184 protein-coding genes, 3 pseudogenes, 2 CRISPR repeat arrays and 2 riboswitches (1 of these 191 running past the window's edge) are annotated in these 230,686 nt (G+C 72.1%); of the genes and pseudogenes, 90 read left to right on the forward strand and 97 right to left on the reverse strand.

Annotation, left to right across the window (positions count from 1 at the left end; all coding sequences use genetic code 11):
• Positions 1–10: 10 nt before the first annotated feature.
• A complete protein-coding gene (locus Drose_RS12625) occupies positions 11–1,165 on the reverse strand; it encodes an MGDG synthase family glycosyltransferase (protein ID WP_260728365.1) in 1,155 nt (384 codons plus the stop codon).
• A gap of 75 nt (positions 1,166–1,240) precedes the next feature.
• Here Drose_RS12625 and Drose_RS12630 point away from each other — a divergent pair, with 75 nt between their 5' ends.
• Positions 1,241–1,993: an SDR family NAD(P)-dependent oxidoreductase gene (locus Drose_RS12630; protein ID WP_260728366.1), complete on the forward strand. Its 753-nt coding sequence runs from the start codon at positions 1,241–1,243 to the stop codon at positions 1,991–1,993.
• A 2-nt stretch (positions 1,994–1,995) separates the two neighbouring features.
• Here Drose_RS12630 and hpnH read toward each other — a convergent pair whose 3' ends face one another.
• The 9 genes and pseudogenes from hpnH to Drose_RS12675 form a co-directional block, all read right to left on the reverse strand.
• Positions 1,996–3,000, reverse strand: coding sequence for an adenosyl-hopene transferase HpnH (gene hpnH / locus Drose_RS12635; RefSeq protein WP_260728367.1), 1,005 nt, complete (start codon positions 2,998–3,000; stop codon positions 1,996–1,998).
• Positions 2,997–3,950 carry a 4-hydroxy-3-methylbut-2-enyl diphosphate reductase gene (locus Drose_RS12640; protein ID WP_260729703.1) on the reverse strand — a complete coding sequence of 318 codons (954 nt, stop codon included), beginning with the start codon at positions 3,948–3,950 and terminating at the stop codon, positions 2,997–2,999. Before Drose_RS12640 ends, hpnH begins: the two co-directional genes overlap by 4 nt.
• 120 nt (positions 3,951–4,070) lie before the next feature.
• Positions 4,071–4,541 (reverse strand): annotated as a pseudogene (locus Drose_RS12645) (phosphorylase family protein); the annotation flags it as partial.
• The gene (gene shc / locus Drose_RS12650) at positions 4,538–6,448 is read right to left on the reverse strand and encodes a squalene--hopene cyclase (protein ID WP_260728368.1); all 1,911 of its coding nucleotides are present in this window, start codon (positions 6,446–6,448) and stop codon (positions 4,538–4,540) included. The pseudogene Drose_RS12645 and the gene shc, both read right to left, overlap by 4 nt.
• Positions 6,448–7,461 carry a polyprenyl synthetase family protein gene (locus Drose_RS12655; RefSeq protein ID WP_260728369.1) on the reverse strand — a complete coding sequence of 338 codons (1,014 nt, stop codon included), beginning with the start codon at positions 7,459–7,461 and terminating at the stop codon, positions 6,448–6,450. Before Drose_RS12655 ends, shc begins: the two co-directional genes overlap by 1 nt.
• Entirely contained in the window at positions 7,458–8,855 is a 1,398-nt protein-coding gene (hpnE, locus tag Drose_RS12660; RefSeq protein WP_260728370.1) for a hydroxysqualene dehydroxylase HpnE, read from the reverse strand. Before hpnE ends, Drose_RS12655 begins: the two co-directional genes overlap by 4 nt.
• Positions 8,852–9,721, reverse strand: coding sequence for a presqualene diphosphate synthase HpnD (gene hpnD, locus Drose_RS12665; RefSeq protein WP_260728371.1), 870 nt, complete (start codon positions 9,719–9,721; stop codon positions 8,852–8,854). The genes hpnE and hpnD overlap by 4 nt, the downstream gene beginning before the upstream one ends.
• Positions 9,718–10,596, reverse strand: a complete 879-nt coding sequence (gene hpnC / locus Drose_RS12670; protein ID WP_260728372.1) for a squalene synthase HpnC — start codon at positions 10,594–10,596, stop codon at positions 9,718–9,720. The genes hpnD and hpnC overlap by 4 nt, the downstream gene beginning before the upstream one ends.
• Before the next feature lie 154 nt (positions 10,597–10,750).
• Positions 10,751–11,467 (reverse strand): polysaccharide deacetylase family protein, encoded by a 717-nt coding sequence (locus Drose_RS12675; RefSeq protein WP_260728373.1) that lies wholly within the window; start codon positions 11,465–11,467, stop codon positions 10,751–10,753.
• 369 nt (positions 11,468–11,836) lie between these two features.
• Between Drose_RS12675 and Drose_RS12680 the strand changes: the two genes are divergently transcribed.
• Positions 11,837–12,265, forward strand: a complete 429-nt coding sequence (locus Drose_RS12680) for a DUF1622 domain-containing protein (RefSeq protein WP_260728374.1) — start codon at positions 11,837–11,839, stop codon at positions 12,263–12,265.
• The gene (locus Drose_RS12685) at positions 12,262–12,543 is read left to right on the forward strand and encodes a DUF1622 domain-containing protein (RefSeq protein WP_260728375.1); all 282 of its coding nucleotides are present in this window, start codon (positions 12,262–12,264) and stop codon (positions 12,541–12,543) included. The genes Drose_RS12680 and Drose_RS12685 overlap by 4 nt, the downstream gene beginning before the upstream one ends.
• Before the next feature lie 98 nt (positions 12,544–12,641).
• Here the strand turns inward: Drose_RS12685 and Drose_RS12690 are convergent, their stop codons facing one another.
• The 4 genes from Drose_RS12690 to Drose_RS12705 form a co-directional block, all read right to left on the reverse strand.
• Positions 12,642–13,922 carry a cytochrome P450 gene (locus tag Drose_RS12690; RefSeq protein WP_260728376.1) on the reverse strand — a complete coding sequence of 427 codons (1,281 nt, stop codon included), beginning with the start codon at positions 13,920–13,922 and terminating at the stop codon, positions 12,642–12,644.
• A gap of 50 nt (positions 13,923–13,972) precedes the next feature.
• Positions 13,973–15,664, reverse strand: coding sequence for an FAD-dependent oxidoreductase (locus Drose_RS12695; RefSeq protein ID WP_260728377.1), 1,692 nt, complete (start codon positions 15,662–15,664; stop codon positions 13,973–13,975).
• A gap of 201 nt (positions 15,665–15,865) precedes the next feature.
• Positions 15,866–16,093, reverse strand: coding sequence for a hypothetical protein (locus Drose_RS12700; RefSeq protein WP_260728378.1), 228 nt, complete (start codon positions 16,091–16,093; stop codon positions 15,866–15,868).
• A 143-nt stretch (positions 16,094–16,236) separates the two neighbouring features.
• On the reverse strand, positions 16,237–16,815 hold the full coding sequence (locus tag Drose_RS12705) for a hypothetical protein (RefSeq protein ID WP_260728379.1): 579 nt from the start codon (positions 16,813–16,815) through the stop codon (positions 16,237–16,239).
• A gap of 310 nt (positions 16,816–17,125) precedes the next feature.
• On the opposite strand from Drose_RS12705, the gene Drose_RS12710 reads away from it, so the two are divergent.
• Both Drose_RS12710 and Drose_RS12715 read left to right on the forward strand, forming a co-directional pair.
• Positions 17,126–17,752: a thiamine pyrophosphate-binding protein gene (locus Drose_RS12710; protein ID WP_260728380.1), complete on the forward strand. Its 627-nt coding sequence runs from the start codon at positions 17,126–17,128 to the stop codon at positions 17,750–17,752.
• A 20-nt stretch (positions 17,753–17,772) separates the two neighbouring features.
• On the forward strand, positions 17,773–20,844 hold the full coding sequence (locus Drose_RS12715; RefSeq protein WP_260728381.1) for an FAD-binding and (Fe-S)-binding domain-containing protein: 3,072 nt from the start codon (positions 17,773–17,775) through the stop codon (positions 20,842–20,844).
• Positions 20,845–20,859: 15 nt separating this feature from the next.
• On the opposite strand, the gene Drose_RS12720 is transcribed toward Drose_RS12715, so the two are convergent.
• Both Drose_RS12720 and Drose_RS12725 read right to left on the reverse strand, forming a co-directional pair.
• Positions 20,860–21,858: an SDR family oxidoreductase gene (locus Drose_RS12720; RefSeq protein WP_260728382.1), complete on the reverse strand. Its 999-nt coding sequence runs from the start codon at positions 21,856–21,858 to the stop codon at positions 20,860–20,862.
• 50 nt (positions 21,859–21,908) lie between these two features.
• Positions 21,909–23,675, reverse strand: coding sequence for a glycoside hydrolase family 15 protein (locus tag Drose_RS12725; RefSeq protein WP_313900046.1), 1,767 nt, complete (start codon positions 23,673–23,675; stop codon positions 21,909–21,911).
• Between the two features lie 803 nt (positions 23,676–24,478).
• On the opposite strand from Drose_RS12725, the gene Drose_RS12730 reads away from it, so the two are divergent.
• Positions 24,479–26,077, forward strand: a complete 1,599-nt coding sequence (locus Drose_RS12730) for a sensor histidine kinase (RefSeq protein ID WP_260728384.1) — start codon at positions 24,479–24,481, stop codon at positions 26,075–26,077.
• A gap of 472 nt (positions 26,078–26,549) precedes the next feature.
• A complete protein-coding gene (locus Drose_RS12735; RefSeq protein WP_260728385.1) occupies positions 26,550–27,530 on the forward strand; it encodes a C40 family peptidase in 981 nt (326 codons plus the stop codon).
• A gap of 296 nt (positions 27,531–27,826) precedes the next feature.
• Here Drose_RS12735 and helR read toward each other — a convergent pair whose 3' ends face one another.
• Positions 27,827–29,971: an RNA polymerase recycling motor ATPase HelR gene (gene helR, locus Drose_RS12740; RefSeq protein ID WP_260729704.1), complete on the reverse strand. Its 2,145-nt coding sequence runs from the start codon at positions 29,969–29,971 to the stop codon at positions 27,827–27,829.
• Positions 29,972–30,071: 100 nt separating this feature from the next.
• Positions 30,072–31,589 (reverse strand): MDR family MFS transporter, encoded by a 1,518-nt coding sequence (locus Drose_RS12745; RefSeq protein ID WP_260729705.1) that lies wholly within the window; start codon positions 31,587–31,589, stop codon positions 30,072–30,074.
• An 819-nt stretch (positions 31,590–32,408) separates the two neighbouring features.
• On the opposite strand from Drose_RS12745, the gene proS reads away from it, so the two are divergent.
• Both proS and Drose_RS12755 read left to right on the forward strand, forming a co-directional pair.
• Positions 32,409–33,818: a proline--tRNA ligase gene (gene proS, locus Drose_RS12750; RefSeq protein WP_260728386.1), complete on the forward strand. Its 1,410-nt coding sequence runs from the start codon at positions 32,409–32,411 to the stop codon at positions 33,816–33,818.
• 101 nt (positions 33,819–33,919) lie between these two features.
• The gene (locus Drose_RS12755) at positions 33,920–34,444 is read left to right on the forward strand and encodes a DUF4870 domain-containing protein (protein WP_260728387.1); all 525 of its coding nucleotides are present in this window, start codon (positions 33,920–33,922) and stop codon (positions 34,442–34,444) included.
• Between the two features lie 54 nt (positions 34,445–34,498).
• On the opposite strand, the gene Drose_RS12760 is transcribed toward Drose_RS12755, so the two are convergent.
• From Drose_RS12760 to Drose_RS12785, 6 genes are all read right to left on the reverse strand, one after another.
• Entirely contained in the window at positions 34,499–35,182 is a 684-nt protein-coding gene (locus Drose_RS12760; protein WP_260728388.1) for a response regulator, read from the reverse strand.
• Positions 35,179–36,435, reverse strand: coding sequence for a sensor histidine kinase (locus Drose_RS12765; protein ID WP_260728389.1), 1,257 nt, complete (start codon positions 36,433–36,435; stop codon positions 35,179–35,181). Before Drose_RS12765 ends, Drose_RS12760 begins: the two co-directional genes overlap by 4 nt.
• A 95-nt stretch (positions 36,436–36,530) precedes the next feature.
• The gene (locus Drose_RS12770; protein WP_260728390.1) at positions 36,531–38,489 is read right to left on the reverse strand and encodes a sensor histidine kinase; all 1,959 of its coding nucleotides are present in this window, start codon (positions 38,487–38,489) and stop codon (positions 36,531–36,533) included.
• Between the two features lie 104 nt (positions 38,490–38,593).
• A complete protein-coding gene (locus Drose_RS12775) occupies positions 38,594–38,968 on the reverse strand; it encodes a response regulator (protein ID WP_260728391.1) in 375 nt (124 codons plus the stop codon).
• 186 nt (positions 38,969–39,154) lie between these two features.
• Positions 39,155–41,020 carry a sensor histidine kinase gene (locus Drose_RS12780; protein ID WP_260728392.1) on the reverse strand — a complete coding sequence of 622 codons (1,866 nt, stop codon included), beginning with the start codon at positions 41,018–41,020 and terminating at the stop codon, positions 39,155–39,157.
• Between the two features lie 266 nt (positions 41,021–41,286).
• Positions 41,287–41,499, reverse strand: coding sequence for a class I SAM-dependent methyltransferase (locus Drose_RS12785; protein WP_260728393.1), 213 nt, complete (start codon positions 41,497–41,499; stop codon positions 41,287–41,289).
• Positions 41,500–41,787: 288 nt separating this feature from the next.
• Positions 41,788–41,908: riboswitch (cobalamin riboswitch) on the forward strand.
• Between the two features lie 86 nt (positions 41,909–41,994).
• On the opposite strand from Drose_RS12785, the gene Drose_RS12790 reads away from it, so the two are divergent.
• The 8 genes from Drose_RS12790 (at position 41,995) to Drose_RS12825 (ending at position 50,262) form a co-directional block, all read left to right on the forward strand.
• Positions 41,995–43,038, forward strand: coding sequence for a prenyltransferase/squalene oxidase repeat-containing protein (locus Drose_RS12790; RefSeq protein ID WP_260728394.1), 1,044 nt, complete (start codon positions 41,995–41,997; stop codon positions 43,036–43,038).
• 26 nt (positions 43,039–43,064) lie between these two features.
• A complete protein-coding gene (locus Drose_RS12795; RefSeq protein ID WP_260728395.1) occupies positions 43,065–43,541 on the forward strand; it encodes a hypothetical protein in 477 nt (158 codons plus the stop codon).
• Between the two features lie 32 nt (positions 43,542–43,573).
• Positions 43,574–43,722: riboswitch (cobalamin riboswitch) on the forward strand.
• 89 nt (positions 43,723–43,811) lie between these two features.
• Entirely contained in the window at positions 43,812–45,191 is a 1,380-nt protein-coding gene (locus tag Drose_RS12800; protein WP_260728396.1) for a prenyltransferase/squalene oxidase repeat-containing protein, read from the forward strand.
• Positions 45,188–46,042, forward strand: a complete 855-nt coding sequence (locus Drose_RS12805; protein ID WP_390891376.1) for a hypothetical protein — start codon at positions 45,188–45,190, stop codon at positions 46,040–46,042. The genes Drose_RS12800 and Drose_RS12805 overlap by 4 nt, the downstream gene beginning before the upstream one ends.
• Before the next feature lie 5 nt (positions 46,043–46,047).
• Entirely contained in the window at positions 46,048–47,148 is a 1,101-nt protein-coding gene (locus Drose_RS12810) for a CbiQ family ECF transporter T component (RefSeq protein WP_260728397.1), read from the forward strand.
• Positions 47,145–48,755, forward strand: coding sequence for an ABC transporter ATP-binding protein (locus Drose_RS12815; protein ID WP_260728398.1), 1,611 nt, complete (start codon positions 47,145–47,147; stop codon positions 48,753–48,755). The genes Drose_RS12810 and Drose_RS12815 overlap by 4 nt, the downstream gene beginning before the upstream one ends.
• A complete protein-coding gene (locus tag Drose_RS12820; protein WP_260728399.1) occupies positions 48,752–49,705 on the forward strand; it encodes an ECF transporter S component in 954 nt (317 codons plus the stop codon). The genes Drose_RS12815 and Drose_RS12820 overlap by 4 nt, the downstream gene beginning before the upstream one ends.
• Positions 49,690–50,262 (forward strand): copper resistance CopC family protein, encoded by a 573-nt coding sequence (locus tag Drose_RS12825; protein WP_260728400.1) that lies wholly within the window; start codon positions 49,690–49,692, stop codon positions 50,260–50,262. Before Drose_RS12820 ends, Drose_RS12825 begins: the two co-directional genes overlap by 16 nt.
• 175 nt (positions 50,263–50,437) lie before the next feature.
• On the opposite strand, the gene Drose_RS12830 is transcribed toward Drose_RS12825, so the two are convergent.
• The 5 genes from Drose_RS12830 to Drose_RS12850 are packed head-to-tail and all read right to left on the reverse strand — an operon-like array spanning position 50,438 to position 59,062.
• The gene (locus Drose_RS12830; RefSeq protein WP_260728401.1) at positions 50,438–54,448 is read right to left on the reverse strand and encodes a glycoside hydrolase family 38 N-terminal domain-containing protein; all 4,011 of its coding nucleotides are present in this window, start codon (positions 54,446–54,448) and stop codon (positions 50,438–50,440) included.
• Positions 54,445–55,851 (reverse strand): GH1 family beta-glucosidase, encoded by a 1,407-nt coding sequence (locus Drose_RS12835; protein WP_260728402.1) that lies wholly within the window; start codon positions 55,849–55,851, stop codon positions 54,445–54,447. The genes Drose_RS12830 and Drose_RS12835 overlap by 4 nt, the downstream gene beginning before the upstream one ends.
• Positions 55,852–55,877: 26 nt before the next feature.
• On the reverse strand, positions 55,878–56,780 hold the full coding sequence (locus tag Drose_RS12840; RefSeq protein WP_260728403.1) for a carbohydrate ABC transporter permease: 903 nt from the start codon (positions 56,778–56,780) through the stop codon (positions 55,878–55,880).
• Positions 56,777–57,754, reverse strand: coding sequence for a carbohydrate ABC transporter permease (locus Drose_RS12845; RefSeq protein WP_390891377.1), 978 nt, complete (start codon positions 57,752–57,754; stop codon positions 56,777–56,779). Before Drose_RS12845 ends, Drose_RS12840 begins: the two co-directional genes overlap by 4 nt.
• A gap of 39 nt (positions 57,755–57,793) precedes the next feature.
• Positions 57,794–59,062 (reverse strand): ABC transporter substrate-binding protein, encoded by a 1,269-nt coding sequence (locus Drose_RS12850; RefSeq protein ID WP_260728405.1) that lies wholly within the window; start codon positions 59,060–59,062, stop codon positions 57,794–57,796.
• Between the two features lie 557 nt (positions 59,063–59,619).
• Between Drose_RS12850 and Drose_RS12855 the strand changes: the two genes are divergently transcribed.
• The 3 genes from Drose_RS12855 to Drose_RS12865 are packed head-to-tail and all read left to right on the forward strand — an operon-like array spanning position 59,620 to position 61,843.
• Positions 59,620–60,543, forward strand: a complete 924-nt coding sequence (locus Drose_RS12855; RefSeq protein WP_260728406.1) for an NAD-dependent epimerase/dehydratase family protein — start codon at positions 59,620–59,622, stop codon at positions 60,541–60,543.
• Complete coding sequence (locus Drose_RS12860) at positions 60,540–61,016, forward strand: nuclear transport factor 2 family protein (protein WP_260728407.1); 477 nt, start codon at positions 60,540–60,542, stop codon at positions 61,014–61,016. The genes Drose_RS12855 and Drose_RS12860 overlap by 4 nt, the downstream gene beginning before the upstream one ends.
• A complete protein-coding gene (locus Drose_RS12865) occupies positions 61,013–61,843 on the forward strand; it encodes an SDR family NAD(P)-dependent oxidoreductase (protein ID WP_260728408.1) in 831 nt (276 codons plus the stop codon). The genes Drose_RS12860 and Drose_RS12865 overlap by 4 nt, the downstream gene beginning before the upstream one ends.
• A gap of 50 nt (positions 61,844–61,893) precedes the next feature.
• Here Drose_RS12865 and Drose_RS12870 read toward each other — a convergent pair whose 3' ends face one another.
• The 6 genes from Drose_RS12870 to Drose_RS12895 form a co-directional block, all read right to left on the reverse strand.
• The gene (locus Drose_RS12870) at positions 61,894–62,763 is read right to left on the reverse strand and encodes a TIGR03619 family F420-dependent LLM class oxidoreductase (RefSeq protein WP_260728409.1); all 870 of its coding nucleotides are present in this window, start codon (positions 62,761–62,763) and stop codon (positions 61,894–61,896) included.
• Positions 62,764–62,768: 5 nt separating this feature from the next.
• Entirely contained in the window at positions 62,769–63,287 is a 519-nt protein-coding gene (locus Drose_RS12875) for a nuclear transport factor 2 family protein (protein WP_260728410.1), read from the reverse strand.
• 52 nt (positions 63,288–63,339) lie between these two features.
• Entirely contained in the window at positions 63,340–64,236 is an 897-nt protein-coding gene (locus tag Drose_RS12880) for an LLM class F420-dependent oxidoreductase (RefSeq protein ID WP_260728411.1), read from the reverse strand.
• Positions 64,237–64,378: 142 nt separating this feature from the next.
• Positions 64,379–65,503, reverse strand: a complete 1,125-nt coding sequence (locus tag Drose_RS12885; RefSeq protein WP_260728412.1) for a TIGR03617 family F420-dependent LLM class oxidoreductase — start codon at positions 65,501–65,503, stop codon at positions 64,379–64,381.
• Positions 65,500–66,375, reverse strand: a complete 876-nt coding sequence (locus Drose_RS12890) for an SDR family NAD(P)-dependent oxidoreductase (protein ID WP_260728413.1) — start codon at positions 66,373–66,375, stop codon at positions 65,500–65,502. The genes Drose_RS12885 and Drose_RS12890 overlap by 4 nt, the downstream gene beginning before the upstream one ends.
• Positions 66,372–67,019, reverse strand: a complete 648-nt coding sequence (locus Drose_RS12895; RefSeq protein ID WP_260728414.1) for a PaaI family thioesterase — start codon at positions 67,017–67,019, stop codon at positions 66,372–66,374. The genes Drose_RS12890 and Drose_RS12895 overlap by 4 nt, the downstream gene beginning before the upstream one ends.
• Before the next feature lie 406 nt (positions 67,020–67,425).
• Here Drose_RS12895 and Drose_RS12900 point away from each other — a divergent pair, with 406 nt between their 5' ends.
• From Drose_RS12900 to Drose_RS12975, 16 genes are all read left to right on the forward strand, one after another.
• Positions 67,426–68,997: an ABC transporter substrate-binding protein gene (locus Drose_RS12900; protein ID WP_260728415.1), complete on the forward strand. Its 1,572-nt coding sequence runs from the start codon at positions 67,426–67,428 to the stop codon at positions 68,995–68,997.
• 84 nt (positions 68,998–69,081) lie between these two features.
• Positions 69,082–70,722, forward strand: coding sequence for an AMP-binding protein (locus Drose_RS12905; protein WP_260728416.1), 1,641 nt, complete (start codon positions 69,082–69,084; stop codon positions 70,720–70,722).
• Complete coding sequence (locus tag Drose_RS12910; protein ID WP_260728417.1) at positions 70,719–71,867, forward strand: CaiB/BaiF CoA transferase family protein; 1,149 nt, start codon at positions 70,719–70,721, stop codon at positions 71,865–71,867. The genes Drose_RS12905 and Drose_RS12910 overlap by 4 nt, the downstream gene beginning before the upstream one ends.
• A gap of 89 nt (positions 71,868–71,956) precedes the next feature.
• Complete coding sequence (locus Drose_RS12915) at positions 71,957–73,654, forward strand: AMP-binding protein (protein WP_260728418.1); 1,698 nt, start codon at positions 71,957–71,959, stop codon at positions 73,652–73,654.
• Positions 73,655–73,711: 57 nt separating this feature from the next.
• Entirely contained in the window at positions 73,712–74,896 is a 1,185-nt protein-coding gene (locus Drose_RS12920; protein WP_260728419.1) for an acyl-CoA dehydrogenase family protein, read from the forward strand.
• Entirely contained in the window at positions 74,893–75,918 is a 1,026-nt protein-coding gene (locus Drose_RS12925) for a bifunctional MaoC family dehydratase N-terminal/OB-fold nucleic acid binding domain-containing protein (RefSeq protein ID WP_260728420.1), read from the forward strand. Before Drose_RS12920 ends, Drose_RS12925 begins: the two co-directional genes overlap by 4 nt.
• Complete coding sequence (locus Drose_RS12930) at positions 75,918–77,033, forward strand: acyl-CoA dehydrogenase family protein (protein ID WP_260728421.1); 1,116 nt, start codon at positions 75,918–75,920, stop codon at positions 77,031–77,033. Before Drose_RS12925 ends, Drose_RS12930 begins: the two co-directional genes overlap by 1 nt.
• Before the next feature lie 85 nt (positions 77,034–77,118).
• A complete protein-coding gene (locus Drose_RS12935) occupies positions 77,119–77,544 on the forward strand; it encodes a MaoC/PaaZ C-terminal domain-containing protein (protein ID WP_260728422.1) in 426 nt (141 codons plus the stop codon).
• Between the two features lies 1 nt (position 77,545).
• Positions 77,546–78,727, forward strand: coding sequence for a lipid-transfer protein (locus Drose_RS12940; protein WP_260728423.1), 1,182 nt, complete (start codon positions 77,546–77,548; stop codon positions 78,725–78,727).
• Positions 78,728–78,841: 114 nt separating this feature from the next.
• On the forward strand, positions 78,842–80,419 hold the full coding sequence (locus Drose_RS12945; protein ID WP_260728424.1) for an ABC transporter substrate-binding protein: 1,578 nt from the start codon (positions 78,842–78,844) through the stop codon (positions 80,417–80,419).
• 157 nt (positions 80,420–80,576) lie between these two features.
• A complete protein-coding gene (locus tag Drose_RS12950) occupies positions 80,577–81,518 on the forward strand; it encodes an ABC transporter permease (RefSeq protein WP_260728425.1) in 942 nt (313 codons plus the stop codon).
• Entirely contained in the window at positions 81,515–82,492 is a 978-nt protein-coding gene (locus tag Drose_RS12955; protein ID WP_260728426.1) for an ABC transporter permease, read from the forward strand. Before Drose_RS12950 ends, Drose_RS12955 begins: the two co-directional genes overlap by 4 nt.
• A 27-nt stretch (positions 82,493–82,519) precedes the next feature.
• The gene (locus tag Drose_RS12960) at positions 82,520–83,587 is read left to right on the forward strand and encodes an ABC transporter ATP-binding protein (protein ID WP_260728427.1); all 1,068 of its coding nucleotides are present in this window, start codon (positions 82,520–82,522) and stop codon (positions 83,585–83,587) included.
• Entirely contained in the window at positions 83,587–84,420 is an 834-nt protein-coding gene (locus tag Drose_RS12965) for an ATP-binding cassette domain-containing protein (RefSeq protein ID WP_260728428.1), read from the forward strand. Before Drose_RS12960 ends, Drose_RS12965 begins: the two co-directional genes overlap by 1 nt.
• Positions 84,421–84,423: 3 nt before the next feature.
• A complete protein-coding gene (locus Drose_RS12970; protein ID WP_260728429.1) occupies positions 84,424–85,896 on the forward strand; it encodes an MmgE/PrpD family protein in 1,473 nt (490 codons plus the stop codon).
• Entirely contained in the window at positions 85,893–86,423 is a 531-nt protein-coding gene (locus Drose_RS12975; protein ID WP_260728430.1) for a nitroreductase/quinone reductase family protein, read from the forward strand. Before Drose_RS12970 ends, Drose_RS12975 begins: the two co-directional genes overlap by 4 nt.
• Positions 86,424–86,427: 4 nt before the next feature.
• Here Drose_RS12975 and Drose_RS12980 read toward each other — a convergent pair whose 3' ends face one another.
• Positions 86,428–87,381: a quinone oxidoreductase family protein gene (locus Drose_RS12980; protein ID WP_260728431.1), complete on the reverse strand. Its 954-nt coding sequence runs from the start codon at positions 87,379–87,381 to the stop codon at positions 86,428–86,430.
• A gap of 10 nt (positions 87,382–87,391) precedes the next feature.
• Positions 87,392–88,657, reverse strand: a complete 1,266-nt coding sequence (locus Drose_RS12985) for an FAS1-like dehydratase domain-containing protein (RefSeq protein ID WP_260728432.1) — start codon at positions 88,655–88,657, stop codon at positions 87,392–87,394.
• Between the two features lie 118 nt (positions 88,658–88,775).
• On the opposite strand from Drose_RS12985, the gene Drose_RS12990 reads away from it, so the two are divergent.
• Positions 88,776–89,579 carry a hypothetical protein gene (locus tag Drose_RS12990; protein WP_260728433.1) on the forward strand — a complete coding sequence of 268 codons (804 nt, stop codon included), beginning with the start codon at positions 88,776–88,778 and terminating at the stop codon, positions 89,577–89,579.
• A 74-nt stretch (positions 89,580–89,653) separates the two neighbouring features.
• The gene (locus Drose_RS12995; RefSeq protein WP_260728434.1) at positions 89,654–90,451 is read left to right on the forward strand and encodes an SDR family NAD(P)-dependent oxidoreductase; all 798 of its coding nucleotides are present in this window, start codon (positions 89,654–89,656) and stop codon (positions 90,449–90,451) included.
• Positions 90,452–90,482: 31 nt separating this feature from the next.
• Here Drose_RS12995 and Drose_RS13000 read toward each other — a convergent pair whose 3' ends face one another.
• Genes Drose_RS13000 through Drose_RS13010 form a run of 3 tightly spaced genes read right to left on the reverse strand, consistent with a single transcriptional unit; the run spans position 90,483 to position 92,485 of the window.
• Positions 90,483–91,073, reverse strand: coding sequence for a nuclear transport factor 2 family protein (locus Drose_RS13000; protein WP_260728435.1), 591 nt, complete (start codon positions 91,071–91,073; stop codon positions 90,483–90,485).
• Positions 91,066–91,206, reverse strand: coding sequence for a hypothetical protein (locus Drose_RS13005; protein ID WP_260728436.1), 141 nt, complete (start codon positions 91,204–91,206; stop codon positions 91,066–91,068). Before Drose_RS13005 ends, Drose_RS13000 begins: the two co-directional genes overlap by 8 nt.
• A 13-nt stretch (positions 91,207–91,219) precedes the next feature.
• Positions 91,220–92,485 (reverse strand): MFS transporter, encoded by a 1,266-nt coding sequence (locus Drose_RS13010; RefSeq protein WP_260728437.1) that lies wholly within the window; start codon positions 92,483–92,485, stop codon positions 91,220–91,222.
• Positions 92,486–92,578: 93 nt separating this feature from the next.
• On the opposite strand from Drose_RS13010, the gene Drose_RS13015 reads away from it, so the two are divergent.
• The 3 genes from Drose_RS13015 to Drose_RS13025 are packed head-to-tail and all read left to right on the forward strand — an operon-like array spanning position 92,579 to position 95,778.
• On the forward strand, positions 92,579–93,436 hold the full coding sequence (locus tag Drose_RS13015; RefSeq protein ID WP_260728438.1) for an SDR family oxidoreductase: 858 nt from the start codon (positions 92,579–92,581) through the stop codon (positions 93,434–93,436).
• A gap of 37 nt (positions 93,437–93,473) precedes the next feature.
• On the forward strand, positions 93,474–94,622 hold the full coding sequence (locus tag Drose_RS13020) for an acyl-CoA dehydrogenase family protein (RefSeq protein WP_260729707.1): 1,149 nt from the start codon (positions 93,474–93,476) through the stop codon (positions 94,620–94,622).
• 10 nt (positions 94,623–94,632) lie between these two features.
• Positions 94,633–95,778 carry an acyl-CoA dehydrogenase family protein gene (locus tag Drose_RS13025; RefSeq protein ID WP_260728439.1) on the forward strand — a complete coding sequence of 382 codons (1,146 nt, stop codon included), beginning with the start codon at positions 94,633–94,635 and terminating at the stop codon, positions 95,776–95,778.
• A 90-nt stretch (positions 95,779–95,868) separates the two neighbouring features.
• Here Drose_RS13025 and Drose_RS13030 read toward each other — a convergent pair whose 3' ends face one another.
• Positions 95,869–96,684: an SDR family oxidoreductase gene (locus Drose_RS13030; RefSeq protein ID WP_260728440.1), complete on the reverse strand. Its 816-nt coding sequence runs from the start codon at positions 96,682–96,684 to the stop codon at positions 95,869–95,871.
• Positions 96,685–96,831: 147 nt separating this feature from the next.
• Here Drose_RS13030 and Drose_RS13035 point away from each other — a divergent pair, with 147 nt between their 5' ends.
• The gene (locus tag Drose_RS13035; RefSeq protein ID WP_390891379.1) at positions 96,832–98,448 is read left to right on the forward strand and encodes a FadD3 family acyl-CoA ligase; all 1,617 of its coding nucleotides are present in this window, start codon (positions 96,832–96,834) and stop codon (positions 98,446–98,448) included.
• Positions 98,449–98,599: 151 nt separating this feature from the next.
• Complete coding sequence (locus tag Drose_RS13040; RefSeq protein ID WP_260728441.1) at positions 98,600–99,820, forward strand: acetyl-CoA C-acetyltransferase; 1,221 nt, start codon at positions 98,600–98,602, stop codon at positions 99,818–99,820.
• 54 nt (positions 99,821–99,874) lie between these two features.
• On the opposite strand, the gene Drose_RS13045 is transcribed toward Drose_RS13040, so the two are convergent.
• Positions 99,875–100,951 carry a phosphotransferase family protein gene (locus Drose_RS13045; protein WP_260728442.1) on the reverse strand — a complete coding sequence of 359 codons (1,077 nt, stop codon included), beginning with the start codon at positions 100,949–100,951 and terminating at the stop codon, positions 99,875–99,877.
• A 470-nt stretch (positions 100,952–101,421) separates the two neighbouring features.
• On the opposite strand from Drose_RS13045, the gene Drose_RS13050 reads away from it, so the two are divergent.
• Positions 101,422–102,237, forward strand: a complete 816-nt coding sequence (locus Drose_RS13050) for a sugar phosphate isomerase/epimerase family protein (RefSeq protein WP_260728443.1) — start codon at positions 101,422–101,424, stop codon at positions 102,235–102,237.
• 4 nt (positions 102,238–102,241) lie between these two features.
• On the opposite strand, the gene Drose_RS13055 is transcribed toward Drose_RS13050, so the two are convergent.
• Positions 102,242–103,003: an enoyl-CoA hydratase-related protein gene (locus tag Drose_RS13055; RefSeq protein WP_260728444.1), complete on the reverse strand. Its 762-nt coding sequence runs from the start codon at positions 103,001–103,003 to the stop codon at positions 102,242–102,244.
• A 174-nt stretch (positions 103,004–103,177) separates the two neighbouring features.
• On the opposite strand from Drose_RS13055, the gene Drose_RS13060 reads away from it, so the two are divergent.
• The 13 genes from Drose_RS13060 to Drose_RS13120 all read left to right on the forward strand — a co-directional run bounded on the left by Drose_RS13060 (position 103,178) and on the right by Drose_RS13120 (position 114,861).
• Complete coding sequence (locus Drose_RS13060) at positions 103,178–104,038, forward strand: CoA transferase subunit A (RefSeq protein ID WP_260728445.1); 861 nt, start codon at positions 103,178–103,180, stop codon at positions 104,036–104,038.
• A complete protein-coding gene (locus Drose_RS13065) occupies positions 104,035–104,850 on the forward strand; it encodes a CoA-transferase subunit beta (protein ID WP_260728446.1) in 816 nt (271 codons plus the stop codon). Before Drose_RS13060 ends, Drose_RS13065 begins: the two co-directional genes overlap by 4 nt.
• Entirely contained in the window at positions 104,847–105,962 is a 1,116-nt protein-coding gene (locus Drose_RS13070; RefSeq protein ID WP_390891380.1) for an NAD(P)H-dependent flavin oxidoreductase, read from the forward strand. The genes Drose_RS13065 and Drose_RS13070 overlap by 4 nt, the downstream gene beginning before the upstream one ends.
• A 2-nt stretch (positions 105,963–105,964) precedes the next feature.
• The gene (locus tag Drose_RS13075; RefSeq protein WP_260728447.1) at positions 105,965–106,840 is read left to right on the forward strand and encodes an SDR family NAD(P)-dependent oxidoreductase; all 876 of its coding nucleotides are present in this window, start codon (positions 105,965–105,967) and stop codon (positions 106,838–106,840) included.
• Positions 106,833–107,630: an SDR family oxidoreductase gene (locus Drose_RS13080; protein ID WP_260728448.1), complete on the forward strand. Its 798-nt coding sequence runs from the start codon at positions 106,833–106,835 to the stop codon at positions 107,628–107,630. The genes Drose_RS13075 and Drose_RS13080 overlap by 8 nt, the downstream gene beginning before the upstream one ends.
• A gap of 48 nt (positions 107,631–107,678) precedes the next feature.
• A complete protein-coding gene (locus Drose_RS13085) occupies positions 107,679–108,152 on the forward strand; it encodes a MaoC family dehydratase N-terminal domain-containing protein (RefSeq protein ID WP_260728449.1) in 474 nt (157 codons plus the stop codon).
• Positions 108,149–108,604, forward strand: coding sequence for a MaoC/PaaZ C-terminal domain-containing protein (locus Drose_RS13090; protein ID WP_260728450.1), 456 nt, complete (start codon positions 108,149–108,151; stop codon positions 108,602–108,604). Before Drose_RS13085 ends, Drose_RS13090 begins: the two co-directional genes overlap by 4 nt.
• A 64-nt stretch (positions 108,605–108,668) precedes the next feature.
• The gene (locus Drose_RS13095) at positions 108,669–109,457 is read left to right on the forward strand and encodes an enoyl-CoA hydratase family protein (protein ID WP_260728451.1); all 789 of its coding nucleotides are present in this window, start codon (positions 108,669–108,671) and stop codon (positions 109,455–109,457) included.
• Positions 109,458–109,508: 51 nt separating this feature from the next.
• Positions 109,509–110,444 (forward strand): NADPH:quinone oxidoreductase family protein, encoded by a 936-nt coding sequence (locus tag Drose_RS13100; RefSeq protein ID WP_260728452.1) that lies wholly within the window; start codon positions 109,509–109,511, stop codon positions 110,442–110,444.
• Positions 110,445–110,473: 29 nt separating this feature from the next.
• Complete coding sequence (locus tag Drose_RS13105; RefSeq protein WP_260729710.1) at positions 110,474–111,724, forward strand: acyl-CoA dehydrogenase family protein; 1,251 nt, start codon at positions 110,474–110,476, stop codon at positions 111,722–111,724.
• A gap of 1 nt (position 111,725) precedes the next feature.
• Positions 111,726–112,865: an acyl-CoA dehydrogenase family protein gene (locus Drose_RS13110; RefSeq protein ID WP_260728453.1), complete on the forward strand. Its 1,140-nt coding sequence runs from the start codon at positions 111,726–111,728 to the stop codon at positions 112,863–112,865.
• Between the two features lie 6 nt (positions 112,866–112,871).
• A complete protein-coding gene (locus Drose_RS13115; protein ID WP_260728454.1) occupies positions 112,872–113,888 on the forward strand; it encodes an acyl-CoA dehydrogenase family protein in 1,017 nt (338 codons plus the stop codon).
• 91 nt (positions 113,889–113,979) lie between these two features.
• Positions 113,980–114,861 (forward strand): enoyl-CoA hydratase, encoded by an 882-nt coding sequence (locus Drose_RS13120; protein WP_260728455.1) that lies wholly within the window; start codon positions 113,980–113,982, stop codon positions 114,859–114,861.
• A 90-nt stretch (positions 114,862–114,951) separates the two neighbouring features.
• Here the strand turns inward: Drose_RS13120 and Drose_RS13125 are convergent, their stop codons facing one another.
• The 4 genes from Drose_RS13125 to Drose_RS13145 all read right to left on the reverse strand — a co-directional run bounded on the left by Drose_RS13125 (position 114,952) and on the right by Drose_RS13145 (position 119,464).
• A complete protein-coding gene (locus Drose_RS13125) occupies positions 114,952–116,142 on the reverse strand; it encodes a transposase (RefSeq protein ID WP_260728456.1) in 1,191 nt (396 codons plus the stop codon).
• A gap of 404 nt (positions 116,143–116,546) precedes the next feature.
• Entirely contained in the window at positions 116,547–117,158 is a 612-nt protein-coding gene (locus Drose_RS38750) for a TetR/AcrR family transcriptional regulator (protein WP_313900020.1), read from the reverse strand.
• A 229-nt stretch (positions 117,159–117,387) separates the two neighbouring features.
• Positions 117,388–117,969, reverse strand: coding sequence for a TetR/AcrR family transcriptional regulator (locus Drose_RS13140; protein ID WP_260728457.1), 582 nt, complete (start codon positions 117,967–117,969; stop codon positions 117,388–117,390).
• 262 nt (positions 117,970–118,231) lie between these two features.
• Positions 118,232–119,464, reverse strand: coding sequence for an MFS transporter (locus Drose_RS13145; protein ID WP_260728458.1), 1,233 nt, complete (start codon positions 119,462–119,464; stop codon positions 118,232–118,234).
• 323 nt (positions 119,465–119,787) lie between these two features.
• Here Drose_RS13145 and Drose_RS13150 point away from each other — a divergent pair, with 323 nt between their 5' ends.
• Positions 119,788–120,060, forward strand: coding sequence for a hypothetical protein (locus tag Drose_RS13150; RefSeq protein WP_260728459.1), 273 nt, complete (start codon positions 119,788–119,790; stop codon positions 120,058–120,060).
• 229 nt (positions 120,061–120,289) lie between these two features.
• Here the strand turns inward: Drose_RS13150 and Drose_RS13155 are convergent, their stop codons facing one another.
• Positions 120,290–122,590, reverse strand: a complete 2,301-nt coding sequence (locus tag Drose_RS13155; protein ID WP_260728460.1) for a DUF7933 domain-containing protein — start codon at positions 122,588–122,590, stop codon at positions 120,290–120,292.
• A 274-nt stretch (positions 122,591–122,864) separates the two neighbouring features.
• On the opposite strand from Drose_RS13155, the gene Drose_RS13160 reads away from it, so the two are divergent.
• Positions 122,865–126,077, forward strand: a complete 3,213-nt coding sequence (locus Drose_RS13160; protein ID WP_260728461.1) for an ATP-binding protein — start codon at positions 122,865–122,867, stop codon at positions 126,075–126,077.
• On the opposite strand, the gene Drose_RS13165 is transcribed toward Drose_RS13160, so the two are convergent.
• The 6 genes and pseudogenes from Drose_RS13165 to Drose_RS13190 form a co-directional block, all read right to left on the reverse strand.
• Positions 126,055–126,840, reverse strand: coding sequence for an ABC transporter permease (locus tag Drose_RS13165; RefSeq protein ID WP_260728462.1), 786 nt, complete (start codon positions 126,838–126,840; stop codon positions 126,055–126,057). The genes Drose_RS13160 and Drose_RS13165 overlap by 23 nt on opposite strands.
• Positions 126,837–127,799 carry an ATP-binding cassette domain-containing protein gene (locus Drose_RS13170; RefSeq protein WP_260728463.1) on the reverse strand — a complete coding sequence of 321 codons (963 nt, stop codon included), beginning with the start codon at positions 127,797–127,799 and terminating at the stop codon, positions 126,837–126,839. Before Drose_RS13170 ends, Drose_RS13165 begins: the two co-directional genes overlap by 4 nt.
• A gap of 140 nt (positions 127,800–127,939) precedes the next feature.
• A pseudogene (locus Drose_RS13175) lies at positions 127,940–129,091 on the reverse strand (NAD(P)/FAD-dependent oxidoreductase); the annotation flags it as partial.
• A 92-nt stretch (positions 129,092–129,183) separates the two neighbouring features.
• On the reverse strand, positions 129,184–130,128 hold the full coding sequence (locus Drose_RS13180; RefSeq protein WP_260728464.1) for an RNA polymerase sigma-70 factor: 945 nt from the start codon (positions 130,126–130,128) through the stop codon (positions 129,184–129,186).
• A gap of 84 nt (positions 130,129–130,212) precedes the next feature.
• Entirely contained in the window at positions 130,213–130,809 is a 597-nt protein-coding gene (locus Drose_RS13185) for a cadmium resistance transporter (protein WP_260728465.1), read from the reverse strand.
• Positions 130,810–130,914: 105 nt separating this feature from the next.
• Positions 130,915–132,519: a PucR family transcriptional regulator gene (locus Drose_RS13190; RefSeq protein ID WP_260728466.1), complete on the reverse strand. Its 1,605-nt coding sequence runs from the start codon at positions 132,517–132,519 to the stop codon at positions 130,915–130,917.
• A gap of 113 nt (positions 132,520–132,632) precedes the next feature.
• Here Drose_RS13190 and pruA point away from each other — a divergent pair, with 113 nt between their 5' ends.
• The 4 genes from pruA to Drose_RS13210 all read left to right on the forward strand — a co-directional run bounded on the left by pruA (position 132,633) and on the right by Drose_RS13210 (position 140,801).
• Positions 132,633–134,258: an L-glutamate gamma-semialdehyde dehydrogenase gene (gene pruA, locus Drose_RS13195; protein WP_260728467.1), complete on the forward strand. Its 1,626-nt coding sequence runs from the start codon at positions 132,633–132,635 to the stop codon at positions 134,256–134,258.
• A 15-nt stretch (positions 134,259–134,273) separates the two neighbouring features.
• The gene (locus Drose_RS13200; protein WP_260728468.1) at positions 134,274–135,203 is read left to right on the forward strand and encodes a proline dehydrogenase family protein; all 930 of its coding nucleotides are present in this window, start codon (positions 134,274–134,276) and stop codon (positions 135,201–135,203) included.
• 528 nt (positions 135,204–135,731) lie between these two features.
• Positions 135,732–137,481: direct repeats of the CRISPR family, unit length 28 nt; unit sequence GGACCACCCCCGCGTGCGCGGGGAGCAC.
• Between the two features lie 92 nt (positions 137,482–137,573).
• Positions 137,574–138,272: a CRISPR direct-repeat array (repeat unit 28 nt; unit sequence GGACCACCCCCGCGTGCGCGGGGAGCAC).
• A gap of 842 nt (positions 138,273–139,114) precedes the next feature.
• A complete protein-coding gene (locus Drose_RS13205; protein ID WP_260728469.1) occupies positions 139,115–139,615 on the forward strand; it encodes a sigma-70 family RNA polymerase sigma factor in 501 nt (166 codons plus the stop codon).
• A complete protein-coding gene (locus Drose_RS13210) occupies positions 139,608–140,801 on the forward strand; it encodes a WD40/YVTN/BNR-like repeat-containing protein (protein WP_260728470.1) in 1,194 nt (397 codons plus the stop codon). Before Drose_RS13205 ends, Drose_RS13210 begins: the two co-directional genes overlap by 8 nt.
• 32 nt (positions 140,802–140,833) lie before the next feature.
• Here Drose_RS13210 and Drose_RS13215 read toward each other — a convergent pair whose 3' ends face one another.
• From Drose_RS13215 to Drose_RS13225, 3 genes are all read right to left on the reverse strand, one after another.
• On the reverse strand, positions 140,834–141,190 hold the full coding sequence (locus Drose_RS13215; RefSeq protein WP_260728471.1) for a VOC family protein: 357 nt from the start codon (positions 141,188–141,190) through the stop codon (positions 140,834–140,836).
• 79 nt (positions 141,191–141,269) lie between these two features.
• Positions 141,270–142,325, reverse strand: a complete 1,056-nt coding sequence (locus Drose_RS13220) for an SAM-dependent methyltransferase (RefSeq protein WP_260728472.1) — start codon at positions 142,323–142,325, stop codon at positions 141,270–141,272.
• Between the two features lie 194 nt (positions 142,326–142,519).
• The gene (locus Drose_RS13225; protein WP_260728473.1) at positions 142,520–143,017 is read right to left on the reverse strand and encodes an inorganic diphosphatase; all 498 of its coding nucleotides are present in this window, start codon (positions 143,015–143,017) and stop codon (positions 142,520–142,522) included.
• A 318-nt stretch (positions 143,018–143,335) separates the two neighbouring features.
• On the opposite strand from Drose_RS13225, the gene Drose_RS13230 reads away from it, so the two are divergent.
• From Drose_RS13230 to Drose_RS13250, 5 genes are all read left to right on the forward strand, one after another.
• A complete protein-coding gene (locus Drose_RS13230; RefSeq protein WP_260728474.1) occupies positions 143,336–143,710 on the forward strand; it encodes a hypothetical protein in 375 nt (124 codons plus the stop codon).
• A gap of 4 nt (positions 143,711–143,714) precedes the next feature.
• Complete coding sequence (locus Drose_RS13235; RefSeq protein WP_260728475.1) at positions 143,715–144,695, forward strand: hypothetical protein; 981 nt, start codon at positions 143,715–143,717, stop codon at positions 144,693–144,695.
• An 11-nt stretch (positions 144,696–144,706) separates the two neighbouring features.
• Positions 144,707–145,222 (forward strand): hypothetical protein, encoded by a 516-nt coding sequence (locus Drose_RS13240; protein ID WP_260728476.1) that lies wholly within the window; start codon positions 144,707–144,709, stop codon positions 145,220–145,222.
• Complete coding sequence (locus tag Drose_RS13245; RefSeq protein WP_260728477.1) at positions 145,219–146,070, forward strand: hypothetical protein; 852 nt, start codon at positions 145,219–145,221, stop codon at positions 146,068–146,070. Before Drose_RS13240 ends, Drose_RS13245 begins: the two co-directional genes overlap by 4 nt.
• 255 nt (positions 146,071–146,325) lie before the next feature.
• Entirely contained in the window at positions 146,326–146,529 is a 204-nt protein-coding gene (locus Drose_RS13250; protein ID WP_260728478.1) for a cold-shock protein, read from the forward strand.
• Between the two features lie 159 nt (positions 146,530–146,688).
• Here the strand turns inward: Drose_RS13250 and Drose_RS13255 are convergent, their stop codons facing one another.
• Positions 146,689–148,074 carry a DEAD/DEAH box helicase gene (locus Drose_RS13255; RefSeq protein WP_260728479.1) on the reverse strand — a complete coding sequence of 462 codons (1,386 nt, stop codon included), beginning with the start codon at positions 148,072–148,074 and terminating at the stop codon, positions 146,689–146,691.
• A 181-nt stretch (positions 148,075–148,255) separates the two neighbouring features.
• Complete coding sequence (locus Drose_RS13260; RefSeq protein WP_260728480.1) at positions 148,256–148,474, reverse strand: hypothetical protein; 219 nt, start codon at positions 148,472–148,474, stop codon at positions 148,256–148,258.
• 91 nt (positions 148,475–148,565) lie between these two features.
• On the opposite strand from Drose_RS13260, the gene Drose_RS13265 reads away from it, so the two are divergent.
• Positions 148,566–148,790: a hypothetical protein gene (locus tag Drose_RS13265; protein WP_260728481.1), complete on the forward strand. Its 225-nt coding sequence runs from the start codon at positions 148,566–148,568 to the stop codon at positions 148,788–148,790.
• Between the two features lie 63 nt (positions 148,791–148,853).
• On the opposite strand, the gene Drose_RS13270 is transcribed toward Drose_RS13265, so the two are convergent.
• From Drose_RS13270 to Drose_RS13290, 5 genes are all read right to left on the reverse strand, one after another.
• Positions 148,854–149,126: an adhesin gene (locus Drose_RS13270; RefSeq protein WP_260728482.1), complete on the reverse strand. Its 273-nt coding sequence runs from the start codon at positions 149,124–149,126 to the stop codon at positions 148,854–148,856.
• A 329-nt stretch (positions 149,127–149,455) separates the two neighbouring features.
• Entirely contained in the window at positions 149,456–152,053 is a 2,598-nt protein-coding gene (rph, locus tag Drose_RS13275) for a rifamycin-inactivating phosphotransferase (protein ID WP_260728483.1), read from the reverse strand.
• Between the two features lie 483 nt (positions 152,054–152,536).
• Positions 152,537–153,988 (reverse strand): rifampin monooxygenase, encoded by a 1,452-nt coding sequence (gene rox / locus Drose_RS13280; protein WP_260729712.1) that lies wholly within the window; start codon positions 153,986–153,988, stop codon positions 152,537–152,539.
• Positions 153,989–154,423: 435 nt separating this feature from the next.
• On the reverse strand, positions 154,424–155,056 hold the full coding sequence (locus Drose_RS13285; protein WP_260728484.1) for a response regulator: 633 nt from the start codon (positions 155,054–155,056) through the stop codon (positions 154,424–154,426).
• A complete protein-coding gene (locus Drose_RS13290; RefSeq protein ID WP_260728485.1) occupies positions 155,053–156,261 on the reverse strand; it encodes a sensor histidine kinase in 1,209 nt (402 codons plus the stop codon). The genes Drose_RS13285 and Drose_RS13290 overlap by 4 nt, the downstream gene beginning before the upstream one ends.
• 234 nt (positions 156,262–156,495) lie before the next feature.
• On the opposite strand from Drose_RS13290, the gene Drose_RS13295 reads away from it, so the two are divergent.
• Both Drose_RS13295 and Drose_RS13300 read left to right on the forward strand, forming a co-directional pair.
• The gene (locus tag Drose_RS13295; RefSeq protein WP_260728486.1) at positions 156,496–157,521 is read left to right on the forward strand and encodes an ABC transporter permease; all 1,026 of its coding nucleotides are present in this window, start codon (positions 156,496–156,498) and stop codon (positions 157,519–157,521) included.
• Positions 157,518–158,201, forward strand: a complete 684-nt coding sequence (locus Drose_RS13300; RefSeq protein WP_260728487.1) for an ABC transporter ATP-binding protein — start codon at positions 157,518–157,520, stop codon at positions 158,199–158,201. Before Drose_RS13295 ends, Drose_RS13300 begins: the two co-directional genes overlap by 4 nt.
• Before the next feature lie 246 nt (positions 158,202–158,447).
• Here the strand turns inward: Drose_RS13300 and Drose_RS13305 are convergent, their stop codons facing one another.
• Genes Drose_RS13305 through Drose_RS13320 form a run of 4 tightly spaced genes read right to left on the reverse strand, consistent with a single transcriptional unit; the run spans position 158,448 to position 161,716 of the window.
• Complete coding sequence (locus Drose_RS13305; RefSeq protein WP_260728488.1) at positions 158,448–158,771, reverse strand: DUF2470 domain-containing protein; 324 nt, start codon at positions 158,769–158,771, stop codon at positions 158,448–158,450.
• Position 158,772: 1 nt separating this feature from the next.
• Positions 158,773–159,231 (reverse strand): DUF3598 family protein, encoded by a 459-nt coding sequence (locus tag Drose_RS13310; protein WP_260728489.1) that lies wholly within the window; start codon positions 159,229–159,231, stop codon positions 158,773–158,775.
• 20 nt (positions 159,232–159,251) lie between these two features.
• Complete coding sequence (locus tag Drose_RS13315; protein ID WP_260728490.1) at positions 159,252–160,661, reverse strand: aldehyde dehydrogenase family protein; 1,410 nt, start codon at positions 160,659–160,661, stop codon at positions 159,252–159,254.
• The gene (locus Drose_RS13320; protein ID WP_260728491.1) at positions 160,658–161,716 is read right to left on the reverse strand and encodes a nitrilase-related carbon-nitrogen hydrolase; all 1,059 of its coding nucleotides are present in this window, start codon (positions 161,714–161,716) and stop codon (positions 160,658–160,660) included. The genes Drose_RS13315 and Drose_RS13320 overlap by 4 nt, the downstream gene beginning before the upstream one ends.
• 263 nt (positions 161,717–161,979) lie before the next feature.
• Between Drose_RS13320 and Drose_RS13325 the strand changes: the two genes are divergently transcribed.
• Together Drose_RS13325 and Drose_RS13330 are read left to right on the forward strand one after the other, a co-directional pair.
• Entirely contained in the window at positions 161,980–163,200 is a 1,221-nt protein-coding gene (locus Drose_RS13325) for a DUF4437 domain-containing protein (RefSeq protein WP_260729713.1), read from the forward strand.
• A 69-nt stretch (positions 163,201–163,269) separates the two neighbouring features.
• Positions 163,270–163,965: a TetR/AcrR family transcriptional regulator gene (locus tag Drose_RS13330; RefSeq protein ID WP_260728492.1), complete on the forward strand. Its 696-nt coding sequence runs from the start codon at positions 163,270–163,272 to the stop codon at positions 163,963–163,965.
• On the opposite strand, the gene Drose_RS13335 is transcribed toward Drose_RS13330, so the two are convergent.
• The 11 genes from Drose_RS13335 to Drose_RS13385 form a co-directional block, all read right to left on the reverse strand.
• Positions 163,910–164,269, reverse strand: coding sequence for a hypothetical protein (locus tag Drose_RS13335; protein ID WP_260728493.1), 360 nt, complete (start codon positions 164,267–164,269; stop codon positions 163,910–163,912). The genes Drose_RS13330 and Drose_RS13335 overlap by 56 nt on opposite strands.
• 9 nt (positions 164,270–164,278) lie before the next feature.
• On the reverse strand, positions 164,279–165,076 hold the full coding sequence (locus Drose_RS13340) for a DUF1838 domain-containing protein (RefSeq protein ID WP_260728494.1): 798 nt from the start codon (positions 165,074–165,076) through the stop codon (positions 164,279–164,281).
• Positions 165,003–166,085 carry an ABC transporter ATP-binding protein gene (locus Drose_RS13345; RefSeq protein WP_260728495.1) on the reverse strand — a complete coding sequence of 361 codons (1,083 nt, stop codon included), beginning with the start codon at positions 166,083–166,085 and terminating at the stop codon, positions 165,003–165,005. The genes Drose_RS13340 and Drose_RS13345 overlap by 74 nt, the downstream gene beginning before the upstream one ends.
• Positions 166,082–167,032 carry an ABC transporter ATP-binding protein gene (locus Drose_RS13350; protein ID WP_260728496.1) on the reverse strand — a complete coding sequence of 317 codons (951 nt, stop codon included), beginning with the start codon at positions 167,030–167,032 and terminating at the stop codon, positions 166,082–166,084. The genes Drose_RS13345 and Drose_RS13350 overlap by 4 nt, the downstream gene beginning before the upstream one ends.
• Positions 167,029–168,633: an ABC transporter substrate-binding protein gene (locus tag Drose_RS13355; RefSeq protein WP_260728497.1), complete on the reverse strand. Its 1,605-nt coding sequence runs from the start codon at positions 168,631–168,633 to the stop codon at positions 167,029–167,031. The genes Drose_RS13350 and Drose_RS13355 overlap by 4 nt, the downstream gene beginning before the upstream one ends.
• A gap of 4 nt (positions 168,634–168,637) precedes the next feature.
• Positions 168,638–169,447, reverse strand: coding sequence for an ABC transporter permease (locus Drose_RS13360; protein WP_260728498.1), 810 nt, complete (start codon positions 169,445–169,447; stop codon positions 168,638–168,640).
• A 98-nt stretch (positions 169,448–169,545) separates the two neighbouring features.
• On the reverse strand, positions 169,546–170,535 hold the full coding sequence (locus Drose_RS13365; RefSeq protein WP_260728499.1) for an ABC transporter permease: 990 nt from the start codon (positions 170,533–170,535) through the stop codon (positions 169,546–169,548).
• A 61-nt stretch (positions 170,536–170,596) separates the two neighbouring features.
• Entirely contained in the window at positions 170,597–171,739 is a 1,143-nt protein-coding gene (locus Drose_RS13370) for a VIT1/CCC1 transporter family protein (protein ID WP_260728500.1), read from the reverse strand.
• 45 nt (positions 171,740–171,784) lie between these two features.
• Entirely contained in the window at positions 171,785–171,979 is a 195-nt protein-coding gene (locus Drose_RS13375) for a ferredoxin (protein WP_260728501.1), read from the reverse strand.
• A gap of 46 nt (positions 171,980–172,025) precedes the next feature.
• Positions 172,026–173,402 (reverse strand): NADH-ubiquinone oxidoreductase-F iron-sulfur binding region domain-containing protein, encoded by a 1,377-nt coding sequence (locus Drose_RS13380; RefSeq protein WP_260728502.1) that lies wholly within the window; start codon positions 173,400–173,402, stop codon positions 172,026–172,028.
• 15 nt (positions 173,403–173,417) lie between these two features.
• Positions 173,418–174,101: a biliverdin-producing heme oxygenase gene (locus tag Drose_RS13385; RefSeq protein ID WP_260728503.1), complete on the reverse strand. Its 684-nt coding sequence runs from the start codon at positions 174,099–174,101 to the stop codon at positions 173,418–173,420.
• Positions 174,102–174,233: 132 nt separating this feature from the next.
• Between Drose_RS13385 and Drose_RS13390 the strand changes: the two genes are divergently transcribed.
• Both Drose_RS13390 and Drose_RS13395 read left to right on the forward strand, forming a co-directional pair.
• On the forward strand, positions 174,234–174,959 hold the full coding sequence (locus Drose_RS13390; RefSeq protein ID WP_260728504.1) for a neocarzinostatin apoprotein domain-containing protein: 726 nt from the start codon (positions 174,234–174,236) through the stop codon (positions 174,957–174,959).
• Positions 174,943–175,698 carry a class F sortase gene (locus Drose_RS13395; protein ID WP_260728505.1) on the forward strand — a complete coding sequence of 252 codons (756 nt, stop codon included), beginning with the start codon at positions 174,943–174,945 and terminating at the stop codon, positions 175,696–175,698. The genes Drose_RS13390 and Drose_RS13395 overlap by 17 nt, the downstream gene beginning before the upstream one ends.
• A 170-nt stretch (positions 175,699–175,868) precedes the next feature.
• On the opposite strand, the gene Drose_RS13400 is transcribed toward Drose_RS13395, so the two are convergent.
• Positions 175,869–176,441: a TetR/AcrR family transcriptional regulator gene (locus Drose_RS13400; protein ID WP_260728506.1), complete on the reverse strand. Its 573-nt coding sequence runs from the start codon at positions 176,439–176,441 to the stop codon at positions 175,869–175,871.
• Positions 176,442–176,566: 125 nt separating this feature from the next.
• Here Drose_RS13400 and Drose_RS13405 point away from each other — a divergent pair, with 125 nt between their 5' ends.
• The 3 genes and pseudogenes from Drose_RS13405 to Drose_RS13415 all read left to right on the forward strand — a co-directional run bounded on the left by Drose_RS13405 (position 176,567) and on the right by Drose_RS13415 (position 182,549).
• Positions 176,567–178,753, forward strand: coding sequence for an MMPL family transporter (locus Drose_RS13405; protein WP_260728507.1), 2,187 nt, complete (start codon positions 176,567–176,569; stop codon positions 178,751–178,753).
• Between the two features lie 447 nt (positions 178,754–179,200).
• On the forward strand, positions 179,201–179,794 hold the full coding sequence (locus tag Drose_RS13410; RefSeq protein WP_260728508.1) for a biotin transporter BioY: 594 nt from the start codon (positions 179,201–179,203) through the stop codon (positions 179,792–179,794).
• 434 nt (positions 179,795–180,228) lie between these two features.
• Positions 180,229–182,549: pseudogene (locus Drose_RS13415) on the forward strand (transketolase-like TK C-terminal-containing protein).
• A gap of 60 nt (positions 182,550–182,609) precedes the next feature.
• Here the strand turns inward: Drose_RS13415 and Drose_RS13420 are convergent.
• Positions 182,610–184,019, reverse strand: coding sequence for an IS4 family transposase (locus Drose_RS13420; RefSeq protein WP_260728509.1), 1,410 nt, complete (start codon positions 184,017–184,019; stop codon positions 182,610–182,612).
• Positions 184,020–184,267: 248 nt separating this feature from the next.
• On the opposite strand from Drose_RS13420, the gene Drose_RS13425 reads away from it, so the two are divergent.
• The gene (locus Drose_RS13425; protein WP_260728510.1) at positions 184,268–185,071 is read left to right on the forward strand and encodes an SDR family oxidoreductase; all 804 of its coding nucleotides are present in this window, start codon (positions 184,268–184,270) and stop codon (positions 185,069–185,071) included.
• Between the two features lie 211 nt (positions 185,072–185,282).
• Here the strand turns inward: Drose_RS13425 and Drose_RS13430 are convergent, their stop codons facing one another.
• Positions 185,283–186,101, reverse strand: a complete 819-nt coding sequence (locus tag Drose_RS13430) for an ABC transporter permease (RefSeq protein WP_260728511.1) — start codon at positions 186,099–186,101, stop codon at positions 185,283–185,285.
• Positions 186,101–187,039 (reverse strand): ATP-binding cassette domain-containing protein, encoded by a 939-nt coding sequence (locus tag Drose_RS13435; protein WP_260728512.1) that lies wholly within the window; start codon positions 187,037–187,039, stop codon positions 186,101–186,103. The genes Drose_RS13430 and Drose_RS13435 overlap by 1 nt, the downstream gene beginning before the upstream one ends.
• Before the next feature lie 76 nt (positions 187,040–187,115).
• On the opposite strand from Drose_RS13435, the gene Drose_RS13440 reads away from it, so the two are divergent.
• Positions 187,116–187,862, forward strand: a complete 747-nt coding sequence (locus tag Drose_RS13440) for a TetR/AcrR family transcriptional regulator (protein ID WP_260728513.1) — start codon at positions 187,116–187,118, stop codon at positions 187,860–187,862.
• Positions 187,863–187,916: 54 nt separating this feature from the next.
• Here Drose_RS13440 and Drose_RS13445 read toward each other — a convergent pair whose 3' ends face one another.
• The 9 genes from Drose_RS13445 to Drose_RS13485 all read right to left on the reverse strand — a co-directional run bounded on the left by Drose_RS13445 (position 187,917) and on the right by Drose_RS13485 (position 204,586).
• On the reverse strand, positions 187,917–189,140 hold the full coding sequence (locus Drose_RS13445; RefSeq protein ID WP_260728514.1) for a 3-deoxy-7-phosphoheptulonate synthase: 1,224 nt from the start codon (positions 189,138–189,140) through the stop codon (positions 187,917–187,919).
• Positions 189,127–190,518, reverse strand: coding sequence for an L-lysine 6-transaminase (lat, locus tag Drose_RS13450; protein WP_260728515.1), 1,392 nt, complete (start codon positions 190,516–190,518; stop codon positions 189,127–189,129). The genes Drose_RS13445 and lat overlap by 14 nt, the downstream gene beginning before the upstream one ends.
• A 2-nt stretch (positions 190,519–190,520) precedes the next feature.
• A complete protein-coding gene (locus tag Drose_RS13455; RefSeq protein WP_260728516.1) occupies positions 190,521–196,208 on the reverse strand; it encodes a non-ribosomal peptide synthetase in 5,688 nt (1,895 codons plus the stop codon).
• A 95-nt stretch (positions 196,209–196,303) separates the two neighbouring features.
• Positions 196,304–197,869 carry an MFS transporter gene (locus tag Drose_RS13460; protein ID WP_260728517.1) on the reverse strand — a complete coding sequence of 522 codons (1,566 nt, stop codon included), beginning with the start codon at positions 197,867–197,869 and terminating at the stop codon, positions 196,304–196,306.
• A 66-nt stretch (positions 197,870–197,935) separates the two neighbouring features.
• Positions 197,936–200,863: a non-ribosomal peptide synthetase gene (locus Drose_RS13465; protein WP_260728518.1), complete on the reverse strand. Its 2,928-nt coding sequence runs from the start codon at positions 200,861–200,863 to the stop codon at positions 197,936–197,938.
• A gap of 6 nt (positions 200,864–200,869) precedes the next feature.
• Positions 200,870–201,673 carry a thioesterase II family protein gene (locus Drose_RS13470; protein WP_260728519.1) on the reverse strand — a complete coding sequence of 268 codons (804 nt, stop codon included), beginning with the start codon at positions 201,671–201,673 and terminating at the stop codon, positions 200,870–200,872.
• Positions 201,670–202,263, reverse strand: coding sequence for an anthranilate synthase component II (locus Drose_RS13475; RefSeq protein ID WP_260728520.1), 594 nt, complete (start codon positions 202,261–202,263; stop codon positions 201,670–201,672). The genes Drose_RS13470 and Drose_RS13475 overlap by 4 nt, the downstream gene beginning before the upstream one ends.
• The gene (locus tag Drose_RS13480) at positions 202,260–203,849 is read right to left on the reverse strand and encodes an anthranilate synthase component I family protein (RefSeq protein WP_260728521.1); all 1,590 of its coding nucleotides are present in this window, start codon (positions 203,847–203,849) and stop codon (positions 202,260–202,262) included. The genes Drose_RS13475 and Drose_RS13480 overlap by 4 nt, the downstream gene beginning before the upstream one ends.
• Positions 203,846–204,586 carry a flavodoxin family protein gene (locus Drose_RS13485; RefSeq protein ID WP_390891381.1) on the reverse strand — a complete coding sequence of 247 codons (741 nt, stop codon included), beginning with the start codon at positions 204,584–204,586 and terminating at the stop codon, positions 203,846–203,848. Before Drose_RS13485 ends, Drose_RS13480 begins: the two co-directional genes overlap by 4 nt.
• A gap of 276 nt (positions 204,587–204,862) precedes the next feature.
• Here Drose_RS13485 and Drose_RS13490 point away from each other — a divergent pair, with 276 nt between their 5' ends.
• The 4 genes from Drose_RS13490 (at position 204,863) to Drose_RS13505 (ending at position 210,537) form a co-directional block, all read left to right on the forward strand.
• Positions 204,863–205,789, forward strand: a complete 927-nt coding sequence (locus Drose_RS13490) for an AfsR/SARP family transcriptional regulator (protein WP_260728523.1) — start codon at positions 204,863–204,865, stop codon at positions 205,787–205,789.
• 55 nt (positions 205,790–205,844) lie between these two features.
• Positions 205,845–206,060 carry an MbtH family protein gene (locus Drose_RS13495; RefSeq protein WP_260728524.1) on the forward strand — a complete coding sequence of 72 codons (216 nt, stop codon included), beginning with the start codon at positions 205,845–205,847 and terminating at the stop codon, positions 206,058–206,060.
• 147 nt (positions 206,061–206,207) lie between these two features.
• Positions 206,208–209,756 (forward strand): aminotransferase class I/II-fold pyridoxal phosphate-dependent enzyme, encoded by a 3,549-nt coding sequence (locus Drose_RS13500; protein WP_260728525.1) that lies wholly within the window; start codon positions 206,208–206,210, stop codon positions 209,754–209,756.
• A gap of 19 nt (positions 209,757–209,775) precedes the next feature.
• On the forward strand, positions 209,776–210,537 hold the full coding sequence (locus Drose_RS13505; protein ID WP_260728526.1) for an SDR family NAD(P)-dependent oxidoreductase: 762 nt from the start codon (positions 209,776–209,778) through the stop codon (positions 210,535–210,537).
• Positions 210,538–210,582: 45 nt separating this feature from the next.
• Here Drose_RS13505 and Drose_RS13510 read toward each other — a convergent pair whose 3' ends face one another.
• From Drose_RS13510 to Drose_RS13530, 5 genes are all read right to left on the reverse strand, one after another.
• Positions 210,583–212,463 carry a condensation domain-containing protein gene (locus tag Drose_RS13510; protein ID WP_260728527.1) on the reverse strand — a complete coding sequence of 627 codons (1,881 nt, stop codon included), beginning with the start codon at positions 212,461–212,463 and terminating at the stop codon, positions 210,583–210,585.
• The gene (locus Drose_RS13515) at positions 212,460–213,671 is read right to left on the reverse strand and encodes a cytochrome P450 (RefSeq protein WP_260728528.1); all 1,212 of its coding nucleotides are present in this window, start codon (positions 213,669–213,671) and stop codon (positions 212,460–212,462) included. The genes Drose_RS13510 and Drose_RS13515 overlap by 4 nt, the downstream gene beginning before the upstream one ends.
• Positions 213,668–215,449 carry a non-ribosomal peptide synthetase gene (locus Drose_RS13520; RefSeq protein ID WP_260728529.1) on the reverse strand — a complete coding sequence of 594 codons (1,782 nt, stop codon included), beginning with the start codon at positions 215,447–215,449 and terminating at the stop codon, positions 213,668–213,670. Before Drose_RS13520 ends, Drose_RS13515 begins: the two co-directional genes overlap by 4 nt.
• Positions 215,446–216,225, reverse strand: a complete 780-nt coding sequence (locus Drose_RS13525; RefSeq protein WP_260728530.1) for a thioesterase II family protein — start codon at positions 216,223–216,225, stop codon at positions 215,446–215,448. Before Drose_RS13525 ends, Drose_RS13520 begins: the two co-directional genes overlap by 4 nt.
• 97 nt (positions 216,226–216,322) lie before the next feature.
• On the reverse strand, positions 216,323–217,441 hold the full coding sequence (locus tag Drose_RS13530; RefSeq protein WP_260728531.1) for a winged helix DNA-binding domain-containing protein: 1,119 nt from the start codon (positions 217,439–217,441) through the stop codon (positions 216,323–216,325).
• A gap of 158 nt (positions 217,442–217,599) precedes the next feature.
• Between Drose_RS13530 and Drose_RS13535 the strand changes: the two genes are divergently transcribed.
• The 6 genes in view from Drose_RS13535 to Drose_RS13560 are tightly spaced (at most 45 nt apart) and all read left to right on the forward strand, a layout consistent with a single transcriptional unit that may run on beyond the window.
• On the forward strand, positions 217,600–221,679 hold the full coding sequence (locus Drose_RS13535; protein ID WP_260728532.1) for a non-ribosomal peptide synthetase: 4,080 nt from the start codon (positions 217,600–217,602) through the stop codon (positions 221,677–221,679).
• Positions 221,679–223,088, forward strand: coding sequence for a serine hydroxymethyltransferase (locus tag Drose_RS13540; protein WP_260728533.1), 1,410 nt, complete (start codon positions 221,679–221,681; stop codon positions 223,086–223,088). Before Drose_RS13535 ends, Drose_RS13540 begins: the two co-directional genes overlap by 1 nt.
• Positions 223,085–223,825 carry a class I SAM-dependent methyltransferase gene (locus tag Drose_RS13545; RefSeq protein ID WP_260728534.1) on the forward strand — a complete coding sequence of 247 codons (741 nt, stop codon included), beginning with the start codon at positions 223,085–223,087 and terminating at the stop codon, positions 223,823–223,825. The genes Drose_RS13540 and Drose_RS13545 overlap by 4 nt, the downstream gene beginning before the upstream one ends.
• A gap of 45 nt (positions 223,826–223,870) precedes the next feature.
• A complete protein-coding gene (locus Drose_RS13550) occupies positions 223,871–227,761 on the forward strand; it encodes a non-ribosomal peptide synthetase (protein WP_260728535.1) in 3,891 nt (1,296 codons plus the stop codon).
• A 13-nt stretch (positions 227,762–227,774) separates the two neighbouring features.
• On the forward strand, positions 227,775–229,178 hold the full coding sequence (locus Drose_RS13555) for a phenylacetate--CoA ligase family protein (protein WP_260728536.1): 1,404 nt from the start codon (positions 227,775–227,777) through the stop codon (positions 229,176–229,178).
• Positions 229,179–229,198: 20 nt separating this feature from the next.
• On the forward strand, positions 229,199–230,686 hold the 5' portion of the coding sequence (locus Drose_RS13560) for a PhpK family radical SAM P-methyltransferase (RefSeq protein ID WP_260728537.1). Its footprint extends 144 nt past the window's final position; only the first 1,488 of its 1,632 coding nucleotides appear in the window; the start codon lies at positions 229,199–229,201; the stop codon falls past the right edge of the window.

Consider the following 230,686-nt stretch of genomic DNA (forward strand, 5'->3'; position numbering starts at 1 on the left):
GGCGTCGACGTCACCGATGGCCGGCATCGTCACCGACGAGCGACGGCCGTTCGCCGGCGGCGATGTCGGCGATACCGGTCGCGGGATCCGCGGCGAACAGCGCCAGCCCGGCGTCGCGGGCTCGCCGGCCCCGCTCGCCGCCGACGACCTCGGCGAGCGCCCGTCCGAGCTCGCCCCGGCGGCGCACCAGGGTGGTCACCCCGGCCTCGGCCATGGAGGCCGCGCTCGCCTTGCCGTGGCCGGGCAGCGGCCGGTACGTGAGGACGGGCACCCCGCAGGCCATGGCCTCCAGGGCGGTGAGCCCGCCGCCGTTCTCGACGAGCACGTCGGCGGCGCGCAGCAGGTCCGGCATGTCGTCCACCCAGCCGAAGACGTGCCCGATTCCGGCCCGCAGCATCCGGCGCCGCAGCGCCGGGTTGTGCCCGCAGACCGTGACCGGGATCGCGACGCCGGTGGCCGCGATCTCAGCGGCCGCCGCGGCGACTTCGCCGACCCCCCACGCGCCGGCGACGAGCAGCGCGAGCCGGGCGTCCGGCGGCAGGCCGAACCGTTGCCGGGCCCGCCGCTTCGCCGACGCCGAGGCCGGGCGGCACCGGGCGGACACCAGCCGGCCGGCCACCCGCACGTCGGTCGCTCCGTGGGCGAGAGCCTGGACGCGACCGGTCTCGTGCGCCGTGTAGTGCACGTCGACGCCGGGGGAGAGCCAGATCGGATGCACGGCGAAGTCGGTCAGGTAGGTGACCACCGGCACGGCGAGGTGTCCGTCGCGGCGCAGCGGTCCGAGCAGTTGGCTGGCGATCGGGTAGGTCGACACGATCGCGTGGACGTCGGCGGGCAGCGCCCGGCGCATCCGTGGACGCACCGGGCGCAGCAGGGCGCGCGTGATCGGCCCGGCGCCCCGGAACCGGCAGGCGATCGCGAATAGGCCGTCGTAGAACCACGGCAGGCGCAGCAGCATGCCGCGGTACGTGCCGCGCAGCAACCGCCCGAGCCGCCACGGAAAGACGTCGGTGACGTCCATGCAGTCGACCCGGAAGCCCCGGTCGCGCAGCCGGGTCGCCAGCTCGCGGGTCGTGCCGTCGTGCCCGGCGCCGACGCTGGCCGAGATCACCATGACGCGGCGGCGCGGGTCGGCGCGGACCGGACCAGACTCGGTGATGGACACGCCAGGCGCTCTACCGCAAAAGCGCGTGGTTCTAACCCTCGGACGTCGCTGGAAGCTGGAAGAAAGGACAATCCGATGCGGATCGCGGGCCGGGTCGCACTCGTTACCGGCGCCTCTTCGGGGATCGGCAGGGCTGCGGCGCTGCGGCTGGCCGAGGCGGGCGCGCGGCTGGTCCTGCACGGCCGGGACCGGCGGCGGTTGTCGGCGTTGGCCGGACGCACCGGCGGGTTTCCGGTGCCGGGTGACCTCGCCGAACCGGCGGAGGCGAGCCGGCTGGCGGCGGAGGCGGACCGGCTCGCCGGCGGCGTGGACATCCTCGTGAACAACGCCGGCGTGGGCTGGGCCGGACCCTTCAGCGGGATGGCGCCGTCCGACATCGAGCGGCTGGTCGCGGTCAACCTGGTCGCGCCGATGCGGCTCACCCGGGCACTGCTGCCGGCGATGTGCGCCCGCCGGGACGGGTGCGTGATGTTCGTGACGTCGATCGCCGGACGGACGGGCGTGGCCGGCGAAGCGGTCTACGCGGCGACCAAGGCCGGCCTCGACAGCTTCGCCGAGAGCCTGCGGCTCGAGACGAACGGCTCCGGCGTCGGGATCGGCGTCTTCGTGCCCGGGGTCGTCCAGACCGAGTTCTTCCGGCGCCGGGGGCGGCCGTACGAACGCCGCAGCCCCCGGCCGCTGCCCGTGGACCGGGTCGCGGACCTGCTGGTCGAGACGATCGCGACCGGCAGCGCCGAGCGATACGCACCCGCCTGGCTGCGGCTGCCGGTCGTGGTCCGCGGTGTGGCCCCCGGACTGTACCGGCGGCTGGCCGCCCGGTTCGGCTGACGCTACCCGGCCCGCAATGCCCGCAGCGATTGCTTGAGCGACGACATCGTCGCCAGCACGGCCGTCGGTTCGTAGCCGCAGTGGGCCATGCAGTTGGCGCATCGTGCGTCGCGACCCCGGCCGTAACGCTGCCAGTCGGTGTCCTCCACCAGCTCCCGGTAGGTACCGACGTGTCCGTCGGCCATCAGGTAGCAGGGGCGCTGCCAGCCGAACAGCGAGTACGACGGCACAGCCCAGGCCGTGCACGGAAAGTCGATCTTGCCCTCCAGGAAGTCGAGGAACAGCGGGGAGTGGCTGAGGCGCCAGCGCCGCCGCCGGCCGTCGGCGAAGGCCTTGCGGAACAGCTCGCGGGTCTGCTCGACACCGAGGAAGTGCTCCTGGTCCGGGGCCTTCTCGTAGGCGTACGCCGGGGAGATCATCATCTCGTCGACCCGGAGCTCGTCGTTGAGATGGTCGAGCACGTCGATGACGGTCTGCGGGGTGTCGGTGTTGAAGAACGTCGTGTTGGTGGTGACCCGGAACCCGCGCCGCTGCGCCTCCCGCACGGCGGCCACCGCCTCGTCGAACACACCGTCCTTGCACACCGACGCGTCGTGACGTTCCCGCAGGCCGTCGATGTGGACGGTGAAGGCGAAGTACCGCGACGGCTCGAACTTGTCGAGCTTCTTCGGCAGCAGGACGGCGTTGGTGCACAGGAACACGTACTTCTTGCGCCGCACGAGCTCGGCGGCGATGGTGTCGATCTGCGGGTGCATGAGCGGCTCCCCGCCGGCGATGGAGACCATCGGCGCGCCGCACTCGTCGATCGCGGCGAGTGCCTGCTCGACGGGCATCCGGCGCTTGAGGACGTCGGCCGGGTGCTCGATCTTGCCGCAGCCGGCGCACTTGAGGTTGCAGGCGAACAGCGGCTCCAATTCGACCAGCAGGGGAAACTTCTCGCGACGACGCAGCTTCTGCTCGACCAGGTACCGGCCGATTCGCAGCCGCTGCCGCAGTGGAATGCTCATTGCCGTACCTCCTTTGGCAACATGAACCGGACGTCCTCGCTCACGGCGGTGTGCTCCCGGACCGTCCCCGCGCCGAGCCCCGACAGCGCGCCGACCACCTCGTCGACGAGGACGGGCGGTGCCGAGGCGCCGGCGGACACGCCGACGGTGCGGACGCCCGCGAGCCACCGCAGGTCGATGCCGGCCGCGCCGTCGACCAGGTACGCCGGTGTCCCGGCACGTTCGGCGACCTCGACCAGGCGGCGCGAGTTCGACGAGTTGGTGGAGCCGACGACGATCATCGCGTCGCAGGCGGCCGCGACCTCGGACACCGCGCGTTGCCGGTTGGTCGTGGCGTAGCAGATGTCGTCGGACGGCGGGGCGGCCAGCTCGGGAAACCGGTCCCGCAGCACCGCGACGACGTCGGCGACGTCGTCGACGGCGAGGGTCGTCTGGACCAGGTAGGACACCCGTCGCGGGTCGGCGACCCGCACCTGCTCGGCGTCCCGGACGTCCTGGACGAGGCGGATCCGGTCGGGCGCCTCGCCGAGGACGCCGTCGGTCTCCTCATGGCCGGCGTGCCCGATGAGCAGGATGGTGTCACCGTGTTCGGCGAACCGGCGGGCCTCGCTGTGCACCTTCGTGACGAGCGGGCAGGTGGCGTCGACCGTGGACAGGCGCCGAGCGGCGGCGGCCGACCGGACCGCGGGCGACACGCCGTGCGCGGAGAACACGGTCACCGCTCCTTCCGGAACGTCGTCGACGTCGTCGACGAAGACCGCGCCCCGTCCGGTAAGGTCGGCGACCACGTGCGTGTTGTGCACGATCTGCTTGCGGACGTACACCGGCGGTCCGTGCAACTCGAGGGCGCGTTCCACGACGAGGATGGCGCGTTCCACCCCGGCGCAGAACGAACGGGGTGCGGCGAGCAGGACACGGCGGACCGTGGTGGCGGCCGCCCACTCGTCCAGGCCGGCGGCCACGGCCGGCAGGGCCGCCAGCGCCGTGCGCAGTTGCCGCAGGGTGCTCGGATGGATCACCGCACCGGTGTCGGCGACGACCCGCACGCAGGCGGCGGGCCGGCCCGCGGGTCCGGCGAGCAGCCAGGCCGACTCCAGGTCCACGGCCAGCGCACCGGTGGCGGCAAGGCGGTCCCGCGTCGTTCCCCGCGCCAGCCGTTCGGTGCTGACCACCGGGCCGGTCCGGACCGTGAGCCCTTGACGGCGCAGCGCGCCCGCGACCATGACGGCCGCGGGGAGCACGGTCGTGGCGGGCCGGGGATCGGCGACCCACGGTGCGGCGCGGACCTCGGTGGCCACGACGACGTCACCGGGCCGCAGCGCCGCGTCCAGCCCGCCGCCGACCCCGGCCACGGCGAGCGCCTCGGCGTCCGTCACGGTGGCCGAGCGGGTGGCGCGTTCGGATCGGCGGCGCCCGACGCCGGTGTGCAGGACGGTGCCGGCCGGGCCGGGCAAGGCACGGCGCAGCTCCGCCGCCTCCGTGCACATCGGTGCGCAGAGCACCCAGCCACCGTCCGTCCGCTGCCGCGCCGGCGTACTCATGGGTCCTCCTGTGCGGTGTCCCGCAGGACGCGGCCGAGGGCACTGACCGGGAACACCAGCCGGTACAGGTGGTAGTTGATGTGGAAGTCGCCCGGGAAGCCGGTGCCGGTGTAGTACGGCTCGTCCCAGGTGCCGTCGGGGCGTTGGGTGCGGACCAGCCACGCCAGCGCCCGGCGCGCCGCCGGCGAACGATGCTGGCCGGCGGCGTGCAGCGCCAGCAGGGCCCAGGCGGTCTGCGACGCGGTCGACGCCCCGCGCCCGCGCATGGCCACGTCGTCGTAGGAGCGCATGTCCTCGCCCCAGCCGCCGTCGCCGTTCTGGTGGTGCACCAGCCAGTCCACGGCGCGCCGGATCGCCGGGTGCCGCGGTTGGATACCGGCGCCGGCCAGGGCGGGCACGACGCAGCCGACGCCGTACACGTGGTTGGCGCCCCACCTGCCGAACCAGGATCCGTCCGGCTCCTGCGCCCGCAGCAGCCACCGCACGCCGCGGCGGGTGGCGGCCGAGTTCGTCAGGCCCTGGGCGCACAGCGCCTCCACGATGTGGGCGGTGACGTCGGCGCTGGGCGGGTCGATGACCTCGCCGAAGTCGCAGAACGGCAGGTCGGCGACGAGCGCGCGGTCGTTGTCGGCGTCGAAGGCGCCCCAGCCGCCGTCGCGGGACTGCATGCCGATCAGCCAGCGGGTGGCCCGTCCCAGCACGGGATGGTGCCGCAGCGGGGTGCGCCGGAGCGCGAGGATCACCTCGGCGGTGTCGTCGGTGTCGGGGTAGCCGTCGTTGTCGAACTCGAACGCCCATCCGCTCGGCGGGACGTGCGCGCGGCGGACGGCCCAGTCGCCACGAGTGGTGATCTCCTGTCCGGCCAACCAGTTCCCGGCGCGGACGAGTGCGGGATCGTCGGCCGGGAGCCCGGCGTCGGCCAGCGCCGTGACCGCGAGCGCGGTGTCCCATACCGGTGACTGGCACGCCTCCAACCGGCGGACCGTACCCTCGGGCGTCCGCTCCCGGACGGTGAAGCGCTCCAGTCCCTCGAGCCCGGCCCGCAGCACCGGATGCGTGAGGGGATACCCGAGCAGGTGCAGGGCGATGAGTGAGTACACCCACGGGGGCTGGATGCCGCCCCAGGAACCGTCGGCCTCCTGCCGGGCCACGATCCACTCGGCGGCACGGCGCAGCGCATGGCGGCGCAACGAGCGGGCGGCGATGCGTTCGTAGCCGCGGACGGCCAGGTCGAGGCGGTGCAGCCAGCCGGCACGGCGCGACAGCGGCGGCGGCGGCGGTGGCCGTCGCCCCGTGCGCAGCTCGGACAGCGAGAAACCCAGCGACCGCACGGGTCGTGTGGCCCGCACGATCGCCAGCGGCACGATGGTCTGCCTGGCCCAGCACGCGAAGTCGTACACGTTGAACGGCATCCAGGCGGGCAGCAGCACGAGCTCGGGCGGGATGGCGGGCACCTGGTGCCACGGCCATTCGCCGAACAGGGCCAGCCAGATGCGGGTGAACACGCGGCTGCGTTCGACGCCGCCGTGGGCACGGACGAACGCGGCGGCCGCCCTCATGTGCGGCGCGTCGGCCACGTCGCCGGCCAGGCGCAGTGCCGCGTACGCCTCGATGGTGGTGGACAGGTCGCCCGGCCCGCCGTGATACGTCGTCCACGCGCCGTCGTCGAGCTGCCGGGAACGGATCCAGCGGGCCGTCTGCGCGGTCAGCTCGTCGTCGGAGATCCCGAGGAACCGGCGCAGCAGCAGGTCCTCGGCCTCCATCGTCACGTTGGTCTCCAGCTCGCCCTTCCACCAGCCGGCAGCGTCCTGGAGGCCGAGCAGCTTCGCCGTCGCCCGGTCCAGGCCGGTCCGGACCCGGTCGAAGAGCTCATCGCCGGTGGGCGCCTGCGCCAGCACCTGTGTCATCAGTGATCACGCCCCGTCACGAGGCGGGCGAGGTCCACCAGGTCGTTGTGGACGTCCGCGGGCAACACGAGCGCGGCGAGCTCGTCGAGTGCGCGGGCTAGCTGACGGTCGGCCTCGTCCTGAACCCAGTCCCGTGACCCGGACTCCTCCAGGAGCCGGCCGGCGGTCACGAGGTCGGCCTCGCGCAGTTCGCGGGTGGCTGCGTACAGCTTCCGGAACGTTTCGCCGGCGGCGGTACCGGAGGTGAGCGCGTGCACGATCGGCACCGACTTCTTGCGTGCCCGCAGATCGGACCCCACCGGCTTGCCGGTGCGCCCGGGCTCGCCCCAGATGCCGAGCTGGTCGTCCACGAGCTGGAAGCTCATCCCGAGGTGCGCGCCGAAGCGGGACAGGCCCTGGGTCAGCGCCGCGGGCGCGCCGCACAGCAGTGCCCCAAGCGTGCAGGCGCAGGACATCAGCGCCGCGGTCTTGTCGGCGGTCATGGCGAGACACTCGTCGAGGCCGACGTCGTCGCGACGTTCGAACTCCAGGTCGGCGGCCTGCCCGGCGATCAACCGGTGCACGTCCGCGTCCAGCCGCCGGGCCGCGTGGACACCGCCCGGCCGGCCGTCGCCGGTGAGCGCGTCATGAGCGAGGATCATCAGGGCGTCGCCGGCGAGGATCGCGGCGGCGGTACCGAAGACCGCCCAGGCGGTCGGGCGATGCCGGCGCATCGTGTCCTGGTCCATGACGTCGTCGTGCAGCAGCGAGAAGTTGTGGGCGAGCTCGACGGCGGCGGCAGCGGCGACGCCCCGCTCGGGTGGGTGACCCGCGGCGCGGGCCGACAGCAGGGCCAGGGCCGGGCGGATGCCCTTGCCGCCGGCGGTGGTGGGTGTGCCGTCGGCGTCGCAGTAGCCGAGCTGGTAGGCGGCGACGCGCTGGTTGCGGGGATCGAGGCGACCGATGAGGTCTCTGATCCGGGGCTCGACCAGGGCAGGCACCTGATCGAGGCAGGCGACGGGTGCGATGGTCAACGTGTGCCCTCCAGGTTTCGGTTCTGGGATACGAGGTGGGCGAGCACGACGTCGGCGGCGCGGTGACCGCTGCGGACAGCGCCCTCCATCGTGTCCGGCCATCCCGTGTCGGTCCACGCGCCGGCCAGGACGAGGCCGGGCAGGCGGGTCGCCGCGCCGGGACGCAGCGCGCGAGTGCCGGGAGCCTGCCGGAACGTGGCATGCGGTTCGCGGGTGACGAACGCTTCCAGCAGCCGCGCCGACCGCGCCGCGGGGAAGATCCCGGCGACGGCGGCGGCGTGGGTGGCGGCCAGCCGTCCGGCCGGAACCGTGATGGTGTCGTCCGCGGCGGAGATCGAGACCACCAGGTACTGCCCGTCGGACATCGACGCCGGCGTGCGGTCGAAGATCCACTGTACGGGGGACTCGACCGCCGCGGCGAACGGCAGGCGGGTGACGGACGACTCGTACCGGAGATGGACGTTCACGATCGGGGCGCTGCCCAGCCGGTGCCAGTCGTCCCGGTCGCGGGACGCCGCGGCCGGCACCAGCCGCGCGGCGGCGGCGTGCGGAACGGCCAGGACGACCGCGTCGGCGACGAGCTCGTCCCGGACCGCGCGACCGCCGGCGCCGCCGGTCGCGACCCGGAACCCGGCGGTGTCCGGCTGGATCCGCTCCACCCTGCTCCCGGTCGCCACCCGCACGCCGAGCCGGGTCAGCAGCCGGTGTGCGGGACGGCCGTGCAGGCTGGACAGCGGTACGAGCGGACGCCCGATGTCGCCGGCGTCGGCCCGCTCCAGCAGCCCGGTCCGGAACACCCGCGCGGCAAGGGCCAGCGACGCGTGCTCCGCTGGCGTGTTGAGCGCGGCGACCGTGATCAGGTCCCACAGCCGGCGCACCGCCCGGGATCCCTGGCCGTGGTCCTGGAGCCAGCCGCCGAAGCTGCGCCGGTCGCTGCCCGGGTCGTCCGGATCCACGGCGCGCAACGCGTTGACCGCGCCGATCGCGCGTATCCGCTCCCGGGCATTGAGCAGAGAGTACCTGGCCAAGGCCGGGAGCAGGTGGGCCGGGGCAGGCAGGCCAGGCGTGCGGGCCAGCACGTTCGGCGACCGCCCGGGCGTCAGGACCGGGACGGAGAACCGTGGCTGTAGCTGGGTCATGCCGGTGCTGCCGAGCCGGTCGAGGAGGGCCCGGTACCGCTCGTAGCAGCGCAGGAACACGTGCTGCCCGGTGTCCACGACGAGACTGCCGTGGTCGAACGAGTACGTCGCCCCGCCGAGTTCGCTGCGTCGCTCGAGCAGCGTCACCCGGATTCCGGCATCGGCGAGGCGGACGGCGGCGGTGATGCCCGCGAGCCCACCGCCGACGACACACACGTCGTGGCCGGCGTTCGCCGCCGGTGGACTCGGCGTCACGCCGTCCGCCTGACGAGTGCGCGGGCGGCGACCATGGCCTTCGCCCGGGGTGGCAGGGAGAGCCGCGTCCGCGTGACGGCCATCGGATCGTTCACGATGCGGGCCAGCAGCCGGTGGTAGATGCCGGCCATGGCGGCGGTGCAGGCGGCACTGCGCGCGTCCAGCATCGGCAGGAGTTGCAGGCCGGTCTCGTACCACCGCTCGGCACGCTCGGCCTCGAAGCGCACGAGGGCGATGAAGTGGCCGGGCGGGTCGGCGAAGCCGTCGCCGTCGAGCTCCAGGTTGCAGCCGAATCGGTCCAGGTCGTCCTTGGGCAGGTACACCCGGCCGTTGTGGCGATCCTCCCGCAGGTCGCGCAGGATGTTGGTGAGCTGCAGCGCGACGCCCAGCGCGTCGGCCAGCTCGGCGGCTCGTCCCGGTGTGCCGACGTCGAACACGCCCAGCGACAGGCGCCCGATGGAGCCGGCAACACAGCGGCAGTACCACAGGAGGTCGTCGATCGTGGCGTAGGTGGTGCCGCGGACGTCGGCGGCGCAGCCGTCGATCAGCTCGTCGAAGGCCTCCAACGGGATGGGCAGCCGCTGCGCGGCGTCGTGCAAGGCCAGCAGTACCGCGTCGTCCGTGGCCGAGTCCGGCAGGCGGCGCAGCGACTCGCGGACCCGGTCGAGCCGGGCCAGCTTCTCGTCCGACGGCAGGTCACCGTCGCCGATGTCGTCGATACGGCGGGCGGTGGCGTACACCGCGGACAGCGCGCGCCGCTTGTGTTCGGGCAGCAGGCGGATGCCGTAGGAGAAGTTGCGTGCCTCCCGCCGGGTGATCTCCTCACACCGCCGGTACGCCTCGTCGACGGTGGTGGCCGCGCTCACCCCATGCTCCTGACCATCACGCCCAGCCAGGACGTCGCGATGTCGCGCCTGCGGGGCCGGGGCGCTCCGGGCAGAGGGTCGTATCCGCTGCGTTCCAGCGCCCTCAGCGTCGCGTACCCACCGGCGAGGTACCCGCCGACAGCGACCCGGGCCCAGCCGCGCAGTGCCGTGAGCAGCGGTGCGCCGGCGTCCAGCCAGGACTTCGCGCGTCCGGCCTCGAAGCGGACGACCGCACGCAGCGTGCTGCTCGCCGTGGCCGCGGCCAGGTCGGTGTCGCGCACACCGAACCGGTCGAGGTCCGCCTCGGGCAGGTAGACCCGGCCGCGCCTGCGGTCCTCGGCGACGTCCTGGAGATGCTCGATGACCTGCAGCGCGGTGCAGATGCGGTTCGACAGCGCGACCCGGGCCGGGCCGGCCTGACCGAACACGTGCAGGACGAGTTCGCCGACGGGGTCGGCCGACAGCGAGCAGTACCGGACGAGTTCCTCGACGGTGGGGTAGCGGGTGACGATCTGATCGACGCGGTTCGCCTCGATCAGGCGCAGCAGCGGCCCGGCGGGAAGCCGGCACGCCACCACCGTGGGGGCCAGGGCGCACAGCACCGGATGCTGAATCCGCTGTCCGCCGTACAGCCGACGGACCTCCGCCGCGAACGCGTCGAGCGTCGCTGTGCGGTCGGCCGCGGTCACTCCCGCGCCCGGTTCGTCACCCAGGTCGTCGACGAACCGGGCGTAGTGGTACAGCGCATACAGGTGCCGGCGGGTGGTTTTGGGCAGGATACGAAGTGCCACCGGGAAGTTCTCGGCACCGGCACGCGCTTCCAGCGGTACGCGTCCACCGGACAGTGCCGTCGACTCCGTCGTCACGTTGCTCATGTCAGGAGTCAGCTCCGGTGCCGGAGGTGGCTTGTGACGCTGCGAAGAGGTCGATGCCGCGCATTGCGGCGCGCTACCCGCAATCCCGCGCTCGTAACCGGCCACCACACCTCGTCGGTGCCCGGGCGGCGTCCGCTCGGCACGGCACCGGCCGTTACGGAATGTGGTTGCTCATTCGGGCGAATCGAAGCCCTTGCCGCTCGCACTCACCGGCGACCGCCGTCAGCGCGCCGAGGGCCGACCGCCAGGCGCCGGGAGCCGCTGCGCAGTCGCTGTCGTGCAGCAGCAGGGTGGCGCCGCCACGGATGCCTCCGGACCGCAGGTGGGAAAGCACCGTGTCGGGAGTGGCGTCGGCCTCCCAGTCGCGGCCCCAGGCGCTCCAGAGCACCGGACGCAGGCCGAGCCGGGCGGCCGCGAGCAGGCTCCCCGCGGAGAGGACGCCGTACGGCGGGCGGAACCAGAGGGGCGGGACCCCACAGGTGTCGAGGATCAGGTCGGCCGTCCGTGCGACCTCGTCGTAGACGCGGCTCGGCGTCATCCGGAGGTGATCGCGGTGTGTCCAGCCGTGCACGCCGATCTCATGCCCGTCCTCCCGGATTCGGCGCAGCAGGCCGGGTGCCTTCGCCGCCATGTCACCGAGCACGAAGAAGGTCGCGGGAATGCGCAGCCGCGCCAGCGTTCTCAGGAAGGCCGGCGTGGACCTGGGATCCGGGCCGTCGTCGAGGGTGAGCGCGACGGTACCCGGGCGGCCGACGCCGCTGAGTGCCCGCAGGGGCCGGCGAACCGTTGGCAGCGCCGTCACCGAGGGGCCGGCGTGCAGCGCCACGAGGGCGGCGGCGGCCATGCCCGTCGCCAGGAGCCGTTTGCTCATTGGCGCACCCTTGTTTCACTCGAGCTGATGTTGGTTCGAGTGCACCGGTGACCGTCGGGCCATCGCCCCGCTCACCGTGGCCGGGGTGGCTACCCGGTGGAGGGGCGTCGAAACGGCGGATCGCACCGGGCGAGGTGCCGCACGCACCGTCACCTTGACCGGCGCTGTTTGTGGCGCAGGGTGTGGAGGGGGTGGTAGGGCACCGCCGTCACCGGCGTGCCTGCCACCCGGGCGGGAGGGTGGTCAGCGCGCCGGTGCCGGCCGGCGGCGGTAGCATGTACGTGCGCCAATACGCGAACGGCGACATCGCAGTGCGGGACGCCTGCCGCCCGTGCGTGGACGTGCTGCGGGGCGGGCATCGGGAGAGTCATGGACAAGGTGCTCGGTGAGGCGTGGTTGGCCTCGGCGGTCGATCTGCTCGTCCGGGTGGTGGAGGTCGCCGGTGCGATCATCATCTTCACCGGTGCACTGGTCGCATTCGTCAAGTTCGTGGTCGCTGCGGTCCGCACGCGCCGCACCGAGAGCTTCGTGCCGGTCCGGCTGGGGCTCGGCCGGTTCCTCGCGCTCGGATTGGAGTTCCAGCTCGCCTCGGACATTCTGCGCACCGCGATCGCTCCCACGCTGAGGGAGATCGGCGAGCTCGCCGCGATCGCCGCCATCCGTACCGCGCTGAACTACTTCCTCAGCCGCGAGATCAAAGAGGAGCGCGCCGAACTGGCCAGCCGCGACAACACCGCGCCGCCGGAGGAACCCGGGGCTCCCTCGGACACGGTCGCGCCGGGCGGTCCGCTGCGATGAACGTCCTGCTCGGATACGCCGCGCTCGGCTGTATCGCCGCCGGGTTGTTCACTGGTGGCGTCACCTTGGCCATCGGCCGGGACCTGCGCGCGGCGCTGTGCATGGCGCTCGACTTCTGGCTCGCCGCGGGTCTGCTGCGCCTGGGCGGCACGCCCGGCTGGCAGCCGCTCATGGTCGCCGCGACGATTGTGGCGGTACGGCAGCTCGTCGGCCGGTCACTGCGTCGACCCCCGGTCCGGCTGACCGACGTGCTGCCACACCGCAGTGACCGCACCTAGCACACCGGCCTCGGTGGCGCCCTCGAACACGTGCCCGAACACCGGACCCACCCAGTGCCACGACTGGGCGGCGAGCACCGCGCGGCCGGCCCGGCGCGCTATCCGTGTGCCGGTCGCGGAACCTGTTCGCGGGTCTCCGCCTCGGCCGCCGGGGCGACGGCGTCGAGGTCGACCAGCAGGTGGCGGGGGCCGCGCAGGGTCGGATTGGGCCGGTACGGCGGCGGGTCGGCCACCAGCCGGGGGTTCACCAGCCGGCGGGCCAGCGCGGGCAGGGCGACCTGCGTCTCGACCCGGGCGAGCGGGGCACCGAAGCAGTAGTGGATGCCACTGCCGTAGCCGAGGTGGACGTTGTCGATGCGATCGGGGTCGAAGCGGTCAGGGTCGGGGAAGCGGTCGGGGTCGCGGTTGCCGGCGGCGAGCATCAGGGTCAGGGGTGAGCCTTCGGGAATGCTGGTGCCGGCGATGTCGATGTCGGCGAGGGTGCTGCGGCCGGTCATCATCTGCACCGGCGGTTCGTAGCGCAGCAGCTCCTCGACCAGAGGGATGACCAGGTCGGGTTCGTGGCGCAGCCGGTCGAGCACGCCGGGGTGGCGCAGCAGGGTGAGCATGCCGTTGGCGATGAGGTTGACGGTGGTTTCGTGACCGGCGACCAGCAGCATGGCGCAGGTGCTGAGCAGGTCGGCTCGGGACATCGGCGCGTGTGGGCCGGCGTCGGTGAGCATTCCGGAGATCAGGTCGTCGCCGGGCCGGCGGGCGTGGGCCTCGGCCAGCTCGTCGAGGTACGCGCCGAGTTCGACGCTGATCCGATTTCGCCTGCGCTGGCGTTCGGCGAACGTGCCGATGGTCGGGTCGGCGGTCTCGACCAGCGCGTCGGCCCAGTGGTGGAAGCGCGGCTGGTCCTCGCGGGGGACGCCGAGCAGCCAGCAGATCGCGGTCACCGGCAGCGGATAGGCGAAGTCGTCGACGAGGTCTACCCGGTGCCTTCCGGCGAGGTCGTCGATCAGGCCGTCGGTGACCTCGGTCAGCCACGGGCGCATGCTCTCGATCCGGTCCGGGGCGCAGGGCGGCCCGAACGGCCGGGTGGCCAGGTCCCGCAGCCGGTCGTGCTCGGGCGGGTCGCGGAAGACGAAGGCGTGCGGCAGTCCGGGCACGCCTTCGTCCGGCGTGGGCGGGGCGCCGGCCAGTTCGGGATGGCTGTGGGGATCGGAGCTGACCCTGGGGTCGTGCAGCAGCGCGACGATCTCGTCGTAGGTGCTGACCACGTAGGTGCCGTCGGGCTGGCGCGCCACCGGGGTCCTGCGCAGCTCGGCGTACAGCGGATACGGGTCGTTCCGGCTGGCGGGATCGAGGACCTGCTCGTAGATGCTGGCCTGTGCCATGACGGTGCCTTTCAGGTGTTGCGGCGCCGGCAGTACGGCCGGCCGGCACGTCAGCGGTGGTGGAGCAGCTCGGCGCGGCGCTCGCTGGGGTCGTGGCCGGTCACCGAGACGGTGGCGTGGCGGTTGCGGATGCGGTGGTCGGGCAGCCGCGCCGCGACCGGCGTCTCGTCGGCCGGCTCGTCGACCCCGCGAAGATCAGGTGGGAACGGCGCACCCGCCTCGATCAGGCTCTCGTACGACTCCAGCCACTTGGCCTGGTCGAACCCGACCGCGGCGGTGAGGCGGCCCTGGTAGCCGTAGGCGGCCACGAACCGGCGCTGCGCGACCGAGCCCTGGGCGATGACGACCTGGTCGGCGAGGGTCGGCACGCCGACCGACTTGATGTTGGTGCCGAACTGCGCCGACCAGAACACCGGGACGGCCAGGTGCGGCCACCGCTCGGCCGGGACACTGATCATGTTGTGCGCGGCGATCTGGGCCTGGCTGACGGCGTTGCCCCAGTGTTCGAGGGCCAGGAACTGGTAGTCGTACAGCGGGTGCGGAAACCGCGCCACGTCGCCGGCGACGAAGACGTCGTCGGTGACCACGCCGTTGACGTCGAACGCCCGGCAGCCGGCGTCGCAGCCGACACCCCAGTCGCCGACGGCCAGGCCACTGCCGTGCAGCCATTCGGTGTTGCGGATCGCGCCCAGCGCCACCACGGCCACCCCGATATCGACGGTGCTGCCGTCGGACAGGTGCGCGCGGCGGAGCCGCCCGGCGGTGTCGCCCTCCAGACGCGTGACGGTGACCCCGCAGCGCAGGTCGACGTCGTGCGCACGCTGCAGGTCGGCGGCTACCGCGCCGATCACCCCGCCCAGCGCGCCGACCAGGGGCGCGGGTCCGCGCTCGACGAGCGTGACCGGCAGGTCCTGGTCCCGGCAGGCCGAGGCGACCTCGGAGCCGGTGAACCCGCCGCCGATGACCAGCACCCGGCGGGGCCGTTCGGCCAGCCGGTGTCGCAGGGCGGCGGCGTCGTCCCGGGTCCGCAGCACGAGCACGCCGTCGAGAGCCGCCTCGTCCGCGTCGAACCAGGGCCGGGCCCGGGCGCCGGTGGCGATCAGCAGCCGGTCGTATTCGACGACGCCCCCGTCACCGAGGTGTACCCGCTTGCCGGCCGGGTCCAGCCCGGTGGCGGGCACGCCCAGCAGCCACCGGGCGTCGAGTCCGTCGGAAAGGGGGAGCGTGGTGTGGTCCGGGGGCACCCATCCGTCGAGGACCTGCTTGGACAGCGGCGGCCGGTCGTACGGCCGGTGCGGCTCGTCCCCGATCATCGTCAGGGATCCCGCGAATCCTTCCCGGCGCAGGGTCGCCGCGGCGGCCAGGCCGGCCAGCGACGCGCCCACGACCACGATACGGCCGGCGCGCCGCATCGCCTCCATCGCCGTGTCGTGCCCGTCCGGCGAGGGTTGCCAGCCCGTCCGCGGCGACCCGGCCGTCTGCGACGGTGCGGCCGCCCGCACAGCCACCGCCGGCCCGGTCGTCGCGGACTCCACGGCGGCCTCCCTGTCGTCGACGTGGTCGACCAGGATGGCCTGCACCGGGCAGGCCGCCGCCGCCCGCAGCACCCGCTCCCGCTGCCCGTCGTCGGGCTCCGGGTCGTACATCAACGCCTCGGCGCCGCGCATCCGAAACACCTCGGGAGCGAGAAAGGCGCACTGCGCGTAGGCCTGGCAGCGCGTGAGGTTCACCACGACCCGCATCGCCGCACCTCCCGGCAAGAGACAGTTCCGATGTCCTTCCCGGCGGTCCCACCGGCAAACCCGGCAAGGCGCCGAAGCCGTACGCGGCAGGCGAATGCGAGCTATCAGGGCGTCGGCCGGCCGCCGGTCGAGGCCGGCCGAGATCTCCGGCGACCGCACCCGGATCGCCTTCCTCCCTTCTGCCGCGGCGTCGATCGCCCGTCAACCGATCCCGGCGCGCTGGGCGGTGAGCCTGCCGAGCAGTTCGTGGGCGCGCACGGCGCGGTTGGCGTCCTCCTGGCGGACCTGTTCGATGAACGCGCGGACGTCGTCGTGGCCCTCGGCGTCGGCGGCGTACTTCGCGCACACCTGGCCGCCCTTGAGAGCGTGGTACTGAATGCTGACGAGGTCGTAGACGATGTCGTCCGCAGGGGTGTGGGACTCGGCCATCACACAGCCTCCTTGTCGCGCTTGTCGTCGAGGGCTGTCGTGGCCGCATACCCGCGGCCGGCGCCCGGAAACGGATCGGCGCACCGCCCTCAGGGGAGCCGGAGCGTCCGGAGGCCGGCCCGGTATGGACGACTGAGCGACGCTCAGCGTGCGGGGAGCAGCCCTTCGGCGACGCCCCGCACACGACCGGCGATGCCACGGGCGATGGAGCGCGGCTTCTGCTGTTCGCCGGCGAGAGCGGAGACCGCGATGAGGGCGCCGGTGAGCGCCGGTACCGCCCATTGCGCGACGCGTTCGCGGCGCTGCACCACACGTACCGGCTCCGGCGTGTCCGGCAACGGCTCGGTCACGCCGGCGACCGGCACCGACTTCGCGCCCTCCAACTGTTTGCCGAGCTGGCGGCTGTACGCGGTGGCACCCAGTGCGGCGACGGTCAGTGCTGTCTTGACCGCGCTCGTCGTCCCGACGCCGCGTTGCCCCAGCACCCGGTTGCGTTCGCTGGCGAGGATGCCGGAGGCGCCGAGCAGGTGGGCGCCGATCGCCGCCGTGTTCACCGGCGCCCAGCGCCGCCAGCCGGTCGACGCGACCGTCAGCCGCTCCCGGGGATCGTCCGCCTTCGCGGCCGCGCCGTTGAGGCCGATGGCGCCCATCAGCGAACCGCCGAACCAGGCGGCGAGACCGGCGTCGTGCATCGAGCGCAGGACCGTTTCGCGTTCTTTCATGGCTCGCTCCTTCAGAATGCGGATGTGCCGGTTCAGGCGTGCCGTTGCTCCTTCCGCCGGGCTGGCTACCCCTTCTGACGCCGGTACAACCCGGCGACGGCCACGCGGAGGGAACAGCTCGCGCAACGGTTAGCCACCCGGGCCTGGGGTAGCGGCAGCCGGACGGCAGCGTGCGGCGGGAGGTGGCGTCCGATGCGGATCGAGCGCTTGATCGAGCGCGCGACCGGTCTCGCGGGCGCGGCGGCCGGTGCCGTGGTGGACCCGAGGGCCGGGCTGTCGAAGCTACTGGGACCGGATCGAGTTCGTCCTGGTGCAGCACGAGGAGGCGGCGGCGTTCATGGCGACCGGTTACGCGAAGGCGACCGGTCGCCTGGGCGTGTGCGCGGCGACGTCCGGGCCCGGCGCCATCCATCTGCTCAACGGCCTGTACGACGCCAAACTCGACCACGTGCCGGTGCTCGCCCTGACCGGCATGCAGGAGAGTTCGGTGCTGGGCACCCACTACCAGCAGGAGGTGCATCTGGACCGGTTGTACGCGGATCTCGCGGCCTACAACCTGATGGTGACCAATCCGCAGCAGATGCCCGGGGTCGTGGACCTGGCCGTGCGCAACGCGCTCGCGAAACGTACCGTGGCACACCTGACCTTCCCGAACGACATCCAGGTCGCCCCGGTCGAGCAGGACCCGTACCGGCACGTCGGTCCCGGCACGCCGCCGGCGAGCGCGCCCGACCTGGCGCAGTTGCCGCTGGCACCGGACGCGGAGCAGTTGCGGACGGCGGCGGAGGTGCTCAACGCCGCGCGGAAGCCGGCGATCCTGGTCGGCGCCGGCGCACTGCACGCCGGGGAAGAGGTCATCGCGGTCGCGGACCGGCTGGGGGCACCGATCGTCAAGACGCTGGTCGCCCGCGACAAGATCAACGAACTGCGTGCCTGACGGGCGCCGGAGGTGTCATCGTGACCGCTGTCAAACTGCCCGCACCTCGGCTCCGTCCGGCGTCCGGCGTCGACCTCGACCCGGCCGCACTGCGCCGGGCGCTCACGGGGCGGGTCGACGGGGAGGTGCGCTTCGACGCCGGTTCGCGTTCGGCCTACTCGACCGACGCGTCGAACTTCCGGCAGGTGCCGATCGGGGTCGTGGTGCCGCGGACCGTGGAGGCCGGCGCCGAGGCGGTGGCGGTGTGCCGCGAGTTCGGCGCTCCACTGCTGTCCCGCGGCGGCGGCACCAGCCTGGCGGGGGAGTGCACGAACACGGCGGTGGTGATCGACTGGTCGAAGTACTGCCACCGGCTGCTGTCCGTGGACGAGCGGGCCCGCACGTGCGTCGTCGAGCCGGGTATCGTCCTGGATCACCTCAACGATCAGCTCCGCGGTTACGAGCTGGAGTACGGGCCGGAGCCGGCCACGCACAACCACTGCACCCTCGGCGGCATGATCGGCAACAACTCGTGCGGGGCCACCGCGCAGCGGACCGGCAAGGTCGTCGACAACATCGCCCGGCTGGAGGTGCTGCTGTACGACGGCACCCGCATGTGGGTGGGGGAGACCTCCGACGGGGACTACGAGCGGATCGTCGCCGAAGGCGGCCGGCGGGCCGAGGTCTACCGGCAGTTGCGTGCCCTGCGCGACCGGTACCTCGGGCAACTGCGCACCGGCTACCCGGACATCCCCCGGCGGGTCTCCGGCTACAACCTCGACTCGCTGCTGCCCGAGCAGCGCTTCCATCTCGCCAAGGCGCTCGTCGGCTCGGAGGGCACGCTGGTCACCGTGCTGCGCGCGGAGTTGCGGCTGGTCCCGACGGTGCCGCAGCGCACCCTGGTCGTGCTCGGCTTCCCGGACGTCGCGGCCGCCGCCGACGCCGTGCCCGCGATCCTGCCGCACGAACCGATCGCCCTGGAGGGCATCGACCACCAGCTCATCAGTTTCCAGCAGCGCAAGCACCTCAACCCGCAGGCCCTGGCGCTGTTTCCCAGAGGATCGGGCTTCCTGCTCGTACAGTTCGGCGGGCGGACCCGTGACGAGGCCCGGGACCGGGCACGGCGGATGGTCCGGGCGATCGGCCGGGACATCGACGGCGACGACGTCACGGAGTTCGCCGACGAGGAGCACGAGCGGCAAGTGTGGCAGGTGCGCGAGTCCGGCCTCGGCGCGACCGCCCGCGTGCCCGGCCTGAGCGACTCCTGGCCCGGCTGGGAGGACTCGGCCGTCGCCCCGGCCCGGCTGGGGGACTACCTGCGGGACCTGTACCGCCTGTACGAGGAGTTCGGCTACACGGAGGCGAGCCTGTACGGCCACTTCGGGCAGGGCTGCCTGCACAGCCGCATCCCGTTCGACCTGCTGAGCACGGACGGGGTCCGGGCCTACCGGGCATTCCTGGAGCGCGCCGCCGAGCTGGTGGTGCGGTACGGCGGCTCGTTCTCCGGCGAGCACGGCGACGGCCAGCAGCGCGGCGAGCTGTTGCCCAAGATGTTCGGCCCGGACCTGGTCCGCGCGTTCGAGCAGTGCAAGGCGATCTTCGACCCCGGCAACCGGATGAACCCCGGCAAGGTCGTCGCCCCGTATCGGCTCGACGACAAGCTGCGGCTCGGCACCGACTTCCACCACCCGTCGCTGCGGACGCATTTCGCCTATCCCCACGACGACGGCAGCTTCAGCCGGGCCGTGCAACGCTGCGTCGGGGTCGGCAAGTGCCGCCGCGAGGGCGGTGGGGTGATGTGCCCGTCCTACATGGCCACTCGCGAGGAGGAGCACTCCACCCGCGGCCGGGCCCGCCTGCTGTTCGAGATGCTCGACGGCACCGCCCGTGGCGGCGCCATCGGCGACGGCTGGCGTTCCACCGCGGTCCGTGACGCACTCGACCTCTGCCTGGCCTGCAAGGGCTGCAAGACCGACTGCCCGGTCAACGTGGACATGGCCACGTACAAGGCCGAGTTCCTCGCCCACCACTACCAGGGCCGGTTGCGGCCGCGCCAGCACTACTCGATGGGCTGGCTGCCGCTCTGGGCCGCGCTCGCCGGCCGCGCGCCGCGGCTGGTCAACGCCGTCGCCCACGCCGGACCGCTCGGTACCCTGGCCAAGACCGCGGCCGGCGTGGACGTGCGCCGCGACATCCCGGCCTTCGCCGGGCGCACCTTCCAGCGGTGGTTCCGCCGCCATCGCCCGGCCGGAGCGGGCGCCCGCGGCGACGTCGTGCTGTGGCCGGACACGTTCACCAACCACTTCGACCCGGGGATCGCGCAGGCGGCCGTGGAGGTCCTCGAAGACGCCGGTTGGCGGGTCGTCGTGCCGCAGCGGCCGTTGTGCTGCGGACTGACCTGGATCTCCACCGGCCAGTTGGCCACCGCGAAGAGGATCCTGCTGCGCACCGTGGCCGCGCTGCGGCCGTACCTGCGCGCCGGCACGCCGATCGTCGGGCTCGAACCGAGCTGCGCCGCCGTGTTCCGCGGCGACGCCCACGAACTGTTCCCCGGCGACCAGGACGTACAGCGCCTGCACCGGCAGACGTTCACCCTGGCGGAACTGCTGCACGAGCACAGCCCGGGCTGGCGACCCCCGCGGGTCCCGCGCACGGCGCTGATCCAGACCCACTGCCACCAGCACGCGGTCCTCGGGTTCGCCGCGGACACGGCGATCCTGCGCGACGCCGGTGTCGAGCCCCACGTGCTCGACTCGGGCTGCTGCGGCCTCGCCGGCAACTTCGGCTTCGAGGAGGGGCACTACGACGTCTCCGAGGCGTGTGCCGAACGGGTCCTGCTCCCCGCGGTCCGCGCCGCCGACCCGTCCGACGTGGTCCTCGCCGACGGGTTTAGCTGCCGTACGCAGGTCGCGCAGAACGCCACCGGCGGCCGGCACGGCATGCATCTGGCCGAGCTGTTGCGGGCCGGGCTGCGCGGCGACGACGGGCGCCCCTACCCCGAGCGGGCCTGGGCGCCACGGCCTGCTCCGCCGTGGCCCGGACCGGGCGCGGCACTGCTGGCGCTCGCGGGTGTCGGTGCGCTCGCGGCCGGACTGCGGCGGCGGCCCCGGTGAGGCGGCGGGGCTCGATCAGCGCCGCCGGCTCCGCAGCGCCGCGATGAACCCGGCGGCGGCCGTGAGGGACACCGCCGCGAGCGCGCCCCGGTGCATGGACATCCACGACCATGGGTCACGGCGGTGCGCTTCGTCGCCGAACATGCCGTGCGCGCCACGGTCCGCTGCCGCGTCCCGCGGGGTGAAGACGTTCGAGCCGTAGCGGGGCCCGGGGTCGTCGGTGAGCTGTCCGCCGACCCCGTTCTTCGCCAGGTACCAGTCGAGGAACCAGGGGGCGAGCCGGTTGCCCAGCACGGTGTAGGCGGTGGAGATCCCGACCCACATGTTCCGTCGCGGGTGGTCGGCGAGGAACCGTATGGCGCGGGCCGCCAGCTCCGGCTGGAAGACCGGCGCCACGGGCCGCGGGTGCCGGTCGAACTCGCTGTCGTTCCAGTCGAACTGGACCGTGTTGACGGCCGGAAGCTGCACCATGCAGACCCGAACGGCGCTGCCGGTGTGCTTGAGTTCGGTGATGACGCTCTCGGTGAAGCCCTTCACCGCGTGCTTGGCGCCGCAGTAGGCGGCCTGCAACGGTATGCCGCGGAAGCTGAGCGCCGACCCGACCTGAACGATGGTGCCCCGGTCGCGGGGACGCATGCGGGACAGCGCCACCCGCGTGCCGTGCACCTGCCCCAGGTAGGTGACATCCGTCGTGCGGCGGTACACGTCCGGGTCGGTGTCCCAGAAGTACCGCAGTGAGCCGGCGAAGGCGACGTTGACCCACAGCTCGATCGGCCCGAGCTCGGACTCGACACGGTCGGCGGCCGCCTCCACCTGGGAGAGGTCCGCCACGTCGGTCGGGACCGCCAGCCCTCGGCCGCCGGCCGCCTCGACGTCGTGGACCGCGCCCCGCAACCCGGCCGGCCCTCGCGCGAGCACGGCGACGTCCCAACCGCGGCGCGCCAGCTCCCGTACCGTCGCACGACCCACGCCGGCGGTACCGCCGGTCACGACCGCCACGCGGCGACTGCTCATCCTCGATGGCTACCCTCGCCGCAACCGGGCAAACGCTACCGGCCCGGGCATCAGCCGGACAGGGCCGCGGCGCTCTCCAGGAGCAGGGCGTGGACGAACGCCTGGGGCAGGTTGCCGCGCAACTGCCGTTGCCGGACGTCGTACTCCTCCGCGTAGATGCCCGGCGGGCCGCTCGCGGCACGGTTGCGCTCGAACCAGTGGACGGCGGCGGTGCGCTCACCGGCTTGCAGTGACGCCAGGGCCATGCCGAACCCGCACAGCAGGAACGCCCCCTCGGTGTCGCCGAGCGGTCCCTCGGCGGCCCGGAACCGGTAGACGTATCCGTCGTCGGTGAGCCCGTCACACACCGCGGCACAGGTCGCGATCGTGCGTGGGTCGTCGGCCGGCAACGCGCCGCGGATCGCGGGGAACAGCAGCGCGGCGTCGACCCGCGGGTCGTCGGGCGCGCGTTGCCAGCGCCCGGACGGGTGTAGGGCCGTGGCGGCCGTCCCGGCCATGATCCGGTCGGCGAGACGCGCCCGGTCGCCAGCCGTCCGGCCGGGCACCGCAGCGGCCGCCCGCAGCCCGGCGACGCAGACGAGACGGGAGTGCGTCCAGCGCCGGGGCCGCAGTTCCCACATGCCGGCGTCGGGCTGGGTCCACCGGTCGGTGATCGCCTGCACGGCCACGTGCAACGCCTTCCGCCCGTCGCCGTCGAGCCGCCCGTCGCGGGCCGCGGCGGACAGCAGGACCAGGGCCTCGCCGAACGCGTCGAGCTGGAACTGCGTGTTGACCCAGTTGCCGGTGCGCACCGGTGCGCCCGGATAGCCGGGTAGGTCCGGCACGGTCTGCTCGCCGGGCACCGGACCGCCGGACGCGGCGAGGTACGCCGGACGCATGCCGGGCCCGTCGGCCATGAGCCGCTGCGTGACGAACGCGACGCAGGCGTCGAACAGCTCGTCGGCGTGTGCCGCGGCGGCCGCCATGCCGGTGAAACACTGGTCGCGGATCCAGGTGTAGCGATAGTCGTAGTTGCGTCCGGCCTCGGCGCGCTCCGGCAGCGACGTGGTGGCGGCGGCCACCGTTCCGCCGCCGGGAACGGTCAGGCCGTGCAGCACGGCGCAGGCGTGCCGCGCATCGCGGCGCGCCACGAAGCCGGCAAGCTCCGGGACGGCCGACCGCCACGCCTGTTCGGTGTCGTACCAGACACGGTCAGGGTCGGGTGGCGAGGTGTCGAACGGCCTGTCGGACAGTTCGAGCACCAGGTCGTGACGGTGGCCTTCGGGCACCCGCAGCAGGCCGCGCAGCGTGCCGTCCGGTCCGGGCGCGGCGACGGTGGCGCCGGACCAGCGGAGGTACAGTTCGCCGGCCCGGCCGGACCACCCGTCGGCGTCGCCGCGCAGGTCCCGCAGCGGCTGCCGGCCGAATCCGGCGCGCACGTCCAGCAGAAGGTCGACGGCCGCCTCCCCGCTGATCGCCCGCACCTGGCGCAGCAGGACCACCCGGTGCGCGTCACCCGGCACGGCGAGCGCTTCGCGGCTGTGCACGATGCCACCCGTGGTGACCCACCTGCTCGTCCAGATGAGCGAGCCCGGCTCGTAGTAGCCGCCCCAGACGAACCGGGTGCCGGCGGGAGCGACACGGTAACCTCCAGGGCCGCCGAGCAGGCCGGCGAAGACCGCGTCCGACTCCCACGTCGGCACGCACAGCCAGACGATGTCGCCGCGCGGACCGACCAGCGCGCCCCGGTGTCCGTCGGCGACGACCGCGTACTCGCGCAGCACCTGCGGCGGGAACCGTTGCCCGGCGCTCGGCGGACGGTTGTCAGGTATGCCCATCGAGGACAGGTAGCCCGGCCCGGCATCGTCGAAACCACCGCGCGTACCCCGGACGGCCACCCGGTGAGCCACGGGCCGCTCCGATCCGTTTGAGGTGACGTCAGGCGGGCACGCATGTGGTCATCACCGTCAGGAGGTCGTCATGCCGACACGTAAGGACATGCCGAGCACGCTCATCCGGAAAGCCAACGCGAGCAGCACCCGCAAGGCTCGCGGCAAGTAGGACGGCCGGCATCGTCGTCCTGCGCCGGCGTGGCCGGTGCGGGTCTACGCGATCTGGGGGACCGTCCACCTCGATCCGCATCGCGTCCATGAAACCACCGACCTGCGGCACGTGCGCCACCAGCGGATTCGGATCGCACAGGATCAGTGCCGAACCCCGTGCCCCGGCGGACCGGTGCGCCTGCCACAGCGTGCTGAGGACGGTCGACCTCCCCGGAGATGCGTACCACCGTCCCGTCCACGAGGTCGTGGACCTCGATCGACATCCCATGGTCGGTCCTCCCCGTTCGCCCGCGGCCGCCATCACTCCAGTGGTCACCCTTCCCGGAGAGCAGGGCCGTAATCACCGTCGCGGGGTGGGGGCCACGGACGCCGGTCCCGGTGCTGTCGCCCGGCCGGGAACCCGGCGCAGCGGGCCCGGCGAGCAGGCGCAGCGGGGAGGCCGGGTGAAATGCGGGGTGACAGCGGCCGGTGGACGGGTCGCTACGTGATGATCAGGTCGAGACGCGGCGGAAGGATACGCGGGTACGATACCGTTGCCCGCGCGTCGTTCTGATCACCTTCGGTCAGGATTGATCCATTTGTCACGCAGACCCTTGTCGGCTCCGCTCGCCGTCGCCGCCGTGTCGGTGACCGCCGTCGTCGGACTGGACAGCTCCGGGCTGCTGAGCCCCTGGTGGTCGCTGTTCGTCGACGACGCCGCGCAGTTCTGCGCCGCGCTCGCCGCGACCCTCGCCTGCTGGATCACCGCCGCCCGGCATTCCGGCGCGCAACGGCGGTGGCGGCTGTGGATGGGCGCCGGGACGTGCGGCTGGCTGTTCGGGCAGTTCGTCTGGTCCTGGTGCCAACTGTTCCGCGACGTCGGGCTGCCGTCCCCCTCGCTCGCGGACGTCGGATACCTGACCCTGCCGGTGTTCGCGCTCGTGGCGATCATCGCCTTGGCCGCCGACCGGCCCGGGCAGGGTGCGCCGCGGCGCCGGACGGAATGGCTGGTGATGGTCCTCGACGGGCTCATCGTCGTGGGCGCGTTGTTCGTGCTCACGTGGGCCACCACGCTCGGACCGGTGGTGCGGGCCGGTGCGGCCACCCCGCTCGCCTATCTGATCGCGATCGCCTACCCGGTCACCGATCTGCTGCTGGCCGTCATCATCATCCTGCTCGTCGCGGCCGTGTCGACGGACCGGTTGCAGCTCATCGTCCTCGGCGCCGGGCTGCTCTGCCTGACGGTCTCGGACAGTGTCTTCGCGTTTCGGGTGGCAGCCGGCGCGCAGAGCATGCCGCCGCTGGCCAACGCCGGGTTCATCGCCGGGCACGCGCTCGTCGCGGTCGCCGCGCTGACCCCGGCCCCGACCCGGGAGACGCCGCGCTGGGCGGTGCGCCCGCACGCCCGCTGGGGTCACCTGTTGCTGCCGTACGTGCCGGTCGCCGGCACGGGCGTGCTGTTGATCGTGCAACTCGTGCGGGGCATCCCGATGGACGACGTCGAGATCGTCGTCGTGACCGTCGTCATCTCGCTGCTGATCATCCGCCAGGCGATCACGCTCGTACAGAGCGCCGGCCTCGTCGCGTCGAGGGCCCGGCTCGTGCTCGCCACCGACCAGACCCGCCGGCAGCTCGAGCGTGACCTGCACGACGGCGTCCAGCAGCGACTCATCTCGCTGGGGCTGGACATCCGCCGGGCCGAGGCGAACGTGCCGCCGGAGCTGACGCAGCTTCGGCAGCAGCTTTCCGCCGTCGTGGCCGGGTTGAGCGGCACGGTCAACGACGTGCGGGAGCTCTCCCGCGGCGTGCACCCGGCGATCCTCACCGAGGGCGGTCTGCGACCCGCGCTGCGCACGCTGGCCCGCCGCTCCGCCGTCCCGGTGGACCTCGACGTGCGGGTGGACGGCCGGCAGCCGGAACCGGTCGAGGTCGCGGCCTACTACGTGGTGGCGGAGGCGCTGACGAACGCCACCAAGTACGCCCAGGCCACGCTCGTCCACGTCTGCGTTCAGGTCCGGGGCAGGAACCTGTACCTGACGGTGCGCGACGACGGCATCGGTGGCGCGGACCCGGAGCGCGGCACAGGTCTCATCGGACTGAGCGACCGCGTCGAAGCGCTGGGCGGCACGCTGACCGTCGAGAGCCCGGCCGGCCAGGGCACCCGCCTGGAGGCCGAGATCCCGCTCGACCAGCGGTGACCAGATCGCGACAGCGGGCCCGGCGGCACCGGATCCCGTCGATCGGCGGGCTTGGCCTGGCGGCGCGTCCAGGCGGAGCTGCCGTCGCGACAGGCCCCGCCGGAAGAGCCGCGAGCACCGGAGTGAGGACCGTAGGCCGGAGCAATCTGTGGGTTTCGTTAAGTGTCGCTTAGAACCCGCATCCGGCAGTACCGCCGCCGAGATGTTCCCGTTATGTTGGGCTCGCCTGCCGGATGTCGTCACCCAGCGGGGTGACCCGGACAGGCGCCGCTGAGTCGGCGGTCCCGCGTCCCGGTAACGGGTGGCGGGCGGCCGAGCCGGGGACCCACCTGGGCGAGTGATCGTCCCGGGGCGAATCCGTGGCGCGGCGCCGGCACCCGTGCCGGCGCGTGTGACCGCCACGGTAGGGCGCTTTCTTCTCGCCCGAGCCCGTCAGCTCACCCGGTAGGCGGTCCGGAAGAAGGAACCCACCGTGTTCAACGGACGAACGCTCCTGCGTTCCCTGCTGGTCGGGGCTACCGTGGCGGTGGTCGTGGCGCCCGCCTGCGCCGCGCACGCCGACCCGACGGCGGCCGAGATCCAGGCCCAGATCGACGACGGCAACCGCAAGGTCGAGCTCGTCGTCGAGCAGTACAACAAGGTCAACGGCGACCTCGCCGCGACGCAGACGGCGCTGGCCGACCTCGACGCGAAGCTGCGCCCGCTCCAGGCGAAGATGGAGGCCGCCCAGGTCAACGTCGAGCAGGTCGCGGTGTCCGCCTACAAGACCGGCAGCAACCTGCGGACGCTGTCCGTGGTGCTCGGTGCCGACTCGTCGGACCGCTTCGTCGACCAGCTCGGCACCCTCCGGCAGATCTCGCACAACCAGCGGGCCGAGCTCGACGGGTTCAAGACCGCGAAGCACGTCTACGACGCCGAAAGGCAGCGGCTCGACGGCCTGCTCGCGGCCCAGCAGGCGCAGAAGACCGAGCTGGAGACCCGCCGCAAGCAGATCGAGGCCGACATCGCCCGGCTGGACGCGTTGCAGGACAAGGTCAACGCCGCCACCGCGGCCGCCGCGCAGAAGCCGCCCGCCGCGAGCCCGCCCGCCACGAAGCCGCCCGCGGTGTCCGGCGCCGCCGGCAAGGCGGTGAGCTACGCATGGGCACAGTTGGGCAAGAAGTACGTCTGGGGTACCGCCGGCCCGAACACGTTCGACTGCTCGGGCTTGACGATGATGGCCTGGAAGGCGGCCGGGGTGACGCTGCCGCACAACGCCGCCCAGCAGTGGCAGAAGGTCCGCCACATCAACCGCAGCCAGCTCGTCCCCGGTGACCTGGTCTTCTACAACGGCCTCGGGCATGTCGGCATCTACATCGGCAACAACCAGATCATCCACGCTCCGAACAGCCGCACCGTGGTCAAGGTCGCCCCGATCGACGTCGATCCGCTGTACGGTTACGGCCGACCGTGACGAGCGAGGGGCGGCCCGGCGGCCGGGGTCACGGACGTGCGGCGAGGCGGTCGAGCCGTGCGGTCGTCCGGCAACCCCGGTGTCGCGTTACGGGACGGTGACGCACAGTCGTGCGGGTGGTCTCTGTCGATCGTGGTCGCTACTGGACCCGGGGCGCGCTCCGGCCCGGGCAAACAACTCCATGATCATGGGAAAGGTCTGGCTGCCCCGACAGCCGGACCTTTCCCATGATCATGAGATCGAGCGGCACGGCGGCGGATTGCGCCGGTCAGCGGACCGGTCGGCGAGCGTCGGCCTCAGGGGCTCGTGAGGATGACGAGTCGCTGGGTCGCCCGGGTCATCGCGACATACCGGTCGACCGCGCCTTCGATGCCGTTGCCGAACTTCTCGAGGTCGACGAGGACGACCAGGTCGAACTCGAGCCCCTTGGCCAGTTCCGGGGCCAGGGACCGGACGCGGGACGTCGCCCGGAACGTGGGATCGCCGATGACGCAGGCGATTCCGTCGGCGTGCGCGGTGAGCCAGGTGTCCAGGATCGACCCCAGCTCCGAAGCGGATCCGTGCAGGACCGGAACATCGCTTGTACGCACGGAGGTCGGCACGTTGGCGTCCGGCAGCACGGCCCGGATGACGGGCTCGGCTTCCGCCATGACCGTGTCCGGCGTCCGGTAATTGATGGTGAGGGAGGCCACGTCGATCCTGTCGAGCCCGATCCGCCCGAGCCGTTCCTGCCACGACTCGGTGAAGCCGTGCCGGGCCTGGGCGCGGTCGCCGACGATGGTGAAGCTGCGTGACGGGCAGCGCCGCAGCAGCATCTGCCACTCCGCGTCGGTCAGCTCCTGAGCCTCGTCCACGATGATGTGCGCGAACGGGCCGGCCAGCCGGTCGGGCTCGGCGCCGGGCAGCGCGGTCTCGTCGATCAGGGCGTCGTGGAAGTCCTCGCCACGGAGCATCGTCACCAGGCCTGTGCCGTATTCGTCGTCGGCGACCTCGATCAGGCTGTCCACGACCCTGGTCATGCGCTCGCGTTCGGCGGCGACAGCGGCGTCGTGCCGGCGCCGGCGCCGTGCCGCCTCCGGGTCGCCGAGCCGCTGCCGCGCCGCGTCCAGCATCGGCAGGTCGGACACCGTCCACGCCTGGGCGTCGTCGCGTCGCAGCCGCCGGACGTCGTCGGTGCTGAGCCAGGGAGCGCACCTGCGCAGGTATGCGGGCACCGACCACAGGTCTCCGACGAGGTCGGCCGCTTCGAGCAGCGGCCAGGCGCGGTTGAACGTCGTGAGCAACTCCCTGTTCCGCGACAGTGACCGGCGCAGCAGGTCATCCGGTTCGTCGCCGGCGTACTTGTCCATCAGGATCGTGAGCAGCTCCTCCCAGACCTGGTCACGTGCCTCGTTGTGCGGGGTGCCGGGCCCCGCTGCCTGGAACGCGTCGGCCCAGTCGTCGGCGCTCAGCGAGATGTCGGACTCCTGGGTCGTGACCGTCATCCCCTTGGCGGGCGGTTCCTCGTAGAACCTGACGGCCGCCTCGATCGCCGTCACCAGGCCGGCGGACGACTTCAGGCGGGACACCTCCGGGTCGGCCTCGACGGTCGCCGCGGCTCCCTCGGCGACGAGGTCCCGCAGGGTGCAGGTCTGCACGCCCTCCTCGCCGAGACTGGGCAGGACGTCGGCGATGTACGCCAGGTAGGGCTGGTGCGGACCGACGAACAGCACGCCGCCCCGGCGGTGATCGAGCCGTGGGTCGGAGTAGAGGAGGTAGGCGGCGCGGTGCAGCGCGACGACGGTCTTGCCCGTGCCCGGGCCGCCGTCGACGACGAGCGTGCCGCGGGATCCCGCGCGGATGATGGCGTCCTGGTCGGCCTGGATGGTGCCGAGGACGTCACGCATCCGGCCCGACCGGCTACCGCCGAGGCTGGCGATGAAGGCGGACTGGTCGTCGAGCGCGGCGTGCCCCTCGAACCCCTCCGCGGTGAACACCTCGTCCCAGTAGTCGCCGATCCGGCCACGGGTCCAGCGGTACCTGCGCCGGCTCGCCAGACCCATCGGGTTGGCGTGGGTAGCGCCGAAGAACGGTTCGGCGGCGGGGGAGCGCCAGTCGAGCAACAGCCGTCGACCCGTGCTGTCCGTGAGGCCGAGCCGTCCGATGTACACGGGCTCGGGGTCGTCCGCGCTGACGATGTGGCCGAGGCACAGGTCCAGGCCGAAGCGGCGCAGCGTGCGCAGGCGAGCGGTCAGCCGGTGGACCTCCAGGTCCCGGTCCATCGCCGCCTGGCCTATGCCGCCGTCCGCCTTGCGCGCGGTGTCGAGGCGGCCGGACAGGTCGGCGATCGTCTGTCCGAGGCTCTCCGCGATCGCCGCGAAGTGCTGCTCGTCCCGGGCGATCAGCTTCGGGTCGGCCTTGGCGCAGAGGTGGTCGGGAAGGTCAAACGCGCTGGTGGTCAGCGGGTTCACGGCATGAGCTCCGATCTGGATCGCTTGCGATGGAGAATGAGAGCGCGGCGGCCCCCGCGCATGGACAGCCTCGGTTGGCCGCCCGCGCGACTCAGTGCGGTGCCGCCGCCTCCCGCGCGCGGCGCTCGTCGCCGGTGAGGGTGGACAGCGGCTTCTCCTGGATGAAGACCACCGCGAGCACGGCGAGGAACGCGATCGGCGCGGCCACCAGGAACAGGTCCGCGGTCGCCGTGCCGTAGACGTCGCGGATCACGGCGAGGACCGGCGCGGGCAGCGTCTTGAGGTCGGGCACCTTCGCGCTGCCGTCCCCGGTCCCCGTCGCACCGAAGTGGTCGACGAAGAGCGAGGTCACCCTGTTGGTGAGCACCGCGCCCAGCGCACTGACCCCGATCGCGCCGCCCATGCTGCGGAAGAAGGTGAGTGCCGAGGTGGCCGCGCCCAGCTCGGCGGCGGGCACGTCGTTCTGCGCGGCGAGCACGAGGTTCTGCATGAGCATGCCGACCCCGATCCCGAGCACCGCCATGTACACCGCCAGCAGCACCGCGCCGGTCGTCGCGTCGATCGTGCTGAGCATCAGGAACCCGCCGGTCATCACGATCGAGCCCACCACCAGGTAGGCCTTCCAGCGCCCGAACCGCGTGATGAGTTGTCCGGCGACCGTCGAGGACACCAGCACACCGAAGATCATCGGCAGGCTCATCAGACCGGCCACCGTCGGGGACTTGCCGAGGGCTATCTGGAAGTACTGCGACAGGAACACCGTGCCGCCGAACATCGCCACGCCGACCAGCGTGCTGGCCACCACGGCCAGCGTGACCGTGCGGTTGCGGAAGATGGCGAGCGGGATGATCGGGTCCGCGGCCCGCGACTCGGTCCACACCGCGAGCGCGAGCAGGAGCGCGCCACCGCTGACGAACGCCGCGGTCTGCCACGAGCCCCAGGCGAAGTGGTGACCGGCCAGGCTGGACCAGATCAGCAGCGTGCAGACGCCGGCCATGATCAGCAGCGCCCCTGGCCAGTCGACCTTCACGGGCCGGCGGACGACCGGCAGGTGCAGCGTCTTCTGCAGCAGGGCGACCGCGGCCACCGTGAACGGGATGCCGATGAAGAAGCACCAGCGCCAGCCCAGCCACGAGGTGTCCACCAGCACGCCACCGATCAGCGGGCCGGCGATCGTGGCCACGCCGAACACCGCGCCGAAGACGCCGGAATAGCGGCCCAGCTCGCGCGGCGGGATCATCGCGGCCATCACGATCATCGCGAGCGCGCCCATGCCGCCGGCGCCCACGCCCTGCGCGATGCGGCTGACCAGCAGCACAGTGACGTTCGGCGCGGAGCCGGCGATCAGCGAGCCGACGGCGAACAGGCTCAGCGAGAGCTGGATGAGCAGCTTCTTGCTGTAGAGGTCGGCCATCTTGCCCCAGAGGGGCACGGTCGCGGTCATCGACAGCAGTTCGGTGGTGACCACCCAGGTGTAGACCGACTGGGTGCCGCCGAGGTCGGCGATGATGCGCGGCAGCGCGTTGGAGACGATCGTCGAGGCAAGGATCGTGACGAACACGCCGAGCATGAGGCCGGACAGCGCCTGGATCACCTCGGCGTGCGACATCCGCCCGGACTGCTCGGCCGCCGCTGTGGCCACGGGCGCGCCGGCTCCGGCCCGGTCGTCCGGAGCGATCGCCGCCGGCGTCCCGGCCACGCCCGGCTCGGGTTGAACGGTCATCAGATCTCCTTGGTGGTAGCGGTGGCCGCGACCTGGCCGCCGGCGAGCGGAACCCGCCCGTCGCGTCATTCGCGGCGCGGTGTGCGACGACCTGCGCTGATGCGTCGTCGCGGTCGGCGGACGTCGGGCGCCGTGTCGGACAGCGCCCGCGGCCAGGGCACCCGGGTCCCGCGGCATTCGGTCGCCGGCCATGTCCGGCGGGAACGGCGCGACAGCATGGCGAGCGGCCCGCGTCGGTCAGGATCGGGCAGTCCGGTCCCGGCGAGGTCGCGGACCGCCCGGCTCGCTCGCGACCGAGACCACGGATCGACCGTCGCCGGGTCGTCCACGACCGACGCGACCGTGCGACCCGATCGTCGACAGCGACACAGGCATGTCGCGGCCCCCCATTTCCGCAGGTTCCAGCCCTCGGCCGACGATTCTGCGGCACGACCCGGGTCTTGCCGCAAGCCCCCCGGTCTGGTATAGATTTATAGTGGAAAGGAGTGGACATCCTCCTGTCTGCTTACTGATCGCCCGCCATGGATAGACAGCCCGCGGCTCGTTCGCGGTGACCAGTCCGGCGTGATTGTCCGGAGCCGGAGCGTTCGCATCGGCCCGCGAGATTTCGATTGCGCCGACCCGCCGGCCGCCGGGACCGACCCCGTTGCGAGCGCCCGAATAACCGCCTGTGGCGACGGCGGAACGTTACTAGACTTGGCGGTCATGGCTCGCGTCCTCACTCCGCGTTCGGAGGACTTCCCCCGCTGGTATCAGGAACTGCTCGCCAAGGCGGAGCTGGCCGACAACGGGCCGGTGCGCGGCACCATGGTCATCCGACCGGCGGGGTATGCGATCTGGGAGCGCATGCAGTCCGAGATGGACGAGCGCATCAAGGCGGCCGGCGCGCAGAACGCGTACTTCCCGCTGCTCATCCCCGAGAGCTACCTGCGGCGCGAGGCGCAACACGTCGAGGGCTTCTCGCCGGAGCTCGCCGTGGTGACACACGGCGGCGGCAAACCACTCGCCGAGCCCGTGGTCGTGCGGCCGACGAGCGAGACCGTCATCGGCGAGTACCTGGCGAAGTGGGTCAGCAGCTACCGTGACCTCCCGCTGCTGCTCAACCAGTGGGCCAACGTCGTGCGGTGGGAGCTGCGGCCGCGACTGCTCCTGCGCACGACCGAGTTCCTCTGGCAGGAGGGGCACACCGCCCACGCCACGCAGGACGACGCCCGGCGGTATGCGCGCAGGATCCTCCACGACGTCTACGAGGACTTCATGCGCACCGTCCTCGCCATGCCGGTCGTCGCGGGGCGCAAGACCGCGCGGGAGCGGTTCGCCGGCGCCACGAACACGTACACGCTCGAAGGCATGATGGGCGACGGCAAGGCGCTGCAGATGGGCACCAGTCATGAGCTGGGCCAGAACTTCGCGAAGGCGTTCGACGTCGTCTTCTCCGGCCGGTCCGGCACGCGGGAACATGCCTGGACCACCTCCTGGGGCAGCTCGACCCGCATGCTCGGCGGTCTGATCATGTGTCACGGCGACGACGCCGGCCTCCGCGTCCCGCCGCGCGCCGCGGCGACGCAGGCACTCGTCACGGTGGTCAAGGAAGGCGAAGGTGTACCGCGGGCGGCGGCGCGGCTCCGCGACGAGCTCGAGGCCGTGGGCGTCCGAGTGGCGCTCGACGACCGGGTGGACACCCCGTTCGGGCGGCGGGCGGTCGACGCCGAGCTCAAGGGCTTCCCGGTGCGGATCGAGGTCGGTCCGCGTGACCTCGCCGCGGGCAACGTGGTGCTCGTGCGGCGGTTCGACGGCACCAAGACGTCCGTCAGGGTCGGCGCGATCGTCAAGACGGTGGTGGAGACGCTCGCGCTGGACCAGCAGGCGCTGTACGACGCGGCACTCGCCCGCCGGGACGCCGGCACGGTCGAGGTGAAGACGACCGACGACGCGATCGCCGCGGCGATCGCGGGCAAGTGGGCGCGGGTGCCGTGGTCCACCATGGGGGCCGAGGGCGAGACGAAGGCGAACGGGGAAGGGGTGACCATCCGCTGCCTGGTACGGCAGGACGGCACCGTCCCCGACGCCGAGGACGAACCGGGCCTCGTGGCAGTCGTCGCGCGAGCGTATTGACGCCCCGGACCGGATCCAGGCGGCGGAGAACGCGGGGTTGTCGGACAGCGGTCAGGTCGTGTCGCTGGCGTTGGTTGATCTGTGCACCTACGGTGGCCCCCATGACTGAACCACCTCGTCCCCCGGGGGAATACGGCTCGCCGTCGGACCCCTACTCCACGCCGCCCTCGTATCCGGGCGGGACTCCCGGCGCCGGATACCCGCCGCCGACCTCCGGCGCGGGCTACCAGCAGCAGGGCTACGGCGCCTACCAGCAGCCGGGCGCGTACGGCACCCCCGGCGGCGCGCCGGTCGGCTACGCCAACAGCGACGAGAAGACCTGGGCGCTCATCGCCCACTTCGGTGGCATCCTCGTCGGCTTCATCGCGCCGCTGGTCGCGCTGCTCGCCAAGGGCAACGAGTCGCCCACGGTGAAGGCGCACGCCAACGAGGCGCTGAACTTCCACATCACATGGGGCATCGCCATGATCATCTCGGTGGTCATCGCGGTGTGCACGTTCGGTATCGCGTCGCCGCTGCCGTTGCTCGTGTGGGTGTTCGTCCTGGCCTTCGCGATCATCGCCGGCATGAAGGCCAACAACGGCGAGCTGTACCGCTACCCGGCCACCTTCCGCTTCATCAAGTAACACCGAGGGCCGTCCGCGCGCGCCCCGCACCGACGTGCGGGCGCGCGCAACCTCTCACGCCGGGGGCCTGACCAACCCGGTCTGGTAGGCGATGACGACGAGCTGCGCGCGGTCACGTGCACCGAGCTTCACCATCGCGTGGCTGACGTGGGTGCGGGCGGTGGCCGGACTGAGGAACAGCTCGGCGCCGATCTCGTCGTTGCTGAGTCCCTGTCCCACCAGGGCCATGACTTCACGTTCGCGTCGCGTCAGCACCGCCAGCCGGTCCTCCGCGGCCCGGGTGACGATCCGTTGCGCGGTGAACTGAGCGATGAGGCGCCGGGTGATCCGCGGCGCGAGCAGCGCCTCACCCGCGGCGACCACCCGGATGGCGTGCAGCAGCTCGGCCGGCCCGGCGTCTTTGAGCAGGAAGCCGCTTGCGCCGGCTCGCAGCGCCTCGAAGACGTACGCATCGGTGTCGTACGTGGTCAGGATCAGGACCCGGATCTGTTCGAGGCCCCGCGTCCCGGCGATCTGTTCGGTGGCCTTGATCCCGTCCAGCACCGGCATGCGGATGTCCATGAGCACGACGTCGGGCCGGGCGGCCCGGGCCCGCTCCACGGCCTCGGCCCCGTCGGCGGCCTCCCCGACCACCGTGATGTCGTCCTCGACCTCGAGCAGGCCCTTGAACCCGGACCGCACCAGCACCTGATCGTCAGCCAGCAGGACCTTGATCGGAACGCCGCCGGCCGCGTTCATGAGCGCACCGCCGCGGCCGGAGCCAGCGGCAGCCGCGCCTTGACCTCGAACCCGCCGCACGGCCGCGGTCCGGCGGTCAGCTCTCCGCCCAGGAGCCCACAGCGCTCGCGCATGCCGATGATCCCGCGGCCCGGCTCGGCCGAGCCGCTGGTGACGCCCGAGTGTCCGGCCGGTGCGTCCGGACGCGCGGCGTCAGCACCCGAGCCGTCCCGGCCACCCTCGTCGGCCACTCGCACCTCCAGGACGTCGGTTCCGTAGTCGAGCGCGACCGTCACCCGGGTCGGGCCGGCGTGGCGGATCACGTTGGTGATCGACTCTTGCAGGATCCGGTAGGCCGTGGTGTCCACCGCGCTCGGCAACGGCGCCGCCGCCGAGCCCACCTCGAGCTTGATGTCGAGTCCGGCCTCGCGCGCCATCGTGGCGAGCTCGTTGATCTGTCCCAGCCCGGGGTGCGGCACCCGCCCGTTGTCCGAGTCGCGAAGCACCCCGAGGATCGCCCGCATCTCGTGCAACGCCTGAGCGCTCGTCTGCTCGATGGTCACCAGCGCGTCGCGTGCCCGTTCCGGCCGCTTGTCCAGCACGTACGCCGTGACACCGGCCTGCACGTTGATGATCGCGATGGCGTGAGCGACGGTGTCGTGGACTTCGCGCGCGATCCGCAGCCGCTCGGCGTCGACCCGCGAACGCGCTTCCTCCTCCCGGGTCCGTTCGGCCTGTCGAGCCCGCTCCTGAGCCTCGGCCGCGATGACCCGCCGGGACCGGGCCGACTCGCCCAGGGCGGCAGCCATGATCGACGCCGCGATCCGGAAGAACACCCATCCGATGGCGGCCGTCGGCTCGATGTCGGCCGCGGCGATGAGCCAGCCGGCGGTCAGCACGCTGATGCCCACGCCCGCGATCACCAGCGACCTGCGCCCGTCGCCGTAGGCGGTCAGCGTGTACAGGGCGACGAAGAGCGCGATCCATCCGGGCCCGTCCGAGAAGCCGGCGGTGTAGTACACCAGGCTGGCGAGCGCCGTCGCGATGAACACCTGTGCCGGCCACCGGCGGCGGGCGACCAGCACCAGGCCACTCGCGATCAGCAGCACGTATCCCAGGTGTCCGAGGTCGGTGAGCGGCCGCGACCCCACGTCCGGAGGTTTCGCGACGAGGCCCTGAACCTGCATCACGGCGACGACGAGTCCGAGCAGGACGTCTTGTGCCAGGACCGGCAGGCGGACCGGCAGGCGGAACGGCGTTGCTCGGCGTTTCATCCCGCGATGATAGTGCCCACGCTCGGGTGACCGGCTACGACGACGGGCGTGATCAGGTGCGAGCCGGTTACGCGAATCCGCGTAGGAGGTCCGGCTCACCGCTGTGCCGGCACATGTGGGGGATCAGCCGTCTGCGCGTCGGTCCGGGTCGGGATGGTGACGAGCAACGAGGTGCCGACGTTGGGCGGGCTCGTGATGGCCACGTGTCCGCCGAGGGCTTCGACGCGGTCCCGGAGGCCGGTGAGCCCGGATCCTCGGGCCGGGTCGGCACCGCCGACACCGTCGTCGTGGATGGCGAGCTGGAGCATGTCGGACTGGGTGGTGACGTTGACGTCCACCACCGACGCTTGCGAGTGTTTGGCCGCGTTCGTCAGCGACTCCGACACGACGTAATAGGCGGCGACTTCCACCGGTGTGGGTGGCCGGTGGTCGGTGTGGATGTGCAGTTGGACCGGGATCGCGGATCGGCGGGCGAGCGCCTTGAGCGCCGGCGCGAGGCCACCGGCACCGAGAATCGCCGGATGGATGCCACGTGCCAGTTCCCGCAGGTCCGTCACGACGGCGGTGAGGCTTGTCGCCGCGTGGGCCATGTGCGCCCGTAGCTGCTCGGGCGGCATGTCGACGTCCTCGGCGGCGCGCAGTTCGAGGCCGATGGCGATGAGATGTTGCTGTGCGCCGTCGTGCAGGTCACGTTCGATGCGCTGGCGTGCCTCGTCGGCGGCGGTGGCGATCCGGGCGCGGGAGGCGATGAGCTGGGCGCGGCTGTCGGCGTTGGCGATCGCGGTGGCGGCGAGGTCGGTGAAGTCCGTGATGCGTGCCTCCGCGTCCGGCGGCAGCGGCTCGGCCTGCGCGGAGGTGACGGCGAGGGTGCCCCACAGGCGGTCCTCGACGACGATCGGCACCGCGACCGCCGCCTGGATGCCCAATGCGCGCCTGCATGCGTTGCCGGGGTCGGCGTCGTCGGCGTACGAGTCGGTCCGGGCGGCGCGACCGGTACGCCACACCATGTCCGTGACGCTGCCGTTCCCGGCCTGTCCGTTCTCGTGTGCCGTTGTCCTCCAGCGGCTGCCGGGCAGCACCATCAGGCTGGGCTGGTTCGTCGAGACGACCGTGACCGTGCCGTCGGGTTCGTAGTGCAGCAGGGTCGTATGGCGGTCGTCCAGGAGCCGGCTGACCTCCGTGGTGACCGCGTGGAAGACCTCGGCCGGGCTGGCGGCGCGCGCCACGAGTGTCGCCACCCGCCGCAACGCGGCTTGCTGTGCCGCTCGTTGCTGAAGTTCCTCCCCGCGCGCGGCGAGCGCGTCGAGCATGGACCCGCGTTCGCGTGCGGCGTGCAGCAGTGACACGAGTGGCGGGATCACCCGCTGCCGCAGACGGTCCACCTGCCGGTCCGGCATTCCGGCGGGCACGCGGAGCGTCCCCAGCAGGGTGCCGTCGTGGCGGAGCGGGAGCGCGGTCTGCCGGCCGTCCGCATGGACGATCTCGCCGGTGGTGTACTCGCCGGGGACCGTCCGGTCCGGATCGGGTGCTGCGGCGCCGGGCGACCTGGGCGCCGGTTCGATCGTCGCCGTGGGCAGGTCCAGAGCCTGCGTGATCTTCCGGGATACCGCGGGCAGTGCCGCGACGACGTCGTCGGTGTCGAGCAGCAGGCGGGCCATGTCCGCGGTGAGGTCGGACTCCTGGGCCTGTGCGGCCCGCCTTCGGGACTGGTTCGCCAGCGCGCTGACCACCACCGCCACGGTGACGAAGACCAGGAGTGGCGTCACGTCCCGGACGTCGGAGTCGGCGAGGGTCCTGACGGGCCTGACGTAGAGGGACACGAACGCGACGACACTCACCAACGCCGTGGCCACTCCCAGCCACAGCCCCCAGACGATCGAGACCAGCACGACACCGAGCAGGTAGATGACGCTCGGCGTCGACTCCTTCGTGAACGCGTGGAGCGGGTAGGTGAGCAGGCTCTCCAGCACGATGAAGAGGAGAGCGACCGCGATTCCCAGCCATGCGGACGGAGGCGTCGGCCGCACCAGCAGCGACAACGGGCTTGCGCGCATAATGCCACTTTAGTCCGATTTCAGGCCGGAGGCTCCGCGGTGCTGCGCCGGCTCCCGGCCGGCCTGGGCCGACCTCGTGTCACGACGGACACGCAGGTCCGCTGTCACCCCGTGCCGTCCAAAGCGCCACGAATCGTCTGGGCCGACAGCTCCGCCTTGTCCACGAACGCCACGGCGGGACTCTCGTGGAGCAGGTCGACCATCTCGTCCCGGGAATGGCTGGAGATCAGGATGACCTGGACGGCCCAACTGTGGGCCCGGGCGATGGCCTCGATGCGTTCGGCCAGCGCGAAGCCGCTTTCCGCGCCCAAGTAGACGTCCACCAGGACGACGTCCGGCTGGAGTGCGTCGATGTCGGCGATCGCCTGCGCGCTGTCGTGCGCCACCCCGACGATGTTGATCCCTTGACTGGTCAGCGCCCGCTCGGCGGCCGCGAGAAACGCGGTCGAGTCGTCAACGATGAGACATCGGAGGACCATGACCCCAGCCTCCCGGCCGAACCAGCAAGGCTCCCGCGGACTCCACACCAACCTCCACCAACCGTAACGCGTGCGCAAGAAGGGACGCATGCTCTGCCGACGGCGATCGCGGCACACTCGGCCGGGCGGTCGGCCGGAGGCGCGCAGCGTGTCCGAGGTGGCGACCCGCCGAGGCCGGCTGCCGGGTCAGGTGCCGCCGATCGGGATCGTGACCAGGAGCGCGGTGCCGTTGCCGGCCGGGCTCACGATGTCCATGCGGCCGCCGAGGGTCTCGACACGGTCCTGGAGACCGATCAGCCCGGACCCTCGGCCGGTGCCGGCTCCGCCGACACCGTTGTCCTTGATCGAGAGGCGGAGGACCGCATCCTCCGCCTCGGCATCGACGTGCACCATGGTGGCCCGGGCGTGCTTGGCGGCGTTGGCGAGTGCTTCGGACACGACGTAGTACGCCGTCACCTCGACCGGCTCGGGCAACCGCCGGTCGATGTCCACGACGAGGTCGACCGGAACCGCGCTGCGGCGGCAGAGCGTTCGCAGCGCCGGCCCCAGTCCGCCCCTGGCCAGCATCGCCGGATGGATGCCCCGCGAGAGTTCCCGGAGATCCTCGAGGACGCAGGTCAGGCCGGTGGCGATCTGCGTCAGTTCCTCCCGCACCGCGTCGAGCCCGGGCGGTATCGCGGCCTCGACCATGCCCAGTTGGAGACGGAGCGAGACGAGCCGTTGCTGCGCGCCGTCGTGCAGGTCGCGTTCGAGCCGCCGACGGGCCTCGTCGGTGGCGGCGACGATACGGGCGCGGGAGGCGGTGAGCTGCGCATGGCTGTCGGCGTTGGCGACCGCGGTCGCGACCAGTTCGGTGAAGTCGGCGAGTCGCGCTTCCACCTCAGCCGGTATCGGTGCGGATCGCGTGGTCGAGATGACGGCAGCGCCCCAGAGACGGCCCGCGACGACGACCGGCACGCCGAACCCCGAATGGATGCCCAACTCGCGCAGCGTCGCGGCGATCGGACCCTCGGCGTTGTCGTAGGTCGTCCGGGCCGGGCGACCGGTGCTCTGGATCATCGCGGTGAGGCAGTGTCCCTCCAGCCGGATGCGCGTTCCAGCCGGCATCTCGACCATGCCGGGCTCGTTACGCCCTCCGACGAGGGTGCTCGTGCCGTCCGGCTCGTAGCGGACGAGGCCTGTGCTGTACGGGCCGAGGAGCTGGCACAGTTCCGCGGTCACCGCGCTGAACACCTCCGGCGGTGAGGCTCCGCGCGCGACCAGGACCGCCACCCGCCGCAGCGCGGCCTGTTCCTCCATCAGGAGGGTGGACGCCTCCATGAGCTCGGTGGCCTCTTCGCGGCTCGCCTTCAGCGAATTCGTGATCTCCTCACGTTCCCGCGCCGCGCACAGCAGCGACACCAGCGACGGCACCACCCGGTGCCGCAGACGCTCCAGGATCCGTTCGGGGGTGTCCGCGGGGACCAGCAGACTGCCTACCTGCGTCGCGCCGTCCCGCAAGGGGAACGCGACCCACTGCTCGTCCCCGGCCACCGCATCGAGCCCGATGGTCGCGGACCGCAGCTCGAACGCCTCCGCGAGCAGCCATGACACCGAATCGAGCGTCGAACGCACGTCGTCGGAGCGCAACATCCGGTGCGCCATCTCGGCGGCGAGGTCTGCCTCCCGGCGCCGCTCGGAGGCCTCGGCGGCGCGGGACCGGGCCAGGTCCGCGACGAAGCTGGTGAACAGCCCGGCTCCGATGAAGACCGCGGCGATCTGCAGGTCCCGGCGTGGGTCGAAGCCGAACGCCTGGAAGGGGACGGCGTGGAAGTAGTTGAAGGCGACGATGCTGGCCACCGACGTGACGACACCCAGCCAGACGCCCCACACGCTCGCGACCACCAGGACGCCGCACAGGTAGATGACACTTCTGGTACCCGCCGCGGAGTCTCCACTGAGCGGGTACAGCACGACGGTCTCCACCGCGACGAGCGCCGCTGCGACGATCAGCCCGAGCACGAGTGGCGGCCGCTTGTGTGACAGCAACAACGCTGTGAGGCGAGCCGGCATGGCGACCGCCCTCCACGCCTTGCGCCGGCACCGGCTCCCGCGGGCTCCTCACGCGGGAAGCGAACCGGCGCCGACCGTATGGCGTCCTGACGCAACTTCCCGTCATCCTACCTGGGCGAGCTGTGTGGGGTCCGTGCCGACGAGCCGGCGCGGGCGCCTCGAACGTCCTGCTGCGACCAGGCATCGCGCCGGTTGGCGGGGCCGTCCCCCATGCGGCTGCGGCGCCGAATCCCGCTCCCGCACGGCCGTGCTGTCCGCGATGACCGTCACCGGCGCGGACGGGCCACGCCCACGAGCGCCTCTGTCCACAGGCCGGTTCCGCAGGCGATCTCCAACACCCGTCCGCTCGGACGCATCTGCGCGACCAGCCGCGCGATGCGTTCACGAGCCGCCGCGACATCCCCGTACGCCGTCGCGTCATACTCGTTCGCCCGGCGCCGATAGTAACCGACCTGGTCAGCCAGAATCTCGTCCATCATGGTCCCATCATCACGCGGCGGCGTGTTCCGGCCCGGGCGACTCCATGATCATGGGATCGAGCGGCATGAACGGGGTCTGCGTCAGGTCGTCCGCCCAGTGTCAGTCCCCGCGCGACAGGCACGTGGTCGGCCGCGCCGCGAAGTGCCGCGTCCAGCGGGCCGTCCGGCGGCCGGCTCAGCCGTGCGGCAGGGCCATGATCTTGCCGGTCGTGGCCGCGTGTCGTGATCGCCACATGCCGAGCGGCGGTATTGACGTCGCACCGGACCGTCGACACACTGGGCGTCACAACTTCATAGCCGCATGTTGATGGGGGAAGTCCGGTCGAAGTCCGGCGCTGGCCCGCAACGGTAGGCGACGAGCAGCCCGCTCGTCGCAAGCCCGAATACCTGTCGACACGCGTGGATCGCACCTCCCAACCCGTCGTGGCCCACGGGTCGGAGTCGCCGGGCACGCCCGGTTTCTCTCGACTGCCGGGGCCGGAGAGGCACCGCCCGATGGCTGTCCGCCGGCACCGCGTCCGCACCCTGTTCGCCGGGGTGCTCGCCGCGTTCGCACTGTCCACCATGGCCGCCGCGCCCGCCGCTGCCGGTTCCCCACCCACTGTCGACCCAGCCGATGCCGCCGCCGGATGGCTGGCCCGCCAACTCGTCGACGGCGAACGGTTCGAGGTCGTCTTCGACGGCGTCGCCTACCCCGACCAGGGTCTCACCGTCGACGCGGTCTTCGCGTTCGCCGCCGCGAAGGTCGCCGGCGCCAATGCCGGCAAGGCGATGACCTGGCTCGCGCGGCCGGAGATCCTGACCGGCTACATCGGCGACGGCACCGAGGCGTACGCCGGGGCGACGGCCAAACTCGCGCTCGCCGTGCAGGTCCGGGGCGGCGACCCGGCCGCATTCGGCGGTGTCGACCTGATCGGCCGGCTGCGCGGGCTCCAGGCCCCGTCCGGCCGGTTCTCCGACCGGTCCGCGTTCGGCGACTACAGCAACGCGTTCACCCAGTCGTTCGCCCTGCTCACCCTGGACCGCACCCCGGCCGGCGCGCCGGCCACCGGCGCGACCTACCTGGCCGGGGCCCGGTGCGCCGACGGCGGCTTCCCGCTCTCCTTCGATCAGCCCACCTGCGTGAGCGACGTCGACGCGACCGCCCTGGTCGTGCAGGCGCTGCTGGCGGTCGGGCGGCCCGACGCCGCCGCCGCGGCCGTGACCTGGCTGTCGTCCGTGCAGTCCGGCGACGGGTCGTTCACCGACAGCGCCGGCGTGCCCAACGCCAACAGCACTGGCCTGGCCGCGCAGGCACTGCGCGTCGCGGGCCGTCCCGTCGCGTGGCTGAAGGCGCGGGGCTTCCTGCTCAGCCTGCAGGTCCGCTGCGCCGGTCCGGCCGCCCAGCGGGGCGGTATCGCCTACAGCCCGGCCGGGTTCGACCCGTCGACCGCGGTCCGGGCCACCGCCCAGGCCGTTCCCGGGCTCACCGGTGCCGGCCTGGCCACCCTTACCGCGGCCGGGTCCCGGCCCGCCGCGCCCGTCCTGGCGTGCCCATGAGCACCCCACATCTGGAAGGAGTCCGCATGACGTCCGCACTCCGACGGTGGGCCGCCGCCCTCGCGGCAGCGTTCGCCCTCGCCGGCGCCCTCGTCCTGGCGGAGCCCGCACCCCGCGCCGCGCACGCCGCCGCCTGCGCGCCCGGCGCCGGGGTGACCGTCGTGGTCGACTTCGGTCCGCTCGGCGGCGGGGTCGTGGTCGGCTGTCAGCTCGGCGACCCGCCGACGGGGCTGGCCGCACTGACCGGTGCCGGGTTCACCGTCACGGGCACGCAGCGGTGGGGCCTGGCGTTCGTATGCCGGATCGACGGCCGGCCGACCGCGGCGACCGAGCCGTGCGTCAACACCCCGCCGGCCTCGGCGTACTGGTCGTACTGGCACGCCACCCCCGGCGGCGCCTGGACGTACGGCACCCTCGGCGCCTCGTCGTACAACCCGGCACCGGGCACGGTCGAGGGCTGGCGGTTCGGCTCCGGTCAGGCCCCGTCGATCACGGCACCCTGACCATCGGTGGTGCCGTGGCTCACCTGGCGACCATGGAGCATCTTCGCTACGGTGACGCGGCACCACCCACAACTGCATACGCTCCCGGGCGGGGGAAGCCGGTGGAAGACCGGCGCTGACCCGCAGCCGTAAGCCACCGCAGGTGGCGAGCCGGAATGCCCGCCCGGGCAGTGAGCGGCTTCCCACTGTCGAGGTTCACAGGGCGAGGCCCCACGTGCCGGCGAGCCGGTGCCGGGGGAGCTTTGCCGACCGCTGTCGAAAGGCACCCCAATGCGTCTGCGCACGCACCGCGGCACCGTCGCCGTGCTGGCCGCGACCGCCGTCACCGGCATCGCCGCCGCGACGACCGCGCTCGCCGCACCGAGCCCTGCCCAGGTCACCGCCGGCCGGAACGCCGCGACGTGGCTGACCTCCCAGGTCGAGGGCGGAGTGCTGACCAACTTCGGCATGCCCGACATCGGGCTGACCATCGACGTGCTGCTGGCGCTGGAGGCCACCGGCGTCAGCGCGGCCACAGCCGCAACCGTCACCGACGCGATCGCCGCGAAGGCGGCGACGTTCAGCTACTACGAGATCGACTACGACGGTGACGGTGACGACGACCGCATCGTCGACGCGGGCTCCACCGCGAAGCTCCTCGTCGCCGCGGTCAGCACCGGCCGTGACCCGAAGGCGTTCGGCGGCCTCGACCTCGACGCGATGACCCGCCGCCTGATCGCGACGAGCGGCCCGCACCGGGGCCGGGTGCGAGACACCACCCCGGAGGTGTACGGCGGCGACGCCAGCAACACCTTCGACCAGTCCCTCGCCGTCCTCGGCCTGGTCCGCAGCGGCGGCGTGCCGCAGGACGTCGTCACGTACCTCATCAAGCAGCAGTGCCCGGCCGGCGGCTTTCGGCTCAACCCCGACCCGGCCGGTGCCTCGTGCGCCGCCGACGATTCGTCCGATGTGGACTCCACCGGCATGGCGGTCCAGGCCCTCCTCGCCGCCGGCGACACCACTGGCGCCGCGGCCGCGGCGGCGAAGGGCGCGGCCTGGCTGAAGGCCCGGCAGGGCGCCGACGGGTCGTTCGTCAACGGGCCGCAGCGGCCCGACCCGAACCTGCCCGCCGGACCGAACAGCAACAGCACCGGACTGGCCGGGCAGGCGCTCGCCGCCGCCGGGTACACCGCCGAGGCCGACAAGGCCGCCGCCTGGGTCGCCGCGCTGCAACTGACCAGCGGCACCGACAGCGGCGCGCTGGCCTACGAACAGGCCGACTTCGCCGAGGGCGCGATCGACGACATGCGCCGCGACCGGTGGCGCCGGGCGACCGCCCAGGCACTGCTCACGCTCGCCCAGGTGCCCCTCGGCGAGTTGGGCAGGTCTCCGTCCACGCCACCGTCCGCGTCGGCCTCGGCCGGCGCTTCCGCGCCACCGTCCGCATCGGCGTCGGCTTCCGCCTCTTCGCCGGCCTCGGCGAGCGCTTCGGCAAGCGGTTCGGCGCCGGGCGGCGCATCGGTTGCGCCGAGCACGTCGTCGAGCACCGCACCGGGCGGGCGCCTGCCCGTCACCGGCCAGCCGATCATGCGGATGGTCGCGGTCGCGGTGGCACTTGTCACGGCGGGTGCGGTGCTGCTGCTGGTGACCCGCCGCCGGCGGTCGCCGTGAAGGTCCGCCTGGCCGGGATCGTGACCGCGACGCTGGTGGTGACCACCGGCGTCGCCGTGCCCGTCCCCGCGCACGCCGCCGGGTCGGCCGGCTACTGCCCGGACAGCACCGGCGTGACGGTCGTCGTCGACTACAACGATCTCGGTGGCGGGATCGTCGTCCGCTGCGCCCCCGGCGCGCAGGACACCGGCCTCGCCGCGCTCAAGAACGCCGGGTTCACCGTAGCGGGGACCAACCGGTGGGGCGAGGCGTTCATCTGCCGGATCAACGGGAAACCGGCCGCGGCCACCGAACCGTGCGTCGACACCCCGCCGGCCTCGGCCTACTGGTCGTACTGGCACGCCCCCGACGGCGGCTCATGGACCTACAGCGACAAGGGCGTCAAGAACCGCACCCCACCGCAGGGCACCTTCGAGGGCTGGTCGTTCTCGAAGAACCACACCGGGGGCACCGCCCCGAGACCCGGTGTCGCACCGGCCCGGCCCGCACCACCACCGTCCGCCCCGCCGGCCGGCGGGGGACAGCCGAACCAGCCCGGACCTGCCGTGCCCGGCACGACCACCGGCCCGGCCGCCGGCGCACCGGCACCGGCGGCCACCACCGCCGCGCCGGTCGCGAGCGGCACCGCCGTACCGTCCACCGCGGCGCCGTCCGCCACCGTGCCGGGCTCCTCGGGTCCGCCGACCACGGCACAGGCCCACGGCTCCACGCCGGCGGTGGACGCCGCCGAGCAGACCGACGCCGGTGTACCGGCCGGGACGCTCGCCGGTGCCGGCCTGCTCGTACTGCTGGTGGCGGCCGGCGGCATCACTGCCCGGCGGCGCCGACGCCCACCGGCCGGGGACGCCTGACCGGCGTGGACGATCTGCCCCGCGTGCTGCACCCGGGCGCCTGGTGGCTGTGGGCGCTCGGGCTGGCCACCGCCGCCAGCCGCACCACCAACCCGATCGTGCTGGCGCTGATCGTCGCCGCCGCCGGGTACGTGGTGGCCCGCCGTCGCGGCGACGCGCCCTGGGCCCTGGCGTTCCGCCTCTATCTCGTCCTCGGCGCGCTGATCGTCGCGAGCCGGCTGCTGTTCCGGACGGTCTTCGGCGGCGGTGGCGGCACCCACGTGCTGATCACGCTGCCGCAGATCCCGCTGCCGGAGTGGGCCGCCGGCATCCGGCTGTTCGGACCGGTCGCCGCCGAAGAGCTCCTCGGCGGCCTCTACGACGGGCTGCGGCTCGCCGCGATGCTCGTCTGCCTCGGCGCCGCCAATGCCCTGGCCAACCCGAAGCGGCTGCTGAAGCTCGTCCCCGCCGCCCTGTACGAGGCCGGGACCGCGGTGGTGGTGGCCCTGTCGGTCGCACCGCAGTTGGCCGAGAGCGTCCTGCGGGTGCGGCGCGCCCGGCGGCTGCGAGGTGGCGCGGGCAGAGGCGTGCGGGCGCTGCGGGCGATCCTGCTGCCCGTCCTCGCCGACGCGCTGGACCGGTCGCTGGCCCTCGCCGCCGCCATGGACTCCCGAGGTTACGCCCGGGCCGGCACTACGCCCCGGCCGGTGCGCCTGGCCACCGGAGCGCTCGTCGTCGCCGGACTGCTCGGTGTCTGCGTCGGCGTGTACGGGCTGCTCGACGCCACCACACCACGGACGCTCGGCCTGCCGGTCCTCGCCGCCGGTGCCCTGGCCGCCGTGGCCGGGATGCTGCTCGGCGGTCGGCGGGTCCGGCGCAGCCGATACCGGCCCGACCCGTGGCGACCGGCCGAGACCCTGACCGTCCTGTGCGGTGCCGGAGCCGGAGCCCTGCTGTTCACCACCGCCGCCGTCGACCCGGCCGACCTGTACCCGTCGTTGAGCCCGCTCACCTGGCCGCGGCTCGGCCTGCTGCCGGCGGTCGCGATCGTGCTCGCCGCCGCGCCCGCCTGGCTCAGCCCGCCGCCCGTACCGTCGACGTCAGACATCACCGAGGGGGCCGTGTGATCGAGTTCGACCGGGTCGGTGTCACCTATGCCGACGCCGCGCGGCCGGCCATCCGCGACGTCACCCTGACCGTCGGGGAGGGGGAGCTGTGCCTCGTCGCCGGCAGCACCGGCACCGGCAAGTCCACCCTGCTCCGCGCGGTCAACGGCCTCGTGCCGCACTTCACCGGCGGTACCCTCACCGGCCGCGTCACCGTCGACGGCCGCGACACCCGCACGCACCCGCCGCGGGAGCTCGCCGACGTCGTCGGTGTCGTCGGCCAGGACCCGCTGCACGGGTTCGTCACCGACACCGTCGAGGAGGAACTCGCGTACGGCATGGAGCAGCTCGCCGTCCCCGCCGCGGTGATGCGCAAACGCGTCGAGGAGACCCTCGACCTGCTCGGCATCGCCGACCTGCGGCACCGTCCGCTGCGTACCCTGTCCGGCGGCCAGCAGCAACGCGTCGCGATCGGCGCCGTCCTCACCGCACATCCGCGGGTCGTCGTGCTCGACGAGCCCACGTCCGCGCTCGACCCGAGCGCCGCCGAGGACGTCCTGGCCGCGATCACCCGCCTCGTGCACGACCTCGGCATCACCGTCCTCATCGCCGAGCACCGCCTCGAACGGGTCGCCCACTACGCCGACCGGCTGCTGTACCTGCCCGGCGACGGCACCGTCACCGACGGCCCGCCCGCGCGGGTCCTCGCCGGCACCGCGGTCGCGCCGCCGATCGTCGAGCTCGGGCGCCTCGCCGGCTGGGAGCCCCTGCCGCTGTCCGTCCGTGACGCCCGCCGCCGTGCCGGACCGCTGCGCGACCGGCTCACCGGCCGGACCCCACCGGCCCGCGCCGGCGACACCGGCGCCTCCGATGCCGAGGTGCGGCTACGGGCGCGGGACCTGGCCGTGCGGTACGGCCGCCACGTCGCCGTGGCCGGGGTCGACCTGGACCTGCACGCGGGCACGGTCGTGGCACTCATGGGCCGCAACGGCTCCGGCAAGTCGTCCCTGCTGTGGGCACTGCAGGGCGCAGGGCCCCGCCACCGGGGCACGGTCGCCGCCGGCGGCGCCGATCCCGGCAGGCTGCCGCCGGCCGACGCCCGGCGGCGGGTCGGCCTCGTTCCGCAGACCCCCGCCGACCTGCTCTATCTCGAGACCGTCGACGCCGAGTGCGCCGCCGCCGACCGCGAGGCCGGTGCGGCCGGCGGTAGCTGCCGCGTGCTGCTCGACCGGCTCGCCCCGGACGTCCCCGGCGACCGCCACCCGCGCGACCTGTCCGAGGGCCAGCGCCTCGCCCTCGTCCTGGCCGTCCAGCTCACCGCGGCCCCGCCGGTGCTGCTGCTCGACGAGCCGACCCGCGGCCTCGACTACAGCGCCAAGCACCGCTTCACGGGCATCGTCCGCGATCTCGCCCGCAGCGGCACCGCGATCGTCGTGGCCACCCACGACGTCGAGCTGGTCGCCGCGCTCGCCGACCGCGTCGTTGTCATGGCCCAGGGCGAGATCGTGGCCGACGGGCCGACCGCCGACATCGTCGTCGCCTCGCCCACCTTCGCCCCGCAGGTCGCGAAGATCCTCCACCCGCAGCCGTGGCTCACCGTCGCTGACGTCGCCGAGGCACTCCGGTGAGCCGGCACGCCGTCCGGGTCGCCCCGCGCAGCGCCGTGGTGCTGGCGCTCGCCTCGCTCGCCGGGCTCGCCGCGTTCTTCTGGCCACTGTTCGTGCCCGCGCGGCCCGAGGCGATCGCCCGTACCGATGCGGCACCACTGATCTTCGTCGTGCTCCTGCCCGTCCTCGTGGGTGTCATGATCGCCGAGCTCAGCGGTGGTGGCCTCGACACCAGGGCGGTGGCGATGCTCGGTGTCCTCTCCGCGATCAACGCCGCCCTCCGGCCGCTCGGCGCCGGGACCGCCGGCATCGAAACCGTGTTCTTCCTGCTCGTCCTCGCCGGACGGGTGTTCGGCCCGGGCTTCGGATTCCTGCTCGGCTCCACCTCGCTGTTCGCCTCCGCCCTGCTGACCGCCGGCGTCGGGCCGTGGTTGCCGTTCCAGATGCTCGCCGCGTCCTGGGTCGGCCTCGGCGCCGGGCTGCTGCCCGGCCGCGTCGGCGGTCGGGCCGAGGTCGGTATGCTCGCCGGCTACGCGGCCGTCAGCGCCTACGCCTACGGCTTCTGCATGAACATGTGGTTCTGGCCGTTCAGCCCCGCCGCCGACACCCCGCTGTCCTACGTCGCCGGTGCGCCGCTGCTGGACAACCTGCACCGGTTCGTGCTCTTCACCGCTACCACGTCGTCCCTCGGCTGGGACACCGGCCGGGCCGTCACCAACGCCGCCGCCGTCGCCGTGCTCGGTGCCGCCGTGCTCGCCACCCTGCGCCGGGCGTCCCGCAGAGCCGCGTTCGACGCCCCGGTCACGTTCGCCGACCCGCTCACCCCTGGGCATCCTTCATGCCGGCACGGGGACACGACAGCAGATAGTCGTCGCGGACCCGCGCGGAGTTCCCGTCGACTTTCCGGCACCACCCGGTGTCCCATCGGTCGTGGTGGAAGGTTCAGGATGAAGCCATGCGACTGCCTGTGACCATCCGCGCGATGCTGGCCGCTGTCGCCGCGGCCATGCTCGTGCTGCTCGCCCCGGCACAGCCGGCATCAGCCCACGCCAGGCTGGTCAACAGCGACCCGGCCAACGGCGCCACGGTGACCACGCCGCTGACGGCGGTGACCTTCACCTTCAACGAGATGGTGAAGCAGCAGTTCAGCACGGTCGTGGTGACCGGTGCGGACGGCGTCTCCTACAGCGACGGCACGCCGAAGTCGGTCGACAAGACGTTGACCCAGGCGGTGAAGCCGCTCCCGTCCGGCGCGGTGAAGGTGGCCTGGCGCACCGTCTCCGGGGACGGGCACCCGATCGAGGGCCAGTTCACCTTCACCAACGCCGCACCCGCCCCGACCGGCGCCGTCCCGGCCACCAGCGCTCCGGCCGCGGTGGCCTCGAGCGCTCAGGCTGTCGTCGCCGACCAGGCGTCCGGGGAGGCCGGGTCGAACGGGCTGCTCTGGGCTGTCCTGGGCGGCGTCGCGGTGGTGCTGGCGCTGGCCGGTGGCGCCGTGTGGTGGCGCAGGCGGAGCACCAGCGGGTGATGCCCGAGGTACTGGGCCCGGCCCGGACAACTCGCTGTCCGGATCGCGGAGCGGTTGCGCGGCCAGGGGGTGCCGACGGACGCCGCCACCGTCCGGGCGCTGCTGGCCGAGCAGATCCCGGTCGCCGACCAGCGAGCCGAGTCGATGCCGGGGCGGCGCCGAACCCGCCGGACGGTCAGGGCCGGACGACGATGCGAACGGGTTCGGCGTACGTGATGTGTCCGAAGGCACAGATCTTGGGTTGGGCCCAGAACTCCCCGGGTGGCGTCGCGGCCGGGACGGCGACGGGGAACTCGACGCTCGACGCGGCCCCGGGTGCGAGGCTGAAGCCCCGGATCGGGCTGCTCGTCAGCGGCCAGATGTGGTGCGGGGTGATGAGCTGGACGTGCCCGTGCACCGGGGTACGGAGGGTGTGGGCCACCCGCACGCGCACGCGGCTTCGCGTCCCGGGCGCCAGCGTGAGCTGCCGGTCCTCGCTGCGAGCACGCAGCAGCGGCTCCGGCGCGGGCCGGCCGACCGGCACGATGAGGACGTCCTCCAGGTTCTGACCCTGATGGCTGATGCTCGCCGCGACCGCGTACCGACCGGGTGCGGCGGCGTCGGGAATCGTGACGGTGACGGGCACGCTGAGGTGGCCTTCCGCGGTGACGGTCACGGATGCCGACCGCGGTTCCGCGATCCACCCCTCCGGCGCGCTGACGAGCAGGTTCCCGTCGTAGCCCGGGTCGGCGCCGGCGCAGGCGATCTGAGCGCGGAGCCGCACGACGGCTGTGGTGCCGTCCCTTCGCGGCTCGTCGTCGTCCGGGCGGAGGGTGACGGTGACCGGCAGGTTGCCCATGGGCGCGGGGCCGCAGTTGTGCAGCCAGTAGCGGGTGAACACGGGCCGCACCGGTTCGGTGTCCGCCACGAGCGCCGTTCGGCCCCGCTCGACGCGAGCCGGTGCCAGGGCGAGCGACCTGATGCCGTATCCCTCGACGTCGAAGGACACCTGCCGGCCGTCGTGCTCGAGCGGCGCGCCGGGGCGGTCGAGCAGGTCGGCGGCCACGGCCGAGGTGATGCCGCCGGCGAGGCGGATCGCGACCCCGCCGGCGTGGCCGTGGGGTTCGTAGCCGCGGACGATCAGGCTGTCACACGGGTCGGCGGTTGTCGTCGCGCCGGTGGCGAGCGGTTCCCCCCGCGGTTTGACCGCGGTGACGACGAAGTTCTCGGCGGGCTCGACGCTCAGCAGGGATCCGGTTGCCGGCAGTGGCCCGGCGGTGGCCGGCACGACGGCGGCGGCGAGCGGATGGTTGACAGACTGCCCTGCGGCGGTGAACCCGGCGGTGCGCCATCCACCGGGGCCGCTCACCAGGTGGTAGTCAAAGCGCCTGCTGGTGTGGTGCTGGAAGCTCCGCCCGCCCGGTGCGTTGCGATCCGGGAAGTCGATCGCGGTTCCGGTGGGCCAGCCGGTGCACGCGCGGGTCAGTGACAGGTTCAGCGTGCCGTCGGACTCGACCGCGAAACCGGGGGTGCCGCGGTTGAGGAGTGCGACGGTGTAGTCGTCGACGGTTGGTTCGTCGCGGTGCAGCGCCAACGGCTGCGTGACGTGCAGGTTCGCGTCGGCGACGTCGTCGAGGACGTCGCCGACGGCGCGCCGCTCGGCCCGCGCGTCGCTGCCGGCGATCAGCAGGACGGGCAGGTCCCGGGTCGAGCGTACGTCGGCGCCCGGCCGCCACACCTCGCCGATCGGCTGCTCGGCCGGGATCCACAGGCGGGCCGTGCCGGTGGCCGCGAGTTGCGCGGCCAGTTCGGCGCCGAACCGCGCCGGCGCCCGGTCGAGCAGTTCGGCGACGAAGCCGTTGCGCTGCGGGGTGCCGACCGCGACGCGGCAGTCGGGGAGATTGGAGTCGGTGTCCAGCGCGCCGTACCGGTTGCCCGCCGCGGTCGTCACGGTGGCGGTGACACCCGCTCTCGCCAGTCCGACGGCGAGCCGCCGGGTCGAGGGCAGGCCCTGATCGCCGTCGGGGACAACGATCTCGGCGATCGACACCGCTCGGGAACGCTCGGCGCGCTGCCGCGGATCATGCAGGTGGACGGTCAGCGCCGCGCCGAGCCCGAACCACCGATGCGCCGTGTTGTCCAGGGTCCGGGGATGCTCCGCCGCGTCCGCGTCGAGCAGGGCGTAGCCGCGGCCGATGACGGCGGCCGCGGTCTCGCTGACCGGCATGCCGCCGGGCACGTCGCAGGGTATGCGCACCCGCAGGAGCCGGTCGGTGCCGGCGAACCCGTCGATGCTCGTGGCGAAGTCGATCCGGCTGATGCCGTGCCATACCGTCGTGTGCTGCGTGTAACGACAACCGTCGACTTCTGCCGTCGCTGTGATGCGCTCGCCGATCGGGCAGCGTTCGACGGTGACGCCGGCCGCGGTGTCCGCGCTGCGCCAGGCGACGGCGTGGGGGAGCAGGTGCCACGGCCCTTCGCCGGACTCGGGATGATCGCGGTGTTCGGCGACGCAGACCAGTTCGTTGCCGACCCGGCCCCGCGGAAGGATGTCCCGGCCGGAGGCGAGGTCGGTGATCTCGGTCAGCGCGCCACCCCGCGCGGGATCCGCACGAAGCCGGTAGCGGTCGTTGGCGATGCTCGTCGCCTCGACCGGCTGCCACGCGGACGCCGACGGCTCCGCGGCGCCGGGCAGCAGGCGATAGGTGCGGTAGCCCAGCGACGGCACATCGCGCGCGACCCACCGCAGCAGCGCCCGGCCGGGCTGCCCGTCGGATGCGTGCGCGCAGGTCTCGGCGAGGAACGGGACCGGGGCTCCGCTGTCGTCGGTGAGCGTGACACCGGCGGCCTCGCCGAGCTCGACCGCCAGGCTGACGATGTCCGTCCGGGTGTGCGCCAACGGGTTGAACACGACGACCGCGGTGCCCTCCCCGCGGGTGTCGACGTGCTGGGCCAGATGCCGGCGGGCCGATCGGTCGACCTCGGCGGCCAGGTCGTGGGCTTCGCGCCAGCCGGCGAGCAGGTCGAGATAGACCTGGTCGGACTGGGTGCCGGTGACCGCGTCGTGGTGTGCGCCGAACAGCAGCAGCCGCCATGCCTTGTCGACGGCCGCGGCCGGGTAGGCCGCGCCGTGCAGCGCGGCGAAGGTGGCCCACTTCTCGGCGTCCAGCAGCAGCGTCTCCACCAGGCGGTGAGCCTGCTTGGTGTCGATCGCGGTGACGTCCTTGCCGGTGTAGATCGGGTTCATGTCGCGGGTCTGCGGCGTGGGGCGCACGCCCCTCGCGGCGAGGTCGGCGCGGACGGCGGCGAAGAAGTCGCGCGGCAGGCCGTACCGGAGACGCACCTGCGGGTATCGCTCGTCCCAGGCCGCGCGCAGCTCGGTGACCCATCGCATGGGAGGGCTGAAGTCACTGCCCAGCGGGACCATGACGTTGCGGGTCGCGGCGGCCGGCCGGAGCACGGCGAACAGCTCGTGCAGTTCCGCCGCCGCGGTCTGCGGGTCCTGGGCGGCGTCGAGGCTGAAGCCGGCCGAGTAGTGCGCGGCCATGTAGTGGGTGAGCAGGCCGTCGCCGCTGGGCGACACCCACTCGAACTCGGTGGGAAACTGGACCGGCGCGAACGGTTTGCGGTGCTCGCGGATGTTCCAGCTCGTCAGCATGGGCCCCCACTGGTGGTAGGGGCCACGGGCGAAGGCGATCGAGGTCAGCCCGGCGCCGGACATCACCTGTGCGAACTGCGGATCGTGGCCGAACACGTCCAACTGCCAGGCGGTGGCCGGGACTCCTCCGATGACGTGCCGCTGGAAGCCGACGCCGTGGACGGCGTTGCGGATGGTCGTCTCGATGCCGGTGAGGTTGGTGTTGGGTTCGTTGTACGTGCCGCCGACCAACTCCAGGCGGCCGTCCGCGATCAGCCGGCGGATGAGTGCGCGGTCCTCGGGATACGTGTCCCAGTACGGCTTGAGGTAGTCGACCTCGGCGAGGACCACGTGGTATTGCGGGTCGTCGCGCAGCTTCGCCAGGTGCGCCTTGACCAGGCTGAACGCGCTGTGGCCGGGCCAGGCGAAGCGCGCCGCGGCCGCGTCGGCGGCCTGCGGCTGATCCCACGTCTGGGTGTACGCGGACTGGGTGTTCCACCACACGGGGTCGTAGTGGAAGTGCGGGATGAGCCAGACGGTCCAGAGCCCTTCGGGCGCCGCGGTGTTCACGATGTCGCCGTGTCCCCCTGCTCGGCCACGGGCAGTGCGTGGCGTGCCATGACCGCGCTGTACCAGTGTGCGCTGTCCTTCGGGGTGCGGGTGCCGGTCGGGTAGTCGACGTGGACGATGCCGAACCTGCGGCTGTACCCGTACGCCCACTCGAAGTTGTCCAGGAGCGACCATACGAAGTAGCCGCGCAGGTCCGCGCCGTGTGCGATCGCCCGGCGGCAGGCGGCGAGGTGCTGGCGCAGGTAGGCCACCCGCCCGGCGTCATGGACCCGGCCGGCCGGGTCGACGGTGTCGTGGAACGCGGCACCGTTCTCGGTGATGACGAGCGGTGTCCCGGGGTAGTCGCGGTGCAGCCGGATGAGCAGCTCGTAGAGGCTTTCGCCGTCAATCGGCCAGCCCATGGCGGTGGTCGGCAACCCCGGGTCGCGGAACTCGACCGACTCGCACGCCGGCCACGGCGAAGCCGCACCGGCGGCGGGCTCGCGGCGGGCGGCGACGAGCGTCGGCCCGTAGTAGTTGATCCCGAGCAGGTCGATCGGGGTGGCGATGACGGCGAGATCCTCGGCGCGGACGAACGACCAGTCGGTCAGGCCGGCGGTGTCCGCCCGCACGTCGGCGGGGTAGCGACCGCGCAGGACCGGTTCGGTGAACAGCCGGTTGGCCAGCCCGTCCACCCGGCGCACCGCATCGGCGGTGGCCCGGCCGGTGTCGGCCCCACGGACCTGGGCGAAGTTGAGGGTGAGCGACGTCTTCGCCGCCGCCGGCAGCACCGCGCGCAGGGCCTGCGCTCCCAGCCCGTGGGCCAGCAGCAGGTGATGGGCCGCGCGCAGGGCCAGCGCCGGGTCGGTGTCGCCCGGTGCGTGTTCGCCGGAGGCGTGCCCGAGGAACGCCGAGCACCACGGTTCGTTCAGGGTGGTCCACACGTTCACGCGATCGCCGAGCGCGCCGGCGGTCACCGCGGCGTATTCCGCGAACCGCTGTGCGGTGTCACGGCTGCCCCATCCGCCGTCGTCCTGCAACGCCTGGGGAAGGTCCCAGTGGTAGAGCGTGGCGACCGGGGTGATGCCGTTGCCGCGCAGTTCGTCGACGAGCCTGTCGTAGAAGTCCAGGCCCTTGCGGTTGACCCGGCCGTGTCCATCCGGCTGGACGCGGGGCCAGGCGACCGAGAAGCGGTAGGCGGACAGCCCGAGCCGCGCCATCAACGCCACGTCCTCGCGCCATCGGTGATAGTGGTCGGCGGCGACGTCGCCGGTGTCGCCGTTGTGGACGCGGCCCGGGACGCCCGCGAACGTGTCCCAGATGGAGGCGCCGCGCCCGTCGGCGGCGACGGCCCCTTCGATCTGGTAGGCGGACGTCGAGGCCCCCCACAGGAACCCGGGCGGGAACGGCGCGGTGCCGATCATGGGCCCTCCGCTTCGCTCCGGGCCGGTCATGCCTTCACCGCGCCCTGCATGATCCCGCCGATGATCTGCTTGCCGAGGACGGCGAACACCAGCAGCACCGGCGCCGTACTGATCAGAGTTCCGGCGAGCACCAGCGAGTAGTCCATGTAGTAGCCACCGGCCAGTGTGGACAGCGCGACCTGAGCGGTCGGGTTGCTCTGGCCCAGTGCCAGCAGGGGCCAGAAGAAGTCGTTCCAGGCGTTCATGAAGGTGAACAGCGCGAGCACCGCGGCGACGGGTCGCGCCGCCGGCAGCACGACGTGCCAGTACAGCCGGTGCGTCGAGCACCCGTCCATCCGGCCGGCCTCCAGCAACGCGTCCGGCAGCGCCTCGGACAGGTACTGGCGCATCAGGAAGACGCCGAACGCGGACGTGGCCGCCGGGACGATGACGGCCTGTAGGTGTCCGGTCCAGCCCAGCCACTGCGACATCATGATGTACAGCGGGATGATGCCGAGCTGGGCCGGCACCATCATCGTCACGAGGAGGAGCCCGAGGAGGGCGTTGCCGCCGCGGAAGCGCAGCTTCGCGAACGCGAAACCGGCCAGCGTGCTGGTGAGCACCACGGAGACCGTGACCACGGTCGCCACGATTATCGAGTTGAGCAGGGCGAGGCCGAAGTTCGCCTGCGAGTACGCCTGCTGCAGGTTGGCCCACAGGTGGCCGCCGGGCAGCAGCCTGGGCGGCCAGCTCCCGGCCGCGGAGTTGTCGTTGGACGCCGCGACCAGCGACCAGTACAGCGGGAAGGCCGACACCGCGGCGATGAGTCCCAGCAGCACGTAGGTCCTCGTCCCGGCGCGGCGCTGTCCCGGTGCCGCGGACCGCCCCCGGACGCGGCGGCCGCCCAGGGGCTCGCGGGGGATGGCACGGGAGACCGGTATGAACGTCATGTGGAGCTCCGGATGCGTCGGGACAGCAGGTAGTTCGCGCCGACCGCCAGCACGATGATCATGAACATGGCCCAGGAGACCGTGGCCCCGTAGGAGTACTTGCCGTGGGTCCAGAACTGTTCGTAGACGTACATGGCGAGGGTCTGGAACTGGCGGGAGTCGCCGCCGGTCGGGCTCTGGCCGGGGTTGAACATGAGCGGCTCGGTGAACAGTTGGATGGTGCCGATGGTCGACATGATGACGGTGAAGATGATGGTGGGCCGCAGCGCCGGGACGGTGATGCTCCGGAACTTCTGGAGCTGCCCGGCGCCGTCGAGGTCCGCCGCCTCGTAGAGGTCGTCGGGCACCGCCTGCAGCGCGGCGAGGTAGATCAGGGCGTTGTAGCCGGTCCACCGCCAGGTCAGGATGACGGCCAGGGCCAGCCACGATTGCCAGGTGCCCGCCTGCCAGTCGACCTTGCCCAGGCCGACCAGGCTGAGCACCCAGTTGATCAGGCCGAGGTCACGCCCGAAGAGCTGGGCGAAGATCAGTCCGACGGCGGCCACCGAGGTGATGTTGGGCAGCAGGACGCCCATCCGCAGCAGCGTGCGGGCGCGCATCCGGCGATGCAGCAGGTGGGCGAACCACATCGCGAGCAAGAGCTGCGGCACGGTGCCCAGCACGCCGATCGCGGCGGTGTTGAGCAGCGCGTTCCAGAAGTAGTCGTCGTGGCTGAGCCGGGCGAAGTTGCCCAGCCCCACGAACGTGTGGTTGCTGCCGGGTAGGTCGCGGTTCCACCGGGTGAGGGCCATCCAGCCGGTGTAGAGGAGCGGGAACAGCCCGAACACCGCGAACACGAGGAAGAACGGTGCGATGTAGAGATACGGCGTGCCGCTCACGTCGAATCTGTGGCGCAGGCGGGACGGCTGCCGCGCCGTCGTCCATGTGGTGTTCCGCCGCTTGCGCGACACCGACGGAGGTGTGAAGGCTGCCATCAGTCTCGTTGTTTCCCTCGGGATCTGCCGGCTGGACGGCTACGGGTCGGTGGCATTCGCGACGTCTTTCAGCACCTGGCGCCACGCCTGCTCGGGGCGCTGCCTGCCGTTGTCGACCCGGTTGATCCCCAGGCCGATCAGCGGTCCGATGTCTCCGTCCTTGGGGCCTTGGTACTGCGGCCGCAGGTCCTTCGCCGCCCGGGTGAAGATCTGGCCGGTCGGTGCGTTGTTGAAGAACGGGCTGGTGTGGCCGAGCACGGCCGGGTCGTCGTAGAGGGCGGCCTGGCTGGGCAGGTGCCCCTGGGTGCGGAAGATCCAGCTCGCCTGCTCGGGCGCGGTCAGGAACATGGCGAGTTCGGCGGCCTGCTTCTGGTGCCTGCTCTGCTTCGGCACCGTCAGGAACGAGCCGCCCCAGTTGCCGCTGCCGCCGGGGATCGTGGCGATGTCCCACTTGCCACTGGTCTGGGGCGCGTTCTGCTTGATGGTGTCGGTCATCCACGCCGGGCATGCCACGGTCGCGAACGATCCCCGCTGAAATCCGGCGTTCCACTGCTGGCTGAACGTCGCCAGCCTCGCCGACTCGCCGGCCTGCACGGCCTCGACCGCGAGGTCGAACGCCTCCTTGACGGCGGGATTGTCCGCCACGACGACCTTGTTGCCGGGCTCGGTGTAGCCGACCGGCGCCTGGCCGATGATGGCGTTGAAGACGTTGGAACCCGAGTCGAACCAGGCCACGCCGTCGGGTGCGGTGGCCTTGAAGCGCTTGCCGGTCGCGATGTAGGACTGCCAGTCGGGCCACAGCGCGGCCACCTCGTCACGCTCGGTGGGCAAGCCCGCCTGCGCGAACAGATCCCTGCGGTAGCACATCGCCAGGCCGCCGACGTCGGCTCCCAGTCCCATCAGCCTGCCGTCGGCGCCGGTCGCCTGCTGCGACTTCCATGCCAGCCACTGGTCGGGGTCGGCGCCGTGGTCCCTGAAGTCGACGAACCTGTCCGCCATGACTTTGAACTGCGCCATGTAGCCGCCGTCGACGGCCTCGATGTCGCCGGTTCCCGAACCCCCCAGCAGGTGCGCCTGGAGATTCTTGTGGTGGTCGTCGTACGAGACGATGTGTTCGACGATCTTGATCCCGGGATGGCTCTGCTCGTATCTGGTGTAGAGGTCGCGGTATCCCAGGTCGCCGAAGATCTCGACCACGAGTCGTGTCTCGCCCGGCCGGGCGGAACCGCATGCGCCGGCCGTCGCGCCGACGAGCGCCAGGCAGCTCAGCATCAGCGCGGTGAGCGCCTTGGGCCTGCGGCTGGGCATCACGGTTTCCTTCGGATGTCGGGTGCGTGCTACGGGTGTCCGGCAGGGGCGCGGACGATGTCCTGGTCGCTGGCGGAATCGGACGAGGGTGCCAGGGCATCGCCGCGCGACGAGCGCGTCGCCGACCCGGTCGACCGGCGCGGACGCGACGCCGCAGCGCTACGCGGCGCAGGCTCCGTGCAATGCGGTCAAGCGCAGTGCACCCGGCCTTCGCCGTGGTGGCAGCACCGCCCATGAGGTGCGTCACCGCATGGGAGCGGTTCCATCTGCCGGAGACTCTAGGCCCGCCACCTTGGTCCTGTAAAGACCGAATTTTGGAAAAAGTTCTAATTGGTCGCCAATTGCGGTGTGGCATTTCGAGGCCAAGTCCGTCGGAGACCCGGGCGGCTGTCGCTCGAGCGCCCGCACTTCGGCGTCGGAGGTCGCCGGCTGTCGACGCCACGCCAAAGCCCGCCGGCCCGGGAGTCAACCTATCGCTTGCTTGGTACACTCCGAAGTCGTGCTGGCTCCCCTGGTTCGCGCCGGGGCGTCGCTTCACTACGCAAGGAGACCTCTCGATGAAGGTGCTCGTGGTCGGTGGAACCGGCATGATCGGGGCCCACACCGCCCTCTACCTGCGGGATCGGGGAGATGACGTCACCGTCGCCGCCCGCGGGGCGGTCGATGCGGACTCGCCCGTCGCCGGCCTGCCCGTCCTCCGCGGGGACTACACCCGCCAGACCTTCACCCGGGAGGACCTGGCCCCCTTCGACGCGGTCGTCTTCGCCGCGGGGCAGGACGTGCGCCACCTCCCCCGCGACGTCGACGAGACGCAGTTCTGGAGGGAGACCCAGAGCGTGGGGGTGCCGGCCTTCGCCGCGCTCGCCAAGAGCGCGGGTGTCTCCCGCTTCGTCCAGGTCGGCAGCTACTACCACCACCTGCGACCCGCTCTGGCCGACTCCAGCGCCTACGTCGCCGCCCGCCGCGCCGCCGACGAGGGAGCCCGGGCGCTGGCCGACGACTCCTTCACGGTCTGCACGCTCAACCCGCCCTCGATCATCGGTGCCATCCCCGGCATCACGGCCAAGCGCTACCGCCGCATGGTGTCCTGGGCCGCCGGCGACGAGCCGCGGATCCCCGACCACGCACCGGCCGGCGGCACGAACTACATGTCGGTCCGGTCCCTGGCCGAGGCGATCGGCGGCGCGCTCGACCGCGGCGCGGCGGGCGCGGCGTACCTCATCGGTGACGCCAACCTCACGTTCGCGCAGTTCTTCCAGTTGCTCGTCGACGCGGCCGGGGGCAACCGCACCATCGCCGAGCTCGACGAGCCGCACCCCTTCATGCCCGACTCGATGATCGTCCAGGGACGCGGGAACGTCCTTGCCTACGAACCGGATCCGGCCGAGACCGCACTGCTCGGCTACACCCGGGGTGACTGCGAGCGTGCCGTCGCCGAACTGGTCCAGGTCGTGCGCGCGGCGACCGCTCCCGCGGCGTGACCAGCCTCGCCGCGGCCGACCTCACCGCGCTGCGCGCACTCTCCGAGACGTATGCCGCGGCCGCCGACGACCGTGACGCAGCCACGGTCGGCGCGCTCTTCGTCCCGGACGGCGTCCTCGTCGTCCCCGAGCCGCCGGCCCACCTCGCCCCCCACGTGTCCCACGTCGGCCGGCCCGCTGTCGTGGCCGCGCTCGGGGCACTCGCCGACACCCTGGCGACGACCCACGTCGTGGCCGGGGCGCGCTACCTGCCGACGTCGACCGGGGCGCGTGGCCGGGTCCGCGGCACGGCCCACCACCTGCTGCCCGGTCGCGAAGGGCCCGCGGACCTCGTCTGGTTCCTGCACTACGACGACGAGTACGAGCGCACCGACGAGGGATGGGCCTTCGCGCGTCGTGCGGTGACCATCAACTGGATCGAACGCCACCGTGTCTCCGTGACCAGGGCCGACGAGGAAGGAACCGGCAGATGAGCGCCACCCGCAGGCTCGAGGACCAGATCGCGGTCGTCACCGGCGGTGCCCGCGGGATCGGCGGCGGCATCTCTCGCCGTCTCGCCGCCGCGGGTGCCCACGTCGTCCTCGTCGACATCGACGGGGAGGCCGCCGCCGACACCGCCGCCGACGTCCGCGGCGCCGGCGGCGAGGTCGAGGTCGTCCTCGCCGACGTGCGCACCGCTGACGGTATCGCCGCCGCGGTCGCCGCCGCTTCGGCCCTCGACTCGGGGCGGGTCGACGTGCTCGTCAACAACGTCGGCGACTTCCGTCCGGCCGCCAAGACCTTCCTGCACTCGACCCCGCAGCAGTGGCAGGCGCTCTACGAGATCAACCTGTGGCACGTGCTCGCGATGACCCATGCGCTGCTGCCCGGCATGGTCGAGCGAGGCCGTGGTGCCATCGTCAACAACTCGACCGTCGAGGCCTTCCGGGGTATCCCGGCGTGCGCCCCGTACTCCGCCTACAACGCCGGGGTCAGCGCCTTCACCAAGAGCCTCGCTGTGGAGGTCGCCGGGCACGGGGTGCGGGTCAACGCGATCGCGCCCGACCTCGCCGACACGCCGCAGACACCGGCCGCGGCGATGCTGCGCGGACGTGACCCGGCGCTCATCCGCACGTGGATACCCGTCGGACGCTTCGGCGAGCCCGACGACTACGCCGCCGTCGTCGAGTTCCTCGCCAGTGACGACGCCCGCTTCGTCACCGGGCACACGATCCCCGTCGACGGAGGGACCCTGGCCGCCTCGGGCTGGTACGCGCGGGTCGACCGCAAGGGCTGGTCGAACATGCCCAACGAGGCCTGATCGTGGGTGCGCCCGGACCCACGTGGGAGTCCGGGCGCACCGGGCCGTGCTCAGTCGCGGCGGTCGAGGCCGAAGAGCTCGGCCGCCGCCGCGAGCTGGTCGAGGTACTCAGCCAGCTCGCGGTGCCGCACGACGAGGTTGACCGCGGTGGCCCCCGCCTCGCCGATCCGGCCGACGAGGTCGAGCGCGGCCTCCGGGCGGCCGATCGGGTCGAGACGCGCCGGAGGCGTGATGACGACGTCGAACCCCTCCGGCAGGTCGTGCTCGGCGAGCATCCGCGGCAGGGTCAGCAGGTCCGGACCGCGGTACGTCACCGGGGCCGGTGCCCACCCGTCGGCCAGGGTGACCGCGCGACGCAGCGCTCGTTTGCTGTGACCACCGACCCAGATCGGGACCTTCTCCTGGACCGCGTGCGGGCTGATGACCTGCTCGGTGAAGTCGTAGTACTCCCCGTGGTAGGTCGCGAGCCGCACCGACAGCGACGCCCGCAGAGCCCGCAGGGCGTCGTCCGCCCGTGGTCCGCGGTCGGCGAAGGGGCGAGCGAGCAGCGCGAACTCCTCCTCGAGGTTGCCGACGCCCACGCCGAGGATGACCCGCCCCCCGCTGAGGTGGTCGAGGGTGCCGTACCGCTTGGCCAGCTCGAGCGGATGGTGCAGCCCGAGCACGAGCACGTACGGCAGGAAGCGGATCCGCTCCGTGATCGCCGCGAGGTAGGAGAACGTCGCGACCGGGTCGTAGAAGCGTTCACCCCGGGCCAACCCCGGTGACACGCTGACGTGCTCCGGGCAGGTGAAGAACGCGAACCCGAGCCGGTCGGCGGTCGTGAAGACCTCCCGCAGCTCGGCGACCCCGGCCTCGGCCTCCCACGCGGGACGGGGCCCGGAGTCGGCCAGGACCGGGGAGCCGAGGCCGATGCGCATGACGCTCAGGCCTCGGGGTCGACGGCGCGGGCGAGGATGTCGCGGCCCTCGTCGGTGCCGTCGAGCTGGCGGTTCCAGCGGTGGGTCACCTTCCAGCCCTCGTCGGTGCGGATGAACTCCCACCGGTTGGAGCCGGTGCGCCAGATCCGGTAGCCGTTCTGGTCGGGAGCGTTGAGCACGAGCTGCGAGTAGTTCGTCACGACCGCCCGGTCGCCGTCGACGACGATGTGCGGCAGGCCCATGAGGTGAGCGGCGCCGGAGTGGATCAGAGCCTGGTGCCGCTCACCGTTCACCATGCCGCGCAGCGCGTCGCGGCCGTTGAGCACGACCGGGTAGGTGTCGTACACGCCCTCTTCGGTCCACATCTCGGCGGTGATCTCGGCCGAGCCGCTGTCCACGGCGGGGCCGTAGCCGGCGACGATCCGCCACAGGGCGAGCTGGTCCTCGGCGGCGGCGAGGCGCCGCTCGGTCTGCTCAAGGCGTGCCTCGAGCCGACCGAGCCGGTCGGGCTGCGAGTCGGTCATGGTGGATTCCTTTCGATCGGGCTTCACGCGGGTCGATCCGGCTCGGGGCCGGTCAGCTCGTGGTCGCGTTCGTCTCGAAGCGTTCCGGGGTGAGCTCGCGCAGCGCGGCCATCTGCTCGAGGTGGTGGGCCGCCGAGGTGGCCGCAAGGCTCGCGTTGACCGCGGTCGCCCCGACGGCATCGGCCGCGCGGAGGTGCTCGCGGGAGCCGTCCGGGTCCCCGAGCGGGTCCAGCGGCGGGACCTGCAGCACGAGGTCGAAGTCGTCCGGGCGCTCCACGGAGGTCCACAGGCGGGTCAGCTCTTGCGGCCCGAGGCCGAACGGCGCCCACCCGGTGCCGTGCGCCACGGCGCGGCGCAGCGAGCGGCGGGTGCGCCCACCGAACCACAGCGGCACGGCGGTGCGCGGCGCATGCGGTTCGACGACGAAGTCGGTGAACGTGAACCGGGGCCCCTCGTGGTGCGGCACGGCCCTGCCCCATGCGGCGCGCAGGGCCGCGATCGCCTCGTCCGCGACCGCGCCGCGCTCGGCGAACTCGGCGCCGAGCAGGTCGAACTCCTCCTCGAGGCTGCCGACCCCGACCCCGAGGATGACCCGGCCGCCGCTGAGCAGGTCGAGGGTGCCGTAGGTCTTGGCGAGGGCCAACGGGTGGTGGTAGCCGATGACGACGACGTTCGTCGCGAGCCGGACGCGGCGCGTCGCCGAGGCGAGGAACGACAGCGTGGCCACGGGGTCGAAGTACGTCCCGCCCCGCTCGACGGCGATCCGGGTGGGCACGGCGACGTGCTCGCTGCACGTGAGATGGTGGTAGCCCAGGTCGTCGGCGGTGCGGGCGATGGCCAGCAGCGCATCGCCGACGTCGGGGCCGGCCAGGACGTCCCGCTCCCAGGAGGCCGCGGTGCGCGGGTGCTGGACGACGACCGGGGTGAGCAGCCCGATGCGTGCGGTCATCAGGTTCCTTCCGTGGATTCCCGGCCTTCAGGCCGGGGAGGAGACGGGAACCCCTGCGGAGCGGGGGCGGGGGAAGCCGGCCCGCCCCCAGGGCGGATCGGTGCCTACCCGCGTGCCACCGCGAGGTTCGCTGGCTGGTGCGCTAGTGGGTGATCGATGGCCGGGGCGGTGAAGCGGTAGGGTCGCCGGTCGCGGGCGGGTCGCCGGTCGCGGCGCTCGTCGGGATGAGGCGGAGGCGTTCGAGCAGCGCGCCGAAGTCCTCGTCGTCGCCCGGGTCGAGCGGCAGCCCGAGCCCGAGCCCGTCGGCGAGCCCGCCGTAGGCCCGCTCGAGCACGTCCGCCAGCTCGGCATAGGTGCCGTGCGGGATGAGCGTGGCCAGGGTCTCGTCGTCGAGGGTGTCGGCGAGTCCTGCCCAATGCCCGGAGGCGGCCATCTCGGCGAGCCGTTCGCCGACCTCGCCGAGGCCGAGCCGGTCCAGGGTCGTGCGGTATGCCGGGGTCGAGAAGAGGAACGCCAGCTCCTGGCGGGCGGAGTCGCGGCTCGCGGCGAGTGCGGCCTGCGTCGGACCGGTGATCGACTTGGACATGACGACGACCCGCGGGATGCCGGCGCGTCCGGCCCGCTCGGCCCCGGCGCGGAGGCCGGGCAGCACGACCGTGCGGAGGTGGCTGGGGTGCGAGTTCGTCGCGTGGGTGACGAAGCCGTCGGCGAGCTCGCCGGCCACCTCACAGACACGCCGGTTGACCCCGCCGGTGTACAGCGCCGGGGCCGCGGTGGACAGCGGGCCGGGGTTGAAGTACGGCTGGAGCCGGGTGAAGCGGTAGTGGCTGCCCTCGTGCTCCAGGGGCGCGCCCGTGGCGAACGCGGCGAAGATCGCCCGGATCGAGGCGAGGTAGTCACGCAGGTGTACGGCCGGCCGGTCCCACGGCACCGAGAAGCGGCCGACGATGTTGCCGCGCACCTGGGTGGCCAGACCGAGCTGGAAGCGCCCCTCGGAGAACCGCGCGAGGTCCCACGCGGCGTACGCGGTCACCATCGGGCTGCGGGGGAAGGCCAGCGTCATGCTGGTACGCACGGTGATCCGGCTGGTGTGCTCGGCCGCGAGCAGGGCGACCGACAACGAGTCGTGCGTCGTCTCGGGGACGTGCACGGTGTCGAAGCCGAGCCGTTCAATGCGCGCCACCACCGCGGGCACCTCGCGCAGCGCCGTCGTCGGCGGCAGCGTCGTGGTCAGCTCCATCTGGGTGGCGGGTACCTGCGGCGTCATGGGAGACGGCCGGCCAGAGCGGCGTCGACGACCTCGTCGCCACTGACGATCCGGGCGAGCTTCTCCAGCCGGGGCGCGCGGCGCAGGTGCGCCCCGCCCTCGACCGGCACGCACGCGCCGGTGATCCACGAGGACTCGGGACCGCACAGGAAGCGGACCGCGGCGGCGACATCCTCGGCGCGCCCGACCCGCGAGAGGGGCTTCTCGGCGACGGTCGCGGCGGCCAGTTCGGGGTCGGCCAGCAACAGGCCCGGGTTCTTCCCGTCGGTGGCCACGATGCCGGGGCGCACCACGTTGACCCGCACCGCGAGGTGGCCGAGCTCGTCGGCGGCGACCCGCACGAGGGCCTCGAGCGCGGCCTTGCTCACCGAATACGACGGCATGAACGGGAAGGAGTGCCCGCCCGCGCTCGACGAGGTGCACACGATGGCACCCCCACCACGCGCGGCCAGGGCCTGTCCGCCGTGCCTGATCGCATGCAGCGCCGTTGTGACGTTGCGCCGGAAGTCGTGCTCGAGGGTCTCGGCGTCGAGGGCGAGCACGGGACGGAAGGTGCCGCCGCCGACCGTCGTGACGACGGCTGCCAACGGGGTCTCGTCGGCGACGCGCACCGCGGCGGCCACATCCTGATCGAGGGCGGAGTCGCCGACGCTGACCCGCACGGGCAGCGCCCCGGGAGCGGCTGCGGCGATCGTCGCGGCCGCCGCCCGCAGCGTCGCCTCGGTGCGCCCCATGATCGTCACGGCGGCGCCGTCGGTGGCGAGCGCGGCGGCGATGGCGCGGCCGAAGCCGCCGCCCCCGCCGATGACGAGCGCACCACGGCCGGCGAGCGGACCTGGCGAGGCGGTGGCCGGGTCAGCAGTCGTGCTCACGCCTGCTCCCTCGACGGCCGCCGGAACTTCTCCCGCGTCGACGGGTCGTCGATGAGCACGAAGGTGCCCTTGGCCGTGACGCACGTCAGGTCGCCGACGCGCAGCTCGCCGGAGCTGCGCACCTTGCGCCCGTCGCGCCCGTCGTGCCGGGCCAGGATCGTGATCGTCGAGCCGATGGGGATCGCCGCGTGGAAGGAGACGTCGAGCCCGACCGTCACCGCGGCATACCCGGCGCGGGCGTTGGCAACGCCGAGGGCGTGGTCCATGAGCATGGCCGAGGTGCCGCCGTGCACGTGCCCCGGGGGTCCCTGAAAGGCCAGCCGCAGGGTGACCTCGCCGCGCAATGATCCGTCCGGCTCGACCCAGAGGCTCACCGGCGGCGACAGCGGGTTCTCGGTGCCGCCGGCGGGGTCGAAACGGCCCGGGCCGGGCTGACGCCACATCGTCGTGATCCGCTCGGCAAGGTCCGGGGCATGGGCGTCGATCCGGGCGGTGAGCACGTCGAGGTCGGCCACGATCCGGTCGGCGTCGACGTCGAGGGCCGCGCCGGCGCGGGTGATCGCGTCGACGAGCCGGCGGGTGGCTGAGGCGACCGCATCGATACCGGAATCGCGGGGCTGTGCCGTGGCGAGGGTGGCTTCCACCGGGTGGACTCCTTTGGCCGGTAAGGTCAACCAAGCGCTTGCTTGATCACACCTTAGCGACCCGGTGGCGCGCTGACAACGGTTGCGCCCCGGCGTCGTCGCCCCGTCGGCCGCGGTGGTGTCGCGCCCATTGACGCACCCGCGACGTGTCCCTATGGTGTTCCCGAACTAGCGCTTGGTTGGCTCGCGAGGTAGCTTTACCCCGGCAAGCCTCGGGGGACACCGATGGGCTCCAGGCACGCACACCACGCCGCCGACGCCCATCCACCACCCGCCGCAACTACCGCGCCTCTCATGGCCACCGCCGAACGACCCGGCGACACCACCCGCCACCCCGGACCCCGGGACCCCGCCGCGGCCGCGGAGCCGCTCCCGGGCTCGGACCGCAGGCCCGGAAAGGAACACCATGTCTCGTCTTCCACACCGCCGACGCCTCGCCGCCGCCGCCGTCACTTTGCTCGCCACCCTCGCCGTCGGCGCCTGCTCCGGCAACCCGGCCGGCGACCCCGGCGCCACGACGGGTGAGATCGACCCCAACGCCGTCCTGCGGGTCACGGCCTCGTCACCGTTCCAGAATCTCGACCCGGCCCAGTTGGCCCCCGGCGGCTATCCCTACCTCACGCTGATCTACGACCGGCTCACCATGGTCGACTCCAAGGACCAGATCGTCCCCGGCCTGGCGACCTCGTGGACCTTCGCCGCGGACGGCTCCTACCTCGAGCTCGCCCTGCGCAACGACGTCACCTTCCACGACGGGACACCCTTCGACGCGAACGCCGTCAAGGTGAACATCGAGCGCGGTCAGACGCTGTCGACGAGCACCATCAAGCAGGACCTCGCCGATATCACCGGCGTCACCGTCGTCAACGCGCAGACCGCGCGCCTGAACCTCAAGCCGGGCACCGGCGCGGTGCTCCCGTCGGCCCTGGCCACGGCCGCCGGCATGATGGTCTCGCCCAAGGCGATCGCCGACGGCGTCAACCTCAAGCTCGCCCCCGGCGACGCCGGCTCGGGTCCGTACGTCGTCACCGAGTTCGTGCCCAACGAGAAGTACGTGGTCAAACGCGCCAAGGGCACCTACTGGGATCCGAACGCCGGGCGCCTCGCCGGAATGGAGATCACCCGGGTCCCGCAGGGCGCCACCAGAATCAACGGCGTCATCAACGGTCAGACCGACCTCAGCTTCGTCTCCTCGGCCAACGAGATCACCGAGGCCCGCCAACTCGGCCAGGCCGGCCAGCTCAAGGTGACCACCCGCCCGTTCCGCAGCGTCCTCGGCATCCTGCTGCGCGCCAACAAGGGCGACCTCAAGGACAAGCGGGTCCGTGAGGCGATCGCGCGCTCGATCGACCCGGCCGCCATCAAGGCGCTCTTTGCCGACACGTGCACGCCCACCCGCAGCATCTACCCGAACAGCCCGTGGGCGGACCCGGCGGCGAAGTACCCGTACGAGTTCGACCTGGCCAAGGCCAAGGCGCTCATCGCCGAGGTGGGCGGGGCCAAGGTGTCGGTCAGCTTCTCCGCCGGCACCAACACCGAGCAGCCCGCCACCGCCATGCAAGCCGCCATGTCCCAGGCCGGCATCACCGCGACGCTCAACCCGACGCCGAACTCCGAGACCGAGGCCCGCTTCATCGCCGGCGACTTCGAGCTCGAGGTGTCCAACACCTTCAACCCGCGCCTCGACCCGGCGGGGACGGTGAACAACTACCTCACCGGCAACTACAAGCTCGCCACCAACCCCGAGGCCATCGCCCCGATCGCGGCCAAGGCCGGCGACCCCCGCTCCAGCGTCGAGGAGCGTGCCAAGCAGTACCACCAGCTTTGGGAGCAGATGTTCGCCGAGGCGTGGTTCATTCCGATCTGCAACCTCACCAACGCCACCATCGCCTCCCCGAAGGTCGTCGGGGCCGAGCAACTGCCGTGGACCAACCTCGGCCTGTTCGACCTGCGCACCGTTGCGATGACGAAGGGCTGAGCGCCCGGACTCCACCGTCGGCCGGCCGGCCGCCTGCCGTGCCGGCCGGCCCGAAGAAAGCCCGAAGAAAGGTAGCCAGAGCCAGTGACCCGCCCCGCCGCAGCCGCCCCTCTCTGGGCCGCGCTGTCCCGCGTGCTCGAGAAGCAGCCTGACCTCGCCCTCACCCTCGCGGGCACCCCGTTCACCGTGGCTGAGCTCGATGCCGCGTCGCGTCGCCTCGCCGGGTTCCTCGCCGACCGCGTCGGCCCCGGCGACCGCGTCGTCGTCCTCGCCCGCAACGGCCGCCTGGCGCTGCTCGCCTGGTGGGCGACGACGCTCTGCGGCGGTTTTGTCGTCCCGCTCAACACGAGCAACCGCGGCCCCATTCTGGCCCACCAGGTGCACGACGCCGAACCGATCGCGATGATCCTCGAGGACGAGTTCGTGCCCGTCATGGACGACGCCCTCGCCGGCACCGCGCTGCGGGTGCCGGTGCTCGTCGGCGCTCCCGCGGCCGGTCGACCGGCCGCGGGAGCGGTGCCCGCCTGGGCCACCGAGGTCATCGACTTCGACGCCGCCGTCGCCGAGGGCTCGGCGTTGACGACGACCCCGGACCTCGACGCGTACGCCACCAGTCACCTCATCTACACGGCCGGCACGACCGGACTGTCGAAGGCGTGCATGGTCAGCCACGGCTTCGTGGCGAACATGGCCCGCCAGATGCACGAGAACCTCGAGCGTCAGGCCGGTGACGTCCTGTGGTCGGCGATGCCGCTGTTCCACATGGCGGCCGTCGGGCACGTCGTGGGCTCGCTCCAGCTCGGCTCGGCCATGGACCTCGCGCAGCGCTTCTCGGTCAGCGGCTTCTGGGACGAGATCCTGCGCTCCCGCGCGACGATGGCCGCACTCATGGGCTCGATGCTGCCGATGATCGCCGGCGCCCCCGAGTCCGAGGCTGCCCGCAAGGCCTTCGGCCAGCTTCGCGTCGTGTCCGGCTCGCCGGTCACCGCCGACCTCGCCGCTCGCTGGACCGAGCGGTTCGGCGTCGAGCGGGTCGGCTCGGGCGCCTACGGCATGACCGAGGCCAGCCTGATCACGCTCACCCCGCCCGGGGGGTACCGCGCCGGGACCGCCGGCAAGGTCAACGAGTCCTTCGAGGTGCGCATCGTCGACGAGGACGACAACCCGCTGCCCGTCGGCGAGGTCGGCGAGATCGTCGCCCGCCCCACCCGCCCGGCGATCATGTTCAACGGCTACTGGCGCCAGCCGGAGAAGACCCTCGAGGTCTTCCGGGGCCTGTGGTTCCACTGCGGTGACTACGGCCGTCTGGACGAGGACGGATACCTCTACTTCGTCGACCGCGGCAAGGACTACCTGCGCCGCGGCGGCGAGAACATCTCCAGCTTCGAGATCGAGGGCATCGTGGCGGCCCACCCGGCCGTCGGTGAGGTCGCCGTCCACGCGGTCCCGTCCCCCCTGGCCGAGGACGACCTCAAGGTGACGATCGTGCCCGCGCCCGGCGCGCAGATCGACCCCGCGGAGTTCTTCGCGTGGCTGCACCCGCGGGTCCCGCGGTACGCCGTCCCCTCCCACATCGAGGTCCGCACCGAGCTGCCCAAGAACGCCGTCGGGCGGATCCTCAAGCGGGTCCTGCGCGACGAGGGTGTGACCCCGCAGACGTGGAGCACGGACCCCCGCGCCGTAACCGGTACCTCGGTCGCGGCCGGCACCGGGGAGCAGTCGTGAACGCCACCCCGGGCCCGCGGTCCGCGGGTCCGCTGGCCGGCCTGCGCGTCCTCGAGCTCGGTGGGCAGGGGCCGGTGCCCTTTGCGACGATGATGCTCGCCGACCTCGGTGCCCAGGTCGTACGGGTCGATCCGCCGGGCGAACCCGACCGGCGGGAGCGCGCGCAGGTCAACGCGATCGACCGTGGTCGCACGACCGTCACGCTCGACCTGAAGTCCGAGGCCGACCGGCCGCTCGTGCACCGGCTGCTCGCCGACGCGGACGTGCTGCTCGACCCGTTCCGTCCCGGGGTGCTCGAACGTCTCGGCCTGGATCCAGCCGAGCTCACCGAGCGGCATCCGCGCCTCGTGGTGGCGCGGATGACCGGCTGGGGCCAGGACGGTCCCCTCGCCGCGGCCGCCGGGCACGACCTCAATTACATCGCCGTCTCCGGGGTGCTCGACACGATCGGCCGGCCCGACTCCGGCCCCGTCGTGCCGCCGATGTACCTGGCCGACTTTGCCGGCGGCGGCATGGTGCTTGCCTTCGGCATCCTGGCGGCCCTGCACGAGCGCGCCTCCTCCGGGCGCGGGCAGCTCGTGGACTCCTCGATGCTCGAGGGCAGCGCGCTGCTCACCGTCGTCATCCACTCGATGCTCGCGCGGGGCGCCTGGAACCTCACCCGTGGGACGAACTACCTCGACGGCGGGGCGCACTTCTACCGGGTGTACCGCACCGCCGACGACAAGTTCATGTCCGTCGCGGCCATCGAGGCGAAGTTCTACCGCACGTTCCTGCTCACCCTCGGCCTCGATCCGGAGGACGGGCCGGGGCAGTTCGACGAGTCGGGGTGGGCCGGCTGGGCCGAGCGGATCGGGACGGTCTTCGCCGGGCGCACCCGGCAGGAGTGGACCAGCGTCTACGAGGGCATCGACGCGTGCGTGCACCCGGTGCTGGACATCGCCGAGTCGGCCGAGCACCCGCAGGTGCGTGCCCGGCGGGCCGTCGTCGAGGTCGAGGGGGTCGTCCAGCCGGCCCCGGTGCCCCGCTTCTCGCGGACGCCCGCCGGGATCCCGCGGGCGCCGCGGCGCCGTGGTGAGGACACCGACCGGGTGCGCTCGGCGCTCGCCGCGGAGCACCCGTGGGAAGCCTTGTCAGGGCCTTGACCTGCCTTCACACCCCACCCTACGATCTCAACCAAGCGCTTGCTTGCCGTCGCTGATCCGTTGTCGACGACGAACGAAACGGAACGTCAATGACACCCCAGACCCCGGTAGCCCGAACGTCGGGACTCGCCGTCTTCGCCGACATCGTGCGCGGGCGCACGGGTGACGATCACCCGGGCCTGCTGTTCGAGGGCCGCATCATCACCTGGGGCCAGGTCGTGCAGGAAGCCGCCGACCGCGCCGCCGCCTTGGCCGACGTACCCTGGCCCGAGGACAAGCCGCTGCACCTGGGGGTGCTCCTGGAGAACACCCCCGACTACGTGTACTGGATCTGCGCGGCCGCGCTGTCCGGCGCCACCGTCGTCGGGATCAATCCGACCCGACGCGGCGCCGAGCTGGCCCACGACATGCGGCACACCGATTGTGACCTGCTCATCACCGAGGACCGCCTCGCTGGCCTCGTCGACGGGCTCGATCTGGGCATCCCCGCCGAGCAGGTGCGCAACATCGACTCCCCGGAGTACGCCGCCTGGCTGGCCCGGCACGCCGGTGCCCCGATGCCCACCGACAAGGTCGACCCCGACGCCAACCTGCTGCTCATGTTCTCCTCAGGCTCGACCGGGGCACCCAAGGCGGTCATCTGCTCGCACGGGCGCCTTGCCGCGGTCTCCGAGGCGCTGCTGGCCCGCACCGAGCTGACCCGCGACTCGGTCAGCTACCTGGCGATGCCGCTGTTCCACGGCAACGCCGTCATGCTCAACCTCGGGCCCGCCATGGTCTGCGGCGCGACGATCTGCATGGTCCGCAAGTTCTCCGCGTCCGGCTTCGTGCGCGACGTGCACGAGCACGGCGTCACCTACTTCAACTACGTCGGCCGGGCCCTCGCCTACGTCCTGGCCCAGCCGGTCGACCCGCGCGACGCGACGAGCACGCTGCGTCGCGCCGTCGGCACCGAGGCCTCGGCCGCCGACATCGCCCGCTTCACCGAGCGTTTCGGTGTCGTCGTCTCCGAGGGCTACGGCTCCAGCGAGGGCGTCATGCGCATCAACCGCACCCCAGAGACGCCCGACGAGGCGCTCGGCGTGGCCGTCGCCGGCGCCGAGATCAAGGTCATGAACGAGGCCACCGGGCTGGAGTGCCCGCCGGCCAGGCTCGACGAGACCGGACGGCTCGTCAACGCGGAGGAGGCCATCGGCCAGCTCGTCGGAGTCGGCCTGGCTGCCCGGTTCGAGGGCTACTACAAGAACCCCGAAGCCGCCGCCGAGCGGGTCCGCGGCGAGGACTTCTGGTCCGGCGACCTGGCCTACCGCGACGCCGACGGCTACTTCTACTTCGCCGGCCGCTCCTCGGACTGGATCCGCGTCGACAGCGAGAACTTCGCCGCCGCGTCCGTCGAGCGGATCATCGAGCGCTGGGATCGGGTGGCGCTCGCCCCCGTCTTCGCCGTGCCCGACCCGCGCACCGGCGACCAGGTCATGTGCGTGCTCGAACTGCGTGGCGGCGCCAGCTTCGACCCCGAGGCGTTCACCGCCTTCCTCGACGAGCAGGCCGACCTCGGCACCAAATGGCGGCCCCGCTTCGTGCGAATCGTCGCCGAGATCCCCACCACGGGCAACAGCAAGGTCGCCAAGCAGGTCCTGCGCCGCGCCGCCTGGGCCACGACCGACCCCGTGTACATCCGGGACGGCGCGTCCACCGCGTACCGCCCGCTCACGGCGGCGGACGTCAGAGACCTCGAACAGCAGTTCGCCGACAACGGGCGCACCGCGCTCCTGCCGCCCACCTGACCCGGCCGGCCCGCCGAACACACCGACTGGCGCCCCACGCCCCGAGAGAGGACATCCATGTTCCTGGAGTACACCCCAGCGCAGCGAGAGCTGAGCCGGGAGCTGCGCGCCTACTTCGCGCGCCTGCTCACACCCGAGGTCCGGGAGGCGCTCGGCGGCACCAACGAGGACCGGCCGGCCTACCGCGAGATCGTCCGCCAGATCGGCAAGGACGGCCTGCTCGGGCTCGGCTGGCCCAAGGAGTTCGGCGGCCAGGGGCGCCCGCCGCTCGACCAGTACATCCTCTTCGACGAGATCAACCGCGCCCAGGCGCCGTTCCCCTTCGTCACCATCAGCAACATCGGCCCGATGCTGATGCGCTACGGCACCGAGGAGCAGAAGCGCACCTACCTGCCGGGCATGCTCACCGGCGACGTCATCTTCGCCATCGGCTACAGCGAGCCGGGCTCCGGCACCGACCTCGCCTCGCTGCGCACCAAGGCCGAGGCCACCCCCGAGGGGGGCTGGGTCATCAACGGCCAGAAGGTCTTCACCAGCGGCGTCAGCCAGGCCGACTTCGTCTGGTTGGCCGTGCGCACCGACCCCGACGCCCCGAAGCACAAGGGCATCACCATCCTCATCGTGCCGACGTCGGACCCCGGCTTTAGCTGCACGCCGATCGCCACCAGCGGCATCACCCATACCAACGCCTCCTACTACGAGGACGTGCGCGTCGGCCCCGAGGCCCTCGTCGGTGAGGTCAACGGCGGCTGGCGCCTCATCACCGGCCAGCTCGGTCACGAGCGAGTGGGCCTGGCCGCCATGGGCGGACGCACCGAGCAGCTTTGGACCGACATCACCGCGTGGGCCGCCGAGCCCGACGCCGACGGGATCCGCGTCCTCGACAGGCCGTGGGTGCGCACGGAACTGGCCCGGGACTACGCCGAGCTGACCGCGATGCGCCTGCTCAACTGGAAGATCGCCGTCGTCGAGGAGGGTCAGAACCCGGCCCCCGCCGCCGCGTCGGTCGCCAAGGTCTACGGCACGGAGACCCACGACCGGGTCTGCCGCAGCCTCGTTTCCGTCGTCGGGCCCCGCGCGACCCGGCGTCCCGGCGCCCCGGACGCCGTCCTCGGCGGACAGCTCGAGGCCTACACCCGCGGCTCCTACATCAACACGTTCGGCGGCGGTACCAACGAGGTGCTGCGCGACATGATCGCGGTCGCCGGCCTCGGCATGCCCCGGAAGGGACGGTCCGCATGAGCACCACGACGCACACCCCGGCCCCCGACACCACCGACGAGGAGGCGTTCCTCGCCCGCCTGCGCGAGTTCCGCGGCCTCGAGGCCACGCCCACCCGCTACGCTCAGGACGCCGTCAACCAGGCGATGATCCGCCACTTCGTCGAGGCGATGGGCGACGAGAACCCCATCTACGTCGACGAGCGGGCCGCCCGTGACGCCGGCCGTGAGGGTGTCGTCGCCCCGCCGCCGATGCTGTCGACCTGGCTCATGGTCGGCTACAAGGCCCACATGGCCGCCGCCGCGGGCGCCACGCCGGACACCCCCATGGCCCGGCTGCTCGCGATCCTCGCCGAGGCCGGCTTCGTCGGGGTCGTCGCGACCAACGACGAGCACGAGTACGTGCGCGAGCTGCGCCTGGGCGACGAGATCAAGATGACGACGATCATCGAGGACGTCTCCCCGCGCAAGACCACGGGTCTGGGCACCGGCCACTTCATCACGACGCTGCGCACCTACACCGACCAGGACGACGAGGTCGTGGCTCGCCAGCGCTTCCGTATCCTGCGCTTCGACCCGAGCGGTGCCAAGCCCGCGGCGCCGGCCGCCGCCGACCCGGCGCTGCGGCACAAGCCGTTCATCCTGCGCGACAACGCTTTCTGGTTCGAGGCAGCCGCCCAGCGTCGCCTCGTCATCCAGGCCTGCACCGACTGCGGCACACTGCGCCATCCGCCCGGCCCGATCTGCCCGTCCTGCCACTCCTACGCGTGGCACGAGGTCGAGGCGAGCGGCCGGGGCACGGTGCACAGCTACGTCGTCAGCCACCACCCGAAGGCCCCCGGGTACGACTACCCGCTCACCGTCGTGCTGGTCGACCTCGAGGAGGGCACGCGCCTCGTCGCCGACTTCGTCGGGGACGCCGACGAGGTCGAGATCGGCCTGCCCGTACAGGTCGATTGGCTCGACTACGACGAGAACCTCACGCTGCCGCGTTTCCGGGCCGCGACCTCCGCGTCGGAGCGCACCGAAGAGGAGAGGAACTGATGGACTTCCAGCTCACCGAGGAGCAGGTCACGGTCAACGACCTGGCGCGCGACATCTTCTCGCGCAACGGTGACCCGCAGCGCCTCTTCGACATCGAGGCCGGTTCGGAGCGCTTCGACCGCGTCCTGCACCGCGACCTGGCCGAGTCCGGCGCTCTCGGGCTGATCGTGCCCGAGGAGTACGGCGGCGCCGGGCTGGGTCTGGCGGAGATCGCCGGGGTCTTCGTCGAGCAGGGCCGCACGCTGGGCACCGTCCCGCTGTGGGAGACCCTCGTGGGCGGCGTCCTGCCGCTGGTGCGCTACGGCGACGCCAAGCAGCAGTCCGAGTGGCTGCCCCGCGTCGCCGCCGGGGACGCGGTCCTCACCGTGGCCGTCGAGGACCTGGCCGACGCCCGGCCGTACGGCGCCCGCGTCCGTGCGCGGTCCGGCGGTGCGGGAGCCACCCTGAGCGGCACCGCCGTCGGCGTCCGCTCGGCGCACCTCGCCGACGCGATCATCGTCCCGGCCGCCGACGAGGAGGGCACGGTCGGGCTCTATCTCGTGCCGACCGACGGCGCCGGGGTGCGCCTCGACACCTTCGAGCGCACCGACCGGGGACTCGCCTCCGACGTGCACCTCGAGGGCGCCGCCGCGGAACCGCTCGCCGAGGGCCCCGAGGACGACCGGGTCGACTGGCTGCTGCGCCAGGTCTGGATCGCCCTGGCCGCCCTGCAGACCGGCATCAGCCAGGCCGCCGTGCGCCAGGCCGCCGACTACACCTCGGGCCGCGAACAGTTCGGTGTGCCGATCGCGACCTTCCAGGCCGTCGCACACCAGATCGCCAACTGCCACATCGACACCGAGGCGATGGAGGTCACCTACCTCAACGCGCTCTGGCGCGAGACGACCGAGCGGCCCTCCCGCGCGGCCGTACACGTCGCGAAGTACTGGGCCAGCGAGGCGGGCGACCGCGTCGCGCGCACCGTGCAGCACGTGCACGGCGGCATGGGTGCCGACGTCACCTACCCGATCCACCGCTACATGCTCTGGACCACCCAGCTAGCCAACACCGCCGGCTCCGGGGCCTGGCACCTCCAGCAGCTCGCGGATCTCGTCGACGCGGGGGAGCAACTGTGAGCGGCCCGGAGCGTAGCGGAGGGACCGCTCGCCATAAGCACAGTTTGATGCTCGCGGCGTCGCCGGAGCTTGCGGAGGAGGCGTCGTGAGCGGCACACAGATCACCATCGAGCAGGTGAGCATCGGCGACACGCTGCCGGAGCTCGAGATCCCACTGACCCGGACCCTCATCGTCGCCGGCGCCCTCGCGACCCGCGACTACGAGGACGTGCACCACGACCCGGCCCAGGCCGAGCGTCGCGGTACCCCCGACACCTACATGAGCATCAACAACACCAACGGGCTCGTCGGCCGCTACGTCACCGACTGGGCCGGCCCCGCCGCGCGCATGGTGCGTCTGAGCACCCGGCTCGGGGTGCCGAACTTCCCGGGCGACACGATGCGGCTGACCGGTGAGGTCGTCGGCCTCGAGCAGGACACCGTGCGCGTCGCGGTGCGTGGCATGAACAGCAAGGGCGCGCACGCCATCTCCGAGGTGACCGTGCGCCTGCCCCGCGGAACGGAGCAGTGACGTGACGGACAACTTCCTGTCGGGTCGCACCGCGATCGTCGGCATCGGCGCGACGGAGTTTTCCAAGGACTCCGGCCGCAGCGAGCTGCAGTTGGCCGTCGAGGCCGTCGTGGCCGCCCTGGCCGACGCGGGCCTGCGCCCCGCCGACGTCGACGGCATGACGACCTTCACCATGGAGACCAACCCGGAGAACATGGTCGCCCGCAGCCTGGGCATCCCGGAGCTGAAGTTCTTCTCCCGGATCCCCTACGGCGGTGGCGGCGCCTGTGCCCCCGTCCAGCAGGCCGCCATGGCCGTCGCGAGCGGCATCGCCGACGTCGTCGTGGCCTACCGCGCCTTCAACGAGCGCTCCGGCGTCCGCTTCGGGCAGGGGCCGCCTCCGGCGAAGACCCAGGCCACCTCGGACAACGAGTACCGCTCCTGGGTCAACCCGTACGGTCTGCTCACCCCGGCCCAGCACACCGCGATGTTCGCCCGTCGCTACATGCACAAGTACGGCGCGACCAGCGAGGACTACGGCCGGGTCGCCGTGCTCGCCCGCAAGCACGCCGCGAACAACCCCCACGCGTGGTTCTACGGCAAGCCGCTCACCCTCGAGGAGCACCAGGCCTCCCGCTGGATCGCCGAGCCGCTGCACCTCTTCGACTGCTGCCAGGAGACCGACGGCGGCCAGGCGATGGTCATCGTCAGCGCCGAGCGCGCCAAAGACCTGCCCTCCACCCCGGCCTACATCGTCGGGGCGGCCCAGGGCATGGGACCGGACCAGTACCAAATGGTCAGCTACTACCGTGCGGACCTGACCCGGATCCCCGAGGTCGAGCTCTGCGCCCAGCAGATGTGGGCCCAGTCGGGCCTCGGACCCGCCGACATGGATGCGGCGATCCTCTACGACCACTTCACCCCCTACGTGCTCAACCAGCTCGAGGAGTACGGCTTCTGCGGCCGCGGCGAGGCCAAGGATTTCATCGCCGACGGCAACCTCGAGGTCACCGGCTCGCTGCCGACGAACACCCACGGTGGCCAGATCGGTGAGGCCTACCTGCACGGCACGAACGGCGTCGCGGAGGGCGTCCGGCTCGTCCGGGGGACCTCGACCAACCAGCCCGACGGCGTCCGCAACGTCCTTGTGACGGCGGGCGTCGGAGTTCCAACCAGTGCACTGATCCTGTCCGCGGACGGGTGAAACGCCGGGCGCACGAGCGCCCGGTGGTCACCACCCCGCGGATCCCGCCCGGCAACCGCCGGGCGGGCGGCACCCCTCTCTCGATCGATTCGGCTCGTGTTTGGACGGTTGATAATGGGTTTCATCAACAAGACCCGGGAGCGCGTCATCGCGCTGATGGCCATCGGGGCGCTCGCCGTGATGGCCGGCTGCAGCAGCAACAGCCCCACAGACAGCAGCAGCGGTTCCGGAGGCGAGATCGACACATCGGCCGTGCTCAAGTTCGCGTCGGCGGGTCCGCTGCGCGACCTCGATCCGGCCCTCCAGACGAGCTACGGCGCCTGGGGCTACCTGTTCCTCGTGTGGGACCGGCTGACCATGCTCGACAAGGACGACAAGGTCGTCCCGGGCCTGGCCAAAGAGTGGAGCTTCGTCGAAAACGGCAGTGTCCTGGAGCTCAAGCTGCGTGACGACGTGAAGTTCCACGACGGCACGCCGTTCGACGCCGAGGCGGTCAAGGTCAACATCGAGCGGGGCAAGACCCTCCAGGGCTCGACCCTCAAGGGCGACCTCGCCGACATCGAGTCGGTCGAAGTCGTCAACGCGACGACCGTGCGCCTCAAGCTGGTCAAGGGCAGAGGCGTCCAGCTCCCCGCGTCCTTCACCGGCACGGCCGGCATGATGGTCAGCCCGAAGGCCATCAAGGACGGTGTCGACATCAAGAACAAACCCGGCACCGCCGGCTCCGGCCCGTACATCGCCACCGAGCTCGTGCCCCAGGAGAAGCTCGTCCTCAAGCGGGCCGACAGCTACTGGGACCCGAACGTCGGACGCCTCGGCGGCATCGAGCTGCAGCGCGTGCCCGACGCCGCGGCCCGCCTCAACGGCCTGCAGAGCGGCCAGATCGACCTGGCACCGCTCAGCTCGGCCACGGAGATCGCCACGGTCCAGAAGATCGTCACCCCGGGCAGCGGTCTGCAGAAGCATGAGGTGAAGTTCAAGAACCTCGTCGGCGTCTACCTGCGCGCCAACAAGGGCGACGTCGGCAAGCTCGAGGTCCGCCAGGCGATCGCCCACGCGGTCGACCCGGCGGCGATCAGTGCGCTCTTCGGCGGCACCTGCACGCCGACGCGCCAGCTCGTCCCCGAGACGGACCCGAGCCGGTTGCCGAACTACACCTACCCGTACGAGTTCAGCGTCGACAAGGCCAAGGCCCTGGTGCAAAAGGCCGGTGGCGCCAAGGTGACCGTCACCTTCGCCGCGGGCACGAACGCCGAGCAGCCGGCCAACGTCGTGCAGGCGTCGCTGCGGGCCGTCGGCATCGACGCGACGCTCAACCCCGTGCCCAACACCGAGAACGAGCCGCGCTTCATCGCCGGCGACTTCGAGCTCATGGTCGGCACGTCGTGGAGCCCGAAGGCCGACCCGGCGGCGACGGTGAACACCTACCTGCTCAACACCTACAAGCTCGCCGCGAACCCCTCGCTCATCGAGGCCAAGGCGGCCGAGGCGGCCAACCCCATGCTGTCGATGGACAAGCGCGCCCCGCTGTACCACGACATCTGGAAGACGACGCTCGATCAGGTCTGGTTCCTGCCGCTGTGCAACCAGACCAACGCGAACGTCGCGAAGTCGAACATCGTCGGCATTGACAACATCCCGATGTCGAACATCGGCATCTGGGATCTGCGCAACATCGCCGTCAAGAAGTAACCGTCGCTCCTGACCACCCGGTGGTGTCGCCGCCGGGTGGTCAGGGCCGCCCGCTGTGGCCGGGGCCGGCGGCGACACCAGCACGGCCTCGCCGGCACCAAGCCGTGCGGGGCTCACTCCCAGGCGCCACGTACCACGCTCAGAGCCGAGGTAAGAGATGCTCCGATACGCCGGCAGGCGACTGCTCGCAGCGATACCCCTGCTGTTCTTCGTCCCGCTGCTCGTCTTCGCTCTGATCGAGCTCGCCCCTGGGGATCCGGCCACCATCCTCGCCGGTGACGAACCGACCCCGGAACGCATCGCGGCGATCCGCGAGGAACTCAACCTCAACGATCCGGTCCTCCTTCGCTACCTCAAGTGGATCGGCGACGTCCTTCAAGGCAACCTCGGCACGTCTTTCGTCTCCGACCAGAGCGTGACCGACCTGCTGACGCGACGGATGGCGACGACGATGTCGCTGGTGCTCGTCGCGATGATCTTCGCCATCGTGCTGGGGGCCACCCTGGCGCTCGTGGCCACGCTGCGCTCCGGCGGCATCGTCGACCGGATCGTCAACTGGTTCGCCTCGGTCGCGATCGCCATCCCGGGCTTCTGGTTCGGCCTCGTGCTCGTCTCGATCTTCGCGGTTGGGCTGCAGATGTTCCCGGCGTTCGGCTTCCAACCGCTGTCCGCCGGTTTCTGGCCGTGGCTGTCGCACCTCATCCTGCCGGGCTTCGCCCTCGGTCTGCTCCCGGCCGCCGAGGTGACCCTGCAGATGCGCTCGGCGCTCGGGCAGGTCATGAAGACCGACTACATCCTCAACGCCGAGGCCAAGGGCCTGTCGCGCGCCAGCGTCGTGTTCAAGCACTCCCTGAAGAACGCGTGCATCCCCGTCATCACCGTCCTCGGCTTCCGCGTCGCGGAGGTCCTCGCCGGGTCGGTGACCATCGAGATGATCTACAACATGCCGGGCCTCGGGCGCACCGCCGTCGAGGCCGTGCAGGGGCGTGACGTCCCGGTGCTGCTCGGCTTCGTCCTGTTCAGCACGTCGATCGTCGTGCTCGTCAACCTCATCGTCGACATTTCCTACGGCTACTTCAACCCTAAGGTGCGGTCATGAGCGCGAACCGGACCCCCACGTCCCCGGCGCCGGGGAACGACTCGCACGGAGCCGGCACGCCTGCGGACGGCCTCGCCGAAACCGTCCTCACCGAGGTGCCCACGGCGGCCATCGGCACGGGTGACCCGGAGCCGGCCGCCGCCCCAGGCATCCTCAAGAGCATCGTGCGTCGCCCCACGACGATCGTGGCCGGCGCCTTCCTGCTCGCGCTGGCCCTCATCGCAATCTTCGCCCCGGCCCTGGCGCCGTACGACCCCGACGTGCAGAATCTGCTGCAGCGGCTCAAGCCGCCCAGCGCCGAGCACTGGCTGGGGACCGACGACTACGGCCGGGACGTGCTGAGCCGGCTCATCTTCGGGGCGCGAGTCTCGCTGTGGGCGGCGCTGCAGGCTGCGGCCGTCGCGCTCGTGCTCGGCCTGCCCCTCGGCATGATCGCGGGCTACCGCGGCGGCTGGGTCGACACGATCCTCACCCGCATCATGGACGCGATCATGAGCGCTCCGTCGCTCGTGCTGGCCATCACCATCGTCGCGGTCCTCGGCTCCGGCATCACCAACGCGATGCTCGCCATCGGCTTGGTCATGGCCCCGCGCTTCTTCCGGGTGGCCCGCGCCGGCACGATGGACGTGCGGCACGAGACCTACATCGAGGCCTCGATCGCCTTGGGCTGCAGCACCCTGCGCACGACTGTGCGGCACGTGCTGCCCAACGTGCTGCCGCCGATCATCATCGTCATCTCGGTGTCGTTGGGCACCGCCGTCGCGGCCGAGGCGAGCCTGAGCTTCCTCGGGCTGGGCGTCAAGGCCCCCGCGGCTAGCTGGGGCTCGATGCTCTCGACGGCCTCCTCGAACATTCGCCTCGCGCCGTACCTCGTGTGGCCGCCCGGCATGATGATCTTCCTCACCGTCCTCGCCTTCACCTACGTCGGTGATGGTGTTCGTCGCGCCCTCGTGCGCACCCGGTCGGGCAACTGACCGGTCCGGCAACAACCAGGAGCTGACATGGCACGTGAAACGGCGGCCGGCGTGAGCGCCCGCACCGGGAACGACGCCACCGGGGCGGCGGCAGACCTCCTGCGCGTGGAGAACCTCAACGTCGAGTTCCCCTCACCCTCGGGTGGGTGGCAGACGACCGTCCAGGACGTCTCGTTCTCGCTCAAGCCGGGCGGGTCGATGGCTCTGGTCGGCGAGTCCGGCTCGGGCAAGACGGTGACCTCGGTCGCGGTGATGGGCCTGACCGGGGCGACGGGCGGGCGGATCGCGTCAGGCCGGATCGTCTTCGACGGCAAAGACCTCACCGCGGGCACCCAGAAGCAGTGGCGGGACCTGCGTGGCCCCGGCATGGGCATGATCTTCCAGCAGCCGATCCGCAGCCTGAACCCGGCCTTCACCGTCGGGGACCAGATCGCGGAGTCGGTGCGCAAGCACCTGGGCATGAACCGCAAGCAGGCCCGAGCCCGCGCCGTCGAGATGCTCGAGATGGTGCAGATCCCGCGGGCGGCGCAGCGGGTCGACGAGTACCCGCACGCGTTCTCCGGCGGTATGTGCCAGCGCGTCATGATCGCGATGGTCATGGCCTGCAACCCGCGCCTGCTCATCGCCGACGAGCCGACGACGGCGCTCGACGTGACGGTGCAGGAGCGGATCCTCGAGCTGTTGCGCGACCTGCAGGAGCAGACCGGTGTGGCGCTGCTGTTCGTCAGCCACGACCTCGCGGTGGTGGCCGAGCTGTGCCAGCAGGTGGTGGTCATGTATGCCGGCGAGGTGGCCGAGAACGCGCCCTCGGAGAAGATCTTCTTCAACCCGCGGCACCCCTACACCTCCGGCCTGATCGGGTCGATCCCGAAGCCCGGCCTGAACACCGACCGGCGGCTGCGCGCGATTCCCGGTGGCATCCCGGCTCCGGGCACCTGGCCGCACGGGTGCCGGTTCAGCAGCCGGTGCGAGTTCGTGGAGCCGGGCCGGTGCGACGTGGCCCACCCGGGCCTGATCCGTATCGACGGCGCCGCTGAGCACGATGTGCGATGCGTGCGTGCCGCGGAGCTCTCTCTGGATGGAGTCACGGTCTGATGAGCCTGCTCGAGGTCAAGAACCTCACGAAGTCGTTCAGCTCCGGTCGGGACTGGCTCGGCCGGCGTACGAAGTGGTCGCACGCGGTCAAGGGGGTGAGCTTCACCCTGGAGCGCGGTGAGTGCCTCGCGGTCGTCGGTGAGTCCGGCGCGGGTAAGTCGACGGTCGGGCGCATGGTGCTGCGCCTCATCGAGCCGGACTCCGGGTCGGTGACCTTCGACGGGATCGACGTGCTGGCCACGAAGCCGAAGCAGCTACGCGAACTGCGCCAGCGGATGCAGATGATCTTCCAGGACCCGTACAGCTCGCTCGACCCTCGGATGACGATCAAGGACGCGGTCGCCGAGCCGCTCCTCGTGCATACCGACAAGGACCGTGCCACGCGTGAGCGGGAGGCGGCCGAGCTGCTCGACAAGGTCGGCATCGGCTCGCGCTATCTGGGACGCTACCCGGCCGAGCTGTCCGGCGGGCAGCTACAGCGGGTCGCGATCGCCCGAGCGCTGACGATGAAGCCGAGCCTGATCGTGTGCGACGAGCCGGTCGCGGCGCTGGACGTGTCGGTGCGGGCGCAGGTGCTCAACCTGCTCCTGGACCTGCAGGAGGAGCTGGGTCTGGCCTACCTGTTCGTCTGCCACGACCTGGCTCTCGTCGAGGTCATCGCCGACCGGGTCATGGTGATGGCGTCCGGTGAGGTCGTGGAGGCGGACACGACGGGGCAGATCTTCGCCAACCCGCAGCAGGAGTACACGAAGAAGCTGCTCGCGGCGATTCCCCTGCCGCTGCCGCGTGACGCGCAGGGCAACCGGCTCGTCGCGCCGGGAAGGGTGGGCTGAGCGGTGAGTGCCACGACGGAACCGACGCGGACGGAGCTGCTCGCGAGGTTCGCGACGACGACCCGCGACCAGGACATCCCCGAGCCGGTGCGTGACTACGGCAAGCTCGTCCTGCTCGACTCGCTCGTCTGTGGTCTGGCGGCGGTGCGGTTGCGGCGCAGCCGCATGGTCCAGCAGGTCGCCGCCCGGTTCGGCGGCCCGGCCGAGGCGACGGTGTTCGGGCTCGGGCAGCGGGTCGCGGCGATCAACGCCGCTCACGCCAACGCGGACATGATGAACGCGTTGGACGCGGACGACACCTTCTTCAACTCGGCGCACTTCGCGGTGTTCGGTGTCGCGGCCGGACTGGCCGAGGCCGAGCGGCTGCACGCCGACGGGGCGAGCCTGTTGCGCGCGAGCATCCTCGCCTTCGAGATCAACGCGCGGCTGAACCTGTCGACCTCGCTCATGGCCTTCGAGGACGGGCAGTTCCGCTGGTCGCCGCTGTCGTCGCACGGCTACGCCTCGATGGGTACGGCCGCGGCGTGCGCCGTCGTCGGCGGCTGGGAGCCGGAGCGTCTGGCCCACGCGCTCGGCCTGGTCGCCTGGCTGGCCCCGCCGGCGAAGAACTCCTACATGGCCGAGCGGCGCTCGTTCAACGCGTTCAAGTACGGCCCGTACGGCGCGATCGCGCACGCCGGGATGCTCGGCGCGGTGCTCGCCGAGGAGGGCTACACCGGCGACCTGGACGTGCTGGACCGCACCCCGGGTTTCATCGAGGCGATGGGCTTCCTCGGGGGTGAGCGGCACGAGATGGTCGCCGGCCTGGGGTCGACGTGGTGGATCAGCGAAACCTCGCTCAAGCCGTACCCGACGTGCCGCTTCACCCACGCCGCGCTCGACGCGATCCGCGCGTTCCCGAGTACCCACGGGGTGCCGGTGTCGCAGATCGAGTCCATGGAGATCCGGCTGAGCCCGGCGGCCTACCGGACGTTGCAGTTCCGGGAGCCGGCCCAGCAGATCCCGGACACGCTCGGCGCGCCGCTGGACGGAGCCTTCAACATGCCGTACGCCGCCGCGCTGGTGTTGCTCGGGTACGCCCCCGGTCCGCAGTGGTACGACCCGCAGCGGCTGGCCGACCCCGCGGTGTGGGACCTGGCGCGCCGGATCACGACGGCGCCGGACCCGGTGCTCGACGCGGAGTGGGAGGCCGACCTCAGGGAGCACCCGGGTGGTCAGATCCGCCGGACGCGGGGTGCGCTGACGATCCGGGCCGGTGGCCGGGAGTACGTTGTCGAGTCGGACTTCGCCCAGGGCGATCCGTGGGACGAGGCGACACGGGCGGACTGGGACTTCGTGGCCGGCAAGCTGGCCACGTTCTGCGACGGGATCCTCGATCCGGGCACGCAGGAGCAGCTCGTCGAGGTGGTCCGGGGCATCGAGGACGTCGCCGACGTCGCCGAGACGCTGTCACCGTTGCTGGCCCGCGCGCGATGAGCCGGGGGGACCGGATCAGTTCGGAGACGAGGTCGTTCGCCTCGTACGGCCGGCCGTGGCTGGTGGTCATCCGCGGGCCGCGCGGGATGGCGTTCGACCGGTTTCTCGTGCGATGGACCGGGTTCTCGCTCGTGTCGTTGCAGTACGCGCTGGCGGGCAGGTTCCCGTACAACCCCACGCTGCTGCTCACGACGGTGGGCCGCCGGTCCGGGGAGCTGCGCGACGCGGCGTTGCCGTACGTGCCGCACGGGCCGGACGTGGTGGTCGTCGGCTCCAAGGGGGGCGGCCCCACGGATCCGGCCTGGGTGGTCAATGCGCGGCACCACGAACTCTGCTGGATCGTCTTGCGGCGCAAGACGATCGCGGTGCGGGCGCGGGTGACCGACGGGGAGCGCGACCCGGAGCTGTGGGCGCACGTCGTGGCGCACAAGCCGAACGCGGCGCGCTACGCCGAACGGGCCGCAGGCTTCGGGCGAAAGATCCCGCTCGTCGTCCTGTCCGCCGTGTCGGGGAAGTCGCTCACCTGAGGTCTCAGCCGGTCGTGAGGACGATCCGCCCGACGAAGTCCGAGGTCTCAAGCTGGTCGTGCGCGGCCGCGGCCTGTTCGAGCGGGTGCGTGGCGGCGATCGCGGGGGCGGCGGTGACGGCCGAGAGGGTGAGGGCCTCGCGCATCTGGCGGGCCACCGCCTCGGGCCCGGGCCGCCCGATGCCGCGCAGCGTCCAGCCCTTGACCATGAGCCGGCCCAGGTGCAGGTGGGCGTGGCTGTCGGCGGTGACGCCGCAGGTGACCAGCCGCCCGCCGGGGGCGAGGACCTTGAGCACGTCGGACCACAAGGTGCCGCCGACCGACTCGACGATGACGTCGGCCTCGCCGCCGGGCAGCGCGGCACGCAGGGAGTCGACGACGTCAGGGCGGTAGTGGTCCACAGCGTCGAGGGCGCCGAGGGCGCGCACGGCGTCGGCCTTCGCCGGGGCGCTGGTGCCGACGACCCGCGCGCCCAGGTGGCGGGCGTACTGGACGGCGAAGGTGCCGACGGCGCCGGCGGCAGCGACGACGAGGACCCGGTCGCCGGGGCGCACCTCGGCGAGGTTGACGACCGCGTCGTAGGCGGTGCGTCCGGCGGTGGGCACCGCGGCGGCGTGGACGGCGTCGAGCGCGGCCGGCCGGGGGAAGCAGTGCGTGGCCGGGACGACGGCGAGCTCGGCGTGGGTGCCGGTGGTCAGCCCGACGACCGCGTCGCCGGGAGCGAAGCCGGTGACGCCGGGACCGGTCCGTATGACGGTGCCGGCGACGTCCCGGCCGAGGATCGTCGGCCCGGTGGTCGCCATGCCGTGGGTGCCGCGACGGATGTAGGTGTCGACCCGGTCCAGACTCGCTGCCTGGACCCGCACGAGCACCTGGCCGGGGCCGGGTGTCGGGGCGTCGAGTTGGCCGAGACGCAGGCTGTCGGGGGAGCCGGAGTCGAGGACGTAGCTGGCGAGCACGGGGCGCCTCTCAGGGCAGAGCGAGGGTGGCGGAGGCGATGACGTGGTCGCCGAGGCTGTTGGTACCGCGGACGTCGACGGTGACGTGCGTTCCCCCGACGGCCTCGGGCGCCTGCCGCAGGCCGGTGACGACACCGTCGAGGGTGAGGGTGTCGCCGGGGTGGTTCTGCGCGGCGAGGCGGGTGCGGAAGTCGACGACGCGAGCCTCCGGTCCGGCCCAGTCGGTGAGGTAGCAGTTGACCAGCGCGCTCGAGCCGAGGATGTTCATGTAGACGTCACGGGCGCCTCGATCGTGGGCCGCGTCGCGGTCGAGGTGCACGTCGTTGAAGTCGAACGTCGCGGTGGCCAGTGCCGCGATGGATAGCTGGGTGACGGGGATCGGCCAAGGGGCGAGGCGCTGCTCTGTGCTCACCTCGGTCCCGGCGCGGGTGCTCGTGCGGCGTTCGGGTCGCGGGGCGGTGAGCACCGGCAGGACCTGGCCGTCGCGGGTGCGTCGGTGGGCCACGACGACCGGCATGCCGTCGTGCACGAGGTCGGGGCGCAGGCCCACGACGTCTGCGCTGAGGCGGGTCCCGTCGGCGAGCTCGGCGGTGCCGACGAGGTAGGGGCGCTCGTCGAGGGGGGCGACAGCGTAGCCGGGTTGCAGGTGCGCGGTCAGGGTGCCGGTTGTGCCGGCGGGCGGCAGGTCGGTCGGGGTGGCAGCGACCGGGCGCACCGGCCGGGCGAGGCGGTCCCCGGGCGTCGCCGGGACCTCGGTCCGGGTCGCCGGGTTCCACCGCAGCATCCGCAGGACGACGCGCCCGACCGGCTCGCCCTCGACGGTGCGGTACTCGCTGACGAGGTCGACGAAGTGGCCGAGGCCGAGGCGGGTGGACTTCTCCGGGGAGACCGCGCCGATGGAGGGGAACTGCTCGAGGTGGTCGCCGACGCGCAGCGGGCGCACGTAGGTGTGCTCCGTCTGCACCGCGGCCACCGAGGTGAAGCCGCGCTCGGCGAGGACCTCGTTGACCCGGTCGAGGCTCTCGGCGTGGCGGTGGCTGCGCCGGTTGCCCGGCAGGGTCCACATGTTCAGCGAGGTCGCCGGCGCCACGATGCCGCCCCAGGCGGAGTGTGCGGCCCACTGGGCGTCCTGGTAGGCGGGGTTCTCGTCGCCGACGGCGTCGCACCAGATACGGATGGCGGCTTCGGTGATCGGGTCCTTGGCCCGGCGTGGCGGGTCGGTGAGGCCGATCAGGGCATCGAGTCGGGCACGGAAGTCCGCATCGCTGGCGGTCATTGGGCTCCCTCGCGGCAAAGTCAACCAAGCGCTTGCTTGACCGTAATGGTGGGGCGGCCCTAGGGTCAAGGGGCCAGCGGTCGAACGAGCCGCAGCGCCCACCCGCGAGAGGGCCTAGATGATCCCGAGCACCCCAGAGACCGCCACCCGCGCGTTCTTCTCGTTCCCGAAGGTGACCGACGCCGCCCGCCACCGCGACTACAACGCGTGGCACCAGCTCGACCACCGCCCCGAGAACCTCGCCCTGCCCGGCGTCGTCCACGGCGACCGCTGGGTGCGCACCCCCGCGTGCGAGCGGCTCGGCAGCTACCCCGACGCCGCACTCGCCGGCAGTCAGTACATGGCGATGTACTGGTTCGCCGAGCCGGCCGCTGACTCGATCCAGGAGTGGAAGGACCTCGGCGACCGGGCGATCCACCAGGGCCGGCGTCCGGAGCTGGCCTGGACCGAACGGCCGATGACCCGGATGTTCCGCCCCGTTCAGGGCTACGTGGCCCGCCGGGCCCTCGTCACCCTCGCCGCGCTGCCGTTCCGGCCCAACCGCGGGGTGCACGTCGAGGTGAGCCGGGTCGAGACCGCCCTGCACCCCGATGTGGCCGACCTGTCCCAGTTCGAGCACGAGACCCAGGTGCCCGACCTGCTCGCGCGCGACGGCGTCGCGGGCGTGTGGACCTTCCGCAGCGCCCCGAGCCGCAGCAACCCCGCCGGACCGGTCGTGCGGATCCGGCTCACCTACCTCGAGGCCGACCCGGTCGAGTTCACGCGGGCCCTGGCTGCGGACCCGCTGCCCGCCCCGCCCGCGGCGCTCGCCAGCACGGCCACGCCGCTGCTCACCGGGCCCCTGGCCACCATCACCCCTTGGGCGTGGGACTGGTTCGACGAGCCCGCCGCGGCGGCGACGAACAGCGTGGCCGGGGCATGAGCGAGGCAACCGGCGTGACCGGTCCGGAGCGTAGTGGAGGAAGCGTGACCGGTTTGGAGCGTAGCGGAGAAGGCGTGACCGGACTGCTCGAGCGCTACGGGCCATGGGCACTGGTCGTCGGCGGTTCCGAGGGGGTCGGCGCCGCCTTCGCCGACCAGTTGGCCCGGGCCGGCTTCGGCGTCGTGCTCGTCGCCCGCAAGCCCGAGGCCCTCGAGGAGGTAGCTGAGCGGGTCCGGGCCCACGGGGCTCCGTGCCGTGTGCTCGCACTGGACCTGCTCGACGCGGACGCGACCGCCAGGATCGTCGAGGCCGTCGCCGACCTCGACCTCGGCCTGCTCGTCCTCAATGCCGGCGCGAACACCTACCGCAGCCGGTTCGTCGAGGCGGATCTCGCCCGGGTCCAGGCCGTCATCGACCTCAACGTCACCCGCCCGCTTGAGCTCTGCCGGGAGCTCGGTGCCCGGCTCGCCGCACGCGGCCGCGGCGGCATCCTCGTCGTCGGCTCCACGGCCGGCTACCTCGGCCACGCTGACATCGGCATCTACGCCGCGGCGAAGGCCTTCGCCCGGATCTTCACCGAGGGTCTGTGGCTCGAGCTCGGACAGGTCGGCGTTGACGTGCTGCACCTCGTGCTCGGGCTCACGGCCACCCCCGCCATGGAGCGTGCCGGCCTCGACCTGACCGGCGCGGCCGACCCGGCCGACGTCGCCGCCCAGGGGCTGGCCGCCCTGGGCGCCGGCCCGGTGCACGTCGTGCGCCAGCAGGCCGAGGTCGTAGCGCGGCGCTCCGCTCTGGACCGGGCCGTCCTGGTCGCCGGCAACTACAGCGGGATGCGCGCGATGCTCGGCAGGCCGAGCCCGGACCCGGACTGACGGCCCGAGCTCGACGACCCGCGCGGACGACTCAGGACCCGCCGCGCGGGTCCGGCTCGCCGGCCCCGGGACCCGGGCCGCCGGGCGGCCACGGGCGGCTGACCGGGTCGGACCCGTCGCGGGCTCCCCGCAGCGAGGCCTCGGGGATCGGCCACTGTCCGGCGAGGTCGTCGACCCGCTGCCACTCCGAGACGGTCAGCCGTTCCTGCACCCGCCACTCACCCGCGCGCCGGGTGGCGAGGTCGACGTAGCGAAACCCACTGACGATGTTGCCGTGCGGCGGCTCGGACGTGCTGCGCTGGAACGCGATGCCGTACGTCTCGGCCCGGGCCCGGTCCGGCCGCGCCGGGTCGAGCTCGACCAGGACGTTCGTCAGGTAGTGCATCGTCATGGTGCGCCGCGCCACGAGCGCGAAGACCATGTCCAGCGTCGTGTCCCGGTCGGCCACGGTCCCGCCGAGGGTGATCCGGGCGTCCGGGTGGAAGGCGCTCGCTGCGAGGTCCCGGTCCATCCGGTCCACCCCGCGCGCGTAGCGCAGCAGGGCCCGCTCGATGGCCCGCTCGGCGAGCAGCACGTCCAGCTCGACCGAGCCGGACCGGAAGGACCGGGACCGCTCAGACACCGAAGCCTCCGTCGACGTCGAGGGCATCACCGGTGCGGTGGGCAGCGTCGGCGGCCACGGGCAGCGTCGCCGCGGGTGGGGTCGGGGAGGACCGGTCGGTCACGAGGAACTCCTGGAAGTGGGCGGTGGACAACGGGAGAGATCAGTCACGTCGCGGTCAGGGAGTCGCTGTCCCCGCGACGACGCAGCCGCAGGAGCACCGTGGTCGCCATCGCCAGGCACGCGGCGGCATACAGCAGGAAGGCGGTCGCGGAGCCGAACCACGTGCTCAGTCCACCGAGCAGGAGGGCGCCGAACGGCATACCGCCCCAGCCGAGGAAGTACAGGCTCATCACCCGGCCGCGCTGCGCGTCGTCCACGACCCGCTGGACCACCGTCTGCAGGGTCACCATGGCGCCGATGCTGAACGCGCCGCACAGCAGCGCGGCCCCCGCGAGCACAGGCACCGTCGTCGCCGTGCCGAGCAGTCCGGTGCTCACGGCGAGCAGGCCGAGGATGACCGCGGCGTGCCACACGGTGGCGATGCGCTCGGAGAGCCGGGCCACGACGAGGACCCCGAGGAGCGAACCCAGTCCGGTCAGGGCCACGAGCATGGGGAAGACGGTGTCCGGGCGGTCCGACGTCGAGGCCGCCCGGACGGCGAGCTGGGTCGTGAAGGCGCACCCGAAGAACGCGTTGACCCCGACGATGGTCAGGCAGAGCGCGGCCGGTGGCCGCTCCCGGGCGTGCCGGATGCCGGCGCGGACCTGCGCGGTCAGGCCCTCGCGGACCACCGGGGTGGCCGGCGGGACGCGACGGGTCCGGATGGCGAGCGCGGCCGCGGCCGCGGCGAGGCTGAGCGTGGCGTACATCACGAACGTGCCCAGCGTTCCCCACGCCACGAGGATGAGTCCCGCGACCGCGGGGCCGATCGAGCGGGCGAGGTTGAGCCCGGCGGCCTGGAGCGGGACGGCGGTGCCGAGTGCCTCGGCCGGGACGGTGTTGGCCACGAGGGCCTGGGTCACCGGGGACAGGAAGCTGATCCCGGTGCCGGCGAGGAAGGCGAGCACGAGCAGCACGGGCACGTCGACGAGCCTGGCCGCGGTCGTCGCCGCGCAGACCCCGGCCAGGGCACTGACCGCCAGGAGCACACCGATCTGCAGCCGCCGCCGGTCGACGGCGTCGGCGAGCACCCCGGCCGGGATGGAGAAGAGCGTGTACGGCACGAGTAGGCAGAAGAAGAGCGCGCCCATCGTCGCCGGGGTGCCGTCGACCTCGGCGAGCACCGACTGGAAGGCGATGTTGCAGCCCCAGTAGCCACCCTGGGACAGCACCAGGGTCAGGAGCACGAAGCGGAAGTCTCGGAATCGCAGGGCCGAGAACATCGCCACGTCGTCGCCGTCCTTCTTGTCGTTGTGCCGGTACCCTACCAAGCGCTTGCTTGCATGGCCAGTACCGGATGTGTTTGTCTGATCGCACCTCGAGTGAAAGGGCGTGTCGTGAGCGGCTTCTGCGCAGGACGAACGGTGATCGTGACCGGTGCTGGACAGGGACTGGGCCGGGCCCACGCCCTCGAGTTCGCCCGACAGGGCGCCGACGTCGTCGTCAACGACATCGAGAGCAGCCGGGCGGCGGCCCAGGCCGTCGTCGACGAGATCCTCGCATCCGGCGGTCGAGCGGTCGTCAGCACCGGCGACGTCAGCGATTGGGCCTACGGTGAGCGCCTCGTGCGCGAGACCGTCGAGACCTTCGGCGGGCTGCACACCCTCGTCAACAACGCCGGCATCAACCGCGACCGGATGCTGGTCAACATGAGCGAGCAGGAGTGGGACCTCGTCCTGCGGGTCGACCTCAAGGGCCACTTCGTCCCGATGCGCCACGCCGCCGCCTACTGGCGGGACGAGGCCAAGGCCGGTCGCCAGGTCGCCGCGCGCGTCGTCAACACGTCCTCCGGCGCCGGGCTCATGGGCAGCGTCGGGCAGGGCAACTACGGCGCCGCCAAGGCCGGGATCGCCGCCCTGACCCAGATCGCGGCCGTCGAGTGGGCCCGCTACGGCATCGTCGTCAACGCGATCGCCCCTTCGGCCCGCACCCCGATGACCGAGGCCGTCTTCGCCGAGGCGATGGCCGCCCCCGAGACAGGCTTCGACGCGATGGACCCGGCCAACGTCTCCCCCCTCGTGGTCTGGCTCGGTTCCGACGCCGCGCGGGCCGTGACCGGAGCCGTCTTCGAGGTCGCCGGCGGTGAGGTCTCGCTCGCCGACGGCTGGCGCCACGGGCTGGCCGCCGTCAAGGGTGAGCGGTGGGAGCCGGAAGAGCTCACCGACGCGATCGCCGACCTCGTCGCCCGCTCCGAGCCGCCGACCCCCGTCTACGGTGCCTGACATGGGTGCGGACACGGCGCGGGCCACCGGCGCACCGGTGAGCGACGAGCAGTTCCGGGCCGAGATCCGCGGCTGGCTCCACGAGGCCCTCACCGGGCCGTTCGCCGCGGCCGTCGGCACCGGCGGCGAGGGGCGTGAGCACGAGGCGCACGAGCTGCGCCGCGAGTGGGAGCGCCACCTGGGCCGGGCCGGCTGGATCGGCCTCGGCTGGCCCAGCGAGTACGGCGGACGCCCCGCGACCCTGGCCCAGCAGGTCATCTACCACGAGGAGTACGCCCGCGCCAACGCCCCCGGCCGGCTCGGGCACATGTCCGAGCAGTTGCTCGGCCCGACCCTGCTCGCCTTCGGCACACCGGAACAGAAGGCGCGGTTCCTGCCCGGCATCACCAGCGGCGAGGACATCTGGTGCCAGGGCTACTCCGAGCCCGACGCCGGCTCGGACCTCGCCGGGGTACGCACCCGCGCCGAGCGCCGAGGCGACACCTACGTCATCACCGGGCAGAAGGTGTGGACCTCGCTCGCGCACCTGGCCGACTGGTGCTTCGTGCTGTGCCGCACCGACCCCGACTCGACTCGCCATGCGGGCCTGTCCTACCTGCTCGTGCCGATGGACCAGCCCGGCATCACGGTGCGCCCGATCACCCAGTTGACCGGCACGAGCGAGTTCAACGAGGTGTTCTTCGACGGGGCGGTCGCCGCCGCCGAGCACCGCGTCGGCGCCGAGGGCGAGGGCTGGAAGGTCGCCATGGGCACCTTGGGCTTCGAGCGCGGCGTGTCCACGCTCGGCCAGCAGATCGGCTTCCGTCGGCGCCTCGATGCCGTTATCGCCCGGGCGCATGAGAACGGCGCCTGGCAGGAGCCGGCGCTGCGTGACCGCCTCGTCGAGGCCTACGTCGGGCTCGAGGTGATGCGGCACTCGGCGGTGCGGCTGCTGGCGTCCGCCGGTGAAGGGCTGTCCGGCCTGGAGGCGTCGATCTCCAAGCTCCAGTGGGCCACGTGGAACCGCTCGCTCGGCGAGCTCGCGGTCGATGTCGAGGGGGCCGGGGCACTGCTCACCGGGCCCGAGTACGAGCTGGACGATGCCCAGGTCCACTTCCTCTTCAGCCGCGCCAACACGATCTACGGCGGCTCCAACGAGATCCAGCGCAACATCATCGCCGAGCGCCTGCTCGGCCTGCCGCGATGAGGTGAGGACGATGAACGAAGCGAACGCCGACCCCCGGCCGGTGACCGAGAAGTCGCGTCCCGCGGTGGCCGAGGAGCTGGCCCAGATCCGCGCCTCCGTCGCCGAGGTGCTCGACGAGCGGGCCGACCTGCGCCGGACCCACGAGGTCATGGTCGGGGCGCAGGGCCACGACCCGCGGTTGCACGAGCTACTCACGGCTGACCTGGGCCTGCTCGGCCTCGTCGTGCCGGAGCACCTCGGCGGGCTCGGCGTCGACGTGGCCGCCGCGGCCGCCGTCATCGAGGAACTCGGGGCCCGGCTCGTGCCCGGCGCGCTCGCGACGAGCCTCACCGCGATCCTCGCCGCCCGGGCCGTCGGCGCGAGCGCCGAGCCCCTGCTGGCGCGCGTCGTGGACGAGCAGCTAACCCTGGCCATCGCTCTCGCCGAGGACGGTACGGGCTGGGACCTCGAGCAGACCGCCACCCGGGCCAGCGGCACCGGGGACGAGTGGGCGCTGACCGGGACCAAGACCCTCGTCATCGGAGCCGAAGCCGCCCGGGTCGTCCTCGTCACCGCCCGGGACGGGGACGGTGAGCCGGGCGTCTACGCCGTGGACCGGGCCGCCGACGGGGTGGACGTGTGGACGCACATGACGCTCGACCAGACCCGGCGGCTGAGCACGGTGCACCTCCGCGGGGCCGCCGCCACCCGGGTCGACGCGCCCGGTGGCGAGGGGGCCCGGGTACTGCTCGACCACGTGCGCGCCATGCTCGCACTGGAGTCGGCTGCCGCCGCCCGCGCCTGCCTTGACCGCACCGTCGAGTACCTCAAGGTCCGCGAGCAGTTCGGCCGCGCGATCGGGTCGTTCCAGGCCCTCAAGCACCGCTGCGCCGATCTCGCCGTTGCCGTCGCCGGAGCGAGGGCCACGGCCGACCACCTCGTCACAACGCTGCGCACCGGCGCCGCCACCCGCTCGCACGACGCGGCACTGGCCAAGCTCGTGTGCACCGACACGCTGATGAGCGTCGCAGCCGAGGCGATCCAGATGCACGGCGGCATCGGGTTCACCTTCGAGCACGACGCGCATCTGTTCTTCAAGCGCGGCAAGTCGGCCCAACTGCTGGCCGGTTCCCCGGCGGTGGTTCGCGCCGAGGTGGCAGCGCTCGCCGGTCTCTGAGCCGGCTGCCGACCTCCGCGGGGGCGGCAGCGCACGACAGAGGGGTCCGCACCGACGTGCGGACCCCTCTGTCGTGCGTGCCCCGCGGGCTCAGCCGAGTGGTCCGGTGCCGGGCGGCTGGGCGGCCAGGTGCCGCGACGGTATCTCACCGCCACCGGCGACGACGATCTCCGTGCCGGTGATGTAGCCGGCCAGCGGCGAGGCGAGTAACAGGCAGGCCGCGGCGATGTCGGCCGGGGTGGCCATCCGCCGCATGGGGATCGTCCGGGCCACGCGCTCCTGTCCCGCCTCGTCGCCGTAGTAGAGGTGCGAGAGTTCGGTCTGTACGAGACCCACCGTCACCTGGTTGACCCGCACGGCTGGCGCGAAGTCGATCCCGAGGCACCGGGTCAGCATCGTCAGGCCTGCCTTGGCGGCGGCGTACGCGGCGGTGTCCGGGGCCGGGTTGGCCCCGGCGACCGAGCCGATGTTGATGATCGTCCCGCCGCCCTGACGCTGCATGACCTCGTTGGCCGGCTGGGCGACGTAGAACGGAGCGAGCAGGTTGAGCGTGACGATCGCCGAGACAAAGCGCGGGGAGACCGTCGCGGTGTCGGCGCTCGGCGCGCCACCGGCGTTGTTGACCAGGATGTCGAGCCGGCCGAACCGGTCCACCGCCGCGGCGACGAGGGCTTTGGCCTGCTCCGGGTCCCGTACGTCCGACTGGACGAAGACGGGCGTGCGTCCGTCGACCTCGGGCAGTCGCTCGGGCTCGCTGCGGCCGCATACGAGCACCTGCGCCCCGGCCTTGAGGAAGGCGCGGGTGATCTCGGCGCCGATGCCACGGGTGCCTCCGGTGACAATGGCGACCTGGCCGGTCAGGTCCACGCCCCCGGGCGTCGCGGGCGTGGTGGGGGACTGGGTCATCGAAGTCCTTCCGTGGATACTCGGCCTTCCGGCCGCGGTGCCTCGCCGGCGGCGTGGCCGGGCGTCGCCACGCGAGTCTAGCAAGCGCTTGGTTGGTGGGCTACGATCCGTTCCGACAAGTGACGGGCTCAGCGTGAGGAGCTACGCGTGAGTGGCGTGTTGACCACGATCCCCGCCCTGCTACGGCAGGCCGCGCAGGACGCCGCCGAGATCGAGGCCCTGGTCGACGGTGACGTGCGAATGACTTTCGCCGAGCTCGACGCGGCTGTCACGCGGTTCGCCAGGGCCGCGGTCGCGCACGGTCTCGAGCCCGGGGACCGCGTCGTCATCTGGGCCCCGAACAGCGCCGACTGGGTCATCAGCGCGCTCGGCGTGCTGGCCGCCGGAGGCGTGCTCTGCCCCGTCAACACCCGCTTCCGCGGGGAGGAGGCGCGACACGCCATCGCCAAGGTCCGGGCCACGATGGTCATCCTCGACGACACCTTCCTGCGCGCCAACTACCTGGCCGCGCTGCGCGGCGACGGGCCACCACCGGCCATCGGGCACCCCGTGCCGGCGCTGCCCTCGGTGCGCACCGTCGTCGACCTGTCCGCCACCGCCGGCCGCGACCGGGCCGGTGACGACGTGTGGTCCCTGGCCGACTTCACCGCGCTGGCCGACCAGGTCGACCCCGGCATCATCGACGGACGGATCGCGGCCATCGACCCCGAGAGCATGGCCGACATCCTGTTCACCTCAGGCACCACCGGCTACCCCAAGGGCGCGATGGTCTCGCACGCCTCGAACCTGCGCGTCGACCTGCAGTGGGCCCGGCTCGTCGGGCTGCGCCGCGGCGACCGCTACCTCATGGTCAACCCGTTCTTCCACAGCTTCGGCTACCGGGCCGGTATCCTGGCCTGCCTCCTCATGCGCGCCACGATCATCCCGGTCGCTGTGTTCGACGTCGAGACCGTGCTGCGCCTCATCGAGCGGGAACGCGTCACCGTCTTCCCCGGCGCGCCCACCGTCTACACCTCCCTGCTCGATCACCCCGACTTCGGCGCCTACGACGTCAGCTCGGTGCGCCTGGCCGTCACCGGGGCCACGATCGTGCCGGTACCGCTGCTGCACCGGATGCGCGAGGAGCTCGGCTTCCGCGACGTCATCACCGCCTACGGCCTGACCGAGACGTGCGGCACCGCGACCGTGTGCCCGCCCGACGCCGACCTCGAGCGGATCTCGACAAGCTGCGGACAGGCGATCCCGGGCACCGAGCTGCGGATCGCCGGTGCCGACGGACAGGCGCTGCCGGCCGGTGAGACCGGCGAGGTCCTCGTGCGTGGCTACAACGTGATGCTGGGCTACTTCGAGGACCCGGCGGCCACCGCGGAGGTCATCGACGAGGACGGCTGGCTGCACACCGGTGACGTCGGCTGGGTCGACGGGGATGGTTACCTGCGCATCACCGACCGGATCAAGGACGTCTACATGAACGGGGGCTTCAACGTCTACCCCGCCGAGGTCGAGCGCGTGCTGCGCGAGCACCCAGCGGTCCTCGACGTCGCCGTCGTCGGGGTCCCCGACGAGCGGATGGGCGAGGTCGGCAGGGCCTTCGTGCAGACCGTGACCGACTGGAGCGGGGACGAGTCGGTGCTCGTCGACCAGCTCGGGGAATGGTGCCGGGACCGGCTGGCCAACTTCAAGCGCCCCCGCAGCTTCAGCATCGTCCCGACCCTGCCACGAACCCCGAGCGGGAAGATCCAGAAGTTCAAGCTCACCGGGTGAGCCCGGCGTTCGCGGGTCCCGCCGCCGGGGTGCTGCCCCGAGACGCTCGTGTGGGCGCACCGGACCGGTCTCCCACGGCCTGCAGACCCGACCAGACCTGACATCGACGGCGTTGTCGTCACGGGCAGCAGCCTTAGAACCGGAGGACACCATGCAGGACGCAGTCATCGTCGCCGCGGCGCGTTCGCCGATCGGCCGGGCCTTCAAGGGCTCGCTGGCCTCGATGCGGGCCGACGACCTGGCCACCCAGATGATCCGGGCGGCCCTGGCCCAGGTACCGTCGCTCGACCCGACCCAGATCGACGACCTCATGCTCGGCTGCGCGCAGCCGGCCGGCGAGCAGGGCTGGGGCCTCGGGCGCGTCGTCGCCGTCGAGCTCGGGCTCGACCGGGTCCCCGGGACGACGGTGCAGCGCTACTGCGCGTCGAGCCTGCAGACGACCCGGATGGCGCTGCACGCCATCCGCGCCGGCGAGGCGGACATCCTCGTCTCCGCCGGGGTCGAGGTCGTCTCACACTTCGCCGCGGGCAAGGCCGACGGCATGCCGGACACGAAGAACTCGATCTTCGCCGCGGCGGGGGAGCGCACCGCCGCCCGCGCCCAGGGCGGCGCCGGCCCGTGGACCGACCCGCGCGACACGGGTGAGCTGCCCGACGTCTACATCGCGATGGGCGAGACCGCTGAGAACGTCGCGAGCCGCCGCTGCGTGAGCCGCGCCGACCAGGACGAGTGGGCCGCCACGAGCCAGCAGCGGGCCCAGGCCGCGATCGAGTCGGGCTTCTTCGCCACCGACATCACCCCGGTGACCCTCGCCGACGGCACCGTCGTGGCCACCGACGACTGCCCCCGCGCTGGGGTGACCACCGAGTCGCTTGCCGGCCTCAACCCGGTCTTCCGGCCCGACGGCACGGTGACCGCGGGCAACTGTTGCCCGCTCAACGACGGCGCGGCCGCCCTCGTCATCATGTCCGGCCGCAAGGCCGCCGAGCTCGGCATCACGCCGCTGGCCCGGATCCTGTCCACGGGCGTTTCGGCGATCTCGCCGGAGATCATGGGTCTCGGCCCGGTCGAGGCCTCGAAGCGGGCCCTCGCGCTGGCCGGGCTCTCGATGGCCGACATCGATCTCATCGAGCTCAATGAGGCGTTCGCCGCGCAGGTCGTCCCCTCGATCTGCGACCTCAAGGCCGACCCCGAGCGGGTCAACGTCCACGGCGGCGCGATCGCCCTTGGCCACCCGTTCGGCCAGACGGGAGCGCGGATGACGACGACGCTCATCAACGGGCTGCGGGCCCGGGACGGCCAGCTCGGTCTCGAGACGATGTGCACGGCCGGCGGTCAGGGCATGGCGATGGTCGTCGAGCGGCTCTCGTAACGCCCTGTGCCCATCCGGGACAGGCGCCCGGTCGCGTTCGCGACCGGGCGAGGGTCAGCGCCGGCGCAGCGCTGCCGCGAGGGTTGCGGCCCGGCCGGCGAGAGCGGCCGCCTGTTCGGCGAACGAGACGGCGGTGCGGTCGCCACCGCTCATCACGCCCTGCGCGACCCTGGTGTGCACGCCCTCGACGATGCACGCGGTCTTCCACCAGTTGTAGGCGACGAAGTAGTCGATCCGGGCCAGGTCGGTGCCGGTGGCGAGGCAGTACCGGGCGAGCAACTCGTCCCGGGTCGAGAAGCCGGGCAGGACCGTGGCCGGGTCGTGCAGCGCGCGGGCCGCGTCGTCGGCCTGCGCCCAGTAGACGAGCAGTTGGCCGACGTCGGCCAAGGGGTCCCCGACCGTGGTCAGCTCCCAGTCGAGCACGCCCTGCACCCGCCACCGGTGGTCGAGCATGCAGTTGTCGAGGCGAAAGTCCCCGTGCACGATTCCCGAGCGGGACTGCTCGGGAGCCGTGGCCACGAGGTGCTCGTGCGCGGTTCGCAGGTCGGGCAGGTCGCGGATCCGGGTCCGGTGCCAGTTCTCGTGCCAGCGCCCGAGCTGGCGGGTGATGTAGTCCCGGCGATCGGCCAGACCCCCGAGCCCGATGAGCTCCGGCTCGAGTCCGTGCAGAGCCACGAGGGCGTCGACGAGCGTCGGGCCGATGAGCGCGCGGTCGGCCTCGGTGGTGTGCCGCTCGACGTCGGCGGGGCTGCGCAGGATCGTGCCGTCGAGGTGCTCGAGCACGACGAGAGGGGCGCCGGCCACCTCGCCCGTCTCCTCGACGGCGAGCACTCGCGGCACCGGGAGGTGGCCATGCAGGCCCCGAAGGATCCGCGCCTCGCGCAGCACGTCGTGCGCGGTGGCCGGGTGGTCCCCGAGCGGTGGACGTCGCAGCACGACGATGTGGCCGGCCGCGTCGGTGGTCCGGTAGGTGAGATTGGAGCGTCCCCCGGCGATCAGCTCGTGTCGCAGGTTCCCGTGCAACTCGGGCACGGCTCGGCTGAGCCAGGCGTCGACCCCCACCGGGAGCCCGGCGGGTCGGGTGGTGCCGGCCGGGGCTGGACCCGTCTGCGCCTGACCTGCTGCTGTCATTGAGCGCCTCCTCGTGGTCGGGCGAGTTTAGCAAGCGCTTGGTTGGTTCGGAACGCCTCGGCTGCCGACACCCTGGGCGGGGGCGTACGGTCAAGCGCTTGTTACGCTCCTTCGACACCTCCTGCCCATGGCGGGGGCAAGGATCTCCCTTGACCGGGGAAGGCCGCGCCGCCACCTGCCGGACAACCAGGCGACAGTTCAGTCGTGGGGTCCGCTCCGGTCGCGCGGCGGCCTCGTCGACAACGTCGGCGTCTTCGCCATGGGCCACGCCGGCACCGAGTCCGAGCGAACCCCGCCCGGTGCTCGTCGACCGTGCTGCGGCACGCGGCGTGGACCTCGGAGCGGGTCGCCGAGGCCGTGACGTCGCGGCCGCACCCGGCGCCCCTCGTGGTGCGCCGGGTGCGCACCGAATACCGGCTGACCCGGCGTCCGACACCTGAGCGACCGACACCCGAACCGACAGGAGCCCGATGTCCACCACGATCAACCCGACCTGCGTCAGCGGCATGGCCGCGATGTCCTGGGCACTGCCCGCGGAGATCGCGATGTACCGGCGCACCGGCACCGACCTCGTCGGCCTGCAGTGCGGCAAGGTCGCCGCCTTCGGCGTGCCGGCCCTCGGGGACCTGCTCGCCGAGCACGACGTACGGCTCGGCTACCTCGTTCACGGCTTCACCGCCCACCCGGACGACGAGTCGGGCTGGGCGCGGCAGGTCGCGGCCCTGCGGGCCGGCGTCGTCAACGCCCGTACGCTCGGGGCCGACCTCGTCTACCTCACGTCGGGCCCCTCGGCCCACCTGACCTGGGAGGAGGCGGCCGACCGGTTCGCCGAGCGGATCGCCCCGGTCGTGGCCACCGCCCGTGAGCACGGGGTGCGCCTCGGCGTGGAGAACACCCTGCCGGTCAGGTGTGACCTCAGCTTCACCCACACCGCGCGGGACGCCTTCGCCCTGGCCGACCGCTGCGGCATCGGCATCTGCCTCGACCTCTACTGCTGCTGGCAGGAGCGGGGCCTGACCGACCTGGTCCGCGAGCGGGTCGCGCAGATCGAGATCCTGCAGGTGTCCGACTTCCGGGTCGGCACCTCGACCTTCCCGAACCGGTGGGTGCCCGGGGACGCCGACCTGCCGATGGCCGGCCTGCTGGGGACCGTGCTGCGGGCCGGCTACACCGGCATCGTCGACGTCGAGCTGCTCGGCCCGGCCATCGAGGCCGAGGGCGCCGAGTCGGCGGTGACCCGCTCGGTCAGGTGGATGCGTGAGCAGATCGCGGCGGCGCGTCCCTGAGCGCTCAGGGCACGTCCGCCCACCGCGGCGGGCGCTTGGCGACGAACGCGGCCGCGCCTTCGGCGGCGTCCGGGCCGGCGAGCAACTCGAGGGTCGCGATCCGGTTGGCCGCGGCGAGGTCGCGTTCGCGGGTGTCCAGGCTCAGGTGCATGAGCCGCTTGGTCGCCAGCACCGCCGCCGGGGAGTGGGTCGCGATCCTGGCGCCGAGCGCGAGCGCGCGGGGGAGGACCTCTTCGGCGGGGACCACGACGTTGACCAGGCCAAGCTCGTAGGCACGGGCCGCCGGAAGCGGCTCGGTCGTCAACCCGACCTCGAGGGCGACGGCGAGCGGCAGCCGGCGGGGCAGGTCGGTGCCGCCCTCGGAGGCGGCGATGCCGCGCCCCACCTCGGGCAACGCGAAGTAGGCGTGCTCGGCCGCGACGACGAGGTCGCAGGCGAGGGCGAGTTCGAAGCCACCGCCGACAGCGGGCCCGTTCACCGCGGCGATGACCGGCTTGCGGTAGCCGCCGCGCAGCAGCGTCAGCGGGGAGCGGGCCACGTCGACCAGGCGCCCCTCGGCCGCGGCGCGCAGGTCCATCCCGGCGCTGAAGGACAGCTCGCCGGTGCCGGTCAGCAGGACCGTGCGCACGCCCGGGTCCGCGTCGTAGCCGAGCAGGGCGTCGGTCATCGCCAGGAGGGTCTCGGGGTCGAGGGCGTTGCGCACCTGCGGCCGATTGATCCTGACGACACCCACCGCGTCGACGCGCTCGCACACGACTGTGTCCATCGATTCATCCTCCTTCGTATCAGGGCCTTGACCCTTTCCCGGCGGCTGTTAATGTACCAACCAAGCGCTTGCTTCACGGTGATCGACCGCGGATGCCCGGCACGCGACTCGCCTCTCGCACCGCTCGCCGCCGCGCTGGAGCAGTGCCCCGACAGACGGAACGATGAGGGACATATGGCCGACAAGACTCTGACAACCCGCGATGTCGTGTCGCGGATCGAATCCGGGATGACCGTCGGCATCGGGGGGTGGGGCTCCCGGCGCAAGCCGATGGCCCTCATACGCGAGATCTTGCGCTCCGACCTCAAGGATCTGACCGTCGTCAGCTACGGCGGGCCGGACGTCGGCCTGCTCTGCGCCGCGGGCAAGGTCAAGAAGGTCGTCTTCGGCTTCGTCTCGCTCGACAGCATCGCCCTCGACCCGCACTTCCGTGCCGCCCGGCAGAAGGGCGCGCTCGAGGTCGCCGAGTACGACGAGGGCATGCTTCAGTGGGGCCTGTACGCCGCCGGCATCCGCCTGCCCTTCCTGCCGACCCGCGCCGGGCTCGGATCGGACGTCATGAAGCACAACCCCACCCTCAAGCTCGTCCAGGACCCGTACGGCACCGAGCGGCTCGTGGCCATGCCGTCGCTGCGGCTCGACGTGGCCCTCGTACACATGAACCGCGCCGACGCCCAGGGCAACGGTCAGTTCCTCGGGCCCGACCCGTACTTCGACGACCTTTACTGCCTCGCCGCCGAGCAGGCCTTCATGTCCTGCGAGCGGATCGTGCCCACAACCGAGCTCAGCGCCGCCGCGCACCCGGCGACCATCAAGATCAACCGCCAGCTCGTCACCGGCGTCGTCGAGACCCCGAACGGCGCGCACTTCACCTCCTGCGTCCCCGACTACGAGCGCGACGAGGCCTTCCAGCGTGAGTACGTCAAGGCCGCCGGCGACCGGCAGGCCTGGGCCGCCTTCGAGAAGCGGTACCTGTCTGGTACCGAGGATGACTACCAGGCGGCCGTGGCCGCCCGAGCCGAGGAGGTTGCATGAGTAGCACCGTGACCGAGTCCACAGACCGCGGCACCGCCGCCGACGGGCCGGTGACCCGCGCCGAGTACTGCGCGGTCGCCGTGGCGGAGGCGTTCGCCGGCGACGGCGAGTTCATCGCCAGCGCCTTCGGCACGATCCCGGCCGTCGGCGTCCGCCTCGCCCGGCTCACCGTCGCCCCCGACCTACTGCTCACCGACGGTGAGGCCAGCTTCGTCTCCGGTAGCTGGCAGATCGGCGCGGACCCGCACGCCACCGAGGGTGTCGTCGTCGAGGGCTGGAGCCCGTTCCGCACGATCTTCGATCTCGTCTGGCACGGCAAGCGGCATGTCATGATGATCCCGAGCCAGATCGACGGGTACGGCAACACCAACATCTCGGCCATCGGCGACTACGCCCAGCCCAAGGTGCAGCTACTCGGCGTGCGCGGCGCCCCCGGCAACAGCGTCTCCCACCCGACCAGCTATTGGGTGCCCAACCACTCCAAGCGCGTCTTCGTCCCGACCGTCGACATGGTCTCCGGCGTCGGCACCGACAACGCCCGCGCCGCCGGTCCGGCCGCGAGCGCGTACCACGACCTGCGCCGTGTCGTCACCAACCTCGCGGTCCTCGACTTCGGCGGCCCTGATGGCGCGATGCGCCTGCTCAGTCTGCACCCTGGCGTCACGCTCGAGGAGTTCCGTGCGGCCACCGGCTGTGACGTGCACGTCGAGGGTGCGGTCCCGGCCACCCGCGAGCCGAGCGCCGAGGAGCTCCGCCTCATCCGCGAGATCATCGACCCCCGCTCACTGCGCGACCGCGAGATCCCCACATGAGCCAGGCCCAGGAGTTGCACCCGACGCTGCGCACCCGGGCAGCCGACCTGTTCGGGGTGCGGTATCCGATCGTCCAGACCGGCATGGGCTACGTCTCCGACGTGCGCCTGACCACCGCGACGGCCAACGCCGGTGGGCTGGGCATCCTCGCGGCCGGCCTGCTGTCCTACGACGAGCTCGTCGTGGCCATCGAGCGGATCCAGGTCGGCACGGACGCGCCGTTCGGCGTCAACATCCGCGCCGACCAGCCCGACGTCGCCAAGCGCATCGACCTGCTCATCTCGGCCGGTGTCAAGGTTGCCTCCTTCGCACTCGCCCCCAAGCAGGAGCTCATCGCCAAGTGCAAGGACGCCGGCCTCGTCGTCGTCCCGTCGATCGGCGCGCGCCGCCATGCCGAGAAGGTCGCCGCGTGGGGCGCCGACGCCGTCATCGTGCAGGGCGGTGAGGGCGGCGGCCACACCGGCGGCGTGCCCACCAGCCTGCTGCTGCCCCAGGTCGTCGACGCCGTCGACATCCCGGTCATCGGCGCTGGTGGCTTCTTCGACGGCCGTGGCCTCGTCGCCGCGCTCGCCTACGGTGCCGAGGGCATCGCCATGGGCACCCGCTTCCTGCTCACCAGCGACTCGCCGGTCCAGCCCTCGGTCAAGGACGTCTACCTGTCCAAGACGGTCAACGACACCGTCCTGACCCTGCAGGTCGACGGCGTGCCGCAGCGCGTGCTGCGCGCCGGCACGATCGAGGAGCTGGAGCGCACCTCCGCCCCCGGCCGGCTGCTGCGGGCCGTGCGCAACGCCTTCGCCTTCCGGAAGCTGTCCGGCACGCCGTGGGGCGACATGATCCGGGAGGGCCTGGCCATGCGCAAGGCCCACGACCTGACGTGGAGCCAGGTCGTCATGGCGGCCAACGCTCCGATGCTCTACCGGTCGGCCCTGCTCGAGGGCAAGACCGACGTCGGTGTCATGGCCACCGGCCAGGTCGTCGGACTTATCGACGACGTCCCGAGCGTCGCCGAGCTGATCGACCGCATCATCGGCGAGGCCACCCGGATCCTCGACCGGCTCGGCGCGCCCGCGCCGGTCGCGTCGGTCCCGGCCGCATACAAGGAGAACTAGTCATGGGAGCTTTGCAGGGACGGGTCGCCGTCATCACCGGTGCCGGTCGGGGCCTCGGCCGTGAGCACGCGCTGCTCGCCGCCGCCGAGGGTGCCTCGGTCGTCGTCGCCGACACCGGCGCCGCCGCCGACGGCACCGGCGGTGACCCCTCGGTCATCGAGGCCGTCGCCGCCGAGATCACGACCGCCGGCGGGCAGGCCGTGGCCAGCACCGCGGACGTCTCCACCACCGAGGGTGCCCGCAAGCTGCTCGCGCTCGCCCGCGACACCTACGGGCGCGTCGACGGCCTCGTCAACAACGCCGGCATCCTGCGAGACCGGATGTTCGTCAACATGAGCGAGGACGACTGGGACGCCGTGATCCGTGGCCAGCTCCGCTCGACGTTCGCGCCGTGCCGGGTGTTCGCCGACTACTGGCGCACCGAGTCCAAGGCCGGCAACCAGCCGGTCGCCTCGATCGTCAACGTCTCCTCGACCTCGGGGCTCATCGGCGCCGTCGGGCAGACGAACTACGGCGCGGGCAAGGCCGCGATCGCAGCCCTCACCGTCATCCTCGCCCAGGAGATCGGCCGCTACGGCGTGCGCGTCAACGCGATCGTCCCGGTCGCGCGCACCCGGATGACCCAGGACCTGCCCGGCATCGGCGAGATGGTCGCCGCCCCGGCCGACCCCGCCGCGTTCGACGTCTACCACCCGGGCAACGTCTCCCCGCTCGTCGCCTGGCTGCTCACCGCCGCCGCGCCGGTGACAGGAGAGGTGTACTACGCCAAGGGCGGCGAGATCCGTCGCTTCGCGCCGTGGAGCTACGACTGGACCATCGACAAGGGCGCCCGCTGGAGCGTCGAGGAGATCGCGAAGGAGATGGCCACCCGTGGCTGACACCGGTCACACCACCGCCGCCGACTGGGCCGGTCCCGCCCACGGGCTGCTCTCCGGGCGCTCGGTGCTCGTCACCGCCGCGGCCGGTACCGGCATCGGCTTCTCGACGGCGCGCCGCGCCGCCGAGGAAGGCGCGCATGTCGCCATCAGCGACCGTCACGAGCGCCGCCTCGCCGAGTCGGCCGACGAGCTCGAGCGTCTCACCGGGAAGCGGCCGCTCGCGGTGCCCTGCGACGTCACCGACCAGGCACAGCTCGACTACCTCATGGACACCGTCGCCGCCGAGTTCGGCGGCATCGACGTGCTCGTCAACAACGCCGGCCTCGGCGGCACCGCGGCCGTGCAGGACATGACCGACGACCAGTGGGACTCCGTCCTGTCGGTGACCCTGACCTCGACGTTCAAGGCGACCCGGTCGGTGCTGCGGCACATGATCCCGGCGGGCAAGGGGGCCATCGTCAACAACGCGTCCGTCATCGGCTGGCGCGCGCAGAAGGGGCAGGCGCACTATGCCGCGGCGAAGGCCGGCGTCATGGCGCTGACCCGGTGCTCGGCCCTCGACGTTGCCGAGCACGGCATCCGGGTCAACGCGGTGTCCCCGAGCATCGCGATGCACGCCCACCTGGCCAAGGTGACCAGTGACGAGCTGCTCGCCCAGCTCTCGGCCCAGGAGGCCTTCGGCCGGGCGGCGACGCCGTGGGAGATCGCCAACGTCATCGTCTTCCTCGCCAGTGACTACTCGTCGTACATGACCGGCGAGGTCGTGTCCGTCTCGAGCCAGCACCCGTGACGACCCGGCGCGCGCCGGCGCGCACCTGACCAACGAAAGGAGCTCGTCGTGGCCAACCCCGACGCGCAGGGCGTCACCGGCGCCCCCTTCCGGCTCGACGTCGAGCGAGGCAAGATCCGCGAGTTCGCACTGGCGACCGGGGCGGCCGACGCGGCCTACCTGCGGGAGGAACACCCGGTCGTGCAGCCGACGTTCCTCACGACGACGTTCTTCTGGCAGGACGAGGACTCCAACCCGTGGTCCGCGGTTGACCTCGACCAGCAGCGCGGCCTGCACGCCGAGCAGCAGTACACCTTCTTCGGCGAGCCGCCTCGCGCCGGGACCAGGCTCACCTGCCAGTCGCGCATCGGCGAGATCTACACCAAGGTGGGTCGCCGCGGCGGTGAGATGACCTTCGCCGTGATGTACACCGACTTCCGCGACGAGACCGGGCGTCTCGTCGCCCAGGCCAAGCTCACCGGTGTCGAGACGGCCCGCCCGCCGGACACCGAGGGCACGACGCAGGACGGAGCCTCCGCTTGAGCGACACGACCTCCACCACGCAGCCCGGCACGACCGAGGTCAGCCTGCCCGTCCCGCCGACCCCGCCGGCGCGCACCTACGGCCCGGTGACCCGCACCGACTTCGTCCGCTACCAGGGCGCCTCGGGTGACATGAACCCGATCCACCACGACGAGGTCTTCGCCAGGGCCGCCGGGTTCCCGAGCCCCTTCTCGGTGGGCATGTGGCAGGCAAGCCTGCTCGGCACCTTCGCCACCGACTGGCTCGGCGGCCCCAACGTGCGTGACTTCCGCATCCGGTTCCTGGCCCAGGTGTGGCCGGGCGACACCCTCACGCTCGAGGGTGTTCCACTGCGCACGTACGTGCTCGACGGTGAGGACGGTCGTGAGGGCCGCGTCGACGTCGAGCTGACCTGCCGGCGTCAGACCGGCGACACGGCCGTCACCGTATGGGCGACGTTCGTGTTGCCGTGACACCACCCTTCGCAGGCGTGACACACCCGAGATCAGCGAGCAGCCGGGACTACCGAGGAGCAGGATGACCCCCACGACCCACCAGTCCGTGACGACGACCGTCCATCCCGACGGGATCGCCGAGATCGTCGTGGACAACCCACCGGTGAACGCGCTACCCGTGGCCGGCTGGTTCGCGCTCGCCTCCGCCCTCGACGCCGCCGGCGCCGACGAGTTGGTGCGGGTCGTCGTGCTGCGCGCCGAGGGCCGCGGCTTCAACGCCGGCGTCGACATCAAGGAGATGCAGCACACCGACGGCTTCACCGCGCTGCTCGGCGCCAACCGCGGCTGTTACGCCGCGTTCAAGGCCGTCTACGAGTGCCCCGTCCCGGTCGTCACCGCCGTCAACGGCTTCTGCCTCGGGGGCGGCATCGGGCTGGCCGGCAACTCCGATGTCATCGTCGCCTCCGACGACGCCACCTTCGGCCTGCCCGAGGTCGACCGCGGCGCCCTCGGTGCCGCGACCCACCTGTCCCGGATGGTGCCCCAGCACCGGATGCGCGCCATGGTCTACACCTCGGCCACGGCCACCGCCCAGGAGCTGCACGCGTACGGCTCGGTCCACAGCGTCGTTCCCCGCGAGCAGTTGCGTGCGGCGGCGCTCGCCGTCGCGACCCAGATCGCCGCGAAGAACCCCACCGTCATCCGGGCCGCGAAGGCCTCGCTCAACGGCATCGACCTGTGGGACGTCAACCGCAGCTACCGCTTCGAGCAGGGCTTCACCTTCGAGCTCAACCTCACCGGGGTCGCCGACCGGATCCGCGACGAGTTCGCCGGTACCGACAAGGCGGCGCGTTCGGGCAGCGAGGGCTGAGCCGTGCGTTCGATGGTGGCCAGTGAGCTCGGGGGGCCCGAGGTGCTCACGGTGACGGACGGGCCGCAGCCGCGGCCCGGCCCCGGGCAGGTGCTCGTCGACGTCGTCGGCGCCGGGGTGAACTTCCCCGACGGCCTCATCGTCGCCGGCACCTACCAGACCAAGCCGGAGCTGCCGTTCGTGCCCGGCTGCGAGGTGGCCGGCACGGTCGCGGCACTCGGCGACGGGGTGAGCGGCCCGCCCGTCGGCACCCGCGTCATCGGCTTCTGCGGCATCGGCGGCTACGCCGCGCAGGTGCTCGTCGACGCCCGCATGGTCCACCGGCTGCCCGACGGCATCGACCTCGTGGAGGCCAGCACGATCCCCGTCGTCTACGGCACGTCCTACCACGGGCTCGTCGACCGGGCCGGCCTTGCCACCGGCGAGAGGCTGCTCGTGCTCGGCGCCTCCGGCGGCGTGGGCCTCACCGCCGTGCAGATCGGCAAGGCCCTCGGCGCGACCGTGATCGCGGCCGCCTCGAGCGAGGACAAGCGTGCGCTGTGCCTGGCACACGGGGCCGACCACGCCATCGGCTACGACGACCTGACGGCGACGGTGCGCGAGCTGACCGGCGGCGCCGGTGCCGACGTCGTCTACGACCCCGTCGGCGGCGACGCCGCCACCGCGGCGCTGCGAACCCTCGCGTGGGCCGGGCGGTTCCTCACCGTCGGCTACGCGGCGGGCGAGATCCCGCAGGTCAAGCTCAACCGGCTGTTGCTCACGGAGGGCGCGGTGCTGGGGGTGCTCTGGGGCGCCTGGGCCAAGCGCAACCCGGAGGCGAACGCCGCGAACATGACGACGCTGCTCGAGTGGGTCGCCGCCGGCCGGCTGAGGCCACACGTCAGCGAAGTCTTCCCGCTTGAGGAGGCCGCCCGCGCGCTCGCCACGGTGATGAACCGTGGCGCCCGCGGCAAGATCGCCCTCCGCGTGAACGCAGGCAAGGAGTGACGGTGGCTGACGCGACCGACCTGACCCAGATGGACCTCGGCCCCGGCTCACGCGCGAGCGAGCTGCTCGCGACGTTGCGCACGTTCATGGCCGAGCACGTCTACCCGGCCGAGAAGGTGTACGCCGCCGAGCTCGGTGCCGCGGCCCGCGCGAACGGAGGCGTATCCCACGTCCTGCCGCCGGTTGTCGAAGCGCTGAAGGCCGAGGCGCGCAAGCTGGGTCTGTGGAACCTGTTCCTGCCTGACCTGTCGGGCCTCACGAACGTCGAGTACGCATACCTCGCCGAGGAGACCGGACGCTCGCCCTACCTCGCCCCCGAGGCGCTCAACTGTGCCGCACCGGACACGGGCAACATGGAGCTGCTGCACATGTTCGGCACGCCCGAGCAGCGGCGGCGGTGGCTCACACCGCTGCTCGAGGGCACGATGCGCTCCGGCTTCTCGATGACCGAGCCGGACGTGGCCTCCTCCGACGCACGGAACATCTCCACCTCGATCGTGCGTGACGGCGACGAGTACGTCATCAACGGACGCAAGTGGTGGACGACCGGCGCGGCGGACCCGCGCTGCGACATCCTCGTGCTGATGGGCAAGACGGACCCGGAAGCGGCCGCCCACCGGCAGCAGTCCATGATTCTCGTGCCGGTGGCTACCCCCGGGGTGACGATCGTGCGCTCGCTGCCGATCTTCGGCTACCACGACCAGCACGGCCACTGCGAGATCCGGTTCGACGACGTGCGGGTGCCGGTGACGAACCTGCTCGGCGCAGAGGGCGACGGTTTCGCGATCGCCCAGGCCCGCCTCGGCCCGGGCCGCATCCACCACGCGATGCGCTGCGTCGGCATGGCCGAGCGGGGCCTCGAGCTCATGGTGCGCCGGACGACGGCCCGCGAGGCGTTCGGCGGCCCGCTCTCCGACCAGGGTGTGATCCGCAACTGGATCGCCGAGTCCCGCATCGAGATCGAGCAGGCTCGCCTGCTCGTACTGAAGGCGGCGTGGCTCATCGATCGGGTCGGGGCCAAGGGCGCCGCGACCGAGATCGCCGCGATCAAGGTCGTCGCGCCGCGGGTCGCCCGCAACGTGCTGGACCGTTCGATCCAGGCACATGGCGGCGGCGGGGTCACCGACGACTTCCCGATCGCCCGGATGTGGGCCAGCGCCCGAATCCTCGGCATCGCCGACGGCCCGGACGAGGTGCACCTGCGCACGGTGGCCCGCACGCAACTGCGCCGCTACCGTGACACGGCGCCGGCGGGCGCCGCCGAGAAGGGGCGGGGCTGAGATGGACCTGACCTGGTCGGAGCAGGACGAGCAGTTCCGGGCGGAGGCCCGCGACTGGCTGGCCGCGAACGTGCCGCGGCAGCCGCTGCCCTCGGGGGACACCGCGGAGGGTTTCGCCGCGCACCTGGCGTGGGAGCGGGCACTGCACGCGGACCGGTGGTCGGTCGTGTCGTGGCCCAAGGAGTACGGCGGCCGCGAGGCCTCGATCTGGCAGTGGCTCATCTTCGAGGAGGAGTACTACCGGGCCGCAGCGCCGCAGCGGGTGACGCAGAACGGCATCTTCCTGCTGGCCCCGACGATCTTCGAGTTCGGCACCAAACAGCAGCAGGATGAGCTGCTGCCGCGGATGGCGGCGGCGCAGGACCTGTGGGCCCAGGGCTGGTCGGAGCCAGGCGCGGGCAGCGACCTGGCCGGGATCCGATCCCGGGCGGCCCGGGACGAGCAGGCCGGCGGGTGGCGCCTGAGCGGGCAGAAGACCTGGTCGACCCGGGCCGCGTTCTGCACCCACGTGTTCGGCTTGTTCCGCACCGACCCGCAGGCCGAGCGGCATCGAGGACTGACGTACTTCCTTGTGCCGCTGGACACCCCGGGGGTGACGGTGCGCGGGTTCGACCGGCTCGACGGTGATGAGGGCTTCGCCGACGTCTTCTTCGAGGACGCGTTCGTACCGGACTCGGCGGTTCTTGGCGGCGTCCACCAGGGCTGGTCGGTCGCGATGGCGACGACCGGGTCGGAGCGGGGCCTGACGCTGCGCTCGCCGGGGCGATTCCTCAAGGCGGCCGACGCGCTCGTGGCGCTCGCGGGCGAGCGGGCCGAGGCGGCGACCGACCTGCTCCGCGACCGTGTGGCACGCTCGTGGATGCAGGCGCACGCCTACCAGCAGTTCACGCTCGCGCAGGTCACCGATATCGTCGAGGGTCGCCAGGTCGGTGCGCGTTCGAGCCTCAACAAGGTCTTCTGGTCCGAGCTCGACATCGCGTTGCACGAGACGGCGCTGGAACTGCTCGGTCCGGACGCGCTCCTCGACGGACCCTGGACCCGCGGCTACCAGTTCTCGCTGTCGGGTCCCATCTATGCGGGCACCAACGAGATCCAGCGCAACATCATCGCCGAGCGCCTGCTCGGTCTGCCGAGGAGGTGACCAGGCGTGCGTTTCGCTCCGAGTGACGAGCAGCGTGAGCTCGAGGCGGTCGTCCGTGAGGTGCTCACCGACCGGTGCCCGCCGGCGACGGTACGCGCCGGAGCCGGGTCGGCGCGGGTGACCTCGCTCGCCGAGGGCCTGGCCGGCCTCGGTGTGGCGGGGCTGCTCGTGTCCGAGGACGACGGCGGGCTGGGCCTGGACGAGAACCATCTCGTGTCGGTCTTCGAGCAGATCGGGTATGCCGCTGCCCCGCTGCCGCTGGTGGCGACCCTGGCCGTCGCTCCGGCCGTGCTCGTCGCGGGCGCCCCGGACCTGCTGGCGAGGCTTGTCGAGGGGGCTGTCGAGGTCGGTGCCGACCCTGCGGTGACCGGGCGGGTCGCGTTCGGTTCCGGTGTCGACCTCGTGCTGAGCGGCGGCTTCGGCGGTACCGGGCGCATCGAAATTCTTGACGTGTCCGAGGCGACGGCCTCGGCGGTGCCGTCGGTGGACTTCGAGCTGGACCTGACCGAGCACGCGGACGCGCGGCTCGTGGCGACCGTGGACGACCCGGAGGTTGTGCGGCTGGCATGGGAGCGGGGAGTGCTGGCGACCTCGGCGGAGCTCATCGGGCTGTCGCGACGGATGCTCGAGCTTTCGGTCGAGTACGTGCGCACCAGAGAGCAATTCGGGGTGCCGATCGGCAGTTTCCAAGCGGTCAAGCACCAGCTTGCTACGGCGCTGCTGCAGATGGAGTTCGCCGCGCCGGTGGTGGCGAGGGCGGGGTACGAGCTGGCCGCGGGCGTCCCGGGCCGGCAGCGCTCACTGGCGACGGCCAAGGCGTTGGCCTCTGACGCGGCGCACGTCGTGGGTCGGGCCGCTTTGCAGTGTCACGGCGCGATCGGGTACACGACCGAGTACGACCTGCACCTGTTCCTCAAGCGGTCGTGGGCTCTGGAGTCGTCGTGGGGTAGCTCCGGCTGGCATCGGGCGGCTCTGCTGGAGGACCTCGGTGTCGGGCTGACCGGCGTGCGCCCCGCGTCCTGACCGTTTGCCCCGCGGGCGCCCGGCGGTGTCTCACCGGTGGCCGACGACCCTCACGACACACACCCGACCCCGGGGTGGGATGGAGATCGAGATGAGTGAGACCTACGGCGCGGCCGCGCACGACGAGGCCGTGGAGGTCGTCCGGTACGAGACGCGGGGGCCGGTGGCCGTCGTGACGATGAACCGGCCGGAGTACCGCAACGCGCAGAACTCGGCGATGACCTATGCCCTGGACGACGCGTTCTACCGCGCGGCGGCCGCTGACGAGGTGAAGGTCATCGTCCTGGCGGGTGCGGGGCCGCACTTCTCGGCCGGTCATGACATCGGTACGCCGGGTCGTGACATCGACTCGTCGTTTGACCGGCGTGCCGGTCTGTGGTGGGACCATGTCGGAAAGGCCGGGGCGGACAGTCGGTTCGCCCGCGAGTCCGAGGTGTATCTCGGGATGTGTCGCCGCTGGCGGGAGTTGCCCAAGCCGGTGATCGCCATGGTGCAGGGGGCGTGTGTCGCCGGTGGTCTCATGCTTGCCTGGTCGTGTGATCTGATCGTTGCGGCGGATGACGCGTTCTTCGCCGATCCGGTCGTGCGGATGGGGATTCCCGGGGTCGAGTATTTCGCTCATCCGTGGGTGCTGGGTCCGCGGTTCGCCAAGGAGTTCCTCTTCACCGGCGACCGGATGCCGGCGGCGCGTGCGGCCGAGCTCGGTATGGTCAACCGGGTTGTCGGCAGAGAGGACCTCGAGGCGGAGGTCATGGGGCTCGCCGTGCGGATCGCGCGGATGCCGCGGCTGGGCCTTGCGCTGACCAAGCGGGCGGTCAACCAGGCCGAGGATCTCATGGGTCTGCGGGATGGGATGGATTCGGTGTTCGGGCTGCATCACGTGGCTCATGCGCACAACGCCGAGGTGGGCGATGATTCCCTCGGTGGCCAGGACGCCCGGAGCATGCGTGACGCCGCGAAAAGGGAAGGGTGACCCGCCGCCATGCCGCTCGATCTCATGATCATGGGAAAGATGTGGCTGCCCCGATAGCCAGATCTTTCCCATGATCTGTGAAGGGTTTTGTCAAGTGGTGGTGGCGGTGGCGTTCATGATCCGGTAGAGGTGCCGGGCGAGGTAGCGTTTGAGGCATCGAAGGATTTCGTTGGTGTTGCGGCCTTCGTTGCTGCGTCGGGTGAGGTAGTCCCTGGTCGGGGCGTGGCCGATGCGGCGGCGGGCGGTGATGATGGTGTGTAGGGCGGCGTTGAGGGTGCGGTCACCGCCGCGGTTGAGGCGGTGGCGTTGGTGGCGGCCGGAGCTGGCGGGGACGGGCGCGGCGCCGGCGAGCGCTGCGAACGCCGCTTCGGTGGGTACCCGGCCGTGGTGTGACCAGGCGGTGAGCAGGGTCGCGGCGCTGACCGGTCCGACGCCGGGCAGGTCCAGCAGGGCCGGGCAGATGTCGGTGACCAGGTCCCGCAGTTGGCGCAGGTTCGCGGCGACGAGCCTGTTGAGGTTGGTGACCATGACCGCGAGATGGCTGAGGTGTTCACGGCGGACCGCGGCCTCGATGCCCGCACCCGAGCCGACACCCGAGCCGACACCGGTGCTCGTGGCGGTGCTCGTGGCGGTGCTCGTGGCGGTGCTCGTGGCGGTGGTGCGCAGGATACGGATCTGGACGGCGGTGGCACATCCACGCAACTGCTCGCGGAGCTCGTCGTCGGCGGTCAGGATCATCGACTTGATCACGTTGATGGTGGCGGTGCGGGTGTCGGTGTAGTGCCGGCGGGTGACCAGCAGCAGGCGCAACGCCTCCCGGCCGCCGTCGGCGCGGGGCACCGCCGGCCGTGTCCCACCAGCCGCCCGCCCCCGCGGGGCTGGTTGGGCTGGTTGGGCTGGTTGGGCTGGTTGGGCTGGTTGGGCTGGTTGGGCCAGTTGGGCCAGGTGGGCCAGTTGGGCCAGGTGGGCGCGGGCGGCGTGGACCGCGTCGAGGGGATCGGACTTGCCGCCTCGCCGACGCCGGCTGCTCACCGGTTTCGGCGCCTCGTACACCCGCTGCCCCGCCGAACGCAGTTGCCGGACCAGGCCCAGCCCGTGGGTGCGGGTGCCCTCCACCGACCAGTGCAGCACCTGCCCGGCCGGGACCAGCCCAGCCACCCAGCCCAGCAACCGGTCCCGGCCGGCAGGGCCGGCAGGGTCGGTACCCACCTGGATCTCGGCGTGGACCCCGCCGAGATGGTCCAGCAGCGCCACCGCATGCGTGTCGGTGTGGGTATCCACACCGACCACCCACTGCGGGACACCCGGACCAGTCGATGCAGTCGATGCATCTGTCACGATGGACATGACGGTGCTTCCCTTCTTCTGGCGGTTGCCGTCGACACGGCGTCGGCCCGGGAACACACCCTGCGGCATATCTGTGATGAGTCACGTGGGCAAACACGGACAGGCTTCTGATCAGGCCAGCAGCGTGCACGGGTCGACGCCGGCCGTGTCGGTGGACAGGTCATGAACAAGGCACACCAACCGGCAGCCAGATCATGGGTGGGTCACACCTACACGACCGGCATTGAACCTAACGGATCACGAACCCCGGGCCCGATCACCACCCCTATAGAAGCGTCATGGAGTCGCCCGGCCCGGAACCCGCCGCCCGGGTCCGGCGGCGGTGTTTCCGGCGCCGCTCACGCTCGGTCGGGCGGCCCAGCGGTCTCGGCGGTGAGGCCGTCCAGGAACAGCGAGGTAGCGTCCCCGGCCAGCTTGGCGATCGGGTAGGCCCGGCTCGGCTTGAACCAGCGCACCGAGAGCCAAATGGCCTCGCGCATCAGCCGGTAGACGATTTTCGAGTCCAGGTCGCCGCGGAAGACACCTTCGGCGACGCCGGCGTCGATCACCGTGAGCCAGGCGTCCTGCACCTGACGGCCGGCGTTGCGCAGGTACGAGAAGCGCTCGATGCCCAGCAGGTAGTTGAGATCGTTCTGGTAGATCTCGGCGGCGTGCGGGTGGGCCTCGACCACCTCCAGCGACGCCATGACCAGGTCGTGCAGCCGGACGCGGGCGTCCGTCTTCTGTGCCAGCACCTTGGTGTATCGATCATTGAGGTCACGCAGGAACGACGAGAGGATCTCGTCGACCATGGCCTCCTTGGAGTCGAAGTGGTGGTAAAGGCTGCCGGAGAGGATGCCGACGTCGTCGGCGATCTGGCGGACGGTGGTCGCCGCCACTCCTTTGCGGGCGAACAGGGCTGCGGCGCTGTCGAGAATCGTCTCTCGCCGGTCTCCAGGCTCTCGCGCCAAGGGATCCTCGCAAACGGTCGAACGGGACAATGTTGTGTTCGGGCCCGGCGTCTGCGGCGATTCCCGCCAGCGGCGTCGATGCCGTCGGTGCCGCTGCCCGTGAGGGCCGGCCCAACGCTACCAACTGCCTGGTGTATTGGTGTGACCGCAGGTTCCGGTGGTGAGCACGTCCGAGCCGGCACGGGTGGGCGTCGGTACCGTCGCCTGACCCGGATGCTCGCGGGGCGGCTCAGTCGCGAACGGCAAGACCGTCGAGGAACAGCGCGGTGCAGTCCTGGGCCAGCTTGGTGATCGGGTATGCCTTGCTCGGCTTGAACCAGCGCACCGACAACCACAGGGAGTTACGCATGAGCCGGTAGAGGATCTTCGGGTCGACGTCGGCGCGGAACACGCCCTCGGCGATACCTGCCTCGATCACCCGGAGCCAGGCGTCCTGGACCGCCCGGCCGGCATTCCGGAGGTAGCTGAACCGCTCGAACTGCAACAGGTAGTTGACGTCGTTCTGGTAGATCTCGGTGGCGTGCGGGTGCTCCTCGACCACTTCCAGCGACGCCATGATCATGTCGTGCAGCCGCTCGCGGGCATCGCCCTTCCGCGCCAGCACGGTCTTGTACCGAGTTTGGAGGTCCGTCAGGTACGACGAGATGATCTCGTTGACCATCGTCTCCTTGGAGTCGAAGTGGTGGTAGAGGCTGCCGGAGAGGAGGCCGGCCTCATCGGCGATCTGACGGACGGTGGTGGCCGCCACGCCCTTGCTGGCGAACAGGGCTGCGGCGCTGCCGAGAATCACCTCGCGTCGGTCTTTCAGCACTCGCGTCAACGGGTCCTCGCAGTTCGGCATCGGTTCGGTGGGCCAGGATCGCAGCCTCGTCCGGCGATTGCCACCGATGTGTCGGGGAGGCGGCACGTGCTGCCGGCGCACCGACGGTACGACCGGCACGGTATTTCTACCAAGCGCTTGTTACGTCGGTGTGTCCACGTTTTAACCCGTTTCGCGACGGGCCATTGATCGGTGATCTTCGCACGGTTGAGATCCCGTGTCGACATGGTTCCATGAAGTCGCCCACGCTGCGTCATCGGGCCTGCCGGGCGCGTCGATCGCCGGCCGGGTGGCTCGCGGATCGGCGGGTGCGCAGCGCGATGCCGAGACCGGCAAGCACGGCCAGGCACCCGGCGCAGGCGAACGCCCAGCCGACGTCGAGCATTCGGACCAGCCCGCCGAGGCCCAGGCCGCCGAGCGGGAGCAGGCCACCCCAGCAGACGAAGTACAGGCTCAGGACCCGCCCGCGCTGAGCGTCGTCGACGACGTGCTGCAAGATGGAGTTGATCGACGTCATGATCGAGAAGCTGAGCGCGCCTCCGAGGACCATGAGGACGACGATCAGCGGAAACGATCGCGTCACGCCGATCAGCCCGACGATCACGCCGAGTGCCGCCAGTTGACTCGCCGCCGAGGCCACGCCGAGCCTGCGGCCGCGCCAGGCGACGGACAGCACGCCGAGGAGTGAACCGATGCCGCCCAGGGTCACCAGGATCAGAAACGCGGTATCGCTGTCGGCGGAGACCCGTGCCCCGATCAGCGGGAGCTGTGCCACGTAGGACGAGCCGAACAGGGATGTCGCCGAGACGACGGCGAGTGCCGGGAGCATCGGCCGCCGCTGCCGCACGTGGCTGATGCCGGCCGTGAGCCGTTGCCGGACCGTCTCGACCGGCACCGACGCGGCCGGGCCAACGGACGCGGCGAGCCGTCCGGCCAGGGCCGCGGCGCCGATGGACAGCGCCGCGTAGGCACCGAAGGCGCTGACCGGTCCACCGACCATGAGCACTGGGCCGACCAGCGCCGGTCCGGTGATGCGGGCCAGGTTGACGCCCGCGGACTGCAGCGGTACCGCGCTGACCATGTCCTCCGCCGGGACGACCTTGGCGATGAGGGCATGGCTGGCCGGGGACAGGACGGTGGCGACGCATCCGGCCAGGAAGCTCAGCACCATCAACGCCGGGACGGTCATGGCGGCCAGTGCGGCCAGCAGGGTGGCGGTGACCGCCAGGAGCGACGCCGCGACCTGGACGAGGATGATCAGCGTGCGTCTGTCCCGGCTGTCGGCGACCATTCCGGCCGGCAGGGAGAACAGCAGGAACGGGGCCAGGCCGCAGAAGTAAAGCACGCCCAGGGCGAGAGGGTCGTTGCCGGTACGATTGGCCACCTCCCACTGGAACACGATCGACGAGAACCAGTACCCGAGCTGGCCCAGGATGACCAGCGCCCACAGTGTCCGAAATGGAGGGTGTCGCAGCGCTCGGAACATTACGCCGTTCGCCCTCCTGGGTGGCCTCACGGGCCCGCCGCGGACGAAAGGCGGCGCGTGGTCGTGCGGACACGGCCAGGCACGCCGGTTCGGTGCCGGCGGGCAACCAGTCCTGGCAGCGTAGCAAGCGCTTGGTTGGCCGAGCCAGAATCGGGGCACGACCAGAGCTGATGCGTTCGTCACTGGCTACGGATCTGCGGACCGGATCCCGCCGGCACCGGTGACCCCGCGACGGGCGCGACCCCGCCGGCGGTCCTGGCCGGCGTCGCCGGGGGTGCGGCCGGACCACGTTCGACCGTGACGGGACCGGCACGGTCGCCGTGGTGGTGTTCACCGGGACGGTCATCAGCACCGGCCGGGTCGTGCGCGAGTTGGAGGGATGGGGCCTCGTCACGGCCCTGCCCGGCGACCGGACCGTGGTGTGGAAACCCGCCGGCGACCGTGCGGCCGTGCTCGGCGTCGCCGACCCGCGCAGCGGCCGGATCGCCGTTTTCGGCCGTGCGGCGAGCTGGCAGGGGCGGCCGGAGTGCTCCCAGGACCGCAGCATGCTCGCGTGCGTGGTCGACGGCGCGCTGTCGGTGTGGAAGCTGCCGTGATCACGGTGTCGTGCCGCCCGGTCACCCGCTGCACTCGTTGCGATCGCCCTGGGTGGCGCGCTTGATCGTGAAGGTCAGCGTCTCGCCGGGGCGGACCACCGCGGCGTTGCCGGCGGCGCACCGGCTCGGCACACCGCTCATCGGGGCGCTCGCGGCACAGTCGCCCGAACGCGAGAAAGGAGCCGCCGGGCCGGGGGTTGTGCCCTCGGCCCGGCGGCTCGTCGGTGCGTCAGTTGGTGCGGTGGTACCGGCGGAAAGCGGTGAGCAGGGCGACGCCGGCGACGGTGCTGCCCAGTCCGGTGAGGAGCATGACGGACACGGCCACGCCGGTGACCGGCAGTGTCGACGTGGGGCCGGACGTGCTCGGCCGGGCGACGGTGATCGCGAGGTTCATCGCCCGGGCCGTGCCGTCGGGTGCGACGCCCTGCGCGACCGCCGTGTGCACGCCGGCCGCCAGGCCGGACGGGATCGTGATCGGCTTGGCGAAGCTGCCGCCGGCGTCGGTGACGGCGGTGCCCAGCACGGTCGGTGACGAGTAGATCGAGATCACGACGGTGGAGTGCGGGGCGAAGCCGGTACCGACGAAGGTGATCTGCTGGCCGGGCGTGGCGGTGCTGATCGGGCCCTTGTCGGTGGTCAGGGTCAGGTTCGTGTCCGGCGGGCCGGCCGCGGGCGGCACCGGCGCGGTGACGGTGACCTCGTTCGACGGGCCTGCCGGGGTCGAGTCGCCACCGGCCGAATGGGCGATCACGGTGATGGTGTAGGTGGTGCCCGCAGCCGCGCCGAGCACGCAGGTCGTGTCGGTGGCGGTGGTCGTGGTGCAGGTGGCCGGGCCCGGGCTGGCGGTCGCGGTGTAGCCGGTGATGCCGGTGGTGGTGCCTGGCGCGGTCCAGTGCACGGTGATCGAGGACGTGCCGGCGGTGGCGGTGACCGTCGTCGGCGGCTGGGCCGGCGGCAGGATCCCGAACGAGCGCGAGACCGCCTCGGCGGCCGCGTACGTGGCGTCGCCTTCCTGAGCTGCGGCGACCGTGCAGGTGCCCGCGGCCACCAGCGTGACCGTGGTGCCGGCGACGGTGCAGACGGACGGCGTGTCGCTGGTGTAGGTGAGCGTCAGGCCGGAGGACGCGGTGCCGGTGAGCGTCACGGTGCCGGCCGAGAGCGCCACGTCGGGGAGTGCCCCGAACGTGATCGTCTGCGCCTGCTTCGGCGCGGTGACGGTGAGTGTCCCCATGTCCGGCGGGCAGGGACCCACGCACGGGTACACGTTGGTGATCGCTGCCGGGACGCCGGTGGCGGCGCTGATGGCGATGTCGGCGGTGTTGTAGGTGCCGGCAGCGTCCGCGACGACCGGAACGAGGGCGGCGCAGCCGCCGGTGCCGACGTTCGGGGGCGCGGTGCCACCGGTGACGGTGATGACGCTGCCCCCGGCCGGGGCGCTGACCGTGGCGTCGCAGGCGCTGGTGTTCGGCGGGGTGCCGATGTCGGCCACCTTCAGGTGCGCCGGGAGCGTGGCCGTGAACCCGTAGTTCACGGGCGAGAGGGTCGGGTTCAGGATCCCGATGATCAGCAGGGCGGGCTCGTCCACCGCCACGGTGGTGGGCCCGAGGAAGAGACTCGCCAGGTACGCCTGGGCGGTGACCGTCAGCGTCGTGGTGAAGCCCGGGAAGAGGTTGGCGGACGTGTCGGTCACGTCGCCGACGGACATCGGGTAGGTGCCCTGCTGGTAGGCGCCGAGGTGCAGCGTGAAGTCGCAGCTACCGCCGCTCGGGACGGTCGCTCCGGTCAGCCGGACCGCCCCGTTGGCCGGTTTCGTCACCGTGCCGCCGCACTGGCTGTCGTACCAGGTGTTGCCTACCGTGGTCAGGCCGTTGGGCAACGTCACGGTGAAGCCGACGTCGGTGGTGTCGCCGGTGCCCTGGTCCCAGGTGAGGTGGAACGTCAGGTCGGTCGTCTCGCCGGCGGCGATCGTCGCCGGGGAGAACGAGGCACTCATCATGGTCGAGTTGTTGCCGCCCTCGGCCTGTGCGGACGGTGAAACCGGCGGAGTCGCCGATGCGCCGGCCTTGACGTGGGCCTTCGCCGCCGCTGTCGACGCGGAAGCGCTCGCCTTGGGCGCGGGACGGCCGGCGTGCCGCGCGGAGCCGGCCTGCTTGGCGTCGCGGGCGTGTTTCCCGTTTCCGGCCTGCGTCCCGGCGCGGGTCTGTTTCCCGGCGCGGGTCTGCTTGGTGTCGCCGGCCTGCTTCGCCTTGCCGGCTTGCTTCGTCTCGCTCGCCTGCTTCGTCGCGCCCGGCCGCTTCGTGTGAGCCGGTGCCCGTTTCGCGCCGGCCCGCGGCTTCGCGACCGCCGGCTGGACGTGCGTCCTGACCGTCGCGGCCTCGTCCGCCGCCGCCGCAGGCCGCGCCACCTGCGCCGCCTGCGCCGACTGTGCCGGACCGACCGCCGCCACCATGCCCGTCAGCGCCGCCGCGACGAGGGCCGCGGACGCCGCCCACCGGCCGCGTCGCCGCGCCGGCTCGTACGGTTTCCTCATTTGAACATCCCCCGCAAGATTTGCCTGGTCGCAACGCGACCTCTAGGAGCAATCTAGGCAAAAGGGACGAAATTATGGGTTAATCCCGAAAAAGTCTCCGGATACTGGGTCATGGCGTGGCACGGCGCGCCGGTCGGCGGCGGCTCGGCTCGTTCGGCCTTCCGGTAGGGCCCGCCGCTGCGACCCGGGAGACCGCCCGCCGCCGGGAAGTGCGCTCGGCCGCGGCGGCGCGACGAAGCTGTGCCGCCGGTGCGTCGGTGCCTAACCTGGGGTGGTGACCGCCGAACTGATGCTGTTGCCGGGGGTGTTCCACCGTGGCCGGGAGATCACCGCTCCCCGGCTGTGTGGCCTGTTGGCGCTGCTCGCCGCCGACCTGCGCAACGGTTGCAGCACCGGCCGGTTGATGGACGGGCTCTGGCCGGACGAGCGGCCGGAGCATCCGACAAAGGCGCTGCAGATGCTCGTCTCCCGCGCCCGGGCACAGCTCGGCCCCGACGTTGTCGACACGACACCGACCGGCTACCGCCTCGCGCTGCGTGACGAGGAGGTGGACGCCGCCGCTGTCCTGCTCAGCGCGTCGGCGACCGCGCGGCACACACGGGCGGGGGAGCACGCGGCCGCACTCGCGTCCGCCGAGCAGGGGCTCGCGCTCTGGCCGGGCGGGCCAGGTGCGGGCGCGGCCCGGGACGGCGGTGTCCCCGACGATCCGGTCGCTGTGTTGCGTGCGGATCGGGCCGGTGCGTACCGGTCGCTGGTGCGCTTCCGGGCGCTGGCGTTGTCGCGGCTGGGGCGCAGCGCCGAAGCGGTCGAACCACTCGGCGACGTGGCCCGGCAGCGTCCGCGGGACGAAGAGGTCCTGCTGGAGCTGCTGCGCTGTGAGGCGGCGACGGCGGGACCGTCCGCGGCCCTGGTCAGATACGAGGCGTATCGCAGGTCGTTGCGCGACGAGCTCGGCACGGATCCCGGCTCCGCGCTCCAGGCGGTGTACCAGGAGTTGCTGCGCGGTCAGCCGCCGGTGGCCCGCAACGGCGTGCCGAGCGAGCCCAACCCGCTGCTCGGCCGGGCCGACGACATCGCCGCGGTCGCCGAGCTGGTGCGCACGTGCCGGGTCACGTCGATCGTCGGGACAGGAGGGCTGGGCAAGACCCGTCTCGCGTATGCCGTGAGCCGCCGGGCGGACCAGCGTGTCGTGCAAGTCGTCGCGCTGGCCGGCGTGCGGAGTGATGACGACGTCACGGGCGAGGTCGCCGCGGTGCTCGGCGTCGGCGAGTCGCTCCCGGTCACGGGTGGCCGGCTGGCCGCACGGCCGGACGTGCTCACCGCTGTCGCGGACGCTCTCGGCCCCGGCCCCGTGCTGCTGGTGCTGGACAACTGCGAGCACGTCGTGGGTGGCGTCGCCGAGCTGGTGCGCGTCCTGGTGGCGAGGACCGAGGAGCTGCGGGTGCTCGTCACCAGCCGGGCTCCCTTGGACCTGTCCTCGGAATCGGTGTACCTGCTGCCCGAGCTGGATCCGGCCACGACCGTCGAGCTGTTCGGGCAGCGGGCCCGGGCGGCGCGTCCCGGCGTCGACCTGCCCGCCGAGGCGGTGGAGGAGCTGTGCCGGCACCTGGACGGGTTGCCGCTCGCGGTGGAGCTGGCGGCCGCGCGGGTACGGGTCATGTCGGTCACCGAGATCGTCCGCCGCATCGACGACCGGTTCGCCGTTCTCCGGAGCGGCGCACGGGACACGCCCCAACGGCACCGCACGATGCACGCCGTCATCGACTGGAGCTGGCACCTCCTCGACCCGGCCGGGCAGGCGGCGATGCGCGCGCTGTCGATCTTTCCCGACGGGTTCACCGCCGACGCCGCCGGTCATCTGCTCGCCGGCGACCTCGGGCCCGGCGACATCTGGCACATCCTGGAACTACTGGTCGACCAGTCACTGCTCAAGGTGGCCGAGACCGCGTCGGGCACGCGCTTCCGGATGCTGGAGACGGTGCGCGAGTTCGGCGCCGCGCGCCGGGAGGATGCCGGCGAGACCGGCCTCGCGACCGACCGGTTCCTGGCGTGGGCCCGCGACTTCGGGGTGACGCACCACGCGTCGATGCTCGGGGCCGATCTCGGCGCGTCCCTCGAACAGATCCGGGCCGAGCAGGAGAACCTCGTCCAGGCCCTGCGGCACGGGCTGGACCGGCGGGACGGCGCGACGGTCGCGGCGACCGCGGCAGTGCTGAGCGGCCTGTGGATCGTCGACTCGAACTTCACCCGCGTCGCGACCTCGCTCGGGGAGATCGTCTGGGTGCTGTCGCACTACCGTCCGGAGCCCGCCTTCGTGGAAGCCACGCGGACGGCCGCGGTGCTCTGCGCCGTGAGCGGCCTGGTGGTGCGGGATCTGGGTGGCCCGGCACGCTCCCTGGTCGCACTGCGCCGGCTTCCGCCGGCCCCGCCGGACACCCCGGTCCGGGCCATCCAGATCGTGCTGGGCGCGCTCGCCGAGTCGTCCGGATCGGACCTCACGGCCCTGCGGGAGCTGTGCGACCGCGCCGAGCCGCTCGTCGCGGGCATGGCCAACGCCGCGGCCAGCTACCGCTGGGAGTACGCCAACGACCTCGACGGCGCGCTGAAGGCGGCGGGGCGGACGCTTGCCGCCTTCGAGAACCAGGAGATTCCGTGGCTGCGCGCCGTCGCCCACTCCCGGATCGGCGAGCTGCGTCTCGAGGCCGGTCCCGCCGACGAGGCGGTGCGTCACCTCGGCGCGGCGTTGTCGGCGGTGGAGGAGTCGGGGGCGTGGTCCAGCGCGAACCGGCTGCGATGGGTCCTGGTACTGGCCAACCTGCAACGCGGCGCCGTCGACGAGGCGGAGCGCTGGCTGGAGCGGGCCGTTCAGGACGGTGGGGAGGAGTCGGCCGGCCTGTCGATGTTCGACGTCGCCGTGCGCGCGGAGATCGCGCTCGGCCGCGGTGACGTCGACGCCGGCCTGCGCCTGTGGCGGCGCGCCGCCGACGGGTTGCGCCGCACGGAGCGCCCGGCCGTCGACGGCGACCTGTCCGGCCTGACGCCCTGGGCGTTGGAGGTCCAGGCCATCGCCGTGGCCACGCACACGTACCACGGTCGGCTCGACCTCGTCGAGGAGCTGGCCGGTGCGCTGCCGCGCACGCTGTCGGCGATGACCACGAAGCCCGGCGACGCGAACATCCCGGTGTGCGGTGCGCTGCTGCTGGCGATCGCCGTGGCGGACATCGACCGGGGCAACCACACCGGCGACGCGCATGCCATGCGGTCGGGTGCCCGGATGACCGCCCTGGCCGAGCGCTTCGGGTTCCCGCGAGGATTCCAGCCCGCCATGTCGGCCACACGGGCCCGGCGCGTCGCCGAGGAGGCCGACAGGTCGGCATACGCCGACGCGGTGTCGTCGTATGCCGACCTCGATCGCGAGGGTCTGCGGGCCGCGGTGTCGGCCGCGCTGCTGGCCCGGGGTCAGCTCACCGGTTCGGATCCCGCCTGAACAACGCCCGGGCCCACAGGTAGCCGGCCAGCGCGAGACCGACACACCAGGCGACGGCGGCGATCCCGCTGCCGCCGACCGGCGTGCCCATCAGCAGACCCCGCAACGTGTCGATGATCGGGGTGAACGGCTCGTGCTCGGCGAACCAGCGCACCGGCGCCGACATCGAGCCGGTCGGCACGAACGCGCTGCTGATGAACGGCAGCACCTGAACGACGAGGGTGAACGACGCGGTGCCCTCGGCGTTGTCGGCCGCCAGGCCGACCGCCACCGCCAGCCAGGTGAGGGCCAGCACGAGCAGCGCGACGACGCCGGTCGCCGCGATCCACCGGCCGGCGTCGGTCGTGGGCCGGTACCCCAGGAGCAGCGCGACACCGATGACCAGCGCGACGCTCGCCATCGTCCGAACCAGCGCGCCGACGACGTGTCCGGTCAGCACCGAGGCGCGGGAGATCGCCATGGTGCGGAACCGGGCGATGATCCCTTCGGACATGTCCCGGTTGACCGCCAACGCCGTGGTCGAGCTGCCGTATCCCGCGGTCATCAGGAGAATTCCGGGAACGACGTAGTCGATGTACTTCCCGTGGGAGCCGCCGGCGACACCGGCGTTCAACGCGCCGCCGAAGACGCCGACGAACAGCAACAGCAACAGGACCGGCACACCAACCGACATGATCAACGTAGCCGGGTACCGCAGCGCGTGCCGGAGGGTGCGCCGCACCATCGTCGTGGAGTCACTCAGGGCGTAGGACAGGCTGCTCATCGTACGGATTCCTTGACCTGCTCGGAGGGGTGGCCGGTGAGTGCGAAGAAGACGTCGTCGAGATCGGACGTGTGGACCGAAAACTCGTCGGCCTCGATCGAGGCGTCGTCGAGCCGGCTGAGCAGGGCCCGCAGCGACCGGACGGTGCCGTCGTGCGGGATCTGCAAGGTGAGCGCGTCGTTGTCGCGCTGCCCGTCACCGAATGTCCGGGCGGCCAGGTCGAGCACGGCCGGATCGCTGAACCGCAGGCGGACGTGGCCACCGGGAATGCGGCGTTTGAGCTCGTCCGGCGTCCCCTGCGCGACGAGCCTTCCCTGGTCGAGCACCGCGATCCGGTCGGCGAGTTCGTCCGCCTCGTCCAGATACTGGGTGGTGAGGAAGATCGTGACGCCGCCGGCCGCGAGGTCCCGGATGATGCGCCACATGGTGCGGCGGCTGCGCGGGTCGAGGCCGGTGGTGGGCTCGTCGAGGAAGATGACGCGGGGATCGCCGACGAGTCCCATCGCGAGGTCCAGCCGGCGCCGCATGCCCCCGGAATAGGTGGCCGCCGGCTTCCGGGCCGCCTCCACCAGATCGAACCGGTCGAGCAGGTCGGCGGCCCGGCGCCGGCCCGCACCGCGGCTTAGATGGTGCAGGTCCGCCATCAGGATCAGGTTCTCCTCGCCGGTGAACAGATTGTCCACCGCCGAGAACTGACCGGTGACGGCGATCGCGGCGCGGACCCCGGCGGGATCGCGCGCCAGGTCGTGCCCGGCGACGTGGACCTCGCCGCCGTCGGCGCGGATCAGCGTGGACAGGATCTGCACCGTCGTGGTCTTCCCGGCGCCGTTCGGGCCGAGCAGGGAGAATATCGTCCCCGTGGCGACCCGCAGATCGACGCCGTCGAGGACCACCGTGTCGCCGAACGACTTTCGCAGCCCGGTCGCCGCGATCGCCGTTCGAGATGGGGAAGGAGTCATGTCCCCGAGCGTGCGGCCCGCGAGCTTCGCCGCGGTCACACGGCGGTATCAGGCGTACCGATCGGGGTGTTACCGAGCTGGACCTTGGAACCGTTGGTGGTGCCGGAGCCGTGGACGTCCACGGACTTGCCGGCGACCCGCGTGACGCGATGGCGCCGGGTCGGCAGCCCGAGCGTCGGGTTGGCGACGGCCCAGGCGGCACCCCTGCAGACCAGCTCCTTGTAGACGGCGGCGAGCCGTCCGGTCAGGACCGCCCGCACGGCGCGGTCGTCGGCGGTGACGTACTGGATCAAGCCCTCCGTGCGGCCCAGCGAGATGCACTGGTTGAAGTAGCGGATCGGCGTGTTCGGGAGCTTCCCGCCGGTCAGGCGTGCCGCGATCGCGTCGGCGGCCTGCCACGCGGCCGGACCGCCCGAGGCGCACGACATCCGCAGCGGCTTGTCGCCGGGGCCCGTCGCCATGGCCGCGTCGCCGACGGCGTAAACGTCCGGGTGCGAAACCGACCGCATGGTCCCGTCGACCACGATCTGGCCGGTGCCGGCGACCTCCAGGGTGGTCGCCGCCGCGATCGGGTGGACCGCGAAGCCGGCGGTCCAGACGGTGACCGCGGCCGGGATGACCCTGCCGTCGGCGGTGGTGACGCGGTCCGCTTCGACGCCGGTGACGGCGGCGTGCTCGTACACCGTGATCCCGAGCTTGCCGAAGACCTTCCGCAGGTGCTTGCGGCCCTTGGGGGAGAGCCAGCAGCCGAGCCCGTCGCGGGCGGCGAGGGCGACGTCGAGATCCGGGCGGGCCCCGGCGATCTCGGTCGCGGCCTCCAGGCCGGTGAGGCCGCCGCCGACGACGACCACGGTCCGGCCGGCGTCGAGGCGGGCCAGGCGCTCGCGCAGCCGGAGCGCTCCGGGGCGGCCGGCGATCTCGTAGGCGTGCTCGGCGGTCCCGGGGACGCCCTGGGCGTTCCAGCCGCTGCCGAGGGCGTAGAGGAGGGTGTCGTAGGTGAGTTCGTCGGCGCCGTCCGCGTCGATGACGGCAACCGTCCTGCGGTCGACGTCGACGCCGGTGACCTTCGCGAGTCTCAGCTCGACGCCGGTGCCCGCGAACAGGTCGCTGAGCGGTCGGGGCCTGAGGTCGTGGCCGGCCGCCAGCTCGTGCATGCGGACGCGTTCGACGAAGTCGGGCTCGGCGTTGACGAGGGTGATGGCAACGTCCTCGCGGCGGAGCCGCCTGGCGAGGCGGCCGGCGGCGATGGCTCCGGTGTATCCGGCTCCGAGCACGATGATGCGGTGCTGCATGTCCCTGCTCCTGTCCTGCGTGGGTTGCCACCTGAACCGGGTGGTCCGCCGTTTCCTGACAGGAACGCGATGTGGGGCACCTCACACAGCGCTCAGAAGGCGTTGAACAGGGGCTTCCCGTGGTCGACGGCCGCCCAGCGCGCGGTCGCGCGTTCGAGCTTGTCGGGGTTGACCTGGCTGCGGACCGCGGCGATGCCCTCGGCGGTGACCTCCAGGCACATGACGCCGACGACCCGGCCGTCCACGACGGCCACGACAGCGGGATCGCCGTTGGCGGTCCAAGCGTAGACCCCGGGCGTGCCGCCGGCCGCGGCGCGCTTGGCCTCGCCGGGTGCGAACAGGCCCCGCAGGAACCTCGCGACCGCGACGGCGCCCTCGAACGCCTTGGTGCGGGACGGGACCTTCCCGCCGCCGTCGCCGACCGAGACGGCGTCCTCGGTGAGCAGTCGCACGAGCGGCTCGGTCCGGCCGCTCGTGGCGGCCGCCAGGAACTCCTCGACGATCCGCCGGGCGGCGGTCCTGTCGACCTGGGTGCGGGTCTTGCCGTCCGCGACGTGCTTCTTGGCACGGTGGAAGAGCTGCTGGCTGGCGGCCTCGGTGATGTCGAGGACCTCGGCGATCTCCCGATGCGGGTAGTCGAAGGCCTCCCGCAGCACGTAGACCGCCCGCTCACCGGGGGAGAGGCGCTCCATGAGGATGAGGACCGCATACGAGACCGAGTCGCGCTGCTCGGCGGTCTCGGCCGGGCCGAGCAGCGGGTCCCCGGCGAGCAGCGGCTCGGGAAGCCATCGGCCCACGTAGGTCTCGCGGCGTGCCCGTGCGGAGGTGAGCTGGTTGAGGCACAGATTGGTGAGGACCTTCGTCAGCCAGGCCTCGGGAACCTCGATGCGGTCGACGTCGGCGGCCTGCCAGCGCAGGAACGTGTCCTGCACGGCGTCCTCGGCCTCCCCGGCGGAGCCGAGGAGGCGGTAGGCGATGGCCGCCAGGCGCGGCCTGGCGGCCTCGAACCGCTCGACGTCGTTCCCGGTCAAGGGCACGGCCCGATCCTAGCCCGTGCGGCGCGGCGCCGAACCGATGACACTGGCCGGCCGGCGGCGCCGCCGCTCGAACGTCGGCCGGTGCTACCGGCCGAACGCTCCGCCCTCGATCAAGATGAGCAGGCCGATGCCGATCAGGACGACGGGCAGCAGGATGTGTCCCCAGCGACCGAGCGTCCCGGCGATGGCGGGCCGGGCGGCGAAGTGGCGGCCGGCCGCGATCCACACGGCGACCAGGACCAGGAAGACGACCGCGTAGACGCTCATGTCGCCGAGGCCCGCGGTGGCGAAGACCGGCACGTAGACGCCGATGTTGTCGCCGCCGTTGGCGAAGGTGACCGCGGCGACCTCCACGGCCCTGGGGCCGATGGTCCTGGCCCGGCGTTCCTCGCCGGAATCGGTGCGGAGCCGCCACGCCTGGACGGCGGCCTTGACGCCGAGCGCGAGCGGGAGCAGCCCGAGGTAAGGCACGACGTTCTCGGGCAGCAGGGTGGCGCCGAACGCGGCCGCGCCGGCCAGGGCCAGGATGGCCGTGAAGCCGAGGTACTGACCGATCGCGATGCTCCGCGCCGACCCCTTGTGCCCGGCGCCCTGGGCGAAGAACAGCGCCAGGACGAGGAGGTCGTCGATGTTGGTGACGGCGAAGAGGCCCACCGCCTGGCCGATGACGGCGAGATGCACGACCGGGCCGCCTCCGAACCCTGCTGTCCCGTTCCCGTGGCGGGCCGCCACGGCGACGACACAGCATCGTAGAACAGGGCGGATGACGTTCCGGCAGGCGCACCGTCAGTCCGCCCGCAGGGCGAGCAGCAGTTGCAGGTGGCAGACCAGGCGTTCGGCCCGGTCGGCGAGGTCGATACCGCTCACCGCGCTCGCCCGGCGGATCCGGTACCGAAGCGTGTTCGGATGTACGTGCAGCGCCGCCGCGGCGGCACGCACGTCTCCCATCGCGTCCAGATAGGCCAGCAGCGATCGAGCCAGCTCCGTCCCGTAGGTGCGATCATGCTCGACGAGCGCGGCGACCACCGGGTCGCGCAGTTGCGTGTTCGCTTCGAGCAGGCCGAGCATCTCGCTGAGCAGGACCTCCGCGCGCAGGTTCGCGATCGTCCCCACGTCGCGATCCGGAGTGTGCGCCATCGCGGCGAGCACCCGGTCGGCTTCCGACCGTGACGTGGCGATGGCATCGAGGGCGCGCACCGGCGAACCGACTCCCACCTGCACCCGGATTCCGGCTCGCCGTCGTAGGACGGCGACGATGGTCTCCGCGAGTGCGATCAGCGCCGGCTCGGGGGCGACCGGCGACACGTCTGGGAGCACCGCATAGATCCGCGATCCGAGGGCGCCGACGAGTGCGCCACGCCGGTACGTGGTGAGGTGGATCGAGACCACCTTGCTCAGTTCGACCCGATGCAGCTCGTGCTCGGCCTGGTCGCGCGTGTCCGCCCGGGTCGCGAACGCCATGACGATCGCGGACGTGGCCGGGTTGAGGTCGAGTTGCTCGGCGACCAGCTCCGCGCTGATACGACCGCTGATCAGGCCGGTGAGCAGATCCTCCCGGGACCGGACGCCCGGCGAACCGCGGCGCCGGAGCAGGTGTACCGCGGCCACCCGCGCGGCACCGAGCAGGACCTGCTCCGCCTGCTCGGTGAACGGCTGGCCGCCTTCCTGCACCCAGATCGTGCCCAGGTGCTGCCGACCGGCCCGGATCCCGGCGGCGAGCCGGCGCCGGATCCCGAGCTCGGGGCGCTCCTCGATGTGCACGACGTCCTCGTCCGAGCGCAGCCGCTGGAACACCCCCCATTCCCGCAGCAGCGCCATGTACGCCTTCGGGCCTTGCCACTGGAGGATTGACAACCGGCGCAGCTCGTCGACGTCGTCGTCGGAGCGCGAGTATGCCAGCACCCGGTTCTCGGCGTCCTCGATGGTCACGTTGCCCGCGGTCAGCACCGCGACGCTCTGTGCCAGGGCGAAGAGGTCACCGCTGTCCTCATCCGTGCGGACCGTGGCGGCCAGCACCGCACCGTCCACGACCTCGCGGGCCACGGACTCGAGCTGGTCCCAACGCACCCGGGGCCGCACGACTAGCAGCGCGATCCCGGCTTCCTCCGCGGCCGCGCGCAGCTCCGCGACGCTTCCGTCCGCGCCCGCCTTCACGGCGACGGCCGTGGCGCCCTTGCGCGCGGCCGCCCGCAGGTACCGGATCGCCTCTCTGCCCCGCACCCCGATGACGAGGATGAGCTCCTGCGGGTAGCTGTCGAGCTCGTCGTCCGGGTCGACGATGGCCAGCCCGCCGACGGCCGCGTCCAGGCTGCCCGCCACCAGGTCCATGAAGTGACCACCCACGGCGGCGAGCAGTTGCCGGAGGGTGGTGCCAGGTGCTTCCGCGCTCATCGAATGTGTTGTCCGATCGAACAATGACCTGGGGGGAACTGTAGCCGACCAGACAAATCGCTCCCGATTCACGCTGCCTTACGTTTCCGGCACACCGAATCGAGAGGTTGTTGATGGACGCGATCACCTTCCCGCCCGCCCCGCACAACGAGCCCGTGCGTGACTACGCGCCAGGCTCCCCCGAGCGGGCGAGCCTGGCCGCCGAACTGGGCGAACTCGCCGGCCGGCAGGTCGAGTTGACGACGACGATCGACGGCCGGCAGCGGATGGGCGGCGGCGATCGGATCGACGTCGTGCAGCCCCACAACCACGCGCACGTGCTCGGTACCACCGCCAACGCCACCCACCAGGACGCCAAGGACGCCGTCGCCGCAGCCCTGCGGGCCGCCGAAACCTGGCGGAACACACCGTTCGACGAGCGGGCCGCGATCCTGTTGCGCGCCGCCGACCTGCTCGCCGGCCCGTGGCGCGACACCCTCAACGCGGCCACGATGCTCGGCCAGTCGAAGACCGTGGTCCAGGCCGAGATCGACGCAGCCTGCGAGCTCGCCGACTTCTGGCGGTTCAACGTGCACTACGCACGCCAGATCCACGCCGAGCAGCCGTTCAGCGGGCCCGGCACCTGGAACCGGCTCGACTACCGTCCGCTCGAGGGCTTCGTCTACGCGATCACCCCGTTCAACTTCACCGCGATCGCGGGCAACCTGTCCACGGCGCCGGCGTTGATGGGCAACACGGTGATCTGGAAGCCCTCGCCGACACAGGGGCTGGCGGCGCACCTGACGATGCGGCTGCTCGAGGAGGCCGGCCTGCCGCCGGGTGTCATCAACCTGCTCACCGGCGACGGCCTGGCGGCTTCCGAGGTGATCCTGGCCGATCCGGCGCTGGCCGGTATCCACTTCACCGGCTCCACGAAGACCTTCCAGCACCTGTGGGCGACCGTCGGCGCGAACATCGCGAGCTACCGCGGCTACCCACGGATCGTCGGCGAGACCGGCGGCAAGGACTTCGTCGTCGCGCACGCCTCCGCCGACCTCGACGTGCTCCGCACCGCGCTGGTCCGCGGCGCGTTCGAGTACCAGGGGCAGAAATGCTCCGCGGCCTCGCGTGCGTACATTCCGCGCTCGGTATGGAATCGCCTCCGGGACGACCTGGTGTCCGAGGTCGAGTCGCTGACGGTGGGCGACGTCACCGACCTGCGTAACTTCATGGGGGCCGTCATCGACCGGCGCGCGTTCGACCGGCTCGACGGCGTGCTGCGCATGGCCCACGAGTCGCCCACCCTGAGCGTCATCGCCGGCGGCACGGCCGACGACACCAGCGGGTTCTTCGTCCGGCCGACGGTCATCGTCGGTGAGGACCCCACGCACGAGGTGTTCGCCACCGAGTACTTCGGCCCGGTCCTCGCGGTGTACGTCTACGACGACGCCGACTACGACCGGACACTCCAGGAGATCGACCGCCGCAGCCAGTACGGGCTGACCGGTGCGGTCATCGCACGGGACCGCTCCGCCGTCCAGCGGGCGAGCCAGGCGCTGCGCTTCACCGCCGGCAACTTCTACGTCAACGACAAGCCGACCGGCGCCGTCGTGGGCCAGCAACCCTTCGGCGGCGCTCGGGGCTCGGGCACCAACGACAAGGCGGGCGCCGCCTACAACCTGATGCGCTGGGTCAGCCCCCGGGTGATCAAAGAGAACTTCCGCCCACCGGTGGTGTCCACCCACCCGCACCAGGGCTGAGAGGTAGGTATCCAGATGCTTCGCTCCGCGCTGCTGGCAGCGGCCCGATCGGCCCGCTGCCGTACGGTTGTCGAACATACGCCGGTGATGCGGCCCATCGTCGACCGCTTCATCGCTGGGACCACTGTGGACGATGCCATCCGCACCGCACACCTCATCGCGGCGGACCGGCTGGTCTCACTCGACCATCTCGGCGAGGAGGACACCACCGACCCCGACCGGGCCGCGCGCAACGTCGAGGCGTACCGGATCGCACTGCGCCGCCTCGGCGACGAGGGCTTGGCCACGAAGGTGGAGGTCTCGGTGAAGCTCTCCGCGCTCGGCATGGCCGTGCCGGCCGACGGCGACAAGATCGCACTGGAGAACACCCGGGAGATCTGTGTTGCCGCGGCCGCCGCCGGCACGATCGTCACCGTCGACATGGAAGACCACACCATGACCGACACGACCCTGTCGATCGTGCGGGAACTCCGCGCGGACTTCCCGTCGACCGGTGTGGTGCTGCAGGCATATCTCAGGCGCACCGAGGCGGACTGCGCGGATCTCGCATACCAGGGGTCGCGGATCCGCCTGTGCAAGGGCGCCTACAAAGAACCCGCCTCGGTCGCCTACCAGAGCAAGTCCGAGGTGGACACCTCATACGTGCGGTGCCTGCGGATCCTGATGGAGGGCAGGGGATACCCGATGGTGGCCAGCCACGACTCCCGGATGATCCGAATCGCCGAGGAACTGGCCACCCGTACCAACCGCTCGGCCGAGGACTTCGAGTTCCAGATGCTCTACGGGGTGCGACCGCGCACCCAACGGGAGATCGCGGCCCGAGGCTTCCGGCTGCGGTCGTACGTGCCGTTCGGTACCGAATGGTATCCGTACTTCATGCGACGGCTGGCCGAACGCCCGGCGAACCTGACATTCTTCCTGAACTCGCTCGTACACCAAAACTGACAAGCTTCGTGGGCCCTGGTCCGCCGCCGACCACGGCGACGTGGCGTCGGACCCACCATACTGGAGCGGAAGTGGTCACCCGCACCGTACATGGCGGGTTGTCGATCACCGGCGCGCCCGCCTGAAGCAGCCGCCGGTCCGACGACCAGATCGCTGTGGCGATCGAGAACGCCAGCGGCCGCTTCCGCCGGGCTATTCGCAGAGGTTGACGAGACGTTCGTCGACGGAATACCCCGCATGCGCGGGGAAGCGCTGCTCGATCCCCACATCGACGATCTGGCCGATCGGAACACCCCCGCGTGCGTGGCAACATGTCTACGACCACTCAAGGGCGCTAGCGCTCGACGGACCACTCCGCGTGCCCGGGGGAGCACGACCCGGCCCAAGTCGACAAGGCACAAAGGCACGGGACCACCTCCACGCACGCGGGGAACACGCTGGCTTGAGTCGATGGATTGCCCCGCGGATAGGACCCACTCCGCGGCAGCGGGTGACACACCACCAGGCTCTGGTCCATGATGGCGCAGGGGACCACCCCCACGTGTGCGGGGAACACACGCCATGGCAGAGGTTGCGCAGCACGTCGAGCGGACCATCCCCGCGTTCGCGGGAAACACGACCTGGACCGCGAAATGCACGCGGGTCACAACGGACCATCCCCGCGTGCGCGGGGAACACATCGCGATCGACGCGAACACCGGCCCGTTCCTCGGACCACCCCCGCGTGCGCGGGGAGCACACCGGCAAGGCCGCCGGGGAGGCCGCGAAGAACGGACCACCCCCGCGTGCGCGGGGAGCACATGCCGATACCTGCTCAGCTCCACTCCAGCTCGGGACCACCCCCGCGTGCGCGGGGAGCACGACAGTACAGCGGGGCATGGAAGCGCAACGCGCGGACCACCCCCGCGTGCGCGGGGAGCACGACGATCCCCAGGAAGTCGTTCCAATCGCTCCCGGACCACCCCCGCGTGCGCGGGGAGCACGGCGTAGACGGCAGCTTCGCCCAGAACTCGATCGGACCACCCCCGCGTGCGCGGGGAGCACCTCGACGGCGGTGCACACGTGGACACGTCGGGGGGACCACCCCCGCGTGCGCGGGGAGCACAGGGCACAGACCACCTGTTGGGGCTGTGAACAAGGACCACCCCCGCGTGCGCGGGGAGCACTGAAGCCGCGTTCGCGTCGGGGCTCGACGGGGAGGACCACCCCCGCGTGCGCGGGGAGCACGGCCGGGGCACCGCCCACCCCGAGCTGATGGCGGGACCACCCCCGCGTGCGCGGGGAGCAGAGGTGCAGTCTCTGAGGCTGCGCCGTGCCCTGCGGACCACCCCCGCGTGCGCGGGGAGCACCCACGCCGCTCATCGAGGAGTCGGCGAGAGTCCGGACCACCCCCGCGTGCGCGGGGAGCACCTGACCTCCCGCCTGGGTTGAGCCGGTGGGCCCGGACCACCCCCGCGTGCGCGGGGAGCACATCCACCATCTGCTCCCACAGAACGCGACGCACCGGACCACCCCCGCGTGCGCGGGGAGCACGGCAGGTCGCGTTCGGTCCAGCCGAGGTAATGCGGACCACCCCCGCGTGCGCGGGGAGCACGTCAGCATGGTCAGGGTGGCGGCGTTGCGGATGGGACCACCCCCGCGTGCGCGGGGAGCACGGGACCGGCTTCGCTAGCTCCTTGCGCAACGCCGGACCACCCCCGCGTGCGCGGGGAGCACTGCTCACCATGGGCGGCCTCGTCGGTGCACTGCGGACCACCCCCGCGTGCGCGGGGAGCACGTGGTAGGCATGTCAGCTCAGTTCCTCTGCCAGGGACCACCCCCGCGTGCGCGGGGAGCACATCCCGACGTTCTACGGGCCCGACGAGATCACCGGACCACCCCCGCGTGCGCGGGGAGCACGGGACCGGCTTCGCCAGCTCCTTGCGCAACGCCGGACCACCCCCGCGTGCGCGGGGAGCACGACGTGCTGACCGTCAAGCCGGTCGACCCCGACCAGGCGGCCATGGGACCACCCCCGCGTGCGCGGGGAGCACGACGCCTTTCGGCATCCACACCACTGTGGACGGGGACCACCCCCGCGTGCGCGGGGAGCACAGTGTGGCCTCTCCACGGTGCTTCGGGTTGGTGGGACCACCCCCGCGTGCGCGGGGAGCACCCGACGCCGAGCCTCACGACGATCTGCTGTCCGGGACCACCCCCGCGTGCGCGGGGAGCACGGACTGGGCGCGAACTCATGACGATCTTGAAACGGACCACCCCCGCGTGCGCGGGGAGCACCTGCACGGCATCGCCGACACGTCAGCGCTGGTGAGGACCACCCCCGCGTGCGGGGAGCACTTCTGGCTCCAGCCGGTCGCGACGGCCCGCACCGGACCACCCCCGCGTGCGCGGGGAGCACGATGAAGCCCTGCGTGGCCCCGCCCAGGAACGGGGACCACCCCCGCGTGCGCGGGGAGCACTCGGCCACCGTCGGCGTCACCGGCACCGGCTCCGGACCACCCCCGCGTGCGCGGGGAGCACCTCCCCTTACCGCCCGGCCGCAGCGGCCCGCTCTGGACCACCCCGCGTGCGCGGGGAGCACATCCGTTCGCAGACCCAGCCGCCGAGGTTTGGCGGACCACCCCCGCGTGCGCGGGGAGCACAGATCCGCAGCAAGGGGGTGGACGGGGACCGGAGGACCACCCCCGCGTGCGCGGGGAGCACGTCACCTACGACGACCTGATCGACCTCGAGCACGGACCACCCCCGCGTGCGCGGGGAGCACGCGCAGTGCCGCACTCGGGTTCGACGGCAAGTGGGACCACCCCCGCGTGCGCGGGGAGCACGCTGTCCGGACTGCGGTCATGCCGTGGTCGTACGGACCACCCCCGCGTGCGCGGGGAGCACGAGGTCGCGCTCGACTGGTTGGCGGTCAGGAGGGGACCACCCCCGCGTGCGCGGGGAGCACCCCTTCCTCATCACCGACCAGTTGGCGGTCGGCGGACCACCCCCGCGTGCGCGGGGAGCACCTGGTGCCTTCCGCGCCGCCGGTGGACTGGAAGGGACCACCCCCGCGTGCGCGGGGAGCACCGCCGCGGTCCGGGCGGCCCGGACCTCGTTGCCGGACCACCCCCACGCACGCGGGGATGTTCCGTCCGGCAAATACCTCCGCGAGATGCTCGGCGAACGCTCCCCACGCACGCGGGGATGTTCCCAAGTTCGTCGCGCTTCTCGTCGGATTCGACGAGGGACGCTCCCCACGCACGCGGGGATGTTCCGTTCGCCTGGCGCACGACCGCCGACGGCGCTAAACGCTCCCCGCGCACGCGGGGATGTTCCGATCGAGCCGAGCTCCTGGATGTTCGCGCGGACACGCTCCCCACGCACGCGGGGATGTTCCCTATGACGTGCTTTCGGGCGCGGGCCGATCTCACGCTCCCCGCACACGCGGGGATGGTCCGGCACGGCCTACCTGACCAGTGCACCGAAGCGGATGCTTTCCATAACATGTGTCTGCCGGTAGGACTCAAGGCCGCGAAGTTACCAGGCCCAACGGCCCGGGCCAACCTGGACAAGGCCAACAACCCGGGCGCAGGGCCCGCGAGGCGTCGCCGGCGAGGTGTGCCGGCCGGTGCGCGTTCCGGCGCAATCCACCTCTATGCCGCCCGGCTCCATGATCATGGGAAAGATGTGGCTACCAGGGCAGCCACATCTTTCCCATGATCTGTGAGCGAACGGCACGGCGGCGGATCGCGCCGGCCGGCACACCTCGGCGGCGAAACCACACGCCCGCACTACTGTGTGTTGCCATCCCGTAGCGCAACGCCGGGGTTGGCGGGCGGCCGCTTCCGGTCTCGATTCGAGCAGGAATCAACGCGCAGGGGAACCTTCCAGCGGCGCCACGGGTGAGTGTGGTGAAGAAGGGAGCGGTGGTGTCCGACGCGGAACTCATCGACGAGGTCTATTCGGGGTCTTTCCAACGCCTCGTGGTTCAGTTGTACGCGGTGACCGGTGACCTCGCCGAGGCCCAGGAGGCGGTGCAGGAAGCGTTCGTCAGGGCGCTCGCCGAGCCGAAGCGATTCGGTCGTCTGGTGAATCCGGAAGCCTGGCTGCGCCGGGTCGCCATCAACGTCAGCCGCAGCCGGTATCGGCGGCGGCGGGCGCTGGAGGTACTGCTGCGCCGGATCGGCCCGCCGCCCGTCGTCCCGGACCCGAGTCCACAGCACGTAGCGCTCATGGACGCGCTGCGCCGCCTGCCGGTCGGGCAACGCCACGCGATCGCCCTGCACTACCTGGTCGACCTGCCCGTCGAGGAGGTCGCGCTGACGCTCGGCGTTTCGACCGGCACGGTGAAGTCCCGGCTTTCGCGCGGCCGGGCAGCGCTCGCAACGCTGCTCGCCGATCTGCATCTCGACAGGAGCCATCATGTCTGACGACCCGACTCGCTTCGCCGCCGACCTCCGCCGCGCGTTCGACGCCGGCACCGTGGCCCAGGCCGTTCGGCAGCCCGCCCTGGACGATCTCCATGCACGGACCGGCGCTCGTCGGCGCATGCGCATGGCCGGTATCGCGCTGGCGCTCGCCCCGCTGCTGGGCGCCGCCGTGATCGTGCCGTCCACCGTCGGCCAGCCCGGCCCCGACCAGCCGGTGCTCGAGGATGTGCAAGGTGTGCAGCAGTTGGTGTTCTTCTCCCCGGCGGAGGCGGTCGCCGTGCGGGAGATCGGCTGCACCGTGCGGTTCACCGTCACCACGGACGGCGGGCGAAGCTGGTCGGCGGAGCAGGCGTCGCGTGAGCCGCTGGCCTGCCCGACCGATCCACTCACGCGAGCGAGCATGCTGCCGGGATTGCAGATTCTGGATATCCGGACGTACCGCATCAGGGTGGATGGCATGTGGCAACTCACCCGCGACAGCGGTACGACGTGGCAGCCGGCCGCGTCGGCCGTGACGATGGTGGACGCGTTCCCGCCCGGCGCGCGGGTCCTCGACTGCGGCGTGCGGTGCGGGCTCTCCCCGGCCGCCCCGTTCGCGATCGATCCTGCCTCCGGCGCGGTGTTCCAACTGCGGCTCACGGAGCTGGCCGGGTGGACGCCCGTCGCCTACACCATGGCCGGCGAGCGCCTGTGGGCACTGCTGGCCGACTCCGGCCTGCGCTCGGCCTCCCGGATCGCGTGGAGCACCGACCGTGGCGCGACGTGGCAGAGCAGGTCGCTCGAACCCGACGATATGCCCTACGGGGTGGTCGCCGGACCGACCGGCCAGGCGCACGTCCTGTTCGCCCGGCGCAACGACGCCCACCGGGCGGAGCGTCTGCTGCGCACGACCGACGGCGGCGTTTCGTGGTCGTCCACCGCGACCGACCTGGTCGGCGACGGTGAGCAATGGCCGTTGGCCGTCACCGCCGACGGCGCGCTGATCACCGCAGAGCACTCCGGGTCGGCGCGAGCCAGCCGCGACGGCACCCACTTCACCCGCGGGCCGGTCGCTCACATCACCGGCGGCACACCCGGCAACGGGGCCGGTCACGGGTTGGTCTGGCTGTGGGAGCAAGAGCGACCCGGCACCGCATACGTCACCGGCGACGCCGGGACATGGACGGCGGTGCCGCTGCCCGCATGACCCGGGTGTCTTCATGACGTTGCCTGATACGGTCAGGCGCTCCAGAGCAGACAGAACGGCTTCCCGGCGGGATCGGCGTAGACCCGCCAGTCGTCGCCCTGGCCGGGCAGCCGGGTCGCGCCGAGGGGCAGCGCGGCCCGCTCCGCCACCTCGATGTCGTCGACCGTGACATCGAGGTGGACCTGCTGCGGGAAGGCCGGATCGGGCCAGCGCGGCGGGACGTGGTCCGGCGCCGCTTGCAGGCCGATCCGCCAGCCGTCGTCGGTGGTGATCGTGATCCACTCTTCGTCGGCGTAGCGCTGCGTCCAGCCGGCCAGCCGTGTGTAGAAGGCCGACAGCCCCGCGATGTCGCGGGCGTCGAGCACGATGGTCTTCAGCTCCCCGATCATCGGGACATCTTCTCCTCCGGGTACGACACCAGAACCTGACCGCGACCCGCCTCGTGGCCGCCGGTCGGGCGGGCGACGGTCAGGGCCGCGGGAACAGGTGCCGGTAGAGGGCGGATCGGCGAAACCCGCGGCCGTGGTGGGGGCTCTGCCAGGTCATCGACCCGAGGTCGGCCGCGCTGGTGCCGCCGACGGTCAGCCGGTAGTCGGGGTGGAGGTCGTCGTCGCTGGTGGTGCGACGGAACGTGACGGTCAGGTTCTCGCCCGGCCGGACCCGCACCCCGTCGAGGGGGAGGGGGACGTAGATCGGTGCCCAGCCGCGGGTGTCGCTGGTGAGGGTGTCGAGTTCGGCCGCGTGGGCGGTGACGGCGATCCGTGTCCAGAGCAGCAGGCCGGTCATCCATGCCCCGGTGGCCGCGACGGTGAGCTCGGCGACGCTGAGCGCGTCTGGTGGCGGTGACGCGCGGCGGTGGTCGAAGACGATCGACTCGACGGCGGCCGCGGAGGAGACGCGCAGCTTGTCGACCGGGCCGCCGAGGCAGAGCCGGAGATCGAACGGGTGGCCGACGCTGGTGAAGATCTGTTCGAGATAGGGCAGGCTCTCGGTGGCCAGCGCGTAGTCCTGGGCGGCCAGCGCCGGTGACAGGTCGATCGCGGCGACCCAGGTCTGGATGCGGTACGGGATCCAGACGCAGTCGGTCGCGCAGAGACGCCGGCGAGCGTCGGCGAGGGCGACGATGACGCCTTCCGCGGAGGCGATGTTCCCGACGATCTCGGAGATGCACACCTGCGCCGGCCGGGGGAGATCGATGTCGGTGGACGCCCCCTGGACGACTGTGACCCGGTCGGCGACGCCGGCCTCCGTGATCGCCCGGCGTGCCTGGCCGGCGGCCTCGGGTTGCTGTTCGACGGCGAAGACGTGCCGGGCGCCGGCGCGGGCGGCGTGCACCGCCCAGAGTGCGTCGCGGCCGGTGCCGATGTCGAGCGCGACCTTGCCGGGGACGGAGGCGGAGATGGCCTCGCGGTAGGCGTGCAACCGCTGGTCCGGCACGTCGAAGGCGTCGTAGACGCCATCGTCGTACACCGGGTATTCACCCATGGACGGGAACAGCACGAACGGCCGGTCACGAGCTGGCACCGTTCGCGCTGCCAGCTCGCGGTCGCCCGCGGCAACCGGCCTCGACCGCGCAGGAGTCATCACTCGATCATGCGCCATCGGCGACGGGTGCGGCACCCCGGCTCGGCGTGGTCCGGCCGTCTCGATACAGCCTGTGCCGCGTCGCACCGTGGCTACATGTGAAGTGTTCTGTGCCGAGGCGGCGGGCCGGGGTGTCAGCCAGACGTACGGATCGATGCGCGGTGCCGCGACCGCGCCTCGGTCAGGATGGCTTCGGCTTCCGGACGGTCCCGCCACCCGCGCACATCGGTGTGCTTGCCCGGTTCGAGATCCTTGTAGATGTCGAAGAAGTGGCCGATCTCGTTCAGCATGTGTTCGGGGAGCTCGGCGAGGCCGTTGACGGCCCGCCACCGGGGATCGGCGGCCGGCACGCACAGCAGCTTGGCGTCCGGTCCGTGCTCGTCGTACATCCAGAACATCCCGATCGGCCGCACGCGAACCACGCAGCCGGGAAAGGTGGGCGCGTCCAGCAGCACCATCGCGTCGATCGGATCGCCGTCGTCGGCGAGGGTGTCGGGGACGTAGCCGTAGTCGGCCGGATAGGTGGTGGCGGTGAACAGGGTGCGGTCCAGCCGGATCCGGCCGCGTCGATGATCCATCTCGTACTTGTTGTGCGAGCCGGCGTGGATTTCCACGATCATGTCGGTGTCCACAGGATGCCCCCGTACGTGCTCCCGCTCGTCGTCTTCCCGGCGAGCCCACCCGCCTTCCGCTACCCGCAGGTGACGTCGGTAGTCACCCGCCCCACGGCGGGCCATCGGGTGATACGCCGCCGGAGACAGGTCCCGTCACGCCGGGCTGCTGGCGGCGCACCCCCGCACGGCGCGGCGCCTGTTCGCGGTGCGCCGGTCGGCCGCCCGCCGCGGCGGGCGGCCGACCGGCGCAACCGGGTTGACGCCTGCCGGCGAACTCTTAGCGGGGCAACGGAAACATGCCTGCTCCAGTACGCTCCGCGGTATCAGTAGCTGCCGATGGGCAGAAGGGGAGTGATCGCCGTGCCCGACAGCGGTGTGGACCTTGGTGTTGACATCTACCGGCTGTGGCTCGCCGGATCGAAGTACCTTCCCGACGTGGCCGTGCTGATGGAGAACGCGCTGGCGCATGTCGGTCACGCCGGCACCAGCGACGCGGCCTTTGTGCGCCCGGCCGTGTTCGGTGGGGGTGTGTACGGTCCGGCCTACGGGCCGATGGGTGAGCTGCGTGACCTGCTGGCCGAGATGCTCGCCCAGACGGCGACCGCTCTGCGGGATTCCGGTGCGGCGCTGGTGCTGGCCGCCGACGAGTACCAGAAGACCGACGAGGAGGCCCGCGACATGTTCAACCGGATGCGCCGGGGCGGGACCTGAACGGATGGGCGATCCGATCTGGGTAGGCTCGTTCCAGGATCTCCCGGCCACCGCCCGCCGGTTCCACGACAAGGCCGTGGACGTGGCTGTCGAGCAGGCGGTGCTGTGGGCCCGCTCGATGTCCCACCACTTTGGCGGCGATCTGCGGTATGGCGAGGAGATGCGGGTCCGCCGGGAAGCCCGGGAGAAGGCGGAGGCGGCCTTCTCCGACATCCCGGGACTGTTCCAGTCCTTCGCCGATGCCCCGGATCCCGCCCGGTTCGAGCCGGCCGTCGAGAGTCTGCACCAGGCCCAGGCCAGCCTGGCCACCTCGGCCGTCAACACTGATCCGCTCACCAACAACCCGATCGTCGTGCGTGAGGAGTTCGCCAAGATCACCACGACCAGCGACTTCATCGACGACTGGAGCGGCGCGGCGGCGCACGAGTTCAAGGCCAACTACCTCGACCCGCTGCCGGCGAAAATCGGCGCACAGTTCCAGCTCGCCGCCATCCTCGCCGCCGCGATCCAGGCCGAGCAGGCGATCTGGCAGGCCGCCCGCAGCGATATCCGGCTCGTCCTCGCCAAGGGACTGGCGGCGCTGGATCACGTCGGGGAATGTACGCAGGCGCAGTGGACCATCACGTTCACCGTCGTCGCGTCGATCGCGGCGGTCGCCGCGGTTCCGTTCGCCGGGGGTCTGTCACTGAGACTCACCGCCGTCGGCGCCGCATCGCAGGTCGTCGCCGCGATCCCGATCGACGACGCCGCGGAGGAGGAGTACGCCGGCGACACCGCGTTCGAGGTCGTCGGCCAGGTTCGGCAGGGCGTGCAAGACCTGATCTCCCGGATCGCCCGGGCGGAGCAGGTCATCGGCGGACGGCTCGGCGACAACGTGGCTGTCGTGCACGCGAACTGGCGACAGTTCGTCTCCGACCGCCCGGCGCTGGACGACGCCACCCCGGCCAACGTCACCGGTCCCGCGTACTTCGGGTTCGCGCACTGAGGAGTAGTCGATTGGGTGCCCTGGCAGACCGGCTCGACCGGATGCGCATGACCGTTCACGCCCCCGGCGGCAAGGCGTGGGCCACGCTCATCGGCAGCCGGGACGTCACGCTGTCGTTCCTGTCCGGCTACTACGGCCGTGTCGACGAACGGGAGCTGGCGTGGACCCTGACCGCGGTGGCGCGGCTGCTGTGGGTGGAACGGACCCGGGCGTTGCGTGCCGCCGTGCAGGAGGTGCTCGCGCCGGCGCGGTCACCGGAGCGGCCGCCACGAACCGCGCGCGAGGTCGCGTTCGACAAGGCCCGCGACGAACTGGTCGCCGAGGGGTACTCGCCGGGCCGCCGGGTGGTCGTGACCACGCTGGGCCTGCGGTCCTGGCAGGTGCGCGTCGCGCCCGGCACGATCCGCGCGCTGGACGAGCAGGAGTTCTGCGCCGCGGTGCGGGTGGCCGCCGACGGCGTGATCCAGGACGTCCGCGACAAGATGATCGTCGTCAAAGCAGGCTTCGAGCAAGCAGGAGCGTCATGAGCGTGCACCCGGGGCCCCCGCGACGGTCGCCGTGGCTGATCCCGGCGGTCGTGGTCGCAGTGCTCGCCGCCGCGGCGGCCGGCGTCGTCATCGCAGTGCGGGTGCTCGGGTCCGGGGACGACCCTGCTGCGGCGACCTGCCGGCAGCCGGTCGCTCCGCTGTCGGTTTCCACCCAGCAGGCCGGCAAGGCCAACCTCAGCGTCAGCGAGCAGGGCTTCAGCCCGACCGCCGGCCGGATCGTCAGCATCGGCGGGATCGTCGTCAACAACTCCAAGCAGGCCGCGTATCGCACCAGGGTCACGTTCCGCGTGGTCGGCGCCGACGGGACGTCGCTGGTCCGGCCCCAGTCGGCGCAACTGCTCCACCAGGAGATTCCCGTCGTCCTCCCCGGCGAGCGGGTGGCCGTCGGCGCGGGCGTGAGCATGGATCCCGACGCCGTGCGCAGCATCGCCCGCGTCGAGATCGAACTGGGCGGCACCCGTTCGGTCCCGGCCGACCCGGCCAACCCGCTGTTCCGGCCACTGACCGTGACGCTCGCCGGCCCCACGACCTCGACCGCTGGCGCCTCGGCGGGCTCGCTCCATTTCGGTGTCACCGCCAGCGGATGCACGGGTCTGGTCGAACGCGGCGTCGGCATCGTGTACCGCGACGCCGGTGGCACGATCGTCGGTGGCGCCCTGAACGCGGGGGCGGCGAAAGGCCGCTGCGCCGGCACCGGCGGACCGCAGACGGTCACCGTCACCGACGTGCCGCCCACCGCGGAGCTGTCGAAGACCCGGATCTCCGTCTACTGCGACGTCGCCGGCGTGTCGAAGGACCACGACGGGGCGACACCCCCGGCCAACTGAATCCGCAGGCGGCAGCGAGCCTACGTATCGCGGACCCGCGATGCGCCACGGGCGCCGCACAGATCAGATCCAGCAGCTCACCCGTGCTACGGTTTGGGCTGTTGCAGTCTTGATTTCCACACATGTTGCCGCGCCTGTGGGTACCGCACCTGCGGGCGTTGTCAGTATTGCCGGATTTCCGGAGCAGGGTCATCAAAGCGGCGACGCGGGAGACCACACGGTGTGGCCTCCATCTGCCTTGCGAAGGAGCAGGACATGACCGTCGGTACTGTGAAATGGTTCAACGCGGAAAAGGGCTTCGGCTTCATCACCCCGGATGGCGGTGGTGCCGATGTGTTCGCCCACTATTCCGCGATCTCGGCGGGCGGCTTCCGCAGCCTTGAGGAGAACCAGCGGGTGGAGTTCGAGATCACCCAGGGGCAGAAGGGGCCGCAGGCGGCCAACATTCGCGTCGTCTGAGCCGTCCCGTCGCATTGAGCAGTGCCTGGCCGGTCCGGTCGGGCGTGCTGCCTGCCCGGCCGGTGCCTGAGGCTGATCGCCAGGCACCGACCGGGCAGGTTCGTGCCGGCCCACCGGCGGCTGAAGGTGCTGACCAGTTGGCGAGTGCGCGGGTAGCGCTCAGCGCCCGCCGCGGCGGGCGCCCGGCCGGGCCCGGGCGGAGAAGGCGACCGCACCGGATCGCGCCGGTGCGGATCGTGTCGAGGCGGTCAGCGGCGGGGTGCCGCCGCGCCGGTCCCGGCTGCCCTGGGCGGGCTGCATCTCGTGTCGGGGGCCGGCGGACTGCTGGACCGGCTGCGGGACCAGGGTCCGCTCCCCGGGGGCGAGCTCGCGCAGCAGCGCGTCACCCGGGCGCAGGCGGGTGGTGGTCGCCGCGACGCCGGCCTTGCGGGTCAGCTCCCGGACCTCGGGCGCCTGGCCGTCGGTCATCAGGGTGACGACCGTCCCGGCCGCGCCGGCCCGGGCGGTGCGGCCCGAGCGATGCAGGTATGCCTTGTGCTCCGTCGGCGGGTCGGCGTGGACGACCAGAGCCACCTCGTCGACGTGGATGCCCCGGGCGGCGATGTCGGTGGCGACCAGCGTGTGCACCTCCCCCTCGGAGAATGCCCGCAGGTTGCGGGTGCGCGCGGCCTGGGCCAGGTTGCCGTGCAGCTCGACGGCGGCCACACCGGCCGCGACCAGCCGGCGGGTCAGCGTCTTCGCGCCCCGCTTGGTGCGCGTGAACACGACGGTCCGGCCCGGAGCGGCGGTCAGCTCGACCAGCACGGCGAACCGGTCCTCGGCGTGGACGTGCAGGACGTGATGCGTTATCGCGGCGACCGGCGACAGCGTCGAGTCGACGCTGCGCACGACCGGATCGGCGAGGAACCGCCGCACCAGGACGTCGACGCCGGCGTCCAGGGTGGCGGAGAACAGCAGACGCTGCCCGCCACGTGGGGTCTGCTCCAGCAGCCGCCGAACGGTGGGCAGGAAGCCGAGGTCGGCCATGTGGTCGGCCTCGTCGAGCACGGTGATCTCGACGGCGTCCAGGCGCGCGTGGCCGGCCTCGACGTGGTCGGCGAGCCGGCCGGGGCAGGCCACCAGCACGTCGACTCCGGCGCGCAGCCCGGCGATCTGGGGCCCGGCGGCGACGCCGCCGAAGACGGTCATCGTCCGCAGCGACAGCGCCTTGGCCAGCGGCGCCAGCACATTGTCGATCTGGGTCGCCAGCTCGCGGGTGGGTGCGAGGATCAGTGCCCGGGGGCGCCCGGCCCGCCGCGGCGCGGCGACGGCGGCCAGGCGGGTCAGCACCGCCAGGGCGAAGGCGTAGGTCTTGCCCGACCCGGTGCGGCCTCGCCCGAGCACGTCGCGGCCGGCGAGCGCGTCGGGCAGGGTCGCGGCCTGGATCGGGAACGGCCGGTTCACCCCGGTCGCGGCCAGCACGCGGACGAGCGCGTCGGGCACGCCGAGGTCGGCGAAGGTCGGGGGCTTGGGTGCGGTGGTCTGGTGGGGGCGGCGTGCCGCCATGAAGGCTCCGTACGTCGAAGGGGAGTCCCGCACGGCGCTGACCGTTTCGGCCGCGGCGCGTGGCGTCGGACATCGAGCCCGGTCCGCGATGATGGGCGGGCTGCGCCGCCAGTCTACTCGAACCGTTGGCGGACCCCGCTGCCCGCCGCCCGGCGATGAGCGGAGCGGCGGCGCCGACCGATCAGGGCGCTACGACCTGCCACCGGCTGCTCCCGGTCATCCAGGCCCCGGCCAGGATCTCTGCCGACTGCTGGCCCGGACACTGGTGGACCTTCGACCGGCCGGCGCCGCCGCCGGCTCGGGCCTCGACCTCCCATGACTCGCCATCGGTACGGATGTACACGTCGCGACGCCCCCGCACGGTCCGGTCGCCGTTCCACCAATGACGCTCGATTCTCACCCACCGACCGTATAGCACCGGACCCGACTGCGGAATGTTGACGATCATGGTAAATCTGGCGATCACGTACGGTTCCAGTAGGCTGACTATCATGGCCGACGTTGTCCTCCGTGTTCGGCTGATCACCGGCGACAGTCTGGACGTGGCGTACGAGGAGGCCGGCGCCTCCGACCCCGGCGAGGTGGCCGAGCACGCGATCACCGCCCTCGCCGCCGACTCCGGCATGATCCGCACGCGCCACGGCGACCGGGTCGTCATCCTGTACGGCCGCGGCGTGGCGGCCCTGGAGCTGGCACCTCGCGGCGCGGTCCTGTAGCTGTACGTCACCGGGCCGTAACGCCAGCGGGGCCGGTCTGGGCGCGGTCCGGGTGCCGGACGGCTACATCACGGTGAACTCGATCTGCCCCTCGTTGTCGGCACCGGCGTCCAGCGTCTTGTCGTTGAGCACCTCGGTGGCCGTCTGGTCCAGGAACAGCCGGGCGCCGGACGCCTCCACGACCGCGTCGCCCTGCGCCGGGCTGGACGCCAGGCTCAGCCGCAGCGACCCGCGGGTTTCGTCGGCGGCGATGCGCAGGCCGCCGCCCTCCGGTGCACCAGGCTGGGCGGTAAGGCTCTGGATGGCTGTCACCGCGTTGTCGGTCAGCAGAACCATGACGACGTTGCTCCTCCGGATTGGCGGCAATGTGAGGCACAGCGCCGCGGCTGTGCGGCAAGCCCGCCGTGCCGGGCCGCGGATGTGATGGCGGGCCGCCCTATCAGCCCAGACTTGCGCGGATTGTCGGATGTGTCAAACGCGGGCACGAGCGAGCCGCCGGGCAGATTGCCCGCTACCTCGGTTCCCGCGGCCCCACCCGCTGTGAACGTACGACCGCGCGGGGCGGGCCCCGGCGATGCGGCGGCGGTCAGACGGTAGGGGCCGGGCGGGTCCGCTGGGCCGAGGGCAGGACCGCACACGGGGCCAGGGCGAGGGCGGGCGCGCCGTCAAGGCAGGATTTCGATGTACCCGTCGGTTCCGTGCACGCGGATCCGCTGTCCGTCGGAGATCAGCCGGGTCGCGTCCACCACACCGACGACGGCCGGCAAGCCGTACTCCCGTGCGATCACCGCCCCGTGAGACATCACCCCTCCGACCTCCGTCACCAGGCCCGAGGCGGCGACGAAGAGGGGCGTCCAGCTAGGGTCCGTATGGGTCGTGACGAGGATGTCGCCTGGTTCGAGGTCGGCCTGTGCCATGTCCAGGATGACGCGGGCCCGCCCTTCGACGGTCCCGGCGGAGATCGGCACGCCGATCAGCGCGCCGGGCGGCACGTCGTCGCGGCGGTACGTCCCGGTGATGGCCTCGCCGTCCGAGGTGAGCACGCGGGGCGGCGTGAGCGCTCGGTAGGACCTGAACGCGTCCTTGCGCCGGCCGATGAGCCGCTCATCCACGCGGCGCGTGCGTACGACGTCGTGGAGCTCCTGGAAGGTGAGGTAGAAGATGTCTTCCTCGTCACGGAGCACGGCGGCCCGCACGAGGCGTTCGGCTTCTCCCAGCAGGGCCTGCTTGTAGACGAAGTAGCGGCTGATCATGCCGTACTTCGGATACTCCCGGTACCCGATGAAGGTCCGGACCCGGTCGATCATCCGCTTCGTCTCTTCGGCCCTGCTCTCCCCGTCCGGCAGTGCCCGCAAACGTTCCAGCAGCTCCTGCTCCTTCTTCCAGGCCTCCTGGCGCCCTTGTTCGAAGCGCCGCTCGCCGGCTCCCGGCTCGAAGTTCTTGATATTGCCGAGGATCATGGGCAAGAGCGAGGAGGGGCGTTCACGCCAACGCGGCCGCGTGATGTCGATCTCGCCGACGCAGCGCATGCCGTACTTGTCGAGCCAGCCTTCGATGGCGTCTCGCGCCTCCCGCCCGCCCGCGAGCCCGGGCAGCTCGTCCAGGAAACCGTCGTCCTCGACGTGCCGCAGGAACGCCACCACGTCCGGATGCGGGCGGATCACGTCGGCGACGTCCAGCAGCGCCAGCCCCATCTCCGACGTGACGTTGTGGGGCACGGACTGCGTGAGCGTGTCCGCCGCGTTCTTCTCGCCCAGCCACGCCTCCAGCCGCTCGTTGAGCCACCAGGTGGCCTCCATCGCCGACATGAACACCTGATGGCTCCGCGGGTCGAACAGGATCCGCCGCAGCTCCTCGATGTCCGCCCGGATGAAGTCGAGCAATGCCTCTCCGGACTTCGTCCGGATGTCGCGTTTCGCGGCGGCGACGGATGCCTCGCCGCGCCCGATCAGCTCGGTGACGATGGCCGGATCGGTCTCGATGGGGGCCGGTGCGCCGCCGAACAGCGGCCCCGGGGGTTCTTCGTCAGGGAGCTGCCGGATGAAGCCGTCGCGTTCGAGGACGGTCCGCATCGCGTCCGCGGTCAGCGGATCGGATTTCCCCATGAGCTCCAGGAGGCCGGCGCGGGTCGCCGGCGTGGCCAGGCGCCGGGTGACGTCGACGAACAGGCGCCCGCCGGCCTCGGCCATGGGCGCGGGGGTCGTCATCTGCCAGAAGGAGAGCCCGAGGGGCTTCATGGCGTCGGTCATCATCTGTTGATGGCCGACGGAGAGATAGACGTGATGCTCCTGGTCGCCGGACTCGGGGATGGGGAACAGCGTGGTGATCGGCCGGCTCTGGACGATCTGGAAGTCATCGTCGACCAGGCACCACTCGATGTCCTGAGGGTGGCCGAAGTGCGCCTCGATCCGCCGGCCCACCTGATCGAGCCGCACGACCTGCGCATCCGTCAGTGCGGGCTGCTCCTGCCGCTCCGGGTCGATCGCCACTTCCCGCGTTCCGCCGGTGGGCAAGGCGTGAACGGCACGCCGCTTGGCGCCGACCGCCTTGGCGATGACGGCGCCGTCGCGCACCTTGAACACGTCCGGGTTCACCAGACCGGAGACCAGGGCCTCGCCGAGGCCGAAACTGGCCTCCACGGAGGCGACCCGTCGGTTGGACGTGACGGGGTCGGCCGTGAAGAGGATGCCGGCCGCCTGTGGGAAGGCCATCTCCTGCACGATCACGGCCATGTGGACCGTGCGGTGGTCGATGCCGTTGCGCTGGCGGTAGGTCACGGCCCGCTCGGTGAACAGCGAGGCCCAGCACCGGCTGACGTGTTCGAGGACCGCCGCCGGGCCCACGACGTTCAGGTAGGTGTCCTGCTGGCCGGCGAAGGAGGCCGTCGGCAGGTCCTCCGCCGTCGCGCTGGATCGCACGGCGCAGGGGGCTCGCTCGCCGAGCCGGGCGAGAGCGCGGGTGATCGCCGTCGCGAGATCGTCAGGGACGGCGATCCCTTCGACGGTACGGCGGATCTCCGCGCTGAGCGTGCGGATCGCCACCCGATCGTCCGGGTCCAGGCGCGATAGCTGATCGAGCCGATCGTCGATCGACGGTGCTTCCGCCATGATCCGCCGGTAGGCGTGCGTCGTCACGCAGAAGGCGGCCGGGACGTGGATCCCATCGATCCGCGACAGTTCGCCCAGGTTCGCACCCTTGCCGCCGACGACCGCGACCTGCGTCTTGTCGATCTCTCGGAGGCCCGTCACGTACTGCCCGATCATCGCGACACCTCCGCGCCGGCCGGTCGCGTCACCGGCGTCCCGATCTGTGCCGAACCCCTTGCCGGGCACGTTCGCATCGCATTGCCTCTCCCTCTGACGAGTCCTGCCCGTGCCGGGCGATCCAGCGCCCACCTGCGCCGCGGTGGCGCGCCGGCGCCCGGGAACGCCGCCGACCCGGCCGGGCAGCCGGCGTCCGTCCGGCGGCCGGGGCGCGGCCGCCACGGCCGCCGGCCGCGCCCCGTGCACCGGTGGGCGCACCGCGGATTCCATCGGTACTTCGTCGGCTCGGCGTTCCCGAGCATCGACAACAATGCATGCATGTGTGCCCCCGTCTTCGCAGGCTGTGGCCTCGGCCGACGATTCTGCGGCACGACCGGGGTCTTGCCGCAAGCCCCCCACCCTGCTATACGTTAAATATGGCAGGGAGTGAGTGTTCTCCTTCTTGCGCCGGGTGGTTCTGATCGTGGCTGCGGCGGACGCCCATCAATCAGTCACGCGCTCTCGCGACGTCCCGTTGGCGGGCTTGCCGAACCAGCGGGAGAGGTGGTCGTCCAGGTCCTGCTGATCGTCGCCGAGCCAGGCGACGTGGCCGTCGGGGCGTAGCAGGACGCACGGAACATCCAGTACCGCAGTGGGATCCGCGAGGTGATCGACCCGGTCTGACCAGCCGCCGACGGTCAGGCGCCCGGTGCGGTCCAGCAGCAGGCCGCGGCCGCGATGCAGCAGACCGTAGAGGTGGCCCTGGCTCACGTCGATGTCGCGCAGGCGACGGCCGAGCAGGTCCGGGCCCGCGCCGAAGTCGTAGCGGACGCCGATCGCGGTGATCTTCTCGATCAGATAGCGGTTCACCTCGTCGAAGTCCATCAGTTCGGTGAGCAGCCTGCGCACGGCCTGCGGGCCCGGTTCGGTGGACAGCAGTTCCATCTGGGCGCGGGTGTTGTCCAGCACGTCCTCGGCCACCGGACGACGTTCGGCCTGGTAGGTGTCCAGCAGGGTGTCCGGCGCCCAGCCGCCGACCTGCGCGGCCAGTTTCCAGCCGAGGTTGCATGCGTCCTGAACGCCCAGGTTGAGGCCCTGCCCGCCGATGGGTGGATGGATGTGAGCCGCGTCGCCGGCCAGCAGCACCCGCCCGACCCGAAAGCGTTCGGCCAGCCGGGTGGCATCCCCGAAACGGGACAACCAGCGCGGGGAGTGCACGCCGAAGTCGGTTCCGGCGATGGTGCGCAACTGTTGTTTGAAATCCTCGAGGGTGGGCGGTTCCGCACGATCGCTGACTCCCGCGGCGGGGACCACGACGCGGTGGATCGCTCCGCCGAAGGACCTGAGGCTGAATCGCCTGTCGATCTCGCCGACTTCGGCCAACCTGGCGGCGATCTCCTCCTGCGGCACACCCACTTCCATCTCGCCCATCAGCGTCTCGGTCCGCGAGGGCTCGCCGGGGAAGCCGACGCCGAGCAGCTTGCGCACCGTACTGCGCCCGCCGTCACAGCCGACGAGAAAGCGCGAACGCAGCCGTTCCCCGTCGGCCAGCTCGACGGTCACACCGTCGTCGTCCTGCTCGAGACCGGCCACCGCGCAACCGCGCCGGACCTGCGCACCCAGCTCGATCGCGTGTTCTTCGAGCAGGCGAACGATGACGGGCTGCGGGATGCCCAGCAGGTAGGCGTGCGCGGAGTCCAGGCCCGCGGGCGCGGGTTTGTCGATGGCGGCGAAGAAGCCGCCGGCCGGACGCCGTCTTCCGTGTTCGAGCACGCGCTCCAGCAGCCCGCGCATCGCCATCAGCTCGATACTGCGAACATGCAGACCGACGATGCGGACGAACGACGGGGGCTCGGTCTCCTTCTCCAGGACGAGCACCCGCACACCGTGCAGCCGCAGCTCGGCGGCCAGCATCGCACCGGTCGGCCCGCACCCGGCGATGATCACGTCGAACATGAGGGGCACGCGACCGGTGCCGGAGGCCGGCGATGGGAGTCCGGTGGAGTCGCGCTCGACCGTGTCGGTCGACGACGGCTCGGCGGTGAACTGTGGAGAGTGCATAGGTGTGGCCTTTCGGGAGTGCCTCATGGCGAGGCGCTCCCGGCGACACCTACGTCAATCGCCCGACCGTGACGGGAACGGGGAGCACCCACGTCGATACAGCGTTCATAGGTCTCACCTCCTCGGGCGGTGTCACGGACAACTGCAAGCTACAAGCCCGAGCATCATCCCGTCCAGCCCTTTCGCTCTCGACCCCGCCGAGGAGCTGAGCGGTCCGCGGAAGCCTAGCGCTGGTCACGTGGCTGAGGCCGGGCTGCGGCGGGCGGGCCCGGTCAAGCTGGCGCACTCGGTGCCGGAGGAGGTCGCTCGGCCGGCCGGCCGATCCATCGGTCAGCGGCGGATCAGCCCGCGGGTCTTGGCGGCGGCCACGGCCGCGGTGCGGGAGTCGACGCCGAGCTTGTCGTAGATGTGTACCAGGTGGGTCTTGACGGTGGCCTGGCTGAGGTAGAGCTGCTTGCTGATCTGTTGGTTCGACAGACCGTCGGCGACGAGTTGGAGGACTTCGGTTTCACGGCGGCTCAACGCGGTGCTGGGGGTGCGGATCCGGTCGATCAGGCGGTTGGCGATCGTCGGGGCAAGGGCGGATTGGCCGGCGGCGGCGGTGCGCACGGCTGCGGCGAGCTCGTCGGGTGGGGCGTCCTTGAGCAGATAACCGGTGGCGCCGGCCTCGATGGCGGCGAGAATGTCCGCGTCGGTGTCGTAGGTGGTCAGCACGAGCACGCGGGGACCGTCAGGGCGTGCGGTGATGGCGGCGGTGGCCTCGGCCCCGTTCATGCCGGCGCCGAACTGTAGGTCCATGAGCACCACGTCGATCTGCTCGTGCGTGGCAAGCGCGACAGCTTGTTCAGCGGTGGCGGCCTCGGCGATCACCTCGAAGTCGGGTTCGGTGGCGAGGACGGCACGCAGGCCGGAGCGCACCACCGGGTGGTCGTCGGCCAGCAGCAGCCGGATCGGGTCACTCATGCGCTCGTCGGTGTCCCTTCAACGGTCTGGTGGGCGAAGCTGACGGCAAGCGCAGCTCCCTGCCCGGGTGCCGACTCCACCGTCAGTGTGCCGCCGAGCTCCGCGGCCCGGGCTCGCATCGCGGCCAGGCCGAACCCACCGTCGTCGCCCTGCGGACCGGTGTCGCCGTCCGGGTCGAAGCCGACCCCGTTGTCGACCACGTCGAGAGCGACGTGGTATTCCATGTAGCTCAACGTGACCTCTGCCCGGGTAGCCCCGGCGTGGCGGACGGTGTTGGCCAGCGCGGACTGAGCGATGCGGAGCAGGGCCACCTCGAACGGGGTGGGCAGCGGCGCCGCGGTGCCGTCGAGATGGAAGTGGACGGCCAGCCCGGATCTGGCGCCGGTCGTGGCGCACAGCCGTTGCAGGGCCGCGGGCAGCGATCCCGCTTCGAGGGCGGGTGGCGACAGGGCTCGGATGAAGCGTCGCGTCTCGGCGAGGTTGTCCTGTGCCGTCTGCCGGGCCTGCTCGACGTGACCGGCGACGACATCGGGCTGCCCGGGCATTGCCCGTTGGGCGGCGCGCAGCAGCAACTGGATGCTGGACAGGCCTTGGGCGAGAGTGTCGTGGATTTCGCGGGCGAGCCGCTCGCGCTCGGCGAGGACACCGGCGGTGTGCTCCGCGGCGGCGAGGTCCGCGCGGGTGGCGGTCAACTGCTCGATCAGTCGCCGGCGCTGCTCACTTTCGCGGTACAGCGCCTGGTAGCCCAACACGGCGGCGACCGCGACGGCGGCACCGATGACCGGGCCGATCACCGCTCCCGACGTGACCGTGCCCTGATGCAGGACGACGCCGGCGACCGCTGCCACGGTCGTGACCGCCACCGCGAACGTCCCCCAGCGCGCGGGCAGCAGATGGAGCTGCGTCAGAAACAGGGGAAACGCCAGCCACACCCCGTCGGGGGTCAGGCCGAGCAGCAGCAGCCATGCCGCGGCGAGCGCCGTCATCCAGGTCGCCGCCGCGAGGCGCGATCGGCGCGGCCGCGGCAACGCGGGTCCGGCGGCGTAGACGGCGGCCAGCAGCACCGCCGCGGCGACCACGGCCGAGCGGTGCGGTGCCTGCTCGACGAGGGCGCGTCCGGCGGCCAGCGCGAGCAGGGCGGCGACCAGCAGGTGCAGGCCGACGCGCAGCGTCCGCAAGGGCTGAATGAGTGTTTCCTGGTTCACGGTATCTCCAGGCTAGGACCCGACCGTCCGCCGGCATCCACCAAAGGGTTGATTCCACGATGCACAGTTCGATGCTCGGCAGGCGATCCGCGGCGCGATGCCGGCGGACGGGAACCTGGCCACAGTTGACACCGGGCCGCGTCACCGGGCGCGGCGCTCCCGGAATGGAAGGTCCAACCCGTCATGTTCGTCGCCTGGAGAGATCTGCGGTTCGCCAGGGGCAGATTCGCCCTGATGGGAACCGTCGTCACCTTGATGACGCTGCTCGTCGTCCTGCTGTCCGGGCTGACCGCCGGACTGGGCCGGGAAAGCACATCGGCGATCAGCGACCTTCCCGCGGACCATCTCGTGTTCTCCGTCCAGGCCGGTGGCCAGAAGGTGTCCTTCACCGAGTCCACCGTCACCGAGGCACAATGGCGGCAGTGGAGCGCCGTCCCCGGAGTGACCAGTGCCTCCCCGCTGGGCGTCACCACCACCAGGGCAACCGCCGGCGACCGCACCGCGGCGCTGTCCGCGTTCGGCGTTCTTCCCGGCTCGAAACTGGCGCCCGAGCCCAGCCGGATCGCCACCGGCCAGGTCGTGCTGTCCCGGGGAGCGGCCGAGGCCCTGGATGCCCAGCCGGGACAAACCGTGACGGTGGCCGGACAGCGGCTGAGCATCGCGGCCGTAGCCGGTGACGCCTCCTACAGCCACACGCCGGTGATCTGGACGAGCCTCACCGACTGGCATCGGCTGACCCCGGGCTCGCCCGGCGGCAACGCGACGGTCATCGCGTTGACCACGACGAGCGACGCCGACCTGGCCGCCGCCGACCGGCAACTGCGCACCAGCACCGTCGCCCGTTCGGCGGCACTGTCCGCGATCGGCTCCTACACCTCCGAGAACGGGTCGCTGCAGCTCATGCGCGGCCTGCTGTTCGCGATCTCCGCGCTGGTCATCGGTGCCTTCTTCACCGTGTGGACGATCCAGCGCAGCGGCGACATCGCCGTGCTGAAGGCGCTCGGCGCGACCACCCGCTACCTTCTGCGGGATGCCCTCGGCCAAGCCCTGACCCTGCTGGTCGCCGGCACGGTAATCGGCACCGGGCTCGCCGCCGCGATCGGCACGGCAGCGGCCGGCGTCGTGCCGTTCTCGCTCACCGCCGGCTCCCTCCTGCTGCCGGCCGCCGTGATGATCGCGCTCGGCGCGGCCGGAGCCGCCCTGTCCATCCGCCGCATCACGTCCATCGACCCGCTGACCGCCCTGGGGAGCGCCCGATGAGCCTCGACCTGTTCGACATCACCCTCACCTATCCCGACGGGGACACCCGGCTGACGGCTCTCGACCGGGTCAGCCTGAGGGTGCCGGCCGGCACCGCCACCGCCGTCATCGGTCCCTCCGGTTCCGGCAAGTCCAGCCTGCTGGCCGTAGCCGCCACCCTGATCACGCCCGACAACGGGCGGGTCGTCATCGCCGGCACCGAGACCGCCGGGATGAGCCTCGAACAGACCACGGCGCTGCGCCGCGAAACGATCGGGATCGTCTTCCAACAGCCCAACCTGATCGCCTCACTGACCGCCGCCGAACAGTTGCAGGTCATGGCGCACCTCAATGGCCGCTCACCCCGGCACGCCCGCGACCGCGCCGAGCACCTGTTGGCCGCGGTGGGGCTGACCGGACAGGCGGACCGCCGGCCGCACCAGCTCTCCGGTGGGCAGCGTCAGCGGGTCAACATCGCCCGCGCCCTGATGAACGAACCCGCCGTCCTGCTGGTCGACGAACCCACCAGCGCGCTCGACCACGACCGCGGTGCGGCGATCGTCGACCTGCTCATCAATCTCACGCGCGAACGCGGCACCGCCACCGTGCTGGTCACGCACGACCACGGCCACCTCGACCGCGTCGACCACGTCGCCGAGATGGTCGACGGCCGGCTGCGCACCCCGGCCCCGACCCGATGACCTTGCCGCACGGCAGGCCGCTCGATCTCATGATCATGGGAAAGATCTGGCTGTCGGGACAGCCACATCTTTGCCATGATCTGTGAGTTGCCCGGACCGGAGCGCGCCGCCCGGGTCCAGCGGCGACCGCGAGCGGCAGACGCCCGCCCGCACGACTGCGCGGCACCGTCCCGTAGCGCAACACCTTCCTCGGCGTGGAGCCGAGCGCCGGCCGGTGATTCGGCCGGCGCTTCGCCGCGCGTGCGCTCAATGTTCCTCGGCCTGGCGCGGCGGCACCCCCAGCATGGCGCAGGCGTCGTGGTACATCCGGGTGACCTCGACCCGGATCTGGGGCCGCTCGGTCAGTGGAGTGCTCCACGGGACGCGGACGATGCGGGAAGCTCCGTCGACGGTCGCGGCGAAGTCGATTCCAGCGCCGTCCAGCCCGCTGACCGTCGCGGCGGTGGCGTCCGGCCGGCCGCCGAGGGACCGCACGATGAGCAGCGAGTCTTCCGGGTGGTCCAGGTTCATGTGTGCGGCCACTGCGTCGATGACCTGCTGGCTGAACGGGTTGGTGCTCTGGTCGGTCACGTCATGCCTCCGTCTGGACGCGGGTCTCGTTGATGATCGTGCGCATCTCGATCTTGCTACCGCGCACCCAGTGCCAGGTGCGGCAGCGGTTGTTGCCGTCGTCCGACAGCACGATGAGTTCGAAGAGCCGCAGGTTGGCGTCCTTCTCCTTGTAGATCCAGGTCAGGTAGATGGTGTTCTCGTCGACACACCAGGTGACACCGCGAATCCGTTCGGTGTCGAAGATCATTCGGCCGTATCCGTCGTAGCTGCCGGGAAACTGGTGCACCTCCTCCCGGCCGTCCGGCCAGGTGTAGGTGTTGACCTGGTGGTACTGGTACGGCCCGGACTCGGGGAACTGGCACGACAGGTGCGATCGGTGCTCGTCGACGATCTTGCCGGACGGGTCCAGGTAGATGTAGGTGCCTTCCCAGTCGCCTTCGTGCCTGGCCAGCAGCGGCATGCCTTCTCGGATTCCCATGGTGCTCCTCAGCGTGGGTGTCAGGGGGTGTGCCACCACGGATCTCGGGTGGGCGAATGGTTGGTGATGAGCGTCTGTTTGCGCACGAACCGTCGGATGGATGCCGCACCCATCCGGGAGCCACCCAGACCGCTGCCCCGGAACGAGTTCTTCTCGCCCTCGTGGATGAGCGCGGTGAGTGCCGCGTCGTTGATGCTCACCGCGCCCACGTCGAGGCGGCGGGCCACCGCGGCCGCGGCCTCCTCGTCCGGGCCGAAGACCGCACCGGAGAGGCCGAAGGCTGAGTCGTTGGCCAGCGCGACGGCCTGCTCGACGGTGTCGAAGGTGGCGACCGGGAGGATCGGCCCGAAGGTCTCCTCCTGCATGATCGCCATGTCCTGGCTGACGCCGGTCAACACCGTCGGCCGGATCCATCGTCCGCCGCCGTGCTCCTCGATCACGCCGCCGCTGTGTACGGTCGCGCCCTTGGCCACCGCGTCGGCGAGCTGGGCCTCGATGATGCCGGCCTGCACCGGATCGATCAGCGGTCCGAGCATGCCGTCGCCGGGCTCGGGCCAGGCCAGGGTGACCTGGTCGGCCTTGGCGATCAGCAGTCGCACCAGTTCGTCGGCGATCGACTTGTGGACGTAGATGCGTTCGATGGACAGACAGGACTGGCCGGCATTGGCGACCGCGCCCCAGAGCAACGCCGAGCTGGCCCGCTCCAGGTCCGTGCCGGGCAGGACGATCGCGGGATCCTTTCCGCCGAGCTCCAGGAAGGCGGGGATGAACACGGCGGCCGCGGCGGCGCCGACGAGCCTTCCGGTCGGCACGCTTCCGGTGAAGCACACCGCGTCGACCATCGGGATCAAGGCCGCGCCGACGTCCCCCGCGCCCTCGACGACCCGTACCACGTCGCGCAGGGCGGGCACGCGGAGGATGGTGTCGCGCAACGGGGCGATGAACCGCGGGGTCACCTCGCTCGGCTTGACGATCACCGCGCAACCGGCGGCGAGTGCCGGGATGGCATCGATCAGGCCGAGCAGCAGCGGGAAGTTCCACGGGCTGATCACGCCGACCAGCGGATACGGCCGTGGTCCAGTCTCGAGCGCGATCCCCGGTACCACCCGCGACGGCATCGTGACCGGCGTGAGCAGGTCTCCCGCCGCGTCCGCCCACCGGCGGGCCATCGCGACGACCTGACCGGCCTCCATCGCCGACTCGTACTGCCGGCCGGTGTCGGCGAGCAGCGCGGCGGTCAGCGGCTCCGCCGCGGCGGCCAGCTCGTCTGCCCAGGCGTGCAGTGCGGCGGCGCGTCCGTCGGTGCCGAGCGCGAGCCAGGCGGGCTGTGCGGCGCGCAGGCCGGCCACCAGTTCCCGCAGCCGCTCGGGGGAGGGCGGGGCGAGCAGCCGCTCCACCCGGCCGGTGCGCGGATCCCGGACCTCGGTCACGACACGATCCCCGCTTCCCGGAGTCGATCGATGTTGGCCTGGTGGCGCCGCACGAAGAAGGCACGCTCGGCGGACCGGTCCCGCAGCCCGTTGGCCGGGTCCAGGTCGTACCGGGCGTACTCACTCGCCCACAGCCCGGTCTTCACGCGGGCGAGCAGGTTGCTCATCGCCGGGCGGGCGCGTTCCCGGCGCAGCGCGGCGACGTCAACTTCGGCTGCGGCGACCAGGCTCTCGCCGCTTGCCGCTCGGGCCAGCGATCGACCGAGGTGGTCGACGATCTCGGAGTGCCCGTTGGTCGAATCGCCGGACAGCGGGATGCCGGAGATGCCGGCGCTGTTCGCGGACACCACCACGGCCAGGTTCTCCACCGCGCGGCTACGCCGCGCGAACTCCTTCGGGGTGAGCTCCGGGCTGGTCGCCTCGCTCGTGGAGTGCAGGAAGATCTCCGCACCGCGTAGGGCGAGGGCCCGCGCCAGCTCGGGGTAGAGGATCTCCTCGCTGGCGATCGCGGCCAGGTTGCCGATGTCGGTACGGGCGACCGGGAACACCGCGTCGAGGCCGTAGCGGTCGAGGTAGGAGTCCCACACGTCGTACGGGCTCGGCGTGTAGAGCGAGTGCAGCCGCCGGTAGCGCAGCACGACGTTGCCGCCGGGGGCGAACACGACGGATCCCTGGAAGTACAACCCGGGGTAGTGCTTGTCGGTCTCGTAGGCGTTGACCGTGAGGAAGACGCGGTGGCGTTCGGCGACGCCGGCGAGCCGGTCGTATTCCGGGCCGTCCGGGTCGAGCGCGGCCTTCTCCGCCCACACCTCGATCGGGTCGCCCATCGGGAACCCGGTCAGCGCGTACTCCGGAAGGACGACCAGCCGGGTGTCGGTGCCGTGCCAGGCGACCGCCGCGGCGATCTGCTGACCGATCCGTTCGATGGCGGCGCCGATGGCCTCCCGCGCCTCGGTGACGCTGAGCCCGTTGACCGCCCGCGTCGCCGTCTGCAGCGCGACCGCGCGGAACGCTGTGGCATCCGGTCCGGTGCCTGCGCCGGGTGACATCGACATGCGGCATCCTCCGTCCTGGTCATCGCGAGCCAATCAGTTTTACGACGTACTGTCAATATCATGCTGACACATCGTCGCTATCGCGGCGCGCGACGCCCGTGCTCGGCGCCTCGCCGCCGGTGTTCTTGACCCTTCCAAGTTTTCTGTCATATTGTCAGATAAATGTTTGGCCGGCCGACCTGTCCGCGGTCTCCGGCGGCGGGTCATGCGAAGGGAAGTCATCTGTGCGACCCCATGTCGAAAGCATCCAGGATTCCGACTATGTGTGGCATGCCGCCGAGCTCGTCCGTGGCTCGGGGCGGGCAAGCGAGCGACGGTTGTCCGTGGACGAGGAGGACGGCTCCTCCTCGCTGCGGATCGACTTCCACACCGACTGGCACCGTGCGGCCGGGATCCACCACGCCGACACCGAGTACCACGTCCTCGAGGGTGAGATGACGTACGGCGATCGGGTCATCGGCCCCGGCGCCTACCTCTACGCGCCGCGCGGCGTGCCGACCGACGCGATCCGGTTTCGCGAGGGCTCCCGCATCCTGCACTACCGGGAGTTCGGCGACGCCGGCTTCGATCCGGTGGACTCGCTGTCCGCGCCGCGCTGGGCGGACGCCCGGGAAGACGTCATCGTGCTCGACACCGAGTCGATGCGGTGGGACGCGGTGCCCAACCCCGGCCCGATGCCGGGGCTGTTCGTCAAGTATCTGCACGTCGACCCGGTCACCCACTTCTACACCCGGTTGGTGTACGCCCAGGAGGGCTGGACCGACCACCGTCTGGCCCACCACCCGTGCTACGAGGAGGCGTACACCACCCAGGGGAAGATGTCGTACAGCTTCGGCGACCTGCGCCCGGGGGCGTACTTCTTCCGCCCCGCCCGGATCAAGCACGGCCACTTCACCGCGCTGGAGGGTGGCACCACCTGGCTGTTCCGTTCGGACGGCGAGCTGTTCAACTGGTACACCCAGAACGAGTGGGTCCGCTGGGGTGGTGAGGCGGTCAACTACGGCCCCGGCGGCACCCGGATGACCTGGTCGATGTCCAGCCACGACATCGCCGGCGGGCGGAGTTGGCGAAGCGGCAAGGAGATCGAGATGCTGGAGCGGTCGGTCGCCTATCAGCGCTCGGTCGGCGCCGACGACATCGACTACCGCCAGCACGGTCTCGGCTCCGACCGGAGCCTGATCGAACTGGCCAAGGCCGTCGACGCGGCCCGGTTGCAGGCCGGGCACGACAGCAACCCGCACGACCGCTCGCACGGCGACGACCATTCGCACGACCAGGGCCACGGACACGTTCACGACCACGCCGCGTACGGCTGGCCCGAGCCGTCGAGCCTGGAGCACCCGGCGGAACGGACCGACGAGTACCGGTACAACTGGGCGGCCGGTCGGCCCTGGCGAACCGGCGATCCGATCCCGGCACCGGTACTCTCTTCTCTGCCGGTACGCAGCCGCTCCATGGGCCGCTGGGACGGCGACGGAATGTAGTCGACCGGGTGTCCGGTCCTGTCGTCGACGACGGGCCGGGCACCCGACTCGCTGAGGGAGAGTTCTGCTGTGCCAAGGATCATCGGAGGATCGCTCGACGAACATCGCGAGCGCATGCAGGAACGCATCTTCACCGCGATGGCACAGCTTCTCCGTGAACACGGGTACGGCGCGATCACCCTCGCCGACGTCGCGGCCGCGGCCGATATCGGACGAACCGCCATGTACAATTACTATCCGGACAAGGAGACCCTCCTCCTTGCCTACGCCGCGCATGAGACCGAGCGCTATCTGAAGGAGCTCTCGGCGGCCCTCGCCGACGTGACCAACCCGGTCGACCAGTTGCGGGTATTTGTCCGGATGCAGCTCCAGCAGCTCACCACCCAGCACATCGCACCCGGCTCGTTGTCCAACGTGCTGACCGACGCCGGACACCGCCAGATGCTCGAGCACATCGCGCCGCTCCACAGCGTCCTCCGGAACATCATCGTGGACGCCGTGGAGCAGCGGTACCTGCCCGAGGACGATGTCGACCTGCTGCTGCCCCTGGTCACCGCGTCGATCGCCGGGCGCAGCACCGCGGACCTGCGGGGCAAGCGACTGGCCCGCGCGATCGACACCACCACCACGTTCGTGCTGCGTGGCCTCGGCGCCAAGCTCGACGCGGACGGCCACCCGCGCCGGCTCGCGCGAGCCGTCACCGGGCGGGTTACCGCTGGTCAGGTCCCGGCCGGGCGAAGCCGACCGAGCAAGGCGGATCGGTGACGATCCGGGTGTCCAGAAACGTCCACCAGTCGTCCTGGGAGACCCGCTCGGCCTCCCAGGTGTTGTCCTGCTTCAGGGTGGCCAGCGCCGCGCGGTACCGTCCCCAGGCCGCCTCGTCGGCGAACCCGGCCCAGTTCTCCATGACGTAGACGTCACCGACGACGCTGTAGTACCAGCGCACGCTCTCCACCATCGGCAGGTCACCGTAGAAGAACCGCTCCCGGTTCTCCAGCCAGTGCCAGAACCCTTTCATGTCCTGCCGTGCCCGGGCGTTCAACCGCATCCGGTAGACGAGATAGATCATGGGTTTCCCCTACGATGAGGTGTGACCGGCCAGCTTGCGGAAGTAGGTCCAGCTTGTCTCGTTCGGTTCGGTCCAGGACTCGGGCGCGGTCGCGTAGTGCGGCGCGTGAGCGGCGACATATGCCTGGGTGCGGTGCGGCATGTCGGTGTAGCGGTCCAGCTTCATCCCGCGGCAGTGGAAGGCAAGACCGCCCGGTCGCGAGCCCATCCGCATCCACGGCAGCCACGGCGACATCCGCGCCCAGGACAGCACGTGCGGAAAGCTCGCGCTGTGCTCGTCGGTGAGGACTTCGGCCGGCGCGTAGAAATGGAACAGCTCCAATGCGCGGTAGGTGTCGTCGGCCGAGCTGTCCGGGTAGGCGGCGACCGGCAACGGTGACGGGTATGCCAGCGGGATGTCCAGGTTGAAGCAGACCTGGTCACCGAGCGGTGTGATCGACACCTGGAACGGGCCGCGGGGGCCGTCCAGCAGCCAGCGCTGGTTCACCGGGTCGTTCCAGACGTGCAGGACGTCGACCGTCTCGCCGGTGAACGGGTTGTGCCACGCTGTCAGGATCTCGCGGTCCCGCGGGTCGAGGTAGAAGGCGGCTTCCCGGGCCAACATCTCGTACCCGCCGGCCACCCGCACCAGCCGGGCCACGTTGAATCCCTCGAATCCGAACAGGCGCAGGTAGGGCTGTTCGGGCCCCCAGGCGTAGACATCACCGCTCCACCAGACCGTTACCTCCCGCCCGTCAATCGCCGCGCGGGTCTTGGCCAGCGCCTGCAACTGCTGTTCCGGAGTCAGGTTCGGAATGCTGAGCGACACGGTCCCTCCTCGGGGTCAGGTCCAGGTGTGCGGTTCGGTGGCAGGCCACAGGATGGCCGTTGTGCACGATGAGCGGGGGTATCGAGGCGGTGCACGTGTCGGCCCGGTGCGGGCACCGCGGGTGGTACGCGCAGCCACTGGGCACCGCGACGGCGGAGGGTACCTCGCCGCCCGGCTCCGGGATGCGCCGTCCGGGCCCGCCGCCCGGCTCTCCCGCGGCGGCATGCGGCACGCTGTCCAGCAGCAGCCGGGTGTACGGGTGGGTGGGCCGGTGCAACACCTCCCGAGCCGGCCCGGTCTCCACGAACCGGCCCAGGTACATCACGGCCGCCTGATCAGCCATCCACCGCGCAACCGGGATCTCATGGGTGATCAGCACCAGGGCCAGGCCCAGTTCGGTTCGCAGGTCGAGCAGCAGGCTGACCACCGTGGCCTTCACGCTGGCGTCGAGACTCGCCGTCGGCTCGTCCAGGACGATGACCTTGGGCTCGGCCAGCAGCGCCCGGGCGAGCACCACCCGGGCCAGTTCGCCGCCGCTCACCTGCCGCGGCCACTTGCCGAGATAGCTGTGCGCCAGGCCGATCCGGTCGAGCATCTCGCCGATCCGCCGCGCCCGCTCGGCCTTGGTCGCGCCCGGCCGGTGCACCAGCAGCGGCTGCTCCAGCGCGTGCCCGATGCTGCGCCGCCGATTGAGTGCGGACCATGGATTCTGGGAAACCATCTGGATGAGCCCGGTCTGGGCGGTCGTGCGCCGCCCGGACAGCGTGATCCCGTCGACCCGGATCACACCGGAGCTGGGCTGCTCCAGTCCGACCAGCATCCGTGCCACGGTGGTCTTGCCGCAGCCGGATTCGCCGACGACGGTCAGCACGGTGCCGCTGTCGACCGAGAAGCTGACCTCGTCGACCGCGGTGACCGTGACCGGCGGGCGCCGGTGCCCCCACCAACTGCTGCCGCCGTCGAGCAGGAACTGCTTGCGCAGGCCGGCCACCTCGAGCATCGCGTTCATACCGTCACCTCCGCGTGGTGGCAGCGCACCATGGCGGCGCCGGCCATGACCGCGGTCGGCATGGTTTCCTGACAGATCGTGTCAGCATGCGGACAGCGTGGCGCGAACGGACAGCCGTCCGTCCGGTTGGCGCCGGCGGCCGAGCCGGGTATCGGGCGCAGCGGGCGGCCCTCGATCCAGGCCGAGGGCATCGCGGCGATCAGCGCTCGGGTGTACGGGTGTCGCGGCGCGGCGAACAACTCGGCGACCGGAGCGACCTCGACCAGCCGGCCGCCGTACATCACGCCGATCCGGTCGGCCACCTGGGCGATCACTGCAAGGTCGTGCGTCACGTACAGCATCGCCGAGCCCACCTCGGCGCGGACGGCGAGCAGCAGCCGCAACACCTGCGCCTGCACCGTGGCGTCGAGCGTGGTGGTGGGCTCGTCGGCGAGCAGCAGCGCGGGACGGTGGGTCAGCGCCGCGATCGCGATGAGCAGCCGCTGCAACTGGCCGCCGGAGAATCGGGACGGCAGGTCGCCGGGCCGGTCGAGCACTGCGCGCAGCCCGATGGAGATCAGCATCTGCTGGGTCTGCGCGCTGTCCAGCCGCTCGCCCAGGTACCAGCGCAATTGCCGGCCGACCGGGGTGGTCGGCGACAGCGAGGTCATCGGCTTCTGCGGAACCAGCGCGATGCCCTTGCCGCGGATCGCGCGCATGTCACGTTCGCTGGCCCGGCTCAGGTCACGCCCGCCGAACTCGATCGCCGTGGCCCGCAGCGATCCGCCGGGCGGGAGCAGCCGCATGAGCGCGGCGCACACGCTGCTCTTGCCGCTGCCCGATTCGCCCACCAGTCCGAAGACCTCGCCCCCATCGATATGGAACGAGACATCGCGTACCGCCGTGCTGCCGCCGTACCGTACGTGGAGGTCCGCCACGCGCAGGGCCGGCTCGGTCCCGGTGCTCATGACGCGAAGGACAGCGTGTGCGGCGCGATCCGGCTGAGCCGCAGGCCGTTGGGGTCGACCGGCGTGGTCTCCCGGCGCTGGGCGATGATCAGCGGTGGATACGCGGGCGGGAAGATGATCATCTCCTCGGTCAGGATGCGGTTCATCCGGCGCAGTGCCGCCGCCCGCTCCGCGTCGTCGGTGGTCTGCCAGACCGTCGCGGTCAGCCTGGTCAGCTCCGGGTTGTCGTAGTGGAAGGAGAGCACGTTGGCGGGATCGGCCGGGGCCAGCGCGATGTAGTTGGCCGGACCGGCGGTGAATCCGCTCTGGAACAGCTCGAGGATCATCTCGTACTTCCGGCCGACGAGCCGGTTGGACCATTCGCCGCCGGACACCTGCTCGATGTTGGCCGTGATGCCGATCTGGGCCCAGCCTGCTGCCAGCACGGTGGCGATGTTGCGGACCGTGCCGCTGGTGCCGATCGTGATCGTGAAGGATCGCTGCTTCGTCGCGGCCTTGGCCAGGTACCGCTTGGCCAGCTCGAGGTCCGGCGCGGGGGAGTAGACCTTGAGTTCCGGGTCGTAGCCCAGCTCCGCCGGTCCGATCGGACCCTGCCCGGGCTTGCCCTGGTTGCCGAAGACGCGGCTCACCACGCCGGCCCGGTCGGTGGCGACCGCGACCGCGCGCCGGAAGTTCTCGTCGTTGAAGGGCTCCTGGCCGAAGTTGACGTAGCAGAGGATGTCCAGCGGTGCCTCGGCGATCGTCACCCGGAGGTCCTTGTTGGCCTGGATGGACGCCAGGTGCTCGTACGGCACGGCGGTGACCAGGTCGATCTTGCCTTGTTTGAGGCTGACCAGCCGGGTCGCGCCGTCGGCGAACACGGTGTACTGGATTCCGGACAGCGCCGGCTTCGGACCGTGGTAGCCGGCGTACGCGGACAGGGTGAAGCTCTGCCCCGGCACGTACCTGTCGAGCTTGAACGGCCCGGTGCCGAGCATCGCGTCCTTGCGGTCGACGTGGTCGTGGTGCCCGATCGGCATGTTGGTGAGGTGCGACCGCAGCAAACCGTACGGCCGGGCCAGCCCGATCCGCACGGTCAGCCGGTCCAGGGCGGTGAAGCTCTGCAGGTAGCCGATCATGTAGGTCACCCACTCGCTGCCCGAGCTGAGGTTCACCATGTGTTTCAGCGTGGCGACCACGTCCTCGGCGGTGAGCGGGTCCCCGTTGTGCCAGGTGATCCCGTCGCGCAGGCGGATGGTCCAGGTGAGCCCGTCCGCCGAGATCTCCGGCTCGCCGGCGGCCAGCAATGGTACCGACCTGTGGTCCTTGTCGTAGGCATACAGCGTCTCGACCACCGCTTCGCTGATCCACCGCGTTCGTTCCGCACCGGAATCGAGCGGGTTGATGTTGCTGGGGGCCGTGTCGATGCCCACTTGGAGGATGCCGTCCTTGTGCCGCTCGGCCACCCGGGCGCTGATGTCGGGTGTGGAACATCCGGTCAGGCTGCCGGCGCCCGCGGCACCCGCCGCACCGAGCAATGCGGCACTGAGGAACGATCTGCGGCGGATGCCCGCGGCGATCCACGACGGCCGCGGGTCACGGCTGCTATCGGCGTTGCTCACGGCGTCACTCTCTTTCTTCGCCCACGCGGGGGCCGAGGGCCGATTCGGTCAGCGCGTCACCGAGGAGGTTGAAGCCGAGGATGCCGACCACCATCACCAGGCCCGGCAGCGCCGCGTACCACCACATTCCCTCGATGATCTGCGAACCGGACTGGCCGATGATGTTGCCCAGCGTGGGCTTGGGCGGAGCCACCCCAAGACCGAGGAAGCTGAGCCCGCCCTCGGCGAAGATGGCGATGGCGGTGGCGAGACAAGCCTGTACGAGCACCGGTGGCAGGACGTTGACCGATATCTCGGACAGCAGGATCGTGCGTGGCCGCACGCCGACCACACGGAGGCCGGCGACGTAGTCCTCCTGCATCTCCACCAGCGTGGCAGCCCGCGCGACCCGGGCGAAGAACGGCACGAATCCCAGGCCGATCCCCAGGATCAGCTTGGCCTCCATGCCGAGGGTGACCGGTCCCAGGTGCACCGGCGTGGTGCTCATCAGACTCAGCATGAACATGACGAAAACGAGCATCGGCAGCGCCTGCACCCCTTCCAGGGTGCGCATGATGGCGCCGTCGACACGCCGGCCCTGATGGTATCCGGCCAGCAGCCCGAGCGGAAAGGCCAAGATCAGTCCCAGCAGGATCGCGCCCACGCTGATCAGCAGTGATGTGCCGGCGCCGGAGGCGGTGCGCGCGAAGACATCACGACCGAGGTTGTCCGTGCCGAACCAGTGCTGCCAGGACGGCGCCTCCGGGCCCATCGTGACCAATCGATACGGGTCACCGACGAACTGGCCGGCTGTCGCGATGAGCAGGAACACCACGACGCACGCGAGGCCGACCCAGTCGGCCGGGCCGCGCAACAGTCCCCGGTGCAGCCGGAGCCAGCGGCCAGGCCGGTTCAGAGCGCCGGACATCGCGTTCATCCCGCTGCCCCCTTCGCTCCGGTCGGCGCCTGGCGGCCGGGCAGCGTGCGCGGATCCACCAGATGGTTGAGCAGGTCGACGATCAGGTTGAGCCCGAGGAAGATGGCTGCGGTGACGAGCGAGCAGCCGAGCGCCAGCGGATAGTCGCCGCGCAGGTAGGCGGTCACCATCAGGTGGCCGAGTCCCGGAATCGCGAAGATGCTCTCCACCAGGACGGTGCCGGAGATCAATCCACCCAGCAGCACGCCCATCACGGTGAGCGTGGGGATGATGGCGTTGCGCACCGCCACCCGGCCCAGGAGGCGGCGACGGGGCATGCCCATGGCCGCCGCGAACCCGACGTAGTCGGCGGACATCACCTCGGTCAGCGAGGCACGCAACGCTCGCGCGACCAGCGCGAACGTGCCCAGGCCCAGGACGAACGACGGGAGCAGCAGCACCTGTAGGTTGGCGATCGGCTGCTCGGTGAACCGGACGAAGCCGCCCGCGCTGGGCAACAGGTCCGGGTAGCGCTGTCCGACGAACAGCAGCGACAGCACGGCCAGCCAGTAGGCCGGGACCGAGAGCGACAGTACGGTCACCACGCGGGCCGCGCCGTCCACCCACTCGCCACGCCGCACCGCGGCCCAGATGCCGAGCAGGATGCCCGGCACCATCGAGCCGACCCCTGCCAGCAGGCCGAGTTCCAACGTCACCGGCAAGGCGCGGCCGATGGAGGTCAGCACCGAGGAGTGGTCGTACAGCGATCGACCGAAGTCGCCCCGCAGCAGCCCGGTGAGGTAGTTCCAGTACTGGATGAAGATGTTGCGGTCGAGGCCGAGGCTCGCCCGGTACTCGGCGAGCGCCTGGGGGTCGGCCGCCACGGCGGGCGGCAACTGGTTGGCCGGGCTCGCCGGAGCGAGGTGAAGGAGGAAGAACATCCCGGAGATCACTAGGAAGACCACTACGACCATGTTCGTGACGCGCTTGCGGAGAACTGCTAGCACCGTGGTTGCCTCCTCCACCTCGAAGGCGAATTATCTGACAGATTGTCGAGGGTTCGGAAGGCTAGCTCAGGTTGAGTCCGAGCAGAGCGCCCAGCAGATAGGTCGCGCCGGCCGCCATGACCCCGACGACCACTTGGCGGGCGACCACTCGCCCGATCGGACGACCGTTGATCCTTGCCATCACTACCCCGACGACGATCAGCGCGGTGAGCGCGATGCCGATACCGGCACCGAGCGCCGCGAGCCCGCCGACGAACAGGTACGGCAGCACCACCAGCACCGCGCCCAGGGCGAACGCGGTGAAACTGGAGGCCGCGGCCCGCCAGGGCGAGCCGAGGTCGTCCGGATCGAGCCCGAGTTCCTCGCGGGCCATGGTGTCGAGCGCGACGTCCGGCCGCGCCATGACCTGCGCCGCGATCCGCGCCGCCTCGTCCGCCGACAACCCCTTGGCCTGGTAGATGAGTTCCAGTTCGCGGTGCTCGTCCTCCGGCAGTAGCCGGATCTCGTCGCGTTCCAGGGCGATCTCCCGCTCGAACGCCTCCCGCTGGTTGGCCATCGAAATGAACTCGCCGGCGCCCATCGAGAAGGCCCCGGCGAGCATCCCGGCCAACCCGGCCAGCAGCACCGGCGCCCGCTGTTGGGTGGCGCCGGCGAAGCCCATGACCAGCGCGGTGTTGCTGACCAGGCCGTCGTTGACGCCGAAGACGGCGGCGCGCAGCGCCCCGGATTTGTCGCTGCGGTGCCAGGCCTCGCCGGCCTTGCAGTCCTCGTCCGTGCGGAGTGCGGACAGCACCCGGGCGTGCGCGGCCTCCTCCAGCGCCATGTGTTCCGGGGCGTCGGGATCGTCCTGGTACGTCGCCATGCCATCGTGTTCGTCCTGCTCGATGATGGGCAGCACCACGTTGGGTGAGTAGCGGCGGGCCGCCTCCAGCAGCGCCCGCACCCGTGGACTGGGCCCGGCCGACTCCGGGTCCGGAGCCGGCTCGCCGTGCTCGGCCAGGCGCTGGGCCCAGAACTCGGCATGCCGGTCCTCGATGGCGGCGAGTTCGGTGAACGCCTCCCGGCGCCGGCCCCGGCTCAGGTGCGCCAGTCCCCGGTACAGCGCGGCGGCATCACGCTCGGCCACGATGTGTCGGCGGTAGCGCTCCACCGGTCCATTCGGAACCGGTGTCAGTGCAGTCCGTTCGACGTGCGGGGGGATCATCCACTCCTCCTTCTCGCCCGGTCGCGGCATGGTCCGGCCAGGTGGTCACTCGTGCAGCGTGATGGCCTGTTCCGGACAGGCGGAGGCCGCGCTGCGGGCGTCCGTGACCGCTTCCTCCGGCACCTCGCCACGAACAGTGACGCGGCCGTAGCCGTCCTCGTCCCGGTCGAAGACCGTCGGGGCGAAACGGGCGCAGTATCCACGGCCTTCGCAGCGGCTCGCGTCGATGGTGACCTTCATCGTGGTGCTCTCCTGTGATCGTCGGTCGTTCTTCGCAGTGGGTGTGTCAGGGGTCGAACCGGACCCGGAACCGGGTGTGCGGCGACAGCGTTTCCGGCACCAGCCGCCGGCACGGCGAGCACGGTCCGGCGAGGTGCTGGCCTATCTCTGTGGCGAAGTTGCGCAGCAGGGTGCGCACCATGACCGCGGCGGCGTCCGGCAGCGCGCAGTTGCCTCGTCCGGTCATCCCGTCCGCGCGGCGCTCCAGCGCGGTGAGCGCATCTTCGCCGGCCCGGCCGTGTGCGATGCGTATGGCCTGTTCGGCGACCACCTCGGTGCCGCGGACACACGCGCCGCACTGGCGGGCACTCGCGCCGTTGAGATACGCGAGCACGTCGGCGGCCGCCGCGATCGGGCAGTCGTCGGCACCCACCGCGATCACGGTGCCACAGCCGAACAGCGCGCCGCGGGCGCGCAACGCGTCGTGCGCCAGCGCCGCGTCAAGGATGTCCGGTTGCCAGATGCCGCCCGCGAAGCCCCCGAGCAGCACCGCACGGGGTGGTTCGGTGCTGCCGAGCACCGTGCCGAGAAGGTCGCCGAGGCTGCTGCCGACCGGCACCTCATACAGCCCGGCACGTCCGGCGTGGACGACCGTGGCCAGCACGGTGGCGGCTGCCCGGCCCACCCCGCCGGGCCGGACGGCCAACCCCAGCCGGGCCAGCGACTCCACGTTGGCCACCAGCGTGGGTTGACCGTTCACGCCCTTCTCGTACGGCCGGGGTGGCTTGGGTAGTGGCTTGGCCTCGCCACCGTCGATGGCTCGCACCACCGCGGTCTCCTCGCCGGCCACATAGGCCGGCGCGACCTGGACGATCCGGAGTTCCTCGGCGCCGAGAGTGCCGAGAGTGCCGAGAGTGCCGGCAGCGCCGGCAGCGCCGGCAGCGCCGGCAGCGGCGAGTTCGGCCCGGGCCGCCCTGATGGCCGCCGCCCCGGCCGCGTCGGACACGTATAGGTAACTCTGCGTGGCGCCGACCGCGTGAGCCGCCACGCGCAGGCCGTCGAGCACCAGGTGCGGCCGGTGGCGCAGCAGCCAACGATCCTTCACCGAGGCGGGCTCGCCCTCCTCGCCGTTGGCCACCACCACCCGCGGCCCCGGCGCGGCGGCGACCGCGGCGAGCTTGACCGCGGTCGGGAACCCGGCGCCGCCGGCACCTCGGAGGCCGGCCCGCCCGGCGGCCGCTCGGATCGCGTCGGGGTCCGGCAGATCCGGGTATCCTCCGGCGTCGCGATATCGCGCCAACGGCTCGAAGACCGGCTGGTCGGACCGGACCGGCCGCTCCGGCCGGGAGCCGACCCAGGGCACCCCGGTGAGCAGGACCGGGTCCGCGCCGGCAACGGAGGTGACAACGTCCAGAACCGGTGCGGCGGCTGCGGTGTGCGTCATCGGGGCGCCCCGGGATCAGGCGATGAGGTAGCGGGGCAGGTCGTGACCGAGCTCGGCCAGCACCTTCGTGTTGAGCTGGTACGCCACCAGCGCCTCGTTGATGACCCGCTGCTGCTCGGCCTCGTCCCAGGGGGCGTTGTCGAGCCGGTCGCGGTACTCCACTTTGAACGCCTTGAAGTCGCTGATCTGGGGGAAGTAGTAGAACGCCACTCCCTTGCCGTCGGCCAGCTCCTGTGGGTGGGCCCGCTCGAGCGCCGCGCGGATGACCTGTCCGCCCGAGAGGTCGCCGAGGTAGCGGGTGTAACTGTGTGCGATGTAGCCGCCGGCCCAGTCGAAGCAGACCGCCCGCATCCGGTCGCAGTACTCCTTCGTGGATTCGCTCGGCCGCACCTTGTCCCGCCAGTCGGCGCCCAGCAGGTGCTCCAGGTCCTCCTCCAGCGCCCGGACCCGCAGCAGGCTGTCGAAGACGAACTTCGAGCCGATCGGGTCGTCGCGCATCGCCTCGGCGGCGTCCTCCAAGACGACGTAGGCGAAGTAGTGCTGGGCGACCAGGTCGACATAGCCCGGAACGCTCAACTTGCCGCCGAGGAGCGCCTCCATGTACGCGGTGCGCTCCGCCTTCTCATGGTCGTCCCACGTGGTCGACCGTAGCGCCGCTGTGAAGCGCTCGCTGGTCGTCCCTTCGCTGACAGACGTCATTCACCCTCTCCCATCGGTACGGCGAGGCGCCCGTGACGGCGCCTTGGCCGCTCTCCCGTCGGTCTCGATTCTGGCCATCGTTACGACAAACTGTCAAGAACTTTACGACGACTTGTCAGCTTGATATGACTAATGGTCGGGAAGCTCTACCGCTCGCCGACGCTCGGCGCTAAAGTCCGCCCGAACGGAACACTGTTCCGTTGCTGCGGGCCAGTCTCACGCGCAAGATCGCACCAGGGATCACTAGGGATGGAGCTGAGCACAATGAAGCTGAGCAACAACAACATCAGGCGGGTCGCGGCCCTCGGCCTGATGATCCTGGCAGCGCTCGCACTCGCCGCCGGTCCGGCGGCGGCGGCCACGCCGAAACTCAGCGCGAAGTCGTCCGGCCTGAACGCCGCCGGAGAGATGATCAACGTCACCGGCAGCGGATTCGCCCCGAACACGGGGCTTTATCTGGCGCTGTGTGACTCCGCGGTGCCCAACGGGGGTGCCTGCGATCTGACCAACTTCAAGCAGATCACCACCAACGGCAGCGGTGGATTCAGCGCCTCGATGAAGGTCGTCGCGAAGTTCGGCACCACGGACTGCGCCACGGCCAAGTGTGTGCTGATGACCAACGAGCCGGCCAACCCGCGGAGCACCACAAACGTGGCGACCCTGGCCGTGTCGTTCGCTGCCGGCGCACCCCGGCCGTCGGCGAACACCTCGGCCACCCCCCTGCCCACCGAGGTCACCGCCGGCCAGGCGGAAACCGGCTCGCGGCTTACGGTCGCCTGGATCATGGGAGGGCTCGCTCTGGTCGCCGTGGCCGCCGGGGTGCTGCTGTACCGGCGGAGCCGTGCCACTCAGCGCTGACCCGCGCACGGTGGCGCGGGCGCTGCTCGCCGTAGGGCTGGCGGGCCTCGTCGGCAGCGGCGCCCTGCTCACCGTCCACTTCGTCGGGCACGGCCGGGTCGGCCGGGTGGTCACCGGACAATCGCTCCCACCCGAACTGGTCCCGGACCTCGAACCGGCACCCGGATCGGCACCCGGGCCGACGCGATCCGCCGCGCCGGCCCGGGTGCCGGACCGCCCTGGAGTCCCGGTCCGGGTCACGGTCCCCGCGCACCGCGTGGACGCCCGGATCAGCGCGGACCCGTTGCGGCCCGATGGCGGCGTATACGTGCCGGAGGATCCACGACGGATTAGCTGGTCGTCGGGCACCGGGACGTATCGCTACTCCGCGCCGGGCAGCGCCCAGGGCACCGCGATCCTGGTCGGCCATGTCGAGTACCGAGGGAACAAGGGCGCTTTCGCGAACCTGTCCGAGTTCGAGCCCGGTCAACTCGTCGTCGTCGAGCTGTCGGACGGGCGACGGCTGCGGTATTCCGTCGCGGCGGCGCCGATCGCGGTGAGCAAGGCGCAGCTCGCCGCGGACCTGCGCGTATCCGGCCAGCCCCTGCACCGGAAGCTCTTCGATCAAGCCGGCACGTACGGGCCGTCGGACGGTCCTCGCTCGGGACGCCTACTGCTGGCCAGTTGCGGTGGAATCTTCGACTACCGCACGGGGCATTACGTGGACAACATCTTCGTCTTCGCGCTGCCCACCGACTGAAGCGCCGCCGCCTCGACGAGGCGAACGGCGCCCGCGGTCCTCATCCGGCGGACTCCCCGGGGACGCGCTCGTCGCTCACCACGGCGAGCGGACGCATAGGTATCGAAATGACATGGCGTCAACATGTCTCTGACAAATTGTCAGCAACATTCTCCGCGGGTGCGGACGGGTCAGTCGACGAGCCGCCCGGCGGCATCGCAGGCGTAGTCGATGACGCCGGGCGGCTCGTCCCCGACGTCGATGCGGCGAATTCCGGCGTCGACCAGCGCTTGCAGGACCGCCTGCAGCAGATCGGGCTGGGCGGCCTCGAGGTCGTCGATCACCGTTGCCAGGATGGCGTTCAGGGTGCCGTGCAGGTCCTTGACGCGTTGCCGGCCGGCGACCGACAGGGCGCCGCGCGACAGCGCCGCCCGCCGTCCGTGGCTGCCGCGGGCGGCGAGTTCGAGGTTGGTGCGCACGTAGGCGACGGCGCGCGCCTGCGGTGTCCGCTCGGCCTCGACCGCCGCGCCCACCGCGCTCACCCACGCGGGAAACTCGCGGGTGACGACGAGCTCGATGAGCTCGTCGATGGAGTCGAAGTATCGATAGATGCTGTTGCGGGCGATACCGGCGCGAGTCGCCACGGCGCCGGCCGTCAGGCCGTCGACGCCATGCTCCGCCATGATCGCTTCGGCGGCGTCGACGAGTTGGTCGAGACGCTGTGCGCGATGCTCCCGGACCGTTCCCGCGCGGATCTTCGGCATCGTCTCCCCGCACGCGCATCGCCATGGTTACGCCCGACGGCGGGCGGCACGAAGCGGCTGCTAGAGTGCCTCGCAACTTAGCGACACCAGTGTCGCTAACCGTGCCGTCGAGAAGGACCGTCTGAGTGTATCCGAACCTGCTGAACATGTTCCTGGCGTCGCGGCTGCGTGCTGCCGCGACGGTCGTCCTGTGGCTGATCATCGTGGGGGTGCTGGCCGCGGTCGCCCCGAAGCTCGAGTCCGTGGAGGACAACGCGTCGGCGAACCTGCCGCCGGCGGCGTCGGACTCGATGCGGGCGCGCCAGTTGCTGCGGCAGGCGTTTCCCGAGCAGACCGGAACACCAGCGATCATCGTCGTGCACGGCCGAGGCGGTGACCGGTCGGCGGCGGCCGAGGCCGTGTCGCGCATCCACGACGTCCTGACGGGACCGGACCGGCCGAGCGGCGTGACCGGGGTGATCTCGGCGGCGCGGGCTCCGCAGGCCGCCGAAGGCCTGGTTTCCGCGGACGGTGGCACCCAGCTCGTGATCGCCGACGTGCCGGGCAGCCCGTCGGACGAGTCGTTTCGTGACACGGTTGCCGCTCTGCGTCGCGTTGCCGGTCAGCAAGCCGGCGACGCCGAGGTCGCGGTGACCGGCCCGGCCGGCATCGCCACCGACACCACAACGGTGTTCAGCAGCGGCGACAAGACGTTGCTCCTGGCCACGGTGGTGCTCGTGGTGGTCATTCTGCTGGCGATCTACCGTTCCCCGCTGATGGCGCTGATCCCCCTGCTGGCAGTCGGTGTCGCGATGCGAGTGGCGCAGAGCCTCGGTGCCCTGATGGCCGACGCGGGCTGGTTCGACATCAGCTCCCAGACCGCGTCGATCATGACCGTGCTGCTGTTCGGGGTCGGCACCGACTACGCGCTCATCATCACCGCCCGCTACCGGGAGGCCCTGATCGACGAGCCGGACCGCTTCAAGGCGATGCGGATCGCGATGCGCAGCATCGGCGAGACGGTGCTGTCCAGCGCTTCGACCGTGGTGCTGGCCATGCTCGCCCTGCTGGTGTCGGTTTCCCCCGCGTTGCGCGGGTTCGGCCCCTACCTGGCGCTGGGCGTGGCGGTGATGGCGCTGGTGGCGTTCACGTTCATTCCGACGTTGGTACTGCTGGCCGGCCGGGCCGTGTTCTGGCCGCTGAGCGAGCGCGGGGCCGCGCGGCGCAGCCTCGGCGGCGCCGTCTGGCACCGGGTGGCGCGGCTGGTCACCGACGCGCCGGCCAAGGTGATCGCGGTGGTCGTCGCCGTCCTCGCACTGCTGAGTCTCGGACTGGTGAACTACCGGACCAGCTTCGACTTCGTCAGCGGCTTCCGCGTCGAAACCGAGTCGGCGCGTGGCCAGGCGCTCCTGCGTGCGGGTCTCGGCCCCGGCGAGATCGCCCCCACCACCGTGCTGGTGCACGCAGGCGGCGGTATCACCGCCGCGCAGGGCGCCGAGATCGCGGCGGCGCTGCGGGCCGTCGACGGGGTGGCGCGGGTCGGCGGACGGCCGCGGCTCAGCGGTGACGGCACGGCCGTGGCGGTCCAGGTGGTCCTCGACGCCGACCCGTACAGCTCCCGCGCTTTCGACAAGGTCGCACCGCTGCGCTCCGTCGCCGGCACCGCGGCGGCGAAGGCCGGCGTTGCCGGCGCCGAAGTGCTCGTGGCGGGCGAAACGGCGCAGACCGCCGACATCCGCGGCGCGCTCGACCGGGACATGGGCTACATCGTCGTGCTGGTGCTGATGATCGTCGCCGTGGTGCTCGGGCTGCTGCTGCGCTCCGTCCTCGCGCCGGTCTACCTTGTCGTGACCCTGGTGTTGTCGTTCGTCGCCACACTCGGGGCGACCACGTTGCTGACCCTTACCGTGCTGGGCGACGAGGGCATCGGCAACCGGGTCGCCGCCTACATCTTCGTGTTCCTCGTCGCGCTGGGCGTCGACTACAACATCTTCGTGATGAGCCGGCTCAAGCAGGAGCTGCGCGGCAAGGCGCTGCCGGACGCGATCCGGGCGGCGGTGACCCGCACCGGCGGGGTGGTGTCCTCAGCCGGCCTCATCCTCGCCGCGACGTTCGCCGTCCTGATGACCCAGCCCATTCGGGAACTGTTCCAGTTCGGCTTCGCGATGGCCTTCGGGATTCTGCTGGACACGTTCCTCATCCGCCCGCTGCTCGTGCCGGCGATCGTCACCACGCTCGGCGGCAAGGCGCTGTGGCCGGCTCGCGATCACGCCACCACGGCGCGGAACAGGCACGACACTCCCCGTGTCACCAGCTCGGCTGAAGGCCGCTGAGGGGGCACTACGGCATCGACACCGCCGGCGCATACGCGGTCGTCGTGGCGCCGCGGGTGGGCTGCTCGCCACCGGCGCGCCGATGCTGGCGCCCTTGGCGCCGCTGTCCACCGTCGCCGCGGTTGTCCTGCTCAGCCGGGCACGGCGCGAGTGAGCGCGGTGGTCGCGTGGACCTGATCGCCTCCCCACCGGCATCCCACCGGGGAACGGAGCATCAGGAGGGTGGAAGTCAAAGGGCAGGATCGCATGACCGTACGTCCGTCGGAGACGGTAGTCGTCCGTCGGCCATGTGGCTGTCCAGGGTTCCTGGTGATCTGCAGGGCGGCACTCGTCACGGCGTGGGCCGGGTGCGTGACGAATTTGGCGGTAGTCGCAGATCACAGCGCCGGTCGGCGGGCGGATCGACAACGTACAGTCGACAGGCCCGAACCGTTGATTGGAGGCTACGTGAGCGACACATACGCCGTCCCGCCCCGCGTGCTGGCGGATCTGGTGCCCGGGGCCCTGGCCCGCGACGCCGTGCTCGTCGGGCTGGGCGCCGCGCTGACCGGTGGCGCGGCGCAGGTCGCCGTGTCCATCGAGCCGATCAGCCCGGTCCCGTTGACCGGGCAGACCCTCGCGGTGCTCCTGGTCGGGGCGGTGTTGGGCCCGGCGCGCGGCGCGGCCTCGATGGTGCTCTACCTCGCCGCGGGCCTGGCGGGTCTGCCGTGGTTCGCCGACGGCGCGAGCGGCGCCGCGCTGGTGTCGCTGGGTTACGTCATCGGGTTCGTGGTGGCCGGCGCCGTGGTCGGCGAGTTGGCCCGGCGGGGCGGTGACCGGACGCCGCTGCGTACCGCCGGCACGATGGTGATCGGCAACCTGTGCGTTTACGCGTTCGGCGTGCCGTACCTCGCGGTGGCGGCACACCTGTCGCCTGCGAAGGCGCTCGACGCGGGGGTTGTGCCGTTCCTGGCCGGCGACGCGCTCAAGGTGCTGCTCGCCACGGCGTTGCTGCCGGCGGCCTGGGCCGTGGTGCGGCGCGTGCGGGACGACAAGCGCTGAGCGGCGGCGCCGTGCCGTGGCGTCGGAGCTTCAGCCGGCCTCGGCCGGGTACTTCGCGGACGTGGCCGGCTCCGGCCCGGCCGCCGCGGCGCGCGCGATGTCGACCCGAGCCTGCGGCACCGATCGGGGAGCTGACCGTGAGCCGCCTCGCCGCGATGCTATTCGGGGGTGCGGTGCGCATACTTGTTGCGCGTGCCGAGCTCAGTAGCGACTCATGCGCGCCTCTTGAGCGCGGTCCTTGCCGATCTGGATGAAACACCGACGGTTCGTGCGATAGTCGGTCCGGGCGATCCCCGTCACGCGTGCGCCTGGGCGTGAGCTCTCACCCCGAGCTCGGCCGCCCCCGGGCGCGACCCCGTTCGATGTTGGTCGAGGAGTTGTCCACAGTGTCGCAGTTCGCCGCCGCCCTTTCCCCGGCAACGCCGGCTCAGCGCCTGCCGCAAGGCGTTGCCGGCGTCGACGTCGCGGTGCTGCGGGAGGTCGCCAAGCGTGTCCTCTGGCTGTCCACGGCGATCGTGGACAGTGCGAACCGGGGGCGCCCCAACCCCACGGGGGTCAAAGTCGGAGGCCATCAGGCGTCGTCGGCCTCCATGGTCGACATCATGGTCGCCCTCTGGTTCGGGGCGCTGACATCGGAGGATCGGGTCTCGGTCAAGCCGCACGCGTCGCCGGTGCTGCATGCGATCAACTACCTGCTCGGGGACCTCGACGCCGCGTACCTCACGACGCTGCGGGAGAAGGGTGGTCTCCAGTCCTACCCGAGCCGGCTCAAGGATCCCGGCACTGTCGACTTCTCGACCGGCTCCGTGGGCATCGGCGCCACGGCCACGCTCTGGGCGGCGCTTGCCCATCGCTACGTCACCACGCACTTCCGCGACGCCCCACGTTCCGGGCGCTTCATCGGCCTGCTGGGTGATGCCGAGCTCGACGAGGGCGCGATCTGGGAGGCGATCGCGGACCCGGCGAGCTCCAAGCTCGGCGAGCTCTTGTGGGTGGTCGACCTCAACCGGCAGTCGCTGGACCGGGTCGTGCCCGACATCCAGATCGGGCGGCTGCAGGGCATGTTCGAAGCCGCGGGCTGGCAGGTCGTCACCTTGAAGTGGGGACGGCTCATCGGCGAGATCTTCGAGCGCCGCGGCGGCGACGAGCTGCGCCGCCGTCTGGAGCGGATGCCCAACGAGGAGTACCAGCGCATGCTGCGGGTGGATCCCGCCCAGATCGCGGAGCGCATCCTGGCGGACGGAGCGTCCGAACAGTTGCGCGGCCTGGTCGCCGGCCTGCGGCCAGCCGTCCTCGCCGCCGCCGTCCGCGACCTGGGCGGCCACGACCTCGGCCTGCTGCTGGACACGTTCGCCGCCGTCGACGACCACCGCCCCACGGTTGTCTTCGCGTACACCATCAAGGGTCGCGGCCTGGCGACCGAAGGCCACCCCAACAACCACTCGGCACTGCTGACCGAGCCGCAGATGCGGGCCCTCGCGGCGGCGACGGGCGCGTCGCTCGCGGATCCATGGCGAGGGTTCGATGCCGACAGCGAGGCCGCTCGCCTGTGTGCCCGCCGCGGCGAGGCGCTCCGGCGCGACCCCGTCGCCCCGGTCGGGTGGATGAGGATCCCGGAAGCGCTGGGCCACCAGCACCGCAAGCCGGTCTCGACCCAGGCGGCCCTCGGCCGTCTCCTGGCCGACCTGGTGCGTGACGCGCCGGAGGTCGCCAGCCGTGTGGTGACCTGTAGCCCTGACGTCGCGTCTTCCACCAACCTCGGCGGATGGATCAACAAGACCGGGGTCTGGACCACGGCGGAGCGGCGGGACTGGTTCGCCGACGACGCCGAGCGGGTGCTGAAATGGTCCGAGACGGCCGCCGGCCAGCACATCGAGCTCGGCATCGCCGAGGTCAACCTGGTCGGGCTCCTGGGGGAGCTGGGGGCAACCTGGAGCCGCTGGGGCCAACGGCTGATCCCATCGCCACGCTCTACGACCCGTTCGTGGCCCGAGCCCTCGAACCCTGGTCCTACGGAATCTATGCGGGCGGACAGTCGATCCTCGTGGGGACACCCTCCGGTGTCACCCTGGCCCCCGAAGGTGGCGCCCACCAGTCCATCACGACTCCTTCCATCGGGCTTGAGCAGCCGAGCTGCGTGGCCTGGGAGCCGGCGTTCGCCACCGACCTCGAGTGGACCTTCCTGCACGCGATGGGGAACGTCGGCATCCCCGGTGGTACGTCGTCGTACTTCCGGCTGTCCACGCGGCCCATCGATCCCGCTCTGGCGCGGCTACCCGACGACCCCGGCCTCCTCGAACGGCGACGCCGCGACGCCGTCGCGGGAGGCTACCGGCTGACCGGCCACGATCCAGCAACCGAGCAGGTCACGCTGGTGGGCGTGGGCGCGATCATGCCGGAGGTCATCGCGGCCGCCTCCGCGCTCGAGGCGCACGGGGTCACCGCTGGCGTGGTGTGCCTGACCAGCCCCGACCTGGTGTTCCGTTCGTTCCTGCAACGCGGCCGACGCGATGCCGGTACCGGAAGCGACATCCTCGGCATGCTCTTCCCGCCCCAGCACCCCGCGCCGTTGGTGACAGTCCACGATGGACACCCGCACACCCTGGCGTTCCTGGCCGCTGCCCGTGGAGACTCGATCCGGTGCCTGGGCGTGACCGAGTTCGGCCAGTCCTCGTCCGTGCCGGACGCCTACGCCATGCACGGAATCGACACCGCGGCCATCACCGACGCGGCCCTCGGGCTCCTCGCCCGATGACGCCCCGCGAGGGTAGCGTGGGCATGGACGCGCGTCCGGTGATCACACAAGACCGGGAAGTTAAGCCGCTGGGGCTGTTGTCAATGGGCTGGTTGATGTGCCGATAGCGATGGCGATGTCGGTGATCCGGTGGATGATCTTCGGGGTTTTCAGGTTCTTGTAGGCGTAACGGGAGATCGGCCGTTTCACCACACGTGGGCTGATCCGGGCGCGTCGGGCCGGTAGCAGGTCAGCCAGCACAGCACGACCGATCGCACCGACCAGGTCGACCGCGATAGTGATCACCCCGACAGCGCGGATGGTCAGATCGCGGGCGGTCTGCACGGCGATGGTGAAGCTGGCCCGGTCCGGGTCGGCCCCGGTGGTGTCCGTGGCCCAGGTCATCGTCTGCCGCAGCGCCTGATAGACGGTCAGCAGTGCGTAGAGTTCCTGATCGACGCCGTCCGGAGTGGTCGAACGCAGCACCCGCCCAGCCAGCAGGGTGTGCTTGATCGCCAGGAAGGTCGACTCGACCTCCCACCGCTCGTGGTAGAGCTCGATCAGCGCCCCGGCCGGATAGCGGCGCTCGTCGGTGAGGGTAGTGACCAGCCGCCAGACACCGGTACGGGTCGAACCATCCGCACAGGACAGCGTGACGACCGCCTCGACCACCCGAACCCGCACCCCAGCCACCACACTGGCGTAGGAACCGTCACCAAGACGGTCCAGCACCGGCAGCTTGCGACTGGACTTGACCCGCAGCAACAACCCCGCCCCAGCGGCGGTGACCTTCGTCATGAACATGTTGGTGTCATAGCCACGGTCGGCCAGCAGCAGCATTCCCGGCCGCAGCAGACCCAGCAACCCCACGGCATAACTGGTCTCACCACTCTCACCGCCCACGCCGGTACCGAACACCGCACCGAACACCGCCCGAGTCCCGGTCTCCACCAACGCCACCACCCGCACCAGCGGATACCCCGGCTCACCGGCACGGGCCATCCGCTTGCCGTACACCGCCCGATTCGCCGGCGAATCCGGCACATTCACCGTGGACCCGTCGATCGCCACCGTACGCAGCCCCCGCCACCACGCCCCGACCGTGTCGCGACCCGCCACCGGCCCGGCCAGAGTCTGGAACAACCGCCGCAGCGGCGGCACCCCCACCCGCCGCCGCGCCTGCGCCAACCCCGACGACGACGGACACACCCCCAACCCGGCCACCACACCCAACCCACCGACCAACGCTCCCCACACCCGCCGATACGACAACGAGCCGAACAACCCCAACCCCAACAGCCAATACACCACCACCCGCGACGGCAACCGCCGCACCCGCCGCCGCACCCGCCGCTGCACCCGCCCCGTCTCGGCCAACACCGCATCCACCAACTCCACCGGCACAGCCCGGGTCAACTCACCCAGATGCCCCGCCGCGAACACCCCCACCGGCACCGACCCGACCCCGGCAATGACAGACTCCTCCGACAACGGGACTCCCCCCACAGGCTGATCTTGATCGACTGCCTGTTCTACCGGAGTCCCGTTGCCTTATCACCCCACCACACCGCAACCACACACCCTTGACAGCAACCCTCACGACTTAACTTCCCGGTCTTGCATGATCAAGGAGTTGCCCGGCCCGGAACGCGCCGTTCCGGGGTCAGCGGCGGCGGTCAGCGGCACGGGTGGTGCGCCGGCCCGCCGCGGCGACCGTTCGTGCGGGGTATGGTGCAGCGATGGATCGCACCGCGTTGGTCACCGGGGCGTCGTCGGGGATCGGGAAGGCGACCGCGGCCGCGCTGGTCGCGCGGGGCTACCGGGTCATCGGCACCAGCCGCCGCCCGGAGTCGCTCACCGCCGGGCAACGGGCGGACGGCGTGGAGATGCTCCCGCTCGATCTGGGCGACGAGGCGTCGATCGAGGCGCTTGCTCGCGCGGCCGGCCCGGTCGACGTGCTGGTCAACAATGCGGGGGAGAGTCAATCCGGGCCGTTCGAGGAACTGCCCGGCGACGCGCTGCGCCGGCTGTTCCAGGTCAACGTGCTCGGGCCGGTCCGGCTCACCCAGCTACTCGTGCCCGGCATGCGCGAGCGCCGCCGGGGGAGGGTGGTGATGGTCGGGTCGATGCTCGCGTCGTTCCCGCTGGCGTACCGCTCGTCGTATGTCGCGTCGAAGGCCGCGCTGAGGGGGTTCAGCGACGGCGCCCGGCACGAGTACTCCCCGTTCGGCGTCTGGCTGACCACCGTCGAGCCCGGTTCGATCAACACCGGCATCAGCGCGCGTCGCACGAAGTACACCTCGGAAGACTCGCCGCACCGCGCGGACTTTGCACGGATGCTCGCCGCGCTCGACCGTAACGAGCGCACGGGCGTGCCGGCCGAGCGAGTCGCCGCGACCATCGTCACGGCGATCGAGGCGTCCCGGCCCAGGGCGCACTACGCAGTCGGCAGCAACGCCGCGCTCGTCTTCCCGCTGCGCCGGTTGCTGCCGTCGGGGCTGGTGGAAAAGGCCACCCACCGCCGCCACGACCTGCGCCGCTGATCGCGTTGCCTCACTCCTCACTCCTCCGCTGACCACCGTCCGATGCCCACCCCCGAGGCCGCCTAGCGGGAGACCGCGTCGATCTTGCAGTTGTGGTGCCGCGACACTCCCGGCTTGCCCGGTTTTGCCGGCACCACGACTGCAAGATCGACGCATGGAAGGTGCTGGGCGGTCAGGGGTGGCAGGTCTCCAGGGGGCAGCGCGGCCGGCCTCACCGTCCCCAGCGCGTGTAGCCGCGGACCGAGAGCGGGACGAACACCACCAGCAGCAGCGCCGACCAGAGCAGGACGGCGGCCACCGGATGCTCCAGCGGCCAGGCCGTGTCTCCCGTCGGCGCGCCCGGATTGCCGAACAGGTCCCGGCAGGCGCCGGTGATCGCGCTGACCGGGTTCCAGTCGGCCAGGAACCGCAGCCAGGGGGCCATGCCGTCGGTCGGGACGAACGCGTTGGAGATGATCGTGAGCGGCAGGAAGAGCGGGGCCAGGTTGTTGGCGACCTGCTCGTTCTTCGCCTTCAGGCCCACGTAGACGCCGACCCAGCTCAGCGCGTACCGCATCAGGACGATCAGCGCGAACGCCTCGATCGTGGGGACCAGGCCGCGGTGTGCCCGCCAGCCCACCAGCAGGCCCGCGCCGGCCATGATGCTCACGAACAGCAGGCCGCCCAGCACGTCGGCACCGGTCTGCCCGAACGGCACCGCCAGCCGCGCCATCGGCATGGACCGGAACCGGTCCATCACACCGTGGGCGGCGTCGCCGGCCATCCGCACCATGACCCCCTGCGTCGCCGTGAAGGTCACCATCGCGAACAGGCCCGGCATGAGGTACTCGCGGTAGTTGCCGCCGCCCGGGACCTTGATCGCGCTGCCGAACACGTATCCGAACATCAGCACCATCACGGCCGGGAAGAGCAGGAGGGTGATGATCTGCCCGGGTGCCTGCCGTAGCCGCCCCAGTTCGCGCCCGACCAGGGTCAGCCCGTCGGCGAACGTCCAGCGCAGGCGACCCGCGGGCGAGTTGAGGGCGGTCATCAGACGTGTTCCTTCCGGTCGGTGAGGCGCAGGAACACCTCGTCGAGGGTGGGGCGGCGCAGCCGCACGTCGGCCGCGGTGATCCCGGCGCGGTCGAGCTCGCGCACCACGTCGGCGAGCCGTACACGGCCACCGGGCAGGGCGACGCTGAGCCGCTCGTCCTCCGTCGCGGGAGCGGCCCCGGTCAGGAGGTTCAGCACGGTCGCGGCGGAACTCAGCGCGGCGGGGTCCTCGAGGGTGACGTCGAGGCGGTCCCCGATCGTCGCCTTCAGCTCGTCGGGCGTGCCCGTGGCGACGACCCGCCCTTGGTCGATGACGACGATGTCGTCGGCCAGTTGGTCGGCCTCGTCCAGATACTGCGTGGTGAGCAGCACCGTGGTGCCGTCGGCCACCAGCTCGCGGATGCTGTCCCAGATCTCGCCCCGGCCGCGCGGGTCCAGGCCCGTGGTCGGCTCGTCCAGGAAGAGCACCTCGGGGCGCAGGATGAGGCTGGTGATCAGGTCGAGACGGCGGCGCATGCCGCCGGAGTAGCCGGCGACCTGACGATCGGCGGCCTCGGTCAGGCCGAAGCGTTCGAGCAACTCGTCGGCCCGCCGGCGCGCCTCGCTCCGGGACAGGTGGTAGAGCCGCCCGAACATGCGGAGGTTGCCGCGGCCGGTGAGTATCTCGTCGACGGCGGCGAACTGGCCCGCGAGCCCGATCTTTTCGCGCACCTTGCCGGCCTCGCGGACGACGTCGTATCCGGCGACACGGGCGTGGCCGGCGTCGGGATCGGACAGCGTCGCGAAGATTCGCACCGCGGTCGTCTTTCCCGCGCCGTTCGGCCCGAGCACGCCGCAGACCGTTCCTCTCCGGACGCTCAGGTCGAGGCCCCGCAGGGCATGGGTGTCGCCGAAGGACTTGCGCAACCCCTCGGCGACCAAGATCGGGTCGGACATGATCCCTCCACTGGGTACGGTGTACGCATAGCAAGGCTAGAGTACTTGGTACGGTGTACGCAACGGAGGCGATACGGTGGCGGACGGCGGCTACGTGAACATCTGGATGCGGCCCGAGCAGACGGCCCGTGGGCCGAAGCCGGCCTACAGCCGCGCGCGGATCGCCGAGTCGGCGGTGCGCATCGCCGACGCCGAGGGCCTGGAAGCGGCCACCATGCGGCGGATCGCGGCCGAGATCGGCGCGGGCGCGATGTCCCTCTACCGGTATGTCCCCAGCCGCGACGACCTCATCGTGCTCATGGCCGACCGGCTCATGGGCGAGATCGACGTCGAAGGGCTGCCCTCCGGCGACTGGCGCGCGGATCTGACGCGCTACGCCAACGAGGTGCGAGCCATGTGGCTGCGGCATCCGTGGATCGTCACCGTGCACCGGTCACCCCACAGCTACGGGCCCAACCAGTTGCTGCTCATCGAACGGGTGATGGGAGTGCTGGACGCCTACGTCTCCGTCGACGAGAATCTCGGCCTCATGGCGATCCTGAACGGTTACGTCGAGGGCGCCGTCCGTGACGAGGTCAGCCGGGCCGGGGAGGTCCGCCGCAGCGGGCTCAGCGAGTCGGAGTGGCTCGCGCGGGCGTATCCGTACGTGCTCCAGTTGCTCGAAAGCGGCAAGTATCCGATCTTCAGCAAGATAGCGATGGAGGCGGGCCAGATGCGGCTGAGCCGCGACGACCAGTTCCGGTACGGTCTGGAGCGCGTCCTCGACTGCATCGCCGCGGCCCTTCAGGTGCCGGCACACCCCAGGGGGCGAAGGGACCCATGACGCCGGATCCCGCCACGAAGGTGCGCGTGGCTCGCGGCGAGCTGACCGCGCCGGTCAGGACCGCAGGATCCGCGCGATCCGGACCGCCAGCTCCATCACCTGACGGTGGTTGAGCCGCGGGTCGCACGCGGTGCTGTAGCAGCCGCGCAGGTCGTGGTCGGAGACGTGCAGGGCGCCGCCGACGCACTCGGTGACGGGCTCGCCGGTGAGTTCCAGGTGGATGCCGCCCGGATAGGTGCCCAGCGCGCGGTGTACCGCGAAGAACGACCGCACCTCGGCGAGGATGCGGTCGAAGTGGCGGGTCTTGAAGCCGGTGGTGGACTCGTGCGTGTTGCCGTGCATCGGGTCGCACTGCCACACCACCTGATGACCGGACGCCGCCACGGTCTCCACGAGACCGGGCAGCACCTGCTCGACGTGCTGGTGACCGAGGCGGGTGATCAGCGTGACCCGGCCCGGCTCGCGATGCGGATCGAGCCGTTCGAGATACTCCAGGACCTGCTGCGCGGTCGCGGTCGGGCCGAGCTTGATGCCGATCGGGTTCGCCATCAGTTCGGCGAAGGCGATGTGCGCCCCGTCGAGCTCCCGCGTCCGCTCGCCGATCCACAGGAAGTGCGACGAGAGGTTGTACAGCCGGCCGTCGGACCCGGCCGGGCGCAGCATCGTCCGCTCGTAGTCCAGCAGCAGACACTCGTGGCTGGCGAAGATCTCAGCCGCCCCGGCCCGGCGCAGCATTCGGATCAGGCGCATCGCCGCGCGCGAGTTAGCGTACGCGCGCAGCATCCGCCGCGGGTCCGGCACCCGCAGCCGCGGATCCGGTGCCGCCGCGTTGACGATGTCGCCGCGGTACACCGGCAGGCCGTGCGCGTCGGTGGTCTTGGACCGGGGCTTGGCGAACTGCCCGGCGATCCGGCCGACCGTGACGACCGGCACCCGGGCGGCGTGTCCGAGCACGGTCGACATCCGCAGCAGGGTGCGCAGGTTGGCACCGAGGTGCTCCGGGGTGTTGGACGCGAACGTCTCGGCGCAGTCACCGCCCTGCGCCAGGAACGCATCGCCGCGCGCCACGGCCGCGAGGCGCCGGCGCAGCCGGTCGACCTCGACCGGCGTGGTGATCGGCGGCGCGGTCGCGAGCACGTCACGGACCTCCGCCACGGCCCGCCGGTCCGGCCACTGCGGCTGCTGAGCCGCCGGGCGGGCCAGGGCGGCGTCGATCCGCCCGCATGCCGCGGGAGGCAGCGGGCCGGACGCGGACCGGCCGGCCTCAGTCACCGGCATCGGAGGCCACCTCGGCGCAGAGGTCGTGCAGCACGGTCAGGGCTGCGTCGATGTCGTCGGCGGTCACCGACAACGGCGGCCGGAAGCGCAGGGTCCGCTCGCCGCAGCCGAGGAACAGCGCACCGTGCCGCTGCCAGGCGAGTGCGACGAGGCGGTCGCGGCGCTCCCGGTCGGCGACGTCGACGGCGCAGAGCAGGCCGCGGCCGCGCGGCGCGGACAACAGCGCCGGCCACCGCTCGGCGTGCGTCCGCAGGCCTTCGAGGAGGCGGGCGCCCATCAGGGTCGCGTTGTCGAGCAGCCCCTCCTGCTCGTAGATCTCCAGGATGCGGGTGGCGCGCAGCATGTCCAGGACGTTGCCGCCCCAGGTGGAGCTGAGCCGGCCGGGCAGCACGAACGCGTTGTCCGGCAGGTCGCGCACCCGGCGGCCGCCCATGACGCCGCACACCTGGGTCTTCTTGCCGAACGCGACCAGGTCCGGCGCCAGCCCCAGCGCCTGGTACGCCCACGGGTGCCCGGTCACGCCGGCGCCGGTCTGCACCTCGTCGAGCACGAACAGCGCGTCGTGGCGCTCGCACAGCTCCTGCAGCGCCCGTAGGAACGGCGCCCGCAGGTGTCGGTCGCCGCCCTCACACTGGATCGGTTCGGTCAGCACACAGGCGATCTCGTCGGGATGGCGGGCGAAGGCGGCCTCGGCGGCGGCGATCGAGGTCTGCTCGTCGACGGTGCGGCCGGGCGTGTCCCAGTCCTGCATCCGGTCCACCGCCGGGCTCGGGATCCGCGGCCAGTCGAACTGCGGGAACGCCCACGTGTGTTTGGCGCCGGTGTTGGTGACCGACATCGTGTACCCGGACCGGCCGTGGAAGGCGTGCCGTAGATGCAGCACCCGCCAGCCGCGCACGGCGATCCCGCGGGCCGCGTTACGCCGGGTCTTGTAGTCGAAGGCGACCTTGAGCGCGTTCTCCACCGCGAGGGCGCCGCCGTCGATGAAGAACAGGTACGGCATCTCCGGGTCGCCCAGCACCCGCAGGAAGGTCTCGACGAACCGGGCCTGGATCAGGGTGGCGAAGTCGGGGTTGGACGGCTTGGCACGCGCGGCGGCGAGCACCTCGGCGTCGAAGCGGGGATCGGCGACCAGCCCGGGATGGTTGTGCCCCAGCGGCGCGGAGCCGTAGTAGCCCATCATGTCCAGGTGCCGGCGGCCGGTCCGCGCGTCGACGAGCCAACAGCCCGCACTGCGCTCCAGGTCGACGACGAGGTCGAGGAAGTCGGCGGTGACGTGGCGGCGCAGCAGCGCCAGGGCGTGCTCGGCGTCGCGGGCCCGCTGGGCGTCGGGTGCGGGAGCGGCCTCCCGGCCGGGCAGCGTGAATCGAGTGGGCATGGTCAACCTCTCTGCGTCCGTGATTCGGGCTCCCGGTCCCGGGATGCCGCCCCGCCGCCCAGGAGGCTGTCCACGTCGTCGTCGGTGAGCCCGACGAGGGCCGCGGCGAGCCGGGTGCAGGACTCGCCGGTCTGCGGGTCGGCCGCGAGGGCGGCGCTGACCTCGGCGACCGTGGGGAGGGTGAGCACCGTGCGCAGGGACACGCCGATGCCGAACGCCTCGCCGATCCGCCCGGCCAGCCGGGACGCGGTGATCGAGTCGCCGCCCAGGTGGAAGAAGTTGTCGGTGACGCCGATCCGGTCCGTGTCGAGCACCTCGGCGTAGAGCATGGCCAGGACCACCTCGAGCGGGGTCGGCTCGCGCTCGGCGTCGGCGTCACCGGTCGGCGGACGCCGGGCCAGTTCGGTCAGCGCCCGCCGGTCGACCTTGCCGTTGCCGGTCAGCGGCAGCCTGTCCAGGACCCGCAGGTCGGTGGGGACCAGGTAGCCGGGCAGGGTGCCGCGCAGGTGGTCGGTCAGCCGTCGCGGGTCCGGCCGCGGCCGCCCCGGGTGCCCGACCGCGAAGGCTGTCAGACGCCGTCGGCCGTTGCCGTCCCGCGGTGCCACGACCACCGCGCGCTGGACCTCGTCGCATCGTTCCAGCGCCGCCTCGATTTCACCCGGCTCGACGCGGTACCCCTGGATCTTCACCTGGGCGTCGTCGCGGCCGAGGATCTCGATGTCGCCGTCGGGCAGGTAACGGCCGATGTCCCCGGTGGCGTAGACACGCTCGCCGGTGCCGGGCAGCCGGAGGAACTTCGCCCGGGTCCGCTGCTCGTCGCGCCAGTACCCGTGGGCCAGGCCGACCTCGCCGCCGACGTACATCTCGCCGGGCGCCCACACCGGGCGGTGCTCGAGGCGCCGGTCCAGGATGTGGTAGCGCTGGTTGGCGGTCGGCCGCCCATACGGGATGCTGGCCCAGCCCGGGTCGACCGCGCCGATCGGGTGGATGATCGACCAGTTGATCGTCTCGGTCGGCCCGCCGCAGCTATACACGCGCACGCGCGGGGCCAGCGCGCGCAGCCGGTCGGGCAGGTCGAGGGGGATCCAGTCGCCGGCGAGGACGACGTGCCGCAGCGCGCCGAGCAGGTCCGGACCGCGGGTCTCGGCTCGGTCGACGGCCATCTCCATGAGCGCCGGCACCGCGGCCCAGAAGGTCACCCGCTCCCGCGGCACGAGCCGGGTCCAGTGGTCGGGCTCGGTGCGCCGCGCCGCGTCGGGCAGTACGGCGGCGCCCCCGGCGGCGAGGATGCCGAACACGTCGTACACGGACATGTCGAAGGACAGCGCGGCGACGGCGAAGGCCCGGTCGTCGGGGCCGATGCCGAGGCGCCGGTTGATGTCGAGGACGTGGTTGACCACGCCGCGGTGGTCGACCATGACCCCCTTGGGCTCGCCGGTGGAGCCGGAGGTGTAGATGACGTAGGCGAGGTCGGTCGGCCGCTGGACGCTGTCCAGGGGCGTGTCGTCGACGTCGGTGAAGTCGGTGCCGACGCTCAACACCCTCACCCGTTCCGGCCACGACAGCGTGCCGGCGAGGGACGGTTGGGTGAGCACCAGGTCGACCTCGCCGTTGTCGAGCAGGTAGGCCAGCCGCTCCGGCGGGACGGTCGGGTCGATCGGCAGGTAGGCGGCGCCGGCGACCAGGGTGCCGTACACGGCGACGTACTGCTCCCAGCCCTTGTCCATGACGACGCCGACGAGGGTGCCGGGGGTGGCGCCGAGCTCGCGCAGCCGCCGCCCGACCCGGTTCGCCTCCCGGCACAGCTCGGCGAAGGTGAGCCGTCGCCCGGTGGTGATGACGGCCGGGGCGTCCGGGCGCCGATCGGCCTGGAGCGCCAGCAGGTCGTGCAGGAGCAGTTGCGGCACCGGCACGGCGGTGTCGTTGATCGTCGCCCGCCGTTCGAGCTGGTCGGCCGGCACCAGCGCCGGCCGCTCGGCGCGCCGCAGCCCGTCGTCTTCGGCCAGGCGCCGCAACAGTGTGCGGTACGCGCCGAACATCGCCCCGATCATCCCGGGTGGGAACAGCTCGGCGAGGTAGTCCCACTTGAAGTGCAGCACCTCGTCGATCTCGCGGATCTGGAAGTCGATCAGGACCTGCGGGGTCTGCGAGATGCCGTAGACCTCCCGGCCGAGCGCCGACACCTGCCGGCGGGGCGGCTGGCCGAGCAGGCTCGTCACCACGATCGGCATCGCGGGGCGCAGCGGGCCGTCCTGCCGGCGGGCCAGCTCACGCAGCACGTCGACGCCGGCGAAGTGCCGGTGTTCCAGGTCGCGCCAAAGCTGCTCCTGGAGGTCGCGGGCCCGCTCCTCGAACGTGCCGTCGACCTTCTCCACGGCGACGAGAACGGTGTTGGTGAAGTCACCGACGAGCCGCTCCACGTGCGGATGCAGCGGCATCCGGTCGAAGATCGGAAAGTTGACGGTGAACCGGTCGTTGCCGCTCCACATCCGCAGCACCTCGGCGAAGGCGGCGATGAGCAGGCAGTTGCGGGTCACGCCCATGGTGGTGGCCAGCCGCCGCAACCGGCGCCACTCGGCGGGCTCGACGGCGTGCTCGAACCGGCTGAACCGCACGGTGCCTTCCGGCGCGGCCCGCATCGGCAGGTCCGGGGCGGCCGGCAAGCTGTCGAGCCGGGACAACCAGTAGTCCCGCGAGCGCCGGTACGCAGCGGATTCGGTGAACCGGCGGGTGCCGAGCAGGTAGTCACGGAAGGTGATCGCCAACGCCGGCAGGTCGGTGTCCGGGTTCTCGTACAGCTCGATCAGCTCGGGGAACAGCACGCTGAAGGCGCTCCACGCGTCGAGGTTGAGCATGTCGAGCCCGAAGTGCAGGCGCGCCCGTGCGACGGTCCCGCCGGCGGCGCCGTCCGCGGCGGGCAGCAGCGTCACCCGCACGTCGAACAGCGGCCAGGTGGCGCAGCCGATGACCTGATGCGACATCTCCTCCCGGACGGCCAGGGCACGGGTCTCGGCCTCGGCGATCGGCAGGTGCCGCAGGTCCTCGACCGTGAGGCCGTCGTCGGGCGGCTCGGGCAGCACGACCTGGGTGGCGTCGGGCCGGATGATCACCCGTAGCATGTCGTGCCGGGCCACCAGCTTGCGCCAGGCGAGCCGGAACCGGTCGGGGTCGAGGCGGTCCTGCTCCCACTCGAAGTACCCGTGGGCGCCGACCTCGCCGAGGTCGACGGCGTCGCCCCGGCCGATCCACAGCGCCTCCTGGTTGGGCGTCAACGGGAACGGCTCGTGCCGGCCGGTGCTGTCGTGGGACACCTCCGGCCACTGCGGCGCCGTGTCGTCACCGGCCCGCTTTCGCTCGACGATGCGGGCCAACTGCGCGACACCCGGCGCGCGGGCCAGCTCGGACAGCTCCAGCTCCACCCGGAACCGCTCACGCACCGCCTTGAGCAGCGCCATCGCCCGCAGCGAGTCGCCGCCGAGATCGAGGAAACTGTCGAGCACGCCGACCTCGTCGAGGTCGAGCACGGCGGTGAACAGCTCGACGAGCGCCGCCTCGACCGGGTCACGCGGTGCCACGTACGGCGCATCCATGTCGGGGCGGGTCCGCGGCGGCGGCGGCAGCGCGGCCCGGTCGATCTTGCCGTTGGCGGTGGTCGGCAGATCGCCCAGGACGTAGGCGGCCGGCACGCTGTGCGGCGGGAGCTGCCGGCGCAGCGTCCGGCGCAGCTCCCGCACGAGCGGGGCGGCGCCCGGCTCCGGCTCGACGTAGGCGACCAGGCGCTGCTCGCCCGGCGCGATCTCGTGCGCCCTGACGGCGGCCTGCCGAACCCCCGGCTGCCGCCCGAGCACGCTCTCGATCTCACCCGGGTGCAGCCGGTGGCCGCGGATCTTCACCTCGTTGTCGGTGCGGCCGACGACCTCGACCGTGCCGTCGTCCCAGACCCGGGCGACGTCGCCGGTGCGGTACAGCACCGGGTAGGGGTCCTCGGGGATCGGGTTGGGCAGGAACTTGGCGTCGTTGGCCGCCGGCCGGTTCAGGTACCCCTCGGAGAGGCTCTCGCCGGAGACGAACAGCTCGCCGAGCACCCCGACGGGCACCGGCCGCAGGTTCGGGTCCAGCACGTACGCGCGGACGTTGGCGACCGGCCGGCCGACCGGCGGCATCCGGTCCCGCCGCTGCCGCGGGGTCAGCGCCCGCGCGATCGCCGTCACGTCGCAGGTCGCCACGACGGTGGCCTCAGCCGAGCCGTACACGTTGGTGACGGTGTACGGCAGGTCCGCCGGCGGCCAGGAGCGCAGCCGCTCACCGGCGATGCGCATGTCGCGCAGCGCGCCGCCGTCGGGCCGGCCCAGCGCCCAGACGCGCTCGGCCATCGCGGTCAGTAGGAGGGTGTGGGTGACGTTCTCGGCGGCCAGCCACTCGCGGAGCCGCTCCGGCGAGCCGGCCACGTCGGCGGGCGGGATGTGCACCGCGCCGCCCGCGGCCAGCACCGGCAGCGGGTCGACCTGCACCATGCCCAGGCCGGGGGAGCACAGCCAGGTGCCCCGCGAGGCGGCGTCGAGCCCGCAGGCGCGGCGCAGTACGTGCACGAGGTTGCGCAGCGGGCCGTGTCGCTGGAGCACCGCCTTCGGCACACCGGTCGAGCCGGAGGTGTAGGAGATGTGGCAGACCGTGTCGGCGCCGACCTGCGCGCCCGGGTCGACGGCGGGTCCGTCCGGCCAGCTCGCGTCGACCGGGACCACGCCGCAGCCGTCCGGCAGGTCCAGGTGCGCGGCGTACGCGGCACGGGTCACCACGGCGGCCGCGCCGGAGTCGGCGAGCATGAACTCGAGGCGGTCCGCCGGGTACCGGGGATCCATGAGCACCACGGTCGCCCCGAGTTTGAACACGGCGAACTGCGCGACGAGGTGCTCCCAACCGCGCTCCAGGCACACCCCGGCGCGGGAGCCGGCGCCGACCCCGAGCGTGGCGAGGTGGGCGGCCAGCCGGTTCGCCAGAGCGTCGACCTCGCCGAAGGTCAGCGTGCGCCCGCTCTGCACCACGGCGACCGCGTCCGGGCGCTGTGCGGCGGTGCGCCGGAGCAGGTCGGGCCAGAAGGCGGCATCGACGGTCTCGGCCGTGTCGTTCCACGTCACGACCTGCCGGTGCCGCTCCGTCCCGTCGAGCAGCGGCACCGTGGCGACCGTGCGGCCTGCGTCGGTGCCGATCGCCCTCAGGAGGGCCCCGAGGTGGCGCGCGAACCGGTCGGCGCCGGCGTCCGTGTGGACGGTGAGGGTTCCGCCGTCGAGAACGAGGGCGACGCCGGACCATTCGGCGGCGAGATCCTCGCCGGACCCGAGGACGATGCCGTGACAGGGCAGGCGGGCCTGCCGGCCGGCGACGCCGCGGACGGGGGCGAGGTCGGCGCGGCCGGGCGTGGCCGGCTCGCGCAACGCGGCGCCGGCCCGATCGAGCAGTGTGGCGAGGGTGGCGTCGTCCGGCACCTCGACCTGGAGCACCTCGACGGGTGCCGTGGCCGCCGGGCGGTGGCCGATGACGAGGGTGGCCTCGCCCGTGTAGCGGTGCAGCAGCGCGGCGAAGGCGGCGACGACGGTCGTCGTGTCCGGCTGCCGGCCGCGCGCCGCCGCGGTCGGTACCACGCCGGCCGTGGTGGACGTCTGCCTCCGGTCATCGACCCGGGTGTCTGACACAGTCGATTCCCTTCTCGTTCACCGGCGCGGGGCCGGGTGACGTCGTCGTCGCGTCCTTCGCACGCTAGGCCGCGGAGGTTAGACCCCGGTTACGGTCACGGCCGCGCCGGCGTGGCACGCGTGCCGCTGGACTCGGTGGTGGCACCGGACCGCACCCGGTCACCGTCCGACGTGGACGAGGCCGTGTCCGATGTGGAGGCCTCGCCCGGCGCGTCGACCGACGACGCCCGGCCGACGTGCGGGGCGCGGATCGCGAGCCAGGCCGCGGCGAGGACGCCCACCACGAGAACCAGACCGGCGACGAGCAGCGCCAGCCGGTACCCTTCGGTCGCGGCGGCCTCGGGCGACGCGGTCGAGGCGCTCTGCTCGCGGACCGCGATGGTGGCGAAGACCGCGACGCCGAGCGCGCCACCCATCTGCGCGACCGTGGCCGCCACACCGGAGCCGAGACCGGCGTCCTCGCCCGACACCTTGTACAGCACGGCGTTCTGCAGCGCCGGATTGGTGATGCCCATACCGAGGGAGATGAGCAGGAAGGCGGGCAGCAGGTCGACGACGTACGAGCCGTCGGCCGGGATCCGGCTCAGCAGCAGCAGGCCGGCCGCGGCGGCGGCGAACCCGATCGCCATGGTGATGCCGACCCCGAGGCGGGCGACGAGCTTCGCCGACAGCGCCAGACCCGGCATGAACATCGCCAGGAACGGCACCCAGGCCAGACCTGCGATCAGCGGCGAGTACCCGAGCACGTCCTGCATGTAGAGGATGACCAGGAAGAACACGGCGCTGGTGGTGCTCACCAGCAGGATGCTCAGCGCGTTGCCGGACAGCCGCACCCCGTTGGTGAAGAAACGCGGCGGGACCAGCGGCGCGGCCGAGCGGCGCTCGATGACCACGAACGCGGCGAGCGCGGCGACGCCGGCCACGAGCGGCGCCCAGACGACCGGGTCGCCCCAGCCGTTGCCGGCGGCCGCGACGACGGTGTGGACGAGTGCGACGAGACCGCCGGTGACCAGCACGGCGCCGGGCACGTCGAGGCGCTTCGGGGCGCCGGTGGCGCGGCCCTCGTCGACGAGCCGGCGGATGAGCAGCAGCGGCACCAGCGCGAGGGGGATGTTGACGAAGAAGATCCAGCGCCAGTCGATGAACTCGGTGATGATGCCGGAGAGCACGACGCCGAGGGTGGCGCCGGCACCGGCGATGCCGCCCCAGATCGCGAAGGCCCTGGCGCGCTCGCGCTCGTCGGCGAACAGCAGCGCGACGAGGGACAGCGCGGCGGGTGCGGCGAGGGCCTCGCCGACCCCCTGGACGAAACGGCCGGTGACCAGCATGCCCAGGCTCATCGCGGCGCCGGCGGTCAGCGACGCGACGGCGAACAGCGCGGTGCCGATGGTGAACAGGCGGCGCCGGCCGAACAGGTCGCCCAGTCGCCCGCCGAGCAGCAGCAGGCCGGCGGCGGTCAGCACGTACCCGTTGACGACCCAGGTGAGACTGCTCGTCGAGGCGTTGAACTCGGCGCGGATCGACGGCAGCGCCACGTTCACGATCGTGTTGTCGACGACGATCATGAACTGGACCAGGGCGAGCACGGCGAGCGCCCGCCATCGTCTCGGATCCGGTGCCGGTGTCGCGGTGGTGGTGCTCTGATGATCGACGTCGCTCATGGTCGATGGACTCCTTCAGCGGCGAGAGTGCGGTCGAACGGTCTTGTCGGAGCAGGCCGCGATCTCCTACGTCCGGTTCTGCGTGGTCGCGATGTAGTCGGCCAGGTCGCGCAGCCGCGGATGCTCGAACACCGCGACCATCGGGATGCCGATCCTGCCGTCGCGGCGAAGCCGCGCCACCACCCGGATCGCGAGCGCCGAGTGGCCGCCGAGGTCGAAGAAGTTGTCGTGGGCGGTGACGTCCTGCGCGCCGAGCACGTCGGACCAGACCGCCGCGAGCAGTTCCTCGATCGGGCCCAGCGGCGCGTCGTCGCCGGTCGCGTCCGGGCCGGGCGCGGCGGTGACGGACTCCCGGGTGGGCGGCGGCAACCGCCCTTCGTCCACCTTCCCGTTGACGGTGAGCGGGAAACGGTCCGTCGGGACGAACATCGACGGGACCATGAACTCGGGGAGGCGGTCGGCACACCAGCGGCGCAGGGCCGGCGCGTCCATCGGCGAGCCGGTTCGGCAGTAGGCGGCGATGCCCTCCCCGGACGGCAGGTCGTCGCGGACCGTCACGAGCGTCTCCAGCACGTCCGGCGCCGAGCCGACGACGGCCTCGATCTCGCCCAGCTCGATCCGGTAGCCGCGCACCTTCACCTGCCGGTCGGCGCGGCCGGCGAACTCGAGCAGGCCGTCGGGACGCCAGCGGGCACGGTCCCCGGTGTGGTACATCCGCGAGCCGTCACCGGCCACGACGTCGCACACGAAGCGCTCGGCGGTCAGCCCCGGTCGCCCCCGGTAGCCACGGGCCAGCCCGCCACCGGCGATGTAGAGGTCACCGGTCATGCCCACGGGGACGGGACGCATCCACGCGTCGAGGACGTAGAGCCGCACACCGGGCAGGGGACGGCCGATGTTCGGCCGCCCGGAGCCGCGCACCCAGCCGAAGCTGGCGTCCACGGTGCACTCCGTCGGCCCGTACAGGTTGACGGCCCCGGCGTGCCCCGTCCGCTCCAGCTCGTCGAGCTCCTTCCACAGTGGAGCGCCGATGTCCTCGCCGCCGACGAGCAGCCGCAGCGGCCGGCCGTCCGGCGGGTCGACGGCACGCAGGTGCGGCAGGGCCAGGCGCAGGTGCGAGGGCGTGATGTCGACGGCGGCGAGCCGCTCGGAGACGACGGTCTCGGCCAGCGCCGCCGGGTCGGCCCGGGTCTGCTCGTCCAGCAGGATCAGCGTGTCGCCGCGGCACAGCCGGGTCCACTGCTGCACGGAGGCGTCGAAGGAGACGCTCGCGTTCCAGGCCACCCGCTCGCCGGGCGCGTCGGCGATCTCGGCGTGTTCGAGGGCACGCAGCAGGTTCGCCACGGCACCATGGGTGATCTGCACGCCCTTGGGCCGGCCGGTGGAGCCGGAAGTGTAGATTTCGTAGGCGATGTGTCGCGCGTCCACCGCGACCGGCGTGCGGCCCGCGCCGGTGACGCCGCCGAGTGTCGCCGGGTCGTCGAGCACGAGCGGCCGCGCGCCGGTGCCCGCCGGGATTCGTGCGGCGACCGACGAGTGGGTGAGCACGATCGGTGCGCCGCAGTCGGCCAGCAGCCACGCGATCCGCTCCCGCGGATAGGACGGGTCGACCGGCACGTAGGCGGCGCCGGCCTTGAGCACGCCGAAGACCGCGACCACGAGGTCGTGGATCCGCGGCAGGCACAGCGCGACCGCCGACTCGGCCCCGATCCCGCGGGCGGACAGCAGCGCGGCGAGCCGCTCGGCCTCGCGGTCCAGCGCGCCGAACGTCACGGTCCGCTCCGCCACGACCGCCGGCCGGTCCGGGTGTGCGGCGGCGACGTGGGCGAGCAACTCGTGGACGGGCACGAACGGCCCCGGCCGCGCCGGTCCGCCGTCGCCGCGGTCGAGCACCCTGGCGCGCTCCCGCGGCGTGCACAGCGCCAGCCGGACCAGTGGCACGTCGGGCTCGGCGGTCACCGACCCGAGCAGCGTGCGGAGCCGGTCGCCGAGCCGCTCCACGGCGGCGCGGGCGACGGCATCGGCCGGGTAGTCCAGGTCCAGGCGCAGCCGGCCGCCGTCGTGCCGGTGGCGCAGCACGATCTCCCGGTCGGCGGGCTCGGCGACCAGCTCGACCAGCTCGGCGTCCAGCCCGGCGAAGGCGAGCGCCGGCGGCCGGTCCTCTTCCACCACGACCCGCACGCCGGCCGACGCGTCCGGTGTGGACTGTCGAGCGGCGGCGGCGAGCGCCGTGCGGGCGCTCGCCGCCAGGTCGCGGAAGGTCGACCGCTCGTCCACGTCGAGGGCCAGTGCCACCGGGTCGCCGGACGGCCCGAGCAGCCCCGCCGCCGGCTCGTCGGTGCCGCCGTCGCGGGCCAGCACGACGGCGCAGGCGGCGGCCACCGCGGCCGCCCGGTCGCCCAGCGCCGCCACGTCGGGCAGGTCCAGGCTCACCCGGGCCACCTGCCGGCCCACGCCGGGCTCCGCGCGGGTCCGGTGCCGCGGCGCGGCCACCGGGCGGTGCCCTTCCGGGTCGTTCACGCTGGAGGTGTACTGCTCGGCGAGCGCCTCGAGCAGGCCGGCGAGCGAACGGCGATCGGCCGCCAGCTCGTGGACCGCCAGCGCGAGCAGGTGCTCCCGGGGGCCGAGGTCGAACAGCCGGGCCCGCAGCAGCGCCCCGTCGGCGAGGTCGAACGGGTCGTCCCGGAGCGCGGCACGCGGCTCGACCCGGGCCTTGCGGACCCGCTCCACGACGAGGTCCACGGCGTACGGCTCGACGGTCCGCAGGACCGGGTCGGCACCGCCCTCGAGGACCGCCGTGCGCAGCTCGCCGTGCCGCTCCACCAGCGCCGTCAGGGCCCGGCTCAGCGCGTCGACGTCGAGTCGGCCGGTCAGCCGCACCTGGCAGCACACGGCACGGTCGGCGGCACCCGTCTGCGCGTACCGCCGCAGGAGCCGCCGCTGCCGGCGCGACGGGGCCACGGTGGACCTCGAGGTGGACATCAGCTCGGTCATCGACCGTCACCTTTCTCCGCGCCGCCGGCGTCGACCCGGGAGGCGGTCGTGGACGAGCGCCGCCACGGTCTCCTGCTGGTCCAGCAGGTAGAAGTGACCACCCGGCAGGATGTGGACGTCCGCCGGTGCCGTGGACCGCTCGGCCCAGGCGCGGCAGAGGCCGGGCGGGACGAGCAGGTCACGGTCGCCGCCGAGCACGACGATCGGGCAGCGCAGGCGGCGCGGCTCGGGACCGAAGTCGTAGTTGCGCTCGATCGTCAGGTCGGCGCGCAGCCCGTCGACGGCGAGGGCCAGGATCTCCGGCTCCGCCAGCAGCGCCGGGGACAGGCCGCCGTGCGTCTCCAGCAGCGCCGTGAGGTCCTCGTCGGACAGTGCGCCGTCCCGCGGCAGCGGGTTGGGCAGGTGCGGCGGGGGAGCCGCGGAGGCGACGAGTACGGCGACGTCACGGTCGCGCTGCTGTAGCCGCCAGGCGAGCTCGAAACCGACCAGGGCGCCGAGGCTGTGGCCGAACAGGGCCAGCGGCCCGGCGATCCCGCCGGCCGAGCGCTCCAGCGGCGTGACCCACTCGTGGACCTCGCCGGCGTGCGGCTCGGTGTAGCGGGGTCCGCGCCCGGGGTACTGGGCGGCCAGCAGCCGCACGTCGGCGGGGAAGTGCCCGGCCCAGGTGGCGTAGCTGGCCGCGGTGCCGCCGGCGTGCGGCAGGAACAGCACCGTCGCGGTGGGCTCGGCCGGCTCGCGGCGTAGCCGCCACAGCCACGGGTCGTCGGTCGGGATCGGGCCGTCCGCACGGCGGGCGGTGCCGGTCGTCATGCGGCACTCCGCGGGCCGGTCGGGCACCGTTTGAGGAAGTTCGCGAGCAGGCGCCTGCCGTCCTCGGTGCACACACTCTCCGGATGGAACTGGACCGTCTCGACCGGGAACCGCTCGTGCCGCAGCCCCATGACGTAGCCGTCGTCATCCGAGCGGGCGGTGATCTGCAACGCGTCGGGCAGCGTCTCGGGGACCACGACGAGCGAGTGGTACCGCGTGGCGAGGAACGGGCTCGGGCAGCCGTCGAAGAGCCCGGCACCGTCGTGGCGGATCGGGCTGGTCTTGCCGTGCACGAGGTGCTCGGCCGGGCGCACGTCGGCGCCGAAGGCGACCGCGACCGCCTGATGGCCCAGGCAGACGCCGAGGATCGGCAACCGTCCGGCGAAGTGCCGCACCAGCTCGACGTGCCCGGAGTCGCTCGGATGACCCGGTCCGGGGCCGAGCACGATCGCGTCCGGACGCATCCGCTCGACGGCGCCGGTGCTCAGTTCGTCCGGGCGTGCGACCACCGGCCCGGCGCCGAGGCTCAGCAGGTACTGCCGGATGATGTGGACGAAACTGTCGTAGGCGTCGACGACAAGGGTCTTCACAGCGGCAACTCCCGATCGGTGACGGCCCAGTACGGTGCGGACATCTTCACCAGCGACTCACGCCACTCGCGGCCGGGTTCGGAGTCGGCGACGACGCCGGCGGAGGCCCGGATGCGGTAGCGCTCGCCCTGGTGGAAGAGGGTCCGGATGACCAGGGCCAGGTTGACGTGACCGGCGACGTCGACGAGTCCGACCGCCCCGGCGTACAGGCCCCGGCGGCTGGCCTCGACCGACTCGATGATCTCCATGGCGCGGATCTTCGGCGCGCCGGTCATCGTGCCCGCCGGGAACAGCGCCCGGATCACCTCGAAGCTGTCGGCGGACTCGTCGAGCCGGCCGGCGACGGTGGAGACCAGGTGGAGTACGTGTGAGTACGCCTCGACCTCCAGCAGCTCGCCGGTGTTGAGGCTGCCACCGCGGCAGACCCGGCCGATGTCGTTGCGGCACAGGTCCACGAGCATCACGTGTTCGGCGACCTCCTTCGGGTCGTTGCGCAACCGTGCCGCCACCCGGTCCTCGGCCGCGCCGGTCGGATCCTCGCCGTGCTGCCCGGGCCGCGGTGCGGTGCCGGCGATCGGCCGCATGACGATCTCGCCGTCACTGACCCGGACGAACAGCTCCGGACTCGCGCCGATCAGGGTCTGCTCGCCGACGGGGCACAGGAACATGTACGGCGACGGGTTGCGTGAGCGCAGCCGCCGGTACACGTCCGGCGGGGCGGCGTGGCTGTGCACGACCAGGTCGTGACCGATCTGCACCTGGTAGACGTCGCCGATCTCGATGTGGTGCAGGCAGCGCCGCACGTCGGCGGTGAACCGCGCCTCGGTCAGTTCGTCGCTGACCGACACCGGCGGGCAGATGTCCGGGCACCCGTCCGGGCCGGCGCCGGCCGTCCCGCCAGCGTCGGCCACGCAGGCGGTCAGGACGTCCTCGAGGTCGGCTGCCGGCGGGTCGTCCCACGCCGGCGAACGGTGCACGAGCAGCTCGGCGGTGCCGCTCCGCAGGTCGATCCGCACGTGGCTGCGGTGCAGGACGAGGGCGACGTCGGGCCCGTCCGGGCGGCGGGCGATGCGCCACGGCAGCCGCTCGACGTACCGTGCGGTGTCGTAGCCGAAGAACGTGAGGAACCCGAAGGTGAACCGGTCGGTGCTGCCCTCGGCGTCGAACACGGCCCTGACCCGGCGCAGCAGCTCCCACAGCCGGCGCGGGTCGGACAGCCACGGCCCCTGACCGTCGACCGCGAGCAGGTCCGCCACGGCGGCGCGCACGACGGCGGCGAGCGCGGGCGCGCCGGTGACCTCGACGCGCTCCTGGTTCACCCGGACTGCCAGCACCGGGCCGACGCCCAGATACGCGTAGCGGCTGTCCTCGGTCGCCCCGCCGGGCTGCGATTCGAGCAGGAAGACCGCGCGGTCGCCGAAGCGGCGGGACAGTGCCCGGTGCATCGCCAGCGGGTCGCCGAGCGGCACCGGGCGGCACTCGGTGCGGACCGGTACCGTGCCCGCGCGAGCCGGTCCGGCGTCCGGCCGTGGCCCGGGACGCCGGGCAGCGTTCGGACTCCTCGGCAGCGTGGTCACGGTGCTCATCGCCCCGCGCGGGCCGCCGCCGGGATCGGCAGGTCCGGGTGTTCGGCGTGGTCCGGGCGACCCCCGGGCACCGACAGGCGGCTCGACCATTCGGTGTCGTCGCGAGGCACGAGGACCTCGGCGCCGGTGAGCCGGCGATGCTCGGCGAGCAGTTCGGCCAGGTCGAGCATCCGGTCGACCATGCGGCTGACCATGTCCAGGCCCTCGTCGTCGTGGCGTGCCTCGCCGGGCCGGTCGCCGTAGACGATCGCCGGGAACCCGCTGCCGATCATGATCATGCGGTTGAGCAGGACGTTGAGGACGAGTTGGCTGAACACCTCGGTGTGGCTGTACCGGCGGCCGAGCACGATGACGCCGCCGACCTTGTTGGTGAGCGGACGCTGGAACCGCAGGTGGCCGACGCCGGCGCGCTCGATGAACGCCTGCATCGGCCCGGCCGTGCCGAAGCCGTGCACCGGTGCCGCGAAGATGATGCCGTCGGCCGTCGTCATCCGCTCCACCGCGGCGGTGACGCCGTCCTCGACGGCGCACGGGGTGGTCCGGGTCAGGCAGTCGCCGCAGGGGCCGCAGGGCGTGATGTCCAATGTGGACACATCGACGACCTCGAGGCTCGCGTCGCGGGCGGCGAGCAACTGTGAACAATAGTCGAGAATGTCCGCCGTGTTGCCTCCGGTCCGTTCCGAGCCATTGATCGCAACGAATCGAATTCCGGGTGTACCGTGCATCGGTGGCTCCATCACTCCAGACGCCGGGAATCTTCGTCCGACCGTAGGGGGAGGCGGTTTTCTTCCGGTTACGAAGGCGCTTGAGCTGGGCCTCCGCCCGCGCCGGATCGCCTGATCGCGGATGGCCATGTTTAAGCCCAGTGGTGCAGGTCAATACGGAACGTGGCGGAGAGCTGCGGGGGGAGACCAGCGGGTCGCCGTCCGTCGTGGCGCGGGCCGACCCGTTCACCCGCTGCGGCCGCTTCGCTTGCTCGGGGAAGGGCGGAACTTCGATGTGAAAGGATGAACGTGAGGCAGCGGGAGGGCAACGGACGGCAGAACGCTGACGATTCCACGAGCAGGACGCAACCTGGTGGGCGGCTCGCCGAGCACCGCGACGCCGGATCCGTCGCGACGTCGTCGGGCGGCAACGGCATCTCGATCCACTACATGGGCCAGTTCTTCCTGGAGATCGACGGTCAGGCGGTGCGGCGCTGGCGTGCGGGACGGGCCCAGCGACTGTTCCAGTACCTGGTCATGCGGCACGATCAGCCGGTGTCCAGCGAGACCTTGAACGAGGTGCTCTGGCCGGGCACCGCCACCCGCCAGGCGAGCGGGCTCAAGGTCGCGGTGCACGCACTTCGGGAGATCCTCAGCAACGCGCAGGGCAGGAACGCCGCCCGGCGCCGGTCCTCGGTCGAGCTGCTGTCGTGCAGCGGCGGTTACGTGCTGGAGACCAGAGACGTCTCCATCGACTTCGAGGAACTGGCCGGGGAGGTCGAGTTCGCGCGGGCGCTGGAGCGTCAAGGTGAGGTCAAGGCCAGCCTCGACCACCACCGCGCCGCGGCGGACTGCTACAGCGGGCACTTTCTCGACGGCGAGTCCGAGGACTGGATCTACTCGCGGCGGGAGTGGCTCAAGGATCTGACGCTTCGCTCGCTCGAGCGGCTCGTGCAGGACGCGATGCGACACGGCGACCACGACGCGGCGATCGGCTACTGCCATCGGATGCTCGAGATCGATCCGTGTCATGAGGAGAGCTACCAGGTGCTGATCCTGGCCCATGCCCGCCTGGGCCGCCTGGGCCGGGTCAAGTGCCTGTACGAGCTGTGCTGCAACCGGCTCAAGGAGGAACTGGACGTGGAGCCTGCCCCGGACACACAGCAGTTGGTGGCCCAGGCCGTCCGGGGCAGGCTGACCCGCCCCGGTCGCCGGCTGGCCGTCGGCACCGTGTGAGCCGGGGCGGTGCGCCAGCAGCGAAACGCGACGACACCGCGGGAGGCGACCTGAGATGACCACCACCACCGGCCCTCGGCAATGGGCCGTACTGATCAACGACGAGGACCAGTACTCGCTGTTCCCGAGCGAGCTCGCCGTGCCGGGCGGATGGCGCGAGGCGGGCTTCACCGGGGACAGGGAGGCGTGCCGGCGCTATGTCGACGAGCACTGGACGGACATGCGCCCGGCGAGCCTGCGCCGGGCGATGGACGGCGCCGGTTCCGGCTGAGTCCGTCTCCGGCCGGACGCCGGTCCGGCCGGAGACGCTGCCGGACCGGCGCCACGTAACGCCCGGCTAACCGGTCCGGTCCAGACTCAGGAGCGGTGCGGGCACCGCACCGTCGAGGTGTGACCCGACGTCGATCGGATTGAGACCGTGGTGATCAGGCAGGCCATCGAGCCGGGGACCGGAGCGTCGGCGCGGTTGCGGGACCAGCGGTCCGCGACCGGTTCCCGCACCGTGCGGGCGCCGGTGCCGTTGCGCATCCGAAGGCTTCCCGGACGACGACGCGAGACCGTCGCCGTCGCGCTGCACGCCATGCTGGACGCGGCGTTCGAGGAGCGAAAGGTCCTCGTCGCCACGCCCGGCCCGGACGGCACACAGATCCGGCTCGTCGACCTCACCGGCGTCGACGTCGAGACCCGCACCCTCACCGACATCCAACGCCTTCTGGACCGGGCGCCGGCGTGCGTGCCGACGGCCGCCGGCGGCGGCCACCTGGTGTCGACGCTGTCCCCGGCCGACCACGCCGTCCTCGTCGCCCGCCTGCGACCCGGCACCGTCCTGCACCTGGAGGCGGTGGGGGAGGCCGCGTCACTCACCGCGCCCGGCTGTGACCGCCGCGAGACCGAGGATCTCGCCACCGTCCTGGAACGGGCCTGGGACCGCGCGGCCGGCGGGTCCGCCGCCCTGCCGCTGCAGCGGTTGTTCGCGGTACCGCGGACCGACGCCCCCCGGCCGGTCCGCGTCGACTCCGCCGAGCCGGACCGTTTCGTGACCCGGTTCTCGGCCGTGTGCGCCGACACGCCCGACGCGATCGCGATCGAGGCGGCCGGCGGCACGGTCACCTACGGTGCGCTCGAACGGCAGGCCGACACGGTCGCGTGGCAGCTAGAACGACTCGGCGCGGGCCCCGGCCGAACCGTGTTCGTCGTGCCGAACCGCGACCCGCTCCTCGTCGCCGTGCTCGTCGGCGCCTTCAAGGCCGGCGCGACGCTCGCCCTGGCCGACCCGCGGCTTCCCGTGCCGTATCTGCGGTCGTGCGCCGACGCCGCCCGCGCCGACGTCGTCCTGGATCTCGCCCACGTCGGGCTGCCCGGCGCCGTGGCCGGGCTGGACGACACTCCGTCGCCGCACCGCTATCCGCGGGACCGGCTCGGCCCCGACGACCCGGCGTTCGTCACGTTCACCTCCGGCACCTCCGGCGCCCCGAAGGCGGTGCTGGGGCGGTACGGCTCGCTGACCCACTTCTTCGACTGGATGGACCGCGTCCTGGGACCGCTGCGGGGCCGCCGGTTCGGCATGTGCTCCAGCCTCGGCCACGACCCGCTGCAACGCGACATCATGACCCCGCTGTACCTGCGGGGCACCATCTGCGTCCCGGCGGAGGCGGATCTCACCGACGTCGGCGCTTTCCCGGGCTGGCTCGCCGATGAGCGCATCGAGGTCGTCTGCGTCAACCCGGCGGCGATCGGGCTGCTGGCCGGCGCGGACGCGGACGCCCTGCCGGCCCTGCACCGCGTCTTCTGCGTCGGCGCGGCCCTGACCCGCGGTCAGGCCCGCAACCTCGCGCGCGTGGCGCCGAACGCCCGCCTGGTCAATCTCTACGGTTCCACCGAGACGCAGCGCGCCGTGGGCTACTATCGCCTGCCCGCCACCCGCGCGGAACTCGACGCCGTGCCGCTCATCGTGCCGGTCGGCACCGGCATGCAGGACGCCGAACTGCTCGTCGTCACCCCCGGCCGGCACCGCTGCCTGCCCTGGCAGCGCGGGCAGATCGCCGTGCGCAGCCGGCACGTGGGGCTGGGCTACCTCGGGGACGCCGGCACCACCGCGGCGAAGTTCCGCACCGACGTGCCGGTCGGCGAGGACCCGGTGCCCACCTACCTCACCGGCGACGTCGGGTACCGCTCGCCGCGGCACGGTGTCGTCTTCGTCGGCCGCGAGGACGCCCAGGTGAAGATCAACGGTCACCGGGTCGAGCTGGAGCAGGTCACCGAGGCCTGCCGCGACCATCCGCTCGTCCGCGACGTGGCGACCGTGGCCGTCGACGTCGACGGGCTGGCGACCCTCGCCACGTTCCTGGTGCCCACCGACCCGGTCGTGCGGTTCGACCCGGCGGCCTTCCGCGCCGCGCTGACCGGCCGCCTGCCGGCGTACATGGTGCCGCACAAGGTGACGACGGTGACCGAGTTGCCGCTCACCCACAACCGCAAGCTCGACACGGCGACACTGGCCGCCTGGGCGCGGGAGCCGACCACCACCGAGCCGGACGGGGACCCCGGCAGCGCCACCGCCGACGCGGGCGTCGAGGAATCGGTGCGCGACTTCGTCCGCCGCCACGCCGGGCTGGACGAACCGCCGACCGACGTACCGCTCGCCGACCTCGGCATCGACTCGCTGCGGTTCGCCTCACTCGTCAGCCAGCTCGGCGCCGGCGGCACCGGTCGGGTGCGCCTGGGCAACACCGCAACCGTCGCGGAGCTGACCTCGGCGCTGATCGGCTCGGACCCGTCGACGCCCGCGCCGGCGGCACCCGGTCCGGTCACCGGGCAGCCGGCCGCCGCCACGGTGCGAACGCTGCTCGGCCACGCGTCCCGGGTGACCGAGACGACGGTCGAGGTCGGCGGCCGGCGCCTGCACCACCTGTGCTCCAACAGTTACCTCGGGCTCGGCTCCCACCCGGGCATCCGCGAGCGGGTCGCCCGCTTCGTGCGCGACTGCCCGTCCTACGGCTCGCACGGCTCCGGCGAGGTCAACGGCTGGACCGGTGAGCACGAACGCCTCATCACCGTCCTGCGCGAGCTGTTCGGCTGCCCGTCCGTCACGCTGACCAGCTCCGGATACCTCGCCAACGTCTCCGCCATCCCGGCCGTCGTCGATCCCGGCGGCATGCTGTTCGTCGACGAGTACTCGCATCGGTCCATCCTCGACGGCTGCGTGCTCAGCGGTGCGCCGATCCACGTGTACCGGCACGGCGACCCCGGCGACCTGGCCGCCCTGCTGCGTCGCCACCGGGCCGGGCCGGGCAGCGTCATCGTGTCCGAGGCGGTGTCCGGCAGCACCGGCGCCGTCGCCGACCTGCCCCGGCTCGCCGCCTGCGCGCGGCGCACCGGCTGCACCCTCTACGTCGACGAGGCGTCGTCGCTCGGACAACTCGGCGCGACCGGCCGGGGCATCGAGGAACACTTCGGGTTGCCCGGTGTCGTCGACGTGCGCACCGGCTCGCTGGCCAAGGCGCTCGCCGGAAGCGGAGGGTTCGTCGCCGGCAGCGCCGCGACCGCCGCCCGGCTGTCCGGTGACCGCGGCGCCACGTTCACCACGTCGATCACCCCGCTCGACGCGTTCGTCGCCGCCGAGACCGCGCAGACGCTCGCTGACGAGGGCGCCGGCCTGGTGGGCCGGCTGCACCGCAACCGCGACCGCTGGCGCGCCGCCCTGCACGCGGCGGGCCTGGACACCGGGGCGTCGGCCAGCGCCGTGGTGCCGATCCTCGCCGCTGACGACGCCGAGGTGGCCCGCTGGTGCGCCGCGGTGCTCGACGCCGGTGCGCTCGTCCTGCCGATGGCCGGCGCCTGGAGCGCACGTGTGCGGGCGCTGCGGACGACCGTGACGGCGGCGCACGACCCGGCGACGCTCGACGACCTGGCGCACCGCATCGGTGCCGCCGTGGCCGCCACCGGCGACGGGACGCGTGGCGGATGACCGTGGAAGGAGTCGCGCTGTGACCGGCTGCTGCTACCTCGTCGTCGGCGGTACCAGAGGCATCGGGGCCGCCACCGTCCGGCGTCTGGCCGGGGACGCCGGCCACACGGTCGTGGTCAGCGGCCGCGACGCCGAGGCGGGCGAGACGATCGCCCGCGAGACGGGGCCCGGCCGGGTCCACTTCGTCGCCGCCGACGTCACCGACGCCGACAGCGTCGACGCGCTCTTCGCCCGGCTGGACGACCTTCTGCCCCGCCTCGACGGCGCGTTCAACGCCGCCGGTGTCATCGGCACCGACACGATCATGCGCGGCACCCGGTTCCACGACTCGACCGAACAGCAGCTCGACGGCGTCTTCGCCGTCAACGTCAAGGGCCTGTGGCGCTGCCTGCGTCACGAACTGCGACGCATGGCCGCCGCCGGCGGGGGCGCCGTGGTCAACTGCTCGTCCGTCGCCGGCCTGCGCGCCGCGGACAGCCTGTCCGTGTCGTACACGGCGAGCAAGCACGCGGTCGTCGGCATGACCCGGGCGCTCGCCGTCGAGTACGCGCGGGACAACGTCCGGATCAACGCGGTCTGCCCCGGCGTCATCGACACCGAGATGCTCGGCGGCCTGCACGACCGGCTCCTGGATGACCTGCGGAGGAAGAACCCCGGCGCCCGGATCGGCCGTCCCGAGGAGGTGGCCGACGTCGTGGCGTTCCTGCTGTCGCGGCGGGCGTCCTACCTCAGCGGCGCCGCCGTGCCGATCGATGCCGGCGGTCTCTGCGGCGCGCTCTGAGCGCGGCGCCCCGCGCACGGCGGGAGGTGCGCGCCGGACAAGGGGTCAGCGCCGGTCGAGCGGCGCGTTGCCGAGCCTGGCCAGCAGCGCCCGAACCTGCTCGTCGGGCATCTGCTCGATGCGCTCCAGCATCGCGACGGCGTCGGCGTCGTCGGGCTGCGCGGCCTGCGCGTCGATCACCTCGGCCAGCTCCGCGACGGTGCACGAGGCGAAGAACGTGGGCAGTCGCAGCTCGCAGCCCAGCTCCTCGCGGATCCGCACGACGAGGCGGGTCGCCATCATCGAGTCGCCGCCGAGGACGAAGAAGTCCTCGTACGGGTCGACCCCGTCCACCTCGAGGGCCTCGGCCCAGAGGCGGCCGACGTGCTCGGCGGTGGGCGACAGGGCGGCCCCGTCCGCAGTGCCGGACGCGGCGGACGCCGGCGCCGTCGTGCCGGCGGCGGGCCCGGTGGCGACGGCTGGCGTCGACGCGGCCACGGTGGTCCGGACACCGAGCTCGGACAGGCGGCTGTCGGGCCGCTCGACGACCGCGCGCACCAGGGCGACGTACCGGTCGCACAGGCGCGCGGCGGTCTCCGGCTCGATCAGGTCGACGTTGTGGTCGAAGCGGCCGGCGAGCCCGTCGGGTGCCTCGTCCAGGGTGAGTTCGAGGTCGAAGCGCATCGTGCCGTTCGGGATGCCGAAGTAGCGCAGCCGCAGGTCCGGCGCCAGCTCGGTCTCCCGCCGGGTGAACGGGGTGCTGCCGTAGCTGAAGACGGTCTGGCACAGCGGGTTGAACCGCATGTCCCGCACCGGCCGCAGCTCCTGCACCAGTCTGCCGAACGGCAGGTCCTGATGCTGGTACGCGCGAAGGGCGACCTCGCGCACCCGGTCGACGACCTGCTCGAAGGTCGGGTCGCCGGACAGGTCGGTCCGCATGACGACGGTGTTGACCAGCGAGCCGACGAGCTCCTCGAATTCGGGCCTGTCGCGGCCCGACACCGGGGTGCCGACGGCGATGTCCGGGTGACCGCAGGCACCCGCGAGCAGCACCTGATAGGCGGCCAGCGTGGTCATGAACGGCGTGGCGCCGCGGCGCCGGCTGACGTCGGCGACGGCCGCGTGCAGGTCGGCCGGCACGGTGAAGAAGTGGCTGCGCCCGCGCAGGGTCGGCTCCGGCGGCCGGGAGTGGTCGTACGGGAAGCCGAGCAGCGCGGTCCCGGCCAGCTCGGTGCGCCAGAAGTCCTGCAGGGCGCGGGTCCGCTCCGGGGTGAGGTGCGCGCGTTGCCAGACCGTGTAGTCGGCGAACTGCGGCCGCCTGTTCCCACCGCCGGCGGACAGCCCGCCGGACCGCGCCTGCTCGTAGAGCGTGGCCAGTTCGCGGACGACGACGCCGACGGACCAGCCGTCGGCCACGGTGTGCGAGGCGATCCAGACCAGCATGTGGCGGTGGCCGCGCTCGTCGAGCCGCAGCAGCCGGCAGCGCCACAGCGGCGCCCGGGACAGGTCGAACGGCTCCCGGGCCGCCGCCAGGCAGCGGCGGCGGGCCTCGTCCTCCGGGTCGGGACACCCGCTGAGGTCGGTCACCGGCAGGCGGAACGGCTCCGGAGGGGACACGGCCTGCACGAGCCTGCCCGCGTCGAGGCGCAGCGCGGTACGCAGCACGTCGTGGCGGCGGACCAGCTCGCCGAACGCGGTGGCGAGGGCATCGGTGTCCAGCGGCCCGTCGAGGGTGAAGCAGAACGGCACGATGTAGTTGGGCAGTCCGGGGACCATCTGGTCGAGGAACCAGAGCTGCTCCTGCGCGTACGAGGCGGGCACGGCCGAGGCGGGCCGCCGCGCGACGACGGTGTCCTCGGCGCCCGGCGCGGACCGCCGCAGCCGTGCGAACACCGCCGTGCGCTCCTGCGGCGACAGCCGGGTGAGGTGGGCGAGCCGGTCGGTCATCGCGTCACCGTCACGGGCAGGTGCTTGATGCCGAGCATGAAGTTGGAGCGCAACCGCTCGACCGGGCCGGCGAGGGCGAACCGCAGCCCGCGTGAGCGCAACTGCTCGAACAGGATGGTGATCTCGGCCCGGGCCGGGTTCATGCCGATGCACTTGTGCGCGCCGATGCCGAACGCGAGATGCTGGTTGGGTGACCGGGCCAGGTCGAACCGGTCGGCGTCGGGGAACTGCTCCTCGTCACGGTTGGCCGAGGCGTTCCACAGCGTCACCGACTGGCCGCGGCTGATGAGCGTGCCGCCGATCTCGACGTCGCGGGTCGCGGTGCGCCGCACGTACGCGTTGGTGGAGGTCCATCGGAAGATCTCCTCGACGGCGGTGGGCAACAGGTCCGCGTCCCGGCGGAACCGCTCGGCCTGCTCCGGGTGCTCGATCAGCGCGAGGACCCCGGCCGTGGCCGTGTACGGGGTGGTCTCGTCACCCCCGACTGCGACGTTCAGGCAGTTGTAGAGGATCTGGCTCTCCGTCATCGGCCGGCCGTTGATCTCCGACCGCAGCAGCAGACTCACCAGGTCATCGCCCGGCCGTCGGCGGCGCTGCTCGATCAGCTCGGCGAACAGGTCGAGGATCTCGACCTGTGTGCCGACGAGCGTCATCGACTCGTCCCGGCCGGTCTGCAGCTCGGGGTCGCGGTGGCCGATCATCGCCCGGGTGAGCCCGAGCAGATGCCGGATCTGGTCGTGGTCGAGGTCGAACACCGCCCGCAGGAGCCCGGCCGGCAGCATCGGTGCGACCTCGGTCGCGAAGTCGCCGCCACCCGCTGCCACGAACCGGTCGACGGCCTCCCGCACGTTCTCGGCGACGCGGTGCGACACCCGCCGGACCATCTCCTGGGTGAACCCCTGGTGTAGCTGTTGCCGCAGCAGGCGGTGCTCGGGCGGGTCGGAGCAGATGAGCATCTGCCCGGAGGCCGAGTCGGCGCCGCTGCGGTACGAGCCGCCCATCACCGTGCCCTGCTCGGAGGAGAACGTCGCCGGGTCGCGGTACACACGGGCGAGGTCCCGGTATCGGGTCAGCGCCCAGAACCCGTCGCCGTCACCGGTGCCGTTCCAGTACACCGGGCGCTCCCGGCGCAGGCGCGCCCAGGTCGCGTGCGGGTCGCCGCTGACGAACAGCTCGGTGTCGCCGAGGTCGATCGTACGGGTCTTCACGATGCCACCGTCTCCTTCGCCGGTCGGATGTGATCGGCCAGGTCCGCGACGACGCTGCACTGGAACAGCGCCTCCGGCGCCAGCGGGACGCCGAGGTCGCGCTGGATGATCCGGCGTGCGCGGACGGCGAGCAGGGAGTGCCCGCCGAGAGTGAAGAAGTCGTCGCGCGCGCCGACACGCTCCACCGAGAGCAGGTCCTCCCACAGCCGGGTGAGGTACCGCTCGATGTCGTCGCGGGGCTCGAGGTAGTCGTCGCGCAGCCGCTCGCGGTCGTCGGCGACGCGCGACAGCTCCGCCCAGTCGCGTTTGCCGTGCGGGTCGGTCGGCATCCGGTCGAGCACGACGAACTCGCTCGGCACCAGGTGCTCCAGCACCTCGCCGGCCAGGAAGTCGCGCAGCTCGCGGATGGACAGCCGGTCGCCCGCCCGGATGAGGAACGCGACGAGCCGCCGCTCGCCGGTCGCGCCGACCGCGGTGACGGCCGCCTCGCCCACGGCGGGGAACCGGCACAGGGCCGCCTCGACCTCGCCGGGCTCCACCCGGTACCCGCTGATCTTGAGTTGGCTGTCGATGCGCCCGACGTACCGCAGGACACCGCCGCCGACGTCGCGGACGAGGTCGCCGGTGGCGTACATGCGGCTGCCGTCACCGGCGAACACGTCGGGGACGAACCGCTCGGCGGTGCGGCCGGGCCGGCCGAGGTAGCCGCGGCCGACGCCGGCGCCGCCGACGTACAGCTCGCCGGTCTCGCCGGCGGCCACGGGGCGCAGGTCCGGGTCGAGCACGTAGAGCCGGCGCCCGCCGAGCGGCCCGCCGATCGGCACGCCGGCACCGTCCCGCGGCGGCCGAGCAACCTCGTGACCGGTGCACGCCACCGTCGTCTCGGTCGGCCCGTAGAGGTTGAACAGCCGGCCGCCGAATTCGCCGGAGAGCAGGCCGCGGCAGGTGGCCGGGAGCAGCACGTCGCCGCCGGAACACAGCAGCCGCAGCCCGGCGAAGGCGTCGCGGTCGAAGCGGACGACGTGGTTGACCGCGACGGCCGGGGCGAGCATCGCCGTGATGCCCCGGCGGCGCAACTCGCGCCGCAGGTCGGAGCCGAGCAGATCGGGGATCGCCGGCAGCACCACGATCTCGGCGCCACCGGCCAGCGAACGCCAGACCTCGAACGTGATGGTGTCGAAGGAGATGCTCGCGCACTGGGCGGTGCGGTCGTCGGTGGACAGTGCCGGCAGCGCCGGGTCGGCGGCGAACGCGACGAGCTGACGGTGCTCCAACACCGTCCCCTTCGGACGGCCGGTCGAGCCGGACGTGTACAGCACGCACGCGGCCTGCTCCGGGCGGATGTCCACCACCGGGGCGGGGCCGGCCGGACCGTCGCCGCTGCGCCATTCCAGGACCGTGCGGTCCAGGTGGGCGAGGCGCTCACCGCGGCCGGGCTCGGTGAGCACCACGCGGACGTCCCCGTCGAGCAGCATGTGGTCCCGGCGCGCGGCCGGGTAGCGGGTGTCGACGGGCAGGTAGGCCGCGCCGGCCTTGAGGATGCCCAGGATCGCCACGACGACGTCGACGCCGCGCCGCAGGTGCAGCCCGACGCGGTCCTCCGGACCGACGCCGCCGGCGATGAGCCGGCGGGCCAGCGCGTCCGCGTGGGCGTCCAGCTCCTGATAGGTGTACCGGCGGTCGTCGTCGCTGACCGCGGGCGCGTCGGGGTGTTCGCGCACCGTGCCGGCGAACAGCTCGACGAGCGACGTGGTCGTCGCCGGAGGCAGGTCGTTCACCACGCTGCCCCCTCCCGTGTACCGGGCGCCGTGGCGGCCACCGCCGGTGCGTCGCGGTCGACGAGGTCGATCAGCTCCGGCGGCGCGGACAGGAACGTCCACGGCCCGCCCGCGAGCACCTCGTGGCGGGTCTCGCCGTAGCCGTCCCATTCGAGCATCTCCCGGGCCGGCACGTACGGGTCGTCGCGCCAGCCGATCGCGGTGATCGGGCAGGGCAGCGGCCGCGGCCCGGGCGGCCGGTGGTGGAAACACATGTCCACGTCGTTGCGCAGCACGGCGATGGCCATCGGCAGCAGCTCCGGCAGCGGCTCCGGCTCACCGAGGGAGCGCACGATCCCGCGCAGCTCGTCCGCGAGCTGCTCGTCGGTCATCGACGGCTGGAACAGCCCGTAGAACCCGCGGTGCGGCACGAGCGACGAGGACACGTACAGCCGGTCGGGCAGCCGGTGCCCCCGTTCCTCGAGGCGGACCAGCGTCGCGCACGCGAGCAGGGCGCCCATGCAGTGCCCGAACAGTGCGTAGGGCCGGTCCAGATACGGCGCGAGACCGTCGGCCGCGTCGGCGGCGAAGTCGTCGAAGCGGTGGTACGGCGGCTCGCGGAACCGGTTCTCCCGGCCCGGCGGCTGGACGGCGCAGACCTCCATGGCGCCGATCCGCCGCGGCCAGCGTCGCAACGACGACGCGCCGGCACCGGCGTACGGGAAGCAGATGAGCCGCGCCTCCGCGTCGGGACGCGGTTCTCGCAGCAGCCAACGGCCTGTCCTGGTGTCCTTCACCCGAAGCTCCTCCTGGGATCGACCGGTCGGTCATCACCATGGGTCGGATGCTATGGACTCCGGGTTAGACGACGGTTATGTCGGCGGTCCGCCGTGCTCAGCCGGGCTTGCCGACCTGTAGCTCGGCGTCGACGCCGAGGAACCGGCCGATGTCGGCGGCCTCGGCCTCCAGCGCGGCGGCGGCCGCGTCGGGCAGCGCCTCGAACGGCTGCACCCGCACGATCAGCCGGTCCTTGTCGCGCTGCTGCTTCCAGGCGCCGAGCACCCGGCCGTCGACGAGCACCGCCGGCTGGATGAAGCCGCCGCCGACCTGGATCCGTTTGGTGAACGCCGGTGCCAGGACGAGCTCGCGGCTCGCGTACCCGAGAAGGAGCTCGTCGAAGTGGCCGAGGAGCTGGACGGCCGGTTTCCGGCCGGGTGTGCGCGCGGTCGTGCCGGTCGTGACCCAGGCGGCGCTGCCGGCGGCGTCGACCTCCTCCAGCTCGTCGGCGACCAGCTCGAAGCCCCGCTTGGCCTGCTTGGCCGGCAGCCCGGACCACTTCGCGAAGTCCTGCGGGGTCACCGGCCCGCGGGAGGCGACGTAGCGGCGGGTCAGCTCGGCGAGGGCGGCGTCGCCGTCGAGCTTCGTCTGCTTGCCGGCCCAGTCGTCGATGAGGACGTAGGTCGGCTCGTCCTTGTCCACCTCGGGACCGCGGCAGATGATGCCGGTCATCGCGGCGTAGCCGATCAGGTGCGCGGGTGCCTGGCTCTTCGGGTCGACCCGCACGCCCTTGGCGTCGAGGCGCCGCACCAGGTCGGCGCGGGTCAGCGGGCCCTCGGCGGCGACGATCCGCTCGAGCTTCGGCACGGCGGACCTGAGCATGTCGTCGTCGAGGCCGAGCTGCGAGCGGCGCCGCTTGTCGGCGGCGGCGAAGATCGGCCCGAGCAGCCCGACGATCCAGCGCACGTCCTCGGCCGCGACCATGTGCAGGGTGCTGCGCATGGCCCAGATCCGCACGACGGACCGGTCCTCGTTGCAGGCACGGTCGACGGCGGCGGCGTCGACGCCGGTGGTGGTGCGCGGGCGCAGCGCCATCCGCGCCGCCCGGATGTCCTGTGACTGCGTGCCGACCAGGTCGCGGACCACGTCGGCGACGTCCTTGGCCCGGTCCCCGGTCAGCCGCTGCGCGCGGGCGCGGGTCAGGCGGATCTCGTCTTCGGTGAACTGCCGAGTCATTCGCCGAACCTACCCAACGCGACCGCCGCGCAACCGCCGAACGCGCGATCGGCGGGCGGCCCGCTCGTAACCTCCGCATGACCCCGCCTCGATACGTTCGCGGTGTTTCCAGGTGGCGACGGAGCAGCAGGCCGGGTACTCGACGGGAGACGCATGACATGCCAGACCTGAAACAGCGCGTGGCGGAGCTTTCCGAGGACCGGCGCGCCCTTTTCGCCGCGTTGGCCAAGCAGGACGACGCCCCGGCGAAGGACGCGGCCGGCATCCCACGGGTGCCGCGGGACCGGCCGATCCCGGCGTCGTTCGCGCAGCAACGCCTCTGGTTCGTCGACCAGATGGAGCCGGGCAACAGCGCGTACAACTGCCCGATCCCGGTCCGGTTCCGCGGGCCGCTGGACGTCGACGCGCTCGTGGCGAGCCTCGCCGACGTCGTGCGCCGGCACGAGGTGCTGCGCACGACGTTCCGCGGCGAGCAGGGCCAGCCGGTCCAGGTGATCCACCCGGAGATGCCGTTGCCGTGCCCGGTGACCGACCTGAGCGACGTGCCGCCGCACGAGCGGGAGGCACGGGTGCGCCGGGCCGTGGCCGAGGAGGGCGGGCAGCCGTTCGACCTCGCCGGCGGTCCGGTGATGCGGGCCAGGCTGTTGCGCTTCGGGCCCGAGGACCATGTGCTGCTCTACGACCTGCACCACATCGCCTTCGACGTGTGGTCGGTCGGTGTCGTGCACGCCGAGCTGGCCGCCGGCTACAACGCCCGGATGCGCGGGACCGCCGCCGAGCTGCCCGAGCTGCCGATCCAGTACGCCGACTACGCGGTCTGGCAACGCGAGCGCATCAGCGGTCCGCTGCTGGACGAGCAGCTCGGGTACTGGCGGCGCCGGCTCGACGGCCTCGAGTCGCTCGACCTGCCCACCGATCACGAACGCCCGGCGAACCTGTCCTACCGGGGCGGTTGGCGCCAGTCGGACCTGCCGCCCCACCTCGTCGCCGGGCTGCGGGAGCTGGGCCGGGTCGAGGGTGCCTCGCTGTTCATGACGATGCTGGCGGCCGTGCAGATCCTGCTGGCCCGCTACACCGACAGTGACGACGTCGCCGTGGGCATCGCCGCGGCCGAGCGCGACCGGCCGGAGGTACAGGGCCTGATCGGTTTCTTCCCGAACACTCTCGTGCTGCGCGGCGACCTGTCCGGGCAGCCGACGTTCCGGGACTTCCTGCGCCGGATCCGCACCACCGCCCGGGACGCCTTCGCCCATGCGGAGCTACCGTTCGACCTGCTGGTCCAGGATCTGCGCCCGACCCGGTCGGCGACCCGCACCCCGCTGTTCCCGGTGTTCTTCGGGGTCGAGGACGGCACGACGCGGATGCCCGACTTCGACGGACTGGCGGTCGAGATCGTCTTCCCGGACCACCAGGCGGCCAAGTTCGACCTGGGCTTCAACGTGCGGGTCAGCCCGGAGCACACCGTCGTGGACGCCGTCTACAGCGCCGACCTGTTCGAGGCGGCCACGATCGACCGGATGCTCGGGCACTACCGGCGGTTGCTCGAGGCGGCGGTCACGGACCCGGACCGCCCGATCACCACGCTGCCGATGCTGACCGGGTCGGAGTGGCGTGCCGTCTGCGACTGGAACGACACCGCCCGGGAGTTTCCGGACGACGCGTGCCTGCACCGGCTCGTCGAGGAGCAGACCACGCGCAGCGACGCGCCGGCCGTGCGCTGCGGGTCACGGACGCTGAGCCGCACCGACCTGGAGGCGGCCGCGAACCGGCTGGCCCACCGGCTGCGCGGCAGCGGCGTCGGCCCGGACACGGTCGTCGGCGTGTGCCTGCCACGCTCGCCCGAGCTGGTCGTGGCGATCCTCGCCGTGCTCAAGGCCGGCGGCGCGTACCTGCCGCTGGACCCGGAGTATCCGCCGCGGCGACTGCGCTTCATGCTCACCGACGCCGGCTGCCCGGTCGTGCTCACCCGGCAGGCGTCGCGAGCCGGCCTCGGCGACGTCGACGGCACCGTGCTGTGCGTGGACGACGCCGCACCGGCGCTGCCGGACACGCGACCAGAGGTGGACGTGCGGCCGGAGCACCTGGCCTACGTCATCTACACCTCCGGCTCGACCGGCGAGCCGAAGGGCATCGCGCTGCGGCACCGCGGCGCGGTCAACAACTTCACCGACTTCAACGACCGGTTCGGCATCGGGCCCGGCGACAGCCTGCTGTCGGTGTCGTCGCCGAGCTTCGACATGTCCGTCTACGACGTGCTGGGCACCCTCGCCGCCGGCGCAACCGTGGTCCTGCCCGAGGCCGCGGAGGCCCGCGACCCGGTCGCCTGGGCCCGGCTGCTGGCCGAGCACGGGGTGACCGTGTGGCATTCGGCGCCGGCCCTGCTACAACTGCTGCTGGAGTGCTACGACCGCGACGACGCGGTCCTGCCGGCCCGGCTGCGCCTGGCGCTGCTCGGCGGTGACTGGATCCCGGTCGACCAGCCCGAGCGGCTGTGGCGGGTCGCGCCGGAGGCGGCGTTCGTCAGTCTCGGCGGCGCCACGGAGGCGTCGATGGACTCGACCGTCTTCCCGGTCGAGCGGGTCGACCCGGCCTGGACCAGCATCCCCTACGGCCGTCCGATGGCCAACCAGCGCGCCTACGTGCTCGACCGGCACCGGCAGCCGGTGCCCGTCGGAGTCCCGGGGGAGCTGCACCTGGCCGGGACCGGCCTGGCCCGGGGCTACCTGCACCGGCCGGAACTGACCGCCGAGCGCTTCGTCGAGCACACGTTTCCCGACGGGCGCACCGAGCGGCTGTACAGGACCGGTGACCTGGTCCGGTACCGGCCCGACGGGGTCCTGGAGCTGCTGGGCCGGCTCGACTTCCAGGTCAAGATCCACGGCCTGCGCATCGAGCTGGGCGAGATCGAGACGGTCCTGCGCCGGCATCCGGCCGTCGGCGCCGCCGCCGTGGTCGCTCAGGGGGAGCGGGGCGACCTGCGGCTGGCCGCGTTCGTCACCCCCGCCGCCGGGGAGCTCGCCGTACCGGAGGACGGGCTGCGGCGGTGGCTCACCGACGCGCTGCCCGCGCACCTGGTCCCCGGCACGGTCACGGTGCTGGACGCGCTGCCCACCACGCCGAACGGCAAGGTCGACCGGCGCGCCCTGACCGCCCTGACCGCCCTGCCCGAGCCGCCGGCCCGGGACGCGGCACCGGCCGGTGATCCGGCCACCGTGGACAGTGGCCACCCGGCCGGTACGACCGACAGCGCCGATCCCGGCGGCACCGCCGCCCTCGAGCGCCGCATCGCCGCGACCTGGTGCGAGGTGCTCGGCGTCGCCGAGGTCGGGCCGGACGACGACTTCTTCCACCTCGGCGGCGACTCCTTCGCGGCGATCCGGGCGATGCTCGCGCTCGCCGAGCCGCTGCCCGTCGTCGAGTTGTTCAAGAACCCCACGGTGCGGCGGCTCGCGGCCCGGATCGGATCCGCGGCGGCGCCGCGGACCGGGCTGTTGTTCGAGCTGACCCCGGCCGACCGGCAGCCCGAGCTGACGCTGGTGTGCGTGCCCTACGGCGGCGGCAACGTGGTGGCGTACCAGCCGCTCGCCGACCGGCTCGACGCCCGCTTCGCGGTCTGGGCGGTCAACCTGCCCGGCCACGATCCGAGCACCTTGCGGGACGAGCCCCTGTCGGTCGAGGACGCCGCGCAGCGCTGCGCCGCCGAGATCCAGGAGCGGATCGCCGGCCCGGTCATCGTGTACGGGCAGTGTTCCGGCGTCGCGCTCGGCGTCGAGCTGACCCGGGTCCTGGAGGAGCGCGGGTGCGACGTCCGGGCGGTCTACGTCGGCGCGTCGCTGACCGACCCCGACCCGGCCGCCTCGCTGGAGACGGAGCGGTCCACGTCGGACGAGGACGCCTACGCGTTCCTGCGCTCGCTCGGCGGCTTCGACGGCCACCTCGAGTGGTCCCAGGTGGGGCACGTCCTGCGCGCCGCACGCAACGACATGATCGCCTCGGCGCGGTACTTCCGGCGCAGCTACGAGACCCCGCCGCAGCGCATCACGACCCCGCTGCGGTGCGTCTTCGGCGACCAGGATCCGGCGACGCCGGACTTCCCGACCAACCACCACGGCTGGGACCTGTTCGCCGAGTCGGTGACCTACGAGGTGATCCCCGGCGCCGGGCACTACTTCGTCCGCGACCGCGCCGCGGAGGTCGCCACCCTGATCGAGCGGCACCACCCGGGAGGTGTGCGGTGATGCGCGACGTCACCGAGACCCTGCTGCACGATGTCGTCGTCGGCGGGCTGGAGCGACTGCACGAGGACGACCCCGAGCTGTACGACCTCCTGGAGCGCGAGGTCGAGCGGCAGCGCGGCGTCCTGTCGCTGGTGGCGTCGTCCAGCCTGGTCGACCCGTCGGTGCTGGCCAGCCAGGCGTCCGTGGCGGTCAACGTCACCGCCGAGGGCTACCCCGGCCGCCGGTACCACGGCGGCTGCGAGGTCGTCGACGACATCGAGCGGCTCGCCGTCGACCGGGCCCGCAGCGCGTTCGGCGCCCGGTACGCCAACGTGCAGCCGCACTCGGCGACCAACGCCAACTACACGGTGCTGTCGTCGCTGCTGCGCGCCGGGGACACGTTGCTCGGGATGGAGCTGGAGCACGGCGGGCACCTCACGCACGGCAGCCCGGCCGCCTACGCCGGGCAGTACTTCACCGCGATCGGCTACGGCCTCGACGACGACGGGCGCATCGACTACGACCAGGTGCGCCGGCTCGCCCTGGAGCACCGGCCACGGGTCGTCGTCTGCGGCGCCACCGCCTACCCGCGCGTGGTGGACTTCGCCCGGTTCCGGCGCATCGCCGACGAGGTCGGCGCCTACCTGATGGCCGACATCTCGCACACCGCCGGGCTGGTGGCCGCCGGTCTGCACCCGAGCCCGATCGACCATGCGCACATCACGACCACCTGTACCCACAAACAGCTCTTCGGCCCCCGCGGCGGGCTGATCATGTCCGGGCGGGACGCCGACGCTCCGGCGCCCCGCGGGACCGGCACCCTGGCCGCCTTCCTGCAGCGGGCGGTGTTCCCGTTCTCGCAGGGCGCCCCGGCACTCAACACGATCGCCGCGAAGGCCCGGGCGCTGGAACTGGTGACGACGGCCGAGTTCCGCCGGACGGCGACCGGCATCGTCGAGCTGGCCGGCACCCTCGCCGGGGCGCTCGCCGACCTCGGCCACACCGTGGTCTCCGGCGGCACCGACAACCACATCGTGCTCGTCGACCTGGCCCCCCTCGGAACGACCGGGCTCGTCGCGGAACGGGCACTGGAGGAGTGCGGGATCATCGTCAACAAGAACCGGGTGCCGCGCGACACCACGCCGGCGCTCGTGACCGGCGGCATCCGGATCGGCACCAACAGCGCCGCCCGGCGCGGCATGCGCCGCACCGACATGCTCGCCTGCGCCGGTCTGATCGACCGCGTCATCCGCTCGGCCGAGGCGAACGGCGGGCGCGACCACCATCTGCCGGCCGAGGTCCGCGACGATGTGCGGGCCCGGGTCGCGGCCCTGTGCGCGGCCCTGCCGATCCCCGGCTACCCGGCCGCCGAGCGGTCGCCGTGGGAATCCGCCGCGCTGACCACCCACCGTGTGAGGAGCAGCCGATGAACCAGCGGACGACCTGGAAGGCCGAGGACTTCGGCGAGGTGTGGGCGCCGCTGTACGACCACATGTTCGACCGCGACGACACCGCCGACGCCGTCCCGGCCCTGATCAAGCTCGCCGACGGCGGGCGCGTGCTCGAGCTGGGCATCGGCACCGGCCGCCTGGCGATTCCGATGGCGGAGGCCGGGCTCGACGTCCACGGCGTCGAGGCGTCGCCGGCGATGGCCGAGCAGATGCGGGCCAAGCCCGGCGGAGACCGCATCCCGGTGACCATCGGCGACTTCACCCAGGTGCGCGCCGAAGGGCGGTTCGACTTCATCTTCTGCGCCTACAACACGTTCTTCGCCCTGCCGACCCAGGACGACCAGTGCCGGTTCATGACCAACGCCGCCACGCAGCTCGCGCCGGACGGACGGCTGCTGGTCGAGGTGTTCGTGCCCGACCTCGGCAAGTTCCACGACGACCAGGTGGTGCGGGCCGCCGACCTCGACGACGGGCACACCGCCCTCGAGGTCGAGCGGTACGACCCGGTCACCCAGCAGATCTTCTACGCCCGCGTCATCGCCAAGGCCCGCTGGGCGAAGCACCGCTACTGCTGGCCCACCGAGATCGACCTGATGGCCCGGCTGGCCGGGCTCGAACTGACCGACCGGTGGGGCGGCTGGTGCGGCGAGCCCTTCGACCGCCACAGCACCCGCCACGTCTCGGTGTACCGCCGACCGGCCGGGACCACCACCTGACGGGCACCACCTGACCGGACCTCTGCCTGACCGGGAGCGCCGATCGTGACCACTGCGGACGACCAGTACCGGCTGCCGGCGACCACTCCGGCACCCGACCTGCCACGCGCGCCGTACAGCCGGGGCGACTCCGGCCCGGTGGTGCGGCGCGACCATACGGTCGGCGTCACCGCCTGGGCCCGGCTGCGCGGGTTCGCCGACGCGGCCGGCGTCACTCCGCGGGCCGCGCTCGTGGCCGCGCTCGGCGAGGTGATCCGCACGTGGAGCCGCACCGGGCGGTTCGCCCTCGGCTGCGTGACCCCGGGGGGTGTGCGACCGGTCGCGGTCGGCGGCGACGCGACGTTCGCCGATCGGCTGGTGGCGGTGGAGGAGCAACTCGACGCGCACGAGGGTGGGGCGACCCGGCCGGCCCCGGCCGGTCCGCGGCACACCGGGCCGGCGGCCGGGACACCGGTCACCTGTGCCGTGCTGACCGGACCCGCGGCATCCGCGGATCGTGCCGATGCCTTGCCCGTCGGCGGCGTCCACGTGGCCGTGCGACAGGACGCCGGCGGCCTGCTGGTGCGCTGGCACACCCGCGACGCCCTGTTCCCGCCCGGCGTGCCCGAGGACCTCGCCGACGCGTACGGCCGGCTGCTCGACCTGCTCGCCGCCGACCCCACGGCCTGGCGGCAGCGCCGGTTCGCCCTCGTGCCACAGCGGCACCTCGACGTCGTCGCCGCCGTCAACGCCACCGACCGCCCCCTGCCGTCCGCGCTGCCGCACGAACTCGTCGCCGCCAACGCGCGCCGGCACCCCGACCGGGTCGCGGTCATCGCCGCCGATCGCCGCCTCACCTACGGCGAGCTCGACCGGCGGGCCACCCGGCTGGCCCGGACCCTGCGCCGGGCGGGCGCCGGACCCGGCCGGCTCGTCGCCGTCGTCATGGAGAAGGGCTGGGAGCAGTTCGTCGCCGTCTACGGCGTTCTCACCGCCGGCGCGGCCTACCTGCCGATCGACCCGGCCGTGCCCGCGGACCGCATCGCATACCTGCTGCGGGACGGTGAGGCCGGCCTGGTGCTGACGCAGTCCGCACTGGACCGTCGGCTGCGCTGGCCGGCGTCGGTGCGCCGCATCTCGGTCGACACCGACACCGACATCGACACCGACGCCACACCGCTGGACCCGGTGCAGCAGCAGAGCGACCTCGCCTACGTCATCTCCACCTCCGGCTCCACCGGCCGGCCCAAGGGCGTCATGGTGGACAACCGCGGCCTGCTCAACGCGGTCCTCGACCTCAATCGCCGCTTCGGCATCGGCCCGGAGGCGCGCAGCCTCGCGGTGTCCGGCCTGCACTTCGACGCCTCCGTGTTCGACGTCTTCGGCCCGCTCATCGCCGGCGGGTCGGTGGTCGTACCGGCCCCGGCGGACCGTCCCGACCCGGCGCACTGGGCCGAGCTGATGCGGCGGGAACGGGTCACCTGCTGGCTGTCCGTCCCGGCGCTGATGGAGATGCTCGTCGGGCACCTGGAGCGGGCCGGTGACCGCGGGCTGCCGACGCTGCGACTGGCGCTGCTCGGCGGCGACTGGATCCCGCTGGACCTGCCGGACCGGCTGCGCCGGCTCGCCGAGCGCGTCCAGGTGGTCAGCATCGGCGGGCCGACGGAGACGATCTGCGTGTCGGTGGTGCACCCGATCGGCGAGGTCGAGCCGGCGTGGACGAGCATCCCCTACGGCAGCCCCATCTCGAACCAGCACTACTACGTGCTCGACGAGCGGCTGTCCCCGCGACCGGCCTGGGTGCCCGGGCAGATCTGCATCGGCAGCGCGGTCGGCCTCGCCCGCGGCTACTGGCGCGACCCCGAACGCACCCGGGCCAGGTTCCGCACGTTGCCGGACACCGGCGAACGTGTCTACGCCTCCGGCGACATCGGCCGCTACCTGCCCGACGGCACGCTCCAGATCCTCGGCCGGGAGGACTTCCAGGTCAAGATCCAGGGACACCGCATCGAGCCGGGCGAGATCGAGGCGGCCCTGGTGCGGCACCCGGACGTCGAGCGCGCCGCCGTCGTCGCCCCCGAGTCGGACACCGGCGCCCGCCGGCTGGTCGGCTTCGTCGTGCCGCCGGCCGCACGCACGCCGGACCACGAGGCGCTCCGGGACTTCCTGAGCCGCACCCTGCCCGCCTACATGGTGCCCGCGCGGCTCAGCACGGTCGAGGCGCTGCCGCTCACCGCCAACGGCAAGGTCGACCGGCTGGCCCTGACCGAGGCGGCCGGCGCCGTCGATCCCGGCGGCGACCCCGGCGGCGGGCCGCCGCCACGCACACCGGCGGAAGGGACCGTGGCGGCGCTGTGGGCGGAGGCGCTCGGCCTGCGGCGCATCGGTGTGCACGCCGACTTCTTCGCCCTCGGCGGAGACTCGCTGGCCGCCAGCCGGCTGTGCGGCCCGTTGTACGAGCGGACCGGCGTCCACATCACGCTGCGCGAGTTCGTCGCCGGCCCCACCGTCGCGGAGCTGGCCGGCCGGCTCGACGCGGCCCCGGCCGCGGGCGGTCGCACCGGTGGGCCCGGTGATCCCGCCTCGCCGCCGGACGCCGATCCTGCCGACGCCACCACGCCGCTGCCGGGCCAGCGCGGCATGTGGACCGCCGAACAGATGGCCGGCGGCGGCCTGTACACCCTGGTCTTCACCGCGGAGCTGGAGGGACCGCTCGACGTGTCGCGCCTGGCGGGGGCGGTCGACGACACCCTCGCCCGGCACGACGGGCTGCGCACCGGATTCCGCCTCGGTGCCGCGGACCTGGAGCGGTTCGTCGTCGGCCCCGACCGCGGTCCGCGACCGGTCCACGTCGAGGTACCGGCCGGGGCGCCGTGGCCGGACATCGTCCGCACGACGGCCCTGGCGCACGCGTCGCGGCCGTTCGCGTTCGACCAGGGGCCGCCGTTGCGGATCCTGCTGGTGCGCGGCGGGCCGCGGCGGCACGCGCTCGTCCTCGTCACCCACCACATGCTGGTCGACGGCTGGGCGATCGGGCTGGCCCTGCGCGAGATCCTGGCCCGCTACGACGCCGCGGTGCGCGGCGCGACGCCCGAGCTGCGTCCCGCACCGCGCCCCGACGTCGTGCCCGCCCGGCTGCGGCGGCTGCGGCAGCGCGGGGACCTGCGCAGCCAGGCCGACTTCTGGGTCCGCCGGCTCGACGGCGTCCCGACCGTGTTGGACCTGCCGTCGGCACGGCTCCGGCCGGCGCGTCAGGACCCTGCCGGCGGACGGATTCCCCTCGACTACGGCGCGACGCACAGCACCGCGGTCGAGCACCGCGCACGGCAGCTCGGCGTCACCCGGTTCGCCTGTCTGCTGGCCGGGTTCGGGCTCGCGCTGGCCCGGCGCACGGGGCGGCGCCGGCTGCTGGTCGGCGTGCCGACCAGCCGCCGGCCGGCGACCGAACTGCACGACCTCGTCGCGCACTGCACGGTCGTGGTGCCGGTCCTCGTCGAGGTCGACGGGGACACGCCGGTCGAGAGCTATCTGCGCGCCGTGCACGGCTCGATCGCTGACAGCGTCAGCAACGCCGACCTGCCGTTCGAGGAGATGGTCCGCATCGCCGGCGGCAACGGCGACCCGCGCCGCAACCCGCTGGTGCAGGCGGTGTTCGGCATGTACGACACGCTCGTCGACTGGCGGACCACGGCCGGACGGGTGAGCGTGCGGATCGAGGAGGTCCACGCCGGCGGATCGCCGATGGACCTGACCGTGGCCCTGCAACGCGCCGACCCGATCGGTGGCACGATCGAGTTCGCCACGGCGGTGTGGGGCCGGGCCGAGGCGGAGCGCTTCCGCGCCGACCTGCTCGCCACCACCGCCGCGCTCGCCGGTGCCCGGGGCCGCCTGGCCGACCTACCGTCCCTTGTGGACGACGATGCTCCGCATAACCGACTCCGAACCGCGCCGGCATAGCGTCGAGGTTGTCATGCCTACTCTTACGGAACACGTCGATCCTGCCTTCATGGCGGCGTACGCCGAGGTGTGCCGCCGTCACCACGACGGCACGATGACGGACGCGGACTGGCAGCGGTGGGACGGCGAGCGGCTCGCCGCCGTGCTGCGCCACGTCGCGGATCGGTCTGCGTTCTACGGCCGCCACCTGTCCACCGTGGACCTGGGCCGGGTCACGCCGCGGACCCTGGACCGGCTGCCCTTCACGACCAAGGCCGATCTGCGCCGGGAGCAGCACGCGGTGCTGAGCGGCGACCTCGGCGACGCGTGCGTCTACTACGAGACCACCGGCACGACCGGTCCGCCGACGCCCTGCCCGCGTGACGCCAAGGAGGTCGTGACGAGCAATTTGCACGTGGAGCGCGCCTGGCGCAGTATGTTCGGCCGCTACTTCGGTCACCGCATGCCCCGCGTCGCGCTGATGGGGCCGTCGGAGCTGTATGCGTTCGGCGACACGTTCGGCGCGGTCGCCACCGACCTGGGCGGCTTCCACGCCAAGATCTGGCCGGACTCGCCCCGGGTCGGCTTCGCCAAGGCGCTGCGGCTGCTGCGCGACCTCAGGTGCGAGGTCGTCGTCTGCGCGCCCGCGCTGTGCCTGACCCTGGCCAAGGCCGCCCTGCACCACGGCTACGACCTGCGCCGTGACTTCCACGTCAAGCTGTTCCTGGTGCTCGGCGAGATCTGCACCCCGGAGTTCGCCGCGAACGTCGAGTCGATCTGGGACGCGCCAGTGCACCATACGCTCTACGGCTCGCAGGAGGCGCACGCGATCGCCGCCGGCTGCTCGGCCAACCGGCTGCACATCGCCCGGCCGAACTACCTCGTCGAGGTCGTCGACCCGGACACCGGCGCCGCCCGGGGCGCGGGCGACGGCGAGCTGTGCCTCACCATGCTCGTCGACGGCGCGAAGCCGCTCGTCCGGTACCGGACGGGCGACCTCGTCTCGGTGCGTCACGGCACCTGCGACTGCGGCCTGTGCGGGCCGCTGGTCGAGGTGACCGGCCGCGTCGGCGACGAGCTGCACCTCGGCGGATCCCGGTTCCGCCCGGCCGACATCGAGACCGCGGTGCTGGGCGAGGTCAACGGCTGCCTCGGCTACCAGGTCCAGGTCGACCGCGGCGCCGACGGCGACGACCGGCTCACCGTCCGGCTCGACCTGCTGCCGGGCGCCGGATCGCACGAGCAGATCCGGGCCCGCGTCAGCGACCGGCTCGGCGTGCCCACGGAGGTGCGGGTCGACGACCGGCTCGACCCGATCACCAACATGGGCGCCCTCGTGAGCTGGAAGGCGGCCCGGATCCAGGACAACCGTCAAGAGCCGGCCCGCGAGGTGCGCATCGCGCGGGCGGTCGCGGCCACGTACGACTACACCACCTGACGGCGGAGAGGAGCAGCCCCATGGCGGACCTCGATTGTGTGATCGTCGGCTACAACGACGGTGACTTCGACGACTACCGGGTGATGTGCGAACGGGCCGGCGCGCAGTCGCCCGAGATGCAGATCTTCCGCAAGGAGCACCTCGTCGTCGACGACCGCGCGATGCCGTTGATGGAGGTCATCAACACCGTCCGCAACCGGACCACCGGGCGGTCGGACCGCTATCACGTCGGGGAGGTGTTCAACCTCGCCGGCCTCTACCTGACCAACTATCTGCGCCGGCGGGGCGTGAGCGCGGAGCCGATCTCGCTGTTCAGCGCCGAGGCCGGCCACCTGGTCGACCTGCTCGAGCGCCGGCCGGCCGTGGTCGCGGTGACGACGACCTTCTACGTCAACATCGTGCCGGTCATCCCGGTCGTCGAGCTGATCCGCAAGCACGCCCCCGGCACGCACGTCGTCGTCGGCGGCCCGCTCGTCGACAACCTGTGCCGGGCCGGCATCAGCGACGAGGTCTCCGACCACCTGTGGGCGATGGGCGCCGACACGTACGTGGTGGAGTCCCAGGGTGAGCGGACCCTGCACGAACTCTGCGTGGCCGTCAAGGAGGGCCGCGACCTCGACTCGGTCGGCAACCTCGTCCACGCCGGCAGCGGCGAGTGGCGGATGACCCGCCGGGCGCCGGAGGCCAACGACCTCGACGACTGCTGGATCGACTGGTCGCAGTTCCGGGACGACCAGCTCGGCGCCACCTGCCAAACCCGTACGGCCCGCAGTTGCGCGTTCAAGTGCAGCTTCTGCGACTACCCGTCCCGCGCCGGTGCGCTGACCCTGGCCTCGGTCGACACGGTGCGCCGCGAGATGCGGCTGCTGGCCGAGCGCGGTGTGCGGAACGTCGTCTTCGTCGACGACACGTTCAACGTGCCGCCGAAGCGGTTCAAGGAGTTCTGCCGGATGATGATCGAGGAGGACCTGGGCCTGAGCTGGTACTCCTACTTCCGCTGCTCCAACGCCCGCGACACCGAGACGTTCGACCTCGCGGCGCGCAGCGGCTGCAAGGGTGTCTTCCTCGGCATCGAGTCCGGTGACGACGACGTGCTGTCCAACATGAACAAGCTCGCGCAGGACGCCCAGTATCGCACCGGGATCCGCGAACTCAACGCGCGCGGGGTCACCACCTTCGCCTCGATCATCGTCGGGTTCCCCGGCGAGAACGAGCGTAGCGTGCAGAACACCGTCGACTTCCTCAACGAGACGAAGCCGGCGTTCTGGCGCGCCCAGGCATGGTGGGCCAACCCGAAGTCGCCGGTGTTCAAGCAGCAGGAGATCCACGGCATCGAGGGCCGCGGCTATCAGTGGAAGCACCGCACGATGACCTCGGAGGAGGCTGCCGGACATTGCGACGCGATGTTCGAGCGGGTGACCGAGCCGGTGTGGCTGCCGCTGTACGACTTCGACTTCTGGTCGCTGCCCTATCTCGACGGCAAGAACGTCGGCGTCGACGACCTCACC

This window comes from Dactylosporangium roseum (assembly GCF_025264685.1).
Lineage (GTDB): Bacteria > Actinomycetota > Actinomycetes > Mycobacteriales > Micromonosporaceae > Dactylosporangium > Dactylosporangium roseum.

What these genes read in the sequence shown, in the direction of transcription:
- Drose_RS12630 (WP_260728366.1), top strand. Translation starts at nt 1,241, where the DNA reads ATGCGGATCGCGGGCCGGGTCGCACTCGTTACCGGCGCCTCTTCGGGG.
- hpnH (WP_260728367.1), bottom strand. Translation starts at nt 3,000, where the DNA reads ATGAGCATTCCACTGCGGCAGCGGCTGCGAATCGGCCGGTACCTGGTC.
- shc (WP_260728368.1), bottom strand. Translation starts at nt 6,448, where the DNA reads ATGACACAGGTGCTGGCGCAGGCGCCCACCGGCGATGAGCTCTTCGAC.
- hpnC (WP_260728372.1), bottom strand. Translation starts at nt 10,596, where the DNA reads ATGAGCAACGTGACGACGGAGTCGACGGCACTGTCCGGTGGACGCGTA.
- Drose_RS12675 (WP_260728373.1), bottom strand. Translation starts at nt 11,467, where the DNA reads ATGAGCAAACGGCTCCTGGCGACGGGCATGGCCGCCGCCGCCCTCGTG.
- Drose_RS12680 (WP_260728374.1), top strand. Translation starts at nt 11,837, where the DNA reads ATGGACAAGGTGCTCGGTGAGGCGTGGTTGGCCTCGGCGGTCGATCTG.
- Drose_RS12685 (WP_260728375.1), top strand. Translation starts at nt 12,262, where the DNA reads ATGAACGTCCTGCTCGGATACGCCGCGCTCGGCTGTATCGCCGCCGGG.
- Drose_RS12690 (WP_260728376.1), bottom strand. Translation starts at nt 13,922, where the DNA reads ATGGCACAGGCCAGCATCTACGAGCAGGTCCTCGATCCCGCCAGCCGG.
- Drose_RS12695 (WP_260728377.1), bottom strand. Translation starts at nt 15,664, where the DNA reads ATGCGGGTCGTGGTGAACCTCACGCGCTGCCAGGCCTACGCGCAGTGC.
- Drose_RS12700 (WP_260728378.1), bottom strand. Translation starts at nt 16,093, where the DNA reads ATGGCCGAGTCCCACACCCCTGCGGACGACATCGTCTACGACCTCGTC.
- Drose_RS12705 (WP_260728379.1), bottom strand. Translation starts at nt 16,815, where the DNA reads ATGAAAGAACGCGAAACGGTCCTGCGCTCGATGCACGACGCCGGTCTC.
- Drose_RS12720 (WP_260728382.1), bottom strand. Translation starts at nt 21,858, where the DNA reads ATGAGCAGTCGCCGCGTGGCGGTCGTGACCGGCGGTACCGCCGGCGTG.
- Drose_RS12725 (WP_313900046.1), bottom strand. Translation starts at nt 23,675, where the DNA reads ATGGGCATACCTGACAACCGTCCGCCGAGCGCCGGGCAACGGTTCCCG.
- Drose_RS12745 (WP_260729705.1), bottom strand. Translation starts at nt 31,589, where the DNA reads ATGTCGCACGCCGAGGTGATCCAGGCGCTGTCCGGCCTCATGCTCGGC.
- proS (WP_260728386.1), top strand. Translation starts at nt 32,409, where the DNA reads ATGGCTCGCGTCCTCACTCCGCGTTCGGAGGACTTCCCCCGCTGGTAT.
- Drose_RS12755 (WP_260728387.1), top strand. Translation starts at nt 33,920, where the DNA reads ATGACTGAACCACCTCGTCCCCCGGGGGAATACGGCTCGCCGTCGGAC.
- Drose_RS12760 (WP_260728388.1), bottom strand. Translation starts at nt 35,182, where the DNA reads ATGAACGCGGCCGGCGGCGTTCCGATCAAGGTCCTGCTGGCTGACGAT.
- Drose_RS12765 (WP_260728389.1), bottom strand. Translation starts at nt 36,435, where the DNA reads ATGAAACGCCGAGCAACGCCGTTCCGCCTGCCGGTCCGCCTGCCGGTC.
- Drose_RS12770 (WP_260728390.1), bottom strand. Translation starts at nt 38,489, where the DNA reads ATGCGCGCAAGCCCGTTGTCGCTGCTGGTGCGGCCGACGCCTCCGTCC.
- Drose_RS12775 (WP_260728391.1), bottom strand. Translation starts at nt 38,968, where the DNA reads ATGGTCCTCCGATGTCTCATCGTTGACGACTCGACCGCGTTTCTCGCG.
- Drose_RS12780 (WP_260728392.1), bottom strand. Translation starts at nt 41,020, where the DNA reads ATGCCGGCTCGCCTCACAGCGTTGTTGCTGTCACACAAGCGGCCGCCA.
- Drose_RS12785 (WP_260728393.1), bottom strand. Translation starts at nt 41,499, where the DNA reads ATGATGGACGAGATTCTGGCTGACCAGGTCGGTTACTATCGGCGCCGG.
- Drose_RS12790 (WP_260728394.1), top strand. Translation starts at nt 41,995, where the DNA reads ATGGCTGTCCGCCGGCACCGCGTCCGCACCCTGTTCGCCGGGGTGCTC.
- Drose_RS12795 (WP_260728395.1), top strand. Translation starts at nt 43,065, where the DNA reads ATGACGTCCGCACTCCGACGGTGGGCCGCCGCCCTCGCGGCAGCGTTC.
- Drose_RS12800 (WP_260728396.1), top strand. Translation starts at nt 43,812, where the DNA reads ATGCGTCTGCGCACGCACCGCGGCACCGTCGCCGTGCTGGCCGCGACC.
- Drose_RS12825 (WP_260728400.1), top strand. Translation starts at nt 49,690, where the DNA reads ATGCGACTGCCTGTGACCATCCGCGCGATGCTGGCCGCTGTCGCCGCG.
- Drose_RS12835 (WP_260728402.1), bottom strand. Translation starts at nt 55,851, where the DNA reads ATGATCGGCACCGCGCCGTTCCCGCCCGGGTTCCTGTGGGGGGCCTCG.
- Drose_RS12840 (WP_260728403.1), bottom strand. Translation starts at nt 56,780, where the DNA reads ATGACGTTCATACCGGTCTCCCGTGCCATCCCCCGCGAGCCCCTGGGC.
- Drose_RS12845 (WP_390891377.1), bottom strand. Translation starts at nt 57,754, where the DNA reads ATGGCAGCCTTCACACCTCCGTCGGTGTCGCGCAAGCGGCGGAACACC.
- Drose_RS12850 (WP_260728405.1), bottom strand. Translation starts at nt 59,062, where the DNA reads ATGCCCAGCCGCAGGCCCAAGGCGCTCACCGCGCTGATGCTGAGCTGC.
- Drose_RS12855 (WP_260728406.1), top strand. Translation starts at nt 59,620, where the DNA reads ATGAAGGTGCTCGTGGTCGGTGGAACCGGCATGATCGGGGCCCACACC.
- Drose_RS12865 (WP_260728408.1), top strand. Translation starts at nt 61,013, where the DNA reads ATGAGCGCCACCCGCAGGCTCGAGGACCAGATCGCGGTCGTCACCGGC.
- Drose_RS12870 (WP_260728409.1), bottom strand. Translation starts at nt 62,763, where the DNA reads ATGCGCATCGGCCTCGGCTCCCCGGTCCTGGCCGACTCCGGGCCCCGT.
- Drose_RS12875 (WP_260728410.1), bottom strand. Translation starts at nt 63,287, where the DNA reads ATGACCGACTCGCAGCCCGACCGGCTCGGTCGGCTCGAGGCACGCCTT.
- Drose_RS12880 (WP_260728411.1), bottom strand. Translation starts at nt 64,236, where the DNA reads ATGACCGCACGCATCGGGCTGCTCACCCCGGTCGTCGTCCAGCACCCG.
- Drose_RS12885 (WP_260728412.1), bottom strand. Translation starts at nt 65,503, where the DNA reads ATGACGCCGCAGGTACCCGCCACCCAGATGGAGCTGACCACGACGCTG.
- Drose_RS12900 (WP_260728415.1), top strand. Translation starts at nt 67,426, where the DNA reads ATGTCTCGTCTTCCACACCGCCGACGCCTCGCCGCCGCCGCCGTCACT.
- Drose_RS12915 (WP_260728418.1), top strand. Translation starts at nt 71,957, where the DNA reads ATGACACCCCAGACCCCGGTAGCCCGAACGTCGGGACTCGCCGTCTTC.
- Drose_RS12920 (WP_260728419.1), top strand. Translation starts at nt 73,712, where the DNA reads ATGTTCCTGGAGTACACCCCAGCGCAGCGAGAGCTGAGCCGGGAGCTG.
- Drose_RS12925 (WP_260728420.1), top strand. Translation starts at nt 74,893, where the DNA reads ATGAGCACCACGACGCACACCCCGGCCCCCGACACCACCGACGAGGAG.
- Drose_RS12930 (WP_260728421.1), top strand. Translation starts at nt 75,918, where the DNA reads ATGGACTTCCAGCTCACCGAGGAGCAGGTCACGGTCAACGACCTGGCG.
- Drose_RS12945 (WP_260728424.1), top strand. Translation starts at nt 78,842, where the DNA reads ATGGGTTTCATCAACAAGACCCGGGAGCGCGTCATCGCGCTGATGGCC.
- Drose_RS12950 (WP_260728425.1), top strand. Translation starts at nt 80,577, where the DNA reads ATGCTCCGATACGCCGGCAGGCGACTGCTCGCAGCGATACCCCTGCTG.
- Drose_RS12955 (WP_260728426.1), top strand. Translation starts at nt 81,515, where the DNA reads ATGAGCGCGAACCGGACCCCCACGTCCCCGGCGCCGGGGAACGACTCG.
- Drose_RS12960 (WP_260728427.1), top strand. Translation starts at nt 82,520, where the DNA reads ATGGCACGTGAAACGGCGGCCGGCGTGAGCGCCCGCACCGGGAACGAC.
- Drose_RS12965 (WP_260728428.1), top strand. Translation starts at nt 83,587, where the DNA reads ATGAGCCTGCTCGAGGTCAAGAACCTCACGAAGTCGTTCAGCTCCGGT.
- Drose_RS12975 (WP_260728430.1), top strand. Translation starts at nt 85,893, where the DNA reads ATGAGCCGGGGGGACCGGATCAGTTCGGAGACGAGGTCGTTCGCCTCG.
- Drose_RS12985 (WP_260728432.1), bottom strand. Translation starts at nt 88,657, where the DNA reads ATGACCGCCAGCGATGCGGACTTCCGTGCCCGACTCGATGCCCTGATC.
- Drose_RS12990 (WP_260728433.1), top strand. Translation starts at nt 88,776, where the DNA reads ATGATCCCGAGCACCCCAGAGACCGCCACCCGCGCGTTCTTCTCGTTC.
- Drose_RS13025 (WP_260728439.1), top strand. Translation starts at nt 94,633, where the DNA reads ATGAACGAAGCGAACGCCGACCCCCGGCCGGTGACCGAGAAGTCGCGT.
- Drose_RS13030 (WP_260728440.1), bottom strand. Translation starts at nt 96,684, where the DNA reads ATGACCCAGTCCCCCACCACGCCCGCGACGCCCGGGGGCGTGGACCTG.
- Drose_RS13040 (WP_260728441.1), top strand. Translation starts at nt 98,600, where the DNA reads ATGCAGGACGCAGTCATCGTCGCCGCGGCGCGTTCGCCGATCGGCCGG.
- Drose_RS13045 (WP_260728442.1), bottom strand. Translation starts at nt 100,951, where the DNA reads ATGACAGCAGCAGGTCAGGCGCAGACGGGTCCAGCCCCGGCCGGCACC.
- Drose_RS13050 (WP_260728443.1), top strand. Translation starts at nt 101,422, where the DNA reads ATGTCCACCACGATCAACCCGACCTGCGTCAGCGGCATGGCCGCGATG.
- Drose_RS13055 (WP_260728444.1), bottom strand. Translation starts at nt 103,003, where the DNA reads ATGGACACAGTCGTGTGCGAGCGCGTCGACGCGGTGGGTGTCGTCAGG.
- Drose_RS13060 (WP_260728445.1), top strand. Translation starts at nt 103,178, where the DNA reads ATGGCCGACAAGACTCTGACAACCCGCGATGTCGTGTCGCGGATCGAA.
- Drose_RS13065 (WP_260728446.1), top strand. Translation starts at nt 104,035, where the DNA reads ATGAGTAGCACCGTGACCGAGTCCACAGACCGCGGCACCGCCGCCGAC.
- Drose_RS13070 (WP_390891380.1), top strand. Translation starts at nt 104,847, where the DNA reads ATGAGCCAGGCCCAGGAGTTGCACCCGACGCTGCGCACCCGGGCAGCC.
- Drose_RS13075 (WP_260728447.1), top strand. Translation starts at nt 105,965, where the DNA reads ATGGGAGCTTTGCAGGGACGGGTCGCCGTCATCACCGGTGCCGGTCGG.
- Drose_RS13095 (WP_260728451.1), top strand. Translation starts at nt 108,669, where the DNA reads ATGACCCCCACGACCCACCAGTCCGTGACGACGACCGTCCATCCCGAC.
- Drose_RS13105 (WP_260729710.1), top strand. Translation starts at nt 110,474, where the DNA reads ATGGACCTCGGCCCCGGCTCACGCGCGAGCGAGCTGCTCGCGACGTTG.
- Drose_RS13110 (WP_260728453.1), top strand. Translation starts at nt 111,726, where the DNA reads ATGGACCTGACCTGGTCGGAGCAGGACGAGCAGTTCCGGGCGGAGGCC.
- Drose_RS13120 (WP_260728455.1), top strand. Translation starts at nt 113,980, where the DNA reads ATGAGTGAGACCTACGGCGCGGCCGCGCACGACGAGGCCGTGGAGGTC.
- Drose_RS13145 (WP_260728458.1), bottom strand. Translation starts at nt 119,464, where the DNA reads ATGTTCCGAGCGCTGCGACACCCTCCATTTCGGACACTGTGGGCGCTG.
- Drose_RS13155 (WP_260728460.1), bottom strand. Translation starts at nt 122,590, where the DNA reads ATGAGGAAACCGTACGAGCCGGCGCGGCGACGCGGCCGGTGGGCGGCG.
- Drose_RS13165 (WP_260728462.1), bottom strand. Translation starts at nt 126,840, where the DNA reads ATGAGCAGCCTGTCCTACGCCCTGAGTGACTCCACGACGATGGTGCGG.
- Drose_RS13170 (WP_260728463.1), bottom strand. Translation starts at nt 127,799, where the DNA reads ATGACTCCTTCCCCATCTCGAACGGCGATCGCGGCGACCGGGCTGCGA.
- Drose_RS13190 (WP_260728466.1), bottom strand. Translation starts at nt 132,519, where the DNA reads ATGAGCGCGGAAGCACCTGGCACCACCCTCCGGCAACTGCTCGCCGCC.
- pruA (WP_260728467.1), top strand. Translation starts at nt 132,633, where the DNA reads ATGGACGCGATCACCTTCCCGCCCGCCCCGCACAACGAGCCCGTGCGT.
- Drose_RS13200 (WP_260728468.1), top strand. Translation starts at nt 134,274, where the DNA reads ATGCTTCGCTCCGCGCTGCTGGCAGCGGCCCGATCGGCCCGCTGCCGT.
- Drose_RS13210 (WP_260728470.1), top strand. Translation starts at nt 139,608, where the DNA reads ATGTCTGACGACCCGACTCGCTTCGCCGCCGACCTCCGCCGCGCGTTC.
- Drose_RS13215 (WP_260728471.1), bottom strand. Translation starts at nt 141,190, where the DNA reads ATGATCGGGGAGCTGAAGACCATCGTGCTCGACGCCCGCGACATCGCG.
- Drose_RS13230 (WP_260728474.1), top strand. Translation starts at nt 143,336, where the DNA reads ATGGGCAGAAGGGGAGTGATCGCCGTGCCCGACAGCGGTGTGGACCTT.
- Drose_RS13235 (WP_260728475.1), top strand. Translation starts at nt 143,715, where the DNA reads ATGGGCGATCCGATCTGGGTAGGCTCGTTCCAGGATCTCCCGGCCACC.
- Drose_RS13245 (WP_260728477.1), top strand. Translation starts at nt 145,219, where the DNA reads ATGAGCGTGCACCCGGGGCCCCCGCGACGGTCGCCGTGGCTGATCCCG.
- Drose_RS13250 (WP_260728478.1), top strand. Translation starts at nt 146,326, where the DNA reads ATGACCGTCGGTACTGTGAAATGGTTCAACGCGGAAAAGGGCTTCGGC.
- Drose_RS13255 (WP_260728479.1), bottom strand. Translation starts at nt 148,074, where the DNA reads ATGGCGGCACGCCGCCCCCACCAGACCACCGCACCCAAGCCCCCGACC.
- Drose_RS13265 (WP_260728481.1), top strand. Translation starts at nt 148,566, where the DNA reads ATGGCCGACGTTGTCCTCCGTGTTCGGCTGATCACCGGCGACAGTCTG.
- Drose_RS13270 (WP_260728482.1), bottom strand. Translation starts at nt 149,126, where the DNA reads ATGGTTCTGCTGACCGACAACGCGGTGACAGCCATCCAGAGCCTTACC.
- rph (WP_260728483.1), bottom strand. Translation starts at nt 152,053, where the DNA reads ATGATCGGGCAGTACGTGACGGGCCTCCGAGAGATCGACAAGACGCAG.
- rox (WP_260729712.1), bottom strand. Translation starts at nt 153,988, where the DNA reads ATGTTCGACGTGATCATCGCCGGGTGCGGGCCGACCGGTGCGATGCTG.
- Drose_RS13285 (WP_260728484.1), bottom strand. Translation starts at nt 155,056, where the DNA reads ATGAGTGACCCGATCCGGCTGCTGCTGGCCGACGACCACCCGGTGGTG.
- Drose_RS13295 (WP_260728486.1), top strand. Translation starts at nt 156,496, where the DNA reads ATGGGAACCGTCGTCACCTTGATGACGCTGCTCGTCGTCCTGCTGTCC.
- Drose_RS13300 (WP_260728487.1), top strand. Translation starts at nt 157,518, where the DNA reads ATGAGCCTCGACCTGTTCGACATCACCCTCACCTATCCCGACGGGGAC.
- Drose_RS13310 (WP_260728489.1), bottom strand. Translation starts at nt 159,231, where the DNA reads ATGGGAATCCGAGAAGGCATGCCGCTGCTGGCCAGGCACGAAGGCGAC.
- Drose_RS13320 (WP_260728491.1), bottom strand. Translation starts at nt 161,716, where the DNA reads ATGTCGATGTCACCCGGCGCAGGCACCGGACCGGATGCCACAGCGTTC.
- Drose_RS13335 (WP_260728493.1), bottom strand. Translation starts at nt 164,269, where the DNA reads ATGATCTATCTCGTCTACCGGATGCGGTTGAACGCCCGGGCACGGCAG.
- Drose_RS13345 (WP_260728495.1), bottom strand. Translation starts at nt 166,085, where the DNA reads ATGAACGCGATGCTCGAGGTGGCCGGCCTGCGCAAGCAGTTCCTGCTC.
- Drose_RS13350 (WP_260728496.1), bottom strand. Translation starts at nt 167,032, where the DNA reads ATGAGCACCGGGACCGAGCCGGCCCTGCGCGTGGCGGACCTCCACGTA.
- Drose_RS13370 (WP_260728500.1), bottom strand. Translation starts at nt 171,739, where the DNA reads ATGATCCCCCCGCACGTCGAACGGACTGCACTGACACCGGTTCCGAAT.
- Drose_RS13375 (WP_260728501.1), bottom strand. Translation starts at nt 171,979, where the DNA reads ATGAAGGTCACCATCGACGCGAGCCGCTGCGAAGGCCGTGGATACTGC.
- Drose_RS13380 (WP_260728502.1), bottom strand. Translation starts at nt 173,402, where the DNA reads ATGACGCACACCGCAGCCGCCGCACCGGTTCTGGACGTTGTCACCTCC.
- Drose_RS13385 (WP_260728503.1), bottom strand. Translation starts at nt 174,101, where the DNA reads ATGACGTCTGTCAGCGAAGGGACGACCAGCGAGCGCTTCACAGCGGCG.
- Drose_RS13390 (WP_260728504.1), top strand. Translation starts at nt 174,234, where the DNA reads ATGGTCGGGAAGCTCTACCGCTCGCCGACGCTCGGCGCTAAAGTCCGC.
- Drose_RS13400 (WP_260728506.1), bottom strand. Translation starts at nt 176,441, where the DNA reads ATGCCGAAGATCCGCGCGGGAACGGTCCGGGAGCATCGCGCACAGCGT.
- Drose_RS13425 (WP_260728510.1), top strand. Translation starts at nt 184,268, where the DNA reads ATGGATCGCACCGCGTTGGTCACCGGGGCGTCGTCGGGGATCGGGAAG.
- Drose_RS13430 (WP_260728511.1), bottom strand. Translation starts at nt 186,101, where the DNA reads ATGACCGCCCTCAACTCGCCCGCGGGTCGCCTGCGCTGGACGTTCGCC.
- Drose_RS13435 (WP_260728512.1), bottom strand. Translation starts at nt 187,039, where the DNA reads ATGTCCGACCCGATCTTGGTCGCCGAGGGGTTGCGCAAGTCCTTCGGC.
- Drose_RS13445 (WP_260728514.1), bottom strand. Translation starts at nt 189,140, where the DNA reads ATGCCGGTGACTGAGGCCGGCCGGTCCGCGTCCGGCCCGCTGCCTCCC.
- lat (WP_260728515.1), bottom strand. Translation starts at nt 190,518, where the DNA reads ATGCCCACTCGATTCACGCTGCCCGGCCGGGAGGCCGCTCCCGCACCC.
- Drose_RS13460 (WP_260728517.1), bottom strand. Translation starts at nt 197,869, where the DNA reads ATGAGCGACGTCGATCATCAGAGCACCACCACCGCGACACCGGCACCG.
- Drose_RS13465 (WP_260728518.1), bottom strand. Translation starts at nt 200,863, where the DNA reads ATGACCGAGCTGATGTCCACCTCGAGGTCCACCGTGGCCCCGTCGCGC.
- Drose_RS13470 (WP_260728519.1), bottom strand. Translation starts at nt 201,673, where the DNA reads ATGACGACCGGCACCGCCCGCCGTGCGGACGGCCCGATCCCGACCGAC.
- Drose_RS13480 (WP_260728521.1), bottom strand. Translation starts at nt 203,849, where the DNA reads ATGAGCACCGTGACCACGCTGCCGAGGAGTCCGAACGCTGCCCGGCGT.
- Drose_RS13485 (WP_390891381.1), bottom strand. Translation starts at nt 204,586, where the DNA reads ATGGAGCCACCGATGCACGGTACACCCGGAATTCGATTCGTTGCGATC.
- Drose_RS13495 (WP_260728524.1), top strand. Translation starts at nt 205,845, where the DNA reads ATGACCACCACCACCGGCCCTCGGCAATGGGCCGTACTGATCAACGAC.
- Drose_RS13510 (WP_260728527.1), bottom strand. Translation starts at nt 212,463, where the DNA reads ATGACCGACCGGCTCGCCCACCTCACCCGGCTGTCGCCGCAGGAGCGC.
- Drose_RS13530 (WP_260728531.1), bottom strand. Translation starts at nt 217,441, where the DNA reads ATGACTCGGCAGTTCACCGAAGACGAGATCCGCCTGACCCGCGCCCGC.
- Drose_RS13535 (WP_260728532.1), top strand. Translation starts at nt 217,600, where the DNA reads ATGCCAGACCTGAAACAGCGCGTGGCGGAGCTTTCCGAGGACCGGCGC.
- Drose_RS13540 (WP_260728533.1), top strand. Translation starts at nt 221,679, where the DNA reads ATGCGCGACGTCACCGAGACCCTGCTGCACGATGTCGTCGTCGGCGGG.
- Drose_RS13545 (WP_260728534.1), top strand. Translation starts at nt 223,085, where the DNA reads ATGAACCAGCGGACGACCTGGAAGGCCGAGGACTTCGGCGAGGTGTGG.
- Drose_RS13555 (WP_260728536.1), top strand. Translation starts at nt 227,775, where the DNA reads ATGCCTACTCTTACGGAACACGTCGATCCTGCCTTCATGGCGGCGTAC.